This window comes from Caulobacter sp. FW305-C-30-S16 (assembly GCF_058783025.1).
This window is the reverse complement of the sequence record NZ_JBYSYH010000004.1, coordinates 54,720-276,067: the sequence shown is the minus strand read 5'-3', so window position 1 is coordinate 276,067 and position 221,348 is coordinate 54,720. Positions and strand designations below refer to the sequence as shown.

Genomic DNA, 221,348 nt, shown 5'->3' with positions numbered 1-221,348 from the left:
AGCAGAAAAAGCGGTATGGGCTAGCGCGGGGCGCCCGGATGCGAATTCCAGACCCGGCCATCGAGCGTCCGCACCTCCACAGGTCCGCGCTGGCCCTTGCCGACCAGCGCGCGAACATCGCGGAACACGGTGGTCATGCCCCGTCGCGTGGTCGTCGTCAGGCAAACAGTCTTCTCGCCCTCGCGGCCCCAGGATGTGACCGAGGACGTGCGGATCAGGCGCGGATGCCGGGCGGCGTAACGCTGAACCCTGTCGAACGCGCGGCCGTCGATGCCCATGGCGTAGCTGCCGAACTGGACGCTGACGTCACAGGCGGGCCCGCTCGCGCTCGCCGCGGCGGGTGTGAGGACGGTCAGGGCGAGGGCGGCGGCGAGCAGGGTCTTCATGGATCACCTGTGGAACGGAACGGCCTCACCCTGACAGGCGGCACGTGAACAGCGCATGACCGGCTTGCGTGGGCGCGTCCGGCCCCGCATTGATGGGTCCGTTCAGTCCGGAGTTTCCATGCGCCGTCTTCTGCTTGCCGCAACAGCGGTCCTGATCCTGGCCGCGCCTGCTCTCGCCGCGCCGGGCGACTTCGCGCTGGAAGACGTGCAGATGCTGTCCGCGGACGCAATGCAGGGGCGGGGCATCGACACCGAAGGCTCCGCAGATGCGCGGCTCTACATCCTGGGGCGCATGCGCGAGATCGGGCTCGAGCCGGTCGATCAGGAATTCACCTTCACCAGGAAGAACGGAACCGCGGTCAGCGGCGTCAACCTGATGGCCCGGATCGCGGGGACCCGGCCGGGCGGCAAGGTGATCGTGGTGACCGCCCACTACGATCACCTCGGCGTCCAGGACGGCAAGATCTACAACGGCGCCGACGACAACGCCTCGGGCGTGGCCGGAGCCCTGGCTGTGGCCGAGGCGTTCAAGGCCAGGGCCCCGCTGCATGATGTCTGGATCGTCTTCCTCGATGGCGAGGAGAGCGGTCTGCGCGGCGCCCGGGCCTTCGTCGAGGCCCCGCCTGTGCCGCTCGCAACGATCGCGCTGAACGTAAATTTCGACATGCTCAGCAAGAGCGCGAAGAACGAGATCTATGCCGCCGGCGGATCGGCCAACGCCTGGGTCAGGGCGCGGCTGGAAGCCCTTGTCCCGATGTCGCCGGTGACGCTCAAGCTCGGCCACGACACCGACGCCGAGGGGCCGCAGAACAACTGGACCTTCCAGTCGGACCACGGCGCCTTCGCAAAGGCCGGCCTGCCGTGGGTCTATTTCGGGGTTGAGGACCATCCCGAGTACCACAAGCCGACCGACGACTTCGCCACGATCCCGCAGCCGTTCTTCCGCGACGCCATCACGACCGTGGTGGCCGCCGCGCGGCTGTTTGACGACGAACTGGACTCCATGATGACCGAGACCGGACGCTGATGCAGACCCTGCTCCCCATCGCCGAACGGATCGGCGCCCGCCTCATCGCCCGCAAGGAAAGCGTGGCGGTCTCGGAGTCCTCGTCCGGCGGGCTGGTGTCAGCGGCGCTGCTGGCGGTGCCCGGAGCCTCGGTCTGGTACCAGGGCGCCAGCGTCACCTATACGCCCAACGTCGCGCGCGGCCTGCTGGGTCTGCAGAGGGGCGATCTGCCGCCCGGCGTGCGGTCCTCCAGCGAGCCCTACGCCCTGTTCATGGCCGGGGTGATCCGCGAGAAGCTGCGCGGGACCTGGGGTCTGTGCGAGACCGGAGCGGCCGGGCCGACGGGCAATCCCTACGGCGACGCGGCCGGCCATACCTGTGTGGGCGTTGTCGGGCCGGTGGAGGCCGCGTTTACCCTGGAGACCGGCGAGAGCGACCGCCTGGCCAACATGATGGCCTTCGCGAGGTTCGCGCTGGAGCGGTTCGAGGCGGTGCTCGGCCAGGCATAGGGGACATGTACCGCAGGTACGTGTCCCCCAATCGAGCGGCTGGTTCAGGGGACACGTACCTGCGGTACATGTCCCCGGCGCTTAGCCCATATACCCCGGCAGCCACGCCTCATGCGCCGTCCGCAGGGTCGCCATCGGGATGCTGAACAGGCCCTTGGACGCGAACGCGTCGCCACCCGCCTGCCCAACCACGCTGGCATGCAGGCCTGCCTCGGCGGCGGCCTTCAGCAGGCCCTCCGGATCCGCGGTCGCGATCAGATAGCGGGCCTGGTCCTCGCCGAACAGGAACGGATGGGCGTTGCCCTCGCTGGTGGCGTCCAGGTCCAGACCGACGTTTGAGGCCAGCGCCATGTCGGCCGCGGCGACGATCAGGCCGCCGTCGGAAAGATCATGCACGACGGTAGCTTGCTGCGATGAAATCAGGCTGCGCACGAAGTCGCCGGTCTTGCGTTCCAGCGCCAGATCGACGGGCGGCGGCGCGCCGTCCTCGCGGCCGAGCACCTCGCGCAGGTAGATCGAGGCGCCCAGTTCGCCGGCGTTGGCGCCGAGCAGGACCAGGGTGTCGCCGGTCTTCATCCCGGAGAAGTCCGCCCGCAGGCTGTACTCGGTCAGCAGGCCGACCGCCCCGACGGTCGGGGTCGGTGGGATCGCCGCGCCGTTGGTCTCGTTGTAGAGGCTCACGTTGCCGCTCACGACCGGGAAGTCGAGCACGCGGCAGGCCTCGGCCATGCCCTCGATCGCCTTGACGATCTGGCCCATGATCTCGGGCCGCTCCGGATTGCCGAAGTTCAGGTTGTCGGTGATCGCCACAGGGTCGGCGCCGACGGCGGTCAGGTTGCGCCAGGCCTCGGCGACGGCCTGCTTGCCGCCCTCGTAGGGGTCGTTCTGGACGTAGCGCGGCGTGCAGTCGCTGGTCACGGCCAGCGCCTTGCGGGTGCCGTGCACGCGGACGATGCCCGCGTCGGCGCCGGTGGCGCTGTCCTCCAGGGTGTCGGCCATCACGTGGCGGTCGTACTGCTCCCAGAGCCAGCGCTTGGAGGCCATGTCGGGACAGCCGATGACCTGCAGCACGGCGGCTTCCCAGTCGGTGGGCGCCGGCACCTGCGCCGGGTCCAGGCGCGGGTGCTTCACGGGCTCGGTCCAGGGACGGTCATAGAGCGGCGCGTCTTCGGACAGGGGTGCGAGCGGGATGTCGCAGACCACCTCGCCCTTGTGCTTCAGCACGATGTGGCCGGTGTTGGTGGTCCAGCCGATGACGGCGGCGTCCAGACCCCATTTCTCGAAGATGGCGTGGCCTTCGTGCTCGCGGCCCGGCTTGAGGATGGCCAGCATCCGCTCCTGGCTCTCCGACAGCATCATCTCGTAGGCGGTCATGCCCTCTTCGCGCTGGGGCACCATGTCCAGGTCGAGCTCGATGCCGACCTCGCCCTTGCCGGCCATCTCGACCGAGGAGGAGGTCAGGCCCGCGGCGCCCATGTCCTGGATCGCGGCGACCGCGCCGGTGGCCATCAGCTCGAGGGTCGCCTCGATCAGCAGCTTCTCGGCGAAAGGATCGCCGACCTGCACGGTGGGGCGCTTCTCGTCGCTGTCCTCGTCAAACTCGGCGCTGGCCATGGTCGCCCCATGGATGCCGTCGCGGCCGGTCTTGGAGCCGAAATAGACCACCGGCAGGCCCGCGGCCGGGGCGGCGGAGTAGAAGATCTTGTCCGCGTCGGCCAGGCCCACGCACATGGCGTTGACCAGGATGTTGCCGTCGTAGCCGCGATGGAAATTGGTCTCGCCCGCGACCGTCGGCACGCCCACGCAGTTGCCGTAGCCGGCGATGCCCGCGACCACGCCGCCGACCAGCCGCTTCGTCTTGGGATGCGAGGGATCGCCGAAGCGCAGGGCGTTCAGCAGCGCGATCGGCCGCGCGCCCATGGTGAAGACGTCGCGCATGATGCCGCCCACGCCCGTCGCCGCGCCCTGGTAGGGCTCGATGTAGGAGGGGTGGTTGTGGCTCTCCATCTTGAAGATGCAGGCCTGGCCGTCGCCGATGTCGATGACGCCGGCGTTTTCGCCCGGCCCGCAGATCACGCGCGGACCCGTCGTCGGGAACTTCGACAGATGCTTGCGCGAGGATTTGTAGGAGCAGTGCTCGCTCCACATCACCGAAAACACCCCGAGTTCGACGGGGTTGGGCTCGCGGTTCAGCCGGCGCACGATCAGGTCGTACTCCTCCGGCTTGAGGCCATACTCGACGGCCGTTTCGGCCATGGTCTTCGCGGGGGAGGCGGTCATGCCGGGGACTTAGCGGATTCCCCTCGAAATGTCAGGACAGGCGAGTCACCATGGCGGCATGAAACAGGATCGCAGAATGGTCGCGGCCGCCCTGGCCGGCCTTCCCTTCGTCGCCGGCGCTGCGCGGGCCCAGACACCGCCCGTGCAGGTGGTGATTGAAACGGCCGCGGGCGCGATCACGCTGGAGCTGTATGGCGACAAGGCCCCGGTCACGGTGGCCAACTTCCTGCGCTACGTCGACGAGAAGCGCTTTGACGGGGCCGAGTTCTACCGGACCGTCCGGCCCGTCGCGATGCCCCAGGCGGGGCTGCTGCAGGGCGGCTGTCACGGCGATCCCAAGCGGCTGCTGCCGCCCATCGCCCACGAGCCGACCACCCAGACCGGCCTGCGCCACCGGATCGGCACCCTGTCGATGCCGCGTCGCGAGCTGGGCACGGCGGACGGGGAGTTCTTCATCTGCCTCGAGGAGGCGCCCTGGTACGACGTCAATCCGATCAAGCCGGGCGACAATCTGGGCTACGCGGCCTTCGGCCAGGTGGTCGGGGGGCTGGAGGTGGTGCGGGCGATCCACGCCATGCCGACCTCGCCGACCGAGGGGGCAGACTACGGGATGGCCAACCAGATCCTCGATCCGCCGGTGAAGTTCACCAGCGTGCGGCGCGCTTGATCTAGCCGCGCCTCAGCGTTCGGGCGCTCGCCCAGAAGAAGCCGACCAGAAACGGCAGGACCAGCACGACGAGCAGCAGGCCGATCGCCGCGGCGCCGGGGATGGTCAGGTACTCGCCCAGCTGAACCCGGCTGGCGCGGGCGTTGTTGAGCGCCTCCAGCGCCAGCGGCACGCCGATGATCACGGCGAAGGACAGGCTCGACAGGGCGACGAACGCCATCGCCAGGCGCGCCTTCGACAGGGCCAGGAAGGCGGCGAGGGCGGCCACGACCCATACCGCGCCGGCGGTGACCGCCACCGCGATGCCCGGGGCCGCATTCAACAGTCCAAAGCCATAGCCTTCATAGGCGGGGTCGAGATAGCCGCGCACCGGCGCGGCCGAATGCATCCCGGCGACCAGCAGATGCACGAATCCGATAAACGCGGCCGGCGCCCCGGCCTTCGCCCTGAACGCCACGAAAAGCCAGACCAGCAGCAGCACCGCCGAGACGCCGAGCGCGACAAAGGCCCAATTGATCTGACTGACGTCCATGTCCGGCTCCCGAAACGAGCGGGAAAACTGGCCGAGGGTTCAGGGCCGGGCCAGTGAATTCCCCGTCAGGCTGAACGCCCTACGCGCTGGCCAGGGCGCTCTGGAACAGCAGGGCGCCGTCGGCGGAGCCCAGGTCGGCTTCGAAGGCGCGGTCGGGGTGCGGCATCATGCCCAGCACGTTGCCGGCCTCGTTGATGATCCCGGCGATGGCGCGGGCCGAGCCGTTAGGGTTATCGAGGTAGCGGAACACGACCTGGCCCTGGCCTTCGAGGCGGTCCAGCGTGGCCTCGTCGGCGAAGAAGTTGCCCTCGCCGTTGCCGACCGTCATCGTCACCTCGCGGCGGCCCTGGTAGGCGGCGGTGAAGCGGGTCTGGGCGTTGGTCACCTCCAGCGCGACCGGCTTGCAGACGTATTTCAGACCTTCGTTGCGCAGCAGGGCGCCGGGCAGCAAGCCGGCCTCGCACAGCACCTGGAAGCCGTTGCAGATCCCGACCGTGGCGACGCCCCGTTCGGCGGCGGCCTTGACCGCCTGCATCACCGGCGACAGCGCCGCCATCGCGCCGCAGCGCAGATAGTCGCCGTAGGAAAAACCGCCCGGCAGCACGATCAGGTCCAGCCCGCTCGGCAGGTCCGTGTCGCCGTGCCAGACCATGTCCACGGTCGCGCCGGTGGACCGTTCGATGGCGACCTTGCAGTCCCGGTCGCAGTTGGAGCCGGGGAAGACGATGACGGCGGCTTTCACCTAGGCGATCTCCACCCGGTAGCTTTCGATCACCGTGTTCGCGAGCAGCTTGTCGCACATGGCCTTCACCTCGGCCTCGGCGGCGGTTTTGTCGTCGCCGGGCAGGTCGAAGGTGATGACCCGGCCGACCCGCGCGTCCTTCACGCCGGCCCAGCCCAGCCCGTGCAGGGCGTTCTCGACGGCCTTGCCCTGAACGTCGAGGACGCCGGGCTTGAGGAAGACGTGGACGGTGGCTTTCATCGACAAATCTCTAGTGCAGGCCGCCGCGGATGACCGTCGGCATTTCCTTCATGATGCCCAGGCGCCGGGCGACTTCGGTGTAGCTCTCGATGATCTCGCCCATGTCGCGGCGGAACCGGTCCTTGTCGAGCTTCTCGTTGGTGGTCGAGTCCCACAGGCGGCAGCTGTCGGGGCTGATCTCGTCGGCCAGGATGACCCGGGCGAACTCCCCGTCATAGACGCGACCGAACTCGATCTTGAAGTCCACCAGGGTGATGCCGACGGCGCTGAACATCCCGCAGAGGAAGTCGTTGATCCGCAGGGTCATGGCCATGATGTCGTCGATCTCCTGGGTCGAGGCCCAGTTGAACGCGGTGATGTGCTCCTCGGTCACCATCGGATCGCCGAGCTTGTCGTCCTTCAGGCAGAACTCGATGATCGAGCGGGGAAGCGCCGTGCCCTCTTCGAGACCCAGGCGCGTCGCCAGACCGCCGGCCACGATGTTGCGGCAGATCACCTCCAGCGGGATGATCTCGACTTCCTTGATCAGCTGCTCGCGCAGGTTCATCCGCTTGATGAAGTGCGTCGGGATGCCCACCGCGCCCAGCTTCATCATCACGAATTCGCTGATGCGGTTGTTGATCACGCCCTTGCCTTCGAGGACCGCCTTTTTCTGGGCGTTGAACGCCGTGGCGTCGTCCTTGAAATACTGGATCAGCGTGCCGGGCTCGGGACCCTCGTAAAGGATCTTGGCCTTGCCTTCGTAGATCTTCTTGCGGCGGGTCGTCATCGTGGGGTTCCCCGTGGGGGTGCTCTGCGGCCTTGCGGAACAAAAATCGCGCGCGGGCGTGAGGCCGGCGCGCGGGATTTCGACTCAGGGCCGCTGTCGCTGAAGTCGAGCCGGAAACTACCCGAACGGGGGGGCAGGCGCAAACTCCGCGACCTGTTCGCGATCCATCTCATTGCGGCGGCGTCCGCAAGGGGATATCAGGGCGCCCGGAAGTACCACTGGAGTTTTCATGAGCACGTTCGACGACCGCGAAAAGGGCTTCGAGAAGAAGTTCGCGCACGACGCCGAGCAGGACTTCAAGGCCGCCGCGCGCCGCAACCGCATGCTTGCGGAGTGGGCCGCCGGCCTGATGGGCCTTGAATCGGTGGAAGAGTATGTGCGGGCCGTGGTGAAGGCCGACTTCGAGCAGCCGGGCGACGAAGACGTCCTGCGCAAGGTGTTCGGCGACCTCAAGGGTTCGGGCGTCACGGCCAGCGAAGGCGAAGTCCGGATGAAGATGGACGAGCTGATGGCCCAGGCCCGCGACCAGCTGAAGAACGCCGGCTAGGTCAGTCCGCCAGCGCATCGCGCAGGCTGTTCCAGACGGCCGCCTTCTCTTCGAATCGCAGACTGGCGTGCGCCGGGCTTGAGGACGGCAGCGTCACCAGACGCAGCCGATCCGACTGCGCGGCCAGCAGTTTGCGGCCGTCGCCGGCGGCCTTCCCGCCATTGAACGCCACCATCCGCAGGTCTGGCAGGGTTTCAACCAGGGTCCCCAGGTCATTGTGTGTGGCGTCGCGGATAGCGGTGTCCAGGCTGCCGGCCCGAGTCGCCTCGCCGACCACATCCCACAGCCCCACGCGATGCCGCAGCAGAGTCGCCAGCCGGTCGTCGTAGGGCAGGGCGGCGATGTCCTCGTCGATCATGCCGCCGATCAGCCGCCAGAAGGCGTTCTGCGGATGGGCGTAGTAGCGGCCCGCCGCCAGCGAGGCCTCGCCGGGCAGGCTGCCCAGCACCAGTAGCCGCGTATCGGGCGCGACGACCGGCGGGAAGCTGCGCTTACGCGTGGGCCTGCTCCCCGAACACGCGGGCGAAGATCGTGTCCACGTGCTTGAAGTGATAGCCGTTGTCGAACAGGTCCTCGAGCTCGGCGTCGGTCATGTTGGCCGAGACGAACGGGTCGGCTTTCAGGAAGTCGATGAACCTCCCTTCGCCCCGCCAGACCTTCATCGCGTTGCCCTGCACGGCGGCATAGGCCTCCTCGCGGCTGACGTCCTTGTGGGTCAGGGCGAGCATCACCCGCTGGCTGTGAACCAGGCCGCCGAGACGGTCGAGGTTCTTCAGCATGTTCTCCGGATAGATCACCAGCCGCTCGACCACCCCGGCCAGGCGGCGCAGGGCGAAGTCGAGATGGATCGAGGCGTCAGGCGCGATGCCGCGCTCGACCGAGGAGTGGCTGATGTCGCGCTCATGCCAGAGGGCGACGTTCTCCAGCGCCGGCACGACGGCTGAGCGGACGAGGCGGGCGAGGCCCGTGAGGTTCTCGGTCAGGATCGGGTTGCGCTTGTGCGGCATCGCCGAGCTGCCCTTCTGACCCGGATCGAAGGGCTCCTCGGCCTCAAGCACCTCGGTGCGCTGCAGATGGCGGATCTCGATGGCCAGCCGCTCGATCGAGCTGGCGACGACGGCGAGCGCCGCGAACCAGGCGGCGTGGCGATCGCGCGGGATGACCTGCGTCGAGACCGGCTCGACCACCAGGCCCAGCTTGTCGGCGACATGCTGCTCAACGCGGGGATCGACGTTGGCGAAGGTCCCGACCGCGCCGGAGATGGCGCAGGTGGCGATCTCGAACTTCGCCATCGCCAGCCGTTCCTTGGCGCGCTGGAACTCCGCGTAGTGGCCGGCGAGCTTGAGGCCGAAGGTGGTCGGCTCGGCATGGATGCCGTGGCTGCGGCCGGTGCAGGGCGTCAGGCGGTGCTCGAATGCGCGCCGCTTCAGGGCCGCCAGCACCAGATCGACGTCTTCCAGCAGCAGGTCGGTGGCGCGCGACATCTGCACGGCCAGGCAGGTGTCCAGCACGTCGCTGCTGGTCATGCCCTGGTGCAGGAACCGCGCTTCGGGCCCGACCACTTCCGAAACGTGGGTCAGGAAGGCGATGACGTCGTGCTTGGTCGTCCGCTCGATCTCGTCGATCCGGTCGGGATCCCAGACGGCGTCCTTGCCGCCGGCCCATATCGCCTCTGCGGCGGCCTTGGGGATGGTCCCCAGCTCCGCCATGGCGTCGGCCGCGTGGGCCTCGATCTCGAACCAGATCTTGTACCGGGTCTCGGGAGACCAGATGGCGACGGCGTCGGGGCGGGCGTAGCGAGGGATCATGCCGCCCGCTACGCCCTTGGCGCCCTTGGCGTCAACCGCCCGCGGTGGACTTCATGTGTTTGACCATGCCGATGGCCGCCAGGAAGTAGTGCACCGAGGCCCAGGCGTAGAAGCAGAGCGAGATGATAATCGCCTGCCGCGTCCCCATGGATCCGGCCGTGTGGCAGGCGGTCGCAAGCGATTCCGCCGCTCCCTTGGGCGCAGCGCCGCCGGGGCATTGCTGGATGAAGTCGCCGACTCCGGGGCCGGCCCCAAAGACGCCGAACATGCCCGACACGCCCTGACCGGGGTGGCTGAAGTTGAACTGGCCGAGCAGGTCGCTGAGCCAGCCCGTGAAGACCGGCCCGCCGCCGAGCGCAATCAGGTTGAGGAAGAAGAACAGCAGCGCGGTGGCCGTGGCGCGCTGGGTCACAGGCACCGAGTTCTGCACGACGCCGAACGTCGGGCCCAGGTAAGTGTAGTGGAAGATGCCCGGGATCAGCAGGATCAGGGCGGCGATCTTCCAGTCGTACTGCAGGTAGGCGAGGATGTAGATCGGCGTGGCGACCAGCAGGCCGATGGCCGGCACCAGCGGATACCAGACGGCGCTGCGACGCGCGGCCCGGTCGGCGACAAAGCCGCCGACCAGCGTGCCGATGCCCGCCGAGAAGCCGCCGACGAGGCCGGTGATCAGGCCGACGGTGGCGTAGTCCAGACCGAACTGGCGCACGAAATAGGCCGGCACGAAGGCGCCCGAGCCGTAGGATCCGAACGACGCGATGGTCACGCCCAGCACCATGTGCAGGACCGGCCATTTGCCGAACAGCACCTTGGCGACGCCCCACAGTTCACGGGCCTCGTTGGCCATCGAGAACGGTGCGGCGACCGGCGCGACCGGCGCGGAGACATCTTCCGGTTCGATCGGGTGCTCGACGAGATCGGAATGGCCGCGCGGCGGCTCCTTGACCAGAAGCTTGAACAGGATCGCCAGCAGGATTCCAGGAAGGCCCACGACGACAAAGGCGACTCGCCAGCTGAACGCCTGGGTCAGCCAGCCGCCGGCCACGGCGCCGATCATGGTGCCAAGGGGAATGCCGAACGCGTAGATCGAGAGGGCGGAGGCCCGCTTCTTGGGTTCGAAATAGTCGCTGATCAGCGAGTGGGAGGGCGGCGAGCAGCCGGCCTCGCCGATGCCGACGCCGAAGCGCAGGATCGCCAGCATGAGAAAGTTCTGGGCCGCGCCGCAGAGCGCCGTGAAGCCCGACCAGATTATCAGCGACCAGGTGATGATGCTGACCCGGCTCTTCCGCTCGGCCAGACGGGCGATGGGGATGCCGAGTGTCGTGTAGAGCAGCGCGAAATACAGGCCGCCGAGCAGACCCAGCTGGGTGTCGGTCAGCTTGAGGTCGACCTTGATGGCCTGACCGATGGTCGCAATGATCGTCCGGTCAATGAAGTTGAATGTGTAGGCCGCCAGCAACATGCCGAGCACGAGCGACTTGTAGCCGTTCGAATATACGGGCCGCGCGGCGCCCCCCGCCGTTGCGTCGGTCATTCACGTTCCTCCCCTGAAACTGGCGGCACTCTAGCCGCGGCAGACGGATCGCCGCCAGCCGCGAATTGAATTGCCGGTATGGCGTCAGCTGACCATCTCTTCACGGATGGTTTTGCGGGCCATCCAGAACAGCGTGAAGGCGATCAGGTTGAAGCCCATGGACACGATCAGCGACCAGCGCAGCCCTTCGGCCTGGGCGACCCCGCAGGCCGCCTTGTTGATGTCCAGCATGGCCTTGCCGCAGTCGGCGGTCGCCAGTCCGGACTGCTGCAGGAGCCCGCCGGCCCACAGGTCGCTGATGATGCCGACGAACAGGGGGCCAAGGCCCAGCCCCACGAGATTGATGATGAACAGCAGGACGGCGGCGCAGGTCGCGCGGATCTGCGGCTGCACGATGCTCTGGGCGGTGGCGTAGACGGGCCCGTACCAGAGCGAACCGATGATCGCCGGCAGGGCCATCAGCAGCAGGGCGGCGGTGGCGCTGGGGACCGAGACCGCCGTGATGTAGATCGGGATGGTGACCAGCGAGGCGATGGCCGGGACCACCACATAGGCTCGCAGGTCCTTGGCCCCCAGCCGGTCGGCGATATAGCCGCCCAGCCAGACGCCCAGCACGCCGGCCGTACCGCTGACCACGCTGAGCGCGACGCCGACGGTGCCGATCGGACCGATGGAAAAGCCGGTGATCCCGGTAATCCAGGCGGACAGGTCGGCGATCTGGGCCGAGTGGCTGCGGAAGAAGAAGCTGGCGGTGAACGGGGCGTGGCCATAGCCGATGAAGGCCTTGATCGCGGCGGCGAAGGCGATGAGCCAGAAGGTCTTCTTGGAGATCAGGACCTTCATGGCCTCGCGCAGCGGCACGCTGGCCGTGGCCTTTGCGGCCATGATGGCGGTCAGCTTCCTGCGCGGCTCGGGCAGGGTGAAGATGGTCAGCAGGGCGAAGATCAGCCCGGGCGCCCCGGCCACGAGGAAGGCGGCCCGCCATCCGTAGGCGTCGGCGATCAGCCCGCCCATGGCCATGCCGATCAGACTGCCGAGCGGGGTGCCGATCGAGTAGAAGGCGATGGCCGATGCCCGCTTGTCCCTAGGCACATAGTCCGTGATCAGAGAGTGAGCCGGCGGGGTGCAGCCGGCTTCGCCGACCCCAACGCCGATCCGCGCGAGAACCAGCTGCAGGAAGTTCTGCGTCATGCCGCAGAGCATGGTGAACCCGCTCCAGACCGCCAGGGCGGACCCGATGATCAGCGGGCGGTTGGAGGTCTCGGCCTTGCGGGCGATGGGGATGCCCAGCACCGTGTAGAACAGCGCGAAGGCCAGACCCGTCATCATCCCCAGCTGCCAGTCGGCGAGGTGCAGGTCCTTCTTGATCGGCTCGGCCAGGATGTTGACGATCTGCCGGTCAAGGAAGTTCAGCGTGTAGATGATCATCAGCGTCCACAGCGCGTAGCGCCGGAAGCCTGTGCTGAGGGGCTCGATGCCCGGGCCGTCGTCCGCGGATGCGGCCAGCTCGGACGCGGTCGGCGCCGGGGTTACGGCGTCGGTCATGGGCGTTTCCTCAAACACTTGTTCTATTTGTTGGCCGCACCTTACGGGCAGGTTAGGGGGAGGCGTCAACTGGGTGACACATCATACCGGGGAGTAGCGGGTGGAAATCGTTGTCGGCACCAAGAACTGGTCGACCTGGTCCCTGCGGCCCTGGCTCGTGCTCAAGCGCACCGGCGCGCCGTTCACCGAGACGCTGGTCCAGTTGCGCGAGGTTGAGACCTCGACGACCGAGATCCTGAAACACTCGCCGTCGGGCCTGGTGCCGGTGCTCAAGGATGGCGACCTGACGATCTGGGATTCGCTGGCGATCTGCGAGTATCTGGCGGAGCGGTTTCCGGCGGCGAACCTCTGGCCGGCCGATCCGGCGGACCGCGCCCTGGCCCGCGCTGCGGCGGCGGAAATGCATGCCGGATTCGGATCGCTGCGCGGCGAATGCCCGATGGACCTGACCTTGACCACGAAGGCCGACCTTTCCGAAGCGACCCGGGCCAACGTCCGTCGCCTCGTCGCCCTGTGGTGCGGACTGCTGGCGCGCTCAGGCGGCCCGTTCCTGTTCGGAGACTGGACCATCGCCGACGCCTTCTTCACGCCGGTGGCGACCCGCTTCCGCAGCTACGGGATTCTGGCCAGCGATCATGGCGATACCGGCGCGGCCGGTCGCTACGTCGAGCGGCTGCTGGAAACGCCGGACTTTCTGGAGTGGGAGCGCGACGCTCTGGCCGCTTGACCCGTCCCCTGGGACCGACCGCATACTGATCCGACGGAGGACCTGACGATGATCTCGCCGGAGCGGACAAGGTTGCTGGCCGGGCCCGCCGAGGCGGCCCGGCGACTGGGCGTATCGGTCAAGGCTCTGCGGCTCTACGAGCAACGCGGTCTGGTGACGCCGAAGCGGACACGTCAGGGCTGGCGCTACTTCGACGCCGACGATCTGGAGCGGCTGTCGCGGGCGCTGGCGTTCAAGGCGATGGGTTTCGGCCTCTCGCAGATCGCGACCCTGCTCGACGCGGGCGCCGACGCGGTGGCCGTCGCGATGGCCGTCCAGGAGTCCCGGCTTCAGGCGCAACGCGCGGCGACCGATGACGCGCTCGAGACCTTGCGCAGGGCGCGTCGCCAGCTTGGCGCGACGGGGCTCCGGCTGGTCGCCTGATCACGGTCCGGCGTGCGAGCGCCAAGGATGCGCTAGGGCGAACCGCTGCTGGCCAGCAGGACGGCGTAGGTTCCCAGCGGAAACAGGAAGGGCAGGGCGATCGAGCCCCAGAAGCCCAGGGCCCAGGCCCGCTCCCGATAGAAGTCGATGTCATACGGACGGATGAATCGCTCGATCAGAACCCCCAGCAGGTAGAGGAGGTTCGCGACGCCCATAACCAGCAGGAAGCCGATGCCCAGCAGGATGGTCATCGGTCCCAGCGCCTGCCAGCTGACCTCAGGCTCCGGCTCGCCCGTGTATTGCAGGAACAGGAACAGCGCGTAGGCCGTCCATCCGGCGGTCGCCAGGCCGATGTTGTAGCGAAGCCGACGCGCTTCCCACCAGCGCCAGCCTTCGTGGCGGTCGGCAGAGACCGGACCGGTCGATGTCGGGTTCATGGTCGCTCCCCTGAGGCTACAGCGCAGTCTCCTTTAGCCCGTGGATGGCGTCGACGCTGTCAAGAACCGGAGGATTTCGAGCACAGGTCCTCCGCAAGGGGCCGGCGTCGCAGTCAGCGGGGAAGAGCGCCGGGGAGCGTACGGGCGCTCCGGCTATCGGAACAGCCCGAGCGCCTTGAAGCTTGCGACACCCTCGCGGCCGACCACCAGATGGTCATGCACCGAAATCTTCAGGCTGCGCCCCGCTTCCACCACCTGCCGGGTCATGTCGATGTCGGCGCCGCTGGGCGTGGGGTCGCCGCTGGGGTGGTTGTGGACCAGGATCACAGCGCTTGCGGACAGCTCCAGCGCGCGCCGCATCACCTCGCGCGGATAGACCGGGGCGTGATCGACGGTGCCGCGGTTCAGAACCTCGTCGGCGATCAGCTGGTTCTTGTTGTCGAGGAACAGCACCCGGAACTGCTCGCGCGGCTCGTTGGCCAGGGCGACCTTCACATAGGCCAGCAGCGCGCTCCAGGAGCCGATGACCGTGCGCTTGCGGATCGTCTCGCGACCGACCCGCAAGGTCGTTTCATTGAGCAGCCGCAGGTCCAGCGCCGCGGCTTCGCCGATGCCGGTCACGGTCTTCATCTCCTCGACGGAGGCCGCCAGCACGCCGCCCAGGGTTCCGAACCGCGCCAGCAACGCCTTGGCCAGCGGCTTCACCTCGCCGCGCGGAAAGGTGCGGAACAGGAACAGTTCGAGCAACTCGTAGTCGGGCAGGGCGTCGAGGCTCTTCAGCGCCCGTTCGCGCAGCCGCTCACGATGGCCGAGGTGGTGTGACTGGGTGACGTCGCCCGCCATGGCGCCCCGCGATGATGCCCCTTGCGGGAGGTATCATGGCAAGCGCGCGAGGGTTGTGCAAATTGCGGCTACGCTTCGCCCAGGATCGCCGGCTTGAACAGGCCCGTCGGCGAGGCGGTGAACAGCTCAACGCCGTCGGCGGTGACGCCGCAGCTGTGCTCGCACTGGGCGGACAGGGACTTGTCGCGGGTCACGGCCGTCCAGCCGTCGCTGAGCACCTTCACCTGCGGCCGGCCGAGGTTCACCATCGGCTCGACGGTGAAGAACATGCCTTCCTTCAGCACCGGGCCTTCGCCGGGGCGGCCGAAGTGCAGCACGTTGGGGCTGTCGTGGAACACCTTCCCCAGGCCGTGGCCGCAGAAGTCGCGCACCACGCTGCAGCGCTGTGCTTCGACGTACTTCTGGATCGCCGCGCCGATGTCGCCGAACGTCGCGCCCGGCTTGATCGCCGCCAGGCCGCGCGCCATGCCTTCATAGGTCACGTCGACCAGCCGGCGGGCGCGGGTGGAAACCTCGCCGACGCCGTACATGCGGCTGGTGTCGCCGTGCCAGCCGTCGACGATGACGGTCACGTCGATGTTGGCGATGTCGCCCTCGCGCAGCGCGCGGTCGCTGGGGATGCCGTGGCAGACCACATGGTTGGTCGAGATGCACACGGTGTGGGAATAGCCCTTGTAGAACAGGCAGGCGGGCAGGCCGCCCTGGTCCAGCACGAACTCGCGCGCGAGCCGGTCGAGCTCCGCCGTCGTGACGCCCGGCACGACGTGCGGGATCAGCATGTCGAGGCATTCGGCGGCCATCCGGCCGGCCTTGCGCATGCCCTCGAAGCCCTCGGGCCCGTGGATGCGAATTTCGCCGGTGCGGTACTCGGCGTCGGAAATGGCGTCGGTCAACGTCATCGGTCGGTCCTTGCGTCCCGTCGAAACAGACGGCGGGCGATGCGAATGCCTGAAGGGCTTATGTCGCCCTCATAGCACAGAAGTTCAACCGCGGCGCGGCGTCAGGCGGGCTTCTCCCAGGCCATCATCATCAGCCAGGGCGCGCGGCGATAGCGCTCGCCGATGGCAGGGTCGCCGCCATGGGGCGCGGGCTCGGCGAAATGCTTCAGGATCAGACCCTCGCCCAGCAGCAGCGACATGTAGGTCTCAAGCGGCCGGTGGTGATTCCTGATCTTGATGTCGGCCCAGGTGATCCATTCCGCCCGTTCCTCGAGATAGCGATCGAGCGCAAAGGCCGGCTTGCCGTTCGCCGTGCGGATCCAGCCCAGACCGCCCAGGCCCGCCGTATTGAACGAGGTGAGGTTGGCGATCAGCAGCTGTCCGCCCGGTTTCAGAACCCGGACCATCTCGGGGATCGCCGCGCGGATGTCGGGGATGTCGATCAGGGTCAGGTAGCTGACGACCAGATCAAAGGATGCGTCCTCGAACTCCAGCGTCTCGCCGCGTCCCTCGCGATAGTCGCCGGCGGAGTCGAGCGCCTTCGCCCGCGCGAGCAGGGCCGGCGTCGGGTCGATCCCGACCGTATCGACGCCATGGTTCTGCAACATCCGGCAGAACCGCCCCTCGCCGCAGCCGACGTCCAGCGCGCGTGAAGGCCGCGGCGCCAGAGCCCGCACAAGCATCGGCGCGTCGAGCACCCAGCGCCGCGAGAAGTCGCCCTCGTCCCCCAGGCTGTTCAGCCAGGCGTCGGCGGAGTCGGTCCAGCCGTCGTTCATGCGTCCTTCTCCACCATCACAGACCCGGGCCGCCTGCCGCATCACGCGTCCAGGCGATCCGGCGGCGCAGGGCGATCGCGCCGGGACTCATCTCGCAAGCGTAAACCAGCACCTCGACTCCAGCGTCCGCCGCCCGCGCCAGTCCCGCTGCGAAGGCCGGATCGAGCTCGGCGCAGGCGCTGAAGGCCCGGCAGTCCTCGCGCTGGACGACGAACAACGCCACGGCCCGATCGCCGGCCCCGACCATCGCCTCCAGCTCGCGCAGATGCTTCGTCGAGCGGGCCGCTACGCAGTCGGGAAACTCCGCCAGTCCGGGAGAGCGGGACAGGTGGCAGTTCTTCACCTCAAGCCAGCACCGCTCGCCGGTTCCCTTTTCCAGCAGGAAGTCGACCCGGCTGGCCTCGCCGTACTTCACCTCGCGGCGGTGGACGTCGTAGCCGGTCAGTTCCGCGATTGCGTCAGCCGCCAGGGCTTCGGCGACCAGACGATTGGGCAGCAGGGTGTTGATGCCGACCAGCGCGCCATCGGCCTCCACCAGCTCAAGAGTCCAGGCCAGCTTTCGCTTCGGATCGTCTGACCGTGACAGCCAGACGCCGAGGCCTGGCGTGTTGACGCCCAGCATGGCGCCCGGGTTTGGGCAATGCGCCGTGATGGCCGTGCCGTCATCGAGCACTACATCAGCGAAGAACCGCTTGTAGCGGGCGACGAGCTGGCCGTGGGCGAGCGGTTGCGGGAAGTTCATGCGGCCTCTAATCCGGAAGCCGCCAGATGTAAGGAAGGAACACGTCCATGACGAGCCAGCAGCGGGTGACGGCGGCCGTCATGATCATCGGCGACGAAATCCTGTCCGGCCGCACCCAGGACACCAACCTTTCGGCGATCGCCAAATACATCGGGACCTACGGCGTCGATCTGGCCGAGGCCCGGGTCGTGCCGGACGACGAGGACGAGATCGTCACGGCGCTCAATCACCTGCGCGGCAAGTACGACTACGTCATCACCACCGGCGGCATCGGTCCGACGCATGACGACATCACCGCCGACTGCGTAGCGAAGGCATTCGGCGTGGCGCTGTACGAGCATCCCGAGATCATCGCCATGATGGAGTCGCGCTGGAAGAGCGAGTTGAACGCCGCGCGTCGACGCATGGCCCGGGTTCCCGAGGGCGGCAGCCTTGTGAAGAACCCTGTCCAGGGGCCTCCGGGCTTCCAGATCGGCAACGTCTTCGTGCTGGCCGGCGTGCCCTCGATCATGCGCGGCATGCTGGAGGACGTCGGGCCGCGGCTGAAGGGCGGAGCGGTGGTCATCGCGCGCACCCTGCGGGTCGACGGGTCGGGCGAGGGCAATATCGCCGCGCCGCTGGAGGCGGTGGCGAAGGCCCACCCGAACCTGTCGCTGGGCAGCTATCCGTTCTTTTCCAACGAAGGCTACGGATCGAACCTGGTCATCCGCGGCCGTGACCTGGCGGAGGTCGAGGCAACCCTGGCCGAATTGTCCGCGGCGCTTCGTGACGCAGGGATCAACGGCCTGACCTTGCTTGACACCCCAGGTTAGGCCTGTCCATTTTGCGACCCACCGCTTCAGTTCAGTAAAGAGGTCGCTTCATGCGCCGCCTGTCATTCGCCGTCGCTTTTTCGACCGGCCTCCTCGCCTTCGCACCCTTCGCCAGCGCCCGGGATGCGGCGCCCGCTCCGGCCCCGACGACCGCTCCGGCGACGGCCCCGGCGAAGCCTGCGAAGGACGATCCCAACCGGATGGTCTGCACGCGCGAGCATGAAGTGGGCTCCAACCGCCCGAAGAAGGTCTGCATGACGGTCGCCCAGCGCGAGGCGCTCAAGGATGCGGCGGACCGCACGCTGGACCCGGGCCGTCGTCGCGCGGGCGACCCCGCCATCCCCGGCGCCGCCGGTCAGTAGGATCACCGGCGCAGTTCCGTCTGCGCCGCGTAGCGACTCGGATGCTATTGCTGCCCACATCCGGGTCACGGGGACGTGGCGGAATTGGTAGACGCACCGGACTTAAAATCCGTTGGGCTTCACAGCCCGTGTGGGTTCGAGTCCCACGGTCCCCACCAGATCTGACAGGGCGCGTCGAAAGGCGCGCCCTTTGTCGTGGTCAGTCGGTTCCGGTCCGGCCCAGCGGCGTGACCGCCTCGGCGAGCGCGGCGGACTGGACGACCTCGAACAGGCGGGCGATTTCGATGGGCTTGGCCAGATGGCCGTCCATGCCGGCCTCGAGGTAGCTGGCGACCTGGTGCGCCATGGCGTTGGCCGACAAGGCGATGATCGGCGTGCGGGGCCGGCCCGACTGTCGTTCCAGGTCCCGAATGGCGCGCGTGGCCGCGACGCCGTCCATGACCGGCATTTGCACATCCATCAGCACCAGATCCCAGGCCGCGGCCTGCCAGGCCTCCAGTGCGGCGGCGCCGTCCGCGACGACCACGGGTGAGACCCCGACATGGTGCAGCAGTGTCTTGAGCACCAACTGGTTGACGGTGTTGTCCTCTGCCGCGAGCACCCGCAACGGCCGGTCAACCGATGCCTGACGGGGGGATTGGAGCACGGACGGACCACGCGCCTCGCCCGTGCGGGGCAGGGGCAGCGTGACGGTGAAGCAGGAGCCTTTGCCAGCGACGCTCTCGACGGTGATGTCCCCGCCCATCAGCTCGGCCAGCTGGCGGCAGATCGACAGGCCAAGTCCGGTGCCGCCGTAGCGACGGGTGGTCGAGGCGTCGACCTGGGAGAACTTGGCGAACAGCAGAGGCAGTTTGTCGGCCGGGATGCCCGTGCCCGTGTCCCGGACGGTGACGCGCAGGCCGTCCTCCCCCAGGGTCGCCAGGACGCGGATCTCGCCCTGCTCGGTGAACTTCACGGCGTTGGACAGCAGGTTGTAGAGAATCTGCCGCACGCGGGTCGGATCCCCGCGATAGACGCCCTCGGCGCCGGCGACATCCAGGGCGAACGAGAGCCCCTTCTTGTTGGCCAGCGCGGTAAAGGCCTGGTGGGCGCCGCGCATTACCTCGCCCAGGTCGAAGTCGATCTCCTCGAGGTCGAGCTTGCCGGCTTCGATCTTGGACAGGTCCAGCACGTCGTTGAGCAGCGCCAGCAGGGCGACGGCCGATTCGCGGACGACCTCCAGCCGTTCGCGCTGAGGATCGCTCAGGGCGTCCATGGACATCGCCTGGGCCATGCCGAGCACGCCGTTCAGCGGCGTGCGGATCTCGTGGCTCATGGTCGCGAGGAAGGCGCTCTTGGCGTCGCTGGCGGCCTCGGCGGCGTCGCGGGCCACGGCCAGTTCGTCGCGCATCCGCTGGATCGCGAACCGTTGCCGCGTAACGTACCAGCAGACCGGGATCGAGACGGCCAGCGAGATGACCAGGGTGTTCAGAGGGGTGTAAACGAAGCCCTCGGCGCCGGCCATGATCACGGCGCTGACAAGCCAGTCCATCGCCATGGCCGCGCAGACGACGACGAGGACGAGAGCGGCGGTCTTGGGCAGGACAGGCGAGGACATCGGGGCGTTCCGAAAACGCGGGTCCGGGAATCATGTGGGCCGATTGTTAACGAGTCCGAAACCCGGAACGGGCCGCCCGAAACAGAAAAGCCGCCGCGGCGAACCGCGACGGCTTCCTGTGGACGTCCCCGGGGAGGCGGGGAACGTCCGTTGTTCAGATCGCCTAGGGCAGGGTCGCCTTCAGGCTCACCGTGACGCGGCTGTCGCAGATCGAACCGCAGCCGAGGTCGCTGTCGTGGAAGCGCAAGTCGCCGGAGATCTTGTCGGTGAACGCGTAGCCCACGCCGATGTTGTAGGTGGTGTAGTCGAGGGCGCTGAAGTCGTTGATGGTCTGCTTGCCGACGGCGGCCGTGATGGTCCACTTGTCAGCCGGCGAAACCGCCGCGTTGGCCTCGTAGTAGAGGGAGTCGCCCACGCCGCCGAAGAACTCCGGCGAGTAGAAGGCGGCGACGCCGAGGGTGAACGGGCCGGCCGGCACGGAGGCGGCGGCCTTGAATTCCCAGAACGAGTAGTCGGAGGCGCTCGGCGCGTTGATGTAGCCGTAGTAGATGGCGCCGAAGTCGAAGCTGACGGCGCCGGCGGTCGGCTTCACGCCGACGTAGGCGTCGATTTCAGCGTCGGTGCTGTCGAGGAAGTCGACGTTGGAGGCCCACAGGCCGCCGTACACGATCCCGCTGGAGACGTCGACGCCGCCCTGGATGGCGGGGCCTTCGTCGGTCTGGCTGACGCCGCGGTACACATAGTCCGACGTCGCACCGATGTTGAAGGTTACCGACGCATCCTCGGCATGGGCCGCACCGGCCATGGCGAACGACGCCGCGGCGGCGCAAAGAGCAAGTTTAAGAGCTTTCATCGCTATCCCCTTTTTGTTGGCGCTGATCCCCGCGCTTTTGGCGTGAAACCGGCGTCGCCCCGCCGCACGGCGATGACGAATGCAAGATTGGTCGAAGCGTTGCCCGCACCCTAACGATGGCGGGCTTTTCCGGGCCAAGAGGCGGTCTGGTGTCGCCAAATTGTGCGCTGCAACCACGGATCGCCCGTTTAGTGGGCGCCTTTGTGCTCTCAGCGGCGCTTATTCATCGCAATGCGAAATTCGCGACGTAGCGGTAAGCGCCGCGTAAGGATCAGCGCATCGACAACGAGGCGAATCCCAGATGGGTGCCGGCGTCGGCCAGCAGGGTCTCACCCGTCACGTGGCGTGACGCGGGCGAGGCGAGAAACACCGCCGCGCCGGCGATGTCCTCGGCGGTCGAGGCGGCCCGCAGCGGCGTGGAGTTGATCACGCCCTGCCGCATCCGCTCGATCCGGTCATCGGGCATGGCCTTGCCGAACCACGGCGTGTCGATGAAGCCGGGGCAGATCGCGTTCACGCGGATGTTCGGGGCGAGGCCACGCGCCAGCGAGAGCGTCATGGTGGTCATAGCGCCCTTGGAGGCGGCGTACGGCACCGAGGAGCCGATGCCGGTCACCCCGGCGATCGAGGCGGTGTTGACCACGGCGCCCGGCCGCGGCGCGGCTTCGAGCAGAGCGCGGGCGGCGCGCACCATCTGGAAGGCCCCCACGACGTTGACCCGATAGAGCCGCAGGAAGTCGTCCGCGTCCACGGCGTCCAGATCGCCGTGGTTCGGGGCGAACTTGGTCACCCCGGCGTTGTTGAACAGGGCGTCGATCTTGCCGAACGGCTCGGCCGCCGCGGCGATCTTGCGGCAGTCGGCGTCCTCGCCCACGTCGCCCTGGACCAGCACGGCCTTGGCGCCCTCGGCCTCACAGAGGCGAGCGGTTTCCTCGGCCTCGGCCTGGCTGGAGGCGTAGTTGATGATCACCACGGCCGCGCCGCGCGAGGCGGTCTCCACCGCGATGGCCCGGCCGAGGCCAGTCGACCCCCCGGTGACCAGCACCACGAAACCCTCGAAATCCTTGCCAGCCATGCGTCTCTCCCGGAGCCTGTTTGGCGTCTGATAGCGCGGCGCGGCGGCCTTGTCCCGTCCGGAGCGGAGGTCTAAAGCCGCTGATCATGAGCGACCTTCATCTCACCCAGCTGGGCCAGGCCGTCGACGCCCCCGCGCGTCCGGAGGACGCCGTCCTCGAGCGCGTCGCCAATCCTCAGGCCGACACCCTGTTCCTGGCCCGCTTCGTCGCGCCGGAGTTCACCTCGCTGTGCCCGGTTACGGCCCAGCCCGACTTCGCCCACCTGGTGATCGACTACGCTCCGGCCGCCTGGCTGATCGAGTCCAAGTCGCTGAAGCTCTATCTGGGTTCGTTCCGCAATCACGGCGCCTTCCATGAGGACTGCACCGTCGCGATCGGCCGCAAGATTGTCGAGGTCGCCCAACCGCGCTGGCTGCGCATCGGCGGCTACTGGTACCCCCGCGGCGGCATCCCGATCGACGTCTTCTGGCAGAGCGGGCCTGCGCCTGAGGGCCTCTGGGTTCCCGACCAGGGTGTCGCGCCGTATCGCGGTCGGGGCTAGGGCGTCCACTCGCTGGTGAGCGCCGCCACGTCCGGCCGAATCCGCTCCTGCGGCGCCTCGGCGGGCGTGCCGATGAACACGAAGCCCGCGATCTGTTCGTCCTCCGCAAGACCCAGCACAGTTCTCGCGTCCGGATCATAGGCGTACCAGTCGGTGATCCAGTTGGCGCCGAAGCCCATCGCCGTGGCCGCGTAGAGCAGGGTCGTGCAGACCGCGCCGGCCGACAGCAGCTGTTCCCAGGCCGGGATGTCGCCGGCCACCGTGCGCGAGACGACCGCCACGCCCAGCGGCGGGGCCTTCAGCTTGCCCAGCTTGGCCAGCACCTTCGGCGCGTCGGGGCGATTCCCCGCGATCGCTTCGAGGCGGGCCGCCAACTGGGCCTTGGCGTCGCCGCGCAGGACAATGAACCGCCACGGCGACAGCTTGCCATGGTCGGGCACGCGCGCGGCGAGGGTCAGCAGGTCCCGCAGTTCGGCGTCATTGGGCGCCGGCGCCTGCAGCGAAAGCGCCGATGCGGACCGTCGGCGGGCCAGAAACGCCAGCACGTCGGAATTCGCCGTCACCGGAAGGATGTCGCCGAATCCGGGCGCGGCGGGAATGTCGTGGCTCATGGCGTCCCTAGACGGCGGTGGGCTCATCCTCGTCCTTGAACACCGGACGCAGCAGGATGCGGGTATCGGGCTTGATCAGCCGGTAGATGGAATCGAACTCCGGCGCGGCCTCGCCGTCGAGGGTCACGCTGGCCTTCAGATCGCCGGTGGCGTCGTCCTGAACATAGGCTTCGCAGGATTTCTTGCCCTCAAGGTGCGCCATGGACTGGGCCAGAATGGCGAGGATCGGGGCGGCCTGCTCCACGGGCGCCGGCTCGTCGTCGACCAGCACCAGGATCTCCAGGTCATTGAAGCGGAAGGTCGAGCAGAGCGCGTCACCCTCGATGCTGACCGTCTCCCGGACAACCATCTCGAGGTTCGGTTCGGTCGACATGCGGTAGCGGCTCACCTGCCGGACCTTGTCGCCCTGCAATTCGCTCAGCGCGATGTCCTCGCAGCTCTGGTCCTGGGCTCGCCAGCCGGAGCACCAGACCTGCTCGGTCTTCAGCACGGCCACCAGGGCCTCCCGGGTCAGGGGCTTGTCCGCAGCCCGCGCCGGCAGGGCGAGAGGCAAGGAGAGGGCGACGGCGGCGGTCAGCAGGGTCCAGAGGCGCATACCGGCAGGCTAGAGGCTTTCCGGCCGGAAGGGAAACGTCCGCGGCGCCCCGGAGAGCACGCACTTGGCGAACGCCGGTATTCTCCCCATATGCGCCCGGAGGGCCGCCGCTCGGGCAAAAGCAACGTTTGTGCTATACTGTCGTAGAGCGATCAGGGAGGGCGGACATGCCCAGACACTTCGAACTCGTAGAGCCGTCGTCGCCGCCGCCCGTCTGGGCGTCGCTGCGCAATGAGGCGGAGCGCGCCGCGCGCGACGAGCCGACGCTGGGCAGTCTGCTCAATGCGGTGGTCCTGTCGCACGGCTCGATGGCCGAGGCGCTGTCCTACCAGTTCGCCCGCAAGATCGGCGACCAGGAACTGCGCGCGATGAGCGCCCGCGAAATCGCGCATGAGGCCTATGAGGCCGATCCGTCGCTGATCGCCGCCGCTGAGGCCGACCTCAAAGCGGTCTACGAGCGTGACCCCGCCTGCAAGGGTTACGTCCAGCCCTTCCTGTTCTTCAAGGGTTTCCAGGCGCTCCAGACCCACCGCGTGGCGCACTGGCTCTGGACCCACAGCCGCGACACCCTGGCCTTCTATCTCCAGAGCCGGATGAGCGAAGTCTTCCAGGTCGATATCCACCCGGCGGCCAAGCTGGGGCGCGGCATCTTCTTCGACCATGGCACGGGCATCGTCATCGGTGAGACCGCGACGGTCGGCGACGACGTCTCGATGCTGCACGGGGTGACCCTGGGCGGCACCGGCGCCGAGCGCGGCGACCGCCACCCGAAGATCGGCAAGGGCGTACTGCTGGGCGCCGGCGCCAAGGTGCTGGGCAACATCACGGTCGGCGACTACGCCAAGGTCGCCTCCGGCTCGGTGGTGCTGAAGGATGTGCCGTCGCACTGCACCGCCGCGGGCGTGCCCGCGCGCCTGGTCAACTGCCCGACCTGCGAGGAGCCGGCGCGGACCATGGACCACACCCTGGCCGAAGAGATCTACGACTACAGCATCTGACCCGGACGCAGATTTAAGCGCCTTCGGGTGCAAATCCTGTTTCCCCTTTGCGCTGCGGAGCTTTAGGTTCCGCGGCCAATCCTCAATGCCCGGAGCCGCCACGTGGACGACAATCATATCAAGCAGGTCGAAGCCCACCTGAAGCGCACCTTCGGCAACCCGCACTTCGCGGTGAAGGCCCGCAAGCAGAAGGACTCCGCCGAAGTCGAACTCAAGGGCGAGTTCATCGGCGTGATCTATGAGGACGAGGACGAGGCCGGCTCGTTCATGTTCGAGATGGCGATCCTCGCGGAAGACCTGGAATAGCGTCAGACCATGGCCGGATCCGATCAGGAGGCCGGCTTGAAGCGCGGCCATCCCGGGTGGCTGTACGCCCGCCTGCTCAGTGGAACATGGGGCGCGCTGCCTGAACCGATCCAGCGCCTTCACAGGCTCGATGAGCGCCTGACGGCGGTTGGTCGGGCGAAGGTCGAGCGCGGCGGCGGTCTGGCGTCACGCCTGATCGGCAGGATGGTCGGCTTTCCCGGCGCGGAGGATGATGTCGAGCTGCGCGTGGACTTCGTGCGAAAAGACGACGTCGAGACCTGGCGTCGCCAGTTCGGCAGCCACCAGTTTGCCAGCACCCAGGAGGCCGGCCGCGGCCGACGGCTGGTCGAGCGCTTCGGTCCCGCGTCCTTCTCGATGACCCTGACCTGGGACGGCAAGCGGCTGAACCTTCGCCCGCGGAGCTGGCGGCTGTTCGGCGTGCGGATGCCGGACTGGACCCTGCCGACCACGACAGCCTGGGAAAGCGTCGAGGACGGGCGCTTCAGCTTCTTCGTCGAGATTACCCACCCCTGGACGGGTCTGATCGTGCGCTACAAGGGTTGGCTGGAGCCCGTAATTCCGCTCGCCGGCGGCTGAGCGGCCTTCTGGAGATCGCGCTTTCGCGTTATCTCCATTTCATGGATCGACCCAAACGCAAATACGTCCGGCGGGCCCGGCCCGACCAGAGCGGATTGCTGGTCGGGGTGCGGATGCAGCCTGCCCAACTGGCGCGGCTGGACGCCTGGCGGACGGCGGAAGGGGACGGTCTGACCCGCCCGGAAGCCATGCGGGCCCTGATTGAGCGCGGCCTTTCAGGGCGCGGCGCGGCTCAGGCCGACAAGTTGACGACGGATGACGCCGTCGAGGCGAGGGCGGAGTTCGCGCCTGCTGTCTTCGATCCGGGCGAGGGCTCATGGGCGGACGGCGACAGCTTCATCCTCGCGCCGGACGATCGCGCGGTGAGGGCGATCCTCGCGCCGCCGCCTCCCAGACCCGCCAAGGCTGCGGCGCCTCCCGATCTGTTGGGGCCACTCGGGCCGTTGAAGGGGCGTCGACGGGACTGACGAGCCGGCGGGACCGCTGGCGCGGCCCCGCCCTTTCGATTGAGACCTAGAGTACGCCGAGCATCTCCGCGACCAGCGGATGGCGGACGATGTCGCAGTCGTTGAGTCGCACCACGGCGATGTTGGACACCGCCTCGAAACGATCCGCCACATCGCCCAGGCCCGAAAGCCCGGTCAGCAGGTCCGACTGGTTGGGATCGCCCGTCACCACCATGGTCGAATGCCAGCCCAGCCGGGTCAGCAGCATCTTCAGCTGGCCGTAGGTGCAGTTCTGGGCCTCGTCGATGACCACGAAGGCGTTGTTCAGCGTGCGGCCGCGCATGTAGCCGACAGGGGCGATCTCGATGGCGCCCTCGGAGATCAGCGCCCGCACCCGCTTCATCGACAGCCGGTCGGACAGGGCGTCGTAGAGCGGCCGCAGGTAAGGGGCCAGCTTGTCCTCCATGTCGCCGGGCAGGTAGCCGATGGATTCGCCGGCCTCGACCGCCGGACGGGAGAGCACGATCTTGGCGACCTTGCCGGCCTCGAGGGCTTCGACAGCCTTGGCGATGGCCAGATAGGTCTTGCCGGTGCCGGCCGGACCGAGCGCCAGAACCAGGCTCTTGGCGTCGATCGCCTTGATCAGGTCCGCCTGGCCGTCGGATTTCGGTTTTATTGTCTTGAGATACCCCTGCTCGCGATCCTCATCCCGACCGAGCGGAGACCAGCCGTTGCCCACCGGCAGACGACGAACCTTGCCGTCGTCGTTGTGGAACTGGTCCTGCTCGAAAGCGCCTTCGCGCACGGTCCGCTTCAGGGCACGCTTGGTCATTGGGTAGCCTCCGATGGGGCAAGAAAAAAGGGCGACGCCGGAACGGCTCGCCCTTGGTTCGACATGACAGATGAGGTGGCGCGTGCGCGGCCCGGCGGCTCGCTGAAGCATCGCGAAGCTGGCGGCGCCCAATGACGCCGGAACACAATACGCGGCACCCGGTTCTCCGTCGTCAGGAGACCACGAACGAATGTCCGTGGCGGGATGCGAAGGGGCTCTCGCCCTCTCGAATCGCCTGACTATGATGATGCTAACGTGGTTTCTGACCGGTTAATCAAGCGGCCATTTCAAATATACGGGGCGTACGGATGACTGTTTATGCTTTGGGCGCCTTGGCGCCGCAGGTGCCTGCGGAAGGCGAATACTGGATAGCGCCGACAGCGTCCGTGATGGGCGACGTTGTTCTGAAGAAAAATTCCAGCATCTGGTGGGGCGCCGTGGCTAGAGGCGACACCGACACTCTGACCATCGGCGAGAACAGCAACGTCCAGGACGGTTCTGTGCTTCACGCCGATCACGGAATGCCCCTTCTGATCGGGGCGAACGTGACCGTCGGGCACATGGTTATGCTTCACGGCTGCACCATCGGCGACAACAGCCTGATCGGGATCGGCTCCATCGTGCTCAACGGCGCGAAGATCGGGAAGAACTGCCTGATCGGCGCCGGCGCGTTGATTCCCGAGGGCAAGGAGATCCCGGACAACAGCCTGGTCATGGGCTCGCCCGGCAAGGTCGTCCGCGAGGTCAGCGAACAGCAGGCGATGGGCCTGAAGATGTCGGCCCTGCACTATGTGGAGAACTGGAAGCGCTTCCGGCGGGATCTGGTGGCGATGTGAGGTCCTGCGTGGTTCGAGACGCTCGGCTGGGGCCTCGCTCCCCACCATGACGTGCATTTGTGTTCGTCATCCTGAGGAGCGGACCCTCAGGTCCGCGTCTCGAAGGACGCACGTTGACGGACCATAGGGAAGGGGCGCGACCTTCCGGCGAAACAGGGAGACGCTTCCATGGCCTACGAATTCATCACGGTCGACCGCGAGGGACCGGTCACCATTTTCACGCTCAATCGGCCGGAGGTGATGAACGCCCTCCATTCGCCGATGCACTTCGAGCTGGACGAGGCGTTCAACGCCTTCGCCGCCGATCCCGAACAGTGGGTGGGCATCGTCACCGGCGCCGGCGACCGCGCCTTTTCGGCCGGCAACGACCTCAAGCACCAGGCCACGGGCGGCGCGATGGGCAGCCCCCCGTCGGGCTTCGCCGGCCTGACCAGTCGCTTCGACCTGGACAAGCCGCTGATCGCGGCGGTCAACGGCGTGGCCATGGGCGGCGGCTTCGAAATCGCGCTCGCCTGCGACATCGTCATCGCGGCCGAGTCTGCGGTGTTCGCGCTGCCTGAACCGAAGGTCGGCCTCGCGGCCCTGGCCGGCGGCCTGCACCGTCTGCCGCGCCAGATCGGCCTCAAGCGCGCGATGGGCATGATCCTCACGGCCCGCCGCGTCCCGGCCGCTGAGGGCCAGGCGCTGGGCTTCGTCAACGCCGTTGTCCCCGCCGCCGACCTCATGGCCGAGGCCCGCAAGTGGGCGCAGATGATCTGCGAGTGCAGCCCGATGTCGATCCGGGCGTCGAAGCAGGCCGTCATGCAGGGTCTCGACCAGACCCTGCCCGAAGCCATCGGCGGCCAGTTCAAGTTCCCGGCCGTGGGCGCGCTGTTCAAGTCCGAGGACTTCCGGGAAGGCCCGATGGCCTTCGCGCAAAAGCGCGCGCCGCAGTGGAAGGGGAAGTAATTTCCTTCTCCCGGAGGGAGCAGGTCGGATGAGGGATTAGGAACGGTCCAGGCAAACAGGCCGGCGCCGTAATCCCTCACCCTCCCGTCGCTTTGCGGCGGGCCCCTCCCTCTCCCCGCCGGGAGAGGGCAGCAAGAAAAAGGGCGGCTCCGTTTCCGGGGCCGCCCTTTGTTTTATCTAGGAAGCGCTGGCCGCCGCGCCGCCGCCGGAACGGTTGCGATTGCGGTTGCGCGGCTTCTTGCGCTTGGGCGGAGCGTCGCCGGCGGCGCCGATGGCCAGGGGCTCATAGCCGGCCGGACGATGACGGGCGCGCTGGCCGCGATCGGGCTGGGCCTTGCCGGACGCGTCCAGCGCGGCGGGCTTCTTGTTCCGGCCCGGCTGACCGCCACGGCCATTGGCCGCGCGGGGATCGCGGAAGGGCTTTTCCGGTTCGATCGAGGCCATGGCGGCGTGCGCCTGGGCCAGACCCTTGTCGTTGCGGCGATCCCAGGCCGGGATCACCTGGCGGGTGACCTTCTGGATGTCGCGCAGCAGGTTGCGCTCGTCATCGGCGACCAGCGAGATGGCCGAGCCGCCGGCGCCGGCGCGCGCGGTGCGGCCAATGCGGTGGACATAGGCTTCCGGCACGTTGGGCAGCTCGAACTGGATGACGTGGCTGACGCCGTCGACATCGATCCCGCGGGCGGCGATGTCGGTGGCGACCAGGGCGCGCATCTCGCCGGCCTTGAACTGGGCGAGCGCCTTTTCACGCTGGCCCTGGCTCTTGTCGCCGTGGATCGAGGCGGCCTCGACGCCGATGGCGCTCAGGCCCTTGGCGACGCGATCGGCGCCGCGCTTGGTGCGGGTGAACACCAGCACGCGCTTCATCGCGGCGTCGTCGAACAGTTCGGCCAGCAGCACGCGCTTGCGGGCGGCCTCGATGAACAGGACCTTCTGGTCGATCTTCTCGACGGTCGTCGCCTGCGGCGTGACCGAGACCTTGGAAGGGTTCGGGTTCAGCAGCTCGGCGGCCAGCTTCTCGATTTCCGAGGGCATGGTGGCCGAGAAGAACAGGTTCTGACGCACGCGCGGCAGCGTCTTGGCGATGCGGCGGATCGGCACCACGAAGCCCATGTCGAGCATCTGGTCGGCCTCGTCGAGGACGAAGATCTCCGTCTCCGACAGGTTGGCGACCTTCTCGTTGATGTGGTCGATCAGGCGGCCGGGCGTGGCGACCAGAATGTCGACGCCGCCGGCGAGGGCGCGGACCTGCGGTCCGTACTTCACGCCGCCGAACACGACCTGGACGGTCATGCCCATGCCGGCGCCATAGCTGCGGAAGCTCTCGGCGATCTGGGTGGCCAGTTCACGGGTCGGCGACAGGACCAGGCAGCGACAGCCGCGGCGCGGGGCCGGACGCCGGTTGGCGGCCAGGCGGTGCAGGATGGGCAGGGCGAACGCGGCGGTCTTGCCGGTGCCGGTCTGGGCGATGCCCAGCACGTCCTTGCCGTCCATCACCAGCGGGATCGCCTGCGACTGGATCGGGGTCGGGGTGGTGTAGCCCTCGGCGGCGAGCGCGGAGAGCAGCGGCTTGGCGAGGCCAAGCGAAGCAAAATTGGTCAAGGATAGTCTTTCAAATGCGACTTGCGCCGCATGACCAGACGGTCTGCGGGCGAAGCGGGGTCAGTTTGGGAAACGCCCCGCGTATGGCGTCGCTATGGGGAGGATCGGTATCAGGACCCAGGCGGAACCGGAGAGGTTCCATACGCGGCCGGGTCAGACCGATAGCGCGGAATGCTCCGCGACGGGCTGCATGTGGCAGTGCAGCATGGGAAAGTCAAGGAAATAGACTTTTATGCTGCGTCCGGCCCGTCCCGTTCGTCGGCTGGAAGCGGTGGCGGCAGCACTTCCAGATTCGCCCAGGTCATCGTCGGGACCGCGAAGGGCCCGTCCTGCCCGGCGTTCCAGATTACGAAGGGCTCCTTCTCGTCGCCGCCCATCACCCACTGGCCGGCCAGGGCGTTGGCGAGGTCGACGAACCGCAGGTTGGTCAGGTCCAGGGCGAGTTCGTACTGCCCCTCGAATTTCCAGTAGGGCAGAACCTTGCAGACAGTGACCGTGGCATAGGGCGCGACGGCGTCGCACAGGGCTGTTGCCGTCCTGAGGGCCGCGACCATCGACGGGCTCTCGCAAAAGGCGCGGATGAACCCGATGTCGGAGTGCGGCGCGACCTCGCTGGCGACGAACGGCTTCACGGACGCGCGGTCAGACGACTGACGGGCGGTTGAGGTCGAAGACGTCGGGGCGCCTGGCTTCCATGATGTCCATCAGCGAGGAGATGCCGTTCGCGGTCAGGTGCTCCAGCTCCGCGTCGGAGATCGGCAGGGCGAGCAGCCAGGCCACGGTACGCTTGGGCGTCTTCAGCGTCGCCGGAGCCTCGCCCCAGAAGAACGGCGGCACGAACAGGATGTGCTTCAGCGTCGCCGACAGGTCGTAGGTCGCGACGACATCGGGGAAGATGACGCCGGGCGCGATCAGCGCCCCGTGCTCGATGACATTGAAGGCGCAGGTCGACAGGAGCCCCGGAAAGCCCTCGACGTCGCTCTGACAGGCGCCGAGCAGCTCGACCCGCAGATCCTTGGGCGCGTCTGTCAGCACCGTGTTGGACAGGTTCACGGTCGCATAGGCTGTCACGCCGGCCCTCGGCGAGCCTTCCGACGACAGGATGTCGACGCTGTTTTTCTTCTCGTCGTCCCACCAGGTGTGAACGGCCGGCGCGCCGCCGAATACCTCCGCCACGGTGCGGGCGATCAGGCGGTTCTCTTCAGTGACGTCGGCGCGACCGGTCATGGGTTCACTCTGTGGACTCTCAGGGGATCGTCCCTAACCAATTCCGGGGTCAGGGAGAAGGCCGGCTACAGTCCGACCCCGCCGACGGGGATGGTCTCGAACCGCTCGCCGAAGCCGGCGATGATCGGGCGGGCCTTTGCGATAGCCGCCTGAACCGCCGGCAGCTTCAGCGAATTGGCGTGGTCCTGCTTCGTCCGCCAGACCTCCGTGATCCAGATGGCGTCCGGTTCGGCCGGGTCATTGGCGACGACATAGATCAGGCACCCCGGCATGCCGCCCGTGCCCTCCAGCAGATACCGGACCAGCTCATCCCGCCTTCCGGGCGCGGCCACCATCTTGCCGAAAAGGCCGTACTTCTCGAGTTCATCGCCCAAGGCGACCTCCGGGATCAGGGTTGCGAGGGCGGTGATCGTCGCGGCGCGGCGGGTGAACATCGGGAGAGTATGGATGCCCCCCAGGCCGTCGCCAATCCTCTCCGGCGCCCGGATGGTTGCAGACCGCCGGTCGCCGAACATGAACATTCGGTAACCATCACTCTCCAAACCGGTTCAGGAACCCCCGCGCAGTTTCGACCTCAGCGAAATCTTTCGCGGGGCTAACAGGAGGCTACAATGTTCAAGACCATCGTTTCAGTCGCCAGCGTCATCGCCACCGTTTCCATCTCGACGACCGCCATGGCCGGACCCGTCCCGTCCAAGACGATCACCCCGGTGTTCAGGCTGCCGGAAGGCCCGGCCCCGGTGGCGGTGTTCACCTGCGACGTCGATCCCTCGATCGTCAGCGTCACCCTGACCAAGGGCGCGCGCCGCGGCGAGGTCCGGATCAGCTACACGATCGCCAACACCGGCGGTTCCGCCTGGCGGTCGGGCGCCAACCAGCAAGGCGTCACCCTGACGGCCGTCAACGGCAACACGGGCGGGACCTATTCCAGCGACCGGCCCCTGACCGGCGCCGCCGCTCCCGGCGCGACGATGCTGCGGTACACCACGCCGGTGATCCGCAACGCCTTCGACGACTTCGAGTTCGGCGGCCATGTCGAGCTGGCGGTGACCTACGACCCCGACATCTACATCGACGGCAATCGCTGCAACGACGATACGGACCAGGCCAACAACGCCTTCCGCATCGAGACCGGCGAGATCCTGGCCTTCATGAACGGCGCGGCGACCAGCCGTACCTTCCGGCCGTGAACCGCAAGGACCGGGGACATGCGCTTCAGTGCGTGTCCCCTCCCGGGAGAGAGGGACGTGCACAGTCGGGCATGTCCCTTTTCCCGTTGCCCAAAGCTGACGCCGGCGTCACTAATCCCTGAACAACGATAACCTGCCCCGGGGAGACGCCAGCGTGGCCGACCACTACGACTACATCATCATCGGCGCCGGCTCGGCCGGCTGCGTGCTGGCCAACCGCCTGACCGAGGACGGCAGCAAGACGGTCCTGCTGCTGGAAGCCGGCCAGAAGGACAACTCGATCCTGGTCAAGATGCCCGCCGGCGTCGGCCAGCTCATTAAAGACAAGGGTGTATATAACTGGGGATTCTGGACCGAAGCCGAACCCCAGCTGGAAAATCGCAAGCTCTGGTGGCCTCGCGGCAAGGGCTGGGGCGGTTCATCCTCGATCAACGGCATGGTCTACATCCGCGGCCACGCCCGGGACTATGACCAGTGGCGGCAGATGGGCCTCACCGGCTGGGGCTACGCCGACGTGCTGCCCTACTTCAAGCGCTCCGAGAGCCTGGAAGGCGGCGGCGACGCCTGGCACGGCGACAAGGGCCCGCTTCACGTGTCGAAGGCCTCGACGCCCAATCCGATCTACTCCTCGACCATCGAGGCCGGCGCACAGGCCGGCTATATGACCACCAAGGACTTCAACGGCTTCCAGCAGGAGGGCTGGGGCCCGTACCAGCTGACGATCAAGGATGGCGAACGCTGGAGCTCGTCCAAGGCCTACCTCTATCCGGCCCTCAAGCGCGCCAACCTGACCTGCGTCACCGGCGCCCGGACCAGCCGCCTGATTCTCGATGGCAAGCGCGTCACCGGGGTCGAGTATCTGGTCGACGGCCAGACGGTCACGGTCAGCGCCAACGCCGAGGTGCTGGTCTGCGCCGGGGCGGTGCAGTCGCCGCAGATCCTCCAGCTGTCGGGGATCGGCGACCCCGAGGACCTGACCCCGCACGGCATCAAGGTGCTGCACGCGCTGCCCGGCGTCGGCAAGAACCTGCAGGACCACCTCGACGTCTGCATCTCCTGGGAATGCCCGCTGCCGATCACGGCCTATTCGCGAACCAAGGGCCTCAAGACCCTGGTCACCGGCCTCAGCTACCTGCTGTTCAAGAAGGGCACGGGCCGCCAGCAGATGCTTGAGTCGGGAGCCTTCCTGAAGTCGCGGCCCGATCTCGACCGTCCGGACCTGCAGTTCCACACGGTGCTCGCCATCATGCAGAACCACGGCAAGACGGTGGTGCAGAAGGACGGCTTCACCCTGCACGTCTGCCAGCTGCGGCCGGAGAGCCGCGGCAAGGTCGGTCTGCGGTCGGCTGACCCGAATGACGATCCGACGATCTTCGCCAACTATCTGGCGACCGAAGAGGACCGCCGCGCGGTCCGCGAGGGCGTGAAGATCGCCCGCCAGGTCGCCAGCCAGCCTGCGCTCGATCCCTATCGCGGCGAGGAATATTCGCCCGGCAAGTCGGTCCAGACCGACGACGAGATCGACGCCTGGATCCGCGCCAACGCCGAGACCATCTACCACCCGGTCGGCACCTGCCGGATGGGCGTGGCCGGCGACGCCCAGGCCGTGGTCGACGAGAACCTCAAGGTCATCGGGCTGGAAGGCCTGCGCGTGGTCGACGCTTCAGTCATGCCGACGCTCATCGGCGGCAACACCAACGCGCCGACCATGATGATCGCCGAAAAGATCAGCGACGCGATTCTCGGCAAGACCGCCCTGCCGCCGCAGGACGCTCCAGTCTATGATGGCGAGACCGTCAAGGCGGCTTAGACCCCTTCTCCCAAAGGGAGAAGGAGGGGCCCGCGCCGCAGGCGCGGGAGGTTGAGGGGTTAAGGGGCTTGCCGGGTGGGGGCGTAATCCCTCACCCTCCCTCCGCTTCGCGGCGGGCCCCTCCTTCTCCCGCCGGGAGAGGGAACCCATCCATGGAACTTCGCCCCCTCGGCCGGTCGGGCCTGTCGATCGCCCCGCTGACGCTGGGCGGCAATGTGTTCGGCTGGACGGCGGACGAGGCGACATCGCACGCCATCCTCGACGCCTTCGTCGCGGGCGGGTTCAACGCCATCGACACGGCCGACGTCTATTCAGCCTGGGTTCCCGGCAACACGGGCGGCGACTCGGAAAAGGTCATCGGGACCTGGCTCAAGGCGCGCGGCCGGCGCGATGACGTGATCATCGCCACCAAGGTCGGCATGTGGCCGGTTCAGCCGGGGTTGACGGCGAAGAACATCATCGCGGCGTGCGAGGCCTCGCTCCAGCGGCTGCAGACCGACTACATCGACCTCTACCAGTCGCACCGGGATGATCCCGAGACCCCGCAGGACGAAACCCTCGAAGCGTACGGACAGCTTGTGAAGGCCGGGAAGGTGCGGGCCATCGGCGCCTCGAATTTCGAGACCGATCGCCTCGGATCGGCCGCGGCGGCCAGCAAGGCGGGCGGCCATCCGCGCTATGAGACGCTTCAGCCCGCCTACAATCTGATGGACCGCGCGATCGAGGGGCCGCTGCAGCAGCTCTGCCTGGCCGAGAACGTCAGCATTATCAGCTACTACGGCCTCGCCAGCGGCTTTCTGACCGGCAAGTACCGTTCGTTCGCCGATCTGGGCAAAAGCCCGCGCGGCGGCGGCATGAAGAAGCACCTCGAGGGTGAGAAGGGACCGAAGGTCCTGGCGGCGCTCGACGCTGCCGCCACGGAGCTGGGCGCCACGCCGGCGCAGGTCGCGCTGGCCTGGGTCATGGCGCGTCCGGCGGTCGCGGCGCCGATCGCCAGCGCGACGAGCCTCGCTCAGCTCGAGGAACTTATGGGCGCCGCCCGCCTGTCGCTCGACCCGGCGCACATCGCCAGGCTGGACGCCGCATCAGCCTGATCTGATCCGCGCCGGCCGGATGTCTAGGCGATCTGGCGGCCATTGACCGACGCCAGCCGCAGGGACGGCGCAGCTTCGGCTCCGTTGGAGCGGCTGATGCCGCTGACGGCGAGGGCGAGGGCCGGCCGGCCAAGCAGGCGGGCGATCATGGCGGTCGGCTGGTAGAGGCCGATAAACCGGTCTACCTCGCCGGACTGGCCGCGCAGGGGCGCCAGCAGCACCTCCATGCTGACCGGTGCGACGCCGTCGGCGAGAATGTCGGCGTGAACCACGAGCGGCTCGGGCCTGCCACGGGCGAATTCCAGCGCTGACTTCAGCTGCCAGCGATCCCCCGGGCGCCAAAGCTCCAGCAGACAGCGTCCGCGCAGATCACTTCGGTGCAGGTCGGAGACGAAGCCGCCGGCGAGGCGGAACGGATAGGTCCCGTCAGACGCGCGTCCGATGATCAGCACCTGGGGCAGAAGGTCATGGAAATCCATTGGATCGACATCGGCGCGCCAGGGCGCGGCGGCGTCGTGCTGACGCGCCTGCCAATACTCCGTCAATCGTTCCGTGTTGGGATGGACCATGGTCTGGACCCCCGACCGCGCGGCCCTCTGCGGCCGCACGGGGGTTGCAGGGAAGGTCCGGGCCAGGTCCGCAGTGTCCCGTATCGGGACGAAATCGCGCCCTTCGGCGCGCTTCTTGCATGTGGGCGTAGCGTGAATTTGGAGGGGATTCGTCCCATGGCGCCTCGGAATCTGTTGTTTGCCCTGCTGGGCGGGATCTTCCTCTGGCTGGGCTCGTCGGCCCTGCCCGGAGACGAGGCCGCCGCACAGTGCTGCGCGCCGCCGCCGCCCTGCTGCACCCCGCCGACCCCGCCGCCCTGCTGCACGCCCCCCGCGCCGCCGCCCAGGCCGCCCAGCCCGCCGGGATGCTGCACGACGGGCGGTCGGACCAACATCATCGTCAATTCCAACGCGGTCGCCGTGTCGATCGCGGGCGCCGGCTCGGGCGCCGGTGCGGTCGCCTATGGCGGCGGCGGGGGAGGCGGCGGCTACTACTCGCCGCCCGCCGCTACCGGCGCCATCCAGGGCCTCGATGTCCAGGGCATCATCCGCACGCGCCAGGTCGCCTACGAAGCCAGCCGCACCAAGATGCGCAAGGTCGTGATCCAGGCCTTCTGTCTGGACGACCGCGATGTGCCGCACCCCGCCAGCCAGGTCTTTGCCGAACGGGACGTCGATGACGCCTACGACGGCGAACTCTACCGCTGCCTCGCCGGCACGCGGATGCAGGTCACGGTCGCCGAATATGTCGAGCGAATCTCCTTCGACGGCGGCCAGACGATCACCTGCGCCAAGGGCGAGGCGCTCTACCGTTCGCGCGGCAACGGCGCGGACGGCGGTTCGGTGGCCTGCCGACCGCAGGCGCCGGCGCGCGACTGCAACGAACGCAGCCTGCTGCGCCGCTTCGGGGCCGGCATGAAGGTGCTGACCATCGTCACCATCGAGAAGTACACGGCCTATCGCGAAGAGAGCTACAGCGAGACGACCGCGTCCACCTACAGCATGAGCCTCGACGGCGGCGTGGGCGGCACGATCTACTAGGCGGCGTCCAGGACTGCTCAGCATGACCGCGATCCTGGCCATTCACGCTCACCCGGACGACATCGAGACGCTCGGCGCCGGCGCGCTGGCTCTGCTGGCGGCGGCCGGTCACGCGGTGACGCTGGCCACGTTGACGGCGGGTGAGGGCGGGTCGACCGAAACCACCCCCGAGGATACGGCGCGCGTCCGCAAGGCGGAGGCCGCGGCGGCCGCCGGCCTCATCGGGGCCAGTTACCATTGCGGCGGGCTGCCGGACCTCGGCGTGTTCAGTGATGATGCGTCGCGGCGCACGGTCACAGAACTGATCCGGCAGGCGCGGCCGGACATCGTCATCACCAGTTCGCCGGCCGACTACCACCCGGACCACGAGGCCACGAGCCTGCTGGTCCGTGACGCCTGCTTCGCCGCCTCCGTGCCCAACTACCGGACCGGCGGGGCGGCGGCGCTGGAGGCGATTCCCCATCTCTACTTCATGGACCCGATCGGCGGTCGCGACCGCGAGGGCGTTCCGGCAAAGCCTGATTTCGGCGCCGATATCGCGTCTGTGTTCGAGACCAAGCGCGCCATGCTGGCCGCTCACGAGAGCCAGATCCGCTGGGTCGCCCGCCAGCACGGGGTGCCCGACCAGGTGGCGTCGCTGGAAAAGTGGGCCCGCCGCCGCGGACGGGACTTCGGCGTCGAGATGGCCGAGGGCTTCCGGCAGTACCGGCATCACCCCTGGCCCGGGTCGCCTCTGCTTCAGGAGCTGCTGGGACCGGCGCTGCTGGCGCCTCTGGCGGCGTCGTAGCGGGCCCACATCGGCGCGCAGTCGACCATCGTCCCCTCCGCCATCGCCTGGTCGATGGCCATCACGGTCAGACCGGCCTCCATCGAATCCCAGGGCGTGACGGGGAAGGGCGCGCCCGTCTCGAGCGTGGCAAGCAGGTCGCGGGCCATCGACTGGTCGGCGCCGTTATGGCTGTCGGCGGTGCGACCGCCATAGTCGATCCGCTCGGGCCTGCCGCGATCAAGCGCCCGGCGGACCATCAGCCGATTGCGGACCAGGTCGGCGATCAGGGTGCCGTTCGTCCCGGCGATGTACCAGCGCCGCTCGGTCAGGGCGACGTGGCTGTTGGCGTGAAACGTCAGGCGGACCTGGTTCTGGTACTCGACCATCGCCGTCTGATGGTCGGTGACGTCCATATCGGACTGGAAGCTGTCATTGGCCCCGGCCCAGCCGGCGTCGCGCAGGGCGTAGGCGGCCTCGCCGTTTTCGTAGGTGCGCGGGACGTCGGTCCGCTCAGGGGTGAAGATCCTTCGCCCGCCGAAGCTGGCCACCTTCGCCGGCCTCGCGCCGACGATGCGGCCGAAGATATCGAAGTCGTGGCAGACCTTGTCGAGCAGGTAGGAGCCGCCCCATTCCTGCCGCCGCCGCCAGTTGCGGGCCAGATAGCCGCCATGCTCCGGCGGCAGGTGTTCGGTGGCGTCGATCGAGATGATCTCGCCCAGCTGTCCCGAGTCGACCCGGGCGATGACCTCCCGGACGATCGACATCGAGCGCATCACCAGCCCGATGTAGAGCGGCGGCGAACCGGCACGGGCGAGGCGCCGCGCGAGCGCCTCGGTCTCGGCTTCCGTCCGCACGATCGGCTTCTCGGCGAAGACCGGCCATCCCGCGTCCAGCGCCTGGTTCAGGTGCTCCAGATGCAGGTGATTGGGCGATCCGATCATCACCAGATCGAAGGGCCCCCGCGCGAGCAGGTCGGCGACGCTGTCGCAGGCCTCGCCGCGATCTATCCCGGCCTCTGCCAGAATGGGTGCGCCCACCGGGGCGGGATCGACGTGCGCGGCGAGGTTCAGCTTCCAGCCGACCTCCTTCATCGCCGACAGGACATGCGCGATCCGCTGGCCCAGCCCGATGACGCCGATGCGATAGACCTTCATGGCTCCCCCCGAAGCGCGTTCTACTGCGGCGACAACGCCTTTGCCCGGTCGATGCAGGCCTCCAGCACAGGCCGATAGAGGTCCAGCACCTTCCTCGGCCCTTGCGGGTCGCGGGTGAAGGGTTCGAACTGCGCCCTGGCCGCAGCCCTGGACGCCTCGCTGATGGCGTCAGCCTCGGCGACGCCGATCTGGGTCGCGAGCGCCTCGGTCCGGCCCTTGAGCACATCCTCGACCATCGCGACACGGGTCAGCAACGCCCGGTCCTCAGCCGTCGCCTGGGCCGGAACGCTGCCGGTCAGGGCCGAGTAGAAACCCATCCCCGACGCGCACTTCAGCAGAGAGGCGAACTCGGCCTGCGGGGTCTCGTCGGCGTGCGCCGGGCCGGCGAAGGCCAGGCCTGCGGCCAGGCTGATCGCAAGTCTTCTCCACACCGGCATGGTCACTTCCCGGCCGGCTGAACCACGAGCTTCCAGGCCCGATCAGGGGTCAGGTAGGCCCGGGCGGCGGCCTGGACGTCGGCGGCCGTGACCCGCTCATAGGCCGCCATCTGCGAGCGCGTGGCCGAGAGCCTGCGCGGATCGGTCTGGGCGCCGCCCAGCTCTTCCAGCCAGTACTCGTTGGTCTCACGCGCCTTCTCGAGCCGTTCGAGGCGCGGCTTCTTGGCCCTGTCGAGCTCGTCCGCGGTGGGGGGCGTCGCCTGCAGGTCGGCGGCGATCTTCAGCGTGTCGCGGAAGAAGCCGTCCACCAGCGCCGGCGGCACCTCGACCCGCGCCGAGACATAGCCCCAGCCGGACCAGACATCACTGGCGTTCCAGTTGACGCCCGGGGAGTAGGTCGCCCCCTGGGCTTCGCGCAGCTCGTCGATCAGCCGCAGCTCGATGATGTCGGCCATCACCGCCGTGCTTCGGGCGCGCTGGACGTCGCTGTAGAAGTCGTCCGTGCGCCAGGCGAGGAAGGCGGTCGCCTTGTCGTCACGCCCCTTGTGCGTCAGGACCGTCGGCTGTTGCCCTGCGGTCGGGAAGCCGGTCTTGCCGGTCACGGCGCCGGGAACCTCCGGCCGCTTCGGCAGGGCGCCGAAGGTCGCCGCGACGGCCTGGATGGCCTTCTCGACGGTGATGTCGCCGACGATCACCACTTCCACCGGTCCGCCGGTCAGGGCGTCGCCGAAGCTGCGCTTCAGGCCCTCCGGGCTGGCGCCGGCGATGTCGGTCTTGCTCGGCCAGGTCCAGCGGCGATCGCCGCCGTGCAGCAGGCCGGACAGTTCGCGGTTCAGCACGCCGCTGTCGGTGGCTTCATACTGGTCGCCCAGCGTCGCGGCGTAGGTCCGCATCCGTTGCAGGGCCTCGGGCCGCCAGCCGGGTTCGGTTGCGAAGGCGGCCAGCACCTGCATCTGGGTGAGAAGGTCCTCCGGCCGGGTCGAACCCGACAGGTTGAACGCCTCGTCCTCGATGCCGAACCGGGCGCCGTAGACGCTGGACACCAGCACGCGCTCCATGTCCTCGGAGTCGATCTTCGCAAGACCGCCCTCGATCACGGCCGAACTGGCCCAGGACAGCGACTGCTGGTCGGCCGGCAGACTGTTCAGGCCGCCGCCGACCCGCACTTTCACCAGCACCTGGTCGTCGCGGAACTTCGTCGGCTTGATCGTCAGCCGCACGCCGTTCTCGAATCGCACGAAGGTGGTGTCGAGGTCGACGACGTCTGTCTGGCTGGCCACCTTGCCGGCCGCGCCGAAGTCCTCATAGGGCCAGACCACCTGGCGGGGCGCCTCCGGCGCGGTGACGGCGACCTTGCGCGACGCGGTCCAGGCCTGGGTGACGGCGGCCTCATTGCCGTCGATCGGCGTCGGCGAGGCGATGAACACCAGCGGGCCCGACCCCGCGAACGCCGCACGGAGGGAGGCCGACGCGGTGTCAGCCTTCAGATCCTTCACGGCGGCCTCGAACAGCGCCAGATCCTGCGCCGGGCTGGTCATCACCTCGTCTTCGCCGATGGAGTCGATCATCTCGTTGGCCAGTTGCGGCGTCCGGCGGGTCGCGGCGGACGCCGTGCGCGACTTCAGCCACTGGCGGTAGTCCTCGATTTCGCGGTCCAGCTCGTCCTGGCGCACGCCGAACTCGACCAGCCGGCGCTGCTCCAGCTCCGCGGCCTTGAGGGCGCCTTGCCATTCGCCCGGGCGGGCGGTGACGGCGATGGTCGTGACCTTCGCTGCATCGGTCTGGTTGCCCGAGAAGCCACCGGCCGCGATGAACGGGGGCTCGGCCGCGCGGGCGAGAGTCTCCAGGCGCCGGTTGAGCACCGCGAAGCCCAGCTGCCGGATCCAGTCCTCACGGCGCTTGGCGGCGCTGTCGGGGCGCAGGTCGGCCGCGGAGACCCAGCCGATCTGCAGCGTCGTCGACGAGCCCGGCTCGATGGCGATCTGGGTCTCCAGGCCGCGCTTGGCGACCGCGCCCAGATCCGGGTCGGAACCGTCCGGCGTGGTGTTGGTCCAGCTGCCGAAGGACGCCTTGATCTTCGCCTCCATGGCGTCGACGTCGAAGTCGCCGACAGCGACCAGCACGGCGCGTTCAGGCCGGTAATAGCGGTTGTAGAAGTCCACCAGCTGCTCGCGCGGGGCTGTCCGCAGGACCTCGACCTTGCCGATCGGGTAGCGTTTGGGCGGCAGCTGGCCGCGCAGGATGAACTCCATACGCGCCTGGAACACGCGCCAGCCCGGGCCGTCGCGGGTCCGCTCCTCCGAGAGCACGATGCCGCGCTCACGATCGACTGCGTCGGCGGCGATCAGCAGTTCGCTGGCCGTCTCGCGCATGACCTTCAATGAAAGATCGACGGTCTCGTCGTCGGTCTGGGGCAGGTCGAGCTTGTAGGTGGTCTCGTCGAAGTTGGTCGAGGCGTTGGTGTCGGCGCCGAAGGCCAGACCCCGCCGCTCCAGCATCTTGACCATCTCGCCTTCGGGGATCCCCTTGCTGCCGTTGAAGGCCATGTGCTCGAGGAAGTGCGCGAGGCCCTGCTGGGCGTCCGTCTCCATCAGCGACCCGGCGTCGAACCGCAGGCGCAGCGAAGCCTGACCCGGCGGGGTCACATTGCGGATGATGGCGTAGCGCATCCCGTTCGGCAGGGCGCCGAACCGCACATCCGGATCCGCGGCGACGTCGCTGACGGCCTGCGGCCAGACGCCGGGCGCCAGCTTGACCGCCTGTGGGCCCTTGGCGGCCGGCGCGACCGCCGCCGGCGCGTCGGCGCGCGACTTGCCGAGGGAGAATTTGGGCAACTTGTCCGAGACGCCGGCGCAGGCGGCGAGGGACAGGGCCGTCACGGCGATCAGGGCCGGCCGGACGTAGGGATGCATGCTGTGATGAGCTCGAAAAGGACTGGAAAGGGTTGGCCGCACCTTCGCCGCGCCATGCGGCGAAGGCAAGGCGGGTTCGGGGCGGTCCCTTCGTCCTAGGCCTTGAACATCCCGTCCCAGCCGGTCCCCGCGAGCGCCTTGTCCACCAGCGCCTGGTCCGCCACGCCCAGGGCTCCGTACTCCTCGCGCAGCCACATCAGGCATTTGGCCTGATAAGGGAACGGCTGCTGGCTCCAGGGCTGGCCGTCGATCTCGGTCTCCACGCTCTCGGCGCCGGCCATAACCGCTTTCGCGTTGGCGGCCATCAGGGGCGCATAGACCCGGCCGGTCTCTGCGAGGATGGCGATCAGCGTGTCGGGCAGGTTCGCGGGATCGAACCAGTCGCGATCCACGGGCTCCAGGCCGCACAGGTCCTCGACCAGCTGGACCCAGGCCATCACCCGGGGCGCCCGCGTGGCCGCCAGCGCGGTCGGCGTCGGGTCGAAGGCCGCCAGTTGCGTCAGCTGGCCATAAAGGCCGAAGTCGCCCGCGCCGGGCCGGCCTCCGAGCAGGAAGGTGTGCTTCTTGAGGTGGTTCTCGAACAGATCCAGCAGACGGACGTAGCTGGCCTCGATCACCGGCCCGGTCGTCGGGTTCGACCCGACATAGCGCAGGCGGCTGGTCTGGCGTTCGGAGAAGGCCTTGCCCATCGCCGCCAGCATCTCGTCGTCCAGGGTCCCGCGCCAGGACGGCAGGACGCCGGAGGCCTGGTCGATGTCGGCCTTGTAGGCCCAGCGGTAGTGGAACATCGCCTTGGTCAGCCACTCGTCGCCGTAGTCCTCGAGCAGCGCGTCGAGGAAGGCGAGGGCGGGGCTGGCCGGGCGCAGGAGCCGGTCGCTGTATTCACGGTCAAAGCGGCGGATCAGCGGGGTCGAGTCGGTCACGGCCGTCAGCGCGCCGTTGTCGCCCGGCAGGTAGAAGGTCGGCAGCAGGCGGACCTTCGGGACCGGATAACCGACAGGTTCGCGACCGGGCCAGAACAGCTTGTAGGGAATCCGCCGGTACCGCAGCACGGCGAGCATCTTGCGGCTGTAGGGCGAGCCGGGCGCGCCGCTCAGGGAAACGGTGTCCATTGTTGGTCTCCGGGTCAGGTGACGAGCAGGGCGATCTGCGCGAAGGCCGCGGCCAGCAGCAGCACAAGGGCCACGGACAGGCGCGGCGGCATCAGCAGCATCAGGATCGGCCGGGTCGGGAAGGAAAAGGTCTCCGCCGTGCCGAGGATCTTGAAATCATGGATGCTCTGGAACTTCGGATGGGTGGCCATGACCATCATGTCCCGGCGGCTGCGATAGCGCATGTAGCCGATGATCGACCAGCCGGGGTCGGGGCCGACCTTCCAGGCGTCGACGTAGCCGGCGACCTTGCGGGCGGCGAGGGCGGGATGGCCGCCCCGGGCCAGCAGAGCGGGCATGAAGGTGCGAGTGTAGCGCTGCATCAGTGCCTGACGGGGCGTCGGCGCGCCGGTTTCCGGGTGCGGCGCCTCGCCGGTGGCGACCTTGACCAGGTTGAACATGAAGAACTCGCGGCCGTCGTCCGCTTCCAGGAAGGCGCGCAGGATAGCCGGGTCGTTGTGCTCGGCGCTCTTGCCGGCCTCGACCCGGGCCATGAACGCCTCGACCTCGGCAGGCTTCAGGGGGCCGCGCCAGTTGTCGTACCAGGCGCGAAACAGCACATAGACCGCCAGGGCGCCGGCCCAGAGCCAGGGATTGATCATCAAGCGCCTCCAGCCGGGCCGCGACCGGCCTCGAATAAGTTGGCATAGTCTATGCCGATAGATTGCCGTCTGCCAAGCGGCAGGGCGCCCTTCCGGCCGCCTCCGGAATCGCGAATACTCCGGTCATCGGGGTGAAACGGTCTCCCGATCAGGCGCCATGCCCAAGCACCGTCGATGCCTGCTTGTCCGGAGGCTCGACATGGCTGGAACGCCACAATCTCCCGCCCCGCCGCCGACCTTGCGAGAGCTGACGCTGACCTCGCTGAAGATCGGTTGCCTCGGCTTCGGCGGGCCGGCGGGCCAGATCAGCCTGATGCACCGCACGTTCGTCGACGAGAAGCGCTGGGTTGACGAGCCGCGCTATCTGCATGCGCTGAGCTTCTGCACCCTGTTGCCCGGGCCCGAGGCGCAGCAACTGGCGACCTATGTCGGCTGGCTCTTGCGGGGAACCCTCGGCGGATTGATCGCAGGCGCCCTGTTCGTGCTGCCGGGCGCTGCGATCTTGCTGGCCCTGTCCTGGCTCTATGCCGCGCATGGCGACGTCGCGCCGGTCGCGGCAGCCTTTGGCGGGGTCAAGGCGGCGGTGCTGGCGCTGGTGGCCGAGGCGCTGATGCGGGTGGGCAAGCGGGCGCTCAAGGGGCGGACTGAGGTCCTGATCGCCGGGGCGGCCTTCATCGCCTTGGCGTTGTTCGCCTTGCCATTCCCGCTTGTGGTGCTCCTGGCGGGCATCTTCGGCGCCGTTCGTGGCGCGTCTGACGCCCCAGGCGGCCCGGTTGTGGCCGTCGGCGCCCGGCCGGGACGCCGCAGGACCCTTGCGACCGTGCTGGTCTGGGCGGCGCTGTGGCTGTCGCCCCTGCTGGCCAGCGCCCTGATCCTCGGCGACGGACACTGGCTGACCCGCGTCGGCGCTGTCTTCGCGGCCCTTTCGGCGACCAGCTTCGGCGGCGCCTACGCCCTGCTGGCCTGGCTGCAGCAGCAGGCGGTCGAGGCGCAGGGCTGGCTGACCACGGCCCAGATGGTCGACGGGCTGGGTCTGGCGGAAACCACGCCCGGGCCGCTGGTGCTGGTCAACCAGTTCGTCGGCTTCATGGCGGGCTGGAACGCGACGGGCGGCAAGGCGGGCTGGGCGGTGGCCGGCGCGGCCATGGCGCTGTGGCAGACCTTCATCCCGTCGTTCCTGTTCATCTTCGCCGGCGCCCCCTGGTCCGAGACCCTTCGACGCAGCGCGCGGGCGCGGGGTGCGCTGGGCGCAGTCATGGCGGCGGTGCTGGGCGTCATCGCCAGTCTGGCGGTCTGGTTCGCGGTGCATGTGCTGTTTGCGGGCAGCACGGCCTGGCGCTGGCCATGGGGCGGCAGCGTCTGGCTGCCCGATCCGACCAGCCTCGATCTGATCATGACAGCCATCGCGCTCGCCGCGGGCGTCGCGCTGATCCGCTTCAAGGCGAATGTCGTGCTGGTGATCCTGGCCTGTGCATTGGCTGGACTGGTCAGGTGGTGGCTGTCCTGAGCCGGTTCCGACCCTACGACCCCGGCCGCGTCACGTAGAAGCTGGCGTTGTTGCCGACGGCGGTGGAGGTGCTGTTGATGGCCCGGCCGGCGCCGACATTGGTCGTGGCGCTGGCGCCGACGTCGGCGTTGTTGGTCTGGGTGCTGCCGATGGTCATCTGACCGTAGCAGGTTGCGCAGGCGTAGCCGGTCACATCGTTGCCGACGGCGGTTGCGCGCGCATAGCCGTCATAGCCGTCCGCGCCATCAAACTGCGCGATCGCCTCGACTCCGCCGCCGGTGTTCAGCTGGACGTTCTCAAGCACCACGGCTTCGCCGGCATTGCCGGCCAGGACCGAGTTGCCGACGCCGTAGGCCGTCGCCGCGCCTTCGCCGAACTGGTAGGCGCTGCCCTCGGCCTGCGCCCGGACATAGGACTGGTTGAACTGGGTCGACGTCAGATCCAGCAGCGCGCCCTCATTGGTCGTGGCGGCGACGTTGCCGCTGGCCGTGGCGCTGGTGCTGGCGGTCTGGACGTTGCCATAGGCGGTGAACTGGCTGGCCTGGGTGAGGGCGGCCGTATTGCTCTGGAAGACGATGGCGCGGGCGGCGGACGACTCCGTGCCGACCAGACTCATGCTGTTGCCGGACGCCATGCCCGACACGTCCGCCGTACCGCTGACGTACTGCACGACCGAACCGCCGTCGGCGAGGACCGAGGCGCTGCTGGTCTGGTTGACCAGCACGCCCGCCGAGGCGTTGGTCAGGCCGAGGGACACGCTGTTCGCGGCGGCCGTCGTGGCCATGCCGATGTCGCCGCCCTCGGCGGCTTCAGCTTCCAGCATGCCGGTCGCCGTCACATTCGGCGCCGCGGTGGCGATCTGGGTGTAGATGCCGACCATGGTGCCTTCGGTCGTCCCCGCCTCTAGAGCGTTGCCGATCGCGCTGGTGTTGATCTGCGAGCTGGCGCCCATCCCCGTCGTCACGTTGGCGACCGTCGAGGCGATCGTCGAGCCGGCCATGGTCTGGTTCGAGGTGATGTTCAGGTCGGCGCCTTCGGTGGAGCCGATCAGGTTGTTGCCGGTGGCCGACGTCTCGGCCCCCACGCCGTCGGTCACCTCGACCACGTTCAGAACCTGGGTCGAGAAGACGTCGCCCAGCTGGATCTGGTTGTTGATGACCTCGCTGGGCGGGGTCTGCGCCTGGCTAGTAGCGGCCGCGCAGAGGAGCGCGATCGCCGGTAGAACGGCCATCGTTCCAGCGATTAGGGTCTTCGCGGGTCGCGGCATTGTTGGTTCCCAGATTGTTGTAAGCGGGCGTGAAGCCGCCTGTGGCCCCCGTCGTCGCGCCGCCGAGCGGATCGACGGTCATGCAGGATTGCGGTCCGGGCATGCCGTAGAGGTTGGCCGACATTTCCACCGTGGCCCGCTCGACCATCGCGCGGACGGCCAGCTGGACCGGCTCGAGCGCGCCGGTGCCGGCGGACACGTCAAAGACGTTGCCATTGAGGAAGTCGAACAGGCCGAGGCCGACTTCGCGGCCGACGATCTGCTTCTGATAGGAGATGACGTCCACCACCTCGAGCGTGCGGGTGTTCACCAGCCGCAGGTCCATGGCGATGTTCATCACGAAGATGCGGGCGCGGAAGCTGCCCTTGGCGCCGTCGGATCCGGTGTCGCCGCCGAGCACGTCGGCGCCGCTGGAGCGGATGTTGTAGTTCAGCTCGGTGATGCCGCCGGTGACATAGAAGTCCGACCCGGCGACCTGGCCGGAGAAGATCTTGCGGGGGTCAGCCGGCGCGTCGACGCCCGGCGTCGGCCCGTCGGTGATCAGCTTGTTGTTGGCGTATTTCAGCTCGAGCTCGGACACCGAGGTGTCGAACCGCTCGACGAGCGGAATGCCGGCCTTGGCGAAGGCGGTCATCGCCATCAGCGAGGCGCCCTGGGTGATCTTGCGACCGGACCCGTCGGCTTCTTCCTTGCCGGTCATGTCGCTGATGCGGCCGACCGAGATGCGCGGCGCGCGCAGATTATATTGCCGGGCGTACTGGGCGATGCAGACCAGCGCCGAGGTGTAGGGCGTCGGGTTCGCCGTCACCGGCGCCGTGCCGATGGGCGTGGCGTACAGACCGTCGGAACCGGCGGTGGGGGTCACGCAGGCCGAGAGGCCCAGAGAGGCCGCGGAAAGCAGCGCGCCGACGCGCGCCCCGGCGCCGGTCATCAGTTGCCTCCACTCGTGGTCACACCGGCGGTCACGTCGCCGGTGTTGGTCTGGACCGAGGTCACGATCACGGTGTTCCAGTTGCCCTGGGTGATCACGACCAGATTGTTGCCGATGGCCGTCGAACCGCCGCCGCCGACGCCGGACCCCGAACTGAACACTCCGCCGCTCATGGCCGAGAAGCTGCTCTGGGTCTCACCGCTCTGGATGATGCCGTCGACGATCAGCCGGTTGTTCGAGGAATCGCGCGTGCCGTACTCGACGCCGCGGTTCTCCTGGCCGGCGACGCGGCCGTACCCGGCATTGAAAGAGGCGGAGTTGGTGCTCATCTGCTGGGCCTGGGCGGCCGAGGCGAAGACCAGCCCGCCGATCACCATCGCAGCGCCTGCGGTGAAAAGCCTCTTGGTCGAGAACGCTGCCATGGAAAAAAGCTCCGCGCGGGTAAAGTGCACGCCAGCGCACAAGCAATGAGCGTGCCAAAACAGGACAGCTTTCATCCTGCGGGCGAACCCTTGCTGATTTGGTTAAGGCGGAAGGAATTTGAGTGAGCGAATCGCAGGACGATCCGACGCCGACCGAGGCTCCTTCGGAGGAGCCGATGTTCAACGCGCCGGGCATCAGTCTGGCGCTCATTGCGCTGCTCGCAATCGCTTATGGCGTACAGGTTTACGGCCTGTCCGAGGGCTCCGTTTCGAGCCTCGCCCTGTCAGGCGCTGCGCTGGCTGAAGGGCACTGGTGGACGCTGCTGACGCATGTCTTTCTGCACGGGAGCCTGATTCATATCTTCATGAACGCCGGCGCGGCCCTGGCCTTCGGTCCCGCCGTCGCCCGGCATTTTGGACCGGGTCCGCGGGCGGCCGGGGCATTTTTGCTCTACTTCATGGTCTGTGGCGTCGGGGGAGGGCTGGGCTATCTGGCCACGACCGCCGACCCCTCCATCCAGGTGATCGGCGCGTCAGGCGCAGTCAGCGGTCTCTGGGGCGGCGCGGCGCGGTTGCTCGGCAGGTGGCGCGGCCTGTGGGGCGTTTTCGACGGCCCCGTCCGGACCCAGATCGCCGTTGTCGTGGTGCTGAACCTGCTGATCGCCCTGACCGGGCTGTTCGCGGACGGTTTCAACATCGCCTGGCAGGCGCACATCGCCGGCTTCCTGACAGGATTGCTGCTGATTGGTCCGTTTACGCGTCTCGCACGGACTGGTTACAGGGAAGAGCGTTGATTCTCCGGCCGGTTTGCGAGAGCCTTCGTGAAACAGACTTATAAGGCGGGAGGTGCCGGCGTTGCTCGTTTCCCAGATCCTCAAGGACAAGGGCGACCTTGTCTTCACCGCGGGGCCCGCCGAGACGGTGGGCGCGGTCGCCGCCCTGCTTCATTCCCGCCGCGTCGGGGCCATGGTGGTGGTCGACGGGGACTCGGTGGTCGGAATCGTCTCCGAACGTGACATCGTCCGCATGGTCGCGGAGGAGGGCGGCGGCGCCCTGACGCGGCCCATCCACATATGTATGTCGCGCGACGTGGTGTTCGCGACCCTGTCGGAGACCGTCGACTCGCTGCTGAGCCGCATGACGGACCGGCGTATCCGCCATCTTCCGGTCATGCGCGACGGCCGGCTGGCGGGAATCATCTCGATCGGCGACCTGGTGAAGCACAAGATTGACGAGGTCGAGGCCGAGGCGAGCGGCCTGAAGGCCTATATCTCCGCCGGCTAGACCGGCGCGCCCGGGATCTCTGCGGCTCCGGCCTTCGCGGCGTCCGCCAGGCTGTACTGGTCGAGCACCCCGGCCGTTGCGTCGCGGGCGCGCAGAAGCGCCTCTCTAAGAGAGCAGCCCTCAAGCGTCGGACAGTCATCGCACTTGCGGAACGCCGTGCGGCTGACGCAGGGGGCGAGCGCCAGCGGGCCGTCGATCACGCGGATCACCTCCGCGAAAGAGATGTCCTGCGGCGGGCGCGCCAGGGCGTAGCCGCCAAACTTGCCGCGCCGGCTCCGGATGATCCCGCGGCGCGACAGCTCCAGAAGGATGGCCTCGAGAAATTTGCGCGGCGCGTCGGCCCGCACCGCCAGATCGGCCGCCGTCATCTGGCCACCGTCCTCACGCGTGAGTTCAACGAGCGCACGGAGCGCATACCGGGCCTTGTGTGACAGCATAGGTAAGAGCGTCTCCCCCCGCAGTGTTTGCAGACCGGGGGGAGGGTTCGCAAGCGCCCGACCACCGCGCCGGCGCACAATTCTGAACGTCAGGGGTTGCGAGTCAGCGGCACGGGCCGATATACGCCGCGCTCGCTCGGAGCCGCAGCCCGCCGGCGAACATCGAAAGCCCTAAAGGCTCTTGATTTTCGCAGGTTCGGCCGCTAGGTTCCGCAGCCTCAATCGACTCGGTGACGGTTACTCAAGAGGGAAGCCCCTCGGCGGCCCTTCGCCCTGTTTGCGTGCTTGTTCCAGCTTCGGTCGGACGAACACGGAAACTGAAAAAGGTCGGTTGACGGAGGGATGGGGCTTCGACTAGAAGCGCCGCTCCTTGCCAGACGGAAGGTTTCCGCGCGGCGCTCCAAGAACATCGGTTCTATATTTAAATAGAGCAGATTGACTTGGGTTAAGGCTTCTAAGTATAGAGGCCGCCCCCTGGAGGGTTCGGAAAGTTTCCGATCTGAAGGGTTCGAGAAAATCGGTTCTTCCAAAAAGAACAGGTTGACTTGGTTGGGCGGGTTCATTTAGAAGCCGCTCTCCCGCCGACCCGGTTCACTCCGGAACGACGGGATCCGCGGAAACCGGAATGCTTCGAAAGAAGTCGGTTGACACGGAAAAACGGAGCGACTAGATACGCCGCTCCTCGCCGACACCGGGCGCTAAACGGTGGGCAGGGGCAACCCGGTCGGGTCTTTGACATCGTTGATTTGGAAAGAGAAACGCAGGCGGCGGCGTTTTGCGGACATAGCAAGTATGTCCTCGATACGCTGACAATTGCGGTCTCTTGAAGACACCATGAATATAGGCTGCCCAGCTTCGGTTGGGTGGTCGATGTGAATGGGAACTCGTCAAGATACTATGCAAAACCAGAACGATTGATCTCGGTATTCCAACTGAGGTCGGTAATTTTGGGTTAGCGGTCAACTCAACCTGAGAGTTTGATCCTGGCTCAGAGCGAACGCTGGCGGCAGGCCTAACACATGCAAGTCGAACGGATCCTTCGGGATTAGTGGCGGACGGGTGAGTAACACGTGGGAACGTGCCTTTTGGTTCGGAACAACGCAGAGAAATTTGCGCTAATACCGAATGTGCCCTTCGGGGGAAAGATTTATCGCCATTAGAGCGGCCCGCGTCTGATTAGCTAGTTGGTGAGGTAAAGGCTCACCAAGGCTACGATCAGTAGCTGGTCTGAGAGGATGATCAGCCACATTGGGACTGAGACACGGCCCAAACTCCTACGGGAGGCAGCAGTGGGGAATCTTGCGCAATGGGCGAAAGCCTGACGCAGCCATGCCGCGTGAATGATGAAGGTCTTAGGATTGTAAAATTCTTTCACCGGGGACGATAATGACGGTACCCGGAGAAGAAGCCCCGGCTAACTTCGTGCCAGCAGCCGCGGTAATACGAAGGGGGCTAGCGTTGCTCGGAATTACTGGGCGTAAAGGGAGCGTAGGCGGATAGTTTAGTCAGAGGTGAAAGCCCAGGGCTCAACCTTGGAATTGCCTTTGATACTGGCTATCTTGAGTTTGGGAGAGGTGAGTGGAACTCCGAGTGTAGAGGTGAAATTCGTAGATATTCGGAAGAACACCAGTGGCGAAGGCGACTCACTGGCCCAATACTGACGCTGAGGCTCGAAAGCGTGGGGAGCAAACAGGATTAGATACCCTGGTAGTCCACGCCGTAAACGATGAGTGCTAGTTGTCGGCATGCATGCATGTCGGTGACGCAGCTAACGCATTAAGCACTCCGCCTGGGGAGTACGGTCGCAAGATTAAAACTCAAAGGAATTGACGGGGGCCCGCACAAGCGGTGGAGCATGTGGTTTAATTCGAAGCAACGCGCAGAACCTTACCACCTTTTGACATGCCTGGACCGCTGCAGAGATGCAGTTTTCCCTTCGGGGACCAGGACACAGGTGCTGCATGGCTGTCGTCAGCTCGTGTCGTGAGATGTTGGGTTAAGTCCCGCAACGAGCGCAACCCACGCCTTTAGTTGCCATCATTTAGTTGGGCACTCTAAAGGGACCGCCGGTGGTAAGCCGGAGGAAGGTGTGGATGACGTCAAGTCCTCATGGCCCTTACAGGGTGGGCTACACACGTGCTACAATGGCGACTACAGAGGGTTGCAAGCCAGCGATGGTGAGCCAATCCCCAAAAGTCGTCTCAGTTCGGATTGTTCTCTGCAACTCGAGAGCATGAAGTTGGAATCGCTAGTAATCGCGGATCAGCATGCCGCGGTGAATACGTTCCCGGGCCTTGTACACACCGCCCGTCACACCATGGGAGTTGGTTCTACCCGAAGGCGATGCGCTAACCGCAAGGAGGCAGTCGACCACGGTAGGGTCAGCGACTGGGGTGAAGTCGTAACAAGGTAGCCGTAGGGGAACCTGCGGCTGGATCACCTCCTTTCTAAGGATGTTTCTCCAGGTCTCACGGCCTATTGAGACGTCTAAGAACATTACACAGGTGCAGAACGTCGCCGTCTTCGTTTCTCTTTCCATTCATCGTCGGCCATTGGGCCGGCGATGCGATCGCGAGCCAGGGGCGCTTCCCAAGCAGTTGGGCTATCAGTCCTGAGCGGCCGCTATAGGCCCGTAGCTCAGCTGGTTAGAGCGTACGCCTGATAAGCGTAAGGTCGGCAGTTCGAGTCTGCCCGGGCCTACCACATTCCTTACGGCCGGATCGATGACAGCTCTCCTGGGCGCTCCCTTACGATTAAGGGGCCATAGCTCAGTTGGTAGAGCGGGTGCTTTGCAAGCATCAGGTCGTCGGTTCGAACCCGTCTGGCTCCACCATCCTTCATTCGGAAGGATATTCTCGCGATCGGGAATGACAGTTTGCAGCCGCGTTTCGCGGATCTGCGAAATGACATCGTAAATGAAGGGTCAGTCCGGCGCCTTCGTCTCCCCTTGGGGACGAAACGCGTTTAGAGGGCGGACCTGAGAAGACATCATTGTCTGACAAATACAAAGCGCATGAGCAGTGCTGACCGGATCTCCCTAGAGGTTCGGCGGCTCATAGCTGTTCATGAGTTTTGCTGAGAACGATCAAGCGCATAAGGGCTTCTGACGGATGCCTTGGCATTGAGAGGCGATGAAGGACGTGGCACGCTGCGATAAGAGCCGGGGAGGCGCGAGCACCCTTTGATCCGGCTATCTCCGAATGGGGAAACCCACCTTTACGGTCTGCCAATTCGTTCCTGACTTCGGTCAGGGCCGGGTTTGGTCGATCGTTGAAAGGTATAATGACCTGAATACATAGGGTTATTAAGCAAACCCGGGGAACTGAAACATCTCAGTACCCGGAGGAAAGGACATCAACCGAGACTCCCGTAGTAGTGGCGAGCGAACCGGGACCAGGCCAGTGCTGTCGTGACATAAAGCCGAACGATCCTGGAAAGATCGGCCATAGCGGGTGATAGCCCCGTAGGCGTCAATTAGCGACAGACTCGAGTAGGGCGGGACACGTGAAATCCTGTCTGAACATGGGGGGACCACCCTCCAAGCCTAAGTACTCCTCAATGACCGATAGTGAACAAGTACCGTGAGGGAAAGGTGAAAAGCACCCCGACAAGGGGAGTGAAATAGAACCTGAAATCGGAAGCCTACAAGCAGTCGGAGCCGCCAAGCGCGGTGACGGCGTACCTTTTGTATAATGGGTCAGCGACTTCATGTGCCGTGCAAGCTTAAGCCGTTAGGTGTAGGCGTAGCGAAAGCGAGTCTGAATAGGGCGAATAAGTACGTCGCATGACGACCCGAAACCAGGTGATCTATCCATGAGCAGGTTGAAGGTAAGGTAACACTTACTGGAGGACCGAACCCGTGAATGTTGAAAAATTCTGGGATGACTTGTGGATAGGGGTGAAAGGCCAATCAAACCTGGACATAGCTGGTTCTCCGCGAAAACTATTTAGGTAGTGCGTTCGATGTATTCCTTGGGGGGTAGAGCACTGGATGGATGCGGGCTGCGCGAGTGGTACCAATTCTAACCAAACTCCGAATACCCAAGAGAACTATCGGGCAGACACACGGCGGGTGCTAACGTCCGTCGTGAAAAGGGAAACAACCCTAACCATCATCTAAGGCCCCCAAGTTCTGGCTAAGTGGGAAACGATGTGGGATTGCTTTGACAACCAGGATGTTGGCTTAGAAGCAGCCATCATTTAAAGAAAGCGTAACAGCTCACTGGTCAAGCGATCCTGCGCGGAAAATGTAACGGGGCTCAAGCCAGACGCCGAAGGTATGGGTGTGCACTTTGTGCATGCGGTAGCGGAGCGTTCCGTAAGCCTGTGAAGGTCAGCTGCGAGGCTGGCTGGAGGTATCGGAAGTGAGAATGCTGACATGAGTAGCGATAAAGAGTGTGAGAGACACTCTCGCCGAAAGCCCAAGGGTTCCTGCGTAAAGCTAATCTGCGCAGGGTTAGTCGGCCCCTAAGGCGAGGCCGAAAGGCGTAGTCGATGGGAACCAGGTTAATATTCCTGGACCAGCTGGAAGTGACGGATCCCGTAACTTGTCTGACCTTATTGGATTGGAAGGGCAGGGAAGGGGTCCCAGGAAATAACTCCAGCGGAGACCGTACCCGAAACCGACACAGGTGGGCAGGTAGAGTATACCAAGGCGCTTGAGAGAACCATGCTGAAGGAACTCGGCAAATTGCACGCGTAACTTCGGGATAAGCGTGACTCTGCTTAGGGCAACCTTTGTAGAGTGGCACAAGCCAGGGGGTAGCGACTGTTTATCAAAAACACAGGGCTCTGCGAAGCCGCAAGGCGACGTATAGGGTCTGACGCCTGCCCGGTGCCTGAAGGTTAAAAGGAGGGGTGCAAGCTCTGAATTGAAGCCCAGGTAAACGGCGGCCGTAACTATAACGGTCCTAAGGTAGCGAAATTCCTTGTCGGGTAAGTTCCGACCTGCACGAATGGCGTAACGACTTCCCCACTGTCTCCAGCATGGGCTCAGCGAAATTGAATTCCCCGTGAAGATGCGGGGTACCCGCGGTCAGACGGAAAGACCCTATGAACCTTTACTGCAGCTTCGCCTTGGCGTTAGCAACAACATGTGTAGGATAGGTGGGAGGCTATGAATCCGGGGCGCCAGTCTCGGGGGAGCCAACCTTGAAATACCACCCTTATTGTTGTTGACGTCTAACCGCGGCCCGTTATCCGGGTCCGGGACATGGCGTGGCGGGCAGTTTGACTGGGGCGGTCGCCTCCTAAAGTGTAACGGAGGCGCGCGATGGTGGGCTCAGACCGGTCGGAAATCGGTCGTCGAGTGCAATGGCATAAGCCCGCCTGACTGCGAGACTGACAAGTCGAGCAGAGACGAAAGTCGGCCATAGTGATCCGGTGGTCCTGCGTGGAAGGGCCATCGCTCAACGGATAAAAGGTACTCTAGGGATAACAGGCTGATTTTGCCCAAGAGTCCATATCGACGGCAAAGTTTGGCACCTCGATGTCGGCTCATCACATCCTGGGGCTGGAGCAGGTCCCAAGGGTTCGGCTGTTCGCCGATTAAAGTGGTACGTGAGCTGGGTTCAGAACGTCGTGAGACAGTTTGGTCCCTATCTGCCGTGGGTGTACGAGACTTGAGAGGATCTGTCCCTAGTACGAGAGGACCGGGATGGACATACCTCTGGTGGACCTGTCGTGGCGCCAGCCGCGCAGCAGGGTAGCTAAGTATGGAATAGATAACCGCTGAAAGCATCTAAGCGGGAAACTAACCTCAAAACAAGGTCTCGCTGAGAGCCGTGGTAGACCACCACGTTGATAGGCCAGGTGTGGAAGTGCCGCGAGGCATGCAGCTTACTGGTACTAATCGCTCGATAGGCTTGATCGTTCTTAGTTGAACTCATGAAGCGCCGTATTTGCGGCAATGATGTCTTCTCATTCATTCACATCCCTTCCGCCGACCTGGTGGCTATGCCGGGGGTTCCCCACCCGATCCCATTCCGAACTCGGTCGTTAAGTCCCCCAGGGCCAATGGTACTTCGTCTCAAGGCGCGGGAGAGTAGGTCGCCGCCAGGTCCGCCGAAGGGATGCGAATGAAATGTCTTCCAGTTGACCCTTCATAACGATTACTTACGTCCGGATTGCCGCGGGATGGAGCAGCCCGGTAGCTCGTCAGGCTCATAACCTGAAGGTCGCAGGTTCAAATCCTGCTCCCGCAACCAAATTCTTCAAGCCCGTCGGACCCTGGTCTGGCGGGTTTTGTCGTTTCTGCCTGCCGTTACTCTTGATCCGGGTCGCAAAGCGCGGGAGCGTCGGCGCCTTGGCAGCCCGGGGCTTGTGACATGAGACTGGCGGCGACAACGGCGATCCTGCTGACACTCGGGCTGGCGGCCTGTGCGACTACGACCCCGCCGCCGCCCTCCGGGGCTTCGGATCTCTCTTTCCTGACGGGCGGCCGTGTGAGCGGACCCGAGCTTGCGGCCCGCATTCGCAAGGCGTCGGCGTATCCGCTCGGCAGCCGGGACAACCCTGTGCGCGTCAACATGCCGGCCGGTCAGCGGGCCTATCTTGAACGGCTGCGCTGTTCGAACGGCGCGCGGCCAACCTACGGCCGGGTGGGCAACTTCGGCGCCGGCGTGTTCGGCTCGATCATCGACGGCTATCGCGTGGTCTGTCCGGACGGCGGTCTGCCCGCGGAGAGCCTGATCTACATGGATATGTACCACGCCGATCACTACGAGACGGCCGCGCCCGCCGGCTTCACCATCACCGGCCGAGCCGCCCAGCCCTAGCCGATGGGATCTGTCGTCGCTGTCAGCCGGGGCGACCGGCACGGCCCGGGGAAGTCCAACCAGCCGCTAATCCGCCTGGTCGCCGGTCTCGGCGTCGAGGGGGATGTCCATGCCGGCGCAACGGTGAAGCATCGCTCCCGTGTGGCGAGGGACCCGGCCCAGCCAAACTTCCGTCAGGTCCACCTGATCCATGCCGAACTGTTCGATGAACTGGCGACAGGCGGCTTCAACATCAAGCCCGGCGCCATGGGCGAGAACATCACAACCCGCGACGTCGACCTCCTGGGTCTGCCCGCGGGCGCCTTGCTGTGTCTGGGCGCCAGCGCCGTTGTGGAGGTCACCGGCCTGCGCAATCCCTGTCACCAACTGGACGAGATGCAGCCGGGCCTGATGCAGGCCTGCCTCGGTCGGGACGCGAAGGGCGAGCCTGTCCGCAAGGCCGGCGTGATGGGCGTCGTGATCGTCGGCGGCGAGGTCCATCCCGGAGACAGGGTCGCCGTCTCGCTACCGACCGGGCCGCACAGGGCGTTGAAGCCCGTCTGACCTCGCCCCTCTTTCCCCGACCGCTGTGCTGTGAGAGATCAGGCCATGAGCTACATCACAGCCAATGGTCTGCAGATCTGGAGCGAGCGAAGGGGCCAGGGCGAGCCCCTGCTGTTCATTTCCGGCAGCGGCTCAGATCTGCGCAACAAGCCGGGGCCCCTGGATGGTCCGTTGGCGAAGCAGTTCGACATGGTCGCCTATGACCAGCGCGGTCTTGGCCAGTCCGACAAACCCGACGGCCCCTACAGCATGGGCGACTACGCGGAGGATGCGGCCGGTCTGCTCGACGAGCTGGACTGGGCGACGGCCAACGTCATTGGCGTGTCCTTTGGCGGCATGGTCGCCCAGGAGCTGGCGGTTCGTCATCCGGAACGCATCCGCAAGCTGGTGCTCTGTTGTACGTCTCCGGGCGGGGAGGGCGGGGCCTCCTACCCGCTGCACACGTTGATCGGCCTGGACCCTGAGGCCGATGCCCGGAAAATGATCCCGATCTCGGACACCCGGCATGACGCGGCCTGGCAGGCGGCCAATCCGGACGCCTATGCGGCCATGCTGGCGTTCCGGATGAACAATCCCTGGGCCGATGAGCCGCGCCGCGCGCTGGGCGCCGAGCTGCAGTTGCTGGCCCGCAAGGACCACGATGTCTGGGACCGGCTTGCGGCCATCACCGCGCCCACCCTGATCTGCGGTGGTCGCTACGACGGCATTGCGTTGCCTGAAACCCAGTCGCGGCTGGCCGACCGTATTCCGAACGCGCAGCTGCGCATGTTCGAGGGCGGCCACATGTTCCTGATCCAGGATCGCGCCGCGTTTCCCGCCATCACTGACTTTCTGCAGGCCCCATGACCGATGCCATCATTATCGGAGGCGGGCACAACGGCCTCGTCTGCGCCTTCTATCTCGCCTCGGCCGGCCTGAAGGTGACCGTCCTCGAGCGCCGCGACGTCGTCGGCGGCGCGGCGGTGACCGAGGAGTTCCACCCCGGCTTCCGCAACTCCGTCGCCAGCTACACGGTCAGCCTGCTCAATCCGAAGGTCATCGCTGACCTCGACCTGCCCCGGCACGGGCTGAAGGTCGTCAACCGCAAGGTCTCCAACTTCCTGCCGACCGCGGACGGGGGGTACCTCGCTACGGGCGGCGGGAAAACGAAGGAAGAGGTCGCGAAGTTCTCGGTGAAGGACGCCGAGGCGCTGGACGCCTACAACGCGCGCCTCGAGGCGATCGCCGACATCCTGCGCGACCTGGTGCTGCAGAGCCCGCCGAACATGACCCAGGGCAGCCTGGCCGAGGCGATCCCGCAGCTCCTGAAGAGCGCCATGCTCGGCAAGCGGATCTCCAACCTCGACACGACCGGCCGCCGCGATCTGCTGGCGATGTTCTCCCAGTCAGCCGGCGACTGGCTGGACGGCTGGTTCGAAAGTGATCCGATCAAGGCGGTGCTGGGCTTCGACGGCATCGTCGGCGCTTTCGCCAGCCCCTACACGCCGGGCACGGCCTACGTTCTGCTGCACCACGTCTTCGGCGAGGTGAACGGCGAGAAGGGGGCATGGGGTCACGCCGTTGGCGGCATGGGCGCGATCACCCAGGCCATGGCGGCCGCCTGTCGCGAGAAGGGCGTGGAAATCCGCACCGGCGTCAGCGTCGCTGAAGTTCTTACCGAGAAGGGGCGTGCGGTCGGCGTCGTCACCGAGGCGGGGGAGACACTGCGGGCCAAGTCGGTTGTGTCGAACCTCCACCCGCAACTACTGTTCCGCAAGCTGCTCGACCCGGCGCTGCTGCCGGCGGACTTCAACGAGCGGATCAACCGCTATCGGTCGGGCTCGGGCACGTTCCGCATGAACGTGGCGCTCAGCGCTTTGCCGCGGTTCGCCTGTCTGCCCGAACCCGGAGATCATCTGACCGGCGGCATCATCATCGCGCCGGATATGGCCTACATGGAACGCGCCTATGCCGACGCGCGCCAGCATGGCTGGTCGAAAGAGCCGATTGTCGAGATGCTGATTCCGTCCGTCGTGGACGACAGCCTCGCGCCGCCGGGACAGCATGTCGCCAGCCTGTTCTGTCAGCATGTCCAGCCGGTGCTCAGCGGCGGCCGCAGCTGGGACGACCACCGCGAGGAGGTCGCCGACCTGATGATCGACACGGTCGAGAAATGGGCGCCCGGCTTCAAGGCCTCGGTGATCGCCCGGCAGATCAACAGCCCGCTCGACCTGGAGCGGACCTTCGGGCTGGTCAATGGCGACATCATGCACGGCGTGCTCAGCCTGGATCAGCTGTTCTCCGCCCGACCGGTTCTCGGCCATGGCGCCTATCGCGGGCCGTTGAAGGGCCTCTATCTTTGCGGCGCGGGGACACACCCGGGCGGCGGAGTCACCGGCGCGCCGGGTCACAATGCGGCGCGGGAAATCCTTCGCGATTTCAAGCGCCGCTAGACGCGTGCGTGGGCGGGGGCGATGACCGAGGGGCTGGCCGATGATCCGGATCTGGCATGGGCGGAGACGCCCGACCGGCTGTCGGCGCTCCTGTTCCAGGCCAAGGTCGCTGTATTCCAGACCCGCCGTGCGGTCCTCGATCTCACCGCAGGCCTCAAGCGCCTTGAGGCTGGTCCGGCTCCCGTCGACTGGGTGACGGTGGGCCTTTCGCGCACGCCGCTCTGGTCGGACGACCGGTCGCGCGAACATCGCCACCAGCGTGGCAAGGTCGAGAACCTGCGGCGGGCTGCAGCCGCCATCGGCCAGGGTCTGTTGCCGGCGGGTCAGGTGTTCAGCTTCTGGCGACACGTCGGCCGGGCCAGCCGGCGGCGAGGCTTTGTCGACGGGCGCATGCTGAAGGAAGGCTGCCTTGTGCCGGCGATCGGTGGCGGCCTGTGCCAGATGTCCAACGGGCTCTATGACGCCGCCCTTCAGGCCGGCTGCGACATCGTCGAACGGCACGGCCACTCCCGGATCGTTCCCGGATCCGCGGCCGAGCATGGCCAGGACGCGACGGTGGCCTGGAACTATGTCGACCTGCGCTTCAGGTCAGGCTCGCCGCTTCATCTGGAGGTGGTGCTCGAAAAGGACATGCTCGTCGTTCAGGTTCGGGCGCCCGCCCCCCGGAAGGCGACAACGCCGGTCGCATCGCCCGCGCCCCCGGTGGCCAGCAGTTGCGACAGTTGCGGCCGGGAGGCCTGCTTCCGGCACGCCCCGGCGCAACCCGCGTCACCATCCGGACGACGTGTCTGGCTGGTCGACGAGACCTGGCCCGAGCTGGTGGCCTGGCGCCACGGCATGCGCGGCGCGGGCGACGTCCTGGGCGCGCCACTCGATGGCGAGCGCTGGTCCTTGCCCCGCTACGCCTGGCCGCGTGCGGGGCTGGCGCGTACGGCGAGCGGTGCGGCGCTGGCAAGGGCGCTGGCCGTCCGGCGGCATGCCAGGGCGGGGCCGCGCCTTCGGCGTGCAGACCTGGCGGGTTCCGCCGCAGTCGCGTCCCGCCTGGAGGGGCTGATGACGCCGGACGATCTCGACGTCGTCGTTGCGCAGTCGCTGCTGCCCGCGCTGTGGCGCAGCGGCCGGCTCGGCGGCCGGCGGTTCAGCGTCCTGATGACCCGGACTCCGATGGCGGTGCTCCATGCCCGCCTTGATGCGGCCCATACGCAGGCGCCGGACCAGGCGAGCCTGAGAGATTTTCGGGCGGATCCCGCCCTCGTCGACGCCGAGACGGCAGCCTTGGCTGCGGCAAGCCGCATCATCACCCCGCATGCCGGCATCGCCGCCCTGTTTCCGGACAGGGCCGAACTGCTGGACTGGATCCGCCCGGCGGTGACGGCGCCGGTCGGTCCGCCGCGCCGACGGGTCGCCTTCCCCGGGCCGACGGCGTTCCGGAAGGGCGCTGGCGTGGTGCGGGACCTGGCCCTGGCGCTTGATCTGGAGGTCGTTCTCACGGGCGCCTTGCTGGAAGGGCCCGCCTTCTGGAACGGCGTCAGGACCCTGCGGCCGGAAGGCGATTGGCTCGAAGGCGTCGCAGTGGTGGTCCAGCCGGCCGTGGTGGAAGATTGTCCCCGACCGCTGCTGGCCGCCCTTGCCGCCGGCGTGCCTGTCGTCGCCACGCCGGCCTGTGGTCTGCAGCCTCAGCCGGGCCTGACCCTGTTGGACGACACGACGCCGGATGTTCTCGCAGCGGTGGTCAGGTCGATCGTCCCGCCTGCGATATCGGTCGACGTTTGATTGCGCCTGGGTGGATGCTGATCGAAAGCTGAGCATCTCGGCCAATGCTTGACCCACATCGCAGCGTTATGCGACCGATTGCCTCGCTCCCCATTATGGGCAATCGTTTGTCACATCTATCGGGCAATACGGTAGTCTCTGACTAACCGGTGATGTCCTGATGCTTGGCAACAGAGCGCGACGAGCGACGTTCGAACGCGAGGTGCGGATCGAGGTTGAGATCCTGCGCAAGCTGCATGGCGATGAGGCGCTGCGGGTCGCCCGTGAAAAGGCTGCTCGCCCGACAAACAGAACCGCCCGTCGCAAGGTGCTGGAAGAGGCGGTCCGACAGCTGTCAGGCGAGCCCGAGCCAGAGCGAAAGCGCTTTCTCGGCGGGTTGTTCAACCGGGCCTGAACGGGGGGCGGGCCGAGGCCCGCCCTTGGCGCCGCCTATTCGGCGGCGGGCTTCTTGTTCATCCCCATGGCTTCGAGAATCTCGGGGCGAATGTTGTCCGTCCCCTTGGCCTGGATGTGTTGCGCCACCCGCATGCCGACGGCGGCCATGGCTTCGCCCATGAACCGCGGACGGTTTTCCGCCGCCCAGGTCAGCGACGCTTCGCGGTTGGAATTCAAATCCTGGAACTTCGGCGTGACGTAGCGGGCGAACAGCTCGTAGGACTTCCGCTTGGCGTCCCAGTTGGCCCAGTTGTGATCCATGAACAGGAAGGCGCCGAAGCCGCCCGACTGGACTTCCAGACGTTCGATCTGGGCGATTGCGTCTTCCGGCGTGCCGATCACCGCCATGCCCGAGGCGATCAGGGCGTCGACCGGATCGGTGCCGTCCTGCGGCGCCAGCGGCAGGGCGGCGACTTCGCGGAAATAGTAGAGCCAGTCCTCCAGGCCGTGCCGGACATCGGCGCGAGCCTGTTCGCGGGTCTCGGCGATATGCATGGGACCGACCAGGCGCCAGCCGGCGCGGTTCATCACCTGGCCGCTTTCCTTCGCCTTCTCCTCGGCGATGGCCCAGTTGGAGGCCAGCGCATTGAAGCCGCCGCTCTGGGTCGCGCCGATCGACAGCAGGCCCAGGCCATGGCGTCCGGCAGCGGTCGCGCCGGTCGGCGAGACCTGGCTGGCGGCGCAGATTTCGACGGACGGCCGGCTGAAGGGCGTCATTTGAAGACGCGCTTCGTTCAGTTCGAACCAGTCGGTCTTCTTCGTCACCAGTTCGCCGCGCAGCAGCGGAACCATGACGTCGATCGCCTCGTCCATGCGATCGCGCTGGGCCGAAACCGGGATGCCCATCATGAAGGCGTCCGAGGGCAGGGCGCCCGGACCGACGCCGAACATCACCCGGCCGCGCGTGATGTGATCAAGCTGGTTGATCCGGTCCGCGAGCATCAGCGGGTGATGATAGGGCAGCGACGCCACGCCGGTGCCGAGGCGGATGTGCTTCGTCCGTTCAGCGGCCGTGGCGATGAACACCTCCGGGCTGGCGATCAGCTCGTAGCCGGCGGAGTGGTGCTCGCCGATCCAGGCCTCCTCGTAGCCGAGGCGGTCCATGTGCTGGACCAGCTCCAGATCGCGCTCGAGCGCCAGGGTGGGGTTTTCGCGGAGCGGGTGGAACGGGGCGATGAATGCCCCAAAGCGCATCTTGGTGCCGGCCATGTCGCGTCCCTCCCCGGACGTCATTCAAGGTTATCTACGATCACTCTAACCCCGCCCGACAGGCCGGTCAGGTGAAAATTCCGGGCGCCGCAACGGCAAGGCGGCAAATTCCGGGATCAGCGGAAGGCATAGGGGCCGGGCGAGGCCCCTTCCGGTGCGGGGCCGCTCCAGACTTCGATGCCGGCATCCCTCGCGCCGCAGGCCGAGCAACGCATTCTTCGCCCGAGCATATGCAGCCGGTCGTCGGCGCCGTTGCCCGCCGCCCACCAGGCCGTGTCCACCACGCTGACGCGCGCGCATCGGCCATTGAGGCAGCGCGCCCGCAGATGCAGGCCTGCCTTGAGCGCCGCCGCGATCGGCCAGCCGCGGACCTCGGCCTCCGAATGAAGCCGTTGGGAAAGATGGGGAGAGCCGTCCATGAGAACCTCGATGTTCCCATTTTGTTCTCTATGCTCTGGTGGAGTCAATCAACGTCAGGTCGGTCTTGGAGCGACGGTGAACGTTCCGGGCGGGCTGGGCGCCAGCAGGTCTGCCTCCGGTTCGCCGTGCAGCCAGCCGGCCCATTGATCCGGCAACAGGCAGACAGGCTGGCGGCTGTGATACGGCTGGATATCGGGGCCGGGCTCGCAGGTCAGGACGGTGAACCGGTCGCCCCGAACGTGGCCGGCGAGCGCGAACATCTCAACGCCGGGAACTGTGAACAACCACCAGTCCTTGCGCTTCTGGCCCGGGATGACCGGATCGGTGGTCTCGTAGAAGCCGGCCGCCATGACCAGACAGCGGGAGGCGAGGGGAAAGACCCGGCCTTCGGTGCGGAAGTTGATCACCGGCCCGCCCTTGTCGCGCGGAAAGCCCCAGGCCATCCAGTCCATGCGCCCGCCTTCGCCTTCAGGCATGACGACACAGGCCGGATCGGTCGGACGAATGTCGCCGGTTATCCCGCGGTTAGGCCTCGGCGCTTCCGGCCAGAGCACGGGGATCCGCAGCTGCGAAAACGCCCATTCGACGCGTTCAGGCTGTGAAGGGCTAAGGAAGGTGTTGCACATGGCCGCCAGCCTAGCGCAGCGGCCCAGTTGCGCTAGAGAAGCGGGATGAACTATCGCCACGCCTTTCATGCGGGAAACTTCGCCGACCTGGTCAAGCACGCGACCCTGACGCTGCTGCTGGAGGCGCTGCGGGCCGATCCTTCCCCGCTGACCGTCGTCGACACCCACGCCGGAGCGGGCGGCTACGATCTGGACGGCGAGCTCGCCCGCCGAACGGGCGAGGCGGCCCAGGGGATTTTCCGGCTGATGGCGGCTGACGACGCGCCGGTCGCGTTCGACGCCCTGAAGGCGGCGGTCAGGGCCGGCAATCCCCGCGGTGGCGTGCGTTTCTATCCGGGCTCGCCGAGCCTGATCGCGACCGGCCTGCGACGGGGTGACCGCTATGTCGCCTGCGAGCTTCGGGACGATGACGCGGCGCTGCTCGGCCAGACGCTTGCGCCGTTCGCGGGTGCGACGGCGCTCCAGTCAGACGGCTTCGAGGCGGCGCGGCGCGAGGCGACGAAGGGCGGGCGTCTTTTCATTCTGATCGATCCGCCGTTCGAGCGCGGAGACGACTACGCCCGGATCGCCGGGACCATGGCCGCCGCCCTGGCGCTCAAGCCGGACGCCTGTATCGCTGTCTGGTTGCCGCTCAAGGATCTGGAGACCTTCGACGCCTTCCTGCGCTCGGTCGAGCCGGCGGGCGCCGATCTGCTGGTCGCCGAGAGCCGCCTCAAGCCGCTGACTGATCCGATGAAGATGAATGGCTGCGCGATGGTCATCGCGAACCCGCCCGCCGGCCTCGAGCCGGCGCTGGCCGACGTATGCCTCTGGGTGGCGCGGCGCCTGGGAGAACCGGGCGGCAAGGGGGATGTCTGGCGGACAGGCCCGTAACGAATCTTTCGCACTTGCGAAATGAGAAACCGTGATATGCTGCGCTGCACAATTTTCCGCGCGCCACGGAGATATCCCATGGAAAAGCCCGTCTTCCCGACCGCCGACACCGAAAAGATGCTGACCCTGCCGATGGGCGCCATCTCGCCGCTCTGGCTGATGTTCGCCGGAGCCGCCACGGTCGGCGCCGCTTACTTCTGGAGCCGCACCTTCTTCAAGCCGACCAATCTCGAAGCCCTCACGGCCCTGCCGGAAGCGGCGGTCGAGGCTGCGACCGAGGTGGTTGAGACCGTCGTCGCGACCGCTGAAGTCGCCGCTGAAACGGTGGTCGATGTAATGGAAGCCGAGGCTGAGGCCGTCGCCGCCGCTGTCGACACCCTGGTCGAGGCCGCGCCCGAGCCGGTCGCCGAAGTGCTGGCCGCCCTGGCGCCGGAACCCGTCGCGCCGATGAGCCCCGATGACCTGACCACGCTGACCGGCGTCGGCCCCAAGCTGGCGGCCGCCCTGGCCGAGCGCGGCGTGACCCGCTTCGCCCAGATCGCCGCCTGGACCGAGGAAGAGATCGCCGGCTTGGACAAGGAGCTGAAGCTGATGGGTCGCATCGGTCGTGAAGCGTGGGTGGCCCAGGCCAGCCGCCTGGCCGGTCTCTGACCGAGCGTCAGTTCGGCGCTGTGGACGGGCTTTCGATCCGCTTCAGCGCCGCCTTTGCGTCCTCTTCGGCGCGCTTCATCGCGTCTTCGCTGGTGCCACAGACCATGCTCGTCTCCGTCCGTCGGCAGCGATAGACGCCATCGGGAACGGGAGCAGCCGGAGGGGGAGCGGCCCGCGCCGCGGCTTCCCGCGCATTGCGCTCCCGGAACAGGTCGGCCACCGACGGCGTCTCGGCTGAGGCCGGCGGCGTCCTTGGCGCAGGTTCCTTTGACCAGTCGATCCCCGGCGCCATTCTGATGACCGGCGGCGGAGGAGCGCCCGGCGCGGCGCGCGGCTTGATCAGGTCAGCGCCGAGAGGCGGCGGCGCCGCAGGGGACGCCGGCGCAGCCGAGGGCGCTGCAATCGGCGCCGGGGTCGGCGTCTGCTGGCAGGCGAGGGCGGCCGCGATCGCCAGAACCGAAATCATCATGCACCTCGCGCCATCTCAAACACGTACTTGAGCCGCCGTCGCAGCAGGCTCCACCCTCCAAAGGGGGGCTACAGTCCGAAGCTCTTCAGCAGCCGGTCGGCAGCGACGGAAGCCGGCAGGCGGCCGGCGCGAACCTGTTGTTCCAGGTCGGGAGACAGGGCCGCGACCTGGGGATGCTCGCGGAAGGCGCCCTCCAGCCGGTCCATGACCATCGCCCACATCCAGCGCGCGTTCTGCGCCGCCCGACGCGCCTCGCGGTCGCCGTTGGCGCCCATGACCTCGCGATGGCGCTCGATCTGGGCCCACAGCCTGTCCAGCCCGTCGTTCTTCAGTCCAGACGCGGTGATCACCGGCGGCGTCCAGTCCGGCGAGGCGGGGGTCAGGATATGCAGCGCGGTCCGGTACTCCCGCGCCGATCGCTCCGCCCGTTCCGGATCGGCGTCGGCCTTGTTGATCACGATCAGGTCGGCGATCTCGATCAGGCCCTTCTTGATCCCCTGCAGTTCGTCGCCGCCGCCGGGAATCAGCAGGGCGAGAAACATGTCGACCATGTCGGCGACGACGGTCTCGGACTGGCCCACGCCCACGGTCTCGACGATCACCACGTCGAAACCGGCCGCCTCGCACAGCAGCATCGCCTCGCGGGTCTTGCGCGCCACGCCGCCGAGCGTGCCGCTGGAGGGCGAGGGGCGGATGTAGGCGTCCGGATCGACCGACAGCCGCTCCATCCGCGTCTTGTCGCCGAGGATCGAACCGCCCGTTCGGCTGGAGGACGGATCCACCGCCAGCACCGCCACGCGATGCCCGGCCGCGGTCAGGTTGCAGCCAAGAGCCTCGATGGTCGTCGACTTGCCGGCGCCGGGCACGCCGGTGATCCCGATCCGCTGCGCCTTTCCGGTGTGGGGCATGAGTCGCTCGAGCAGGGTTCGGGCGGCGAGCTGGTGATCCGCGCGACGGCTTTCAACCAGCGTAATGGCGCGCGCCAGCGCAGCGCGTTCGCCGGCGAGGATGCCGCGTTCGAGGCCTGCAATGTCGGGGATCGGGCTCACCGGCCCGGTCTAGATGACGACGGCCGTTCCCGAAACCGAAACCATCAGCATCTGCCCCTGCGGGCCGACGGTGTTGTAGTCGAGGTCCACGCCGATGATCGCATTGGCGCCGGACTTTTCGGCCTCTTTTGTCAGGTTCTTCATCGCATCGTTGCGGGCCTGGGCGAGGGCGCTCTCATAGGTCCGCGACTTGCCGTGCAGGAAGTCGCGGATGGAGCCCCAGAGGTCGGTCGTGACTGTCGCGCCAAGGATCGACTGGGCGTAGATCGCGCCCTTGTATTCCTTCACGGGCCGACCCTCGATGAACGGGGTGGTCGTGATCAGCATCGGCGGCTCCCGGTCGAAACGACCCTCTACTATTAGGGCTAAACGCGCCGAACGGCGAGGGTTCTCCTGTCAGGGGAATCTTCGGGGCAATCCCGAGGGCCGGCGAGGGAAAAGCGCGCCAGCGCCCTTTGCGCCGCAACACGGTTATTGCAGAGTGGGTCCCGACGGCGGCGACCTGTGCCGTCGGGAGACGCTGTGATGTTCCTCGCCCGATCGCACCTCGATCTGCACAACATCAAGAGCAGTATCGACCGGACCAAGAAGATGTCCGACGGCATCGTCAAGATCGGGCCGTTCGGCATTGGTCTGGACGGTCTGCTCGGCTTCATTCCGCCGCTCGGCATCGCCTACAGCGGCGGCGCGTCCGTACTGCTTTGCGTGGACGCCATCCGCGCCCGCGCCGCGCCGATGGTCGTGGCGGAGATGGCCCTGATCCTGGCGATCGACACCCTGGCGCCCATCATCCCCAAGGCCGGCGGCATTATCGACGCCCTGTTCACCGGTCATAAATGGGCCGCGGACCTGCTGCTGCGCCACATGGACGAGACGATCTACTTCGAAGGCAGCCGCGAACAGGCGCAGGCCTCGTCGGAATACCGTGACCTGATGGCCCGCGTCCGCGCCGGCAAGGAAAAGCGCCGGGTGGTCTTCCTGGGGAAAAGCCCGAAGGTCTGAGCCGGGAACGGGATGGGCGGTCACCGCGCGCGCCAGCGTTTCCTACTAGCGGAACCTTGTTCGCCCGACCTAGGTTAGCGTCCCATGAGCAGGGACATCGCGCACAGCGCCTGGAAATCGGCCGAGACGATCAAGAAGCTCTCCGACCGTGTCGTCGGGTTCGGGCCATTCGGCGTCGGGCTGGACGGCCTGCTGGCCTGGATCCCCGGCGCGGGACTGATCTACTCCGGCGGCGCGGCGATCTATCTGCTCTATCAAGCGCTCCGGTCGGGCGCGAGCTTCTCCGCCATCGCCAAGATGGCCGGGGTTCTCGGCGTCGATGTTCTCATGTCCGGCGTGCCGCTGCCGCTGGTCCCTGATCTGGTCGACATGCTCTGGCAAGGCCACCTGATGGCGGCCAACTTCCTGCAGAAGGACATCGAGGCGCGACACGGCGTTCCGCCCTCTCATGTCGAACGGGTGGAGAAGGAGCGGCTGAAGCGGGGCCGGGGCCTGGGCTGGGTCAGCTGGGTGCTGCTGATCGTGCTGATCGCGGCGGTCTGGATGTCGGACTTCAACGAGACCCTCGCCGCCGGCTGGTGGCCGGCCTTCCGCGACGCGACCGTCTCCCTGGCCGGTGTCACCGTGGCGCTGCCCTGGACGGTCGGCGCCGTTGTCCTGCTGATGTTCATCGTCAACGCCATCAACCGCCCGGCGCGCCGGAAGGCCTGACCCGTGGACGGCCAACCGATGCCTGCCTAGTCTTGCCAAAACAGCGGGACAGGGAGCGGTCGTGAGCGAGAAACAACCCTATGTGCGGCCCCACAGCGCCGAGTCCCTTGGCCAGGCGCCCGGGCGCGGTCGCCTGACCGGGCGCCGTATCCTCGTGGTCGGCGGCGGGCAGCAGGTGGTGGACGCGGACACCGATCCCGTCGGCAACGGCCGGGCCATGGCCATGCTGTTCGCGCGGGAAGGCGCCGATGTCGCTGTCGCCGACCGCAGCGCCGAGGCCGGCCAGGCGACGGTGGACCTGATCCGCGCCGAAGGGGGGCAGGCCAGTCTGATCCAGGCCGACATAAGCCGCGAGGACGATATCGTGCGGATGGTCGGGACTGCGGTCGAGACCCTCGGCGGGCTCGACGGCCTGGTGCTCAACGTCGGCATCGGCGTCGGCGGACTGGGGCTCGGAGCGGTCAAGGCTGAAGAGTGGGACGCGGTGCTGGGGGTGAACCTGCGGGGGCCGATGCTCTGCTGCCGCGAGGCCCTGCCGCAGCTCGCCGAGGGCAGCTCGATCGTGTTCATTTCCTCGATCGCTGGCCTGGTCGCCGGCTCGCGCCTGCCGGCCTACGACGCCTCGAAGGCGGCGCTGGGCGGACTGATGCGGCATGTGGCGCTGGAAGGCAGCCGCAAGGGCGTGCGGGCCAACATCATCGCGCCGGGCCTGGTGGATACGCCGCTTGGCCGGAGAGCGACCCAGGGCCGTCCGAGCCGCGGGACCGCCCCCCAGTTCTTCGGTCGCCAGGCCACCGGCTGGGAAATCGCCTACGCGGCGCTGTTTTTCATGAGCGACGAGGCGGTCTACGTGACTGGCCAGACGCTGGCGGTGGATTCCGGTCTGACCGGGATCAGCTGACGTCCCGTCTCCCGCAGGGAGAAGGAATAACTCCGCCCCCTACGCTTGCTCGTACCCCAGCTGCCGGTTCAGCTTTTCCAGCAGTTCGATGGCCGACTCGGCGATCACCGTACCAGGCGGGAAGATGGCGGCGACGCCGGCGTCCTTGAGGGCCTGCCAGTCCTGTTGCGGGATCACGCCGCCGATCACGGCCATGATGTCCGGGCGGCCCTGTTTGCCCAGTTCGGCGATCAGGTCCGGGGCCAGGGTCAGGTGGCCGGCGGCCAGCGAGCTGGCGCCGACGACATGGACGTCGTTCTCCACCGCCTGGCGGGCGGCTTCGGCGGGGGTCTGGAACAGCGGACCGATGTCGACATCGAAGCCCAGATCGGCGAACGCGGTGGCGATGACCTTCTGGCCGCGGTCGTGGCCGTCCTGGCCCATCTTGGCGATCAGGATGCGCGGGCGGCGGCCGTCGGCCTGTTCGAAGGCCTCGACCATGGCCTTGGCGCGGGCGACCAGGGCGTTGGATCCGGCCTCGGACATATAGACCCCCGTGATCGATTTGATCTCTGCCCGGTGCCGGCCGAAGACCTTCTCCAGAGCATAGCTGATCTCGCCAACGGTCGCCTTGGCCCGGCCGGCGTTGACGGCCAGTTCCAGCAGGTTGCCGTCGGCGCGGGCCCCGGCTTCAAGGGCGGCCAGCGCATCCTGCGTCTTAGCTTCGTTGCGTTCGTCCTTGAGACGGCTCAGCTTTTCGAGCTGGGCGTTGCGCACAGCGGTGTTGTCGACCTTCAGCACCGGGATGTCGTCGGCGACCTCCGGCTTGTAGCGGTTGACCCCGACGACGCTCTGGCGGCCGCTGTCGATCCGCGCCTGGGTGCGGGCCGCGGCCTCTTCGATGCGCAGCTTGGGCAGGCCCTGCTCGATGGCCTTGGCCATGCCGCCGAGCTTCTCGACCTCGTCGATGTGCTCCAGCGCCCGGGCGGCCAGGTCGTGGGTCAGGCGCTCGACGTAGTAGCTCCCGCCCCAGGGGTCGGCGACGGCGGTCGTGCCGCTTTCCATCTGCAGGAACAGCTGGGTGTTTCGGCTGATGCGGGCGGAGAAGTCGGTCGGCAGGGCCAGGGCTTCGTCGAGGCTGTTGGTGTGCAGGCTCTGGGTGTGGCCGTTCACCGCCGCCATCGCCTCGACGCAGGTGCGCGAGACGTTGTTGAACACGTCCTGCGCCGCCAGCGACCATCCGGACGTCTGGCTGTGGGTGCGCAGGGAGAGCGAGCGGCTGTCCTTGGGATCGAACTCCCGCTTCATCAGCCGCGCCCAGAGCAGGCGCGCGGCCCGCATCTTCGCCACTTCCATGAAGTAGTTCATGCCGATGGCCCAGAAGAACGACAGGCGCGGCGCGAACTGGTCGACGGTCATCCCGGCGGCGATGCCGGCGCGGACATACTCGATCCCGTCAGCCAGGGTGTAGGCCAGCTCCAGGTCCGCCGTCGCCCCGGCTTCCTGCATGTGATAGCCGGAAATCGAGATCGAGTTGAACTTCGGCATCTTGCTCGAAGTGTATGAAAAGATGTCCGAAATGATCCGCATCGAAGGCAGGGGCGGATAGATGTAGGTGTTCCGGACCATGAACTCCTTGAGGATGTCGTTCTGGATCGTGCCCTGCAGCTTGTCGGGGCTCACGCCCTGTTCCTCGGCCGCGACGATGTAGAGCGCCAGGATCGGCAGCACCGCGCCGTTCATGGTCATCGACACGCTCATCTTGTCGAGCGGGATGCCGTCGAACAGCGTGCGCATGTCGAGGATGCTGTCGATGGCCACGCCGGCCATGCCGACGTCGCCCTTCACCCGCTCATGGTCGCTGTCGTAGCCGCGGTGGGTGGCCAGATCGAAGGCTACCGACAGGCCCATCTGACCGGCCGCCAGGTTGCGGCGATAGAAGGCGTTGGAGTCCTCGGCGGTCGAGAAGCCCGCGTACTGCCGCACCGTCCAGGGGTTGGTGGCGTACATCGTCGGGTAGGGGCCGCGCACGAACGGCTCGAGGCCCGGATAGCCGTTCAGGAAGTCCAGGCCGGCGACGTCCTGCGGACCGTAGGCGGCCGCGACAGCGACCCCTTCCGGAGTGTTCCAGACCGTTCCGCCCGCCGGCCCGGCGCCGGGCGCGGCGCCGGCCGCGAAGTCGACTGTGGTGAAGTCGGGGAAGGTGCTCATGGCTCAGGCCTCCTCGAACGCGGCGGCGAAACGGATGGGCGTCAGGGGCGTGCAGGCCGAATCCGGTCCCGGCAGCCTTGGGTCCGGGCCAGCGACAGCGAAGGCGGACGGGTCGACCACGGCGACCTCCGGGGTCTTGTCGTCCGCGTTGGGGAACACGGTCACGCCGAGGATCTTGCGCGACTTGTCGGCGTAGGACTCTGCCTGGGCGGCCTGGCTGGCCTTCACCGCCTCGGCGATCTTGCCGGACTGGAGCGCCGCGATGACGCCGCCGGCCGCTTCGATGGTCTGGAAGCCGGCCCAGGCGGCGCGGGCCAGTTCGTCCGTGACGGTGTCGAGGAACCAGGCGCCGCCGGCCGGGTCGGCCACGCGGCCAAGATGGCTCTCCTCCATCAGCACCAGCTGGGTATTGCGCGACTGGCGGCGGGCGAAGGCGGTCGGCAGGCCGATGGCGTCGGTGAAGGCGCCCAGCACGATGACGTCCGCGCCGCCGACGGCGGCCGCGAAGCCGGCGCTGGTCAGCCGCAGCAGGTTGGTCCAGGCGTCGGCCCGGGTCAGCATCCGGCGCGACGAGCGGACCTCGACGCGCGCCGGCGTTTCGACGCCGCAGGCTTGCGTCAGACGGGACCACAGCGCCCGCGCCGCCCGCACTTTGGCGATGCCGGTGAAATACTCGCCGTCGAGGCTGACGCCGAGCGTGATGCGGCGGAACGCCTCGTCCATCGGCAGGCCGGCGCGAACCATAGCCTTGGCGTAGGCGAGCGCGCTCGCCGTCATAAGGGCCAGTTCCTCGGTGTTCGAGCCGCCGCCCTCGTGGGCCGCCCGGCCGGTGGCGAGGAACAGGCTGGCCTTGCCGTAGGTGGCGGCGAGCCGCGTGGCGACGGTGGCGGCCGAGATGACATGGCTTTCGATCGGCCCCGGGCTCGCGCCGGTCTGCGCGAAGGTCGTCAGCGGGTCCATGTGGAAGGCGAGCGGGGCGTTCGGCGCGGCCTTGGCCAGGGTCCCCAGCCAGTCGGCCGCCTTCGGGCCGAGGTAGCCCGCGTCGAGGGCGACCGGCGCAAGGTCGAGCAGCACCCCTTCGAGCGCCTTGCCCAGGTCCTCCGCCGATCCGACGGCGACGCCGTCCCGGCCGGTCGGGTCGATGGCCACCAGCAGCGACGCGGCCCCGCCTTCGAGGTCCTTCAGCGCCTCGGCGGCGGCCTGACGCGGGTCGGGATGGGCCACGCGCATGCGCAGGTCCCAGGGCCGGTCAGCGTCGCGCGGGATCAGGTCGCGCACGACGCCCGGGGCGGATTCCGCGGTGTAGAGCGGCTGAATGCTCAGGCCGTCGGCCGTGCGCCGGACCAGCGCGTCCTCGAACGACTCGCCCTTGAGGGTCTTTTCGACCAGCTTCAGCCAGTCCTCACGGGCGGGCGGCGCGAAGTCATCGGCCAGCGGCAGGATCGTCCCGGACAAACCTTCGATCTCCCCAAGTGCGTTGCAGCAATTCCGCTGGGGTGATGCGCCCCTGCCGTTAGGTGCGTCAAGCGAGGGCGCCGCCGGGCCGCGGGGATATTGCGACCCGACGCCCCCTCGCGCCTCTTGCCGAGTCCGAACGGCTGTTCTATTTACAGCGTATATTCAAAGCCGGAGACGACCGACCATGGCCCTGCCGCCCATCCTGCGAGACCGCCTGCGCCTGCCCGCGATCGCCTCGCCGCTGTTCATTATCTCCGGCCCGGATCTGGTGATTGCCCAGTGCAAGGCCGGCATCGTCGGCTCGTTCCCGTCGCTGAACGCCCGCCCGATCAGTCTGCTCGACGAGTGGCTCGACCGGATCACCAGCGAACTGGCGGCCTGGGACAAGGCCAACCCCGACAAGCCTTCGGCGCCGTTCGCGGTGAATCAGATCGTCCACAGGACCAACAACCGCCTCGAGGAGGACCTGGCCCTCTGCGAGAAGTACAAGGCCCCCATCATCATTACCTCGCTGGGCGCCCGCGAGGAGCTGAACCAGGCGGTGCACGGCTGGGGCGGCATCACGCTGCACGACGTCATCAACGACAAGCATGCCCACAAGGCGATCGAGAAGGGCGCCGACGGCCTGATTCCGGTGGCGGCCGGCGCCGGCGGCCACGCCGGGGCGCTGTCGCCCTTCGCCCTGATCCAGGAAATCCGCCAGTGGTTCGACGGCCCGGTGGCGCTGTCGGGCGCCATCGCCAGCGGCAAGGCGATCCTCGCCGCCCAGGCCATGGGCGCGGACCTCGCCTACATCGGCTCCGCCTTCATCGCGACGAAGGAAGCGAACGCCGTCGAAGGCTACAAGGATATGATCGTCGAGAGCTCGGGCGAGGACATCGTCTATTCGAACCTGTTCACCGGCGTGCACGGCAACTACCTGCGGCCGTCGATCATCCGTGCCGGGATGGACCCCGACAATCTGCCGGTCAGCGACCCCTCGGCGATGAACTTCGGCTCCGGCGGCAACACCGAGGCCAAGGCCTGGAAGGACATCTGGGGCTGCGGCCAGGGCATCGGCGCGGTGAAGTCGGTGCTGAGCGCCGGCGAACTGGTCGCCCGCCTGTCGGCCGAGTACGAGGAGGCCAAGGCCGAACTCGCGGCCAAGACGGCCCTGACCAGCGGCGTACATCTGGCGTTCGCGGCGGAATAGTCCGGGCGTTCAGTCGCCAGTTCAACGGTTTGCGCCCGGCGGTTCCCCGTGAACGCCGGGCGCTTTCGTATTCGGCGCATCGCCCGGACGGGCGCGCCCATCCTTGTCGTGAAGAACGACAGGGAGCTTTCGCGTGTCCGACGACGCCACACCCCGCCTCGGTCTGCCCTATGTGGCGGCCGGTCAGGCGCAGAAGCATGTGACGGTGAACCAGGCCTTCGCCCGGCTGGATGGCCTGGTGCAGATGGCTGTGGAGAGCCGGGCCACGGCGGCGCAGCCGGCGGAGCCTTCGGACGGCGCCCTTTACATCCTGCCCGCGGACGCGACGGGCGATGCCTGGGCGGGTCAGCCGGCCGGGACGGTGATGCGGCATGAGGCGGGCGGCTGGACAGCCGAGCCGCCGGCCACGGGGCGCGTCGCCTTCATCAACGACGAGGGCTTGCTGGCAGTGTTCGACGGCGAAGCCTGGGTCGCGGTGACCACGGACGTCAGCTTCCAGAATCTGCCCCTGCTCGGCATCGGCGCCACGGCGGATGAAGCCAATCCGCTGACCGCCCGGCTTAACAAGGTTCTGCTGACCGCGAAGCCGGTGGCCGACGACGGTGACGGCGATCTGCGCCTGACGATCAACAAGGAGGCGTCCGGCGATACGGCGGGTCTGCTCTTCCAGTCGGCCTGGGACGGCCGGGCCGAGTTCGGTCTGCTGGGCGGCGACGATGTCGCGCTCAAGGTCTCCCCGGACGGTTCGACCTGGCACGAGGTCTTCACCGTCGACCGGAACAGCGGCAAAGCGACCTTCGCCTCGACCCCGCTGCGGCCGACGCAGGTCAGCGTTCATACGGCGGGCGGCGCCTACGACGTTCCCGCCTGGGCGCGCCGGCTGCGGCTGGTCTGCATCGGCGGCGGGGGTGGAGGCGGCGCCGGCGCGGCCGGAACCAATGCGACGAGCCGGGGCGGCGGCGGGGGCGGCGGCGCGGGCGGTCGGGCGATCGAGGATATCGACGTTGATGACCTGTCCGGAACAACGCTGACCCTTGTGGTGGGCGCCGGCGGGGCGGGCGGAACCGCTGTCACGGGAACCGCCAGTGGCGGGAACGGCGGCGCCGGGGGCGATTCCTCCATTGCCGACGATGGTCAGGTTTTGCTGGCCGCGACGGGCGGCGGCGCGGGCGGCGGCGGCACGACGTCCCCCGGGGCCGGCGGGGCAGGCGGCATCGGCAATACCGCCGCCAATGCGGGCGGAGGGGGCGTGACGGCCGGCGCTGACGCGACCCGCGCGGACGGACCGGGCGGCGGCGGCGGGGCGGGCGGCCTCAACGCAGCGGGGTCGACGACATCCGGCAAGGAGGGCGGTCACGGCTACCTGGTCGGCGCGGTCTCCGGTCGCCGGGCGACCCGAGGCGGTGGCGGCGGCGGCGGAGCCTCGGGATCAGCAGGCGCCGACAAGGCCTGGGCGCGCGGGGCAGGCGCGGGCGGAGGAGGCGGCAGCGGCATCGCGACCGCAAACGGCGGTGCGGGCGGTGCGGGCGGCGCACCCGGCGGCGGCGGCGGTGGTGGCGGCGCCACGCGCGACAGCTACACATCCGGCGCAGGCGGGGCCGGCGGCCGGGGCGAAATCTGGATCATCGCAACGGGTTGAGGAGATCGGCCATGGACATCATCACCGCAGCCGGCGGCGGACTTGCCGGCGGGGCCCTGGGCGCGGCCTTCGGGGCGCTGGGCTCCATTCTCAATCGCGGTCTCGGCATCTTCGAGACCCGCGAGAAGCGCAAGGACCGTCAACTCGAGATGGTCCACGAGACGGAACGCTGGAGTCATGACCTGCGGCTTGCGTCAGAGGCGCGTGCGGGCCGGATCGAGGAAGCCCGTCAGGCGCTCGACACAGCGAACGCCGAGGGATCCTGGCGCGGTCTGGAGGCGTCGTTGAAGGCCGAAGCCGCCGTCGGCGCCAGCTGGCCATGGGTTGCGGCCGTCCGCGCCCTGACCCGCCCGGCCCTGACGGTGCTGCTGTGGGTATTGTTCGCTGTGCTCTTCATGTCGGCTGTCAGCGGGGCGCTGGAGGCCGACACGGCGTCCGGGGTGATCCGGACGGCCGTCGAAACCATCGCCTTCTCCGCCTCGACGGCGCTGGCCTGGTGGTTCGGGGATCGCGCGCCCCGGCGGGACGATCAGGGCTGACCTTGGCGCCGGCTCACGACGGCCTAGGTTTGCATCAACAGCGAAGGATGCCCGAATGCCCTGGATCGCCGCCTATGTCGCCTCGGCCGTAACATTTCTGGCGCTGGACGCCCTGTGGCTCGGCGTCGTTGCGCAGAAGATGTACCAGCGTGAGTTCGGCCCGCTCCTGCTGGAGAAGCCGAACATGGCCGCGGCCGCGGTCTTCTATGCCCTCTACCTGGTTGGCATCGTGTTTTTCGCGGTGAAGCCGGCGCTTGAGGCGGGCTCGTGGTCGCGAGCTCTGATCCACGGCGCGCTGTTCGGCCTGATCGCCTACGCCACCTATGACCTGACCAATCTGGCGACCCTGAAGGGGTTCCCGTTCAAGGTTGTGATCCCCGACCTGGCCTGGGGGGCGTTCGTCACAAGCGCTGCCGCGATCGCCGGTTACGCGGCGGCGTCGCGGGTCGGCTGACCCCTTGAACGGTCGGGTACCCGACGTTCACCCTGCGTGACGCGGCGGTTTGCCGCAGGCCCCTGTCCCGGTGGCAAACTCTCCCCGGCGGCGAGCGCCCGCTGGATTGACTGACCTTTTTCCGCCCCAGCCGCTGTCGGCGGTCCTGGCGCCGAAAAATGCACCCTAATTCTTTCACTGCCGCCGTTCGCCGAACGGCGCCATCGCCCGCCTGAACAAAAGTCACACGTATGCGCGCAGGTCTGCTGCCCCAGCGTTTTGACAGCGGGGGCATCACATGGCTGATCCAGTAAACGTCGGCTTCTACGACATGCAGAGCGGCGAAGGCGTCGCCAATCAACGCGACGAAATTGTCGACGTGGGCCTGACGCCGGTGAGCGTCTCAGTCCTGACGCCAGCAGTGCTCGCCACGCTCAAGGTTCTGGTCATCCAGAACCCGTTGAATGACCAGTACGGGGCTGAGTATCTTGCAGCGCGGGCCGATATCGCCGCCGCGGTGGCCAATGGCCTGGTGGTCATTATTCATGACCGGCACGTGGTGAACGCCACGCATTTGCTGGGCGCACTTGAAGGGATCCAGTTTGTCCGGGACCCCGGCGCACCTGGCGGCGCCGAGATGCAGCTGGGGTCAGATGGCAATCTGTTTGCCGAGACGCAGTTTGGTGTCGTCACGGACACCAGTGTCGACAACTACAATTCCTCCAATCACGGCTATGCACTTCTGAGCTCTCTGCCCGACGGCGCGCTCGTGTTCATGACCACAAATGACACCACCCACGTCACGGCCTTCGGCGTCCGATCCGGCGCCGGCATGGTGATCTACACCAGCGCGCCCGTCGACTTCTGGGGCGATGCTGTGAACGGCGAGAGCAACCCCAACTTCTTCGGCTTCGACCTTACCGGGATGGAGACCTTCGCCCGCAATCTTCTGGCCTATGCGGCCGGTCTTCTGACGGGCGCCAAGGACGACGCCGCCACGGTCACGGAAAGCGTCGCGACGGCGATCACCGTGCTCCGCAATGACACCAGCCCTGACACAGCCCTTCACATCACGACGGTCGGTGGACAGGCCATCACAGTCGGCGCGACGGTAACGCTGGAGTCCGGCTCGACCGTGCGCCTCAACGCCGACGGCACCCTGACCTACACGTCGGGCGCCAGCTTCGACGCCATGACCGTGGGCCAGACCGGCGCGGAGACGTTTGCCTATACCGTGGCCAATATCGCCGGCGACTTCACCGACACGGGTTCGGTCGCGGTGACGATCAACGGCGACTACGAGCGGATCGGCCCGGCCACGCCGCGCGCCGACACCCTGGTCGGCACCGTCTACGACGACTACGTCGACGGCCTCGCCGGCAACGACGTCATAACGACGGGCCTCGGCAATGACGTGATCCAGGGCGGTCTTGGCGCAGACAGGATGACCGGCGGCGGCGGCAACGACGACTACTACGTCGGAGAAGCGGGCGACCAGGTGATCGAGGCCCTCAACGGCGGGAACGACACCGTCGAGGCCAATCTCGCCACCTACACCCTTGCCGCCAACGTCGAGAATCTAATTCTGGGCGCGCTGGGACGCACGGCGACGGGCAACGCGCTGAACAACCAGATCACCGGAAACGCCAGCGCCAATACGCTGAATGGCGGCGCAGGCGACGATATCATTGACGCGGGCGGTGGCGCTGACGTTGTCATCGGCGGCGCGGGCAGTGACACCCTGACCGGTGGCGACGGCGCGGATGTCTTCCTGTTCCAGACCCAGGCCGACAGCGGGACGGGTGTCGGCCTGCCCGGCCGGGGGAGCGTTCCGGCGCCGCATTTGACCGACACGATCACCGACTTCAGCGTCAGGGACGGCGACCGGATCGACCTTCGGGCGCTCGATGCGAACACCAATACCCGCAGCGTCAACGATGACTTCGTGGTGGTCGACCACTTCACGCGGGTCGCCGGCCAGTTGGTGATCGAGGCGATCAACGGTGTTCCTGGCGCGCCGGGCGGGCCGTCGGCGCCGGGCAGCGTCCACTACCGGATCACCGCCGACACCAACGGCGACGGCGTGGCCGACTTCACACTGGAGCTGTTCAGCCAGGGCGTCCTGCAGGTCTCCGACCTGTCGAGCATCCTCGGCGTCCAGTCGGTCAACATCGACCACATCCCGGGTCAGCTGAACGTCCGCGATGCAGCGCCGGTGGCGCTCGACGCGGGCTGGCTCATCTAGCCGCGGCAGCGGGCCTGCGGACTCTCTGGCGACCCCTGGCGCGATGCGTCGGGGGCGCCTTGGAGCCGGGTCCGGCAATCAGCTGAACAGGTCCGGCCGGCGTATCCGCAGCGTCTGGACGAGCACCCGCGTCTTGGCGTCCGTGGCCTCGCCGCCCTCGACCAGCGCCCACAGGGCGTCGAGGGGCGTCTCCACGACGGTGATATTCTCGTTCTCGCTCTCCAGCCCGCCGCCCGCGCCGGTGCGCTGCGCGTCGCTGTAGGCGGCCAGGAAAAGGTCGATCCGCTCTGTCGATATGCCCGGCGACGACAGGATCGCACCGGCCGGCTCCAGGTCGTCGACCTCCAACCCCGCTTCCTCGACCAGTTCGCGGCGCGCGCTCTCCAACGGCGTCTCGCCCTCGTCAACGAGCCCGGCGGGCGCTTCCAGCACGTCGCCGCCGCCCATGAAGCGCAGCGCGGCGCGGGGCATGGTCACCAGCAGCGCCATCCGGGTGTCGGGGTTGTAGGGCAGGACGGCCGCCGCGCGGCCATGATCCTCGACGTAGCGCTCATAGGCTGCGCCGTCCGGGCCCGTCAGCTCGACCAGGTGCAGGTCCAGCCAGCCCGAATGGACGGTCCTCACCGGCATCTCTGCCGGTGGGAAACCACCATCTTTTCGGGGTCGCTTCATCGTCTTCTTCCCTCTGGTTCAGGGATGGTGCCGCCGGGCAGGATTGAACTGCCGACCTCAGCCTTACCAAGGATGCGCTCTACCACTGAGCTACGGCGGCGAAAGACGAGGCGCGCCTGATAGCGAAAGCCGGGCGCCATGGGAAGGCCTAATCCTCCTTGACGCGTCTCCATGTGCATGGCGCTGCTTGCCGTATGAAAAAACCGCCGCAAGCGCCGCCGCCCGGGAACGCTGATCGCGAGGCGAAACTCGCCCAGGCCCTGCGCGCCAACCTGAGGCGTCGCAAGGCTCCGCCGAAGACCGCGCCCGCGCCCAGGGACGCCGAATGACCCATCAGGCCAACACCGCACGCCTCGCGCCGCGGCCGTACCGCGAGGTTCGGCATCTGCGGGCCACGCGTCCCCCGGAAGGCGCGCCGTTCGACATCACGGTGGAGATCTCGGACGCCTTCCGACTCGCCGACGGCGACGACTGGGCCTGCGCGATGCGGATCGTGGGGCTGGATCCCGGTCACAGAGCCGAGCACGGACGGGCTTTTTTCGGCGTAGATCCGATGCAGGCGATCGAGCATGCGCTGTTCATGGCGCACCTCGAACTGGAACTTGCGGCCGAAAAACTGGGGCTGGCGTTCGCCGGCGGCGGCGCCTACGACCCGGCGACGCTGTTCCGACGGCCCGGGGACGGGCGGCATCAATCATAAGTGACTCTTGCGCGGGGGCTTGCGCCCGCTAGAACCGCGCCCTCACATATGAGCAACCCGCCCGGGCGAACGGCTTGCGGCGTCTGAGGGGCCTGAATGGACCGCATCGCCATCGTCGGCGGCGCGCGGCTGAATGGGGAAATCCAGATCAGCGGCGCCAAGAACTCCGCCATCAAGCTGATGGTCGCCTCGCTCCTGACGGACGAGCCGCTGCGCCTGACCAATATGCCGCGCCTGGCGGACACCCGCTTCCTGGGCACCCTGCTGACCCGGCTGGGCACCATGGTCGACGAACGGAACGGCCCGGACGGCGCCGAGACGGTTCTCCATACGCCCGAGATCATCACCTCGTTCGCCCCTTACGACCTGGTCCGCCAGATGCGGGCCAGCTTCAACGTGCTGGGCCCGCTGATCGCGCGAACGGGACACGCCAAGGTCTCGTTGCCGGGCGGTTGCGCCATCGGCGGACGGCCGGTCGATCTGCATCTGAAGGCGCTGGAAGCGCTGGGCGCAAAGATCGAGCTGCATGAGGGCTACGTCTACGCCCAGGCTCCCCGGGGCCTCAAAGGCGCAGCGATCGAGTTCCCGTTCGTTTCCGTGGGCGCCACCGAGCACGCCATGCTGGCCGCCGTCCTCGCCGAAGGCGTCACCACCCTGTCCAACGCCGCCTGCGAGCCCGAGATCGTCGATCTCGCCGAGTGCCTCAACAAGATGGGCGCCAGGGTCGAGAACGCCGGCACCCCGACCATCACGATCACCGGCGTCTCAAGGCTGTCAGGAACGACGCACGCGGTGATCACCGACCGCATCGAGGCCGGCACCTACGCCGTGGCCGCGGCCATGGCCGGTGGCGAGGTGCGCCTGACGAACACGCGCGCCGACCTGATCGAGGCGCTGCTGCTGAAGATGGAAGAGGCCGGGGTCGGCGTCGAACGCCTCAATGACGGCGTCGTCATCCGTCGCAACGGCGCGCGGCTGAAGGCGGTGGACGTCGAGACCGGCGTCTATCCCGGGTTCCCGACCGACCTGCAGGCGCAGTTCATGGCGCTGATGACCATGGCCGAAGGGGAAAGCGTCATTCGCGAGACCATCTTCGAGAACCGCTTCATGCACGCGCCGGAACTGGCGCGGCTCGGCGCCGACATCACCGTCTCGGGCGTCGAGGCGCGGGTTCGGGGCGTCGAGAAGCTCGAGGGAGCGCAGGTGATGGCCACCGACCTGCGCGCATCGGTGGGCCTGGTGATCGCCGGCCTTGTGGCCAGGGGCGAAACGACCGTCGGTCGGGTCTACCACCTCGATCGCGGCTTCGAGCGGCTGGAGGAGAAGCTCGGCGCCTGCGGGGCCAATGTCCGGCGCATCAAGGGCGACGCGTCCGTTCCGGAGATGGACGGCTGACCATGGCCGCAGTCCCGCCGCTGCGCCTGCTGGCCCAGGACGCTGAAGACCTCGCCGTCATTTCCGCCGCCCTGCAGGACGCCGTGGCCAAGATCGGCGACATCGCCTTCGACGCGCGCGCGCGCAGACTCACGCTAGCGTTCAACCGGTTTCGCTGGGAGGCGGACGGCAAGACTCGGGAGCGCGTTCGGTCGGGCCTTCAGCTCGGCGGCGTGATGACCGTCCGGAGCCGCAATCTGCGGCGTGATGCGAAGGGCGCCGTCGTTGAGCTTCTGGCCCTGACCTTCGAGCCGGCCGAGGCGCCGGGGGGTGCGATCGTGCTGACGTTCGCCGGCGGCGGCGATCTGCGGGCCGAGGTGGAGTGTATCGAGGCGGTGCTCGCCGATGTCTCCACGCCTTGGCCGACGCCGCGCGCCCCGACGCACGCCGACTGACGACCGTTCCCGTCAATGAAGGCTTGAGTTTGTGCTGAAAACGGCCATCTAGCCGCCATGCGCCGCTTTCGCTTCACAGACCCGGATTTCTCCGCCGCGTTCAGCGCGTTCCTGAACGAACGACGCGGTTCGCCCGCCGACGTGGACGCCGCGGCCGCCGAGGTGCTGGCCGCCGTGAAGGCCGACGGTCTCAAGGCCGTGCTCGACTACACCCGCAGGTTCGACAGGGTGGACCTGACCGAAGAGACGGTGCGGGTTTCGGCCGCAGAGATCGAGGCCGGCGCGGCGGCCTGCGATCCGGCCGTCCGCGAGGCGATCGCCTTCGCCGCCGCCCGCATCCGGACCTATCACACGCGCCAGAAGCCTGCGGACGAGCGATGGACCGACGACGCCGGCGTCGAGCTGGGCTGGCGCTGGACGCCGCTGGAAGCGGTCGGCGTCTATGTGCCCGGCGGCCGGGCGGCCTATCCCTCGACGGTGCTGATGAACTGCGTACCCGCCGCCGTAGCCGGCGTGGACCGGATCGCGATGGTCACGCCGCCCGGCAAGCTGCAGCCGGCGGTGCTGGCGGCGGCGCAGGAAGCCGGCGTCAGCGAGATCTGGCGTATCGGCGGGGCCCAGGCGGTCGCCGCCCTGGCCTGGGGCGCGGGACCGATCAGGCCGGTGGACAAGATCGTCGGCCCCGGCAACGCCTATGTCACGGCCGCCAAGCGCCGTCTCTACGGCGTCGTCGGCATCGACGCCCTGGCGGGCCCGTCGGAAATCGTCGTGGTCGCCGACGCCGACAACAACCCCGACTGGATCGCCGCGGACCTGCTGTCCCAGGCCGAACACGACCCCGCCGCCCAGTCGATCCTGATCACCGATGACGAGGCTTTCGCCGCCGCTGTGGAGGCGGCTGTCGCGCGTGGGCTTGAGACCCTGGCCACCGGCGAGGACGCTGCCGCGTCCTGGCGGGACCACGGGGCGGTGATCATCGCGCCGCTGGACCAGAGTCCGGCGCTGGTCGACCTGATCGCGCCCGAGCACGTGGAGTTCTGCACCGCCGCGCCGGAAGCCCTGTCCGACCGCGTGCGTCACGCCGGCGCGATCTTTCTGGGCCGCTACACGCCCGAGGCCATCGGCGACTATGTGGCCGGCTCCAACCACGTCCTGCCGACCAGCCGCGCGGCGCGATTCCAGTCCGGTCTGTCGATCTACGACTTCCTCAAGCGCACCTCGATCGTGAAGTGCGACGCGACGGCCTTCGCAAGGCTCGGACCGCATACGGTCGCACTCGCGCAGGCGGAGGGATTGCCGGCGCACGCGCTTTCGGCGGCGCTCAGGCTGCAAAAATAGCCCTGTATCCTTCGAGACGCGGCTTTCGGCCGCGCCTCAGGATGACGAAGGGGGTGGGCTTGCACTAAAGCTCGTCATGGCGAGGCGCTTGCCGTCTGACGAGCGTCTCGAACCACGAACCTGGATCCATGACCGACGACCGCGCCACCCACCGCCTGCAGATGATCGAGCTCGACGACGAGTCGCTCGGTGCGGCGTCGCGCGACCAGGAGCAGGAACGGCAGATCGCCATCTTCGATCTGATCGAGGACAACTACTTCCAGCCCGAAGGCGCCGCCGGCGGCCCCTATGATCTGAAGATCGCCCTGGCCGAGAACCGGCTGGCGCTGCACATCCTGGGGCCCGGCCTCGATGTGACGCATCTGCTGTCGCTGTCGCCCTTCCGGGGCGTGATCCGCGACTACTTCATGATCTGCGAGAGCTACTACCAGGCCATCCGCAACGCGACGCCCGCCCAGATCGAGGCGCTGGATATGGGGCGGCGGGGGCTGCACAACGAAGGCTCGACCCTCCTGCAGGCCCGGCTGGAGGGCAAGGTGAAGACCGACCTCGACACGGCGCGGCGGTTGTTCACCCTGATCTGCGCCCTGCACTGGCGGGGCTGACCGCGTGAACGGGCTGCCTGGGGCGGTGCTGTTCGCCTGCAACTTCAATCGCGTCCGGTCTCCGATGGCCGAGGCGCTGATGAAGATGGTCTACGGCGACAGGGTGTTCGTCGACAGCGTCGGGCTGCGGCGCGAGCCCGGCGAGAAGGAGGTCGATCCCTTCGCGGCTGCCGTCATCGACGAGATCGGCGGCGACCTGGCCGGTTTCCGGCCGAAGGTGTTCGACGATCTGGAGGACGAGTCCTTCGACCTGGTGATCTCCCTGACGCCCGAAGCGCAACACCGGGCTGTCGAACTGGCGCGGGGGAGAGCGGTCGATATCGAGTACTGGCCGACCCTTGATCCCACGCTTTCAGACGGCACGCGCGAGCAGCGGCTGGACGCTTATCGGCAGGTTCGGGACGAACTGGCCCGTCGCATCCGCGAGCGGTTCGGCAAGGCGTCGACTTTCGGGGGCTAGCCGCGTTATACTGGGGTCTTGGAGCCTCGGCTCGCGTCCCGAATCGTGTTCGGCGCGGGCCGTTTGCTTATTTGGACGTATTCGAGAGGCCTATGGCTAAAGAAGAACTTCTTGAGTTTCCCGGCACCGTCAGCGAGCTGCTGCCGAACGCCACGTTCCGCGTGAAACTCGAAAACGATCACGAGATCATCGCCCACACCGCGGGCAAGATGCGCAAGAACCGCATTCGCGTGCTGGCCGGCGACAAGGTGCTGGTCGAAATGACGCCCTACGACCTGACCAAGGGGCGTATTACCTACCGCTTCAAGTGAGCAGGTCGCGCAGCCCTCTGGTGCTGGCCAGCGCCAGCCCCAGACGGCTTGAGCTGCTCCGGCAGGTCGGCATCGAGCCCGACCTCGTAGATCCCGCAGACATCGATGAAACGCCCGGACGCGATGAGACGCCGCGCCTGCTGGCTTCGCGCCTCGCGCGGGAGAAGGCGCGCGCCGTGGCGGCGAGGCATCCGCAGGCGTTCGTGCTGGGTGCGGACACCCTGGTCGCGGTCGGCCGGCGAATCCTCAACAAGCCGGAGAGCGAGATCGAGGCCCGGGCCATGCTGGCGCTGCTGTCCGGCCGGGCCCACAAGGTTCTCACCGGTGTCGCCGTCGTCGCCCCGGGCGGTCGACTGTCCGAACGCCTGGTCGAGACCAGGGTCCGCTTCAAGCGGCTCAGCGTTGAGGATGCCGACGGCTTCATCGCCAGCGGCGACTGGCAGGATGCGGCCGGCGGCTACAAGATCCACCAGCGGGCAGGGGCCTTCGTGACGGAACTGCAGGGCTCCTACACCTCGGTGGTCGGGCTGCCCCTCTATGAGGCGGTCAGCCTGCTGACGGGTCTGGGGTGGACGTCATGAGCGGTCGCCAGTTCTTCCTTGACCGCTGCGTGGGCGAGGTCCGGGGCGTGGTGACGCTTGAAGGGCGACCCGAGCGGCTGATGATCCAGCGGGACGGCGACATCCCCGCCCTGCAACTCGGCGCCCGCAATGTTGCGCGTGTGCGGTCGCTGGAAAAGGCGATCGGCGTGGCGTTCCTGGACCTCCCGGGCGGCGTCGAAGCGATCTATTCCCTGCGAACCGACGAATTGCCGCCCGTGCGCGGCGCGACGATCGAGGTCGAGATTCGCACTGAGGCCCGGCACGACAAGCTGGCGACGGTGAAACTGATCGGTCCGGCCGACGGCGAGCCCCGGCTGCTTGAGGCGGCGCCAGACGTGGAGGCCGAGATCCGCGACCTGGCGCGGGGCGGCAAGGTCGTCGAGGGATTCGGCGCCCGCGAGGCCGCCGATGCGGCCGAGGCCGAGGCGCTGGAGACGATTCATCCCCTTCCCGGCGGCGGATCCATGGCGATCGAGCCGACCCGCGCGCTGATTTCCATCGACGTCGACCTGGGTGGACGTCCCGGCAGCGACACCAAACGCGCGGCGCGCCTGGCGAACCTGACGGCCATCGGCGCGGCGGCCCGGCTGCTGCGGCTCAAGGGTCTGGGCGGGCTGGTGGTGTTCGACTTCGTCGGGCGGGGCCACGACGGCAAGGCGCTGCTCGGCGCGGCGCGGGCTTCTTTCGGACCCGACAACCCCGGAGTGGCCATCGACCAGATCAGCCGCTTCGGAACGCTCACGCTTACGGTGCCGCGCCGTCGGCGCCCGGTGCTCGACCTGCTGACCGACGGCGCCGGCGCCCTGACACCCCTGACGGTCGCGCTACGGCTTGCACGCCGGCTTGAGCGGGAAGGGCGCGCCGACCCCGGCGGCAAGCTGGTCGCAGCCTGTGCGCCGGCTGTGCTCGCCGCGTTTGAACCCCTCCGGGCCGGCGTCATTGACAAACTGGGCGCCCGTTTCACCGTTGAGGGCAGGGCCGGCTGGGCCGTCGACCGCCTCGAGGTCTCCGGCGCATGACCCGCACCTGCAGCCGCTGTGACAAGCCGATGGACCCCGTCTATCGCCCGTTCTGCTCGAAGCGGTGTGCGGACATCGACCTGCAGAAGTGGCTGACCGGGAGCTACGCCATCCCCGGCAGCGAGCTGGACGACGAATCCGGCGGCGAGCCGGCCGACGAGCGCTAGTTTGAACAAGGCCCCAAAGCGCGCTGGACTTGCCGGAGGGGCTCTTTTATAGACGCGGCTCCCGCGACGCGGGGCGTCCTTCGGGTCGTTTGCCTGGGTAGCTCAGTTGGTAGAGCAGCGGATTGAAAATCCGCGTGTCGGTGGTTCGAATCCGCCCCCAGGCACCATCCGCCCCCGATCAGCGCCCGCCATTCGCCTCGTGCGCGAAGTTCTCCCAAAAGACCCGCGTTCGGCCAGCTTTGTTGCGGCGCAGCATCCATTTTCTCCAACCGGGGGAAAAACTCCCGAACTTTCCCGATAATCAGATTGTGCAGCGCAATAAAACATATCCCCCCCTTGAATTTGGGGAACGAAATCACCGGGCAAACGCCCTTGACGATGCGAATAGGGGTTGCCAAAGGACCTCTGCGCCAAGTCTAACTTGGTCGAACGTCCTGACGAACTTCGGTTTGTCGGGCCGTCTTGCGCCTTCGAAACGCCTGCCGGGACCACGATGGTCCCGGCGAGAGTTACGGGTCGGTGCAGCGACAGCGGTTTCCCGCCGTCAGAGCCGCAGGGCTCGAGCGGTGGGAGTTTTCAGAGTTGGGGTGGAGACGCTTCGCGCGACGACCCTCGGTCCAAACTAGCTAGACCAACCAGGAACTGGCGAAAGATGCTCGACAACAAACGAATGACCCCCCTCATTGCTATCCTCGGCGCCGCGGCGCTGATGATGAGCGCTCCGGCCTTTGCGCAGGATGCGGCTGCTCCGGCGGCTGACCCTGCTGCGGCCGCCGCGGCCCCGGCCGCCGACGCCGCGGCTCCCGCCGCTGACGCCGCTGCTCCGGCCGCCGAGCCGGAAGCCCCGGCTGCCGCGCCAGCCCCGAAGAAAGAATCGCACATCACGCCGGTCACCATGTTCATGGAGGCCAACTGGGTCGTGAAGATCGTGATGCTGGGCCTTATGCTCGCGTCGGTCTTCTCATGGACCCTGCTGGTCACCAAGCTGCTCGAATTCGGTTCGCTGAACCGCAAGTCGGACCGCTTCGTGGAAGCCTTCCGTGGCGCCAAGTCCATCGGTGACATGGGCCGTATCGCCCTGTCGGACGAATTCGAAGGCAACCCGCTGGCCGACATGGCCGCCGCGGCGGCTTCCGAAGTGGAACTGTCCCGCCAGGCCGGCCTCGCCATTACCGGCGCTCACCGGGATACGACGATCTACCGCGCGCAGACCGCCGTGTCGGCCGTGCAGTCGTCGCTCTCCAAGCGCCTGTCCAGTGGGATGCAGTTCCTCGCCTCGGTCGGTTCGGGCGGTCCGTTCATCGGTCTGTTCGGCACCGTGTACGGGATCATGAACTCGTTCATCGGCATCGCTGAATCGAACACGACCAACCTGGCCGTCGTGGCCCCCGGCATCGCCGAGGCCCTGCTCGCCACCGGTATCGGTCTGTTCGCCGCTATCCCCGCCGTTATCTTCTACAACTACTTCCAGACGCGGATTTCCTCGTATGGGGTGCGGTCGGATGGTTTCAACGCCGAGTTGATGAACAACATCTCGCGGCAGCTCGACAAAGGGGCTTAAGCACAGATGGCCGCCAAACTCTCGGGCTCCGGCGGCGGCAGCAGGTACAATGTAGAGCAGAACAGCGAAATCAATGTGACGCCCTTCGTGGACGTCATGCTGGTCCTCCTGATCATCTTCATGGTGGCTGCGCCGCTGGCATCGGTCTCGATCGAGGTAAAGCTGCCCACCGCGGTAGCCAAGCCTCGACCGAACCCGCCAACGCCGATTTACATTTCGATCCAGCCGGGCGGGGACATCTTCCTTGGAGATAACCCGACCGACCTGGCCACGATAGGCGATGATCTTCGCAAGCAGATCCGCGTCCGAAACCCCTCGAAGGAGCGGATCTTCATCCGCGGCGACAAGGAGGTCCGGTACGGCGATTTCATGCAACTGATGAACGCGCTGCAGGACAATGGTTTCTACAGCGTCGCCCTTATCGGTGAAGACAACAGTGAACCCGGCAGTGGTGGGTGACGCATGGCAGAGCAAGAAAATGACGCTCCGCGCCGCGTCCACAACCCCTTCGACGCTCCGGCGCCGAAGAACGGTGGCGGGTTCATGGTTGGCCTGTCGCTCGCGCTGGCCCTCAACGCAGGCCTGATCTTCTGGGTCGCCAAGTCGCGATTCGAGATCAAGGAGAAGGCATTCGAGGACGAGAAGATCGACACGGAGCTGGTGAAGCCGCCACCTCCGCCGCCGCCTCCGCCTCCGCCGCCTCCGCCTTCGGAGAAGCCGCCACCTCCGGCCAAGCTGCAGCCGCGTCCTCCGGCCATCGTGCCGCCTGACGTCGCGCCGCCGCCGCCGCTCCAGGTGCCGCCGGTCGAGAAGAAGGACCGCGTCGAGACCACGGCTCCGCCCGTGATCGCGCCGCCGTCGCCTCCGACTCCGCCGCGGCCCTCGATCATCAGCAACCCGGATTGGGCCCGTCGCCCGAGCGGTGATGATGTGGCCAGGTTCTATCCGGACCGCGCCCAGCGCCTGGAAAAGGAAGGTCGTGCGACCATCCTCTGCCGGGTCAAGGCAAACGGTACGCTGGAAGCCTGTGAAGTGGTTTCGGAAGATCCGGCCGATCTCGGCTTTGGCGATGCAGCCCTCAAGCTGTCCCGCCTGTTCAAGATGAAGCCGCAAACGCGCGATGGCGCGCCGGTGGATGGGGCTTCGGTCCGTATCCCGCTGGTGTTCAAGCTGCCGCAGTAGGCGACGACACCCTGAAAATGCGAACGCCCCGGAGGGAAACCTCCGGGGCGTTTTGCTGTGTGAACACCCTTGCGGGCGAGGTCGGGACGCCGCTAGAGCGCCAGGCCCTTCGCCTTCAACCAGGCCTCCAACCGCTCGTTCACGGCCTCGGGCGCTTCCTGCTGCACCCAGTGCGACACGCCGGGCAGCCGATTGAGGGTGAAGTCCTTCACGTACGGCTCGTAGCCCTCGGTGAGCTCGATCCCCAGCGCGGTGTCCTCCTCGCCCCAGATCATCAGGGTCGGGATGTCGATCACCGGCGCCTTGTCGGGCGCCCATTTCTTCATGCCGTTGCGCGCGCCGGCCCGGTACCAGTTGACCATCGCTGTCGCGGCGCCGGGCTTGAGGGCGTTCTGGCGATAGTGGTCCAGGTCGGCTTCGCTGAAGCGGCTCTTGTCCACCGCCATGTCACTGAACGCCCGGCCGATCGCTTCGGCGCCGCGGGCGGTCAGGACCCATTCGGGCAGCCAGGGGATCTGGAAGAAGAAGATGTACCAGGACTTCTTCCGCTGGGCCGGATTGGCGACGATGTTCTTGGCGAAGACTGCGGGGTGGGGCACGTTCATGATCACCAGCCCCTCAAGGTCGCGAACCCGGTCCATGGCGAAGGCCCAGGCCACGGCCGCGCCCCAGTCATGGGCGATCAGCAGCCGTCGCTTCGCGCCGAGGGCGTCGAACACCGCCCCGGCGTCGGCCATCAGGTTCTCGATGTCATAGGCCTTCACCCCCTTGGGCCGGCTCGAGTCGCCATAGCCGCGCTGGTCGAAGGCGACGGCGCGCCAGCCCAGTTTCGCCAGCAGCGGCAACTGATGCCGCCAGGAGTGTTTGCTCTCGGGAAAGCCGTGCAGAAACAAGGCGACATTGTCGCCGTCGCCGGCTTCGTCGATGACGAATGACAGGCCGTTGGCCTCGAGGGTGCGGGTTGTGATCTCGGTCATGGGCCAAGGGTGGAGCCGGTCCGCGCGCGGTGCAAGCGCCGCGCTTGATCCAGAGGCCGCGAACGACTAAACCCGCCCTTCGCGAAAGCGCGCCGCCTTAGCTCAGTTGGTTAGAGCGCCGGTTTGTGGAACCGGAGGTCCTCAGTTCAAGCCTGAGAGGCGGTACCATCGCGAGGCGGCCACGGGCCCCGCTCCCCTTCCAGACCGAAGCTGGCTGCCGCCGACGGTTGCCGCTCCTCACGACGCATGCCACGGTTCCAGGGAACCGGGACCGGCAGAGTCCCGGCCTGACGGGAACGGGAGATCGGCCATGGGGCAGGGCTGGAATCGCGCGTTGAGCGCACTGACGTTGGCCGGCGCGCTCGCGCTCGCAGGCTGCAGTGATGGGGGCTCGGCGGCGAAGCCGAACACCACCTACCAGGAAACCCTGATCCAGCAGCTGATCGACGCCAAGGCAGGCGACGTGATCACCATTCCCGCCGGCGTCTACGCCATCGACCGGGGGCTGAGCCTCGAGGTCGACGGTGTGACGATCCGCGGCGCGGGCATGGACAAGACCGTTCTGACATTCAAGGGCCAGGCGGCCGGCGCCGAAGGTCTGCTGGTCAACGCGTCCAACTTCACCATCGAGGACCTGGCCATCGAGGACGCCAAGGGCGACGCCCTGAAGGTCAACGAGGGCGAGAACATCATCATCCGCCGCATCCGCACCGAATGGACCGGCGGACCGAAGACGACCAACGGCGCCTACGGCATCTATCCCGTGCAGGTCCGCAACCTGCTGATCGAGGAGAGCGTGGCCATCGGCGCGTCGGACGCCGGCATCTATGTCGGCCAGTCGAACGGCGTGGTCGTCCGCCGCAACCGGGCGGAGTTCAACGTCGCCGGGATTGAGATCGAGAACACCCAGAACGCCGACGTCTATGACAACCTGGCGACCAACAACACCGGCGGCATCCTGGTGTTCAACATGCCCAACCTGAAGGTCCCTGGCTTCGCCACCCGTGTGTTCCGCAACCGCGTTGTAGCCAACAACACGAAGAACTTCGGACTGAAGGGATCGGCGGTGGCCTCGGTCCCCGCCGGCACCGGCGTGATCGTCAACTCCAACGACCAGGTGGAGATTTTCGACAACGACATCGGCGGCAACAACACCGCCAATGTGATCATCTCCAGCTACTTCTCGACGGGCTACATGAGCCAGAAAGGCGTCGCCGAGGCCTTCGATCCCTGGCCGGAAGCGATCTTCATCCACGACAACCGGTTCACGCCGGGCGGCTCGAAGCCGGACGGGCTCGACCTTCAGGCGCTGCGGGTGGCGCTGTTCGGGGTGACCGGCAGCCTGCCGGACGTGCTCTGGGACGGCTATATCGATGCGAAGAAGTTCAAGGGTGGCAAGGTCGATCCTGCACTGGCGATCTGTCTCGACAACGGCGCGGCCCGGATGCTCAACGCCGACAGCCCGAACAAGAACAAGGCGCCGGCGGTCATGGGTGAAGCCGCGCGCTGTCGCCTGACGCCGCTGCCCGCCATCAGCGTCGCCGCCGCCGGGCCGGTTCCCGCGGAACGCAGGATCCCGGCGCCCGCCAAGCCGTGAAGCGCCTCGTCCTCATCCTGATCGCCCTGGCGCTGACGTCCTGTTCGCCGCGCCGGCTGGAGCCGACGTTCATCGCCGACGGCGCGCCGGAGGTGCTGAGCGACTGGGGCATGATCGGCGCGCGCGGACCGCGGCTGATGCTGGCCGGAGGCGTGCAGCCCTATGAGTTGAACACGCCGCTGTTCACCGACTACGCGGGCAAGCTGCGCACCGTGTGGATGCCGGAAGGGCGGTCCGCGACCTGGACGGCCGACACGGCGTTCGATTTCCCCGTCGGGACGGTCGTCACCAAAACCTTCTTCTATCGCAAGGGCGCCGACGGCGCGGTGGCGCCCGGCGACAGCCTCTCACTCGGGGAGACCGGGGAGGGGCTTGATCTCCACGGCGTCCGCCTGATCGAGACGCGGGTCCTGGTGCGGCGCGCCGCCGGCTGGGTCGCCTTTCCCTATGTCTGGAACGAGGCCCAGACCGAGGCGCGACTGAAGCGGACCGGGGCGGCGATCCCGATGGTCCTCAGTCGTCCAGGCCGCACGGACCGGTTCGTCTACCAGGTCCCGAACGTGAACCAGTGCGCTGGTTGCCACGCCACGGACCATGCCGCCAAGGCGCTTCAGCCGATCGGCCTCAAGTCGCGGCATCTGGACCGGGAGGTCACGCTCGCCGGGGCCAGGTTCAACCAACTGGACCGGATGGCCGTCATCGGCTTCCTGAAGGGCCTGCCGCCGGCGCCCGGCCGCACGCGCGGCGCAGACTGGCGTGACGGAGCCGCCACGCTGGAAGCGCGGGCCCGGGCTTGGCTCGATATCAACTGCGGCCATTGCCACAGCCCCCGGGGGCCGGCCGATACGTCCGGCCTCTATCTCGACAGTGCAACGCCGGTGGGGCCGTCGCTGGGCCTGTGCAAGCCGCCCGTGGCGGCCGGGCAGGGCACGGGCGGCTTCTCGCACGGCATCGACCCCGGGCGGCCGGACCAGTCGATCCTGATCTTCAGGACGGGCTCGACGGACCCCGGCGCCATGATGCCGGAACTGGGCCGCGCGCTGGTCCATGACGAGGGGCTGGCGCTGCTGCGACAGTGGATCGCGGCGATGCCGCCGGGCTGCCGGTGAGTCCGGCCGCGGTACGGGACCGCACCTGGCTGTCGATCCAGCATCTGCGCGGCTTCGCGGCGCTGTCGGTGGTGCTGTTCCACGCCTGCCAGTGGTCGCAGATCAATTTCGCCACCGGTCAGGCAGGCGTGGACGTCTTCTTCGTCATCAGCGGCTTTGTCATGTGGACGACGACGACAGGCGAGCCGGTCGGGCCGCTCGCGTTCCTGAAGCGACGGGTGATCCGGGTCGTGCCGCTCTACTGGCTGATCACCCTGGCGCTGGCGGCGGGCGTGCTTCTGTTTCCGGCGCGGTTTCCGGACCTTGCCGTCACGCCGGGCCACCTCGCGCTGTCGATGGCCTTCGTCCAGCACATGAACCCGGCCGGCTACCCGTTCCCGCTGCTGGCGCCGGGATGGACGCTGAACTACGAGGCGGTCTTCTATCTCGCGTTCGCCGGCCTGTTGTGGCTGCCGGAAAGCCGGCGACTGGTCGCCCTGACGTTTGCCCTGATGGTTCTGGCGTTCGCCGGTTTCGCCTGGCCGCCGGCCTACCAGATGCTGCTCAACCCGCTGTTCCTCGAGTTTCTGGGCGGGGTCTGGCTGGCCCGGATGGCGCAGACGCGACTGCTGCCCGACCGCTCGGTCGGCTGGCTGCTGCTGGGAGCCGGAGTCGGCCTGTTCGTGGTGATCCAGCTGGTCAACATGGACTGGGACCTCTGGCGGCCGATGGTCTGGGGCGCGCCGGCGATCATGCTGGTGGCCGGCGCGGTCAGCATCGAGGCGGACGGCGGCTGGAAGCCCATTCCGGGCCTGCGGGCGCTCGGCGACGCATCCTACTCGACCTATCTGATCCATCCGCTGACCATCGGGGCGCTGGCCATGACCATCGGCGCCTGGAATCCGTGGATATTCATTCCATCGGCGATCGTCGTCGCGGTGGTTTCGGGCCTCGCCTGCTGGCGTCTCGTCGAGCGACCGATGCTGAACCGGCTGCGACAGCCGCTTGCGTGACGCAACGGCGGGTCCGCATACTCCCGGTCAATGCCGCGCGTCAGACGCGGTCGATACAGGGAGCTCGGGAATGAAGCGGATCGGCGCACTGGCAGCGACGCTGGCGGCCATGGCCTTGCTGGCCGGCTGCGGCGACAAGACGGCGGATATTGATGCGGTTCGCATCGCGGCGGCCGATGGCAATGCCGCTGAATGGGTCACGCACGGCCGCACGTATGGCGAACAGCGCTTCAGTCCCCTCGACAAGGTCAATGTCTCGAACGCCGGCCAGCTGGGCCTGGCCTGGTCGTTCGACCTGCCCGAGAACCGCGGCATCGAGGCCACGCCACTGGTCGCCGACGGGGTGATGTACACCACCTCGTCCTGGTCGATCGTCCGGGCCTTCGATGCCAAGACCGGCAAGCTGATCTGGGAGTTCGACCCCAAGGTGCCGCGCAAGACGGGCGTGAAGGCCTGCTGCGACAGCGTGAACCGCGGCGTCGCGCTCTGGGAAGGGCGCGTCTATTTCGGCGCCCTCGATGGCCGCCTGATCTCGCTGGACGCCAAGACCGGTAAACAGGTCTGGTCCACGGTGACGGTCGACCAGAGCAAGCCCTACACGATCACGGGCGCCCCGCGGGTCATCAAGGGCAAGGTGTTGATCGGCAACGGCGGCGCCGAGCTCGGCGTGCGCGGCTATCTGTCGGCCTACGACGCCCGGAACGGCAAGCTCCTGTGGCGCTTCTACACGGTGCCCGGCGAACAGCCGACCGACGACGCGGCCTCGGACGAGGCGATGAAGATCGCCCGGCCGACCTGGAAGGGCGAGTTCTGGAAGGTCGGCGGCGGCGGCACGGTCTGGGACTCGATGGCCTATGACCCCGACCTCGACCTGCTCTACATCGGCGTCGGCAACGGCTCGCCCTGGAACCGCGACATCCGCTCGCCCGGGGGCGGCGACAATCTGTTCCTGTCGTCGGTCGTGGCGCTCAAGCCCGACACCGGCAAGTACGTCTGGCACTATCAGACGACGCCCGGCGAGAGCTGGGACTACACGGCGACCCAGCACATCATCCTCGCGGACCTGACGATCGGCGGGAAGCCGGTGAAGGCGCTGATGCAGGCGCCCAAGAACGGCTTCTTCTATGTGATCGACCGGACGAACGGGAAGCTGATCTCGGCCGACAACTATGTGCCGGTCAGCTGGGCGACCGGGGTGGATCCGGCCACCGGCCGACCCGTCGAGACCCCCAACGCCCGCTATGGATCGGGTCCCGCCCTGGCGATGCCGGGTCCGCTGGGCGGCCACAACTGGCAGCCGATGGCCTACAGTCCGAAGACCAACCTGGTCTACATCCCGGCCCAGGAGATCCCCTTCCCCTACATGCAGCCGGGCGGCGCCAACGCGAACTTCCGCTATCAGCCGGGTGTCTGGAACATCGGCGTCGACAGCCTGATCGCCGGCATGCCGGACGACCAGGCGGGCATCAAGGCGATCCGCGCCAGCCTCAAGGGCCGGCTGATCGCCTGGGACCCGATCACCCAGACCGAAAAGTGGAGCGTGCCGCACAGCGGTCCGTGGAACGGCGGCGTGCTGGCGACGGGCGGCGGCCTGGTCTTCCAGGGCTCGGCCACCGGCGAACTGGCGGCCTATGACGCGGCGACGGGCAAGAAGGTCTGGTCGTTCGACGCACAGACCGGAATCGTCGCCCCGCCGATGACCTACGAGATCGATGGCGAGCAATACATCGCGGTCATGGCCGGCTGGGGCGGCGGCTTCGCCCTGACCATCGGCGCCGGGGCCGACCCCCGTTCGGAAGGGCCGCGCCGGGTTCTGGTGTTCAAGATCGGTGGCAAGGGCAGCCTGCCCCCGCGTCCGGCCTCGACCCGGGCCATGCCGGATCTGCCGCCGCTGACCGCCACGCCGGCCCAGATCGCGGCCGGCAAGCTGACCTTCGCCAACTATTGCGGCGTCTGTCACGGCTCGAGCGCGGTGTCCGACTTCTCGATCCCGGATCTGCGCTACTCGCCGGTGATGACCGATGCTGCGACCTGGAAGGGCGTGGTGATCGACGGCGACCGGGTCGAGAACGGCATGGTCTCCTTCGCCCGCTTCCTGACCCCGGCCAGCGCGGAAGAGGTGCGCCTCTACGTGTTGTCTCTTGCCCATGGCCAGAAAGCTGCTGCGGCGACGCCGGCGCGGAAGTAGACGGAGGGCATGATCGACGTCGAGCCGCCGCCCGCCATAGTTTCCGAGACCCGCCGACCGTCGCCGGATAGCCGGCCGGTCGCGGTGGAGGTGACGGGCGTGACGGTCATCGCGTCCGCGGGTCTGCCTCCGCGGCCCGCGGACGACGCTTTCGGCTCTGTCGGGCTCGATAGCGAAACGATCGCTACCGCGCCGCGCGTCGACGAGGCGTTGACCCTCGTGCCGGGCGTGCAGCTGTTTCGCCGGACGTCCAGCGCGGCGGCCAATCCGACGACCCAGGGCATGACCGTTCGGGCCATCGCCGGGTCCGGCGCAGGCAGGGCGCTGGTGACCCTCGACGGCTTGCCGCAGAACGATCCGTTCGGCGGCTGGGTGTTGTGGTCAGGCTTGCCGCCCGCCTCGATCGGGGACGCCATCGTCGTCCGGGGCGCTGGCGCCGGGCCGTACGGCGCAGGCGCCCTGACCGGCATGATCCAGCTCGGGGAAGTCCGGGCCGTCCCCGCGCGCGGGCAGTACGAGCTCTTCGGCGGCGAGCGCGGTCTCGCCGGCGGACAGGCCGTGGTCGGCCTCGGCGATGTCATGGTGACCGGCGCGGTGCAGCAGGGCCAGGGCTGGACCCCGGTCCGCAAGGGGCGGGGCGCGGCGGATGCGCCGCTCGCGTTCGAAGCCTCCAGCCTCGCCATCCGCTGGTCGCCGGATATCGGCGAGCGTCAGCTGTCGCTGCGCGTCGCCGGCTATCAGGAATCCCGTGACAGCGGCCTCGTCGGCGCGGCGTCGCGCTCGGAAGGCCTGTCCGCCTCCGCGACCCTGACCGGCGACAGCCTGCCCATCGGCGAGGCGCGAGCGTGGCGGCTCCAGGCCTGGGCGCGCGCGTCAGACTTCGAGAACAGCTCGGTGGCCGTCGGCGCCGGCCGGGCGTTCACCACGCCTGCAAATGACCAGTTCGGCACGCCCGCGCTCGGCCTCGGCTTCAATGCCGCCGTTCGCGGCGCGTGGCGCGGCGGCGGATGGGAGCTCGGCGCTGACGTGCGCTACGCCGAGGGCGAGACGCGCGAACGGTTCCGCTACATCGCCGGCGCCTTTACGCGCGGCCGGGTCGCCGGCGGCGCCCAGTCGGTCGCGGGCGTCTATGGCGAGGCCTGGTGGTACGGCCAGAATTCGCTTTCGGTCACCGGCGGCCTGCGGCTCGATCACTGGGCCAGTTTCGACGGTCGCCGCCTCGAGCGCGATCTGGCGAGCGGCCTTCCGACCCTGACCGTCCGCCCGGACGACGCCGAGGGCTGGCAGCCCACCGCGCGTCTCGGCGTGCGCAAGGACTACGGGTCGGCCTTCCTGCGCGGGGCGGGCTATGTCGGCTTCCGGCCGCCGACCCTCAACGAACTGCATCGGCCGTTCAGGGTCGGCAACGACATCACCGAAGCCAACGCCGGGCTGGAACCGGAGACCCTCTACGGCCTGGAGCTTGGTGCGGGTGGCGGCGACCAGGGCGAAGTGCGCTGGACCGCGACCCTGTTCGCCAACCGGCTCGAAGGCGCGGTGACGAATGTCACGATCGGCGTCGGACCCGGGACGTTCCCCATCGCGGGCTTCGTTCCGGCCGGCGGCGTGCTGCGGCAACGCCAGAACGCCGGCGATATCAACGCCTGGGGCATTGAGGCGGACATCGGCGGGCCTTGGGGCGACCATCGCTCCTGGAAGGTTGCTGCGGCCTGGACCGAGTCCGAGGTCGACGGCGGGGCCGCAGCGCCGCAACTGACCGGACTGCGCCCGGCCCAGACGCCGCAACTGTCAGCGAGCGCCGAATCCGTCTGGCGGCCCATCGCCGGCCTCTCGATCCGCTCGACCCTGCGCTACGAGGGCGAGCGGTTCGACGACGACCTGAACCTGCGTCGGCTGGCGGCGGCCTTCACCTCCGACCTGAGGATCGACTGGCAGGCCAACGGGGGCGTGACCCTCTACGCCGCAGCGGAGAACCTGTCCGACATGGAGGTCGAGACCGGCCAGACGGCCGACGGAATCGAGAGCTTCGACATGCCTCGCACGATCCGCGTCGGCCTGATCTGGCGGCCCTGAGTCGCGCTAGATCATGGCCTGGCCGTTGGGGCGGGCGAGCTTCTTCATCAGTTGCTCCTTGCGCGCCGCCATCCGGGCGCCCAGAGCCACCAGATCCATGTCGGTCTTGCGGCAGGTGGGGAAGTACTCCTTCTCCTCCTCTTCGACGTGGTGCTCGATGATCTCGCCGAGCACCTTCACCCGGGCGTCGTAGAGATCCTCGCCGACCTCCATCATTTCGATCTCGGCGATCAGCGCCTTGGCGGAACTGTGCTCGACGACGGCCTCATCGACCATCTCTTCCTGGTCGGCCTTCAGGGCCTCGCGGGACGCCGGATAGAAGATCTCTTCCTCGATCTGCATGTGCACCTTGAGGGCCAGGCAGATCTTCTCGGAAAGCTTCCCCTTTTTCGCATCGCTCTCGGTCTTGTCGTAGTCCTCGAACCAGCCGGCGACTTCCTTGTGGTCCGCCTCCAGCAGCTTGATGGCGTCCGGCGCCTTCGGTTCGGGGGTCTTTCGGGTCGTCGTTGACTTGCTCTTGTTCGACTGCGGGGTGGCCATGGCGCGTTCCTCCGTAAAAACTGCCTCCAATCAATTCGCGTGTGGCCCGAACGGTTCCTGTGTCGGGTGCTTGACGTAGCGCCGCCGGATCGGTGTTTGAGCGCATGACGTCGAATTCGAGCGAGCAAGTGACTGTGGCGGGGGCCGGCGCGTTTGGCCTGTGCATCGCGCTGGCGCTGGCGCGACGGGGCTTGTCGGTCGTGGTGCGGGATCCGGCGTCCTTCGGCGACAATGCGTCGGGCGTCGCCGCAGGAATGCTGGCGCCCGCTTTCGAGACGGCGCTGGATCCGGCCTCGGCGGACGCATTCGATCTTCTGATGGCGGCGCGGGATCTATGGCCGGCGCTGGCGGACGGTGTCGGGATCGACCTGGACCGGTCCGGTGCGGCCTACTACGGCGCGCATATCGGGAAGGTTGCGGCCCGGCTGCGAGCGTTGGGCGTGTCGTCCGGGGTCTATGGCGACCGGGTCTACACGCGCGAGGACTGGCGTCTGTCGCCCGGCGCCGCAATGGCGGCTCTGCGGACGGCGGCCGGGCAGGCAGGCGTTGTCATGGAGGCGTCAGAGGTCATCTCGCCCCCGGACGCCGGCGTGTTGATCCTCGCCACCGGATCAGAAGGAGCGGGTCTCGCGCCGGAACTGGAGCTGCTGACGCCGATCAAGGGCCACATCCTGCGCCTTGAAGGCGGCCCGGACGTCGGACCGGTGATGCGGGGGGATGGCGTCTATGTCTGCCCCGATCCGGCCGGCGCCCTCGTCGGCGCGACGATGGAGCACGGCGTCGCGGACCGCACGGTCGATGCGGCGCGGGTGGCGGCGCTCCGCGGCGCTGCAGAGGCCCTTTTGCCCGACCTTCAGGGTTTGTCGGCCTCGGCCTTCACCGGCGTCCGCGCCGCGACGCCGGACGGTCTGCCGATGGTCGGCTGGAGCCGCCGCCCCGGGGTCATGCTGGCCGTCGGCGCGCGCCGCAACGGCTGGCTGATGGCGCCGCTTGTCGCTCGCACGGTCGCGGCCTATGTCGCGGGCGAAGATCCGGGACCCTACGCCGGGCGGCTCGACCCGCGCCGGTTCGACAACAAGGAAACAGGCGCATGAGCAGCTTCTGGCCGACCGAGGAACAGCAGGCCATCCGCGACGCGGTCGCCCGCATCTGCGCCGACTTCGACGACGAATACTGGCGTCGAACCGACGAAACCGGCGAGTTCCCGGAAGCCTTCGCCGAGGCCATGGCGGCCGGCGGCTGGCTGGGCGTCGCCATGCCCGAAGAATACGGCGGCGCGGGCCTGGGTCTGACCGAGGCGGCGCATGTCATGCAGACTGTGACCGAGTCCGGCGCGGCCTTCACCGGCGCCAGCGCCATTCACCTGAACATCTTCGGCCTGATGCCAGTGGTGAAGTTCGGCACGGAAGAGCAGAAGCAGCGCCATCTGCCGCGGATCATCGCCGGCCAGGACAAGGCCTGTTTCGCCGTCACCGAGCCCAACAGCGGCCTCGACACGGCCAATCTGGAGACGCGCGCGGAGAAGCGCGGCAACGGCTATGTGATCAACGGCCGGAAAATCTGGACCACCATGGCGCAGCGCGCCAACAAGATCCTGATCATCGCGCGCACGACGCCCAAGGAGCAGACGGCGAAGCCGATGCAGGGGCTGAGCCTGTTCTACACCGACTTCGACAGGACGAAGATCGACGCGCGACCGATCCCGAAGATGGGCCGAAAAGCCGTTGAATGTAATATGCTTTTCATCGAGGACCTGCAGGTCCCCGCCGAGGATCTGATCGGCGAGGAGGGCAAGGGCTTCCAGTATCTGATCAGCGGCCTGAACCCCGAGCGCGTCCTGTTCGGCGTCGAGGCGGTGGGCATCGGTCGCGCCGCCCTGCGCAAGGCCGCCGCCTACGCCAAGGAGCGCGTCGTGTTCGGCCGTCCGATCGGCCAGAACCAGGGCGTGCAGCATCCCCTGGCCAAGAGCTGGGCTGAACTGGAAGCCGCTGATCTGATGGCCTTCAAGGCCGCCGCCCTCTACGACGCCGGCCGCGACTGCGGGGCCGAGGCGAACGCCGGAAAATATCTCGGCGCCGAGGCCGGCTTCCGGGCCGCCGAGGCGGCCGTGCTGGCGCACGGCGGCATGGGCTATGCGAAGGAATACGACGTCGAGCGCTACTTCCGCGAAGCCATGATCGCGCGCATCGCGCCGGTCAGCCGCGAGATGATCCTCAACTTCATCGCCGAGAAGGTGCTGGGGCTGCCGAAGAGCTACTGACTTCAGAAGGGCAGGGGACACGCACCAAGGTGCATATCCCCGCCTGTTCTATTGCGGCAGGTCGAAGCGCACCGGGATCTTGACCACGGCGCCGTCAACCGCGCGACCGTCGACCATCTGCGGCTTCATGCGGAAGTAGGGCTGCAGCTTGAGCGCGGCCTTGCCGAATCCGTAGTCGCCGGGATCCTCGGAAACCACCTGGCAGCCGCCGACCGTGCCGTTGGCGGCGACGATGCAGGCGAGGGTGGCCTTGCCCGCGACGCCCAGCCGTTCGGCGCGATCGGGGAACACGCGCGCCATCTGCGCGCCGGTCGGCTTGCGGAGCCACTCGGGGTGGCTGATCACCGGCGTAACCGGCACTGTCACGCCTTCGTCTTGCGTGATCGGCCCCGGGTCGAGTGTCGTGATCGGATCGGCGGTGGTTTCGTTGCCCGATGACGGCGTTGCGGCCAGGGTCTCGACGCCGGTCGGGGCCGTCGTGACGGGGTCATGGATGTTGATCGCCGACGTCTGTGTCTCGACCGGCTTGACCTCATCGACGACGGGCTTGGGCTTCTCCCGCTTGAAGGTCTCGATCGATCCCTCGATGGGCTCGTCGAACGGCAGCGTCGCGGGGATCACATTAAACGCCGCCAGCGCGAGATAGGCGCCGAGGGCGACGTGGACACCGACCGACAGCCCGATGGCCATTACGGTTCCGGTGGAGAGTCGCCGACGGCGCTCCGTCCCGGGGTGAAAAGGAAGCACCTGCTGAGCGACCATGACGACCCTCCCTGGGTCCTGTTGTGGTTGACGCAGCGTCATCCTGAATTCGCCATGCCGCAACGGAAATCCGTTGGTGCGAGGCACTTTCAACGAACGTTCGTTTATTTGGGCCGCCCGGCGCGCCCCGACAAATCATGGTTAATCGTCGATTAACCCTGGCGCCCCAGGACTCCAGGCATGGCGGTTCAGGGAATCCGTGGAGTCGTTGAAGCGGCTATTCAGCGCGCGTCGCAGGCGACGGGCGTCGATTTCTCGTTTCTGATGCGCACCGCCAGCCGCGAGAGTGGCTACAATCCCACCGCCAAGGCCTCGACCTCCTCCGCCGCCGGCCTGTTCCAGTTCACCGAACAGACCTGGCTGGCGACGCTCAAGGCGCACGGCTCCAAGTACGGCTACGCCCGCTACGCCGACCTGATCAGCCGGGGCTCCGACGGCCGCTATCGCGTCAATGGCGATGACGCCCGCAAGGCGGTCATGAACCTGCGCTTCGATCCGCACGCTGCATCGCTGATGGTCGGGGAGATGACCTCCGACAACGCCGCCTATCTGGCCGGGCGTATCGGGCGCCAGCCGACCGCCGGTGAGCTTTACGCCGCCCACTTTCTGGGACCGCAGGGATCTGCGCGGCTGATCACCGCCACGCGCACCACCCCCGGCGCCAGCGCTGCGGCGCTGTTCCCCGAGGCCGCGGCGGCCAATCGCACGATCTTCTATCGCGATGGTCGCGCCCTGTCGGTCGCCGAGATCTACAACAACCTCACCCGCACCACCGGCGACGGCGCGGCCACGCCGCAGGTGCGGCCGGACCAGGGCTTTGTGCAATACGCCGGCGCGCGTCGCTCCGACCAGGCGGCGCGTCAGCAGGATGCGCTCGTCGACTTCATCCTGCGCGGGTCGCAGGGCGTGGATGGCGGCGGCATCGGCGGCGGCGGAGCCGGCAGCGGGCGCAGTCTCGGCTCGTCCCTGCTGACGGCCGAGATGCTGCGTGTCCTCGCCGACTCGAGCAAGGACCGCTAGGCGACGGCCTTGCTGGCCCGCAACGCGGCGATCTCGGTTTCCGAGTAGCCCAGTTCCGCAAGAACGGCGTCGGTATGCTCGCCCAGAGAGGGCGGGCCCGACCTGGGCGTATCGTCATAGCCCGAAAAGCGCGCCGGCGAGGCCGGGGCCCGGAAGCTGCCCCCCTTGCCATCCGGCGTCTGGACAAAGCAGCCCGCGGCGTCCGCCTGGGGGTCGCGCGTCAGTTCGCCCGGCGTCTGGTAGGGAGCCCAGGTGATGTCGTACGCGTCGAGCCGCGCAGCGATGTCCTCGTAGGCGAACGTTCCGAACGCTTCGTCGAGGACCCCGACAAGCGCCGTGGCGTTCTCGCGCCGCGCGCGGCTGGAGGCGAACAGGGGATTGTCGACCAGGTCCGACCGGCCGACAGCGGCCGCGATCTGCGGCCAGTCCTTGCCGCCGGTGCGCACCAGCAGACAGATCCAGCGGCCGTCCGATGTCTTGAAGAAGTTGGCCAGGGGTTGGACGGCCTGCGCCCGCGGCCGCGTAGACGCCAGCTTCCCGAAGCGCAGCTGGATCGCCATGTCCGAGCCGATGGAATAGACGCCCGTCCGCAGCAGGGATGTCTCGACCAGCCGCCCCACGCCCGTCGTGTGGCGCTCGTGCACGGCCGCCAGAATCGCCGCGACGGTGCTGAGCGAGGTGATGTGATCGCCCATCGCGGTGCGGATGGGGAACGGATCGACGCCCTTGGGCGCGGTGATTGAACCGACTCCGGCCCGCGACCAGAAGGCGGCCACATCCATGCCGGCACGGTCCGCATCGGCGCCCTGCAGGCCGTAGCCGGTCAGGCTGCAGTAGATCAGGGCCGGCTGGCGGGCATGCAGGGAATCGAAGTCGAGGCCGGCTCGCTTCAAGGCGCCTGGACGGACGTTGGTCAGGAAGATGTCAGCCGTCGCCACGAGCCGAAGGGCCGCTTCGCGACCGTCAGGAGAGGAAATGTCGAGCACGACGCCGCGCTTGCCGCGATTGTCCAGTTCGAACACCGGGTTGCCGTGTTCGGGGCCGGACAGGCCGTCGAAGAAGTTGCGCATCGGATCGCCGGCCGGCGGCTCGATCTTGATCACCTCCGCGCCCCAGTCGGCCATGATCCCGGCCGCGCCCGGCGCAGCGATGTAGGTCGACAGTTCGACAACTCTCAGGCCACCCAGCAAACGCCTGTCCTCCCGCTTTGGTCTGTTGTTGCGGGCATCATGGCGAGCCGGCTGGGGCCGGGAAAGGGGTCACCCCACGGAACGCGCCGCACTTCTGGACTCACCGCCCACGCGGGCGGCGGCGTCGGCGACGGCGCGCGCCACGCCGGCGACCGTCACGGGCTTGCGCAAGACAGTGTCGCAGCCGGCGGCGAGACATTCGCGGGCTTCGTCGGCGTCGCCGCCGATCACGGCGATGATCGGGGCCGAGGCGATCAGCGTCGGCAGGGCGCGGATGGCCGCGGCGGTCGCCGGGCCGTCCATCTGCGGCATCCGGCCATCGAGCATCAGGAGGTCGAAGTCGGCCAGTTGCGCCAGCTCCAGCGCGCGGCGGCCATTGTTGGCGCCGACGACCTGGTGGCCGAGCTGCTCCAGGATCGCCCGCAGCATGGCTGCGTTCAGGGCGTCGTCCTCGGCCACCAGCACGCGCAACGGCCGTCCCGGCGGGGACGGCGCCGCCGGGGCGCTGAAGGCCTCGCCGTCCTCGCCGTGGGCGATCGCCGCCTCGTTCCAGGGCAGTTCCAGCGTAAAGCAGCTTCCGACGCCCAGGGCGCTTTGACCGGTCAGGGCGCCGCCCATCAGCCCGGCCAACTGGCGGGCCAGCGAAAGGCCGAGACCCGCGCCGGGAATGCCCGCGCCCGTGCGCTCGACCCTGCGGAACGGCTCATAGGCCTGTTCCAGTTCGTCGGCGGACAGGCCGGGGCCGGTGTCGGCGACGGCGATGGCGATCACGCCGTCGCGCCGCTCGATGCGCGCCTCGATACGGCCGCGGACCGTGTATTTCACGGCGTTGCCGATCAGATTGGACAACACCTGCCGGGTGCGGGTCAGATCGCCGATCACCGCGCCGGCGCCGGCGGTCTCGAGCGCCGGTTCGACATGCAGGGCCAGTTCCACGCCCTTGGCGGCGGCGTGCGGCCGGTTCAACAGCACCAGATCGCGGGTCAGGCGGACGGGGTCGAACGGCTCACGCTCCAGCGCCAGCCGTCCGGCCTCGGCGGTCTCGGAGTCCAGCGTCGCATTGAGCACCGAGACCAGGTCTTGGGCGGCGTCGAGCGCCGCGGCCAACTGTTCGCGGGACGGCGCGGCGCGACCGCCCTGACCCACGGCCGCGGCCAGCACGTGCGTGACGCCGGTCAGGCCGTTGCGGATTTCGTGGCTGAGGGTCGAGACGATGTCCGACTTGGAGCGGGCCAGCCGCTCGGCCTTTTCCAGCGACGTCGCGCGCTCGGCGATCAGGGCTTCGCGCTCGGCGGCCAGGGCGAACTGCCCCCGCAGCAGGCGGTTGAGGATCAGGCACAGGGCCATGGTCAAGGCCAGGGCGCCCCAGGCCAGCATGCCTTCCGGGCGGCTGTCGGTGTGGCGGAACAGGCCTATCAACGGCGCGGCGGCGGCGACCGGCCCGACGATCAGCAGGCCGGCCAGCGATGGCGCGGTGAAGAAGAAGCAGGCCACGGCGCCCGCGACCGAAACCATGAGCAGGGCTTCGCGAGCCGGCCCGGCGCCCTCGGCGAACGCGGCGATCTGCGCGCAGGCCCCCGACCACAGCAACCCGCCGAGAATCTGGACCCGCGCCCGGCGCGCCACATCCTTGCCGTCGTCGGTGCGAAGCCAGTTCACTACCGCGTAGAAGGCGCCCCAGTTGATCGCGAACACGGCGAAGCTGGCGGCCATCCACACGCTGTTGGGCGCGAAACTGCCGGCCCAGACGTAGATCGGCAGACTGACCCCGAACAGCGTCAGCGCATACGGCAGAAGGCCCCGCTGCGCTTCAAGCGACTGCAGGGTCACGGCGTCGCCGCCGCGAACGGCGCGTGCGGGTTCGGCTGATGCGGACACGGATTTCCCTTCGGACACGCGCGGACACTAGGGGAGGGGAGTTTGCGGGCCGTGAAGGAGGAGAGTTAATCCCTGGTCAGCAATCGTTAAGCCTAACAATCGATGATCGACGCAGCGTCGGCGAAGCCGGGCGGGGATCGATATGGGCACGACACGGGCGGCACTGACGGATGTGGATCTGCGCACCCTTCTGAAGGGTGCGACGGCTGACGAAAGGGCCGTCGCCGCACACAAGTTGTGCCGCACCATCGACCGTGAGGAACTGAGCGACGAAGAGCGGACGATCGCCGCCGACATCCTGCGTGTGATGGCGGCCGACGCCGCGGAGCTGGTGCGACGTGCACTGGCCGTGACGCTGAAGTCGTCGGACGTTCTGCCGCACGATGTGGCGCTCAAGCTCGCGCGGGATGTGGAGTCCATCTCCCTGCCGTTGCTGAACTTCTCGCCGGTGTTCACCGACGACGACCTGGCCGAGATTGTCCGGCTCGGCGGACCCGTGCGCCAGGTGGCGATCGCCAAGCGCCCCGTGCTGTCGGAAAAGGTCACCGGGGCGATCGTCGATTTCGGCGGCGAGTCGGCGGTCGAGACCGCCTGCGCCAACGACAACGCGGCGTTCTCGGAGAGTGTCCTGCAGCGGGCGCTTGACCGGTTCGAGAAGTCCGAACAGGTGCTGGCGGCGGTCGCCTACCGCAACGTGCTGCCGCTGGCTGTGACCGAGCGCCTGATCAGCATGGTCGGCGACCAGGTCCGTGAGCACCTGCTGAACAATCACGCCCTTTCACCGGAAACCGCGCTGACCATAGCCGTCGGCGCGACGGAGCGGGCGACGGTCGATCTGGTTGACCAGGCCGGCCGGGCCGCCGACCCGAAGGCGTTCGCGGCGCATCTGAACAAGGTTCAAAGGCTGACGGCCTCGCTGCTGCTGCGGTCGCTGGCGCACGGCCATATGACCTTCTTCGAGTGCGCGATCGCCGAACTGGCGGGCGTGCCGCATCACCGGACCTGGCTGATGATCCATGACGCCGGACCGCTGGGTCTGCGCGCCATCTACGACCGCGCCGGTCTGCCCGCGCGGCTGTTCACCGCCTTCCGGGCCGGCGTCGACACATGGCATTCGATGGAGTTCGACGGTGGTCTGCGCGACCGGGAGCGCTTCCAGGAGCGGATGTTGCAGCGCTTCCTGACCCAGCCACAGGGCACGGCGCGCGATGACGTCGACTATCTGATCGACAAGATGGACCGCATCTCGCGCGAGAGCCGTCGGACCGTTGACGTCGCGTGAGGCTTGCCGAACGGGTGTTTGAGGCGCGATCCTCACGCCCATGAGTGAACCCGTCGCTATCCGCCCCGCCGCCACCATCCTGCTCGTCCGCGATGACCCGACCTTTGAGGTCCTGATGGTCAAGCGGCACCACCAGATCGATTTCGCCTCAGGCGCCCTGGTCTTCCCGGGCGGCAAGACCCACGCGGGCGACCACGACGAGGCCTGGGCCGACTACGTGACCGGCTGGGAAGCCACGCCGGCGGAGAAGCGGCCGCTGCGCATCGCCGCCATTCGTGAGGCCTACGAAGAGGCCGCGATCATCATCGCCAACGACGCCGCCGGCCGTCCGTTCACGGGCGATGACCGGGCGGGTGCAGCGCGCGAGTCGGTGTCGAAGGACGAGCGCCCCTTCCTCGATCTGATCCGTGAGCTGGACGTGAAGCTGGACCTGCCGGCGCTGACCACCTTCGCCCGCTGGATCACGCCGGACATGATGCCCAAGCGGTTCGATACCTGGTTCTACCTCGTGCGTGCGACCGGCGAACAGCTCGCCGTCTGCGACGGCTATGAAACCGTCGACGCCGAATGGATCCCGCCGGCCCAGGCCCTGGAGATGGAGAAGGCCGGCGAGCGAACGATCATCTTCCCGACCCGCATGAACCTGCAGCTGCTGGCCGAGGCCACGAGCGCCCAGGACGCCATCGATCGCGCGAGCGCCCGTACGCTGGTCCCGGTCCTGCCGGTCGTCGAGCGCCGCGAGACCGGCGCGGTGCTGGTGATTCCACCTGACGCCGGCTACGGCCCGGTGATCGAGCCGATGAGCAACATCCGGGCCTAGAGCCGTCCGCTCCGGTCCGGGGCAGGGCGGGGGAACGGCGCCGCTCCGCACCCGTTGCGACCGGATGGCCTACGAAACCGACCGCCTGATCTTCACGCCCGATGACGTCGATCTGGCGCGCTCTCCCTTGCGGCGAGGCCTGGCGCCGGGATCGACCTTCGTCCTCGGCGCCTTCAACCCCGGTCTGGGAGTGCTGCCAGGCGGCAACCTGCTGATGATGGTCAGGGTGGCCGAGGCGCTGGTCGAGCCGATGACCGGCCAGGTCATCCGCGCGATCCGATGGACGCCCGAGCGCGGCTATCATCTCGTTGAATGGCCGCTCGCCGGCGTCGACATCAGCGACCCGCGGGTCTTCCGTCTGACGGGGCAGGCCAACCCGCTGATCGGGCTGACGTCGCTGTCCTGGTTGCTGCCGGTGGAGTTGTCGCCCGACGGCCTGTCGGTGGTCGCCGTCCACTATGACCGCGCCATCGGCCCCCGCGTCGGCTGGCAGGAGTATGGCGTCGAGGATCCGCGCATCAGCCGGATCGGCCAGACCTGGTACATGACAGCCTGCTGCATCAGCGCCGACCGCCAGTCGACAGGCCTCTACACCTCCGCCAACGGCCTGGACTGGGACCTGGCGGGCATGGTCCTGGATCATCAGAACAAGGACATGCTGCTGTTCGAGGGGCTCATCGACGGCGCATTCTGGGCTTTGACCCGACCGCTCGGCGGGCTCTATTTCGCCTATCCGCCGGACAGCGCCTGCCGCGGCGGACCGTCCATCAATCTCGCGCGCTCGCCCGACGCCCTGCACTGGAAGCCGATCGAGGCGGGCGGGATCCGTGCGCGCAAGAGCGCATTCGCCAGCGAAAAGGTCGGCGGTGGAGCACAGCCGGTGCTGACGCCCGAGGGTTGGCTGGTGCTGTATCACGGGGTTGAGGCCGGCGGGGCGGTGGGCATCTACCGCACGTTCTGGGCCTTGCTGGACGCTGCCGATCCGACGCAAATCCTGCGGCTTGAGGACCAGGCGGCGGTCTTGGAGCCTGCGCCGACCCTGACCGAGCCGTTGAAATCACGGATGTATCTGGACGGCGTGGTGTTCACGACCGGACTGGCGGATGGCGGCGACCACTGGATCGCGCTGTCAGGCGAGGCGGACCTCGCCTGTCGCGTCACTCACATTCCGAAGGCGGTGTTTCGCTAGCCCGCGGGCGTCAGCTGAGCCACGCGGCCTTCAAGTTCCTCGACCAGCTTGCGGCCGACCGGGTGATCCTCGCTGCGGATGTTGCCGCGCACGGACGCCTTGATGCCGTCGATGTGGGCGTCAACGAGGAACATCGGCGCCTCGAGGCGGGACTCGGGGTCATCGATCAGCTTGCACAGCGATCCGGCGATGCGCGTGACCAGCGGGAACTCGTAGGTGGCGCCGAGACCCTTGAGGTCATGGGCGCGCAGATAGAGGCCCTCGGCCGTTTCAACGGTCAGGCCTTCGCTGCGAATGCGCTGGCGGGCGGCATCGAGCTTGACCAGCTCGTCGTTGAGCCATTCAGCGAAGTTGCCGGACAGGCTCTTCAGCGCGGCCTCGGCCTTGGCGATCGCCGCAGGGTCGATGCCCCCCAGCCGACCGCCGACCTTGAGGCGAAGTGTGTTCGGGGCCTGAATGACCTGAACCGTCGAATTGTCGCTCACGCGTCGCCTCCCTTGGCGTTCTACGAGGGAGACGCTAGGCGATCTGGGTTAACAACGGATGAGACGGGAATCTTCGGAAATTCGCCGGGTGTGGTCGCGTCAGGCCGAGAACTGTTCGGCCAGCACGCGCTCTTCCAGGCTCCGGCCGGCATCGAACAGCATCGACAGGCTTACCGCGCGATCCTCGGAGACGTGAACCTCGAGAACATCGCGGATTTCGACGTTGTCAGCCACGGCGCTGACCGGACGCTTGTCGGCTTCCAGCACCTCGAAGGTCACCCGCGCCGTGTGCGACAGCAGCGCCCCGCGCCAGCGGCGGGGCCGGAAGACGCTGATCGGCGTCAGGGCCATGACCCGGGCGTCGATCGGAATGATCGGGCCATGCGCTGACAGATTGTAGGCCGTCGAGCCGGCGGGCGTGGCGACCAGCGCGCCGTCGCAGACCAGCTCGCTCATCCGCACCTTGCCGTCGATGGAGATGCGCAGCTTGGCCGTCTGGCGCGTCTGCCGCAGCAACGACACCTCGTTGATGGCCAGCGCCCGGTGTTGTTTGCGCTTTGAGTCGATGGCGACCATCGTCAACGGATGGATCACGGCCCGCTCGGCGGCGTTGATCCGCTCCAGCAGGCTGTCCTCGCTATACTCGTTCATCAGGAAGCCGACGGAGCCGCGGTTCATGCCGTAGATCGGCTTTCCGTCGGCCATCACGCCATGCAGCGTTTCCAGCATGAAGCCGTCGCCGCCGAGGGCGACGATGACCTGGGCGCCGTCGCCGGCGTCGCCGTAGCGGTCAATCAGCCGGGTGCGCGCGTCCTGCGCCTCGGGCCGATCGCTGGCGACGAAGGTGATGCGGCTGGTATGGGGCTTGGTGCTGAACATTGGCCGCGAGCAAGGCCTTATGCCGCTGGGCTTGTCAAACGGTGGAGACAGCCTTGCGGAAGGCGACGCCGGCGATATCGGGATCAAAGGGTCCGAACGCCCCTGTTGCACGGCGTCCGGCTTCGGCCCCGCCGCCGGGCCGGCCCTGGTTCAGGCCCCTCACGGCTTCGAGAATGGTCGGGAAGGCTCCCCGGTCGACGCCGATCGCGGCGCAGGCCAGCGCCAGCAGTTCGGGGCGATCGCTGTTGATCGCCCGGCGGATATGATCTTCCTCGAAGTTGCCCAGCCGGGTGATCCCGGCGACGAACAGCGTCAGCCGTCCTTCGCGCAGCGACCGGAGCAGGAAGCTGGGTCGCAGTTGACCGGCGTCGCTCAGCTTGTCGACCAGTCGGCATTCCAGCGCTTCGCGCTCGGCGTCGGATCTGGCTTGGGCCGGCGGCAGGCCTTCGACAGCGGCATGGGCTTCACGCACGCTGAGCGCCAGCGCCGCGTCCAGTTCGGCGGGGTCGAGCCTGAACCGTTCGACCAGTGAGCTGCGCAGGGACTGGCCGACCCAGAGATACAGTCTTTGCGCCATGTCCGACGACAGGCGCGGATGGCGGGCCAGCGGCGAGCGCATGGCCGCGACGGCGCGCGAATGGTCGACCAGGCGATCCATCGCCGAGGGGGTCACCTCGGCCGTGTCGTTGCCGACGAGGGCCGTCAGCACCGCGGGCTCCTGTTGTCGCAGGATGGCCTCGACGACGGGCGCGCCGAGTCGTCCCCGGCGCGCGATGGCGATCTGGTGGTCGAGGGTCGACTCGACCAGCAGGCGGATCAGGTCGTGGTCCTGCAGCACCGGGCTGGCGGCGATGACCGGAGCGGCGATCTCGATGTCGTCGAGCGCCAGCACGTTGACCAGGGCCGCAGGGACCCAGGGCGCGGGCGCGATTTTCTCGGCCAGGCGGCGGCGGATGTCGCGTTCGGCTTCGCCGACGATGGTCATGAACACCGCGCCGATCAGTTCGCGGACGTGCGGCTGGGCGACTTCATCCATGTCGGCCTTGTCGCAGAGGGCGACGATGGCGTTGAGGAGACGCTCGCGGTCCGTCGGATGCCGGCTTCGCGCCAGCAGGAGAAGATCGGCGGCGTCTGCGGCGATGGTCACTTGGGGCCCCGTCCCGGCTCGCGGACTCGAAGCATGACCCTGCTCCCACCGCGTGAAAACATGCTTAAACGACAGGAAGATCGTCAGGGGAGTCGAATCGTATGGCCGATGCGTTGATTCTGGCGCTTGACCAGGGAACGACCAGCACCCGCGCCATCGTGTTCGACGTCCAGGGTCACGCGCTCGCCGACGCCAGCCGGCCGCTGCACCAGAGCTATCCGAACGATGGCTGGGTCGAGCATGACGCCGACGAAATCTGGACGGCCAGCGTCGAGGTGCTGCGGGAGGCGGTCGGGAAGGTCGGCCGGCCGGTGTCCGATATCGCCGCCATCGGCGTGACCAACCAGCGCGAGACAGTGGTGATCTGGGATCGCGAGACCGGCCAGCCTATCGCGCCGGCCATCGTCTGGCAGGACCGCCGCACGGCCTCGACCTGCGAGCGTCTGATCAAGGCCGGCGCCGAGGAGCGGGTGACCGAGGTCACGGGCCTGCTGCTGGATCCGTATTTTTCCGGGACCAAGATCGCCTGGCTGCTCGACCACGTCGCGGGGGCCCGCGCGCGCGCCGAGCAGGGTCAGCTGCTGTGCGGCACGATGGACAGCTGGGTGATCTGGAAACTGACCGGCGGACAGGTTCACGCCACCGACGCCACCAACGCCTCGCGCACCCTGTTGTTCGACATCGGAACCCAGCGCTGGTCGGACGAGATGCTGCAGCTGTTCGATGTGCCCGCCGCCCTGCTGCCCCGGGTGCTCGACTGCGCGGACGACTATGGCCAGACCGACCCGTCCATCCTCGGCCGACCCGTGCCGATCCGGGGCGTGGCCGGCGATCAGCAGGCGGCGCTGATGGGGCAGGGCTGTGTTCGCCCCGGCGAGATGAAGGCCACCTACGGCACCGGCTGCTTCATGCTGCTGAACACCGGCGAACTGAAGGCGCTCAGCCGGTCGCGGCTGCTGACGACGGTGGCCGCGCGGGTCAACGGCAGGACGACCTACGCCCTTGAGGGCTCGATCTTCGTGGCCGGCGCGGCGATCCAGTGGCTCGGCGAGGAACTCGGCATTCCGGGCGGTCCTGCCGCCGCCGAGGCGCTGGCGCAGACGGCCAAGGCCGACAGCGGCGTGGTCGTGGTGCCGGCCTTCACCGGCCTCGGCGCGCCCTGGTGGGACGCCGGGGCGCGGGGCGGGATCTTCGGCCTGACCCGGGATTCCGGCCTGGCCGAGATCGCGGCGGCGACCTTCGACGCCTGCGCGCTGCAGACCCGCGACCTGATCGAGGCGATGCGCGCCGACGCACCGCATGCCTTCGGGGCCAAGGCCGAGCTGCGGATCGATGGCGGTATGTCCCGCAGCGCCTGGTTCTCCCAGCGGCTGGCCGACCTGACCGGTTTTCCGGTCTGTCGCTCCAATTATCAGGAGACCACCGCCCTGGGCTCGGCGCTTTTCGCGGGCCTGGGCGCCGGCCTGTTCAGCACGGTGGAGGAAGCCGCCGCCGCGCGACCGGACACCGAGTCTGTCATCCCGACCGACGACTCCCGCATGCGCGAAACCGCCTACGCCCGGTGGCTCGACGCCGTGCCGAGGGTGCGGTCCTGAAGCGACGCATCGATCTGCTGCTCGTCGAGCGTGGTCTGTTCGACAGCCGCGCGCGGGCGCAGGCGGCGATCGCGGCAGGGGGCGTGACGGCGGACGGCCGGCGCGTCGGCAAGCCTTCGGAAGCGGTTGACGAGGACGCTGTCCTGGTCGCCGAGCCGGCCCATCGCTGGGTCGGACGCGGGGCGCTGAAGCTGGAGCATGCGCTGTCGATCTGGCCGGTTCCTGTGGTGGGCCGGGTGGTGCTCGATGTCGGGGCCTCGACGGGCGGGTTCACCGAAGTCTGCCTCTCGCGAGGCGCTTTGCGGGTCTATGCGGTCGATGTCGGCCGCGACCAGCTCCACGCGTCACTGGCGGATGACGCGCGCGTGGTCGACCTGTCCGGGACGGACGCCAGGGGACTGGACGCTTCGCTGATCCCGCAGGCTCCAGGCCTGGTCGTCACCGACGTCAGCTTCATCAGCCTCGCCAAGGCCCTGCCGGCCGCCCTGGCGCTGGCGGAGGAGGGGGCGGATCTCGTCGCGCTGGTCAAACCGCAGTTCGAGGTCGGTCGCGACAAGGTCGGCAAGGGCGGCATCGTCAAGGATGCGGCGGTTCGGCAGGCCGCACTGGAGGCGGTGGCCGGCTGGCTGGAGGGCGAAGGCTGGTCTGTCCGCGAGACCGGCGACAGCCCGGTCACCGGCGGCGACGGCAATCACGAGTTCCTGCTCTGGGCGCGGAAGGCCTGACAAGGAAAAGGCCGCCCGCGATGCGGACGGCCTCTCCTCACAGGAAGGTCCTGAAAGCCTAGTCGACGACCTGATAGCGGCCGCTCGAGTCACGGCAGACGCGCACGAAGCGCTTCTGGACCCGGCCGTCCGGCAGATAGATCGGGCTCTCCGCGAGCGAGCAGTTGTCCGCAGACGGGGCGTCAGCCACCGGACGGGCGTAACCGTCGCTGTAGCCGTAGCTGTCATCGTCGCCATACCTGGGGTCATAGGCGCCCTGGGCGTAGCCCCCCTGGGCATAGCCGCTGCGACCGTCGTCGTAGCCGTAGTAGCCGTCCTGGACAGGCGGCGCCGCGTAGCCCTGCTGATACGAATCCGGCTGGCCGGGCTCGCAGGCGGCTGCGGTCTTGCCGACGTTGGCGCCGATGACCGCGCCGAGGAGGCCGCCAAGGACGGCGCCTTCGGTGCGGTTGCCGCGCGCGGCGATATTGCCGCCCGCGAGCGCGCCGATACCTGCACCAACGAGCGCGCCCCCCGTGCCACGACCGGTCCGCTCCCGCTGACAGGCGTCGTAGCGGTAGCCGCCGTCATAGCCGCTCGCGCCCGGAGAATAGGGCTGGGCGGAGGCGGTGGTCGGAACCACCGCCAGACCGGCGATCATGGCGACGGCGGCCAGTCCGGCGGCGCCGCGGGTCAGTGTGGAACGGATCGTCATGGAGCTCTCCCTTGTCCTCGATCGTACAGGAGCGTTCGACGGTCGGGCCTAGGCCCGGCCGCTCGGACGCCAATAGCCGTCACGGGCGCGGCACACCTCGAAGCCGTGCCAGCGGCCGCCGTAATACTCCTGAACCCACTTGCAGTTGTTGCGGCGGGCGCTGACCCGCTGGGGATAGGAGCCGCATTTGAAGTTGCGCTTGGCGATCTGGTTGCCGGCGACGGCGCCGACCGTGCCGCCGAGCACGGCGCCTTCGGTCTTCACGCCCTCACTGGCCACGGCCGCGCCGAGGACGCCGCCGATCAGGGCGCCGGTGACGGTGCCCTTGTTGCCGGCCTGCTTGCGTTGATAGCTGCAGACATCGCCGCGGCCGTAGCTACGGGCCGATTGCGCGTCGGCGAACGTCGGCGCCATGAACACCGGAGCGGCGATGGCGATAGCGGCGGAAATTGACAGGATGGTGCGCATAACGCGCTCCCTTCGCTTCTGAGGCGAGTTTGACTCGCCGTTGATGGTGAGAAGATGGCGGGGCCAACCTGAACGGCCGTTGAGCGGCCCGTTCATCTTCGTTCATGTGGCGGACCGATTGCCCGCCGTGTCGCTCCCCAACAATGCTATCGGGGGCGGTGGGTTCCGTTTGGAGTTTCGGTTGACCGATCTGATCGACATTACTGTCACAGGCGTGGGCGCCCAGGGCGACGGCCTGGCGCCGGGCCCTCTGTTCGTTCCGCTGACTCTGGGCGGGGAGCGCGTTCGCGCGCGCCGCGACGGCCAGCGCGCCGAAATGGTCGAGCTGGTCGAGGCCAGTCCGGACCGGGTTACGCCGCCGTGTCCGCATTTCGGGGTCTGCGGCGGCTGCGCGCTGCAGCACTGGGACGCGGCGCCCTACCTGCGCTGGAAGGCCGAGCTGGTGCGCACCGCGCTCAGCCACGAGCATATCGAGACCGAGATTCTGCCGACCTTCGCCTCGCCGCCGGGTTCGCGGCGCCGGCTGGCCCTGCACGCCCGCGGCGGCAAGGGCGGTGTGAAGCTGGGATTCAAGGAGCGGCGCAGCTGGTCGCTGGTGGACATAGACACCTGTGTCATCGCTGACCCGCGCTTGGTGGCGGCGCTGCCGGCCCTGCGGCTGCTTGCGCGGCCGTTCCTGGAGCACCCGAAATCCGCCCCGACCCTGCATGTGACCTGGACCGCGACCGGGATCGACGTCGACGTGACCGGGGTTGAGCGCAAGAGCGGCGGCCTGTCGGCCGACGCCCGCATGCGCGCGGCCGAGGCGGCGTCCGCCGGCGATTTCGCGCGCGTCACCCTCGCTGGCGAGATGGTCTATCAGGCGCGTCTGCCGATGGTGCGACTGGGCCCGGCGACCGTCGCCCTGCCGGCCGGAAGCTTCCTTCAAGCGGTCCCGCAGGCCGAGGCGGCCATGGCGGCGTTCGCTGTCGAGGCCGTCGAAGGCGCGAACCGGGTCGCAGACCTCTATTGCGGCGTGGGCACATTCACCTTCCGCCTGGCGATGGTCGCGCCGGTGCTGGCGGCCGACTCGGCGGCGCCCGCCATCGCCGCCCTGCGCGCCGCCACAGCCAGCGCCCCGGGCCTGAAGCCGATCACTGCCGAGGCCCGCGACCTGGCCCGGCGACCGATGCTGGCCCAGGACCTCGCCAAGGTTGATGCGGTGGTTTTCGACCCGCCCCGCGCCGGCGCCTTCGAACAGTCCGGCGAAATCGGCCGCAGCAAGGTGTCCCGCGTCGTCGGCGTGTCCTGCAACCCGGTGACCTTCGCCCGGGACGCACGCATCCTGATTGACTCGGGTTTCACCCTGGAACGCGTGCTGCCCGTGGACCAGTTCCTCTGGTCGCCGCACGTGGAGCTGGTCGGGGTGTTCAGCCGCTAGCCGGTCACCTGGCAGCGGCCTCTCGCGCCATGATGGCGCGGCCGGCGTCGATGGCCTCCTTCAGGCTCGGACGACTCCAGCCGCCGGTCTGGTTCTTGAGGCGGTTGAAGCAGGCCATCTCGAGCAGGGACTCGCCGATCGAGCCAGGTGAAACCGTCTGTGCCGGTCCGGACAGGAGCCTTGGCGACGTGGTTGTGAGATCAGATTTGACCATGCGCTCCGATCGCGTTTGCCAGGCCCGGCGACCGCAGCTGAAGCTGACCTGGGCGATCATCACCTGACCCGATGCGGCGATGACGAGGGCTTCAGCTTCGAGCTGATCGCCGACAGGCTTGACGGACCCACGATCCAGCATCGCGACAAAACCGGGCGATGCATCGACCGCCACGAACGGCGCTGCCTGGGCGGGCAAGGCAAAGCTGGCCGCCGCAACAAGTCCTGCCATGACAATGCGCATGTTCAGCCTTCCCGTTGGCGATGTGGCTGTATTCGTGCACCGGGCGGCTCCTGCGGCCACATCGGAAAAGGGGGGATCAGCCGAACAAATCCATCTGGTCCCCGGTCCTCGGCGGGACACGGAACGCCGCAAGATTCAGCGACTCTCTCGGCCGCTCCAGCCCGTAACGCCGGCGCGCGGCCCGGAACCGCGCCGCGACCAGATCGGCCAGCGGTCCTTCGCCACGACCGCGTACGCCCCAGTCGGCGGTGTAGGTCTTCCCGCGCCGCGTCTGGCGGATCAGCGACATCACCCGCTCGGCCCGGTCGGGATGATCGCTCTTCAGCCATTCCTGGAACAGGTCGGCGATCTCCAGCGGCAGCCGGACCATGACATAGCCGGCCGCCGTCGCCCCGGCCTGCGCCGAAGCCTCCAGCACCGCCTCCAGTTCGTGGTCGTTGAGACCCGGGATGACCGGCGCGAACATCACCGTCACGGGGCAGCCGGCGTCGGTGAGGGTGCGCACCGCATCGAGCCGCCGCTGCGGCGTCGCCGCGCGCGGCTCCATGCTGCGGGCCAGCCTGCGGTCGAGGGTCGTGATGGACATCGCCGCCCGCGCCAGGCCGGCCTTGCCCATGACGCCCAGGATGTCGGCGTCGCGGCTGATCAGGTTCGACTTGGTGATGATCGTCAGCGGATGGTTGAACGCGCGGAGCACCTCCAGCACCTGACGGGTCACCCGCAGTTTGCGCTCCAGCGGCTGGTAGGGGTCGGTGTCGGCGCCGATCTGGATATGCCGGGGTTCATAGCCCTTGCGCGACAGTTCGGCTTTCAGCAGCCGCGCGGCCTCCGGCTTGAAAAACAGCCGTGTCTCAAAATCGAGTCCGGGCGAGAGGCCCAGGTACGCGTGATTGGGCCGGGCGAAGCAGTATATGCAGCCGTGCTCGCAGCCCCGGTAGGGATTGATCGACCGGTCGAAGTGAATGTCCGGGCTGCTGTTGCGGGTGATGATGGTCTTCGCGCGATCAGGCAGGACGACCGTCTGGATCTGCGCCGGTTGGGGGTCTTCCAGCGTCCAGCCGTCGTCGAACGCTTCGCGTTGCGCGGATACGAACCGGCTCGTGGCGTTGCTGCGCGCGCCACGGCCCTTCACCGATGCAACGGGAGACGCCATGCCGGAATTGAACACCCCGGGACGGAACAAAACAAGAACTATTGACCGTGGCGATGCGGCGCGCTCCAAGGCGGCATGATCTCCGTCATCGTCCAGACCCTGAACAACGAACGCACCCTGTCGGCCTGCCTGGCGGCGCTGGTGCCGGCGGCGGTGGACGCGATCGTCACGGAGGTCATCGTCGTCGACGGCGGGTCGACCGACGCGACCCTGGATATCGTCGAGGACGCGGGAGCCAAGCGGGCGGCAGGCCTTGCGGCGGCGGTGGCTGCGGCGAAGGCCGACTGGCTGTTGCTGCTGCCGGCGGACCTTCGACTCGAAACCGGCTGGGACGCCGAGGCTGCGGCGCATCTGCAGAACGCGGGCGGCAGGGCCGCACGGTTCCGGTCGGCGCAGTGGTGGCCCTTGCGGCTCGGCGATCAGCGGGCGTTGTTGATCCGGCGAGACCGGTTCGGGATGGCGTTGGGCCGTGTCCGACGGCTGGATAGCCGGGCTTATTCCGTTCAATGATCCTCTCCCGCGCGGGAGAGGAGGGCTATTTATCCAGCCTCAGGTCGATGATCCGGTCGCCGCGCGCCACGGCGTCCAGGGTGTTGGTCTCGCCGCCGAAGCGGCGCTTGTAGGTCCAGTAGGCGACCATCACCTTCTCGACATAGTCGCGCGTTTCGAGCGCCGGCATGCTCTCCATCACCAGGAGGCTGTCCGCCCCTGGACCGACCTTCTTCAGCGTATTGAGAACCGTGCCTGCGCCGGCGTTGTAGGCCGCCACCGCGCGCAGCACGTCATAGGCTTCCGGGCCGCCGCCGAGCGCCCGCTCCATAAGCCAGATGAAATAGTCCTGGCCGACCCGAAGGTTGGTCGGTCCATCCAGCAGCGGCAGGGGATTGACCAGCAGCTTGTCGTCGCCCGCGGCGCGGGCCGCCGCCACAGGCCGAACCTGCATCAGCCCCATGGCCCCGGCGCCGGACACCGCATAGGCGTTGAAGCGGCTTTCCTTCCAGACCAGCGCGTAGACCAGCGCCTTGTCGAGCGTGAAGCCGCCTTCGGGCCACAGGTCCGGCGTCGGATAGTCCTCAGGCCCACGGCGGCGGGCGGCGGCGCGGCGCGGGGAGGGCGGCGGCGCGGCGTCGGCGGCGGTGGTGATCGGGGCGTTCAGCGCCAGGATCAGCGCCTGCCAGAGCTGTCGTTCGGCCGGGGTCTTCGCCAGGGTCAGGCCGGCCCGAAGCTCGAGACCGGCGTCCTTGGCGCGGCCGATCTGCATCAGGGCGGCGGCGCGGCGCGCTCTCGGGTCGGTTTTGACGAAGCTGTCGACCGCCGGAAGAGCCGGCGTAGTGGCGACGCGATCGAAGCCGTAGCGGCTGATCGCCGCCCGCATCGTCGGTCGCAGACGGGGCTCGGCGTCGCCCAACTGCGCGCCCTTCAGTTCCAGGCTGCGCAGCGCGACCATGCCGTAGAAGGTGTGCGGGGTCTTCGCCGCCATCCGCAGGAAGGCGAGGGCCTGGTCGGCCTCGCCCAGCATCGTCGAGGCCCGGGCGGCCCAGAAGGCCCCGCCGGAGCGCAGCCAGTCGTCGACATCCTCGTCGATGGCTACGGCGCGGAAGAAGGCGCGGGATTCCTCGTACCGGCCCAGCCGCCAGGCCGCCAGGCCGGCCACCCACCGCTCTCCGGCGGCGGGCGCTAGCGCCAGGGCCCGGGCGGCGTCGCCCGAATAGTAGGCTTCGCGCGCGGCGCGACCGCGATCGGGACTGGCGGGTCCGCCGGCGAGGCCGGACGCGGTCTCCACCCGGCCCCACATGCGGGAGACTTCGATAAAGGCGGGCGGCTTGGGCGTCGCGGCCGAGGCCGGCTTGCGTTTCAGCGCCAGGGCGTAGACCCGTTCGGCGCCCGGAAGGTCGCCATACGCCTTGAGCCAGGCGTTCAGCTCCGACCAGGTGGCGGTGTAGCCGGTCGGATGCATCAGACGCTCCAGCATCAGATGTCCGGCCAGGCTGCGGTCGCGGGTGCGGGCGAGGGCGGCGTCGGCGGTGTCGAAATCGGCCCGCGCCGAGGCGGCGAAGGCGTCACGCCAGGCGCGCTCCTCCATCGGCGACAGCACCTGCGGTCCGGCCGCCAGCGCTGCGCCCGCTGAAAAGATCGCCAACGCCATCATGGTCAGAGCCACAATCAGCGCGCGCGGACCGGCCGCCATGCTGTCTGCCGCGCGATCCCTTGCGGGCGGCGCGGTCCCTTACCCGATGCAGCGCGCAAACTAGCCGTGCGGGCGCCTTCGGGGAAGCCGGTTCGCTCGTCAGGCGGGTGATGAGGGGTGAACGGCGACAAACCCGTGCGGAGCATCGAGGTCCTCGCCGCCGCGCACCATGAATGCGGTCTGTTCCAGCCGGCTGAAGCCGACAACCGCCGCGGCCAAAGTCACCAGACCTTCGACACCGGTCACCGCCATCAGCGGCCACAGGCAGAACAGCAGCAGCCCCCCGACCTTTGCAGACCAGAAGTGGAACATCATCAGTCGCCTGCGCATCGCCCAGGAAACCGCAAGGTAGAGCAGCGGCCCGCCGAACAGGATCAGCAGCGCAATGCCGTGCCGGTCCCAGATTCCGGGGAAGGCGAGCGTCAGAAAGGCGAGAATTCCCAACGAAAACAGATTGTCGACCGCAGCGTCCAGCTGCGCTCCAAAGGTGGACGCCCGTCCGCTGCGCCGCGCGATCCAGCCGTCGACGGCGTCAGTCAGCGCGGCCAGGACGTAAAGCGCCAGCGCCGGCGCGATTCGATGGGCCAGGAGGAGCGCAGCGACAGGCAGGATCAGCAGCGCCCGGCTGACGGTGACCAGATTGGCCAGCTTCAGCTCGCCGTCCTCGTAGAACAGGGTGACCGGAAATCTACGTCTGTTCATGGGTCAGCGCTGCAGGGGCGGCGTCGAGCCGGAGGGTTGTCGGCTGCGACAGCAGGGTCTCAACCGGAAAGGCGTTGTAATGCATCGGACAGATGATGCGGTTCCCGTCGTCAACCCGGCCGAACTTGAGCGGGGCGCCCCGATGCGGGCAGGCGTTGCGGACGAGGTAGAGCTGTTCGTCGACGCCGAGCAGGAAATACTCCTGACCGTCGCGCCAGATCGGCGGCAGCCCCTGGCCAATCCAGACCCGCGCCGTCACGAGGCTGTCGCCAGCCGGCCGGTCGACCCGTGGGGGAAGGCCTCGAACTCCGCGGCGCTGACCGCCCCGATCGCCCCGACCTGCACCCGGGCCTTTGCCGCGATGCCCGGCGTGCGCGGAGTCACGAGCCGGCCGTCGCGCCGGCCCAGGCCGTATGCAGCCGACGGCGATGCCTCGAAGGCCGCGACGAGGCCCAGCAGGCCCGCCGCGGAGCGGGCGAAGACGTCACGCGTAAGCTCCGCGCCGGTGATGAACTCAACGCCGATCTCAGGTCCGAACCGTTCGATGAGCGGTGAGATCACCTCGTCCACGACCATCCGCGTGTGGTGCAGATCGATGTGCGCGTGCTCGGCGAAATAGCGGGCGTCCGCCTGCGGATGAAAGCGTCCGAGGTGCTGCGCATGGAACAGTGTTGAGCGCTGGTAGGCCGTTTCGGCGAACAGCAGGAAGCCGATCTGCTGGAAGATGTTGCGCGGGTTCTGGAAGAGGAAGTGGATCGTGTTGTGCAGCGTCAGGGTGTTGGTGTCGAACAGGCTGAAATAGCCGTTGTAGGTGTCGTCCAGACCGACCGAACGCATGGTCGCGCGGAACAGCACGCTGTGCTTTCGATCATGGACGCCATAACCGAACTCGTCGATCAGGATCCGGAAAAGCGCTGACTGCGGCGCACCGAACTCGCCGACGACGCCCAGCGCCGATGCGGAAGCCTCCGCCAGCAGGTCGGCCGAGGATTGAAGCAGGAAGTTCCGGTAGTGGTGCTCGCGATGGTCGTTTGACGCGAGCGCTTGAAGGAAGGGGTCGACCGTGACGGCCCGTAGATCCGGGATAAGTCGTTCGGCGTAGGCCAGGATGTCGCCGTCGCCGGAGGCCGCGCGTGCGGCGACCTGAAACGGCTCAATGAGGTCAGACTCGAGAATGGCGCGCTGCCGATCCAGCGCCTGCAACCGGTCCGCCGCGTAGTGCGTCGCCAGGTGTTCGGCGATCGAGCCTTCCGGACGTTCATCGGGCAGCAGGACATAGCGAGCCTGGTAGCAGCGCATGAGCGCCTGGTGGCGGACATGCGTCGCCAGCGCCTCGTCGGCGTTGTCGTGCAGGGGTTCGATCCGTGCGTCGTAGACGACCGGAGCCGCCGGGGACCTCCGTTCGGCGGTGAGGGGCGCTTCCTTCCCGACGATCATGTCACGCGTCCGAAGGCCGATAGACCGACACGCCGATGCCGCCCTTGATGAACAGATCAACCAGCCGCCAGCGTGACAGGGCCATCGTCGCGCCGTTCAGATAGGTCGGCGCGTCCGGGCTGCCGGCGATGACCGGGATGTGCTTGATGATGATCTTTGAGACCAGTTCCGCCTTGAACAGGCTGGAGAGCAGTTCGCTGCCTCCTTCCGCGATCATCGTCTTGACGCCGCGCGCATCCAGAACCGCCATCAGGGCCGCGAGATCGACCTGGTCTTCGCCACAGATGATGACGTCAACATGGTCGCGGGCGCGCAGCGCTTCGATGGCCCCGCGCGTCGCGCGCGCCGACACCGCGATCAGCGTCGGAACGCCGTCGTTCAGCAATGTGCAGTCTGGAGGCAGGCGTCCGTCAGACGAGGGGATCACCCGCAATGGATTGCGTCCTCGCACGTGTCGCACCGTGAGTTCAGGATCATCGGTGCGGACCGTGTTGGCGCCGACCATGATCGCGTCATTGGCTGCCCGCTGGGTGTGAAACCAGGCCTTGAGCTCGTCGCTGGAGTACAGGAACAGGTCCTTGCTGGAGGCGGAGCGTCCGAGCGACAGCTTGCCGTCGATGGTCAACTCGGACAGCGTTGTGATTTCGACCATGGATCCCCCGATGACATCGGGGCGCGCCCGATCCGTCCTGATTTCTCGGATGCAGAACGCGGTCGGGTGACTCTGGTTCAAACAGTTGTAGGGCAGGGGCTGGTCAGTGGCTGCCCGGCCCCTTATCTCCGCACCATCGCCGGGGGACCTTGAGTGCAGCCGATCATCTCCATCGCCGGATTGTCGAAGACCTATGCCGGAGGCTTCCAGGCGCTGAAGGGCGTTGATCTGGACATCCGCAAGGGCGAGATCTTCGCCCTGCTGGGGCCAAACGGGGCCGGCAAGACCACGCTGATCGGGATCGTCTGCGGCATCGTCAACGCCACGACCGGAACCGTGATCGCCGACGGCCACGACATCGCCCGCGACTATCGCGAGGCCCGCACCAAGATCGGGCTGGTGCCGCAGGAAATCAGCACCGACGCCTTCGAGACCGTCATCGCCACGGTGAAGTTCAGCCGCGGCCTGTTCGGCAAGGCGCCCAACCCCGCCTACATCGAGAAGATCCTTCGCGACCTCAGTCTCTGGGACAAGAAGGACAACAAGATCATGACGCTGTCGGGCGGCATGAAGCGCCGGGTGATGATCGCCAAGGCGCTGAGCCACGAGCCGAAGATCCTGTTCCTCGACGAACCGTCGGCCGGCGTCGACGTCGAACTGCGCCGCGACATGTGGCTGATGGTCCGGGCCCTGCGCGACAGCGGCGTGACCATCATCCTGACCACCCACTACATCGAGGAGGCCGAGGAGATGGCCGACCGCATCGGGGTGATCAACAAGGGCGAGCTGGTTCTGGTCGAGGACAAGGACGTGCTCATGCGCAAGCTGGGCAAGAAGCAGCTGACCCTGCAGTTGCGCGAGCCGCTGGCCGCATTGCCGGCGGCGCTGGCGGGCGAGGCGCTGGAGCTGTCGGCCGACGGGACACAGCTGGTGTTCAGCTTTGACGCCCAGGCCGAGGAGACGGGCATCGCCGACCTGCTCCGGCGGCTGGGCGAACAGGGCGTCGACTTCAAGGATCTGCGCACCGAGGAAAGCTCCCTCGAGGAGATCTTCGTCAATCTGGTGAGGGCGCAGTGATGAACTTCCATGGCGTGAAGGCCATCTACCGCTTCGAACTGGCGCGCTGGTTCCGCACCCTCATGCAGTCCATCCTGGCGCCGGTCATCTCGACCTCGCTGTATTTCGTTGTGTTCGGCACAGCCATCGGCAGCCGGATGACCGCGATCGACGGCGTCAGCTACGGCGCCTTCATCGTGCCGGGCCTGATCATGCTGGCGATCCTGACCGAGAGCATCTCCAACGCGTCGTTCGGCATCTACATGCCCAAGTGGTCGGGGACGATCTACGAGCTGCTGTCCTCGCCGGTCTCCTGGCTGGAGACGGTGATCGGCTACGTCGGCGCGGCGGCGACCAAATCGGTGCTGCTCGGTCTGCTGATGCTGGCCACGGCCCGGCTGTTCGTGCCGTTCGAGATCGCCCATCCGGTCTGGATGCTGGGCTTCCTGATCCTGACGGCGGTGACGTTCAGCCTGTTCGGCTTCATCATCGGCCTCTGGGCGGATGACTTCCAGAAGCTGCAGATCGTGCCCACCCTGATCATCACGCCGCTCGCCTTCCTCGGCGGCAGTTTCTATTCGATCAGCATGCTGCCGCCGGTCTGGCAGAAGATCACCCTGTTCAACCCGGTGGTCTATCTGATCAGCGGCTTCCGCTGGGCCTTCTACGGCAAGGCCGACGTCAACATCGGCATCAGTCTGGCCGCCATCCTCGGCTTCCTGATTGCTTGCCTCCTCGTCATCCGGTGGATCTTCCACACCGGCTACAAAATGAAGGTCTGACCGCGCATGTCCGTCTCCCCCCTGTTCGCCCCGCTGACCTTCGCCCACGGCCCGGCGATGAAGAACCGCCTGATGCTGGCGCCGCTGACCAATACCCAGAGCCACGCCGACGGCCGGATGTCGGACGAGGAGTTCAAGTGGCTGACCATGCGCGCCGAGGGCGGCTTCGGCCTGACCATGACCTGCGCGGCGCACGTTCAGCGGATCGGGCAGGGCTTCCCCGGCCAGATGGGCTGCTGGTCGGATGACCACATCGAGGGGCTCTCGCGTTTGGCAGCCGCCATCAAGGCGGAGGAGAGCGTGGCGGTGGTCCAGCTGCACCACGCCGGCATGCGCTCGCCGGCCGAACTGATCGGCGAGGCCCCGGTCTGCCCGTCCGACAATGACGAGTTCAAGGCCCGCGCCCTGACCGGCGCCGAGGTCGAGCAGCTGATCCAGGACTTCATCGCCGGCGCCGTGCGTGCGCAGAAGGCCGGCTTCGACGGCGTCGAGATCCACGGCGCCCACGGGTACATCCTGGCCCAGTTCCTCAGCCCGGAGGTCAACCTGCGCACCGACCAGTGGGGCGGCCCGGCCGAAAACCGCAACAGGATCGTCATCGAGATCCTCAAGGGCGTTCGCGCGGCCTGCGGCGATGACTTCCAGCTCGGCCTGCGCCTGTCGCCGGAGCGGTTCGGCATCGTGCTGGCCGAGTGCCGCGACCTGGCCCAGCAGCTGATGACCGAGGGCCTGATCGACTATCTCGACATGTCCCTGTGGGACGTGCGCAAGGCGCCGATGGACGCGGCGTTCGCCGGCCAGAGCCTGATCGAGGTGTTCACCAGTCTCGACCGGGGCAATGTCCGGCTCGGTGTGGCGGGCAAGGTTATGGCGGCCGAAGACGCGGAATGGTGTCTGGAGCAGGGCTGCGACTTCGTCCTGATCGGCCGCGGCGCCATCATCCACCATGACTGGCCCAAGCTCGCAGCTGCGGATCCGGCATTCCGGCCGGATGCCCTGCCCGTGACCCGCGAGCACCTGCAGGCCGAGGGGCTCAGCGACCGGTTCATCACCTACATGCAGGCCTGGAAGGGCTTCGTGGCGGAGGAGGCGGTTCCCGCCTAGGGAGCCTCCCTGGCCGGGCTCCAGTCGTACAGCTGCGCCTTGAACGGGCGACCGAAGATGTCGGTGGCCGGGGCGAACGGACCGTTCGCGCGGACGGCGGCGCAGGCGGCGACATCACCGGCGTCGGCGCCTGAGGTCGCCTCGATCGTGCAGGCGCTGACCGCGCCGGTCGCCTCGACCATGACGTTGAGTCGAACGCGGGCCAGCGCGTCAGCGGGCAGGGCGGCGGCGACCGCCGTCCGCGCCGGGTCGCTCGCAACCGGCCGACCGCTCCACTTCTGAACGGGCAGCAGGGCGCGAGGCTTGCCGTCGAACAGCACGAAGTGGAGCTGCATGCGGCGCTGCCAGGGCCTTTCGAACATTGAGACGTCGTAGCGTCCCCTCGCCGCCGCCTTGCAGGCGCGGGCGTCGAAGGCGGCGTCCCCGGAGGACTTCACGATGCGGCATGCCTGTCGCGGGTCTTCCGGCGAATACTCGATGCCGGCCCAGGGCTCGGCCCGCGCCTCGGCCGACGTCGGACCGCCAGGCAGCAGGTCGAGCTTTGCGACCGTGGCCATCTGGCTGTCCCAGGAGGGCGGCCACTGCCCGCCGGGCGGCGGCGGCGCGGGAGACGGCGCGCTGACCACCACCAGAGGCGTCTGCGGGGTGAAGCTCCGAACGACGTTGATCGACAGGACGAAGCGGTCCGTCACCGGCGCGCCGGCGTCGTCGATGGCAGGCTTCAGGCGCGCCCGTGCGGAGACCCGGTCGCACAGCCCCTCGAACAAAGCCGCGTCGCCGTAAGGCCGCTGAAGTTCGCAGGCGGAGACCCGTCCCGTGGGTTCGATAGTCAGCTTCACTGCCACGTTGCCCGAGGCGGCGGTCCCGGCCGCCGCCAGCACGACCAGGGGATCACTGTCCGGCAGCCAGTCGCTGACCGGGCCGATGGCGGTCGCGCGCCGCAGCGGCCGGGCCTCGCCGGCCGCGAGGTAGACCGGATAGCCGTATACAGCGACAAACGGGTAGGTCTTCGCGTCCACCGCCGGCGGTGTGAGCGCCGGGGTGGAGGTCGCCGGCGCCAGGAGCGCGGCGCCCAGCAGAATGCAAAGTCCGGGGCGTCTCATGGCTCGCATTCTCCGCTTCGTTACTCAGGCCGCCCCGGCCGATCCAGCCGCTCGGTCAGCGTCAGCAGATCCAGCCAGGCCTTCTTCTTCGCCGCCGGCTGCCGCAGCAGGAACGCCGGGTGCAGGGTCGGCAGGGCGGGCAGCACCGTTCCGTCCTCCGCGTGCCATTCGAACCAGCGGCCGCGCAGCGTGAGAATGCCTTCGTCCCGCTGCAGCACCGACTTGGCAGACGCGCCGCCGGCCAGCAGCAGCATCTTCGGCTGAACAAGTGCGATGGCGCGGTGCAGGAAGGGTGCGCAAACGGCCTGTTCGGCCAGGGTCGGGGTGCGGTTGCCCGGCGGACGCCAGAAGACGGTGTTGGTGATGAACACCCGGTCCTTGAGGCCGGCGGCCTCCAGCATCCGGTCGAGCAGCTGGCCGGCCTTGCCGACGAACGGCTCGCCGCGGGCGTCTTCTTCGCCGCCCGGGCCTTCGCCGATGACCATGACGGGGCCTTCGGGATTCCCGCGCGAGAACACCGCCTGTTTCGCGCCCTCGAACTTCAGGCCACAGCCGTCGAAGGCGGCGATGGCGGCGGCCAGCGCCTCGAGGGTCTGGGCCTCGGCGGCCATCGCGCGCGCCTGTTCAACCGCGCCGCTGACATCGGGCGCCGCCTGGCGTCCGCCGGCGGCCGGCTGGGCGACGGCGGCCGGCCGGGGCGTCACCGCCTTGGCCTTCAGCCGCGCAGCGCCCTCGGCCAGACGATCGACGGGCTCCTCGCCGTAGCAGGCGTCCACGCCCGCTTCCGCCCAGAAGGCGAGGGCGCTTTCGACGGCTCTGGCGTGGGGGCTGCTCACGGCGTGATCTAACCCTGCGCAGGGCTACAGGGCGAGTCTCGACTGTCCGATGTGTGACGATTGGCGCTTGCGGCGCCATTCCCGCTTGACCGCCCCTGCGTCGCCTTTGATTAAGTCCCAAAGCGCGAAGGGGAATCCGGCATGAGCGAAGCTGTCGAACGCGAGTCCATGGAGTACGACGTCGTCATCGTCGGCGGCGGTCCGGCCGGTCTGTCGGCGGCGATCCGGCTGAAACAGCTGGCCGAAGCCGCCGGGACCGAGGTCTCGGTAGCCGTGCTGGAGAAGGGTTCCGAAGTCGGCGCCCACATCCTGTCGGGCGCGGTGCTCGATCCCAAGGCGCTGGCGGAACTGTTCCCGAACTGGAAGGAACTGGGCGCGCCGCTCGAAACGCCGGTGACGCACGACAAGTTTCTGATCCTCGGTCCGCAGGGCGAGCTCAGCCTGCCGATGTTCGCTCTGCCGCCATTCATGCACAACGAGGGCTGCTACATCGGCTCGCTGGCCAATGTCGCCCGCTGGCTGGGTGGTCAGGCCGAGGCGATGGGCGTCGAGATCTACCCGGGCTTCGCCGCCTCTGACCTGGTGTTCCGCGAGGACGGCTCGGTGAAGGGCGTCATCGTCGGCGTTGTCGGCATCGGCAAGGACGGCCAGCACAAGGGCAGCTACGAGCCGGGCATGGAGCTGAACGGCAAGTACGTGTTCATCGCCGAAGGCGTGCGCGGCTCGCTGGCCAAGCAGCTGGAAGCGAAGTTCAACCTGCGTGACGGCAAGGAGCCGCAGAAGTTCGGTATCGGGATCAAGGAGCTCTGGCAGGTGCCGGACGCCAATTTCCGGCCGGGCCTGGCGCAGCACACCACCGGCTGGCCGCTGGACAACAACACCGGCGGCGGCAGCTTCATGTACCACTTCGGGGACAACTACGTGACCATCGGTTACGTGGTGCACCTCAACTACAAGAACCCCTGGCTGTCGCCGTTCGACGAATTCCAGCAGTTCAAGCACCATCCGTCGGTGAAGCCCTATCTCGAGGGCGGCCGGCGCATCGCCTATGGCGCCCGGGCCATCACCGAGGGCGGCTGGCAGTCGATCCCCAAACTGACCTTCCCCGGCGGCGTGCTGATCGGTTGCTCGGCGGGCTTCGTGAACGTCCCGCGCATCAAGGGCAGCCATAACGCCATGAAGACCGGCATGCTGGCCGCGGAGGAAGCCTTCAAGGCGCTCCAGGCCGGCCGCGAGGGCGACGAGCTGACCGGCTACACCGACGCCTTCCAGAAGAGCTGGGTGGCCAAGGAGCTGAAGGTCGTCCGCAACGCCAAGCCCCTGCTCAGCAAGCTGGGCACCTTCCTGGGCGGCGCGGCCGGCATGTTCGACATGTGGTGCACCCACCTGCTCGGCGGCTTCTCGATCTTCGGCACGCTGAAGCACGGCAAGACCGACGCCGCCTCGACGGGGCTGGCCAAGGACTACCCGCAGCTGACCTATCCCAAGCCGGACGGCGTGATCAGCTTCGACAAGCTGAGCTCGGTGTTCCTCTCGGCGACCAACCACGAAGAAGACCAGCCTGCGCACCTGCGCCTGAAGGACCCTTCGGTGCCGATCGGCGTCAACCTGCCGCTCTATGGCGAGCCGGCGCGGCTCTACTGCCCGGCCGGGGTCTACGAGGTGCTGTACGACGAGGCCGGCAACAATCCGAAGTTCCAGATCAACGCCCAGAACTGCGTCCACTGCAAAACCTGCGACATCAAGGACCCGTCGCAGAACATCGTCTGGACGACGCCCGAGGGCGGCGGCGGGCCGAACTATCCGAACATGTAGTTTGCGTGGTTCGAGACGCGGACCTGAGGGTCCGCTCCTCACCATGACGATCAATGGTGTTCGTCATCCTGAGGAGCGAGCCCCAAGCGAGCGTCTCGAAGGACAAATTCCCCTCGTGGGGCGAGGCGCCTTGCGGGCGCCACAGATTGCGGCAAGGTGAGCGTATGAAACTGCGCTTCGCCTTGCCCGCCCTCGCTCCCCTGGCCCTGCTGGCCGCCTGCGCCACCACAGGCGCCCCGGCGCCCGCCGCCGGCCTGAAACCGTCCCAGGACGTCGCGTTCGAAACGGGCCAGCGGGCGTCGCCCTATGGCCTGTACCTCGCCGGCCAGGCGGCGATGAACGACTCCGACGCCCCGGCGGCCTCGCAGTACTTCGCCCGCGCCGAACAGACCGGTCTCGACGGCGCCTATTTCCGCGAACAGGCCTTCATCGCCGCGGTGATGTCCGGCGACCTGGCCCGCGCCGCCCGACTGGCGCCGTCCGATCCTGAAACCCGCCCGGTCATCCTGCGCCTCGCGGCCCTGTCGAAGGTCGTCGCCGGCATCGGCGAGGGCGACGGCAAGCTGGCGGTCGAAACCCTCGCCAGCGGCGAGGTCAATGTTCCCCATCGCTCGGCCGCGGCCCTGCTGGCGCCGTTCGCCGCCGCTCTGGCCGGCGACAAGGCCGGCGCGCTGGCCCGACCCGAGATCCGCGGCGACCGTCTGGTCGAGGTGTTCGGCCAGCTGGGCCAGGCCCAGATGTTCGAGCGCGCCAAGCGCTTCGACGAGGCCGAGACCGACTACATGGCGCTCGTCGGCATCGAAGGCGCCGGCGCCCTGTTCGCCCCCGACTACGGCGGCTTCCTCGAGCGGCGTGGCCGCTGGGCGGACGCCGTGAAGGTCTATGACCGCGCGCTGACCGATACGCCCGGCGATCGGAGCCTGCTGGCCGCCCGGACGCGCGCGCTGGGCCGCAAGAGCGCCCAGCCGCTGCCGACCATCCGTCAGGGCGCGGCCCGCGGTCTGGTCGCCCAGGCCGCCCAGATGCTCGGCGACCGTCAGTACGAGATGGCGATCGCCTATTTCCGTATGGCGCTCTACCTCGACCCCACGCGCGACGAGGCGAAGATCCTCGCCGGCGACGCCCTGGCGGCCGGCAAGGAAGTCGAGGCCGCCCGTGTCGCCTACGCCAGCGTCGAGCCGGGCTCGGTCCAGTATCCGCTGGCCCGCTCCAAGCTCGCCTGGACCTATCAGCAGACCAAGGACGGCGAGACGGCGCTCAAGCTGGCCAGGGAAGGCCTCGAGGCCGCCCCAACGGATGACGACGCGGCCATGACCTACGCCGACCTGCTGCGGGCCAACGACCGTTACGCGGAAGCCGTCGTCGTGATGGACGGCGTGATTGGCCGCGCCGGTCCGACGCCCGACTGGCGTCTGCTCTACATGCGCGGCGTGGCGCTGGAGCGCAGCGGGCGGTGGCCCGAGGCGGAGGCCGATCTGAAGGCCGCGCTGGCCAGCGAGCCGAATGAGCCCGAGCTCCTGAACTACCTCGGCTACAGCTGGATCGACCGCGGCGAGCGCCTCGCCGAGGCCCTCGACATGGTCAAGCGGGCGGTCGCGGCCAATCCCCGCTCGGGCGCGGTCGTCGACTCGCTGGGCTGGGCCTACTACCGCCTCGGCGACTATCGCAACGCCGTGGAACAGCTGGAGACGGCCGTCCTGCTCGAGCCGGCGGATCCGGAAATCAACAACCACCTGGGCGACGCCTACTGGCGCGTCGGTCGCCGGATCGAGGCGGAGTTCCAGTGGCAGCGCGCCCTCAGCCTTGACCCTCCCGCTAAGATCAAGGCGGAGGCGGAGGCCAAGCTGAAGTCGGGTCTCGGCCCCACCGGCCCGGCCGCTGCGCCGGTGACGGCGTCCAACTAACCCTCCATCGGCTGGCGTCCTTCGACACGCCGGCTTCGCCGCCCGCCCGTGATGGCGTATTCAGAACCGCGTCATGGTGAGCAGGGGCGAAGGTCCGTGTCGAACCACGCACCTTCTCGCCGCCTTCGGGCAAGCTGTGGATACCGGAATGGCCCTGTCAGCCTTCGCGCCGGCCAAGGTGAATCTGTTCCTGCATGTGGGGCCTGTCGCCGCTGACGGCTATCACCCGCTGTCGAGCCTGATGGTCTTCGCCGACGTCGGCGACACCCTGTCGATCCAGGCGTCGGAGGCGCCCGAGTTCGAGGTCACCGGACCGTTCGGTTACTATGTCGAGGACGGCGCGAGCAATCTGGTGGTCCAGGCCGCGCGGGCCCTGTTCGAGCACGTGAAGGGACCGCAGCCGCCGTTCCGGCTGATCCTCGACAAGCAACTGCCGGTCGCGGCGGGTCTGGGTGGCGGCTCATCGGACGCCGGGGCGACGCTTCGCCTGCTGCGGTCGGCCCTCGATCTGGCGGTGCAGGACGAGATGTTGACCGCGATCGCCGCCCGGCTGGGCGCCGACGGGCCCGTCTGCCTGTGGGGGCGCGCAGCCATGACCTCGGGACGAGGGGACCGGCTGGCTCCGCCGCCCGGACTGCCGCCGCTGAACGCGGTGCTGGTCAACCCCGGCGTTCCGTCATCGACGGCCGGCGTCTATCGGGCCTTCGACGAGTCAGGCCTGCTGGGCGACGCATCGCCGCCGTCGCTGCCGCCGGCCTTCGAGAGCGCCGAGGAGGTGGCGGCGTTCATGGCCTGGTGCCGCAACGACCTGGAAGCGCCAGCGGTCGATCTGGCGCCGGCCATCGGCGAAGTGCTGGAGACCCTGCGGGACGAGCCCGAGACGTTGCTGGCCCGGATGAGCGGCTCCGGCGCCACCTGCTTCGCCCTGTGCGCCGACGACATCCAGGCCGAGGGCCTGGCCGAACGCATCGAGCAGATGCGGCCGGACTGGTGGGTTCGGAGATGCAGGCTGGGCGACGGGATCTAGGGGACATTTACCGCAAGGTACGTGTCCCCCAAACAAGCCGCTTCTGAACCTCGATTAGGGGACGCGTACCTTCGGTACATATCCCCGCTCCGCAAACGGAAAGGGCGCGGAACCCTGCGGTCCCGCGCCCTCCTTACGCAACGCTCAGACGAGACTAGGTGTGGTAGGCGCGTTCGCCGTGCTCGGAGATGTCGAGTCCGTCTTCTTCCGTCTCCGCGGTGACGCGCAGGCCGACCGTGTACTTGATCAGCAGGAAGACGACCGCCGAACCGATGGTGGACCACAGGATCGCGACGCCGACCGCCTTGGTCTGGGCCATCATCTGGAAGCCCAGGTCATAGGCCGTGGCGCAGACGGTGATGGCGGCGCCGTCGGCTCCGCAGGTCGAGTAGTCGACGATGCCCTGACCACCCCAGGCCGGGTTGACCAGCAGGCCGGTGCCGAGGGCGCCGATGATGCCGCCGACGGCGTGGATCCCGAAGGCGTCGAGGCTGTCGTCGTACTTCAGGGCGTTCTTGACGGCCGAGCAGAAGAACACGCAGACCGGGCTGACAGCCAGGCCCAGGATCAACGCGCCCAGCGGACCGGCGAAGCCGGCGGCCGGCGTGATGGCCACGAGACCGGCGACGATGCCCGAGGCCATGCCCAGCATCGAGGCCTTCTTGCGCGTCACCCACTCCACGACGACCCAGCTGAAGCCGGCGGCGGCGGTGGCGATGAAGGTGTTGACCATCGCCAGGGCGGCGTAGCCGTTGGCCTCAAGGTTGGAACCGGCGTTGAAGCCGAACCAGCCCACCCACAGCAGACCGGCGCCGACCATGGTCAGCGTCAGGCTGTGCGGCGGCATCGGCTCCTTCTGGAAGCCCGTACGCTTGCCGAGGATGATCGAACCCACCAGGGCGGCGATACCGGCGTTGATGTGAACCACGGTGCCGCCGGCGAAGTCGATGGCGCCCCAGCCCCAGAGCAGACCGGCTCCTGCGGCGGTGGTCGCCGCTTCAACACCCGCGCCGCTCGTGGCGCCGGCCCACCACCAGACCATATGGGCCATCGGGTAATAGACGATGATCGGCCAGATGACCGCGAAGAGCACCGTGGCGCTGAACTTGATCCGCTCGGCCAGGCCGCCCAGAACGAGGGCGGCGGTGATGCAGGCGAAGGTCATCTGGAAGGCGACGAAGGCCAGCTCCGGAATGACCACGCCGACCGAGAAGGTCTCTACGTTGCTGCCGACGCCGACGCCTGCGAGCCCGAGCTTGCTGAGCCCGCCAACGAACTTGTTGGCCGCGCCGCCGTCCGTGAACGCCAGCGTGTAGCCCCAGAGGATCCAGGTGATCATGCCGACCACGGTCACCGTGGAGACCTGCATCAGCATAGACAGCATGTTCTTCTGGCGAACCAGGCCGCCGTAGAACAGCGCCAGGCCCGGGATGATCATCAGCATGACCAGGATGGTCGAGATGAGCATCCAGGTCGTGTCGCCCTTGTTGGCCTCCGGTGCGGGAGCCTCCGGTTCAGCGGCGGCCGGAGCGGCTTCCGCGGGCGCCGGAGCCGCCGGGGCTTCAGCGGCCGGAGCCGGAGTTGCAGCAGCGGCGGCGGCCGGGGCCGCCTCCTGGGCGAAGGCCGGAGCCGCCAGCGGCGCTCCGGCAAGAACGGCGACGGCGGTCAGCGCCGCCAGTCGTCCAAGAAAATTCGGTTTCATCGTTGTTATCCCCTTGTCCCGATGATGTTTCAGAGCGCCGCCGAACCGGTTTCACCGGTACGGATGCGCACAGCGTCCTCGACGTTCAGGACGAAGATCTTTCCGTCGCCGATCTTGCCCGTGGCCGCCGCGGCGGTGATGGCCTCGACCGCCTTGGCCGCCGCGGCGTCGTCGACGACCGCTTCCAGCTTCACTTTCGGCACGAAGTTCACCTGGTACTCCGCCCCGCGATAGATTTCCGTCTGGCCCTTCTGCCGGCCGTAGCCTTTGACTTCGGAGACCGTCAGACCCTCGACGCCGGCGCCGACGAGCGCTTCGCGCACCTCGTCGAGCTTGAAGGGTTTGACCACCGCAATGATCAGTTTCATCTGCCTTGCTCCCGCACCCCGGTTGCCCGACGCGCGCCCCTGAATTTCCCTGGCGACCGGTCGCGCCGCGGCGCTTGTCCGCGATCTGCCGATCCACCTGTCACGCTAGCGGCGGGGCTTGCTGCGAAGTGTGCGGCGCACAATGAACAGACGTGAAACCGTCCGTTCGCCCATTGCCTGTGCGGGTGGGGGTGTGGGCGCCCGAAAAATGGGCGCCTTTGGCCGGTGGCGCACGGTCCGGACTCCGCTCAGCCTGTTCGGCGAGCAAACAGGGAGACCGCCATGACCTCGACCCTCTGGCCAAGGCTCGCGCCGGTGCTGCTGCTGCTGGCGTCCAATGTCTTCATGACGTTCGCCTGGTACGGACACCTCAAGCACAAGGGGGCGGCCCTGCCCCTGGTGATCCTCGCCAGCTGGCTGATCGCCCTTCCGGAATACGCCCTTGCGGTGCCCGCCAATCGCATCGGTTCAGCGGTCTGGAGCACGGCGCAGCTCAAGACCATCCAGGAGGTGATCACCCTACTGGTGTTCGTGGTGTTCTCGGTGCTCTACCTCGGCGAACCGGTCAAATGGTCGACGCTGGTGGGCTTCGCCTTCATCGCGGCGGGCGCCGGATTCGTGTTTCTCGGCAAATAGGGAGGGTCGGTCGCAGGCCGATGTTGGGAACCCGACTCGGGGTTGGCGCGTAGTTGACCCGTCGGGGGAACGACGCAGCCGCGTCGCGACATGAGGTTCAACATGATGTCCCTGACCCGTCTTCTCACCGCCGCCGCCGCCACGGCGCTTCTCGCTGGCCCTGCATTCGCCGGAGCCGAGCCCGCCCCCGTCGACCAGCGCCCGACCGCCGATTCGCAGCCGATGAACCCGGTCTCCGCCGACCAGATGGCGACCCCGGCGTCTGCCAGAGCCGTGGACCCTTACGCCCCGGCGATCGTCCTCGGCAGTTCCCCGACAGCGCCGGATCAGGCGTGGCGGTTGAAGGCCGGCGACCCGTCTGTCGTGACCAATGGTCCGGTGCCCGACACGGCTGAAAATCGCGCCCGCTATGGCGCGCCTGTCTCCAACGGCGGTCGCATGACCAAGCCCGCCGGCAACTAGGCGCCTCGCGCCCCAACCAAGGATAGTTCCATGAGCACCAAACGCCTTCTGGGCGCCGCGGCTGTCGCGGCGCTGCTGAGCAATGCTGCCTGGGCCCAGACCCCGGCTACCCCTGCCGAAGCGCCGGCGCCGGCGGTTGTCGCGCCGACCCCGCCCGTCGCCACGCCTGACGCGGCGACGCCCCCGGCCGCCTCGATCGTGACCCCGACGACTCCTGCTGCGCCGGTCGCCGGCAAGCTGGTGGCGAAGGGCGACATCATCGAGACCCTCAAGGCCGACGGCCAGTTCAAGACGCTGCTGAAGGCGCTTGATGCCGCCAACATGACCAGCATCCTGAAGACCAACAGGAATCTGACGATCTTCGCCCCGACGGACGCCGCCTTCGCGGCCCTGCCGCCCGGCGAGCTCGACCGGCTGATGAAGAGCCCGGCCGAGCTGCAGAAGCTGATGACCTATCACCTGATCAATGCCACCGTGGATTCGAGCAAGATCAAGGGCGCCAAGGGCGGCGTGAGGACCGTGGCCGGCACGGAACTGGTGCTCGACGGCAGCGGCGATGCGCTGATGGCCAACAACGCCGGCATTGTTCAGACCGACGTCGCCGCGACCAACGGCACTGTCCATGTTGTCGACAAGGTGCTGATGCCGTCCACGGCCCCGCGCCTGGCCGCCACGACCGGCGCCACGACGGACGCCGCAGCCACTGCGCCGGCCGCCCCGCCGACGCCGACGCCGACCGCGTCGCCGGAGGCGGTGACGCCCGCTCCCGCCCCGAGCGAGGCCGGGCCGGACGCGCCGAAGGAGACATCGCCGCCGGACGCCCCGAAGTAGGCGCGGGACGGAGGAACTTGTTCCCTCTCATCGCTTGAAGCAGAAGTCGGCGGGCCCTATGGTCCGCCGACTTTTTTGCACCTGCGAAGAGAGCCATGTCGGCCGACGCCAAACCCCGTTCCTTTCAAGCCCTGATCATGCGGCTGAACCAGTACTGGGGTGACCAGGGCTGTGTGATTCTGCAGCCGCACGACGAACAGGTGGGGGCCGGGACGTTGCACCCGGCCACCGTCCTGCGCGCGCTGGGCCCCAAGCCGTGGAACGCCGCCTATGTGCAGCCCTCGCGGCGCCCGGGCGACGGGCGCTATGGCGAGAACCCCAACCGCCTGCAGCACTATTACCAGTACCAGGTGATCCTGAAGCCGAACCCGGCCAACATGCAGGATCTGTATCTCGGCTCGCTGCGCGCCATCGGCCTGGACCTGAAGCTGCACGACATCCGCTTCGTCGAGGACGACTGGGAGAACCCGACCGTCGGGGCCTGGGGCCTTGGCTGGGAAGTCTGGTGCGACGGCATGGAGGTGTCGCAGTACACCTACTTCCAGCAGGTCGGCGGCCTGGACGTCTCGCCGGTGGCCGGTGAGCTGACCTACGGGCTCGAGCGGCTGGCGATGTATGTGTTCGGCGTCGACAACGTCTACGACCTGCCGTTCAACGATCCGGACAGCCCGCTGGGCGCGATCAGCTACGGCGAGGTCTTCCTCGAGAACGAGCGCCAGCACTCCGAAGCCAATTTCCACGGTTATGATGTGGACGTGCTGAAGGGCCAGTTCGAGGACATGGAGCGGCAGGTGCCGCTGATGCTCGCCCGCAACTACCAGAACAAGGCGCTGGTCCTGCCCGCCTACGACATGGTCCTCAAGGCCAGCCACCTGTTCAACCTGATGAACGCCCGCGGCGCGATCGCTGTGGCCGAACGCGCCAGCTACATCGGCCGCATCCGCGACCTCTGCAAACTGTGCGCCCAGGCCTGGGTCGACCAGCAGGAAGAGGCCGCGTAAGTCGATGCCCCAGCTGCTGCTTGAACTGTTCTCCGAAGAGATCCCCGCGCGCATGCAGGGGAACGCGGCGCGTGATCTGGAGCGGATGGCCCGCGACGGTCTGGCCAAGGCCGGGCTGATCAGCGAGGGCCTCAAGGCCTTCGCCGGCCCCCGACGGCTGACGCTCGTGGTCGAGGGCCTGCCCGTGGCCCAGCCGGACGTCTCCGAAGAGGTGAAGGGCCCGCGCGTCGGCGCGCCTGACCAGGCCATGGACGGCTTCCTGCGCAAGACGGGCCTGGCCCGCGAGGCGCTGGTCGAGCGCGACGGCGTCTTCTACGGCCACATCCACAAGTCCGGCCGGCCGACGGCGGAGATCATCGCCGAGCTGGTCGAGCAGATCGTCCGCGGCTTCGCCTGGCCCAAGTCGATGACCTGGGGCCACGGCAAGCTGCGCTGGGTGCGGCCGCTGCAGCGGATCCTCTGCGTGTTCAACCGCGAGATCGTGCCGCTGGAGATCGACGGCATCGTCGCCGCCGACCTCAGCGAGGGGCACCGGTTCCTCAGCGAGACCCGCGTCTTCCGCGCGCGCGATTTCGACGAGTACCACGAGGCCCTGTCGGGCCACTTCGTCGTGCTGGATGTCGAGGAGCGCAAGCAGCGCATCCTCGAGGGCGCTCGCACCCTGTGCTTCGCGCGCGGGCTGGAGCTGGTCGAGGACGAGGGGCTGCTGGAAGAGGTGGCGGGCCTGGCCGAATGGCCCACCCCGATCCTGGGCGATATGGACCCGGCCTTCCTCGACCTGCCGCCGGAGGTGATCCGCACCTCCATGCGGACGCACCAGAAGTATTTCGCCGTGAAGACCCCGGGCCAGCCGGGCCTCGCCCCGCACTTCCTGGTGGTCGCCAACATCGAGGCCCCCGACGGCGGCAAGGCCATCGCGGCGGGGAATGCGAAGGTGCTGTCTTCGCGGCTGTCCGACGCCCGGTTCTTCTGGTCCGAAGACGTCAAGGACGGCTTCGAGCCGTGGCTGAAGAAGCTGAACGGCGTCACCTTCCACGCCAAACTCGGCACGATGGCCGAGCGGGTCGAGCGGATCGTCGCCCTGGCCCGAGAGATCGCGCCGCTCGTCGGCGCCGACCCGGACAAGGCCGCCGAGGCCGCGCGCCTGGCCAAGGCCGACCTGACCAGCCAGATGGTCGGCGAGTTCCCGGAACTGCAGGGGATCATGGGCGGCTACTACGCCCGTGAGTTCGGCATGGACGGCGAGATCGCCGACGCCATCCGCGACCACTACCGCCCGCAAGGCCCCGGCGACGCCGTCCCGACCGCGCCGCTGAGCGTGGCCGTGGCGCTGGCCGACAAGCTGGACACCCTGGTCGGGTTCTTCGCGATCGACGAGAAGCCGACCGGGAGCAAGGACCCCTTCGCGCTGCGGCGGGCGGCTTTGGGGCTTATCCGGATCATTCTCGAGAACAACGCTCGCATCGGCTTGCGGACGCTGGCTTCCGACGACCTGCTGGCCTTCTTCGCCGACCGCCTGAAGGTGGCCCTGAAGGACCAGGGCAAGCGGGGCGACCTCGTCGACGCCGTGTTCGCGCTCGGCGACGACGACCTGGTCCGCATCGTCGCCCGTGTCGACGCGCTGTCCGGCTTCCTCGCCACCGAGGACGGGACCAATCTGCTCCAGGGCTACAAGCGCGCCGTGAACATCCTGCGCGCCGAGGAGAAGAAGGGCGAGCTGCCCACCGGCGCGCCGTCGCGGGCCGCCGCGCCTGCGGAGGAGGGGGCTCTGTTCGACGCCCTGACCGCCGCCGCGCCGAAGCTGGACGCCGCGCTCGCTGCCGAGGACTTCACCGGCGCCATGACGGCGCTGGCCGCCCTGCGCGGTCCGGTCGACGCCTTCTTCGACAAGGTTCTGGTCAATTCGGATGTTGCCGCGGAACGCGACAACCGCCTGCGGCTTCTGCAACAGGTCCGCGACGCGATGGGTCGGGTTGCTGATTTTTCGTTGGTGACGGGGTAGGGGAGCCCTTGCGGACATCCGGTGCGTCCTTCGAGACGCGATCCTGAGGGATCGCTCCTCAGGATGACGGGACGGGTGGGCTGCAAAAGTGTTCGTCATGGTGAGGAGCGAGGCGTCAGCCGAGCGTCTCGAACCACGCAGGGACACACCAGAGTGCGTTGAATTGGAACTGAGGACAGGCCGGTAATGTCGGAAGCGCTCACCAAAACCCGCTGGGTCTACAGCTTCGGCGGCGGGACCGCCGATGGCGACGCCTCGATGAAGAACCTGCTGGGCGGCAAGGGCGCCAACCTGGCGGAGATGTGCTCGATCGGCCTGCCGGTGCCGCCGGGTTTCACCGTCACCACCGAAGCCTGCGTCCACTACTACGCCAACGGCAACAGCTACCCCGCCGAGCTCGCCGCGCAGGTCGCCGACGGCCTGGCGAAGGTCGAGGCGGTGACCGGCAAGCGCTTCGGCGATCCGTCCGCGCCGCTGCTGGTGTCGGTGCGCTCCGGCGCTCGCGCCTCGATGCCCGGCATGATGGACACGGTCCTCAACCTCGGCCTGAATGACGCGACCGTTCAGGGCCTTGGCGCGCTGTCCGGAGACCGCAGGTTCGCCCTGGATAGCTACCGTCGCTTCATCCAGATGTATTCGAACGTGGTGCTCGACCTCGACCACCACATGTTCGAGGAGATCCTCGACGACCATAAGGACCGCCTGGGCGTCACCATCGACACGGCCCTCAAGGCCGAGGACTGGGAAGCTGTCGTCGCCGACTACAAGGCCGCGGTCGAGCGGGAGCTGGGCAAGCCCTTCCCGCAGGATCCGCAGGAGCAGCTGTGGGGCGCCGTCGGCGCCGTGTTCGCCAGCTGGATGAACGACCGGGCCAAGTTCTATCGCCAGAACTTCGGCATTCCCGAGAGCTGGGGCACGGCGGTCAACATCCAGGCCATGGTGTTCGGAAACCTCGGCGACACCTCGGCCACGGGCGTGGCCTTCACCCGCAACCCCTCGACCGGCGAGAACCGTCTGTATGGCGAGTTCCTGGTCAACGCCCAGGGCGAGGACGTGGTCGCCGGCATCCGCACGCCGCAGTCGCTGACCAGGGCGGCCCGCGAGGAGATGGGTGACCGCAACCCGAGCATGGAAGAAGCCATGCCGGCGGTGTTCGCCGAGTTCCACGACGTCGCCCGCAAGCTCGAGCAGCACTACCGCGACCTGCAGGACATCGAGTTCACCGTCGAGCAGGGCCGCCTGTGGATGCTGCAGACCCGCAACGGCAAGCGCACGACCCGAGCGGCCCTCAAGGTCGCCGTGGACATGGCCGCCGACGGCGTGATCACCCGCGAGGAAGCCATCCTGCGCGTCGACGCCGCCGAGCTGGACCAGCTGCTGCACCCGACGATCGACCCCTCCGCCACGCGCGACGTGGTGACCAAGGGCCTGCCGGCCTCGCCGGGCGCGGCCTGCGGCCGGGTGGTGTTCAGTTCCGAAGAGGCCGAGCGACTGGGCAACGCCAAGGTCCCGGTCAAGGTCATCCTGGTGCGTCGCGAGACCAGCCCCGAGGACATCAAGGGCATGTACGCCGCCCAGGGCATCGTCACCGCCACCGGCGGCATGACCAGCCACGCGGCCGTGGTCGCGCGCGGCGCGGGCATCCCCTGCGTCTGCGGCGCGACCGACATCCGCGTCGACGCCGACGCCGGCCAGTTCACCGTGCGCGGCCGCACCTTCAAGGAAGGCGACCTGATCACCATCGACGGCGCGACCGGCGAGGTGATGGCCGGCGAGACCCCGATGATCGAGCCCGAGCTCGGCGGCGACTTCGACACCCTGATGAGCTGGGCCGACAGCATCCGTCGCCTGAAGGTCCGGGCCAATGCCGAAACGCCCAACGACGGCCGCACCGCGCGCCAGTTCGGCGCCGAGGGCGTCGGCCTCTGCCGCACCGAGCACATGTTCTTCAACGAGGACCGGATCACCGCCGTGCGCGAGATGATCCTGGCCGACGACGAGAAGGGCCGCCGCGCCGCGCTGGCGACCATCGCGCCGTTCCAGAAGGCCGACTTCGTCGAGCTGTTCACGATCATGGAGGGGCTGCCGGTGACCATCCGGCTGCTCGACCCGCCGCTGCACGAGTTCTTCCCGACGGGCGATGACGACCTGAAGGCCGTGGCCGACACGCTGGGCATCACCCTGGCGGCGATCGAGAGCCGACTGGAAGTGCTGCACGAGTCCAACCCCATGCTCGGCCATCGCGGCTGTCGCCTCGGGATCAGCTATCCGGAAATCTACGAGATGCAGGTCCGGGCGATCATGGAGGCCGCCTGCGAGATCGCGAAGTCGGGCAAGCCCGCGCCGGTGCCGGAGATCATGCATCCGCTCGTCGGCAAGGGCGAGGAGATGGCCTTCCTGCGCAAGCTCACCGACCGCACGGTCAAGGCCGTGCTGGCCGAGCAGGGGCTGGATCTGGCCTATCAGGTCGGGACGATGATCGAGCTGCCGCGCGCGGCCCTGCGCGCCGCGGACCTGGCCGAGGCCGGCGCCGAGTTCTTCAGCTTCGGCACCAACGACCTGACCCAGACGACCTTCGGCATCAGCCGAGACGACGCCGGCAAGTTCCTGAACGCCTACATCGAGAAGGGCATCTTCGAGCAGGACCCGTTCGTCACGCTCGACCAGGACGGCGTCGGCGACCTGATCCGCCTTGCCGCCGAGCGCGGCCGGGCGGTGAACCCGGGACTGAAGCTGGGCATCTGCGGCGAACATGGCGGCGACCCGGCCTCCATCGCCTTCTGCGAGAGCATCGGCCTCGACTACGTCAGCTGCTCGCCGTTCCGCGTGCCGATCGCGAGGCTCGCAGCGGCGCAGGCGGTGCTGAACAAGGGCTGATCCTCCCCATCGGGGGAGGTGGCTCGCCGAAGGCGAGACGGAGGGGGTCACCCGAGACTTGAGCGGACCCCCTCAGTCGGCTTCGCCGACAGCTCCCCCGATGGGGAGCATCTTTTGGCCTACACCATCACGCCGAACAGCTTGCCGATGCCGGCGGTGACGGCCAGGGCCAGGGCGCCCCAGAAGGTCACGCGGGCCGTAGCCTTCCAGATATTCGCTCCGCCGGCCTTCGCGCCGACCGCGCCCAGCAGCGCCAGAAAAGCCAGCGAGGCGACCGAGACGGCCATCGTCAGGCTGCCCAGCGGAAACAGGAACACCATCGCCAGCGGCATGGCCGCGCCGACGGCGAAGGTCGCCGCCGAGGTCAGGGCCGCCTGGATCGGCCGGGCCTGGGTGATTTCCGAGATCCCCAGTTCGTCCCGTGCATGGGCCGCCAGGGCGTCGCCGGCCATGAGTTGCGCCGCCACCTGTTCGGCCAGATCAGGCGTCAGGCCGCGTCCGACGTAGATCGCCGCCAGCTCCCGGTGTTCGGCTTCCGGATCGGTGGCCAGTTCGGCGGTTTCGCGGGCGAGGTCGGCGTTTTCCGTGTCGGATTGCGAGCTGACGGAGACGTACTCGCCGGCGGCCATCGACATGGCGCCGGCGACAAGGGCGGCGATGCCGGCAATCAGAACCTCCGGCTTGCCGCCGGCCGCGGCAGCGACGCCGACAATCAGACTGGCGGTCGAGACGATCCCGTCGTTGGCGCCCAGCACCGCCGCGCGCAGCCAGCCGATGCGGGCGACCAGGTGACTTTCGGCGTGGGACTTGAAGCGGCGGCTCATGGGGTGGATCTCCGGGCGGCCAGTTCGTTGGCGACCTTGATCCAGAGTACGGCGGTCAGGGGAAACAGCTGAATGATATTGCTCAAAATCAGCGGCCAGCTGGCGATCATCAGGCCGTAGATCGCCCAGAGGACGATGGCGCCGGTGTAGGCGCCCTGGGACACCAGCGAGATGCTCGACGTGTCGCGGGTGCGGATCGTGCGGATCGACTGGGGGAACCAGCACAGGGTCGAGATCGTCGCGGCGACAAATCCGATGGTTTCAGCGAGGTTCAGGGCCAAGACAGGGATCTCCGGCCATCAGCGGCCGGAGCGATCATCGGACGAGTCTGGGTGACGGGGACAGGCTATCCGATCCCTCAGCCCTTGATCCGGGCCAGGGCCCCGATCGCGTAGTCCACGTCCTCGACCGTGTTGCGCATGCTGGGCGTCAGCCGGACATGCCGCGTGGCGTAGGGCGCCGCCGAGCCGATGATGTTCAGGCGGCGCAGGCGCCGCACGACCCCGTCAGCCGACAGCCCATCCACGTCGAAGGCGACAATGCCGGCCGACAGGGCCGGGTCAGTCGGCGTGCGCAGGCGGATGTGAGGCATCAACTCGAGGCCGTACTTCAGTCGGCTGGCCAGCATGCGGGTCCGCGCCTCGATGGCCGCCTTGCCGACCATGCCGTGGAACTGGAACGCTTCGGTGATCGCCCAGACATGCTCGAAAGCCTTGAAACCGCCAGGCGTCATCCGCGCGCCCGTTGTCGGACCGGGATCGTAGTTGCCGAGCCAGGCGCCGTAGGCATTGGGCGCCAGGAAGCTGGGCACGGTCGGCGTCACGCGTGACCAGCCGTAGGGCGTGCCGAACACCACGCCGGTGCCCCGCGGCCCGAAAAGCCACTTGTGGCAGCCCGCCACCAGGAAGTCGCAGCCGAGCTGGGGGAGGGTGGTGTTCTCCACCCCGAAGCCGTGCACGCCGTCGACGCAGAACAGCACCCGATCGTGCGGCGGGCGGGCGGCGTTGATCGGCGCCAGCATGTCGGCGATCGCCCGGATCGGCATTTTCAGTCCGGTCGAGGAATGCACCCAGGTCAGGGCCAGGACGCGCGTCTCGGGCCGGATATTGGCCGCCAGCCGCCCGACGATCTGGGCGGTGGTCGCGGTCTCGGAGCGGTCGAACAGCGAGATCTTTCGCACCGTCCCGCCGCGCTTCAGCGCAGTCAGCCGCAGCGACTCGTGGGTCACGTAGTAGTCGTGCGTGGTGGTCAGGACTTCCTGGCCGTAGCGGATATCGAGGCCTGAATAGAGCAGGCCGATGCCGCTGGTGGTGCTTTCACAGAGGGCGACATTTTCCGCCGCGACGCCGAAGTATTGGCCCGCCGCAGTGCGCGCGGCGTTCTGCAACGGCCGATTCCGGCTCTCCAGATAGGTCACCGGGCTGGCGTCGAGGCCCTGGCGGTGGCGATCGATGGCGTTGCGCACGATCCGCGGGTTGGAGGCAAACAGCATCGCCGACAGGTCGACCAGGCTCCAGTCCAGCGCCCACTGCCCGCGCACCCAGGTCCAGTCCGTCCCGCCCGGTTGCATCGGCTCCGGCGCCGGCGGCGACTGTACCTGGGCGGCGGTCGTGTCGTCGGGGTCGTGGAAGTCCGGATCAGTGGGCGGCTCTTCGGCCGGCGCATCCTGTGCGACGACGGCCTGCGCCATCGCCGCGGCGCCGAGGGCCAGGCCCGATCCCGCGAGCAGCCGACGACGGCTCAGCCCGGTTTCGCGCTTGCGCATGACCCCCTCCAACCCCTGGCGGCCACTGTCACCGGTTTCGCCCGATGTTCACGCGCCTTCACGTGGAAGGAGAATGGTCCTCCGCCGGCGTCCCGTCACCGACGATTGCACCGATGTGCCGCAGTTTCCGGACGAGCCGGCTCAGGTCAGCGTTGCTGCGCTCCTGCAGCAGGTGCTCGCGCTTTCGTTCGTCTTCGCCTTCTGTCGTCGGCAGGCCGAACCCGCTGCTGTCCTGATAGAGCCAGCCGCCAGCCACCATGGCCTTCAGGTTTCGCCGGACGGTTTCGCGCGGCATCGCCAGCTTCGCCGCCAGCGCGCTGGCGCTGATCGTGCGGCGGGCTGAATTGGGCGGCGGGTCGTCGTGGTCGGCGAAGAGGATCTCGGGTCCTTCGCTGAAGTGCGACGACGTGTGATCGGCCATCGCCAGATAGAGGTAGGATCCGAGCAGCGAGAGCGGCGCGGTGTAGGAGCGCAGGTCGACAGTCCCGCGCAGGACGTGCTGGGTGGCGAGGCGGATCGAGCCCCACATGGCCGGAAACGGCGCCGGGTGCAGTCGTTCATGCCGGCGGAGGCCGGCGCACTCCGAGAGCGCCAGCCGTTCGATGGCCCGGTCGAGCGCGCCGAGGTAGCGCAGCATCATCGGTCCGAACCGAGGAACATTCATCGCGGCAGACGAGATGAGCAAGCCGTTGCGGGTTGTTTGCAGCAGGCCCTCGCCGATCAGGAGGTTGACCTTCACCCGCGTCGTCTCCCGGGGAAGGCCGAGCGAGTCCGCCACGCGCTGGATGCGGATAGGACGCCGCAGATCATCGGGCACCGCAGTGTGCGCGTACTGACGGGTCAGCACCGGATCGTCGTCCAGTTGCCCGACATTGGCGGCCGATATGGCGGCGAATATCAGGCTCTTCTCGAGGTCTCCATCCAGGCAGTCAGAGGTCGCCTGGACGACGTCCAGGTTCAGCCGGATGTTGATTCTGAGGATGTGGCGGAGGTTCATGCCGTCCAGGGAGCGTTGCCGGGACGCGTTACCACGCCGAGGCGATCTGCAGTCGCGCTCCGAACAGCTGGAGCGCGTCCCTCGTCAGGCCCCAGCGATGGCTCCCTTCCCCGAAGGGCTGACACAGGAGCGACCGCGCCCGCTTCGATTCTTCGACGAGGGTCATGTGCGCCTGAAAGACCTGGAAGATCTCCTGCTTCAGCGCGTCTGACGCCCGCAGGGCCTGGCCGGCGCGATTGGAGGCGATGTGGTGACAAACCGCGTCCCTGTGCGCCTGCCCCCGAAAATGAACAAGCGCGTCGATGATTTCGGCCAGAACCGGATCGACCTTGGCCGACCGCCGCACCCGCTTTCCCGGGCCGGGGTACTGCAGAATGTTGTCCATGGGCGGTTCTCACAAGGCTACCGGACCCGACTAGGGAGACCTGCGTCGAAACATGTCCAGTTGGCGGATACCAGAAATGGGCGCCCTTGCCCTCTGGCCATGGTTTCGATGCCCCGCAGGTTGAAAAGTGAGCGTAAATTCACCTGACAAGCGCGCGCCAACGTGGCCTCCTGCACGCTTCTCGGGGAGGGGACAGCAGCCATGGCGACCGGTTCAACGACATTCGACGCTGCGGCGGAGACCGCGCGATACCTCGCGACCCTGCCGCCGGAGGCTCATGCCAAGGCGACAGCCTATACCCAGGGCGGACACTGGCTGTTGCTTTGGGGAACGCTCGTCGCCATCGTCGTGTCCTGGCTGATCGTGAAGTCGGGCCTGCTGGTTCGCCTGAGATCACGGTTCAGGAAGCCCCAATCGGCATGGCTGGCCGTGCTGGTGGTCGTGCCCGCCGGGATGCTGCTGGACTCGCTGCTCAGCCTGCCCTGGACGGTCTATTCGAGCTGGTTCCGTGAAACGAAGTACGGCCTGACCAGCCAGCCGCTGCCGGAATGGCTCGGCGAGTGGGGCGTGCAACTGCTCATCGGGACAGTGATGTCGCTTGTCCTGTTCAGCGTCCTCTACGCGCTGATGCGTCGGGCGCCCCGGCGCTGGTGGCTCTGGGGCGGATTGACGACCAGCGTCTTCCTGATCATCGCCATCGTCATCTCCCCGGTGCTGATCGAGCCGCTCTTCAACACCTACACGCCGGCCCCGGCCGGGCCGGTGCGCGACGCGGTGGTCGCGATGGCCAAGGCGAACAACGTGCCGTCGGACAAGATCTTCATCTATGACGGCAGCAAGCAGTCGAACCGTTACACCGCCAACGTCTCGGGCCTGTTCGGGTCCGCGCGGATCGCCATGAGCGACACGATGTTCAAGCAGGATGCGGACCTGGCCGAGGTTCGCGGCGTCGTCGGTCATGAGATGGGCCACTATGCCCACACCCACTCGCTCTGGATGGCCGGAGTCTTCAGTCTGCTGGCGATGATCGGCTTCTTCCTGGTCGACCGTCTGTTCCCGGTGGCCACACGCCTGCTCGGCGCCCGCGGGGTGGAGGGAATATCGGATCCGGCGGGTCTGCCGGTGCTGACCGCGGTGTTGTCGGTGCTGGCCCTGCTTGCGACCCCGGCGACGAGCACGCTGATCCGAACCATGGAGGCGGACGCCGACAACTTCTCCCTGCAACGGGTGAACGAGCCGGACGGTCTGGCCAAGGCGCTGGTCAAGACCATCGAGTACCGGGCCGCGACGCCGGGCAAGCTCGAGGAGATCATCTTCTACGACCACCCGTCCGTCGGCTGGCGTGTTCGCAACGCCATGGACTGGAAGGCGGCGCACATGAAGCCGGATGCTGTGATGGTGGATCTGACGCCGGCGGCGCCAGCCGAACCGGCGGCGAAGTAGCGTCGCAAGATCCTCCCCATCGGGGGAGGTGGCTCGCCGCAGGCGAGACGGAGGGGGTCCGCTCAGATCCCGGGGAACCCCCTCAGCCGGCTTCGCCGACAGCTCCCCCGATGGGGGAGCATCTGACCCTTACCGCTTCCTGACGAACACCGTGCCGGCCGAGTACCCCGCGCCGAAGCTGCAGATCAGGCCGGTGTCGCCGGCGGCGAAGTCACTGTTGGCGCGGTGGAAGGCGATGATCGAGCCGGCGGAACTGGTGTTGGCGTAGGTGTCGAGGATGATCACGTTCTCTTCGCGCGTCGGGTCGCGGCCCAGCACCCGGCGGCCGATCATCTCGTTCATGTTGATGTTGGCCTGGTGCAGCCACAGGCGCTTGAGGCCCGTCGGGTCGATGCCCAGCTCGGCGGCGTGGGTGACGATCATCTCGCTGACCATCGGCACCACCTCGCGGAACACCTTGCGGCCTTCCTGGACGAACAGCTTGTCCTTCGCGCCGATGCCCTCGGGGGCGGCGTTATTGAGGAAGCCGAAGTTGTTGCGGATGTTGTTGGAAAACTGGGTCTTCAGCTTCGTGCCGAGGATCTCCCAGCCGCCGACAGCCTGATCCGCCGCCTCGATGATCACCGCGGTGGCGACGTCGCCGAAGATGAAGTGGCTGTCGCGATCCTTGAAGTTCAGGTGGCCCGAACAGATTTCCGGATTGACCATCAGCACCGCCTTCGCCGAGCCGGAGGCGATGAAGTCGGCGGCGGTCTTGATGCCGAAGGTGGCGCTTGAGCAGGCCACGTTCATGTCGAAGGCGAAGCCCTCGATGCCCAGCGCCTGCTGCACCTCGATCGCCATGGCGGGATAGGCGCGCTGCATGTTGGAGGCCGCGCAGAGCACGGCGCCGATCTCACTGACCGGCTTGCCCCATTTGGCGATGGCGTCGCGGGCCGCGGCGACGGCGATCTCGGCCAGGATCGAGATCTCGTCGTTGGAGCGCTCGGGGATGCTGGGCCGCATGATCTTCGGGTCGAGGATGCCGGCCTTGTCCATGACGAAGCGGGCCTTGATGCCGGAGGCCTTCTCGACGAATTCGGCGGAGGAGGGCGTCAGGGCCTCGACCTCGCCAGCGGCGATGGCTTCGGCGTTGGCCGCGTTGAACTGCTCGACATAGGTGTTGAAGGCCTCGACCAGCTCCACGTTCGAGATGCTCTGGTCGGGCGTGTAGAGCCCGGTGGCGGCGATGACGGCCTGATGCACGATAGTGGTCCCGACGATGTGCGCGCCTGCGTGACGCGCGGCGCTGTTTCTGATTGGCCCGATAGATAGCACGCCGGACAGCCGCGTCAGCCGTGTGGCGCATGGGCAACGCTACAAACCCGCCTCATTCCGCACGCTGAACCGCCGCGGACCCGCCGCGTTTGGCTCCTACCTCACCCCCGGCTGGGGAGCTGAAGAAAAGCGTCAAGGAGTACAAGACGATGAAGTCTCTCATGATTACGGTCGCGACCGCCGCACTCGCCATGGCCGCCGTTCCGGCCGCCTCGCAGGCCCAGGAAGTCTACGGCACGGTCGGCTACGCGAATGTGGACGCTGACGGCCCGACGCTGGGCGCCCTGCAGGGTCGCCTCGGCTACAAGTTCAATCCCTACGTCGGCGTCGAGGGCGAAGCGGCCTTCGGAATCAGCGACGACACCGTCGCCGGCGTCGATGTCGAGCTGAAGCACGAAGTGGGCGCCTTCGTTGTCGGCTTCCTGCCGGTCAGTCCCAAGGCGGACCTGTTCGCCCGCGCCGGCTACACCAGCTCCAGCTTCGACACCTCGGTGGGCGATGTGGACGGCGACGGCGTGGCCTGGGGCTTCGGCGGCCAGTACCACTTCACCGACAAGGACGGCGTGCGTCTCGACTGGACGCGCCACGACTATGACGCCGGCAATGCCGACGTCTGGGCGGTGGCCTACACCCGTAAGTTCTAGTTCTGCCCCTGTGGTTGAATTGTAACGCAAGGCCCCCTCCTGTCAGGAGGGGGCCCCATTTTGGTTGACCCATTCCCGGGCGCCTGAAAACTGTACAGGTATTGCGAACATCAAGATTCGCATTCGGGAGAATAGAGCCATGAAAAACCTTATGATTGCCGCTTCTGTTGCGGCGCTTTCCCTCGTTGCCCCTGCGCTCGCCCACGCCGAAACCGGCGTTTACGGCTCGGTCGGCTACGCCAACATCGACATCGATCCCGTCACGCTCGGCGCGATCCAGGGCCGCCTCGGCCTGACCTTCAACCCCTACGTCGGCATTGAAGGCGAGCTGGGCTTCGGCGTCGCCGATGACGACATCCTCGGCACGTCGGTCGAGCTGACGAGCACCTACGGCGCGTTCGTGGTCGGCCGGATTCCGGTCTCCGAGACCGTCAACCTGCTCGCGCGGGCCGGCTTCGCCAGCGGCGAAGTGGACGTCGGCGGGCTCTCGGCCAGCGAAGACGGCGGGGCCTTCGGCGCCGGCGTGGAAGCCTTCTTCACCGCCAACGACGGCGTGCGCCTCGACTACACCCGCTACGACTTCGGCGGTGACGCGAACGTCTGGGCGATCTCCTACGTCCGCAAGTTCTGATCCATCCGCCAGGACGGATCAGGAAGGGCCCCTCCCGGCGACGGGAGGGGCTTTTTTGTTGACGCCGCGCCGTCTGAGGCGACACTCCGGCAAGGGGAGACGGCGCACAGTGACAGAGACACTCATCAGACTTGCCGTATCGGCATTGCTGATCGCCTTGATGATCGGCGTGGCCGCCTGGGCGCGGATCGCCCGGCCGACGGCGCCGCTGGACGAGGCCGCGGCCCGGGACCTGCTCGCGGGCGAGTTTCCCGGCATGAACCCCGACTACATCTGGATCGCCGGCGACGGCGCCGGCGCGATCGCCCGGGCGGGCGCCGAGGCGCTGGTGATCTACCGGCTGGGCGACTCCTGGGTCGCTCGCACGCTGCCATGGCGGCTGGCGCTGCAGGCGCCGGTGCATCGGGGCAAGGTGCAGCTCAGGCTTCGCGACCCGGCCGCGCCGGTGGCCCGGCTGGCCGTCAGCGGCGTGACGCCCTGGCCCCCCCAAACCCCTGCTGAGGTGCTGGCGGCATGACGCTCGATCCGATCAAGGCCGCGTTCGATCCGGTCGCGCTGGCGGTGCCGATCTTCGTGATCACCATCATCGGTGAAATCCTGCTGGGCCGCATGCGCAAGGTGAAGGCGGTCTATGAAGTCCGCGACACGGCCACCTCTCTGGGCATGGGCCTCGGCAGCCAGGTCGCCGGCCTTTTGACCGGGGCGGCGATCTTCGGCGTGACGCTGTGGGCTTACCAGTACCGGCTGTTCACGATCCCGATGACCGCGATCTGGGCCTGGGTGGCGGTCTTCTTCCTCGAGGACCTGACCTACTACTGGTTCCACCGCCTGTCGCACGAGCGGCGGTTCTGGTGGGCCAGCCACGTCAACCACCACACCTCGCAGCACTACAACCTGGCCACCGCCCTGCGGCAGACCTGGACGGGCGGGATCGCCGGCACCTGGCTGCTGTGGCTGCCGCTCATCCTGATCGGCTTCCCGCCGGCGATGGTGGTGATCCAGAAGGGGATCAGTCTGGTCTACCAGTACTGGATCCATACCGAGGCGATCCGGCGCTTCCCGCGCTGGTTCGAGGCGGTGTTCAATACGCCCTCGCATCACCGGGTCCACCACGCGCGCAACCCGCGCTACCTCGACGCCAACTACGCCGGCATCCTGATCATCTGGGACCGCATGTTCGGCACCTACATCCCCGAGGACGACGCTGAGCCGTGCCGCTATGGCGTGGTGCATAACCTCGGCGATTTCAACATCTTCCGCGTGGCGTTTCACGAGTGGATCGCCATCGGCAAGGATCTGGCGGGATCGCGTTCGATCCGCGAGGTCGTCGGCTACCTGTTCGGCCCGCCGGGCTGGAGTCCCGACGGATCGCGCGATACGTCGGCGACCCTGAAGGCGAAATGGCGGGCGCGGGAGGCGGCGGTCAGTCCCGCAGCAGGGGCAGAGACAGCCCCCCTGCAGGCCGCTGAGTAAGCAGCTCGCGGCGGAAGCGGAACAGCTCCGCTGGGCGACCGCCGGTCTCGGTGTCCATACGGCCGAGGCCTTCGACCAGGTCGATGCGCTCGACCACGCGACGGAAGTTCTGCTTGTGCAGCGGCACGCCCGCGATCGCCTCGACGGCACGCTGCAGGGCCGAGAGGGTGAACTCCGGCGGCATCAGCTCGAACACAACCGGGCGGTACTTCAGCTTGCCGCGCAGCCGCCCCAGACCCGTCGCCAGAATGCGGCGGTGGTCCGACAGCATCGGCTCGCCGAGCGCCGCCGACAGGGCAGGAGGCTCGACGGTGCTTTCCCCGCGCTCGCGGGCCCGGTCGCGGCCCGCCTCCGGCGCAAGGCCCGCCTCATAGAGCAGCTCATAGCGGTCGAGCACCCGCTCCTCGTTCCAGCGCGCATCGTCCAGCGCGAACAGCAGGCGGGCGCGGGCGAGTCGGCCCTCATCCTTGCCGGCCCAGGCGCGCAGGGCCGGGGCGATGGCCTCGTCGATCAGGGCGGGGCGACCCTGCCGCCAGTCTTCCCACGGAAAGAACCGCGACCACGGCGCCCAGGCGCTGTCGGGCGCGGCGGTGTCGACGGCGGTCGGGGTCAGGGCAAGGTAGCCCACGGAAACCACGCGCGCCGCGCCGGCGCCGATCTCGGCCCGTGGCGCATCTCGGCCCTTGTTGCCGAACGTGTAGAGCTGCTCGACATAACCCAGGTCGAACCGGGTCTGTTCGGTCACGAAATCCCGCAGGGCGATCTCGAAGGTGCGATGGCCTTCCGGATCAAACGGCCCGAACGGCAGGCCCGCGAGGGTCGAGACCCGGTCCGTCGCCGTGTCGTGCGGGCGCACGGTCAGCACGACCGCTTCGCCGCCGCGAATGGCCATGATGACGGCTGACAGACCGATGACGACGGATTGGGACATCCGTTGTTGGTTAGCACCCCCGAGCGGATGACGGGAGGCGTTCTGTTATCAGGCCTTCAGCGAGAGTTCGAACGGCGCGCCCGGGTAGGCGTACTCACCCTTGCCGATGGCGGCGACCGCGTCGGCCATCCGCCCCTTCCGGCCGAGCATGTCGTCGGCCAGCTTGACCATCAGGGGGTTGGGAGTCGCCGAGCTGGAGGCCTTGCGCAGCGCCTTTGCGATGTCCGCCTCGGCCATGTCCGGGTTTTCTTCGCAGGCCAGGATAAAGGCCGTCGCCGTGGACCGGCTCACACCTGCCCAGCAATGCACCAGCAGGGGCGCGGCCGGATCCCGGCGACGGCCGAAGTCGACGATTCGTTCGACCAGTTCGGCGTTCGGCAGAACCATGCCGTCGGCCGGCTCCCAGATGTCGTCGACCGCCAGCTTCAGGTGTCGATCCGGGAAGAACCGCGGCGCCTCGCCCATCAGGTGCGGATCGAGAAGGGTGATCAGGTGCGACGGGCGCCGGAACCGGACCACTGTCTCGACATCGCGCAGGGGACTGACGATCAGGGTCACGGGCGGCTCACTCGGTGCTGAAGGCGGCCTGGGCGGGTTCAAACCCGGCAGCTTCCGACAGAACGTGGAAGCGATGAACATAGCGCTTTTGCGCCTCGCTGGGAGCCTGCGGATCGATCGTCAGCCGATAGCCCTGTGGCGGGGCGCCGAAGATCGCCAGGGCCTCGTCATGGCCGAAGCCCGCCAGTTGGGTCGCCTCGAAGAAGGCGCAGGCGCGATCCGCCTGCTTGATCAGCTTCTTGATCGCGACCGGCGTCTTCGCGGGCAGGCCGAACCGGGCATGGATGGCGTGCTCCAGCCGTTCCTCGAAGTCCTTGTAGCTGACGCCCAGCGCCGCCTTGAACGGGCTGATCATGTCGCCGATCACATATTCCGAGGCGTCGTGCAGCAGGGCGGCCAGCCGCCATTTGGGATCGACGGTCGGCTGGATGTGCGCCACCAGTTCCTCGACGACCATCGAGTGCTGGGCGACCGAGAAGCCGTGCTCTCCGATCGTCTGGCCGTTCCAGCGGGCGACCCGCGCCAGGCCGTGGGCGATGTCCTCGATCTCGATGTCGACCGGCGAGGGGTCGAGCAAATCCAGCCGCCTCCCGGACAGCATCCTTTGCCACGCGCGTGGTGTAGTCTTCGCCGAACGCGCGCTTCGCAGCCCTTTCGCCACCCGTTCGTTCCTTGTGTTGAGTAGGGCGCTTCAACTGGCGCATCGGTTGATAAAGATCAATGTCTGCGCGTGGTCAGCGGATCACGGTTCGGTTTGAAGGGAGAACTTCAATGAGCTGGGCGAGGATCATGGCGCCGCTCGCGGGCGGCGCCCACGATGCGGAAATCCTGAAGGCGGCGGCTGCTCTGGCGGCGCCGTTCAAGGCGGAAGTGGCGGCGGTCCATGCGCCGGCCGACATCGCGGACCTGATGCCCTGGATGGGCGAGGGCTTCATGGGGGGTGTGCAGATCACCGCCATGGACAGTCTGAAGGAAGCCGCGGCTGAGGGCGAACGCACGGCACGGGCCGCCGCCGCCGGGTGCGGCTACGACAACGTCAAATTCCTGTCGCTGGAGACGCCCGTCTGGGCCGGCCTGTCGATGGAGGGGCGCCTGTCCGATGTCGTTCTCTTCGACACCGAGGCCGCCCGTGGCCGCGGCCCGCTGGCGGAAGCCTTTCAGCAAATCGTCGCGGACGAACAGCGCCCGGTGATCGTGGCGCGGCCGGGCCTCAAGGCCGGTGGTGTCGCCGTCGTGGCATGGGATGGGGGCAAGGAAGCCAGCCGCGCCGCGCGCACGGCCCTGCCGTTGCTCGAAAAGGCCGGCCGGGTCGTTATTCTCGCCGCGCCGGCCGCCTCTTCCAGGACCTTCGACGCCGACCGGCTGAAGGCGTTCTTCGCCGCGAGGGGCGTCAAGGCCGACGTCGAGTTGCTGGCCGGATCCGGCGACGCCGCCCATCTGCTGCTTGAGGCCGCCCAGCGCCTGACCGCCGACATCCTGGTCGCCGGCGCCTTCGGTCACCCGCGGCTGCAGGAGTACATCTTCGGCGGTACGACCCGCACCTTGCTGAACAACGACGGCCCGTCGCTGTTCCTTTCGCACTGACCGACAGAAATGAGGAAGACATGACGCTTTCGCGCATCGTGATGCGCCTTGCGCGCAACCCCGGCACCGAGTTCGCCGACGGCGATGACCACAGGGGTTACAGCCTGGTCGCCCCGCTGCAGGCGGACGGCAAGCTCGACGTCGACGGCTTTCAGGCGCAGCGCGCGGCCTGTTCGGTCCGCCGGTTCACGCCGGACGAAGACGCTGCGACCGGCGTGCTCAAACGGCGCGGACAGACCTGGTATTTCGACTATGACGCCGGCGATGACGCCGACGACGAACCGGTTCATCGCCTTGGCGAGCACCACTTCGTCGTCGGAGAATACGTCTCGGTGGCCGACGAGAACGGCAGGCTGCTGGCCTACAAGGTGACCGAGGTCACTCCGGCCCAATAATGATCCCGTGGCCGCGCCGGCCGCCGACATTGTGGCGCACCAGATCGCTGGTGTCCGAGAAGCTGTCGTCGTCGCTGTCATGGCCCCGCTTGGCCTTCAGCGTCGCGACAACCAGCGGTCCGCCCTTCGGGCCGCGGGCTTCGTAGCCGACGACGGCCCAGCCTTCGGTCGCCTTGTCGCTGGCCAGGATGAAGCGCGAATAGACCCCGTCGTCGCCGTGCTTGCGCCGACGGGTTTCGCTTTCGACGGTCTCGCCGTTGACCTCGACGTTCCGCTGCACGCGGATTTCAGCGCCGTCGTCGTTGGCGTTGATCTGGGCGCCGTCGGGGCCGCCGACGTTGACGTCGGCTCCGGCGTTACCCGCCTTGATCGTTACGCCGGGCAGGCGGATGTCGACGTCGTCCTTGCCGGCGTCGGCGTCGGCAGAGGCGGTCGCCTTCGGATCGGCGGCCGGCATCAGCGCCCGCAGCTCGGCCTCGATCGGCGCCAGGGCGCCGACGGCGCCGCCGTCCGCCAGCTTGACCAGCCGAAGGGTCACTTCAACGCCGTCCGCGCCGTAGTTGCAGGACAGGCCGTCGGCGGCGACGCTGAGACGTGTCAGGCGCCCCTGCTTGTCCGGGCAATCGAGCTTGCTGATCACCTTCAGGGCGCGCGCCTCGCGCTGGCGGCCGGCGTCGGGGTGATCACAGGCGGCCAGGGCCAGAACGGCGCAGCTGGCGGCCAACAGGGCGATACGGTTCATTGGGCGGTCCCTCGTGTGCTCTCTTGCAATGCAAGGGTGCGGCGGGACGCGGTGAGGGTCTAGTGAAATCGCGGTAACACGCGGACTGGCGCGCCGGGGCGTGCCCTTCGCCAGCCTTGGTTCGGCAGGAGGGGGCACATACCGAAGTACATGCCCCCCTTCGGCTACTGCCCCGGGCGCGTGCTGCCGCTGCCTTCGCGGCGGGCCAGGAAGGCGAGGCGCTCGAACAGGTGGACGTCCTGCTCGTTCTTCAGCAGGGCGCCGTGCAGCGGCGGGATCAGCTTGGTCGGATCCTTTTCGCGCAGGATCGCCTCGTCGATGTCCTCGACCATCAGCAGCTTCAGCCAGTCGAGCAGTTCCGAGGTCGACGGCTTCTTCTTGAGGCCCGGAACCTTGCGCATGTCGTAGAAGATGCGCATCGCCTCGGCGACCAGCTTCTCCTTGATGCCGGGGAAGTGGACGTCGACGATTTCCTGCATCACGTCCGCCTCGGGGAAGCGGATGTAGTGGAAGAAGCAGCGGCGCAGGAATGCGTCCGGCAGTTCCTTCTCGTTGTTCGAGGTGATGATGATGATCGGGCGGATCTTGGCCGAGATCGTCTCGCCGGTTTCGTAGACGTAGAACTCCATGCGATCGAGCTCCTGCAGGAGGTCGTTCGGGAATTCGATGTCGGCCTTGTCGATCTCGTCGATCAGCAGCACGGGGCGAACCTCGCTGGTGAAGGCCTCCCAGAGCTTGCCCTTCTTGATGTAGTTGGTGACGTCCTTGACGCGCTCGTCGCCCAGCTGGCTGTCGCGAAGACGGGTCACGGCGTCATACTCGTAGAGGCCCTGGCTGGCCTTGGTGGTCGACTTGATGTGCCAGGTGATCAGCGGCGCGCCCATCGCTTTGGCCACTTCATAGGCCAGAACGGTCTTGCCGGTGCCGGGCTCGCCCTTGATCAGCAGAGGACGTTCAAGCGCCACGGCGGCGTTCACCGCGACCTTGAGGTCCTCGGTGGCGATATAGTTTTTCGTGCCTTCAAAACGCGAGCTCATGTCATCCCCTGGCGCGTTTTCGCGCATTCGAACAAACGTTCAATTCAGGGGTCAGCCTAAAGCGCAATCCGCGACATTCAAGCCGGTTTCGGCGGATCGGCCGCGACCGATCCGCCATATCCGTCAGTCGGCGCCGGGGTTGATCGATACGGGGTCGCTGGCGGGGAAGGTTTCCTTCAGGCCCTTGTCGAGTTGCTTGTCGACGTGAGCGTCCGCGTCATCATCGATCTTCTGCGACGGATCCACCGGCTTGTCGGCGGGCTTGTCCTTGATGTCGGCAGTGTTGTCATGAGTCATGGGGTAACTCCGGCAGGGCAGGCGAGAGCGTTCGCCAGTCCCGGAATCAACCCTCGCGGACGGCCTTGGTTCCTGCCGAAAGCCGTTCGGTCAGCGCTTGCGCGATCTCCGCCATCGCCGGATCCCACTGCCCGAAGGTCGGCGGCAGGAAGACGCGAGCCTGGGGATACCAAGGGTAGCGCCGGGTCCCGAGCAGGGGCCACGCGCCCGGCGTCGACAACAGCCACAGGGGCGCGCCACAGGCGCCGGCCAGGCAGCTGCTGGCGTTGGATGGCCCCATGACGAGGTCCAGCGCGCAGCAAAGCGCCGCGACGTCGTCGAGATCCTGCTTCAGGTCGATGCCGGGCGGTTGCCAGATCTCGACGCCCAGTTCGCGCCGCGCCGCCTCAAGCTCTTCGGCGCAGTCGCCGTACTGCAGGTTGATGAAGGTCACACCCGGGATCGCCAGGACGGGCTTCCACTGTTCGAACGGCGAATAGAAGCGGTGGCGCGCGCCGGCCTTGATCAGGCTCTTCCACAACAGCCCGACGACCGGCCCCGCCGGCAGCTGCGAGCGCCACCAGGCGACGCGCTCCGGATCAGGCGTCAGGAAGCCCTTGCGGGACGGGTAGGCGTCCGCGCTTCGCCGGAAGCGCCGCAGCAGCGAGGCGACGGGAGCCCACAGGTCGAGACCGCCGTGGTCGCCGACGAACGGGGCGCCGCGGACGGTGTGGCCGTCGACGTTCCAGGTGCTGTGCGCGCCGACCGTGGCGTCCGGGAACGAGCGCTGGAACAGGGTCACCAGCCGTGGCTCGACGGCGATGTACAGCTTGCCCGTCGGGCCGAGCGCATCGATCACGTCCGGAATCAGATTGGCGAACATCACCTCGTCGCCGAGTCCCTGTTCGCCCATGATCAGCAGGGTCTTGCCCGTCAGATCGCTCTCCGGCGTCCAGCGCGGGGCCTCGATCATGAAGTGGGTGACGTCGGCGAACTTCGGCTCCAGGCGGGCTTCGTAGTCATCCCAGCCCTCGCCGACCTCGCCGCCGGCGATGCGGATTGTCGAGCGGGCCAGCAGCATCATCAGCCGCTCGTCCTCGCTCATCGCGCCGCCCAGCGCGGTCTGGCAGTCGTCGAGCGCGCCGCCGAGGTCGCCGAGCACCAGCCGCGCGTTGCCTCTGTTGTAGCGGGCCTTGGCGAAGCCCGCGTCGTGCCGCAACGCCTCGTCGAAGAAGGTGATCGAGGTCTGCGGGTCGCCTTCTTCCCCGACCACCGTGCCGAGCGTGTTCCACAGCAGGGCCTGGTCGGGATGGGCGGAGATGGCCGGCTTGAGGATGTCGATGGCCTCGGCGAACCGGCCCTGGTCTCGCAGGGTGCAGGCCAGGTTGTTCGCGCCCTCATGCGAGGTCGGATGGCTGGCGACATAATGGGCGAACAGCTTCTCGGCCGTCGCGGTCATCCCCATCCGGTAGGCGAGGCGACCCATGTCGTTGGCCACCTCGGCATGATCGGGAATCAGGGTCAGCGCCGACTCGTAGCAGCGCACCGACGAGGCGAAGTCGCCGGCCCGCTCGCGCGCGATCGCCAGCAGGTACCAGCCGAACCCGTTTTTTTCGTCCAGTTCCAGCGCCTTGATCGCAAGGTCGCCGCCGCGCTGGTAGTTGTCCGCCTGCAGCGCCTGCACCGCCTCCTGCAACAGGGGTTGCACCGACAGGGCCTTGAGCTCCTGAAGGGCTTCGGTCAGGCGGGCGAGGGCGTCTCGCGATCCGGCCTGGCCGCTGGTCTCGCCGGCCATGCGGGGGCGGCTCGGAACGGCGGTCGTTTCCGGAAACCCTAACGCCGTCGCCGAAGCGGCGGATTTTCTGGCGGGGTGCGGCGGCATGCGGGCGTACCCTCGGGCGGCTGTGATCAGGCCCCCAGATCGCCCGATTATGCTTAATCGCGCCTTAAGGTCGGTCCCGCGACCGAATGGCGCACAACATCCCGTTAACCATGCCGCTTTAGCCTTCATTCAACAGGGCGGGCGGATTCTCCACGGACGTTGGCAGCCGCGCCGCACGCCATACCGGAGAATGTCTGTCGTGCCGCTGAAACTGTCCCTCAAGCCTGGAGAACGGTTCGTCCTGAATGGCGCCGTGGTCCAGAACGGTGATCGCCGGGGCGTTCTCATCCTTCAGAACAAGGCCTCGGTCCTGCGCGAGAAGGACATCATGCAGGAGGAGGAGGTCACCACGCCGGCGCGTCGTGTCTACTTCCCGGTGATGATGATGTACCTCGATGAGGCCAACGCCCTTCGCTACTACGACGAGTTCGTGCGGCGACTGTCCGAATTCATGGGGGTCATCCGGAACCCCGACGTGCTCGCCGACTGTGTCGCCATTTCGCGGCACGCCATGGCCCGCGAGTACTACAAGGCGCTGATGCTGTGCCGGAAACTGATTGAGTACGAAGACGAGAGGTTGGGTAATGGGGCTGCAGGCGTATCAGCAGGCCGCGGCGCGGACTGAAAACCCGCGCGACGCCGAGTATCGCCTCTTTGGCCAGGTCACTCGGGCGCTGCTCCAGGCGGCCGCCGTGCCGCCGGAGGACATTCGCGGTCGTATTGACGCGCTCGACTGGAACCGGCGCCTGTGGTCGGTCCTGGCGAGCGACTGCGCCGATCCGCAGAATGTGCTGCCGGAGGCGCTGCGCGCCCAGATCATCTCGCTCAGCCTGTGGGTCAGCCGGCACACCAGCGCCGTGATCCGCCGCGAGGAAGAGATCGAGCCGCTGATCGATATCAACCGCATCATGATGCAGGGTCTGTCCGGTCAGTCCGAGGCCGCCTGACAGCATTTGCCCGGTTGGACCGGATCGGTCCGGCAATTGTTTCCGGGCGTCGGCGCCCGACGGCGCCAGGCGTGTAGATCGACCCGACCTGGTCGATAAAACCCAATAAATTCAAAGCCGGATTTGTGGCCCGGGCCGACGCGATTGGCCCGCGCCTTGCGATGCGCTGTGTGGGCAAGAACGCCCACCCGGCCAAAAGGCCGAGCTCCCCGACCAGAATGGAAGGACCGCCGATGCTCAGCAATTCGGTGAATACGAACGCGGGCGCAATGGTTGCGCTCCAGAACCTCAACGCGACCAACATGGAACTGTCGCAGGCCCAATCCCGGATCAACACCGGCAAGAAGGTCGCCAGCGCGAAGGATAACGGCGCTATCTGGGCTATCGCCCAGACGCAACGTGGGACTTCGATGGCCCTGAATGCGGTGCGGGACTCTCTCGATCGCGGGCGGTCCACCCTCGACGTGGCTATCGCAGCGGGAGAATCGGTCTCTGACCTGTTGATACAGATGAAGGAAAAAGCCCTGGCGGCGTCGGATACGACCCTCGACTCCACCAGCCGATCTGCACTGAACGAGGACTTCAAGGCCCTGCGCGACCAAATCGCCAAGGCCGTGTCGAACGCCGATTTCAATGGGACCAATCTCATTAAGACCGGCGCCACGGCGCTCGCAGCCCTCGCCAATGCGGATGGATCGTCCAAGCTCACCGTGGCCGCAGAAGTCATGGCGCTGGGCGGGTCTATCGTGACCGTCGCTGCGGCGGGATCGATCGGGACGTCGACCCTGGCTGCGGCCATGATCACGACGGTGAACACCTCCATCACCAACACGAACGCGGCGCTCGCCCGCCTTGGCACCAAGTCCAAGGCGCTCGATCTGCACACCGCCTTCATCGGCAAGCTGCAAGACAGCCTCGATGCGGGAGTGGGCAATCTGGTGGACGCGGATCTCGCGAAGGAAAGTGCAAAGCTCCAGGCGCTGCAGACAAAGCAGCAGCTCGGAATCCAGGCGCTCTCGATCGCGAATTCGTCGACCCAGTCGCTTCTGTCGTTGTTCCAGTAAGGCCGCGACGCCGGGCGGAGTCCCCCCTCCGCCCGGCAGTCTTTTGCCGGTACGCCCGGCAGAAGTTGCTTACCATGGGCGCCGCCCGGCAAAAAATGCCGGGCCAGAACGTCCCTAACAGACCTATAACCCAGCAAAAACAGTAGTTTATCGGGGTGTGCCCCAGGGGCCAAACTGGCCCGGCGATTGCTTCCTACCCAATTGGGCAAAATGCCCCCGGCCGTCAAAATGACGCCGGACACCTGGAAAAGGGAATATCGTCATGGCGCTGAACAGCGTTAACACGAACACCGGTGCGCTCGTCGCCCTGCAAAACCTCAATGCCACGAACAGCGAACTGAGCACGGTCCAGAACCGTATCAACACCGGCAAAAAGGTCGCGACGGCCAAGGACAACGGCGCCATCTGGGCCATCGCCCAGACCCAGCGCGGCACTTCCAACGCCCTGAACGCCGTGAAGGACTCGCTCCAGCGCGGCCAATCCACCATCGACGTGGCGATCGCCGCGGGCGAGACCGTTTCCGATCTGCTCGTGCAGATGAAGGAAAAGGCCCTGGCCGCGTCGGACACCACCCTGGACACCGCCAGTCGCACGGCCCTGAGCGAAGACTTCAAGGCCCTGCGCGACCAGATCGCGAAGTCGGTCACCAACGCTGACTTCAACGGCTCGAACATGATCAAGGCGTCGGGCGCCACCGTGACGGCTCTGGCCAACGCGGACGGCACGTCGAAGATCACGGTCGCGGCGCAGTCGCTCGCTCTGGGCGGCTCCAACGTGACCGTGGCCGCCACGGCCTCGCTCAGCACCGCCACGATCGCGGCGGCGATGGTCACGACCGTCAGCACCTCGATCACCAACGTCGGCGCGGCCCTGGCCAAGCTCGGCACGGGTTCGAAGTCGCTGGAAGCCCACCTGAACTTCGTCGGCAAGCTGCAAGACAGCCTCGACGCCGGTGTGGGTAACCTGGTCGACGCCGACCTCGCCAAGGAAAGCGCCAAGCTGCAAGCCCTGCAAACCAAGCAGCAGCTCGGCATCCAGGCGCTGTCGATCGCAAACTCCTCGTCGTCGGCCCTGCTTGGGCTGTTCCGCTAGGCAAGCGTGGAGGCGGGCGTCTGACGCCCGCCTCCTGTCGCGGCGGCGAGGGCCGAAAGGTCCTCGTCGATCGCCAACAGGAGAGTCGTTGTCCGAAAAAGGGCAGCGCCAGGAGATATGAAAGCCACCATCGCACCCGTGCTGTCGATCCAGGATCCGGGAGCCTTCCAGGCTCCGCCGCCCGTGGATCGCGCCGCCGCACCCCAACCGCCAGCAGTCTCGCGCCAGAACGCCGACCTCCGCCTGATCATCGAAGAAGATCAGGCAACCGGAACCTTCGTCTACAAGACCCTCGACCGCCGGACGGGTGAGATCGTCAAGCAGTTCCCCCGGGAACAGGTCATGCGTCTGAGAGAGGCCACCGGTTATTCGCCCGGCGACGTGATCGACGCGCAGACCTGACGGTCCTTCCCTGACGGCCCGACCGGGCCGCACCGACCTTCCTCACCGACGTCGCACCGCGACGGCGGCCTTCATGGTTTACCGGCGTTAACCATAAGCGAACGTTCTCCCGCCTAGCTTCGGACGGGGCGGCTCGATGAGTCGCTTCACGTCGAGAAGCGCCGTGCGAGGAAAAAGCTCATGTCGATCAGCGTCCATACCAATCAATCCGCGCTGGTTGCGCTTCAGAATCTCAACAAAACAAACGACGAGCTGGCCGGTACGCAGAACCGCATCAGCACGGGACTGAAGGTTCAGGGCCCCAAGGACAATGCCTCGGTGTGGGGCATCGCCCAGTCCCAGCGCGCCGACATCGGCGCTCTCGGCGCGGTCAAGATGAGCCTCGACCGGGCCCAGTCGATCTCTGACGTCGCCATCTCCGCCGGCGAGACCATTTCCGACCTCCTGCTCTCCATGAAGGAGAAGGTCACCGCGGCGATGGACCCCTCGCTGGACTCGGTGTCCCGCACCGCGCTCGACGCCGACTACAAGTCGCTGCTCCGCCAGATCACGCAGGTCATCAACGACGCCGAGTTCGACGGCGCGAATCTGCTGGACGGCTCGCTGGGCGCGGGCATCCGCTTCCTCGCGAACGCTGACGCCAACTCCTTCATCACCCTGTCCGCCAAGGGTATGGCGCTCGGCGGGTCGATCATCACCATGGGCGCGGCGACCTCGATCACCACGGCCACCCTGGCCACGACGATCCAGGGCCTGCTGTCCACGTCGATTTCCAACGTCAACCAGGCGCTGGGCGACATGGGCGCCCAGGCGCGTCAGGTGGAGGCGCACAACAAGTTCGTCTCCAAGCTGACCGACACGCTGAATTCCGGCATCGGCAACCTGGTCGATGCGGATCTGGCCAAGGAAAGCGCGCGCCTGCAGGCCTTGCAGGTGCAGCAGCAACTCGGCGCCCAGGCGCTGTCGATCGCCAACTCGGCGCCGCAGATCATCCTCTCGCTCTTCCAGGGCGGATGATTCAGGTGTCGCCGGCGCCGGCGGATGACGCCGCGCCGGAGGCATTGGGGGCGCTTGCATGATCGAACTTCGCGACCTGCTTCCGGAAGACGAGGAGCGCCTGTTCGACTGGCGCGCCGAGCCGGACGTCGCCCGATGGATGTCGGATGCAGACGTCTCGGGACGCGAGGCGCATCGCGCCTGGTTTGATCAGCTTCATTCAGATCCTGACCTTCGGGGCTGGATGATCCAGAGCAACGGCCGCCCGTCAGGCCTGCTGACGCTCACCGGCCTCGCCGGACACCATCGACGCGCCGCCTGGAACTGGTTCATCGGCGATCGCGACGCGCGTGGGCGCGGGGTAGGGCGGGCGGCCCAGGTTCTGGGTCTGGATCAGGCGTTCGGCGTCCTCGGGCTGCACAAGGTCTGGGCCGAGGTCATGGCCGACAATGACGCGGCGATGAAGCTGCAGACCGGCGCCGGCTTCCGCCGCGAAGGGTATCTGCGTGGACACGTGCTGAAGGACGGCGAGCCGCGGGATGTGGTCATGCTGGGCATCCTGGCCGAGGAGTGGGCGATCCTGGCGCCGGCCGCGCGCCGCACTCTGACTGATGCGGGGCTGATCGCGGCCTGACGGCGGGGTCTTAACGCCCCGTCAGCCCTTGTCTGGCAAGGTGCGGCTGCGAAACTCCGCCGGAACCCCATGGTCGTCAGCTTCGATACCAGCAGCCTGCTCAGCTACTACCAGGCCAGGCAGGGCCAGACGACCGCCTCCGCGGTCGGCGTTGGCGCGTCCGGCGCGGCGAAGAAGTATGCCCCCACACCGCCCTGGTCGACCACGTCAGGCGCAGCCCGTTCGAGCGAACTGGTCAAGTCGGTGATGGCCGGCCGCCGCTTCATCGATGAAGGGGCGGCGAAGCTGGATCTCGAGGGTGCCAGCGCCGACTACAAGAAGCTGTTCGCGCTGTACCAGGGCCTGAACGCGCTCAACGGCGTGGCCGAACGCCTTCAGACCAAGGGTCTGTCGACGTCCGAGAAGAGCCGTCTCGCCGACATCTTCGAGCGCGGCATGACCGAGGTGGCCGGTTTTACCGACAAGGCCAAGCTCGAGCAGATGCGGATCACGCGCGGCGACACGATGATCTCGAACAAGTCCGCCGTCGGGGTCCCGCGCGCCAAGGCGCAGTACCTGACCGGGACCGTCTACACCGGCGTGCCGCATGGCGCGGTTCCAGCCTTCGACGGCGACACCGCCTTCACCATCTCCGTCAAGCGCGGCAACGTCACGCACACGGTCAATGTTGATCTGGCGGACATGGGATCGACGCCACGCTCGATGGGCGCGGTCACCTCGTTCATCAACGGCAAGCTCGAGGCCGAAGGTCTGCAGACCCGTTTCAGCGTCGTGCGCACGGCGGGCGAGCCGCGCAAGGTCACGACAGGCGGCTCCACGGTGACCCTGCCGGCGGTCGCGGACGACTACGCCTTCAAGATTTCCGGCGACACGACGGAGGTGACGACATTCTCGGCCGCCACGACCAAGCCCGCCGTCTATGTCACGACCTATGCCGGCAATCCGGACCCGGACAAGGACATCAAGACCGATGACGGCAAGTTCGAGAGCGCCCTGGTCAAGGTCGACGGAACGGCGATCGGAACCGAAGGCGCGCGGGTGTTCTCCGAGACGCTCGAAGGCACCATCAGCGCGGTGCGCGGCTCGAAGGTCGGCGCGGACGGATCGCTCTATGTGCTGGCGGATGTCGAGACGTCCGTCGATGGCCAGACCGTCAAGGGTGAGCGCGACGTCGCGCTGCTGAAATACGACAGCACCGGCCAGCTGATGTACGCCCGCACCCTCGGCGCGGCGGACGACGCCCAGGGCATGGCCATGACGGTCTCCGGCGACGGCCGGGTCGCCATCGCCGGCAAGGTCTCCGGCAACCTGTCCGGCGCGGCTGAAGGTCCGATCAATTCCGGCGACGACACGGGCCTGACCGACAGTTTCGTGACGGTGTTCGACGAGAAGGGCGACGAGGCCTGGACCGCGCGGCGCGGCGCGCTGAAGGACGACGAGGCGACCGCCGTGGCGTTCGGCGACGACGGGCTGGTCTATGTCGCCGGCCGCACGAAGTCGACGCTGCCCGGCGGCGCGGCGATCCAGGGAGACTGGGACGGCTACCTGACGGCCTTCGCCGCGGACGCCAAGGGCGCGCCCAAGGCGATGTTCACCACGCAGTTCGGAACCGCCGGCGCGGACACGGTCAGCGGCATCGTCGTCGACGGCGACACCGTGACCCTGGCTGGTGTCGAGAACGGCCGGGGCATGTTGCGCAGCTTCGCCGTCACGCCGACGACCACGACCACCGAACGGGTGCTCAACAACGGCGTCACGACCATCAATGTGACCAACACCACCAACGGCTCGTCGACAACGACCAGCAACGTCTATGGGGCTCCGGACGGTTCCAACAGCGCGTCGACCACGACCACGGTGCACACATCGGCGGCGAGCTTCACCGCCGGCGCCACACGTGATCTCGGCGACCTGCTCGGCGGCCAGATTGCCGGCATCGGTCTCGACGGCGGCGATATCTGGGTGGCGGGGACCACGCGCAACGCGGGCCTGTCGGTGGCCGACACGACGCACGCCTACAACGGCGGCCTGGACGCCTTCGCCGCACGGATTTCCGCCGACCTGTCCAGCGCGAGCGCGGACAAGCTCACGTTCTTCGGCGGCTCGACAGACGACAGCGTGACGGCGATGGCCGTCTCCGGCGGCAAGGTCTGGGTGGCGGGCCTGGCCGCGGCGGACCAGCCCGGCGCCTCGGCGATCTCGACCAAGGACGGCTATCTGGCCGAGCTCGATGTCGTCGCCGGCACGGCGCAGGTCCAGCGGGTCACAGGCAAGGACGGCATCGCCACGGCCACCTCCATCGCGGTCGATGCCACTGGCGCGAGCGCGCTGGACCGGCTTGGCCTGCCCAAGGGTACGCTGCTCTATGCGGACTCGGCGAAGGTCGCGTCGGCGACCTCGGCGCGGGCGGGGGACACCTTCCAGATCCGCACCAGCGAGGCGGGGCGCCTGGCGACCGTTACGCTGGACGCCAACGACACCCTCGACACCCTGGCGATCAAGTTACGCCGGGCGGCAGGCTCCAAGGCCAAGGTCGAGGTGGTCAGCGACGGCGACTTCCGCCGCATCAAGATCACGCCGGCGACCCAGAACGCGACCGTCGAGGTGTTGCCGGGCAAGGGTGGCGAGGACTTTCTGGCCGCGCTCGGGCTGACCCCGGGCGTGGTGCGCAACACGATTATCGACAAGGCCGGCAAGAGCGTCTCGGCGGACGGCGGCGGTCCGGTGTTCGGCCTGAGTCTGCCGGCGTCGCTTGCCGTGGACAGCGAGACGGCGGTCAAGAACGCGCTCGCGGTCATCTCCAAGTCGCTGAGCAAGGTGCGTGACGCCTATCGCCAGCTGGAAGCGGCGGCGAAGCCGGAAACAGCGGCCGCCAAGGGCGTGAATGGTCCGGTGCCGGCGTACCTGAGCAACCAGATTTCCAACTATCAGGCCGCGCTCGATCGCCTGACCGGCGGCGGATAGTCCGTACCGGTCGCTCACGCGGACTTGAAAGGGGCACGGTCGCGCGATAGCGATTGCGGCATGGAATTTCTCAAGGACCGCCGGATCGTTCTGGCCATCGGGGGCGGCGTTGCGTTGCTGCTCGGCATCCTGATCGCCGCAACGATCATGCGTGGCGACAAGGGGCCCAATACGCCGCCGCCGGCGGCCACCGGCGGACTGGTCGTCGAGACCGGCCGCGATGACGACACCAAGCTTGATCCGGCCCGGCCGATCCGCTGCTTCGTCAACGGCGTCTTCGCCGGCGAGATCACCCTGACCGAATGCGCCAAGCGCAATGGCGTGGCCACCGATGCGCTTGATGTCGGTGTCGACGAGACCGGCGCCCTTGCCGCCGCCAACCAGGCCGGCACGGTCCTTGCCCCCCTTCCGCCGGCGCAGTCCGCCCCGCAGACGCCTGTGTCGGTCGATCCCTCGACCAGCCAGCCCACGCCGACGCCCGTCGCCGGTGACGACTGCTGGCGCTACGCCGGCGGCGGCTGGTCAAAGGTCGGCGCGATGGACCTGAACGCCTGCGTCCAGACGCTCTACGCCGGCAAGTGCGAGGGGCGCGGCGCGGCATCCTACGGTCGCTGGGGCGATCAGACGCTGCGCCTGGTGCGGGACAAGGTCGAGATCTCGTCCGATAACCGCCGCTTCCGCACGCTGGTGGAACAGGGCGCCAACTGTTCCATTCCGCCGGTCGGCTAGAGCAAGGATATCCCCGTCATGTCCAGGCTCGTCGCGATCGCCGCCCTGACCGCCGCCACAACGCTCCTGGCGGGCTGCCAGGAAACCGTCCAGGCCCCGCTCGACAAGGGCGTCTGCTACGCCATCGGCACAGGCCCCAAGGGCGAGATCAAGTTCAACGTCGTCGCCCGCAACGTTCCCAACATCGAGAACTGCGCCGCCCAGCTTGAGGGCGTTCGCCTGCGGTTTTTGCGCATGGGCGGCCAGACCCGCGAGATTTCAGGGGCCTACCAGGGCAATTTCATTCACCTGCGCAGCGCGGGAATCTTCCGGTCCCAGCGCTGGGAAGGCAACCAGTACCTGATGCTGGTTCGCAGCGGAGACGGCCGCCTGGTGATCCCCGGCGCCGTCCAGTTCGAGTAGCGGCGAAGCCGCTTTCCGATCCCGAAGAATTTGCTGTGCATAAGCCCTTGCGAGCAAGAACAAAATGTGAACACATGGGTTTAATTAATGGTTAACGCCCGCTAGTCTGGGTGTCAGATTCCGGCGCGCATTCTGGTCGCCGGGCGTGATTTGAGGGAGCACTTCCAATGGCGGGCAGCGTCAACAAGGTCATTCTCGTCGGCAACCTGGGCAAGGACCCGGAGATCCGCACGCTCAACTCGGGCGACCGGGTCGCCAACCTCAGCTTGGCGACCTCGGAATCGTGGCGCGACCGCGCCAGCGGCGAGAAGAAGGAGCGGACCGAATGGCACCGCGTGGTGATCTTCAACGACAACCTCGTGAAGGTCGCTGAGCAGTACCTGAAGAAGGGCTCGACCGTTTACATCGAAGGCGCGCTTCAGACGCGCAAATGGACTGACCAGCAGGGCGTCGAAAAGTTCTCGACCGAAGTCGTGCTGCAGAAGTTCCGCGGTGAACTGACGATGCTCGGCGGTCGCGGCGACGGCGGCGGCGGCATGCGCGACGAGGGCGGCGACTTCGGCGGCTACTCGGGCGGCGACCGCGCCCAGCCCAGCGGCCCGAAGGAGAGCTTCAGCGCCGACCTGGACGACGAGATCCCCTTCTAGGAGCCGCTCACAGCCGTGCGGGTCCTCGTTCTCGGAGCGTCCGGCTTCATCGGATCGCACGTTGCAGCGACCCTGGCCGGGCTCGGCCATGAGGTCAGGGCCGGCGCGCGTCGGCCAGACACGGCAAGACGGCTCGCCCCCGCGCACGAGTGGGTGCGAGCCGATTTTTCGGAACTCGGCGATCCTTCGGACTGGACCGGTTTGCTGGAGGGGGTGGACGCGGTGGTCAACTGCGTCGGCGTCTTGCAGGACGGGGCAGGGGACAGTCTCCGCGCCGCCCATGTGACCGGTCCCGCCGCCCTGATCGCCGCCTGTACGACGGTCGGACCTCGGCGGCTGATCCACGTGTCGGCCGTCGGGACCGATGAACAGGTCGGCACCGGCTACGGCGCGTCCAAGCTGGCCACGGAAACTCTGATCAAGGACAGCTCGCTCGACTGGGTGATCCTGCGTCCGTCGCTGGTTCTGGCCCGGGGGGTCTATGGCGGCTCGGCGCTCTTGCGCGGGCTCGCCGCCTTTCCGTTGGTGATCCCGGTGGTCGGCGGAGCCGGAAACTTTCGGCCGGTGGCCATGGAAGATCTCTGCGCGATCATCGAGGGCCTGTTGCGGGCCGAGGGGCCGCTGCGTCGGTCGGCCGACGTGGCCGGCCCGCAGGTCGTCAGTCTGGCTGAACTCCTGGCCGGCCTTCGAGGCTGGCTGGGCCTGGCCCCGGCGCCGGTCGTACGGTTTCCCGCCTGCCTCGTCGCGCCGGTGGCGCGGCTCGGTGATCTGGCCGGGTGGCTCGGATGGCCGTCCGCGCTCCGGACGACATCGCTGCGGCAGATGGCCCACGATGTCGCGGGGCAGCCGGCCGACCCCGCACAGTTGGCCGGCGTGGTCCCGAGGTCCTTTTCCAGCTGGCTGACCCGGCATCCGGCGACGGTCCAGGACCGGTGGCATGCGCGGCTCTGTCTGTTGCGCCCAATCGCGATCCTGGTCCTGGGCGTCTTCTGGATCGGCACCGGCTTGGTCACCCTGGGCCCCGGCTGCCGAGAGGCGGTCGCTGTCCTGCGCGACGCCGGCTACGGGACGATGGCGTCGCCTGTCGCGACCGGCGGCGCCCTCACCGACATCGCCCTCGGCGCGCTGCTGTGGGTTCGCCGTTTTTCCGGACGCGCGGCGATCGGCATGGCGTTGCTGGGCGCAGCCTATCTCGTCGCCGGAACGCTTTCGGCGCCGCAGCTCTGGCTGGATCCGCTGGGGCCCTGGTTGAAGGTCCTGCCCGTCATCGTCCTGGCGCTGTGTGTCGCCGCCACGGAGGATCGCCGGTGAGCCTCTACGACCTGCTCAAGCTCGTCCATGTCCTGTCGGCCGCAGTTCTGTTCGGGACGGGCGCCGGCATCGCCTTCTTCATGCTCGTCGCCCATCGCACGGGGCGGGTCGAGATCATCGCGGCGACGGCGCGGATCGTGGTCCTGGCCGACTTTGTCTTCACGACGCCGGCGGTGATCATCCAGCCCCTTAGCGGCTTCGCCCTTGTGATGGCGCGAGGCTACAGCCCGTTCGAGCCCTGGCTGCTGGCCGCCTATGGCCTGTACGCCCTGATCGGCGCCTGCTGGCTTCCTGTCGTGGCGATCCAGCTGTCGATCCGGCGGTTGACGGAAGCCGCCGCCGCCCGGGGCGAGCCCCTCCCGCCGGACTACCACCGTCTGTTCCGGCGCTGGTTCATCCTCGGCTGGCCGGCGTTCGCGGGCGTGCTCGGCCTCTACTGGCTGATGGTTGTCCGCCCGTCGTTCTGAAGGCGCCAACAGTCGGTAACCCGGATTGACCGGGTGCGGGGTTCCATCGGCCCGGCGTCCCGTGCGAGGAGGTCCGCGTGACCTCGCCTTCCGACAAATCGCCGTTCGCCGCCGCCGAATGGGCGGCCATCGCGGCCATCATCTTCGTCTGGGGGGTGAACAACGCCGCGGCAAAGATCGCGACCGACGTGCTGCCGCCGTTTTTTGTCGGCGGGGTGCGGTTCGCCATCGCCCTGGTCGTGCTGATCCCGTTTCTGCGACCGCCGTTTCCGCCGTGGCGCCAGACCGTTCCGATCCTGCTGCTGCTGGGGCCGCTGCATTTCGGCCTGATCTACTACGGCTTTTCCATCGTGAAGAACCTCAGCCCGCTGGTGGTGTCGCTGCAGCTGTGGATCCCGATGACGGCCTTCTTCGCCTGGCGGGTGCTGGGCGAGACGATGTCGCGCTCAGGTCTCGCCGGAATGGCGGTCGCCTTTGCCGGCGTGGCCTGGATGAGCCTCGATCCCCATGCCGTCGGCGATCTGCCCGGCATCGTCATCGGGGTGATCGCCAGCGCCATGTGGGCTCTGGGGACGGTGCTGGTACGCCGTTCGCCGGCCGTGACCCCGCTGAAGATGCAGGCCCTGACCTCGCTCGTCGGCGCGCCCGTACTGCTGCTGGCCGCGGTGATGTTCGAGCCCAATCTACCGGAACGGGCGGCGTCGGCGGGCTGGGCGATCTGGGCGACCGTCGTCTGGGCGGCCCTGGCCTCGACGGTCGGCGCCTCGGCGCTGCTCTTCTGGCTCGTGCAGCGGCGCGAACCGGGCCGGGTGACGCCCTGGTTCCTGCTGACGCCGCTGCTGTCCTGCGGCATCGGCATCAGCCTGATGGGCGATGAGCTGACGCCGCAGCTGATGCTCGGGGGCGCCGCGACCCTCGTCGGCGTGGCGCTGGTGGCCCTGTCCGAGCGCCGTGCGGCCGCGGCGGCGGCGTCTGCTCAGGCCTGATCGGCCGGCGTATCCGCGCCGGCGTTGTCAGCGCGATAGCCGCCCAGCGCGGGTTCGAGGAAGGCGGCGTTCGCCTCGCGGATCTTCGCGCCTTCCTCGTCATAGAGAAACGGCAGGAAGGCGTAGCGGCGGCCGGCGGTGACCGGGGTCGCCTCGTGCAGCAGCGAGCAGGAGAAGACCACGGCGCCGCCCGCCGGCGGGCGGTAGGTGCGCCGGCCGAACTCCGGAAAGCGCAGGTCGCCGCCCTCATGGTCGTCGGTCAGGTTGATCGAGACCGCGAACCGCCGGTGCGCCGTGCCCTTGGTGGTGTTGTCGCGGTGTGGCCGGAACCACCCACCGCTCTCGCTGTCGTAGCAGGCCACGAGATACCGCTCCAGGCGCGTCGGCTCGTACTGGAAGGCCTGTTTGATCAGGGGGATGAGCCGCCGGTTGATCCGCGACCGGGCGGCGTCGCGCAGGCCCTCGTCCTGCAGGGTCACGTCGGACCGGCGCTTGTGGTTCGGGTCGCTGGCGACCACCGTGCGGCCATCGACCTCGCGCATGAACCCCGAGGGCGTCCCGCCAACCGCATCGTAGGTCTCGATCAGGGTGCGACAGAAGGCCGGCTCGAAGATACGCGGCGCGATCAGCACCGGCGCGGTCAGGGGTACGCCGGCGTGATCGTCGATCGGGGCCAGCGCCGCGAAGCGCGCGAGCACGCTCTCCGCCTGCTCCAGCGGCGCTGTGAACAGCACGCGCAGTGACGGGTCGGCGACGACCCAGGCCGGCGCGGTGAGCTCATACTGACGGACGATGTCGCCCTCAACGTCATGCAGCCAGCGCAGGCCGGGGATCTCGTCGCGGGCCAGGGCGAACTGTTCCGCGTCGCTGAGGACGCCGAAGAAGCAGCGGTTCGCATCGTCGAACAGCGCCCGGTGCGCCCGGACAGCCGTCAGGGCCGCGACGCCTGCCGCCGTCGGCTGCGGCGGCAGGAAGGCCATCAGGACATAGCGGCCCGCCACCGTCGCGAAATTGTAGCGGGGATTGCCGGAGCTGGGCGCGAAGAAGGTCGGGGCGAGATCGCCCGGCAAGAGAGGCATGGCCGACGATGCCAAACGCCGGCCCGCCGGGCAAGGTCAGGGCGCCTTGATGACCGCGCAGGCGACCCGCGCGCCGGCCCCGCCGATCGGCTGGGTCAGGTGATCATCGGGCGAGGCATGGATCACCAGCGCCGAGCCGTCGGCGTCGAGCAGGGCGCCGCGATCTCCGGTGGTCAGCGAGACCAGTGTGCTGAACACCTCGGCTTTCGCCACGCCGTCGGCCCCGGCGAACAGGTTCGGCAGATCTCCCGTCTCGTTGGCGTCCGGGTTCAGCAGGCCGTGCGCCACCGGCGCTGCGTCATGCATATGTCCGCCCGCGGACTTGAAGTCGGCGCTGGAGCAGTCCGCCTTCTCGTGAAAATGCAGGCCGTGCCAACCCGGTGTCAGGCCCGTGGCCTCGACGCGCATCAGCACGCCGCGCGCTCCCTGCGTAAGGGTCGCGGACCCCATTGCCTCGCCTTTGGGCCCCAGGATCGGGACCGTGACGGACGCGGGGCCGGCCAGGGCGGGCAGGGCGACGACGGCGGCGACGAGGGCTGGAATGAAACGGCGCATGCAAAAGCTCCTGACGGGACGGGATATCCCGGAAAATCGTCGAAAACCCAACGCTCAAGGCCCGAAAAAGCTGCCCGAAAGATGGCGCCGGTCAACCTCGAATGTTAACAAAGGGATGGACGCTTCCTGTCCGATTCTGACAGCAAATTCCCGCACTTGACCGACGAAACCAAAACGCCTCCGGACGACTCACGGCGCGGGGCCATCGCCCCCATCGCCATCGAGGACGAGCTGAAGCGCAGCTATCTCGACTACGCCATGAGCGTGATCGTCAGCCGCGCGCTGCCCGACGTCCGTGACGGCCTCAAGCCCGTGCACCGCCGTATCTTCTATTCGATGCACGATCTCGGCATGACGCCGGACAAGACCTACTCCAAGTGCGCCCGCGTGGTCGGTGACGTGCTCGGCCGGTTCCACCCGCACGGCGACCAGTCGGTCTACTTCGCGCTGGCGCGGATGGTTCAGTCCTTCTCGATGGGCCTGGTCCTCATCGACGGCCAGGGCAACTTCGGCTCGGTCGACGGCGATATGCCCGCGGCCATGCGCTACACCGAGTGCCGCATGGCCTCCTCGGCGATGGCCTTGCTGGCGGATATCGACAAGGACACCGTCGATTTCCAGGAAAACTACGACGGCAAGGAAACCGAGCCGACCGTTCTGCCCGCCCGGTTCCCGAATCTGCTGGTCAATGGCGCCGGCGGCATCGCCGTCGGCATGGCCACCAATATTCCGCCGCACAATCTGGGCGAGATCGTCGATGCCTGCCTGGCTCTGGTCGATGACCCCGATGTCGGCACCGACGAGTTGCTCGATATCGTGCCCGGGCCCGACTTCCCGACCGGCGGCGAACTGATCGGTCGCAGCGCGGCGCGTCAGGCCCTGATGACGGGCCGCGGCTCGGTGATCATGCGCGGCGTGGCCACCGTCGAAGAACTGCGCAAGGACCGCGAAGGCATCGTCATCACGGCGCTGCCCTACCAGGTCAACAAGGCCAACCTCGTCGAGCACATCGCCGACCTGGTGCGCGAAAAGAAGCTCGAGGGCATCAGCGACATCCGCGACGAGAGCGACCGCGCCGGCATGCGCGTCGTCGTGGAACTCAAGCGCGACGCCCAGGGCGACGTGATCCTGAACCAGCTCTACCGCTTCACGGCGCTGCAGAGCAGCTTCAGCTACAACATGCTGGCGCTCAACCGCGGACGGCCCGAGCAGATGGGCCTGCGCGAGATGCTCCAGGCCTTCGTCGACTTCCGCGAGGAAGTGGTCGTTCGCCGCACCCGGTTCGAACTGGGCAAGGCCCGTGACCGCGGCCATGTGCTGGTCGGTCTGGCGATCGCGGTCGCCAATATCGATGAGTTCATCCGCATCATCCGCTCGTCGGTCGATCCGGCCGAAGCGCGCGAGCGCCTGTGCGCCCGCGACTGGCCGACCGGCGACATGATGCCCCTGATCGCGCTGATCGCCGATCCGCGGACGGTGATCACCAGTGGCGACCAGGTTCGTCTGTCCGACGAGCAGGCCCGCGCGATCCTTGCCCTGACGCTCAGCCGCCTGACCGGTCTGGGCAGCGACGAGATCATGGGCGAGGCCCGTACCCTGGCCGGCTCGATCGCCGAGTTGCTGGAGCTGCTGTCGGACCGCGCCAACATCATGGCCGTGGTTCGCGAGGAGCTGGTCGAGGTTCGCGGCAAGTTCGCCACCCCGCGCCGCACCGTCTTCGGTGAAGGCGGCGCCGACATGGACGACGAGGACCTGATCCCGCGCGAGGACATGGTCATCACCGTCACGCACGGCGGCTATGTGAAGCGCACGGCGCTCTCGACCTACCGCAGCCAGAAGCACGGCGGCAAAGGCCGCTCGGGCATGTCGACCAAGGACGAGGATGCAGTCACCCGCGTCTTCTCCGCCTCGACCCATGCGCCGGTGCTGTTCTTCAGTTCGGGCGGCAAGGTCTACAAGCTGAAGGTCTGGCGTCTGCCGCTGGGCACTCCGACCTCGCGCGGCAAGGCGTTCGTCAACCTGCTGCCGATCGAGTCGGGCGAAAGCATCACCTCGATCCTGCCGTTGCCGGAGGATGAGGCCCAGTGGGAACGGCTGGACGTGATGTTCGCCACCCGCTCGGGCAACGTGCGCCGCAACAAGCTCAGCGACTTCGTGCAGATCAACCGCAACGGCAAGATCGCCATGAAGCTGGACGAGGGCGACTCCATCGTCGGCGTCGGGCTGTGCAATGCCGAAAACGACATCCTGCTGACCACGGCGCTCGGTCGCGCAATCCGCTTCCAGGCCAACGAAGTCCGGGTGTTCGCCGGCCGGGATTCCACCGGCGTGCGCGGAATCCGGCTGCAGGACGGCGATGCGGTCCTGTCGATGGCCATCCTCAACGGCGTTGAAGCGAGCCCGGCCGAACGCACTGCCTACCTCAAGTACGAGCGCGCCCGCCTGCGCGCCCAGTCCGAGGACGAGGGCGACGAGGCCGTCGCGGCCGTCGAGGATGAGGAAGACGCCGACGGCGAGGCCGATCTGACGCCCGAGCGCATCATCGAGCTCGGCGCGGCGGAGGAGTACATCCTCACGCTGTCGTCCGAGGGCATCGGCAAGCGCACCAGCGCCTACGACTTCCGTCGCACCGGCCGGGGCGGCCAGGGCCTGCTCGCGCAGGACCTGACCCGCAAGGGCGGACGCCTCGTCGCCAGTTTCCCTGTGGAGCAGACTGACGAAATCTTGTTGGTGACGGATGCGGGGCAGTTGATACGGTGCCCCGTCGCGAATATTCGCATCGCGGGTCGCAACACCCAGGGCGTGATCGTGTTCCGCACCGCGGACGATGAGCACGTCGTGAGCGTGGAGCGGCTTGAGGCGACCGGCGGAGACGCCGACGCGACGGACGACGACGGGGGCGATCAGACCCCCGCCGAATAGGGCGCAAAGGGGACTGCGTGGCGAGAGTCGGGCTCTATCCGGGCACGTTTGATCCGATGACCAACGGTCATCTGGATATCATTGGCCGGGCCGTGAAGCTGGTGGACAAGCTGGTGATCGGCGTCGCGATCAATGAAGGCAAGGGGCCGCTGTTCTCGCTCGATGAGCGCGTGGCGATCGTCCGCGACGAGACCGCGCATCTCCAGAAGATCGCCGAGATCGAGGTGGTGCCCTTCAAGGGGCTGCTGATGCACTTCGCCCGCGAGGTCCATGCCGGGATCATCGTGCGCGGCCTGCGCGCCGTCGCTGACTTCGAATACGAATTCCAGATGACCGCCATGAACCAGCAGCTCGATCGCGAGATCGAAACGGTGTTCCTGATGGCCGATCCGCGTCACCAGGCCGTGGCGTCCCGCCTGGTCAAGGAAATCGCGATCCTCGGCGGCGACATCACCAAGTTCGTCACGCCGGGCGTGGCGACACGGCTGCTGGAGAAGGTCGGGCGGTGATGGTCGGCGCGGCGCTCGCGCTGCTGCTGGCCGCTTCTCCCGCCCCCGAGTCGCCGCCGCCTGTCTGCGACGACCGCGATCTGTTCTGCGACCAGGCCGTGGCGGCTGGCGTCCTAAGGCGTTTCCACCTCCCGTCGGCCCAGGCCTTGGCGAAGCAGGGCTACGTCGGCATCAGAGTCTTCACCGTGGATGGTTACGGAGGCTATCTGCCAGTGGTTTCGGTGCTGCGACGGGGCGCAAGCGGTCCGACGATCGAGGCTCATGATGCCGGCAAGCCGCGTCGCGAGGCGCCGGCCAGCGATGCGACATGGCGGGCGGCGGTCAGCCTGTCGGCCGTTCTGAAGGCCGGGCCGGCGTCCTATGTTCTCACTGATCCCGAAGCCATTTGTCTGCATTCCTGGACGTTCGCGATCGAGGTTATTGAGCCCGATGGCGTCACCGTGAGGGCGCGCGACACCTGTGCGCTCGAGCAGACGGGCATCGACGCTCAGGCGTTGTCGAACGCGGCCGCAGACGCGAATCCGGGCTGCGAGCGGCTGAGCCGTGACAGCTATCAGGGCATTCCGGCCTTCCGCCTGCGCGCCTGTTTCACCCTTGCCGCGAGCCGTCGCGGCGTCGCAGCCGATGCCGTGAACGCCTGGGAGGCCTCGCCGATGGCCGATGGCGGGCGCGGGGGGCCGCGCCCGGAAGACTGGTTGACGCCCGACGTTCTGCTGAACTGGCCCGATCGCGGCGCGATGCGCGGGCGAGACGCCTTGGCGAAGTTCTGGCGGATCGTCACGAATGAGGATTCCGAAAAGAGTCCGTCCGACCTGGGGCTGGGCGTAACGATTGTTCGCTATCAGTCCGCGCGAGCGATTTCCGATCGCCGTGTCCGGATCACCGGGGAGCTGTGGCTGGACGACGATCCCGATCGGGGCGCCGCCGAATTCATTCAGGAGTGGGCTTTGGGCGACGACGGTCGCTGGCGGATGGCCAGGTGGATCGTCGGCGACTTCGAGGCAAAAGGCCGATGACCGACCTGCACGCCTTCGCCGACGAGTGGATCGCGGCCTGGAACGCCCATGATCTCGACCGGATCCTGTCCCACTACGCGGCGGATGTCGTTTTCGAGAGTCCGGTAATCCGCCAGCGGTTGGGCAAGGGGTCGGGGCAGGTCCACGGGCTGGAAGAGCTGCGCGCCTACTGGTCAGGGGCCTTCACGGCCTTTCCGGACCTGCGCTTCGAGTTGCTGGACGTGCTGGACGGCATCGACGGCGGCGCCATCCGCTATTTCAGTCACGCACGCGGCTGCGAGGTCGTCGAGACATTCAGCTTCGACGCCTCGGGGCTTGTCGCCCGGGCCGCGGCGTTCTACGCGGGCTGACGAGGCTATCGAGGAAGTGGACACCGCATGAATTCCGCGCCGATCGCGCTCGCCGCCCTTCTGCTCGCCGCAGCGACCCCGGCTCTCGCCGCAACGCCTGCGCCGGCGATCGCCGCCGCCGACTGGCGCACGCCGGACGCGGAGAACGTCCTGGTCATCGACACCAGCAAGGGCAGGGTGATCGTAGAGCTCGCGCCCTGGGCGGCGCCCGTCCACGTCGAGCGCGTCCGCAGCCTTGCGCGGCAAGGCTTCTATGACGGACTGACCTTCTTCCGCGTCATCGACGACTTCATGGCCCAGACGGGCGATCCGAAGAATGACGGCACCGGCGGAAACGACGCCCTTCCGGACATGAAGGCGGAATTCACGTTCCGCCGCGGCCGCGACCTGCGCTTCACCTCGCTGGGCCGCATGGCGCCGGATGACAAGGTGATGTCGGCGACCGAGGTCGGCTTCATCCACGGCTTCGCGGTGCGCGGCTCGCCCGAGATGATGATGATGGCCTCGGCCGACGGCAAGGTCGTCAGCTGGCCGCTGTTCTGCGCCGGCGGCCTGGGCATGGCCCGCGCCACCCCGCCGGATACGGCCAACAGCCAGTTTTTCTTTATGCGTCAGACCTATCCGCTGCTCGACGCCAACTACACCGCCTTCGGCCGGGTGCTGAGCGGTCTGGAGGTGGTGCGCGCCATCAAGACCGGCGAGCCGGTGGCGCCGCCGCGCGATGCGATGCTCAAGGTTAGGGTGCTGGCCGACATTCCGGCTGCCGAGCGGCCGAAGGTGCAGGTGCTGGATACGGCCAGCCCGTCGTTCAAATCGCTGCTCGAAACCGCGAAGGCGGGCGGCGCCGGCCCCCTGACGGCCTGCGATATCGCCGTCCCCGTGAAGATCGGCTGAGGAGACCTCGACCATGCGCTCAATGATCGTTCTGGCCGCCCTGATATCGGCCGCCGCACCGGCGGCGCTGGCCAGGCCCCGGGCGCCCGCCGCCGCCGACTGGCGTACGCCGGATGCGGAAAACATCCTGGTCATCGACACCAGCCGGGGCCGGGTCATCGTCGAGCTGGTTCCGGAAGTCGCGCCCGGCCACGTCGAGCGGCTCAAGGTGCTGGCCCGAAAGGGGACCTATGACGGCCGGACCTTCTTCCGCGTCATTGACCGCTTCATGGCGCAGACCGGCGATCCCAAGGATACCGGGGAAGGGGCCACTGACCTTCCCGACCTGAAGGCCGAGTTCACCTTCCGCCGCGACGCCGCGTCGGGCGTGGTGGTCGCCGCCAGCCCCTGGGGCACGGACGAGGGCTTCCTCAAGTCGCTGCCGGTCGTCGGCCAGGGCTGGAGCTGGCACGACATGACCCAGGACGGGAAGGTCGCGACCTGGGGCAGCTACTGTCCCGGCGTGGTCGGCATGGCGCGGGATGACAATCCTGACAGCGCCAACAGCCAGTTCTTCCTGATGCGCCAGCCATACCAGTCGCTCGACAAGCGCTACACCGCCTTTGGCCGGGTGATCAGCGGTCTGGACGCGATCCGCGCCATCAAGACCGGAGAACCGGTCGCCGCGCCGCAGGATCGGATGGACCGCGTGCGCGTTCTGGCCGATATACCCGCCGCCGAACGACCGGCCGTGCGGGTCATCGATCCCGCCGGCGGCTGGTTCAAGGCCGAGATCAAGCGGGTCCGTAAGCTGAAGGGCGCGGATTTTTCGCTCTGCGACGTCAACATTCCTGTGGAAGTGAACTGAAACCATGACGACCGACGCCGAAAACACCCTGTTGCTGACCACCGAAACCGGAACGGTCACCATCAAGCTGCGCCCCGACCTGGCTCCCGGCCACGTCGCGCGGATCAAGGAACTGGCGCGGGAGGGCTTCTATGACGGCGTGGTCTTCCACCGCGTGATCGCGGGCTTCATGGCCCAGGGCGGCGACCCGACGGGCACCGGCTCGGGCGGTTCGAAGAAGCCGGACCTGAAGGCGGAATTCTCGCGCGAGCCGCATGTGCGCGGCGTCTGCTCGATGGCCCGCACCAGCGCGCCGCACTCGGCCAACAGCCAGTTCTTCATCTGCCTCGATGACTCCACCTTCCTGGACAACCAGTACACGGTCTGGGGCGAAGTCGTGGACGGCATGGACCATGTCGACGCCCTGCCCAAGGGCGAGCCGCCCCGCCAGCCGGGCAAGATCGTCTCGATGAAGGTCGCGGCGGACGCCTGATTGTGTCAGCCAGGCCCGTCTCGGCGGGCCATGGCGTGTATCCCCTGGCGCGGGGCGGTCAGGCCGCCGGCGCCAGGGTGATCACCACGGGATAGTGATCCGATCCCAGCATCGGCCCCCGACGGACATCCACGGTCCGCCAGTCGGAGCCTGCATAGACGTGGTCAATCGGCAGCAGCGGCACGGGCATCTCGAAGTGCAGGCGTGTGAAGTCGCCGGCGGGCCAGCTGGCGATCGCCCGCGTCCGCCGTTGCAGGCCGAAGAGACGGTCCTGACGGCGAAGAGAGAACGACCACGGGGTTGAATTGAAATCGCCGGAGACGATCAGCCGGTCTTTGGGAAAGCCCTCGATCACCTTCGCCAGCCGAAGCGTCTGTTGCTGTTGCGGCCCGGCCGGCCACGGCCAGGTGTAGTGGACCCCGACGACCGTGAACGGCCCCCTGGAGTCCGCAAAGGTCGCCCAGGCTCCGGAGAGCTCGGCGCTGGAGACAACACCCGACAGGCCGCCCTCGGCGACCGGGCGGCGCTTCGCCAGGATCATCGTCGAGCACGGCGAGGGTTCAGCGCAGGTCGAGCGGTGGGGATATCGGGCCTTCAGCGCCTTGAGCACGACCCGCGAGCGGTCGAAGCCCTCCTCGATGACGATGATGTCCGGATCGGTGGCGAGGATCCAGCGGGCCGTGGCGCCGGGATCGCGGTTGAGACCCCAGAGGTTGAACTGGACGATCTTCAGCGTCTCGCCATCGACCTTGCCGCCGGTGCGGGCGCTTGCCGCACTCCATTCCGGGATCATCAGGGTCAGGGCCGAAAGGCCGCCGATCAGGGCCAGCACCGGCGTCGTCCGCCCCTGCCGCCCGGTGATCGCCCAGAGCGCGGCGGCACTGATCAGCCCGCCCAGCCAGATCGGCGTGAAATGGGTCAGCACATCCAGCCGGTCGCTGAACCGACCGCCCTGCGCCGCCAGCGCGAGCAGGGACAAGCCCGCCGCCATCAGCAGGGCGAAGGCGCGCAGGAGCTCGGAAAAAACGCGGAGAATCGTTGTCACGTCCCTGATCTAGCACGAGGCCCATGCAGGCCCTGTGCAGGTTCAGTCACCAACGAAATAGGTAAGAGCGACCTTGCGTGCAGGCGCTGCGCCGACCTTCAGGTCGCCGGTCAGCACGGTCGCCTGGGTGGATCCCTCCGCGCGGGCCCGGGCCAGGGCGGCCTGGTCGAAGGCGCCGACAAACACCACGTCGCCCAGCTTCGGGTCGCGGCCGCGGAAGGTCAGCTTTCCGGCGTCGAAACTGTAGGCGTCTGGAAGCACGCGCACTGAAACGGCGTGGCCCTCGCCGCCCAGTTCATTGGAGACCAGCGGGCTGGTGGTGTCGTCAAACGAGATCAGGATCGGACCGAAGGTCGACGCGCGATCACCCTTCTCCCAGGTCTGGAAGTCGCTCGGCGCGCCGATGGCCAGGTGCGAGAACTGGTAAGCCCCGACCTTGAAGTTGGACGGGCTGAGATAGTAGCCGGAGGCGTCAAGTCCCGACTGGTGGCGATAGCCGTCCGCGACGGCCAGCGTCGGCTCGACGGGCGCCGGCGGCGGCGCGGGGGCGACCGGCGCGGCCGGGGCCTCGGCCTGCTTCTCAGGCTTGCGGTTGCAGCCTGCAGCGGTCATCGCCAGCAAGGCGGCGGCCAGGACGAGGGTCCGGTGGCGCATGGAAATCCCCTGAATTGCTCGGCGCATCAACGCCACGCCGAACCGGGTTTGTCCATCGGGCGCTTGACGGGAAGGCGCGGGCGTGGCGCTTCCGCCACCATGCGCGTCGCCGATTTCGACTTTGACCTGCCCGACGACCTGATCGCCCTGCGACCTGTCACGCCCCGAGAGGCGGCGAGGCTGCTCGTGGTGCGGCCGGGGGAGGGGCTGGCGGACCTGACCGTCGGCGACCTGCCCTCGCTGCTGAGGGCAGGCGACGCCCTGGTGTTCAACGACACGCGGGTGATCCCGGCGCGGCTCGATGGTTTGCGCGAAGCGCGGTCGGAGGGCGGCGGCGACGGCCATGCCGTTGCGGTCGAGGCGACCCTGCACAAGCGCCTCGGCCCTGATCGCTGGAGCGCCTTCATGCGCCCGGGCAAGCGGCTGAAGGTCGGAGACCGCGTCCGGTTCGGGACCTCGTCCGACCGGGCCTGTGACGGCGCGGCGCTCGACGCCACCCTGGTCGCCAAGGGTGAGGGCGGCGAGGTGGAGCTGGCTTTCGACCTGTCCGGCCCTGACCTCGACATCGCCATCAACAGCCGCGGCCACATGCCCCTGCCGCCCTACATCGCCGCCAAACGGCCCGAGGACGAGCAGGACCGGGCCGACTACCAGACCGTCTACGCCCGTGAGGATGGCTCGGTCGCCGCGCCGACGGCGGGCCTGCATTTCACGCCGGACCTGCTGGCCCGGCTGGCGGCGGCAGGCGTATCGCAGCATTTCGTCACCCTGCATGTCGGGGCCGGCACCTTCCTGCCGATGAAGGTCGACGACACCGACGACCACCGGATGCACGCCGAGTACGGGGAAGTGTCCGCGGAGACCGCCGTAGCGCTGAACGCGGTGCGCGCCGCGGGCGGCCGCGTCGTCTGTGTCGGCACCACCTCGCTGCGTCTGCTGGAAAGCGCCGCCACCGAGGCGGGCGAGATCAGCGCATGGGCCGGGGAGACGGCGATCTTCATCACGCCCGGCTACCGCTTCCGCGCGGCGGACGTGCTGATGACCAATTTCCACCTGCCCAGGTCGACCCTGTTCATGCTGGTCAGCGCCTTCAGCGGATTCGAAACGATGAAGGCCGCCTACGCGCACGCGATCGCGACCGGCTACCGCTTCTATTCCTACGGGGATTCAAGCCTGCTATTCCGCGCGGCCTCATGAGCGTCTTCCCCTTTGAACTGACAGCCACCGACGGCGCGGCCCGCACCGGCGTTCTGAAGACGCCCCGCGGCGATATCCGCACGCCGGCCTTTATGCCGGTCGGGACGGCGGGAACGGTGAAGGCGCTGACGGTCGACCAGGTCGCTCAGACCGGCGCCGACATCCTGCTGGGCAACACCTATCACCTGATGCTTCGGCCGAGCGCGGAGCGCGTGAAGCGCCTGGGCGGCCTGCATCGCTTCATGCGCTGGGACAAACCGATCCTCACCGACAGCGGCGGGTTTCAGGTCATGAGCCTGTCGGGGATCAGCAAGGTCACCGAGGAGGCCGTCACCTTCGCCAGCCATCTGGATGGCAGCAAACACGTGCTGACGCCCGAACGGTCGATCGAGATCCAGGCCGACCTGCTGGGCAGCGACATCGTCATGCAACTGGACGAATGCGTCGCCTGGCCGGCCGAGGAAGCGAGAGCGCGCCAGGGCATGGAACTGTCCGCCCGCTGGGGCGCCCGCTCCAAGGCAGCGTTCGGCGAGCGCGACGGCCAGGCCCTTTTCGGCATCCAGCAGGGCTCGACCTTCGAAAACCTGCGGCGCGAGTCGTCGGACCGCCTGACCGAGACGGGCTTTGACGGCTACGCCATCGGCGGCCTCGCGGTGGGCGAAGGGCACGAGGCCATGTGCGAGGTGCTCGACTATGCCCCGGCCATGCTGCCCGCCGACCGACCGCGCTACCTGATGGGCGTCGGCAAGCCCATCGACCTGGTCGAGGCGGTGGCGCGGGGCGTGGACATGTTCGACTGTGTCCTGCCGACCCGCTCGGGCCGTCACGGCCAGGCCTGGACCTGGTCCGGCCCGCTGAACATGAAGAACGCGCGGTTCGCCGAAGACGACACGCCGCTGGACGAGACCAGCGCCTGTCCAGCCAGCAGCGGCTACTCGAAGGCCTATCTGCACCACCTGATCCGGTCCGAGGAGATCCTCGGCCAGGTGCTGCTCAGCTGGCACAACATCGCCTTCTTCCAGGCCCTGACCGCCGCCATGCGCGCCGCGATCGCCGAGGGCCGGTTCGAGGCGTTCCGCCGCGACTTCAAGGCGGGCCTGAAATAGGGGACACGTACCTGCGGTACATGTCCCCTCGGGTCCCTAGCGAATCGGGAACCTCGGCCCCTTCCGCCTGGGCGGCGCCGGCGGAATCTCGGACTTCACGTGCGTGGGCGTGGCCGGCGGGTTGCAGCCCCTGGCCTCGCCCAGACCCTTCAGGTAGGCGCGGCGGATCCCGCCGGCGATGATCGCCGAACGCACCAGCTTGTCGTGCTGTTCGGCGCCGGTCAGCTTGCGCACCCAGCCCCGCAGCGGGATCAGATCCTGCGCCGCCGAGGCGACGAGTCCCAGGGCCGTATCGCCGGCGGCGTCCTTGCCCTTGGCGATCAACGCCCGGTCGTCGGCCGATTCCGGCTCGTCGATATCGGCCCCCAGAGCCTCGTTCAGCGGCCGCAGCAGCGAGATCAGCTCGCTGCAGGTGGCCGGCTTGGGCCGCTTGTAGGGGTCCTCCAGCGCCGCCAGCAGCACCGGCGGGATCTTCGAGCGCAGAAGATTGAGATCGCGCATCGGCGCGGAGACGGCGCCGGTGACGCTGCCGCGGTTGATCTGGTCGGTTGTCTGCACCTGGGGCGGCGTCTGCTGCGTCTGCTGACCGGACGCTCCGGTAGCGGCGAAACAGGGAATCATGACCGCGGCGGCGAGGACGAACGTGCGCATGACGCGATGCTAACCCCGGTGGACGGTTCACGCCAAGCGTTCGGCGCTTGCGGCGCAGAGGCCTCGCCCCTATGGTCCGCGCCGCTTCAGAAGGCGCTTCACGGCGCCGCGCAAGCGGGCCGGTAGCTCAGTGGTAGAGCATTCGACTTTTAATCGAATGGTCGTGGGTTCGACCCCCACCCGGCCTACCACTTCGTCGCGGGAGTTGATGCTCCGGACGCCAGCATTCTGGCCAGCGTCGTTCGATCCAGAAACACGCCGCCGCGAACGACGGCCACGATTCGGCGCAGATCAGCGATATCTCTCGACGGATCTCCCTCGACAACCACGAGATCGGCGTCATAGCCGGGCGCGATCCGGCCGGAATGGCCGCCGGCGCCCATGAAGCGGGCCGCCCCGCCGGTGGCGATCGCGATGGCATCGCCGGGCGTGAGGCCCGCCTTCACCAGCAAGGCCAGCTCTTCGTGCAGCGACAGTCCTGGCCAGGCGAATGGCGTGCCGGTGTCGGATCCCGCGAGGAGGGGCGCCCGCTTGCTGATGAGCCTGCTGGCCATCCAGATCTCGTGGTCGTGGTCAGACATCCGACGGGCGGCCAGTTCGGCGGAAGCGGCCAGTTTGTCGGCCAGATCGTCCTGCCAATAGTTGACGACCGAGGGCGGCAGCCGGACCAGCTCAGGATCACGCCCCCAGCCAGGGTGGGTCGCCGCATAGGCGCGGCGATAGCGCGGCAGGAGCGTCGGCGACTGTGCGACGCCAGCCGCAATCAGGCGACTGAATACGGGTTCGCAAGCCTGCCGGTCCGCCTTGGGGCAATAGCCGCCGATCTCGGCCTGCATATGCTCGATGCCGGCCATCCGGATGGAGATGGCGTCATCCACGGTGGCTGTGGCCGGCAAGTGTCCGACCACCGACAGGCCTCGCTCGCCGGCGCGGCGTCCTGCAGCCAGAAAGGCGTCGCGAGGCAGCAAGGTGTAGACCTTGATGAAATCCACGCCCTGATCAGCGAGCTGATCGACCGCGGCGATGGCGTCCTTGGGCGTCGTCACGGCCATGGAGATGGACGGGTCCACGGGCTCGGGCCCGTCGAGAATCCGCCCGGCCCGGTAAACCCTCGGCGACCAGGCAGGGTGGGCGGCCGTTACCGCGAGAGCCGCCTCGAACCCTGCTTCGTTGCCACCCATGTCGCGCACCGCAGTGACGCCGTAGGCGACGAACCGGGGGAAGAAGGCGCCGGGGATTTCCGACGACCAGAGGCTGTGGACATGCATGTCCCAGAGGCCCGGCAGGATCGTCCTGCCCCGCCCGTCGATCCGGCGGTATCCGGGCGGCGGCCGCTCAAGTCCGGTTATCGCGACGATCCGGCCGTCGGCCACAAGCACCGTCCGGTGAAGCGCAGGGGGGGCGCCGGTTCCGTCCAGGACGCTGATGTCGACGAAGGCCAGCCGTTCGGCCCGTGCCGGGCCGGGCGCTGCCGGCCCGGCGACAAGCCCGAGAATCAGAACCAGGAAAGGGACGAGGGTTCGATTGCGCATCCGCCAAGATCCTGGCTGCGGGACTGGACGATCAGTGCAGAGTCCGTTCCCGGCGGCAAGTGGAGTGCCCACCCGCCCATCGCCCTGTCCCCGCGTGACTTTCGGTGGAACCTGACCGACTGTTCGGCATGGTCAGGGAGATTCCAAACTTCGGCGTGCCGGAAGATACGCTGATCGCCGTGGTGCTGGGCGCGCTGCTGGCGACGCTCGGCGGCTTTCTGGCGGGCCGCTTCGAGGCCTGGCTGCGACGGCGCGAGCGGGAGCAGGAAGCGGCGCTTCTGATCGGCGAGATCATCTTCACCTTCACGACCATCCTCAAGATGGCCGACGACTCACGAAAGATCGGCGAGCCGTTCGGCCGGATCACCCTGCAGATGCTGTCCGGCGCGCGGCGCGAGGTCGACGCCTATGAGCGCCATCGCGACCGGCTCCCCGATCTTCGCGATCCTCGACTGCGGCTCGGGGTCCACAGGCTGATGATCACCCAGACCATGTCGCTGGACGGCATTCTGGAGGCCTCGAGCGCCCTTGCCGATATTCCGCAGACCAAGGCCGGCAAGGCCCAGGCCGAGGTGCTGAAGACCTCGCGCGCGAGCGGCTTCGATTTCATCATCGAAACGATCCCGACCGTCGAACCGCTGGTCAAACAGTTGGGCCGGATCGCCCGTGTATCTTTCGATGGCCACGCAGCGGCCATGCGGGCCTGACGCCTACTGTTGCTGCTGCTGTTCCTGCTGGCGGCGCGCGTCCTCGCCGCTGCGACGGCGCCCGCCGGGGAACGTCGGACGGGCCATGCGCAGGAACTCCGGCTCGGCAATCGCGGCCTTGGCGCGGCCCACGGCGACGGCGACCGACAGGTGGCTGTCGGCCTCGCCCTTGTAGACCCCGAGCGACGGCGGCACGTCGGCGTAGTCGCGGCCCACGGCCACGGCGATATGACGCTCGCCGGTGAGGCTGTTGTTGGTCGGATCAAAGCCCGTCCAGCGCAGCGTCGGCAGGAACACCTCCACCCAGGCGTGGGTCGCGTCCGGATCGGAGCGGTCGCCATGCTGGCGGTCGGTAAACAGGTAGCCGGAGACATAGCGGGCCGGGATGCCCCAGCCCCGGCAGATGGCGATCATGATGTGGGCGAAGTCCTGGCAGACCCCGCGGCCGACGCCGAGCGCAAGATCGATCGGACTGTCGGCCGTGGTCACGCCCGGCGCGTAGTCGAAGGCGGCGTAGAGCGCATCGTTCAGCGCCCGCATCGCGGTCAGCGGGTCGCGATGGCGCAGGACGTCGAGGTTCTTCTCCTGGACGAAGACATCCAGGGCGGCGGACGGCGTGGCGAAGCCATGGGGGCGGAGGAAGTCGAAGCACTCGCCGCGCACGAAGTCGCTGCGCAGGCGGTCCCATTCGCCCATGTCGAGAGCATCCGGCAGGATCGGGTCAGGCTGGGTCTCCACCGCTGACCGCGCCTCGATCCGCAGCGTGTCATGCGCCTGCGGGACGTCGAAATGGTAGACCGCGTTACCGAAGCTGTCGGCGTAGGAGAACACCTGCGCGCGCGGGTCCAGGTCCAGCTCGAAGCTGATCAGCCGCTGGCGGGCGCTCTTCTGGGGCTGCATGCGCAGCTCCATGACGCTTTCCCGGACCGGGCGCTCGTAGTGGTACTGGGTGACGTGGCGGACTTCGAGCAACATCAGGCTGGCAACTTCATTTCGAGGGAGTAGGCCACGAAGGTGTCGAAGATCGCGTCGTGGATGCGGGCGCATTCGCTGGTGACAGTGGCCAGCAGCGCGCTGGCGCCGACCGACTCCAGCTCGTCGACATCGGCGTACTGCAGGCGGGCCTTGAGCCGGCCGGCCAGCCGTTCCGGCGTCGCCAGGCCGCCTTCCACGTGTCGCGAAACGCCGACCAGATGTTCCTCGATCCGCGTCGTGGCGAACCGGATCGAGCGCGGGAACTCCTCGTCGAAGACCAGGAACTCCAGGATGTGCCGCGTCTCGATCTCGGCGGTGTAGCGCCGCAGATAGGGCTCAAGCGCGCAGCCCATCCGCAGCAGGCTCATCAGGGCGATGCGGTCGGTCACGTTGCCGTCGCGGCCGTCGCCGAAACAGACTTCCAGCAGCCGCGCGATAAGCTGCGCCCGCTCGAGATAGGCGCCGAGCATCAGGAACCGCCAGCCTTCGCCGTGGCTCATGGTGGCGTCGGCGGCGCCCTTGAACTGGTGCAGGTCGGCGATGATGTCGTGGATGTAGGCCGACGAGCCGCTCTCGAACGCTGACGCCGCGTTGTCGCTGGTGATCCGCAGATAGAGCAGGTTCAGCCGCTCCCAGGTCTCCGTGGTGATCTGGTCGCGCACCTGTCGCGCGTTCTCACGCGCCAGCGACAGCGAGATCACCACCGAGTTGGGATCCTCGCGATCCAGCACCAGGGCCTTGGCGGCTTCATAGGTGCGGGCCGCGCGGGCCATGTCGGGATCGCCGACCGCGGAAAGGGCGATGTAGGCGGTCTGGGCCGCCGCGTCGGACCGGTCCAGCGTCGCGTTGAGCATCACATCCGCCAGACGCGAGAAGTGCTCGGCGCGCTCCAGATAACGGCCGATCCAGTAGAGGCTGTCCGCCACCCGCGCGAGCATCATGACTGGGGCTCCCGGGCGGCGTCGTCGGCTAGGATCCAGGTGTCCTTCGACCCTCCGCCCTGACTGGAGTTGACCACGAGCGATCCGCGCCGCAACGCCACACGCGTCAGGGCGCCCGGCGTCACGACGATCTTCTCGCCGGACAGGATGAAGGGTCGCAGGTCCACGTGGCGCGGCTCGATCCGCCCGTCGATCAGGCAGGGCGCCGTCGAGAGCTGGATCGTCGGCTGGGCGATGTAGTTGGCCGGATCGGCCTTCAGGGCCTCGGCGAAGGCTTCGCGTTCCTTGCGGGACGCGTGCGGCCCGACCAGCATGCCGTAGCCGCCCGAGGCGCCGACCGCCTTGACCACCAGTTTGTCGAGGTTGCCCAGCACGTGGCTCAGCTGCGCCGGCTCGCGGCACAGGAAGGTCTCGATGTTGGGCAGGATGGCGTCCTCGCCCAGGTAGTATTTGATGATCTCCGGCACGTAGGCGTAGACGGCCTTGTCGTCCGCGACGCCGGTGCCGGGCGCATTGCACATGACGACATTGCCGGCGCGATAGGCGTTGAACAGACCCGCGACGCCAAGCCCGGAGTCCCGGCGGAAAGTGAGGGGGTCGATGAAGTCATCGTCGACCCGGCGATAGATCACATCCACCCGGCGCAGACCCGTCGTGGTGCGCATGTAGACCATGTTCTCGTGCACCACGAGGTCGCGCCCCTCGACGAGCGGCGCGCCCATCAGCCGGGCGAGATAGGCGTGCTCATAGTAGGCGCTGTTGTAGACGCCCGGCGTCAGAACCACGACCTGCGGGTCGGGCCGCCAGTCGGGCGCCATGCTCTTCAGAGTCGCCAGCAGCAGGTCGGGATAGCGCTCGACGGGACGGACATTGGCCGCGCGGAAGGTGCCTGGAAACGTCCGCTTGGCCGCGTCGCGATTGGCCAGCATGTAGGATACGCCGGACGGAACCCGCAGATTGTCTTCCAGCACCGCGAAGGCGCCGTCCTGATCCCGGATCAGGTCAGAGCCGCAGACGTTGGCGTAGGCCTTGTGCGGCACATAGAGGTGCTGCATCTCGCGGCGATAGGACGGGGCTCCGAGCACCAGGTCCCGCGGCACGATCCCGTCCATCAGGATTTGCTGTTCGCCGTAGATGTCGTCGAGGAACATGTTCAGCGCGCGCAGGCGCTGGATCAGGCCGGCCTCGATGTGATCCCACTCGGTCGAGGGGATGATCCGCGGCACGAGATCGGTCGGGATGATCCGCTCGGTGGTGGTCTCCGCGCCGTAGACCGTGAACGTGATGCCCTGCAGCAGGAAGGAGCGCTCAAGCGTCTTCTGCCGGTCCGCCAGGGCTTCCGGCGAAAGGGTGGTCAGTCGGGCGTGGACGGCGTTGTAGTGATCCCGCACCTCGCCGCCGGCCTTGTACATCTCGTCGAAGGCCTGCCCCGGGAGATAGGCGGCTTCCGTCAGGGAGGACCCAGTCGGAATGTCGTCGGTCACGAGGCTGGTCGCGGTCACGTCCGGGTCCGTTTCTTTTTCAGCCTGAACGGCCTCTTCACGCTTCATTCCTAACGCTCTTCCCAAGCTGTCGGGTGCGTTTCGGGCTGAGTCGCCCGAAGAAGTCCCGACTGCCCTGCATTTGTGCAACTTTAGCCGCCCATGCAAAGGGCCGGATGGCGTGACAGCCGCAACGGGCCCGACTAAACGGGTGTGGGGCGCAGACAAAGGAACACAGTTTGGCGCCTGTGCGCATCGTCTTCGCCGTTTCAGCCGCTGTCGCGCTCGTCGCGATGGCTGGACCGGTGCTGGCGCAGTCCCCGAAAGCCGCCATTCAGGGCGTCAGCGACGCTGAGCTGCGCGAGCAGATCGAACGCGCCGTCGGCGAGGCCAAGTCGACGCCCGGAAGCCGTTTCGAAGCGCGCCGCCGCGCCCGTGAGGCCGCCGACGACGCTATCGCCGCACTGCGGACCCAGGGCTATTACGGCTACGACGTTGCGCCGGATGTGGTCGACCCGGACTCGGACGAGGGCGGTCAGCCGCCTCGGCCCGTACTGATGATCAAACCGGGGCCGAGATTCCGCTTCGCCGGAGCCGGCGTGGCCTGGGTCGGCGAGGAACCGCTGCCCGAAGTGATCATCTCCGCGGAACAGGCCATGGCCATCCGTCGCGGCGCCGCCGGCAAGGCGACCGACGTTCTCGCCGCCGAAGGCCGCATCGTCGCGGCGATCCAGAAGCGGGGCTATGCCGACGCCGCGCCGGGCGTGCGCGAGGTCATCGTCGACCACGAGACGCTGACGGTCCGTCCCACCTTCCGCATCATCGCCGGTCCCCTTGTGACGCTGGACGGGGTGACGGTTGATCCGGCCGGTCGCAGCCGACCGGAATGGGTTGTCGCGCTCGCGCCCTGGAAGACCGGCGAGGTCTACAATCCCGAGCACCTCGCCGAGCTCGAGCGCCGTCTGCTGGACACCGGCGCCTACGATTCGGTGTCTGTGTCGCTTCAGCCGGCGGACAAGGCCGACGCGCAGGGCAGGCGGCCGGTGCTGGTGGCCCTGGACGACCGGCCGATGCGGACCCTCGAAGTCAGCGCCGGCTTTTCAACCAGCGAAGGCCCGGGTCTCGATGTCCGGCGCACGCGCTACAACCGGCTCGGACGCGCCGACATCACCACCTACACCCTGCGGCTGGCGCAGCTTGAACAGCGGTTCGAGGCGCGGCTCGCCCTGCCGCACTGGCGTCGCCCGCAGCAGACGCTGACCCTCGTGGCGGGCGTCTACAATGAACAGACCGAGGCCTATGACGCGGCCGGCTTCCTCGCCACGGGAGACGTCACCCGGCGCTTCGGAAAGACCTCGTTCGTCACGCTCGGCCTGTCGCTGGACGCCAGCCGAAGCGCCGAGAAAATCCAGATCAACAACACCACCATCCGGGGCGCAGACCGCAACGTCCTGACAACGGCGGTCCTGACCGCCTTCGCCCTCGACCGGTCGGACGACCCGCTTGATCCGACCCGCGGGTGGCGGCTGACCGCTACGGCCGAGCCCACCGTGGCCGTGGGGGACGTTCAGGCGCTCTATTTCCGCGTCCAGGGCCAGGGCGCGGCCTATTTCTCGTTCGACGAGGAGGCGCGGACGGTCCTCGCCACGCGGGTCAAGCTGGGGTCGATTTTCGGCGCCACCCTGGACGATGTCTCGGCGCCGCGCAGGTTCTTCGCCGGCGGCGGCGGGTCGGTGCGCGGCTATGCCTGGCAGGCCATCGGCCCCCGACTCGCCGACAACACGCCGCAGGGCGGTCTTTCGCTGTTCGAGGCGTCGTTTGAGGTGCGTCAGAAGCTTACCGAGCGCTGGGGCATGGCCGCCTTCATCGACGCCGGCGCGATCGGCACCGACGCCTATCCGCGCGGCGAGGATTTCAGCGCCGGCGTCGGGATCGGCGTGCGGTATGATCTCGGCTTCGGACCGATCCGGGCCGATATCGCCGTGCCGCTGGACAAGCGTGAGGGCGACCCCGAGTTCCAGATCTACATCAGCATCGGACAGGCGTTTTGAGCGACTCCGCGCCTCCTGCGAAGGAAAAGCTCCGGGGCCGCTGGCTGCCGAAGAGCGGACCCGGCTGGATCATGCTCGTTTCGCTTCTGGCCGTGCTGCTGGTCGGCGGCGTCGGACTGCTCACGCGATACGGGGTCAACACCGTCCCGGGCCTGATGTTCGTCGAGGCCCAGGCGAACGGACTCAAGCTCGGCCGGTACGGCAAGCTGAAGATCGAAGGTCTGCACGGCGATCTGTGGAGCGAGTTCACGCTCCGGCGGCTGACGATCAGCGACGAAAAGGGCGTCTGGCTCGACGCTGACAATGTCGTCGTCGTCTGGCGCTCGCAGGAGCTTCTCCGGCGGCGGTTCCACGCCGAGCGCCTGGCGGCCGGACGTGTGCGGGTTCTGCGGCGGCCGACGCTGACGCCCAAGACGGTGTCCCGCAGCCTGCCGGTCTCCATCCGCATCGACAGGGCGCGGCTGGTTGTCGAGACCCTGCCGGCCTTCAGCTACAGCCGTGGTCTTTTTGACGTCGTGGGGTCGCTGGATGTGGTCCGCCGGGGGCCGGCCCACGTCCGGATGGGAGTCGGCAGCCGGCTGCATGCCGGCGACCGGATCGGCCTGGCCCTCGACACGGGCAAGGGTCAGCCGCTGGTGATCATCGCTGACGCCGCCGAGGCCCGCGGCGGGGCGATCGCCGGATCCCTGGGCCTTGCAGCGGATCGGCCGTTCTCGCTGAAAGTCCGGGCCGGCGGCAAACCCGGCGCCGGCCGGTTCACCGCGCTGGCGGTCTCCGGCGCCGAGACGCCGTTGCAGGCCTCCGGCGCCTGGACGAAGGCCGGGGGTTCGGCCAGCGGCCGGATCTCGCTGATCGCTTCAAGCCTCACGAGCCGCTACGCGCCGCGCTTCGGCGAGGCCGTGCGCTTCAACGCCTCAGGAACAAGGGCCAAAGCTGGCTTCTACGATGTCACGGGTCGCGCCGAGAGCTCCACGCTCTCGGTGACCTTCAAGGGTCAGGCGGATCCGGCGAAGCGGGTGATCGGCCGCGATGGCCTTGCGATCACCCTGGCGACCAACACTCTGGACCGCGTCGCGACGCGGTTCATCGCCGGCTCCGCCCAGTCGCAGGGTCGGCTGGTCGGCGGCGCCTCCGCCTGGACCTACACCGGCGCGCTCTCCGGCTCGAACTTCAAGGCCGTCGGGTTTGCCGCCGCCCGGGTGTCGGGCCCGGTGGTCGTCGCGCGAAAGAAGGGCGAGCTCACCGTCCAGTCGACTCTCACCGGCGCGGGCGGCGGCGGCTCCGGCTATCTCGCAGCCCTGCTGGGCGCCCGGCCGATCGCTGAAATCCAGTATGTGCGGCTGTCGGATGGTCGCCAGCTGATCCGCAAGCTCAAGGCGGTCGGGACCGCGCTCAAGCTCGATGCGACGGGTGAACGGACACTGCTCGGCGGCCTGTCATTCAAGGGCGACGCGCAACTCACCAACCTGCGCGCGGCGGGGCCCGGCTCCAAGGGAACCGCCTCCACGGCCTGGACGGCCTCACAGTCCGGAACCGGGAAGCCCTGGGCGCTGTCGGTGGACGGCAAGGGCGTCGGCTTCGCCACCGGCTATGCTGAACTCGACCGCCTGCTCGGCGCTGCGCCGCGCGTCAAGGGCAAGGCGAACTACGCCAAAGGACAGTTCGCGGTTCAGTCCGTTGAACTGACCGGCGCCCTGGCCAACGCTCGCGCCGCCGGGCTCGTCGGCCCCGCCGGCGCGCTGAAACTGTCGCTGGGCTGGAGCGCCAAGGGCCCGTTCCGCGCCGGCCCGCTGGAATTCGCCGGCGACGCCCGGGGGACGGGCGCCGTCACCGGGACGATCGGCGCACCGCGCGCCGATCTCGTTGCCGATTTCGCGACGGTCGAGATTCCGCGCCTCAGCCTGGCCAATGCCCATGTGACTCTGAGCTTCCTGCGCGGAGCGGGCGGTACGGACGGAGCCGTGGCGGTCACCGCCGACAGCCAGTATGGCCCGGCCCGGGCGCGCACCGCCTTCCGGTTCGCCGAGGGCGGTCTCGACCTGACGGCGCTCGACGCTGATGCGGGCGGGGTCAAGGCGACCGGGGACCTGGCGCTGAGACGGGGCCGGCCGTCAACGGCGGACCTTCAGCTGGCGATCAGCCCGGGCGCGATCCTGACCGAGGGGACGATCAACGGCTCGGCCCGCATCGTCGACGCCGGCGGCGGCCCGCGCGCGACGCTGAACCTCATAGCGCGGAGCGCGGCCCTGCGCGGCGCCAGCGGCCTGAGGTTCGCCCAAGCCACGATCAGCGCTGACGGCCCGCTCGAACGCCTGCCGCTGGTCATCGACGGGCGCGGGTCCTACGGGGTCAATCCTTGGCGCTTCAAGGGCTCGGGCTTCTTCGCCCAGCGCGGCGGCAATACCGGCCTGGCGCTCGATGGCTCGGGCCGGTTCGGCACGGCGGAGTTCCGGACGCTGGAGACCGCACGGATCGGCTTCGGCGGCGGGCAGCGCTTCGCCGACCTGAATCTCGATGTCGAAGGCGGCAAGGCGACGATCACGCTGCGAACGGACGCTGACGTCGCCAGTCTTCGCGCGAGCCTCGCCGGCGTCTCCCTGGGCGCCCTGAACGAGGACCTGGCCGGACAGTTCGACGGCGAGCTCAGCCTGCAGGGCAAGGGATCGCGGCTGACCGGCAGCCTCGACGCCAGTCTGCGGGACGCGCGTGCGCGCGGCTCTGGCAAGGCGCTCTCTGTGAACGGCGAGGTCAAGGCGACCCTCGACGACCAGGTTCTGGCGATCAAGGGCACGGCGACCAATGCTGGCGGCCTCAAGTCGGCGCTCAATCTCACGCTTCCGGTGGAATCGTCCGCCGCGCCCTTCCGGCTGGCCATCGCCCGGCAGAAGCCGATGCGCGGCGACTTCCTGGCCAACGGCGAGATCAAGCCGCTGTGGGACCTGCTGGTCGGCGGCGAGCGCAGCGTGTCGGGCAACGTCATGATGGCCGGCACGATCGGCGGCACGCTCGCCGATCCCCGCCTCGAAGGCGGAGCCAGCCTGCGCGGGGGCGAGTTCGAGGACGGAGTCATCGGCCTGAAGCTGCAGAACGTCACCCTGACGGCCTATCTGGCTGACAGGGCGATCGACGTGTCCGGCTTCACCTCGGAGGACGGCCGCGGTGGCAAGCTGGAGGGGGTCGGACGGATCAGCCTCCTGCGTGACGGGATCAGCACCTTCAAGGTCCTCCTGAAGGACTTCCAGCTGATCAAGAACGACGCCGTGACGGCCATCGCCTCGGGTGAAACGACCATTAACCGCGCGTCGGACGGCAAGGTCCAGGTCTCCGGCGCCCTGACCATCGACCGCGCCACCGTCGCGGCCAATCCGCCGACGCCGAGCGGGGTGGTGCCGATGGCGGTGACCGAGATCAACCGCCCGGACCGCGGTGAAGCCGAGGTGCTGGCCGAGCCGACACGCGGACTCGTGGTCGCCCTGGACGTCACGCTGAAGGCGGCGCGCGGCATCTTTGTCGAGGGCCGCGGACTGGACGCCGAGCTGTCGCTGGACGCCCACGTCGGCGGGACGACGGCCCGGCCGGTGCTGGAGGGCGTCGCCCGGGTCGTGCGCGGCGAGTACGACTTCGCCGGCAAGCGTTTCGAATTCGATCAGCGGGGCGCGGTCTATCTCGCCACGACTCCGGACCGCATCCGGCTGGACCTGACCGCCACCCGCGAGGACCCCTCGCTGACAGCGGTGATCCGCGTGCGCGGGACGGCCGCCAAACCCGAGATCACCCTGACCTCGTCGCCGGCCCTTCCGAACGACGAGGTGCTGTCGCGGATCCTGTTCGGGGCTTCTGCATCACAACTGTCGCCCCTCGAGGCGGCGCAGCTCGCTTCGGCCCTGGCGGCGCTTGCGGGCGGCGGCGGCTTCGACGTCATCGGCAACCTGAAGAGCTTCGCCGGCCTCGATCGCCTGGTCTTCGCCGGCGGCGGCGCGACGGGAGCGATGACGGTCGCCGGCGGCAAGTACCTGACCGACGACGTCTATATCGAGATCATCGGCGGCGGGCGCGACGGCCCGGCGGCCCAGGTCGAATGGCGCGTTCAACGCAATCTGTCGATCATCTCGCGTCTTCAGGGCGAGGGCGGCGGCAAGCTGTCGGTCCGCTGGCGGCGGGATTACTAGCCGCGCCACAGGGGGTTCACCTTCCGGCAACGCGCGGCTATCAAGGGGCAACGGCGATCCCCGTCTTGCGCCATTCCGGCGGGTCGCTCATCCGAAACACGCGTCGACACTCGTCCGCGGCAATGGCGTCGGTAAAGCTGGATTGACCCTGCCGATGCGCCTGTCACCGGAAGAGACGTCTGTTCTGAACGCCGTCGGCGAACAGGGGTCACTGGTTGTTGACCGCGCCATTGGCTGGTGCGCGGTCAACTCCGGCAGCCGCAACCTGGCGGGTCTGGAAACCACGGTCGGCCTCCTCAGCGACGCGTTCGCCGTGCTGCCAGGCGACCTGGTTCTGCGGCCGCTGGCGCCCTCCATCGAGATCGCCGCCGACGGGCGCGAGAAGGAACAGCCGCACACCCCCGCCATCGCTGTGACCGTGCGGCCCGACGCGCCGGTGCAGGTCGTGCTGACCGGCCACTACGACACCGTGTTCCCGGCCGAGAGCCGCTTCCAGACGGTGGCCGCCCGCGCCGACGGCGCGCTGAACGGGCCTGGCATCGCCGACATGAAGGGCGGGATCAGCGTCATTCTCGCCGCCCTCCAGGCGTTCGAGACTCATGGCGACGCGGGCAAGGTCGGCTATCGCGTGCTTCTGTCCCCGGACGAGGAGATCGGATCGCTGGCCTCGGGTCCCGTGCTGGCCGAGTTCGGCCGGCTGGGTCATGTCGGCCTGACCTATGAGCCCTCGATGCTGCCCAACGGCACCCTGGCCAGCGAGCGCAAGGGCTCGGGCAACTTCCACATTCGCATCACGGGCCGCACGGCTCACGCCGGCCGGGCCTTCAACGAAGGCCGTAACGCCATAACCGCAGCCGCCCGGATCGCCGGCGCGCTCGACGCGCTCAACGGTCGGCGGGACGGGGTCACCCTCAACGTCGCCAGGATCGACGGCGGTTCACCGCTGAACGTGGTGCCCGATATCGCCATCGTCCGGTTCAATGTGCGTTTCCCCGACGCGGACGCCGCCGCCTGGCTCGAAGCCGGCATCGCGGAGGCCCTGACGGTCGGGCAGGGGGATGGCCTCGGCGTGAGCCTGCACGGCGGCATCACCCGCGCGGCCAAGCCGTTCAACGCCGCCCAGACCGAGCTGTTCGGCAAGGTGAAGGAAGTCGGCGGCCTGCTCGGCCAGGCGATCGCCTGGAAGCCGTCCGGCGGCGTCTGCGAGGGCAACAACCTGTTCGCCGTCGGCCTGCCCAACGTCGACACCCTCGGCGTCTGTGGCGGCGATATTCACAGCGAGTCCGAATTCGCCTGGCCGGACAGCTTCGCCGAACGCGCGCAGCTGTCGGCCCTGATCCTCATGAAACTGGCGTCGGGTGAAATCGACGCGCGGGGCATCCGCGCCCTGATGGAGTCCCGTTGATGCTGGTCGTTCGTCCCGCCGTTCCCGCCGACTATGACCAGCTGATGGAGCTGGCCGTGCTGTCGGGGCGCGGCTTCACCAGCCTGCCCGAAGACGAGCCGACCCTGCGGTCGCGCCTCGACCTGTCCGCCGCCAGCTTCGCCGGCGAGGTCGCCGCGCCGGAGTCCTGGTTCACGCTGATGCTGGAAGACACCGACACCGGCGGCGTCGACGGCGTCGCGGGGGTCAAGGCCAGCGTCGGTCTGAAGCGGCCGTTCTTCTCGTTCCGCGTCGTGACGCTTGCCCAGTCGTCGCCGACCCTGGACATGCGCTTCGACCACCAGGCCCTGGTGCTGGTCAACGAATGCGCCGGCTGGTCGGAGGTCGGCTCGCTGTTCCTGCGCCCCGAAAAACGCAAGGGCGGCGCCGGCCGGCTGCTGGCCCAGTCGCGCTACATGCTGATCGGCATCGAGCCGCAGCGCTTCGCCGAGATGGTGCTGGCGGAACTCCGCGGCTGGTTCGACGAGGACGGCAGCTGCCCGTTCTGGGAGCACGTGGCCCACCGCTTCTTCCCGCTGGCCTTCGACGAGGCCGACCTGATGAGCGCCTCGACCAACGGCCAGTTCATTCTCGACCTCGCGCCGCGCCATCCGATCTACACCGGCCTGCTGCCCGAGGCGGCGCGCAAGGCTGTCGGCCGGGTGCACCGCGACGGCGAGGCCGCCCGGGCGATGCTGGAGCGCGAAGGCTTCCGCTACCAGGGCCTGGTCGACCTGTTCGACGCCGGCCCGACCATGGGCGCGCCGCGCGACGACATCCGCACGGTCAAGGAGGCGAAACGCCTGATGGTTCGGCTCGGCGAGGACGCCTTCGGTGAAGACGCGCTGATTTCGACCCATGATATCGCGCGGTTCCGCGCCGTCCGCGCGCCGGTGCTGGTCGATAGCGAGGCGGCCGTGCTGTCGCGCCAAGCGGCCGACGTGCTGGGTGTTCGGGAAGGCGATCTGGTGAAGGTGAAGGCATGAGCCGCGGTCTCTATATCAACGGTCAGTGGTCCTCCGGCCACGGACCCGCCCTGACTTCCATCGATCCGGCCACTGGCCAGCCGGTCTGGGAAGCGGCCACCGCGACCGTCGATGACGTCGCCCGGGCCGTCTCCGCCGCGCGCGCCGCGTTCCAGGACTGGGCCGACCAGCCGCGTGAGGACCGGATCGCGGTCATGCGCCGCTACAAGGCCGCGCTCGACGCCCGCAAGGACGCCTTCGCCGAGGCGCTCAGCCGCGAAACCGGCAAGGCGCTGTGGGAGACGAAGGCCGAACTGGGCTCGATGATGGCCAAGGTCGATGTCTCGATCACCGCCTATGAAGAGCGCACCGGCGTCAGGGAAACGGCCATGCCGTTCGGGCGCGCCGTCCTGCGTCACCGCGCCCATGGCGTGATGGCGGTGCTCGGTCCGTTCAACTTCCCGGGCCACCTGCCCAACGGCCACATCGTCCCGGCGCTGCTGGCCGGCGACACCATCGTCTTGAAGCCGTCCGAAGAGACGCCGATGGCCGGCGAACTGCTGGTCGAGGCGCTGGAAGCCGCCGGTGTTCCGGCCGGCGTGGTCAATCTGGTCCAGGGCGGTCGCGAAACCGGCGCCGCCCTGATCGAGCAGGAGATCGACGGCCTGCTGTTCACCGGCTCGGCCGCCGCCGGCAGCCACTTCCGCCGCGCCTTCGCCGACCGGCCGGACGTGATCCTGGCGCTGGAGCTCGGCGGCAACAACCCGCTGGTGGTCTGGGACGCGACCGATCCGGAGGCCGCCGCCGCCCTCATCATCCAGTCCGCCTTCATCACCACCGGCCAGCGCTGTTCGTGCGCCCGTCGCCTGATCGTGCCGGAAGGCCATGCGGGCGAGGCCGTCATCGAGGCGGTCGCGGCCCTGTCCGACCGGCTGATCGCCGGCGCCTGGAACAGCACGCCCGAGCCCTTCATGGGCCCGCTGATCTCGGCCCGCGCCGGCCGCATGGCCCGTGACGCCGCCGCCCTGTTCGAGGGACAGGTGATCCGCGAGGCCCGGGCCATCGAGGGTCTGTCGGAGGCCTTCATCACGCCGGGCATTATCGACGTTAGCCACCACGAAACGCCCGACGAGGAGATCTTCGCGCCGGTGCTGCAGGTTCGCCGCGCGGCGACCTTCGACGGCGCGATCGCCCTGGCCAACGCTACCCGCTACGGCCTCAGCGCCGGCCTGATCAGCGACGATCCCGCCCGCTGGGAGCGTTTCCAGCAGCGGATCCGCGCCGGCGTCGTCAACTGGAACCGCCCGACCACCGGCGCCGCCGGCTCGGCGCCGTTCGGCGGCCTCGGGGCGTCGGGCAACCACCGCCCCAGCGCCTACTACGCGGCCGACTACTGCGCCTATCCCGTAGCCAGTTTCGAGGCCGACGCGGTGCTGCAGACCGTCGGCGAGATCAAGGGGCTGAGGGCGTGACCCACGCCGTCGAGGCCAACTGCGACGGGCTGGTCGGGCCGACCCATAGCTTCGCGGGCCTGGCGCCGGGCAATCTCGCCAGCGAGCACAACAAGGGCGATCCGTCCAACCCGCGCGCGGCGGTGCTGGAGGGCCTGGCGAAGATGCGGCTGCTGGCCGATCTCGGCCTGCCGCAGTTCGTCCTGCCGCCGCACGAACGGCCGGACGTCGGCTTTCTGCGCGCCATCGGCTTCGCCGGAACAGACGCGGCCGTCATCGAGACGGCGGCCAAACAGGCGCCGGAGCTGCTCAACACCGCCTGCTCGGCTTCGCCGATGTGGGCCGCCAACGCCGCGACCGTGACCCCGAGCGCGGACGCAGCCGACGGCCGCGTGCACTTCACACCCGCCAATCTGCTGACCAACCTTCACCGCAGCCTTGAGGGTGGCCAGACCGCCCGCGCCCTGCGCCGCCTGTTCCCGGACGAGGCCCGGTTCGCTGTCCACGACCCGCTGCCGACCGCGCCGCACTTCGCCGACGAAGGCGCCGCCAACCATGTGCGGCTGTGCAGCGACCACGGCGAGGCGGGGGTTAACCTGTTCGTCTGGGGCCGCGAAGCCTGGGAGCAGTGGCAGGGCCGGTTCCCCGCTCGGCAGACGCTGCAGGCGTTTGAGGCTGTCGCGCGTCGCCACGGCGCCACCGGCGCGGTGTTCGCTCGCCAGGCGCGCTCGGCCATCGAGGCCGGGGTGTTTCACAATGACGTGGTCTGCGTCGGGGCGAAGTCCTGCCTGTTCTACCACCAGGCCGCCTTCGAGGATGCCGCCGCCCTGCGGGCCGACATCCGCGCCGCTGCGGCCGACCGGTTCGAGCCGCAGTTCGTCGAGGTCGCCACAGCCGACCTGCCGCTGGACGACGCCATTCGCAGCTACCTGTTCAACTCCATGCTGGTGGCGCTGCCCGGCGAGGACCGGCTGACGCTGATCGCGCCGGGCGAGACACGGGATACGCCGCGCGCCAAGGCCGCCGTGGATCGCGCCATTGCCTCCAACGGTCCGATCGGACGCGTGGAATATGTCGATGTCCGGCAGAGCATGCGCAATGGCGGCGGCCCGGCCTGCCTGCGGCTGCGGGTGGTGCTGACCGACGCCGAACTGGCGGCGACGAACCCGGCCCAGCGGTTCGATGCGACCCTGCATGACCGGCTGACGGTCTGGGCGAACAGCCACTACCGCGACCGCCTGCGTCCCTCCGACCTCGCCGATCCGCAGCTGCTCGTCGAGAGCCGCCGCGCCCTGGATGAGTTGACGGGCATCATGGACCTGGGGACGGGGTTTTATCCGTTCCAGCGCTAACACGGGGACATGTACCGAAGGTACGTGTCCCCCAATCGAGCCGCAGGTTTAGGGGACACGTACCTTCGGTACATGTCCCCGGTTCATCCGCCCCTCAACCTCATAAGCGCGGCTGGAAACCGGCGCGACAACGGCGCTTCCAGCGCGCCGATGTGCACGGCGTAGTCGCCGGACCCCGCCGGCGTCAGGCCCGTCACCCGCGCGGCGCTGACCAGCCAGGAGCGGTGCGTGCGGACAAAGCCGAACGGCGACAACTGCGCCTCAACGGCGGCCAGGGGCGAGCGCATCAACGGCTTGCGGCCATCCGCCAGATGCACCTCGACATAGTTTCCGGCGGACGACACGGCGAGAATGTCGGTAATCGCCACGCGGATGACCTTCGCGCCGTCGCGGATGTCGAAGGTCGCCGGCGGCCGGTCCGGCTCCATGGCGGCGGACTGCAAGGCCAGACGCTGCGACACCCAGAAGGCGCAGGCGGTCAGGGTGTAGCTGAGCAGGTCCTTGCGCAGCTCGTAGGGAAATTCGTCCGTCAGGGCGCCGTAGTCATAAGTCTGGCCGGCAAGCCCGTAGACCGCATGGCGGATCAGCAGGAAGCCGCCGACATGGGCGGCGGACCAGAACAGCAGGGCCGCGCCGTGGACGGCCCAGGTGCGCGGACTGCGCCACAGCTCGGCCGGCGCAAGGCGCAGGGCCAGCCAGGGAACCCACATCAGCGCGATGATCGAAACGGCGCTGCTGCCCTCCCAGAGCCAGGCCTCCCACCAGTCCAGGTCTGGCTGGTCGTGCTGGATCGTCAGCACGTTGACCACGGTGAAGCCTAGGATGATGGCCGCCGAGGCGCTCGCGCCGGCCAGGAAGCCGGTCCGGCCAAAGCCGTTCGTCCCGGATGCCGCGCCGCCCGTCACGCTGCGCTCCCGTTCGTCACGTCGGCGACGCCGCATGTGGCGGGGCGCTGGCAGAACACGCCCGACGTCGGCGACTGAGAGCCATCGTTCATTGGCGAGCACTTTCCATGACCCAGATTGCCGACCGCCGCCCGGACCTCGACTGGATCCGCGTGGGCGCCTTCTTCCTGCTGATCCTCTATCATGTCGGGATGTTCTACGTGCCGTGGGACTTCCATGTGAAGACGCCCCGGCCCGTCGACTGGCTCGAACCGGTCATGCAACTGACCAATCCCTGGCGGCTGACCCTTCTGTTCCTGGTGTCGGGCGCGGCGACGCGGTTCATGGCCGACAAGATGAGCGCGGGCGGACTGGCGGGGGCGCGGACCTGGCGGCTGCTGCCGCCGCTGGTCTTCGCCATTTTCGTGATCGTGCCGCCGCAGAGCTACTACGAGATCCTCGAACAGGCGCCGCAGCTGGCCGAGCCGTTCTGGAGCTTCTACGGCAAGTACGCCACCGCGTCGGGTAACTGGTGCGACGCCGACGGCTGTCTGATCACCCCGACCTGGAACCACATGTGGTTCGTCGCCTACCTGCTGGTCTACAGCCTGCTGCTGGCGCTGGCCTGGAAGGTCGCGCGGGCGCCGCTGCAACGTCTCGGAGACCGGCTCGGCGAGGGGCTCAAGGGCTGGGGCCTGCTGCTCTGGCCGATTGTCGTGCTCGCCGCCTTCCGCATCGTGCTGATGCCGCTGTTCGAGGTCACCCACGCCCTGGTCGACGACTGGTACAACCACGCGGTCAGCCTTTCCGCCTTCCTGTTTGGCTTTCTGACGGCAAAGTCGCTCACCCTGCGCGACGAACTCGTGAGGTTACGCTGGCCGGCGCTCACGCTGGCGCTCCTGGCCTGGGCGGTGTTCGCGACCTATGCCTGGCAGTATCGCGCCGACGACGCCCATCCTCCCGAAGCACTGCGTCAGCTGATGCGGGTCGTCTACGCCGTCGACCAGTGGTGCGCGATCGCGGCGATCCTGGGCTTTGGCGCGAAACACCTGACGCGCGGCGGCCCGGCGCTGACCTGGCTGACCCTCGGGGTCTTCCCGTTCTACATCGTGCACCAGACGGTGATCGTCGTGGTCGGTCACCACCTGGCGAAGGTCGGGCTGAACCAGGCGCTGGAAGCGGCGATCCTGATCGCGGTGACCTTCGGCGCCTGTCTCCTGACCTATGAGGTCGTGCGCCGGGTCGCCGTCCTGCGGCCACTGTTCGGGTTGAAGTACAGGGCGGGCTGAGCAAGCGGGGACATGTACCGCAGGTACGTGCCCCCTAATCACTTGGCTCGATTGGGGGACACGTACCCAAGCGGGTACATGTCCCCTATCGGCCCAGCGCGTAGGCCTGTGTTCCCCGGGTGAACACCCGGTCGCTGCCGAGCACGGCGTCGATCGGGATGTCGCTGGCGCCGTCGAGCCGCTCATAGATCGGGGCGAAGTCCTGCAGGGTCGCGTCGAGCAGGGCCTGCAGCGACGGGATCACGAAGTAGACCTGCTGGAAGTCGTCGATCCGGTAGGGCGTTCGCATAAGCCGCTCCAGATCGAACCCGATCCGGTTGGGGGAGGGGTCATCGAGGGAGAAGATCGACTCAGACCGCGAGGACACAATGCCCGCGCCGTAGATCCGCAACCCCTTCGGCGTCTCGAGCAGGCCGAACTCCACCGTGTACCAGTAAAGCCGCGCCAGATTGTGCAGCTGGCCGCGGCCCGCGGCGCGCAGGCCGCCCTCGCCATAGGCCTGCATGTAGTCGGCGAAGGTGGGGTCGGTCAGCATCGGCACATGGCCGAAGACATCGTGGAAGATGTCCGGCTCCTGCAGGTAGTCGAGCTGGTCGGCGCGGCGGATGAATTGCCCGGCGGGGAATCGGCGGTTGGCCAGATGGTCGAAAAACACCTCGTCCGGGACCAGCCCTGGAACGGCGACCACGGTCCAGCCGGTCAGGCGTCGCAGATCCTCGTTGATCTTGCGGAAGTCGGGAATGCCGCCGCGGTGAAGGTCCAGCGCGTCAAGGCCATGCAGGAAGGCGTCGCAGGCGTAGCCGGGGAGCAGGGCGGCCTGCCGCTCGTAGAGCAGGTCCCAGACCGCATGCTCCGCCGCCGTATAGGCGTCCCACCCCTGGTCGATGGTCCAGTCCGCCGCCGCGCCGGGGGGCGGGCCACTGTTGAAGCCGTCTGCGCTCATGGGGTGAAGATAGGGCGTTCGTCGCGCAAAGTCCGTTCGAAGGCGCCCCGAATTCGGCCTTTCAGCGGCAGGATCGTGCGTGGTTCGAGACACTCGCTCGAGGCTCGCTCCTCACCATGACGGGCATTGAGTTCGTCATCCTGAGGAGCGGACCCTCAGGTCCGCGTCTCGAAGGACGCCCAACCCCCTAGTGCGCGATGCGCGGCCGCATGTTGTAGTGTCCGTCCTCGAAGCCCTCGAAGATCAGCGAGGCGTGCGGGTGGCCCACCGGCTCGCCGCTGTCGTCGGGCAGCAGGTTCTGCTCGGACACGTAGGCGACGTAGGTGTTCTCGTTGTTCTCGGCCAGCAGGTGGTAAAACGGCTGATCCTTGTGAGGGCGGATGTCCTCGGGGATCGAATTCCACCACTCCTCGGTGTTGGCGAATTCAGGATCGACGTCAAAGATGACGCCCCGGAACGGAAAGATCCGGTGCCTGACCACCTGGCCGATAGCGAATTTGGCGAGTCTGGCGTTCATAATCCGAGAATCTAGCGTGTCGCCCCTGACTGGAAGATGAACGTAGACGCCGCCTGCCGTTAGGCAAGTCCATGCCTTCCGTTACGCGAAACGGGCCGCTACAGTCGTCGGCGAAACGAGGCGCCCGATCATGAGCGCCTGCGCAGACAGGTACGACACCATGTCGGAGGCGCCCAGCGCGCAAGGTGGTCCCCGCGGGGATCGCCGGGGGTCCCATGGGGGCCCGCCACCCGCTTACGCGGCGCTGGACCTTGGCACCAACAACTGCAGGCTGCTCGTCGCCACACCTACGCAGGGCGGCTTTCGCGTGGTCGAGGCCTATTCCCGCATCGTCCGGCTGGGCGAGGGGCTGACCCTGACCGGCCGGATGTCCGACGAGGCCATGGACCGGGCGCTGGCCGCCCTGACGGTCTGTGCGGAGAAGGTCCGGCGGCGCAAGTGCGTGCGGATCAAGGCGATCGCCACCCAGGCCTGTCGGCAGGCCGAGAACGGCGAGGAATTCATCGCCCGCGTCGCCAGCGAGACCGGTCTGCGGCTGCAGATCATCACCCCCAAGGAAGAGGCCCAGCTGTCCGTGGCCGGCTGCGTCAACCTGCTCGACCGCCAGGCGGAGGCGGCGCTGGTGGTCGATGTCGGCGGCGGCTCGACCGAGCTGTCCTGGGTCGACCTGAAAGGGCAGGGGCTCGACGCCCGGCCGCGCCAGTTCGCGCCATGGAAGCTGCCGATCAAGGCCTGGCTGTCGGTGCCGATCGGCGTCGTCACCCTGGCCGAGCGCTTTCCCGAGGCCGGCGATGACGTCCAGGGCTGGTTCCGGGCGATGGTCGATGCGGTCAAGGAACGGATCGCCGCCTTCCCGCACGCCGAGCCGTTCCGCGAGGTGTTCACCAGCGGGCGGGCGCACATGGTCGGCACCTCGGGCGCGATCACCAGCCTGGCCGGCCTGCACCTCGATCTGCCCCGTTACGACCGCACGCGCGTCGACGGCCTGTGGATGACCCGCGGCGAGTGCGAGGCGACCACTGACCGGCTGCTGGCCTGGACGCCGCAGGAGCGCGCCGACCAGCCTTGCATCGGCGCCGACCGCGCCGATCTGGTCCTCGCCGGCGCCGCGATCCTGCAGGCGGTGCAGGAGCTCTGGCCCTGCGAACGGGTGCGGGTCGCCGACCGTGGCCTGCGTGAAGGGCTGCTGATGGGCCTGATGAGCGATGAACAGCCGCGCCGCCGGCGACGCAAACGGGGCGGAGCGTCGCGGAAACCTGTACAAGCCCCCGCATGAGTGACGAAGAGCCCCCCAAGCGCCGCATGGTCCGCCTGCCCACCGGCGGCAACGATGGCGTCGGCCGCGGCAAGCCCGCCCGCCTGAAGACCGCCAAGGGCCGCCGGCCCTCGTCCCAGGCGTGGCTGGAGCGGCAGATCAACGACCCCTTCTCGGCCGAGGCCCGCGCCATGGGCTATCGCAGCCGCGCGGCGTTCAAGTTCACCGAGATCGACGACCGGTTCAAACTGGTCAAGCCAGGGTCAAAGATCATTGACCTGGGCTGCGCGCCCGGCGGCTGGGTGCAGATGGCGATCAAGCGCGGCGCCGGAAAGATCGTCGGTATCGACCTGCTGCCCGTCGATCCGCTGCCGCCGGCCGAGATGATCCAGATGGATTTCACCGATCCGAAGGCCGGTCCGCTGCTGATCGAAATGCTCGGCGGGCAACCGGACATCGTTCTGTCGGACATGGCGCCCAATACCGTCGGTCACCGTGAGACGGACCACCTGCGCATCGTCGGCCTGATCGAACTGGCGGCGGCCTTCGCCATCGAGACGCTCAAGCCGGGCGGCTCGTTTGTGGCGAAAGCCTTCCAGGGCGGCGAGACCGCCCAGATCATCCGCGACCTGAAGAAGCACTTCGACAAGGTCCAGCACGTGAAGCCCAAGGCCAGCCGGGCGGACAGCTCCGAGGTCTTCCTCGTGGCGACGGGGTTCAAGGGCTAGCGACGCGCCGCCCTGTACATCGGGATGAGCCCCGGATGGTCGCCCGGCTTGATCAGGCCGATGACCTCGAAGCCGTGGCGTTCGTAGAGCGGGACGTTCTTCGGGCTGGAGCTTTCCAGATAGGCCGGCAGGCCGTCGGCGTCGCAGCGGGCGAGGCCCGCCTTCAGCAGTGCCGAGCCGAGGCCCTGACCCTGCCGCGACGGGTCGACGCCGATCATCGACAGGTACCAGTGCGGTTCTTCCGGGTGAAACTGGCCCATCAACTCGCCGAGCTGGCCGAGGGTCTCCAGCCGGTCCTCGCTGACCGTCTCGCCGACGAGGGCGCCGATGGCTTCGCCGTCTGCGTGGACGCCCGGCGCCAGCCACAAGGCCGCCGCGGCGCCGTCATCGGCAACCCACGCGGTCCCCGCCGCCAGCGCGCTGCCCGCCATCGCCGTGGCCAGCCGGTTGAAGCTGGCGAGGTACGACGCCGCGCCCGGAAACATGTAGCGGACCGCCGGATCGGTGCTGAAGGCCAGCGCCAGAATGTCCATCACCGGATCACGCTCGACAGGGCCGGCGGCCGGCGGCGCGATGGTCACAGTGGTCTCGGTCATGGCGTCTCCCCCGACGGCTCGCCCGGAGGGTAGGGGATATCCGCCTCGCGTCGCTAGGGGCGCGCGACGTTCGTTCCCGTTCGCCCGGGGTTTGTGGTCGATGAATCCCCCGCCCCGGCCTCGTCCCCGTTGACAGCGCCCCCCTTTGCCACGATACCGCGCCCGCAAAACGGAGACTCCCATGGAGATTCGCGAAGGGCTCACCTTCGACGATGTTTTGCTCGAACCCGGTCCGTCGGAAGTCATGCCGACGCAGGTCTCAACGACCTCCAGGTTCACGCGTGAGATCAGTCTGAACATTCCGCTCGTGTCCGCCGCCATGGACACGGTGACCGAAAGCCGGCTGGCCATCGCCATGGCCCAGGCCGGCGGCATGGGCATCCTGCACCGCAACCTGACCATCGAGGAGCAGGCCGACCAGGTCCGCGAGGTGAAGCGGTACGAGAGCGGCATGGTCATCAATCCGCTCACCATCAACCCGGACACGACCCTGGCCGAGATCCGCGAGATCAAGGCGCGGCGCAAGATCTCCGGCTTCCCGGTGGTCGAGCCCGGCAGCGGCAAGCTGGTCGGCATCCTGACCAACCGCGATATGCGGTTCGAGACGGACGACCGGCTCAAGGCCTCGGCCCTGATGACCCGCGAAGGCCTGATCACGGTACGCGAGGGCATCGACTCGGCGGACGCGCTCAGCCTGCTCAAGACCAACAAGATCGAGCGGCTGATCGTCGTCGATGACGACGGGCGGGCCGTCGGCCTGATCACCGTCAAGGACATCGACAAGGCGCACGACCATCCCCACGCCGCCAAGGACGAGAAGGGCCGGCTGCGCGTCGGCGCCGCCTCGACCGTCGGTGACGCGGGCTTCGAGCGCTCCATGGCGCTGGTCGAGGCCGGCGTCGACGTTGTCGTCATCGACACCGCGCACGGCCACTCCAAACAGGTCGCCGACGCCGTCGCCCGACTGAAGCGCGAAACCAACCGCGTCCAGATCGTCGCCGGCAACATCGCCACCTACGACGCCGCCCGCGCCCTGATCGACGCCGGCGCCGATGCGGTGAAGGTCGGGATCGGTCCGGGCTCGATCTGCACCACGCGGATCGTCGCCGGGGTGGGCGTGCCGCAGCTGACCGCCATCTCCGAGGCCTACCGCGCCGCTCGCGACAGCGACGTGCCGGTGATCGCCGACGGTGGCATCAAGTATTCGGGCGACCTGGCCAAGGCGATCGCAGCCGGCGCCAGCGTGGCCATGATGGGCTCGATGTTCGCCGGCACCGAGGAGGCGCCCGGCGAGGTGTTCCTCTACCAGGGCCGGTCCTACAAATCCTATCGCGGCATGGGCTCGCTGGGGGCCATGGCGCGCGGCTCGGCCGACCGCTACTTCCAGAAGGAAGTCACCGACACCTTCAAGCTCGTGCCGGAAGGGATCGAGGGCCAGACGCCCTACAAGGGCCCGATCGCCCCGGTCATCCACCAGCTGGTCGGCGGTCTTCGGGCCGCCATGGGCTATGTCGGCGCGCCCGACATCGCGCAGTTCCAGTCGCGGGCGAAGTTCATCCGCATCACCGGCGCCGGCCTGCGCGAGAGCCACGTCCATGACGTGATGATCACGCGGGAAGCGCCCAACTACCCGAGCAACGTCTGAGGCTCGGGCCACCAGGGGGGACTAGAGTATGACGTTCGAGCTTTGCATGCTGGCCTGGACGCTGGTCCTCGCCTTTGTCCAGATTCTGGCCTTCGACATCGCCCGCACGGGCCAGTACGGCCTGAAGTGGAACACCGGCGCCCGCGACGAAGAGATGCCGCCGCTGTCGCCCATCGCCAACCGGCTGCAACGGGCGCAGAACAATCTGTACGAGACCCTGCCGCTGTTCATCGCCGCCGTCCTGATCGCCCATGTGGCGGGCAAGAACAGCGACCTGACGCACAACGGCGCGCTGATCTATCTGGTCGGCCGGGTCGTCTACGTTCCGCTCTACGCTTTCGGCGTGAAGCAGATCCGCTCGCTGGTCTGGCTGGTCAGCACGGCCGGTCTTCTGATGATTTTCTGGGCCATCCTGGCCACCTGATATTGGGTGTTTGATTGCGTGACGGCGGGCGGTTAGCGGCGGCGATCCAGGTCCTCGAGGATATCGAGACGCGCCACAAACCTGCCCGCATGGCGCTCAAGGGCTGGGGCGAGTCCGCGCGGTACGCGGGCTCGAAAGACCGCGCCTTTGTGTCGGGCCTGACCCTCGACGTGCTCCGCAAGCGGCGCTCGCTGGGCTGGATGATGGGTGAGGACACCGCGCGAGCGGCCGTCCTCGCCGCCGTCCGGTTCGGCTGGGGCTGGCCGCTCGAACGGGTCGCGGAAGCGGCCGGCGACAGTGAGCACGGCATCGGCGGACTGACGGAGGTCGAGCTTTCCGCCCTGACCGCGCCGAACGCCGCCGCAGCGCCGGCGCCGGTGGCCGGCGACTATCCCGACTGGCTGGAGCCGCAGATCACGCGCGTCTTCGGCGAGGGTCGCGCGGCGGAAATGGCCGCCCTGACCGACCGCGCGCCGGTCGACCTGCGCGCCAATACGCTGAAGACCGATGCCGACCGCGCGGCGAAGGCGCTGAACCCGCTGCACGCGGTCCCCGCCGGGATCCTGCCGAACGCCTTCCGCATTCCCGCGCCGGCCGCAACCGACCGGGCCGGTTCGGTCGAGACCATCCCGCAGTTCGGCAAGGGCTGGTTCGAGGTGCAGGATCTGGGCAGCCAGATCGCCGCCGCCTGCGCCGGGGACATCAAGGGCAAGCAGGTGCTCGACTTCTGCGCCGGGGGCGGGGGCAAGACGCTCGCCCTGGCCGCGGCCATGGGCAACAGCGGCCAACTCTACGCGCACGACAGCGACGCCCGTCGGATGGCCGACATTATCCCGCGCGCCACCCGCGCCGGCGTCCGCAACCTCCAGATCCGCTCGCCGGTCGAGGTCGAGCCGCTCAGGGGCATGGACGGCCGGATGGACCTGGTGTTCGTCGACGCCCCCTGCACCGGCGCCGGCACCTGGCGGCGGCATCCGGACTCCAAATGGCGGCTGTCGCCCGAACAACTCGAACGCCGCATCGCCGAACAGGACCAGGTCCTCGACCAGGCCTGCGCCTACGTGAAGCCGGGTGGCCGGCTGATCTATGTGACCTGCTCGATCTTCGCCGAGGAGAACGAGGACAGGATCGCCGCCTTCCTGGCGCGGACGCCGGGCTTCGCCGTGGTTCCCGCCGCCTTCGAGGCGGTCGCCGACCACGCCACGCCCGAAGGCTTCCTGCGCCTCACCCCTCTCAGCGCGGGGACGGACGGTTTCTTCGTGGCGGTGCTGGAGAAGGCGAAGTGATCGGTCTTGCCGTCACACTGATGGCGGCGGCCGCGCCGTGGCCGGATTTGCCGGCGACAGGGTTCGTCTCGGGCCGGGTGGCGACGGATGTCGACATCATCGCCGGCAACGCGGTCTTTTCCCAGGGCAGCGCGCCGGGCATTTCCAGCCCGCTGCCGCTGGTCATTCCGCAGTACGCCTGCTGGACCGGCGAGAACGCCGGCCGCCAGCCGGTGATCCTGATCCAGGCCGAGACCGGCCTGATCGGCGACCTCCTGGGCCTGCGTACGCCCCGCGGCGAGGAAGTCGCCGTTCCCCTTTCTGAAGTCGCGCTGCTCGGTGTGCAGCGTCCCGCTGACAAGGACTGCCAATGAAGCCCGCTCACCAGCCCGTCCTGATCGTCGATTTCGGCAGCCAGGTGACGCAGCTGATCGCCCGCCGGGTGCGGGAGGCGGGCGTCTATTGCGAGATCCATCCGTTCGACAAGGTCGAGGCGCTTGTGGACGCCTTCCAGCCGGCGGCGATCATTCTGTCCGGCGGACCGGCCAGCGTGCTGGAGGCCGACAGCCCCCGCATCGGCACGAAGCTGTTTGAGCTCCGCGTGCCGCTGCTGGCGATCTGCTACGGCGAGCAGCTGCTGTGCGACGTTCTGGGCGGCAAGGTCGAGGGCGGCCACGCCGGCGAGTTCGGCCGCGCCGAAGTCACCATCGAAAAGGCCAGTCCGCTTTTCGAGGGGCTGGCTGGCGTCGGCGGCCTGGAAACGGTCTGGATGAGCCACGGCGACCGCGTCACCGCCATTCCGGACGGCTTCGAGGTGATCGGCACGTCGATCGGCGCGCCGTTCGCGGCCATCGCCAATGACGCCCGCAGGATCTACGGCGTGCAATTCCACCCGGAGGTCATGCACACGGTCAACGGCGCGCAGATCTACCGCAACTTCCTGTTCAACATCGCCGGCCTGAAGGGCGACTGGACCATGGCCGCCTTCAAGGCCGAGTCTATCGCCCGGATCCGCGCCCAGGTCGGCAAGGGCCGGGTCATCTGCGGCCTGTCGGGCGGGGTCGACAGCTCGGTGGCCGCCGTGCTGATCCACGAGGCGATCGGCGACCAGCTGACCTGCGTCTATGTCGACACCGGCCTGATGCGGAAGGGCGAGAGCGAGCAGGTCGTCTCGCTGTTCAAGAACCACTACAACATCCCGCTCATTCACGTTGATGCGGCTGATCTTTTCCTCGATGCGCTCGAAGGCGTCAGCGACCCGGAGACCAAGCGCAAGACCATCGGCAAGTTGTTCATCGACGTGTTCGACGCCGAGTCCGCGAAGATCGAGGGCGCCGAATTCCTCGCCCAGGGCACCCTCTATCCGGACGTGGTCGAGAGCGTTTCGGCGCGCGGCGGACCTAGCGCCGTTATCAAAAGCCACCACAACGTCGGCGGCCTGCCGGACTACATGAAGCTCAAGCTCGTCGAGCCGCTGCGCGAACTGTTCAAGGACGAGGTCCGGGCGCTCGGCGTCGAGCTGGGCCTGCACCCGGACTTCGTCGGTCGCCACCCGTTCCCCGGCCCTGGCCTCGCCATCCGGATCCCCGGCGAGATCACCCGCGAAAAGGTCGCCGTGCTTCAGCAGGCCGACGCCATCTATCTCGACGAGATCCGGAAGGCCGGGCTCTACGACAAGATCTGGCAGGCCTTCGCCGTGTTGCTGCCGGTGAAGACCGTCGGCGTCATGGGCGACGCCCGTACCTACGAAAACGTTCTGGCCCTGCGCGCGGTGACCTCCACCGACGGCATGACCGCCGACTTCTTCGAGTTCCCCTGGGACGTGCTCGGCAAGACCGCCACCCGGATCATCAACGAGGTCCGCGGCGTGAACCGCGTCGTCTACGACGTCACCAGCAAGCCGCCCGGCACGATCGAGTGGGAGTAGGGGCGCCCCTCGTCGCCCGCACCGGTGGATGATAGTTTTCCGCATGGACTCGGACGATCAGAGACAGGCGGACGCACCATGAAACGACTGATCGCTATCGGCCTTGCCACGCTGGGTCTCCTGACGGCCCCGGTCGCAGCTCGGGCCGCCGCGCCTGACGAGGCGGTGCTCAAGGACATCGACGGCATCATCGAGCAGTGGCGGACCGAGGCGCACGTGCCTGGTCTGGTCTACGGCATCGTCATCGACGGACAGCTGGCCGTCGTGCGCGGGCAGGGGGTCCAGGATCTGGAGTCGAAGCGGGCGGTCACCGCCGACTCGCTGTTCCGCATCGCCTCGATGAGCAAGGCGTTCACCGCGCTGGCGATTCTGAAGCTGGCGGACGAGGGCAAGCTGTCGCTGGACGCGCCGGCGGAAACCTATGTGCCCGAGATGCGCGGCTGGACCTATCCGACCGGCGACAGCCGCCGGATCCGGGTCCGCGACCTGCTCAATCACACCGCCGGCTTCGTGACAGACGATCCCTGGGGCGATCGCCAGCAACCCCTGCCGGAGGCGGCGTTCACCCGGATGCTCAAGGCCGGCGTACCGTTCTCGCGGCCGCCGGGCATGGCGATGGAGTATTCCAACTTCGGCTACGCGCTGCTGGGCCGGATCATCGGCAACGTCTCGGGCAAGCCCTACCAGGACTACATCCGCGACAGCGTCATGGCCCCGCTCGGCATGGCGTCGACCGGCTATGACATCAGCAAGTCACCCGCCGACCGTCGCGCGCTAGGCTACCGCTGGCAGGATGCGGCCTGGCTTCGCGAGCCGGACATGGCCGACGGCGTGTTCGGCGCCATGGGCGGCGTTCAGACCAGCGCCAACGACTACGCGCGCTGGCTCGCCTTCCTGCTGTCGGCCTGGCCCGCGCGGGATGGAGCGCAGACCGGACCGGTCCCGAGGGCGACCGTGCGCGGGATCGTCGAGGGCTCCAACTTCCCGAACGGCGGCATGCGTCCGACCCTCGAAGGCGGAACGCCCTGCAGGGCGGCGCGCGCTTACGCTATGGGCTGGACCGTGATCAGCGATTGCGAGCTGGGCCGCGCGCTGCAGCACGGCGGCGGCTATCCGGGCTACGGCTCGAACGTGATGCTGCTGCCGGACAAGGGGATCGGCATCTTCATCCTGACCAACCGCACCTACGCCGGCCCGTCGTCCGCCGTCTGGAAGGTCGCGCTGACCCTTCAGGCCAGCCGGGCTTTCCCTGATCGGGAGCCGGTCACAAGCAAGGGTGTCGCGGCCGGCTATGACATCGCCCGCAGGATCTGGGCCGTCGGCTCGGTGTCCGGATCCCGGGACGGGCTGGCGATGAACTTCCTGCTGGATCGCGACGAGGCGCACTGGGCCGCCGAACTGGCAAGGCTGAAGGCCGAGGTCGGCGACTGCCCGGCCACCGAGCCCGTGGCCCCGGTCACGGCCATGCAGGGTGCGTTCACCTGGAGCTGCGCGAAAGGCCGGATCGAGGGTGTGCTGCTGCTGGCGCCGACCCCGTCCCCGGCGCTCCAGGCGCTGAATTTCCGGGTCATGACGCCGTGATGCGCGCCATCCCGGGTCTCCGGTAACCGCATGGCGGCAGCTGTTGTCCGCACCGGCGCCAAGGCCAGAAAGTCGCCTGCCTCGACGCGGCGCCTGACGTCGGCCAACCTCGAGGCCCTGGGCCCCGAAGCCCTGGCGGCGCTCCTGCTCGAGCTCAGCGACAGCCAGCCGGCGCTCAAGCGGCGTCTGCGCATGGAACTGGCCGCCGAGAGCGGCGCCGAAGCCCTGGCTGAAGAGGTCGACAAGCGGCTGGCGATGATCGCCGGGAGCCGGGCCAAGATCTCCTGGCGCAAGAGGCCGGAGTTCATCCTCGATCTGCACGTCCTGCGCCGCATGATCGCGGGCCGCCTGGGCGACCTCGACGCCGGCATCGCGGCGCGACGGCTCTGGGCGTTCCTCGGCCTCGCCGACGACCTGTTCGCCCGGGTCAAGGATCCGAAAGGCGAGCTGGACCAGGTCTTTGTCGAGGCGGCCGGCGACATGGCCGCGCTCGCGCCGCGTGCGCCCGCCGACATCGCCCTGGCGGGGGAGGTGGCCGACATGCTGTTCCGCGCAACGACGACCTGGGGCGAGCGGCTGGGGTCGGCGCTGACAGCGTTCGGTCCGGGCTTCGGCGCGGCGGTGCTGGCCGAGCTGAACGCGCGTATCGCCGCGCGGCCGGCGTTCAAGCCGTCGGCGCGCGTCATCCGCGCGGTGGCGGATGCGGCCGGCGATGTCGACGCCTTTCTTGAGACCGTTCCCGCCACCCTGCGCCACGATCCGGGCACGGCCGCGGCGGTGGGGCGGCGATTGCTGGCGGCCGGCCGGGTCGACGAGGCGCTGGCGACCCTGCAGGCGGCCGATCCGCGCAATCGGGCGCGCGGCCTCGACGGTCGCCCCGATCCCGCCGCCGAGCCCTGGTACGTGGTGTGGATCGAGACCCTGGATCAGGCCGGCGAGACCAAGGCGGCCCATGAGGAGCGCTGGGCGACGTTTGAGCGGACGTTGTCGGACGCCCAGTTGCGTCGCTTTTTGAAGGCGTTGCCGGATTTCGATGACGTGGTCGCGACAGACCAGGCCTTCGAGGTCGCGGCGCGCTACAGGTCCTTCGGTGATGGGCTGGCGTTTCTGATGGGCTGGCCCGCCCTGCCGGAAGCTGCGGCCATGATCATCGCGCGGCGGGACGAGGTCGCCGGAGATCCGACAGACCTGGCGGAATGGTCCGCGCGCCTGGAGGCCCGCTATCCCCGCGCGGCCCTGGTGTTGTTGCGGACGGCGATCACCCTCCTGTGGAGCGATCATCGCACCCGCGATGACGCCGAGCCGCTGGCGGACGAGGCGGAGGCTCTGGCCCGGCGGATCGACGACCTGGACGGCCTCGAGAGCCATGAGGCGTTCGTCACCCGGCTGACCGCCCGCCGGCAGTTCCCCTCGCGGCGCTAGGCCCGGTTCACGCGGCATTCAGGGGCGATACTGCCTTGAGACCGCCGCAACCGGGCAAATGACTTCATTGCAGCGGCGAAGCGGCGCATACCCGAAACGGGTATGGCGCGTTGTCGTCCCGCTTGTCGGGGCCCGGAGGTGATAGCGACGATGTCCGCCAACGAAGACAAGTCCGCGCCCGGCTCACTTCTCGACACGCCGAATCTCGCCGAGGCGCTGGAAAGCGACCGGTTCAAGCAGTTCCTCGATCACATGCCGCTGGCGGTGGCGGTGGCCGAGCTGCATCCGTCGGAACGGGTCACGTACGCCAACATCGAGTTCGAGCGTCTCACCGGACAGGCCGCGGCGTCGGTGCAGGGGCGCCCCTGGGGCGTGCTGAACGCGATTGCGTCAGCCGCAGCGGGCCGCAATCTGAGCGACGCGATCGCCGCTGACGAGGACTATATCGGCGCCTTCAACCTCGACGGCGAGGACGGCCCGGTCGCCGTGGACGCCTGGTCGAACATCATCCAGGACGACGACGGTCGACCCATGTTCCGGCTGGTCGCCCTGGCCGAGATCGGCCCGCGCGACCGGGCGGAGCTCGAACTTCTCGTCCAGGAGAAGGACGTCCTGCTGCAGGAACTGCAGCACCGGGTGAAGAACAATCTCCAGATGATCACGGCCCTGATCCGGCTGGAGGCGCGCAACACGTCCGATCGGGACGCGGGGGAGCCGTTCGATCGCCTTGCCGGACGGGTCGGCGCGCTGGCGATCCTCTACCAGACCCTTTCGGCGGACTCCTTCGGCGAGAGCGTCGACCTGGGCGTCTATCTGAGCCAGATCGCCTCGGCGGTGATGCAGGCCCACGCGATCGAGGGCATCCATCTCAATCTGCAGGTCGACACCTGGCCGGTATCTATCAACGTCGCCATGCCGGCGGGTCTGGTCGTCAACGAGGTGCTGACCAACTCGCTCAAGCACGCCTTCGTCGGCAGGGACGGCGGCACGATCAGTCTTCACAGCCTGATCGACGACACCGGCTGCCGGGTGATCATTTCCGACGACGGCATTGGGCTCGCTGAAGGCGCTGTCTGGCCCAAGCCTGGACGGCTGGGGGTCCTGATCGTGCAGTCCCTGCGACAGAACGCCCGCGCGACGGTCGAGGTGGAATCCGCGCCCGGCCAGGGCATGCGCGTGACCGTCTTCTTCGCCCGCGTCGACGCTGCGCCCGACACAACCTGATCGACTGGTGCTAGGGTGGGCCATGCCCGGCCTCAAACATGCCCCCCTTCTCACGCTGACCCTGACCGTGGATTTCCGCGGCATGACAGGGATTGGCCAGACACCCGCCGGTCTGCGCCGGATCGCGCCGGTGACCGGCGGAACCTTTGCGGGTGAACGCCTGAACGGAACCGTCGTCGGCGGCGCCGACTGGGTGATCAACCGGCCCGACGGGGTGATGGTCATCGATGTCCGTCTGACCCTGTCGACCGACGACGGCGCATTGATCTACCTGACCTATCAGGGACGATTCCTGGCCGCGCCGGAGGCCATGGCCCGGTTCGGTCGCGGCGCCGTGCTGGATCCCGCTGAGTACTCCCTCGCCATCACGGCGCGCTTCGAGTGTGGCGATCCGCGCTATAGCTGGCTCAACAACGTTCTGGCGGTTGGCACGGGCGAGCAGACCGCCACGGGGCCGATCTATTCCATCTACGAGATCGGCTGAGGCGCCATGACCATCACCCTTCACGGCATCAAGGCCTGCGACACGATGAAGAAGGCCCGCGACTGGCTGGATGCCGCGGGCGTTGCCTATGCCTTCCACGACTACAAGGTCGCCGGGATCGACCGGGCGACCCTCGAGCGCTGGGCCGGGCAGGTGGGTTGGGACGTGCTGCTCAACCGTGCCGGCACGACGTTCCGCAAGCTGCCGGACAACGACAAGACCGGCCTGGACCAGGCGAAGGCCATCGCCCTGATGCTGGCCCAGCCCTCGATGATCAAACGCCCGGTTCTGGACGTGGATGGCAGCCTGACGGTGGGGTTCAAGCCGGATCTCTACGCGCGGGTGTTCGACAAGGCCTGACGTCCGGACCGGGTTCGGGTCAGACGGGATGAACGGCGGTCTGAAAGCGGGATAGACTGGCCCGGCGTCATTCCGCCGGAGATTCGGATGGACCCCGTGGTCGCCGCCTTCATCGCCGAGCTCGACCATCCGATGAAGGCCGAGATCGAGAGCGTTCGCGCGCTGATCCTTGGACTGGGCCCGCAGGTCGGGGAGGGGATCAAGTGGAAGGCGCCGACCTTCCGGACCACCGATGATTTCGCCACGATCAACCTGCGCTCGACGAACAGTCTGCAGGTGATCCTGCATCTGGGCGCCAAGGTGCGACCGGACCTGCAGAAGCCGGACATCGCCGATCCGGCAGGCCTGCTCAAATGGCTCGGCAAGGATCGCTGCATGGCGACGCTCGGCGCGGGGGATGCCTTCCGGGCCAACCTGCCGGCGTTCGGGGCTGTGCTGAGGCAGTGGATCGCGGAGGTCTGACCGTCGGCCTGAAAAAAGTTTCGGTACGCTGCATCCATCGCGCGGATCGGCGGCGACTACCTCTCAGAAAGGCGCGATGATCGCGTCGGGGCTGGAGGCGAAGTTCATGGAAGACCTGTTCCGTTCCTACTGGTGGCTGTTGTTCCCGATGGCCTGGTTCATCATCGCCGGCTGGCGCGCCTGGCTGCGCTATCTGCGCCGTCGCGACACGGTCGATCTCATCAAGTCCTACGCCGCGAGCGGCAAGGACATCCCGGCGGGCCTGATCGACAAGCTCAGCCGCCGTTCGGAGGGCTAGGACCATGGACAGCTTCGAAGACCTGTTCCGGTCGTACTGGTGGCTGATGTTCCCGCTGTTCTGGTTCATCGCCGGCGCATGGCAGAGCCTGCTGAACCTGCGGCGTCACCGCGACACGCTCGACCTGATCAAGACGTACGTGGCCAGCGGCAGGGAGATCCCGCCCGGGCTGATGGAAAGCCTCAACAAGTCCTCGTCCGATGACGACTGGGACCGCGACGAGGGACGCGGCCGCCGCACGCGGCGCTACTACGGCGGACGCGGCGTCGGCGGCTGGCCGAACGTGGCGCTGTTCGGCTCGCTGGCCCTCGGGTTCGGCTACGCCGCCCAGACGGACCTCTATGAGGCGGGGCCGGCCTTCCTGATCGTCACCTTCGTGATGGGCGCCCTGTGCCTGTCCTCGCTGGTGGCGACCCTGATGATGCGGTCGCCGAAGGACTGACGGTGGATGCGCCGCTTGTCCGGGCGGCGAGGGGCGGCTCCCAGGCCGCCTTCGGGCGGCTCGTGGACCGACACCAGCAGGGGCTGCGC

224 protein-coding genes, 8 tRNA genes and 3 rRNA genes (1 of these 235 only partly in view) are annotated in these 221,348 nt (G+C 67.9%); 143 read left to right on the top strand and 92 right to left on the bottom strand.

The window, feature by feature from the left end; all coding sequences use genetic code 11:
* Positions 1-20: 20 nt before the first annotated feature.
* A complete protein-coding gene (locus tag AC3WJT_RS16005; RefSeq protein ID WP_492344124.1) occupies positions 21-386 on the bottom strand; it encodes a hypothetical protein in 366 nt (121 codons plus the stop codon).
* A 118-nt stretch (positions 387-504) separates the two neighbouring features.
* Here AC3WJT_RS16005 and AC3WJT_RS16000 point away from each other — a divergent pair, with 118 nt between their 5' ends.
* Positions 505-1,413: a M20/M25/M40 family metallo-hydrolase gene (locus AC3WJT_RS16000; protein ID WP_492344123.1), complete on the top strand. Its 909-nt coding sequence runs from the start codon at positions 505-507 to the stop codon at positions 1,411-1,413.
* Complete coding sequence (locus AC3WJT_RS15995) at positions 1,413-1,901, top strand: CinA family protein (protein WP_492344122.1); 489 nt, start codon at positions 1,413-1,415, stop codon at positions 1,899-1,901. Before AC3WJT_RS16000 ends, AC3WJT_RS15995 begins: the two co-directional genes overlap by 1 nt.
* Positions 1,902-1,982: 81 nt before the next feature.
* Here AC3WJT_RS15995 and purL read toward each other — a convergent pair whose 3' ends face one another.
* Positions 1,983-4,181: a phosphoribosylformylglycinamidine synthase subunit PurL gene (gene purL, locus AC3WJT_RS15990; protein ID WP_492344121.1), complete on the bottom strand. Its 2,199-nt coding sequence runs from the start codon at positions 4,179-4,181 to the stop codon at positions 1,983-1,985.
* Between the two features lie 76 nt (positions 4,182-4,257).
* Here purL and AC3WJT_RS15985 point away from each other — a divergent pair, with 76 nt between their 5' ends.
* A complete protein-coding gene (locus tag AC3WJT_RS15985; protein ID WP_492344120.1) occupies positions 4,258-4,848 on the top strand; it encodes a peptidylprolyl isomerase in 591 nt (196 codons plus the stop codon).
* Between the two features lies 1 nt (position 4,849).
* Here the strand turns inward: AC3WJT_RS15985 and AC3WJT_RS15980 are convergent, their stop codons facing one another.
* From AC3WJT_RS15980 to purC, 4 genes are all read right to left on the bottom strand, one after another.
* Positions 4,850-5,380 carry a hypothetical protein gene (locus AC3WJT_RS15980; protein ID WP_492344119.1) on the bottom strand — a complete coding sequence of 177 codons (531 nt, stop codon included), beginning with the start codon at positions 5,378-5,380 and terminating at the stop codon, positions 4,850-4,852.
* Positions 5,381-5,459: 79 nt separating this feature from the next.
* Complete coding sequence (purQ, locus tag AC3WJT_RS15975; RefSeq protein WP_492344118.1) at positions 5,460-6,122, bottom strand: phosphoribosylformylglycinamidine synthase subunit PurQ; 663 nt, start codon at positions 6,120-6,122, stop codon at positions 5,460-5,462.
* Positions 6,123-6,362 (bottom strand): phosphoribosylformylglycinamidine synthase subunit PurS, encoded by a 240-nt coding sequence (purS, locus tag AC3WJT_RS15970; protein WP_492344117.1) that lies wholly within the window; start codon positions 6,360-6,362, stop codon positions 6,123-6,125. It lies immediately after the preceding gene.
* A gap of 10 nt (positions 6,363-6,372) precedes the next feature.
* Positions 6,373-7,131 (bottom strand): phosphoribosylaminoimidazolesuccinocarboxamide synthase, encoded by a 759-nt coding sequence (gene purC, locus AC3WJT_RS15965; RefSeq protein WP_492344116.1) that lies wholly within the window; start codon positions 7,129-7,131, stop codon positions 6,373-6,375.
* 229 nt (positions 7,132-7,360) lie between these two features.
* Here purC and AC3WJT_RS15960 point away from each other — a divergent pair, with 229 nt between their 5' ends.
* Entirely contained in the window at positions 7,361-7,678 is a 318-nt protein-coding gene (locus AC3WJT_RS15960) for a DUF1476 domain-containing protein (protein WP_492344115.1), read from the top strand.
* Position 7,679: 1 nt separating this feature from the next.
* Here AC3WJT_RS15960 and AC3WJT_RS15955 read toward each other — a convergent pair whose 3' ends face one another.
* The 4 genes from AC3WJT_RS15955 to AC3WJT_RS15940 all read right to left on the bottom strand — a co-directional run bounded on the left by AC3WJT_RS15955 (position 7,680) and on the right by AC3WJT_RS15940 (position 12,565).
* Positions 7,680-8,231, bottom strand: coding sequence for a DNA-deoxyinosine glycosylase (locus AC3WJT_RS15955; RefSeq protein ID WP_492344192.1), 552 nt, complete (start codon positions 8,229-8,231; stop codon positions 7,680-7,682).
* Complete coding sequence (purB, locus tag AC3WJT_RS15950) at positions 8,170-9,486, bottom strand: adenylosuccinate lyase (protein WP_492344114.1); 1,317 nt, start codon at positions 9,484-9,486, stop codon at positions 8,170-8,172. Before purB ends, AC3WJT_RS15955 begins: the two co-directional genes overlap by 62 nt.
* A gap of 31 nt (positions 9,487-9,517) precedes the next feature.
* The gene (locus tag AC3WJT_RS15945; protein WP_492344113.1) at positions 9,518-11,020 is read right to left on the bottom strand and encodes a spinster family MFS transporter; all 1,503 of its coding nucleotides are present in this window, start codon (positions 11,018-11,020) and stop codon (positions 9,518-9,520) included.
* A gap of 84 nt (positions 11,021-11,104) precedes the next feature.
* A complete protein-coding gene (locus AC3WJT_RS15940; RefSeq protein ID WP_492344112.1) occupies positions 11,105-12,565 on the bottom strand; it encodes a spinster family MFS transporter in 1,461 nt (486 codons plus the stop codon).
* 100 nt (positions 12,566-12,665) lie between these two features.
* On the opposite strand from AC3WJT_RS15940, the gene AC3WJT_RS15935 reads away from it, so the two are divergent.
* Positions 12,666-13,292, top strand: a complete 627-nt coding sequence (locus tag AC3WJT_RS15935; protein WP_492344111.1) for a glutathione S-transferase family protein — start codon at positions 12,666-12,668, stop codon at positions 13,290-13,292.
* A gap of 48 nt (positions 13,293-13,340) precedes the next feature.
* Positions 13,341-13,715 (top strand): MerR family transcriptional regulator, encoded by a 375-nt coding sequence (locus tag AC3WJT_RS15930; RefSeq protein WP_492344110.1) that lies wholly within the window; start codon positions 13,341-13,343, stop codon positions 13,713-13,715.
* A 32-nt stretch (positions 13,716-13,747) separates the two neighbouring features.
* Here AC3WJT_RS15930 and AC3WJT_RS15925 read toward each other — a convergent pair whose 3' ends face one another.
* The 5 genes from AC3WJT_RS15925 to sfsA all read right to left on the bottom strand — a co-directional run bounded on the left by AC3WJT_RS15925 (position 13,748) and on the right by sfsA (position 17,451).
* Positions 13,748-14,152, bottom strand: a complete 405-nt coding sequence (locus AC3WJT_RS15925) for a hypothetical protein (protein WP_492344109.1) — start codon at positions 14,150-14,152, stop codon at positions 13,748-13,750.
* Between the two features lie 153 nt (positions 14,153-14,305).
* Entirely contained in the window at positions 14,306-14,995 is a 690-nt protein-coding gene (gene radC, locus AC3WJT_RS15920; RefSeq protein ID WP_492344108.1) for a RadC family protein, read from the bottom strand.
* 68 nt (positions 14,996-15,063) lie between these two features.
* Positions 15,064-15,894: a type I methionyl aminopeptidase gene (gene map, locus AC3WJT_RS15915; protein ID WP_492344107.1), complete on the bottom strand. Its 831-nt coding sequence runs from the start codon at positions 15,892-15,894 to the stop codon at positions 15,064-15,066.
* A gap of 101 nt (positions 15,895-15,995) precedes the next feature.
* Complete coding sequence (locus AC3WJT_RS15910; protein ID WP_492344106.1) at positions 15,996-16,709, bottom strand: class I SAM-dependent methyltransferase; 714 nt, start codon at positions 16,707-16,709, stop codon at positions 15,996-15,998.
* Positions 16,710-16,725: 16 nt separating this feature from the next.
* Positions 16,726-17,451, bottom strand: coding sequence for a DNA/RNA nuclease SfsA (gene sfsA, locus AC3WJT_RS15905; RefSeq protein ID WP_492344105.1), 726 nt, complete (start codon positions 17,449-17,451; stop codon positions 16,726-16,728).
* A gap of 47 nt (positions 17,452-17,498) precedes the next feature.
* Between sfsA and AC3WJT_RS15900 the strand changes: the two genes are divergently transcribed.
* The 3 genes from AC3WJT_RS15900 to AC3WJT_RS15890 all read left to right on the top strand — a co-directional run bounded on the left by AC3WJT_RS15900 (position 17,499) and on the right by AC3WJT_RS15890 (position 18,783).
* Positions 17,499-18,263 (top strand): competence/damage-inducible protein A, encoded by a 765-nt coding sequence (locus AC3WJT_RS15900; RefSeq protein ID WP_492344104.1) that lies wholly within the window; start codon positions 17,499-17,501, stop codon positions 18,261-18,263.
* 50 nt (positions 18,264-18,313) lie between these two features.
* Positions 18,314-18,625, top strand: coding sequence for a hypothetical protein (locus tag AC3WJT_RS15895; RefSeq protein WP_492344103.1), 312 nt, complete (start codon positions 18,314-18,316; stop codon positions 18,623-18,625).
* Positions 18,626-18,694: 69 nt separating this feature from the next.
* Positions 18,695-18,783 (top strand) — tRNA-Leu (locus tag AC3WJT_RS15890).
* A 41-nt stretch (positions 18,784-18,824) separates the two neighbouring features.
* Here AC3WJT_RS15890 and AC3WJT_RS15885 read toward each other — a convergent pair.
* The 3 genes from AC3WJT_RS15885 to AC3WJT_RS15875 all read right to left on the bottom strand — a co-directional run bounded on the left by AC3WJT_RS15885 (position 18,825) and on the right by AC3WJT_RS15875 (position 22,150).
* Complete coding sequence (locus AC3WJT_RS15885; RefSeq protein WP_492344102.1) at positions 18,825-20,222, bottom strand: ATP-binding protein; 1,398 nt, start codon at positions 20,220-20,222, stop codon at positions 18,825-18,827.
* A gap of 163 nt (positions 20,223-20,385) precedes the next feature.
* Complete coding sequence (locus AC3WJT_RS15880) at positions 20,386-21,075, bottom strand: TorF family putative porin (protein ID WP_492344101.1); 690 nt, start codon at positions 21,073-21,075, stop codon at positions 20,386-20,388.
* Between the two features lie 271 nt (positions 21,076-21,346).
* Positions 21,347-22,150, bottom strand: coding sequence for an SDR family NAD(P)-dependent oxidoreductase (locus AC3WJT_RS15875; RefSeq protein ID WP_492344100.1), 804 nt, complete (start codon positions 22,148-22,150; stop codon positions 21,347-21,349).
* Positions 22,151-22,236: 86 nt separating this feature from the next.
* Between AC3WJT_RS15875 and queF the strand changes: the two genes are divergently transcribed.
* Positions 22,237-22,692: a preQ(1) synthase gene (gene queF, locus AC3WJT_RS15870; RefSeq protein WP_492344099.1), complete on the top strand. Its 456-nt coding sequence runs from the start codon at positions 22,237-22,239 to the stop codon at positions 22,690-22,692.
* On the opposite strand, the gene AC3WJT_RS15865 is transcribed toward queF, so the two are convergent.
* Entirely contained in the window at positions 22,689-23,303 is a 615-nt protein-coding gene (locus AC3WJT_RS15865) for a nitroreductase family protein (protein ID WP_492344098.1), read from the bottom strand. The genes queF and AC3WJT_RS15865 overlap by 4 nt on opposite strands.
* 7 nt (positions 23,304-23,310) lie before the next feature.
* Positions 23,311-23,898 carry a hypothetical protein gene (locus tag AC3WJT_RS15860; RefSeq protein ID WP_492344097.1) on the bottom strand — a complete coding sequence of 196 codons (588 nt, stop codon included), beginning with the start codon at positions 23,896-23,898 and terminating at the stop codon, positions 23,311-23,313.
* A 167-nt stretch (positions 23,899-24,065) separates the two neighbouring features.
* Between AC3WJT_RS15860 and cysE the strand changes: the two genes are divergently transcribed.
* The 4 genes from cysE (at position 24,066) to AC3WJT_RS15840 (ending at position 26,266) form a co-directional block, all read left to right on the top strand.
* On the top strand, positions 24,066-24,896 hold the full coding sequence (gene cysE / locus AC3WJT_RS15855; RefSeq protein ID WP_492344096.1) for a serine O-acetyltransferase: 831 nt from the start codon (positions 24,066-24,068) through the stop codon (positions 24,894-24,896).
* A gap of 102 nt (positions 24,897-24,998) precedes the next feature.
* A complete protein-coding gene (locus AC3WJT_RS15850; protein WP_492344095.1) occupies positions 24,999-25,202 on the top strand; it encodes a DUF3126 family protein in 204 nt (67 codons plus the stop codon).
* 9 nt (positions 25,203-25,211) lie between these two features.
* Positions 25,212-25,799: a DUF4166 domain-containing protein gene (locus AC3WJT_RS15845; protein ID WP_492344094.1), complete on the top strand. Its 588-nt coding sequence runs from the start codon at positions 25,212-25,214 to the stop codon at positions 25,797-25,799.
* A gap of 41 nt (positions 25,800-25,840) precedes the next feature.
* A complete protein-coding gene (locus AC3WJT_RS15840; protein ID WP_492344093.1) occupies positions 25,841-26,266 on the top strand; it encodes a hypothetical protein in 426 nt (141 codons plus the stop codon).
* A 46-nt stretch (positions 26,267-26,312) separates the two neighbouring features.
* Here the strand turns inward: AC3WJT_RS15840 and AC3WJT_RS15835 are convergent, their stop codons facing one another.
* Positions 26,313-27,077: a PhoH family protein gene (locus AC3WJT_RS15835; RefSeq protein ID WP_492344092.1), complete on the bottom strand. Its 765-nt coding sequence runs from the start codon at positions 27,075-27,077 to the stop codon at positions 26,313-26,315.
* Positions 27,078-27,385: 308 nt separating this feature from the next.
* Between AC3WJT_RS15835 and AC3WJT_RS15830 the strand changes: the two genes are divergently transcribed.
* Together AC3WJT_RS15830 and AC3WJT_RS15825 are read left to right on the top strand one after the other, a co-directional pair.
* Positions 27,386-27,913, top strand: coding sequence for a gamma carbonic anhydrase family protein (locus AC3WJT_RS15830; RefSeq protein ID WP_492344091.1), 528 nt, complete (start codon positions 27,386-27,388; stop codon positions 27,911-27,913).
* Positions 27,914-28,081: 168 nt separating this feature from the next.
* Positions 28,082-28,861 (top strand): enoyl-CoA hydratase-related protein, encoded by a 780-nt coding sequence (locus tag AC3WJT_RS15825; RefSeq protein ID WP_492344090.1) that lies wholly within the window; start codon positions 28,082-28,084, stop codon positions 28,859-28,861.
* Between the two features lie 177 nt (positions 28,862-29,038).
* Here the strand turns inward: AC3WJT_RS15825 and AC3WJT_RS15820 are convergent, their stop codons facing one another.
* The 4 genes from AC3WJT_RS15820 to AC3WJT_RS15805 all read right to left on the bottom strand — a co-directional run bounded on the left by AC3WJT_RS15820 (position 29,039) and on the right by AC3WJT_RS15805 (position 32,124).
* The gene (locus tag AC3WJT_RS15820) at positions 29,039-30,463 is read right to left on the bottom strand and encodes a DEAD/DEAH box helicase (protein WP_492344089.1); all 1,425 of its coding nucleotides are present in this window, start codon (positions 30,461-30,463) and stop codon (positions 29,039-29,041) included.
* A 230-nt stretch (positions 30,464-30,693) separates the two neighbouring features.
* Positions 30,694-31,095, bottom strand: a complete 402-nt coding sequence (locus AC3WJT_RS15815) for a hypothetical protein (RefSeq protein ID WP_492344088.1) — start codon at positions 31,093-31,095, stop codon at positions 30,694-30,696.
* Positions 31,096-31,105: 10 nt separating this feature from the next.
* Positions 31,106-31,690: a suppressor of fused domain protein gene (locus AC3WJT_RS15810; protein ID WP_492344087.1), complete on the bottom strand. Its 585-nt coding sequence runs from the start codon at positions 31,688-31,690 to the stop codon at positions 31,106-31,108.
* 65 nt (positions 31,691-31,755) lie between these two features.
* Positions 31,756-32,124 carry a putative quinol monooxygenase gene (locus AC3WJT_RS15805; RefSeq protein ID WP_492344086.1) on the bottom strand — a complete coding sequence of 123 codons (369 nt, stop codon included), beginning with the start codon at positions 32,122-32,124 and terminating at the stop codon, positions 31,756-31,758.
* Between the two features lie 177 nt (positions 32,125-32,301).
* Here AC3WJT_RS15805 and AC3WJT_RS15800 point away from each other — a divergent pair, with 177 nt between their 5' ends.
* From AC3WJT_RS15800 to AC3WJT_RS15790, 3 genes are all read left to right on the top strand, one after another.
* On the top strand, positions 32,302-32,880 hold the full coding sequence (locus AC3WJT_RS15800; protein WP_492344085.1) for a hypothetical protein: 579 nt from the start codon (positions 32,302-32,304) through the stop codon (positions 32,878-32,880).
* A 154-nt stretch (positions 32,881-33,034) separates the two neighbouring features.
* Positions 33,035-34,690, top strand: a complete 1,656-nt coding sequence (locus AC3WJT_RS15795) for a choline dehydrogenase (RefSeq protein ID WP_492344084.1) — start codon at positions 33,035-33,037, stop codon at positions 34,688-34,690.
* A 152-nt stretch (positions 34,691-34,842) separates the two neighbouring features.
* Positions 34,843-35,784 (top strand): aldo/keto reductase, encoded by a 942-nt coding sequence (locus AC3WJT_RS15790; RefSeq protein WP_492344083.1) that lies wholly within the window; start codon positions 34,843-34,845, stop codon positions 35,782-35,784.
* Positions 35,785-35,807: 23 nt separating this feature from the next.
* Here the strand turns inward: AC3WJT_RS15790 and AC3WJT_RS15785 are convergent, their stop codons facing one another.
* Entirely contained in the window at positions 35,808-36,353 is a 546-nt protein-coding gene (locus tag AC3WJT_RS15785; protein ID WP_492344082.1) for a PAS domain-containing protein, read from the bottom strand.
* A 156-nt stretch (positions 36,354-36,509) separates the two neighbouring features.
* On the opposite strand from AC3WJT_RS15785, the gene AC3WJT_RS15780 reads away from it, so the two are divergent.
* Together AC3WJT_RS15780 and AC3WJT_RS15775 are read left to right on the top strand one after the other, a co-directional pair.
* On the top strand, positions 36,510-37,373 hold the full coding sequence (locus tag AC3WJT_RS15780; protein WP_492344081.1) for a hypothetical protein: 864 nt from the start codon (positions 36,510-36,512) through the stop codon (positions 37,371-37,373).
* A gap of 22 nt (positions 37,374-37,395) precedes the next feature.
* Complete coding sequence (locus AC3WJT_RS15775) at positions 37,396-38,160, top strand: PIG-L deacetylase family protein (protein WP_492344080.1); 765 nt, start codon at positions 37,396-37,398, stop codon at positions 38,158-38,160.
* On the opposite strand, the gene AC3WJT_RS15770 is transcribed toward AC3WJT_RS15775, so the two are convergent.
* The 5 genes from AC3WJT_RS15770 to AC3WJT_RS15750 all read right to left on the bottom strand — a co-directional run bounded on the left by AC3WJT_RS15770 (position 38,112) and on the right by AC3WJT_RS15750 (position 44,398).
* Positions 38,112-39,296 (bottom strand): Gfo/Idh/MocA family protein, encoded by a 1,185-nt coding sequence (locus AC3WJT_RS15770; RefSeq protein WP_492344079.1) that lies wholly within the window; start codon positions 39,294-39,296, stop codon positions 38,112-38,114. The two genes, AC3WJT_RS15775 and AC3WJT_RS15770, sit on opposite strands and share 49 nt — an antisense overlap.
* A gap of 20 nt (positions 39,297-39,316) precedes the next feature.
* Positions 39,317-39,733, bottom strand: coding sequence for a hypothetical protein (locus tag AC3WJT_RS15765; RefSeq protein WP_492344078.1), 417 nt, complete (start codon positions 39,731-39,733; stop codon positions 39,317-39,319).
* Positions 39,734-39,735: 2 nt separating this feature from the next.
* Complete coding sequence (locus AC3WJT_RS15760; protein ID WP_492344077.1) at positions 39,736-42,645, bottom strand: M16 family metallopeptidase; 2,910 nt, start codon at positions 42,643-42,645, stop codon at positions 39,736-39,738.
* Between the two features lie 95 nt (positions 42,646-42,740).
* Entirely contained in the window at positions 42,741-43,757 is a 1,017-nt protein-coding gene (locus AC3WJT_RS15755; RefSeq protein WP_492344076.1) for a glutathione S-transferase family protein, read from the bottom strand.
* 14 nt (positions 43,758-43,771) lie between these two features.
* Entirely contained in the window at positions 43,772-44,398 is a 627-nt protein-coding gene (locus tag AC3WJT_RS15750; RefSeq protein WP_492344075.1) for a hypothetical protein, read from the bottom strand.
* A 199-nt stretch (positions 44,399-44,597) separates the two neighbouring features.
* Between AC3WJT_RS15750 and chrA the strand changes: the two genes are divergently transcribed.
* Positions 44,598-45,905, top strand: a complete 1,308-nt coding sequence (chrA, locus tag AC3WJT_RS15745; RefSeq protein ID WP_492344074.1) for a chromate efflux transporter — start codon at positions 44,598-44,600, stop codon at positions 45,903-45,905.
* Between the two features lie 13 nt (positions 45,906-45,918).
* Here chrA and hfaD read toward each other — a convergent pair whose 3' ends face one another.
* The 3 genes from hfaD to hfaA are packed head-to-tail and all read right to left on the bottom strand — an operon-like array spanning position 45,919 to position 48,525.
* The gene (hfaD, locus tag AC3WJT_RS15740; RefSeq protein WP_492344073.1) at positions 45,919-47,136 is read right to left on the bottom strand and encodes a holdfast anchor protein HfaD; all 1,218 of its coding nucleotides are present in this window, start codon (positions 47,134-47,136) and stop codon (positions 45,919-45,921) included.
* On the bottom strand, positions 47,090-48,103 hold the full coding sequence (gene hfaB / locus AC3WJT_RS15735) for a holdfast anchoring protein HfaB (RefSeq protein WP_492344072.1): 1,014 nt from the start codon (positions 48,101-48,103) through the stop codon (positions 47,090-47,092). Before hfaB ends, hfaD begins: the two co-directional genes overlap by 47 nt.
* Entirely contained in the window at positions 48,103-48,525 is a 423-nt protein-coding gene (gene hfaA, locus AC3WJT_RS15730; protein WP_492344071.1) for a holdfast anchoring protein HfaA, read from the bottom strand. The genes hfaB and hfaA overlap by 1 nt, the downstream gene beginning before the upstream one ends.
* A gap of 122 nt (positions 48,526-48,647) precedes the next feature.
* On the opposite strand from hfaA, the gene AC3WJT_RS15725 reads away from it, so the two are divergent.
* Together AC3WJT_RS15725 and AC3WJT_RS15720 are read left to right on the top strand one after the other, a co-directional pair.
* A complete protein-coding gene (locus AC3WJT_RS15725; RefSeq protein ID WP_492344070.1) occupies positions 48,648-49,319 on the top strand; it encodes a rhomboid family intramembrane serine protease in 672 nt (223 codons plus the stop codon).
* A gap of 61 nt (positions 49,320-49,380) precedes the next feature.
* The gene (locus tag AC3WJT_RS15720; protein ID WP_492344069.1) at positions 49,381-49,809 is read left to right on the top strand and encodes a CBS domain-containing protein; all 429 of its coding nucleotides are present in this window, start codon (positions 49,381-49,383) and stop codon (positions 49,807-49,809) included.
* Here AC3WJT_RS15720 and AC3WJT_RS15715 read toward each other — a convergent pair.
* On the bottom strand, positions 49,806-50,246 hold the full coding sequence (locus tag AC3WJT_RS15715; RefSeq protein ID WP_492344068.1) for an RrF2 family transcriptional regulator: 441 nt from the start codon (positions 50,244-50,246) through the stop codon (positions 49,806-49,808). The genes AC3WJT_RS15720 and AC3WJT_RS15715 overlap by 4 nt on opposite strands.
* A gap of 965 nt (positions 50,247-51,211) precedes the next feature.
* Here AC3WJT_RS15715 and AC3WJT_RS15710 point away from each other — a divergent pair.
* The 12 genes from AC3WJT_RS15710 (at position 51,212) to AC3WJT_RS15655 (ending at position 62,164) form a co-directional block, all read left to right on the top strand.
* Positions 51,212-52,693, top strand: a 16S ribosomal RNA gene (locus AC3WJT_RS15710).
* Positions 52,694-52,872: 179 nt separating this feature from the next.
* A tRNA-Ile gene (locus AC3WJT_RS15705) sits at positions 52,873-52,949 on the top strand.
* A 54-nt stretch (positions 52,950-53,003) separates the two neighbouring features.
* A tRNA-Ala gene (locus AC3WJT_RS15700) sits at positions 53,004-53,079 on the top strand.
* Between the two features lie 250 nt (positions 53,080-53,329).
* Positions 53,330-56,118 (top strand): 23S ribosomal RNA (locus tag AC3WJT_RS15695).
* 73 nt (positions 56,119-56,191) lie between these two features.
* A 5S ribosomal RNA gene (gene rrf, locus AC3WJT_RS15690) occupies positions 56,192-56,306 on the top strand.
* The 16S, 23S and 5S rRNA genes sit together here with 3 tRNA genes alongside, the layout of an rRNA operon.
* Positions 56,307-56,375: 69 nt before the next feature.
* Positions 56,376-56,452: transfer RNA gene (locus tag AC3WJT_RS15685), tRNA-Met, on the top strand.
* A 120-nt stretch (positions 56,453-56,572) separates the two neighbouring features.
* Entirely contained in the window at positions 56,573-57,022 is a 450-nt protein-coding gene (locus AC3WJT_RS15680; protein ID WP_492344067.1) for a hypothetical protein, read from the top strand.
* A 3-nt stretch (positions 57,023-57,025) separates the two neighbouring features.
* On the top strand, positions 57,026-57,565 hold the full coding sequence (locus AC3WJT_RS15675; protein WP_492344066.1) for an MOSC domain-containing protein: 540 nt from the start codon (positions 57,026-57,028) through the stop codon (positions 57,563-57,565).
* Positions 57,566-57,610: 45 nt separating this feature from the next.
* Positions 57,611-58,411, top strand: a complete 801-nt coding sequence (locus tag AC3WJT_RS15670; RefSeq protein ID WP_492344065.1) for an alpha/beta fold hydrolase — start codon at positions 57,611-57,613, stop codon at positions 58,409-58,411.
* Positions 58,408-59,997, top strand: coding sequence for a phytoene desaturase family protein (locus AC3WJT_RS15665; RefSeq protein ID WP_492344064.1), 1,590 nt, complete (start codon positions 58,408-58,410; stop codon positions 59,995-59,997). The genes AC3WJT_RS15670 and AC3WJT_RS15665 overlap by 4 nt, the downstream gene beginning before the upstream one ends.
* A 21-nt stretch (positions 59,998-60,018) precedes the next feature.
* Positions 60,019-61,770 (top strand): VanW family protein, encoded by a 1,752-nt coding sequence (locus tag AC3WJT_RS15660; protein WP_492344063.1) that lies wholly within the window; start codon positions 60,019-60,021, stop codon positions 61,768-61,770.
* A gap of 160 nt (positions 61,771-61,930) precedes the next feature.
* Positions 61,931-62,164, top strand: coding sequence for a hypothetical protein (locus tag AC3WJT_RS15655; RefSeq protein WP_492344062.1), 234 nt, complete (start codon positions 61,931-61,933; stop codon positions 62,162-62,164).
* 35 nt (positions 62,165-62,199) lie between these two features.
* On the opposite strand, the gene AC3WJT_RS15650 is transcribed toward AC3WJT_RS15655, so the two are convergent.
* From AC3WJT_RS15650 to AC3WJT_RS15640, 3 genes are all read right to left on the bottom strand, one after another.
* Entirely contained in the window at positions 62,200-63,414 is a 1,215-nt protein-coding gene (locus AC3WJT_RS15650; protein WP_492344061.1) for an LLM class flavin-dependent oxidoreductase, read from the bottom strand.
* Between the two features lie 116 nt (positions 63,415-63,530).
* A complete protein-coding gene (locus AC3WJT_RS15645) occupies positions 63,531-63,833 on the bottom strand; it encodes a hypothetical protein (RefSeq protein WP_492344060.1) in 303 nt (100 codons plus the stop codon).
* A 54-nt stretch (positions 63,834-63,887) separates the two neighbouring features.
* Positions 63,888-64,460, bottom strand: coding sequence for an SOS response-associated peptidase family protein (locus tag AC3WJT_RS15640; protein WP_492344059.1), 573 nt, complete (start codon positions 64,458-64,460; stop codon positions 63,888-63,890).
* Positions 64,461-64,505: 45 nt separating this feature from the next.
* Between AC3WJT_RS15640 and rlmJ the strand changes: the two genes are divergently transcribed.
* Together rlmJ and AC3WJT_RS15630 are read left to right on the top strand one after the other, a co-directional pair.
* Positions 64,506-65,333 (top strand): 23S rRNA (adenine(2030)-N(6))-methyltransferase RlmJ, encoded by an 828-nt coding sequence (rlmJ, locus tag AC3WJT_RS15635; protein ID WP_492344058.1) that lies wholly within the window; start codon positions 64,506-64,508, stop codon positions 65,331-65,333.
* Positions 65,334-65,411: 78 nt separating this feature from the next.
* Positions 65,412-65,984: a helix-hairpin-helix domain-containing protein gene (locus AC3WJT_RS15630; RefSeq protein ID WP_492344057.1), complete on the top strand. Its 573-nt coding sequence runs from the start codon at positions 65,412-65,414 to the stop codon at positions 65,982-65,984.
* 7 nt (positions 65,985-65,991) lie between these two features.
* On the opposite strand, the gene AC3WJT_RS15625 is transcribed toward AC3WJT_RS15630, so the two are convergent.
* The 3 genes from AC3WJT_RS15625 to AC3WJT_RS15615 form a co-directional block, all read right to left on the bottom strand.
* A complete protein-coding gene (locus tag AC3WJT_RS15625) occupies positions 65,992-66,453 on the bottom strand; it encodes a hypothetical protein (protein ID WP_492344056.1) in 462 nt (153 codons plus the stop codon).
* Positions 66,454-66,521: 68 nt separating this feature from the next.
* Positions 66,522-67,502, bottom strand: a complete 981-nt coding sequence (gene meaB, locus AC3WJT_RS15620) for a methylmalonyl Co-A mutase-associated GTPase MeaB (RefSeq protein WP_492344055.1) — start codon at positions 67,500-67,502, stop codon at positions 66,522-66,524.
* Positions 67,503-67,511: 9 nt separating this feature from the next.
* On the bottom strand, positions 67,512-67,829 hold the full coding sequence (locus AC3WJT_RS15615; RefSeq protein WP_492344054.1) for a heavy metal-binding domain-containing protein: 318 nt from the start codon (positions 67,827-67,829) through the stop codon (positions 67,512-67,514).
* A 198-nt stretch (positions 67,830-68,027) separates the two neighbouring features.
* Between AC3WJT_RS15615 and AC3WJT_RS15610 the strand changes: the two genes are divergently transcribed.
* The 3 genes from AC3WJT_RS15610 to AC3WJT_RS15600 all read left to right on the top strand — a co-directional run bounded on the left by AC3WJT_RS15610 (position 68,028) and on the right by AC3WJT_RS15600 (position 70,116).
* Positions 68,028-68,504 (top strand): DUF4112 domain-containing protein, encoded by a 477-nt coding sequence (locus AC3WJT_RS15610; protein WP_492344053.1) that lies wholly within the window; start codon positions 68,028-68,030, stop codon positions 68,502-68,504.
* Positions 68,505-68,588: 84 nt separating this feature from the next.
* Complete coding sequence (locus tag AC3WJT_RS15605) at positions 68,589-69,215, top strand: DUF4112 domain-containing protein (protein WP_492344052.1); 627 nt, start codon at positions 68,589-68,591, stop codon at positions 69,213-69,215.
* 61 nt (positions 69,216-69,276) lie between these two features.
* Complete coding sequence (locus AC3WJT_RS15600) at positions 69,277-70,116, top strand: SDR family NAD(P)-dependent oxidoreductase (protein WP_492344051.1); 840 nt, start codon at positions 69,277-69,279, stop codon at positions 70,114-70,116.
* 39 nt (positions 70,117-70,155) lie between these two features.
* On the opposite strand, the gene scpA is transcribed toward AC3WJT_RS15600, so the two are convergent.
* The gene (scpA, locus tag AC3WJT_RS15595) at positions 70,156-72,306 is read right to left on the bottom strand and encodes a methylmalonyl-CoA mutase (RefSeq protein ID WP_492344050.1); all 2,151 of its coding nucleotides are present in this window, start codon (positions 72,304-72,306) and stop codon (positions 70,156-70,158) included.
* A gap of 3 nt (positions 72,307-72,309) precedes the next feature.
* Positions 72,310-73,749, bottom strand: a complete 1,440-nt coding sequence (locus AC3WJT_RS15590) for a methylmalonyl-CoA mutase subunit beta (protein ID WP_492344191.1) — start codon at positions 73,747-73,749, stop codon at positions 72,310-72,312.
* 199 nt (positions 73,750-73,948) lie between these two features.
* Between AC3WJT_RS15590 and AC3WJT_RS15585 the strand changes: the two genes are divergently transcribed.
* The 5 genes from AC3WJT_RS15585 to AC3WJT_RS15565 all read left to right on the top strand — a co-directional run bounded on the left by AC3WJT_RS15585 (position 73,949) and on the right by AC3WJT_RS15565 (position 79,812).
* On the top strand, positions 73,949-74,956 hold the full coding sequence (locus AC3WJT_RS15585; RefSeq protein WP_492344049.1) for an NAD(P)H-dependent flavin oxidoreductase: 1,008 nt from the start codon (positions 73,949-73,951) through the stop codon (positions 74,954-74,956).
* Positions 74,957-75,089: 133 nt separating this feature from the next.
* Positions 75,090-76,595, top strand: coding sequence for a DUF2793 domain-containing protein (locus AC3WJT_RS15580; protein WP_492344048.1), 1,506 nt, complete (start codon positions 75,090-75,092; stop codon positions 76,593-76,595).
* An 11-nt stretch (positions 76,596-76,606) separates the two neighbouring features.
* Positions 76,607-77,134 carry a hypothetical protein gene (locus AC3WJT_RS15575; protein ID WP_492344047.1) on the top strand — a complete coding sequence of 176 codons (528 nt, stop codon included), beginning with the start codon at positions 76,607-76,609 and terminating at the stop codon, positions 77,132-77,134.
* Positions 77,135-77,189: 55 nt separating this feature from the next.
* On the top strand, positions 77,190-77,588 hold the full coding sequence (locus tag AC3WJT_RS15570) for a DUF2177 family protein (protein ID WP_492344046.1): 399 nt from the start codon (positions 77,190-77,192) through the stop codon (positions 77,586-77,588).
* A gap of 277 nt (positions 77,589-77,865) precedes the next feature.
* The gene (locus tag AC3WJT_RS15565) at positions 77,866-79,812 is read left to right on the top strand and encodes an Ig-like domain-containing protein (protein ID WP_492344045.1); all 1,947 of its coding nucleotides are present in this window, start codon (positions 77,866-77,868) and stop codon (positions 79,810-79,812) included.
* 78 nt (positions 79,813-79,890) lie between these two features.
* Here the strand turns inward: AC3WJT_RS15565 and AC3WJT_RS15560 are convergent, their stop codons facing one another.
* Positions 79,891-80,442 (bottom strand): NUDIX domain-containing protein, encoded by a 552-nt coding sequence (locus tag AC3WJT_RS15560; RefSeq protein ID WP_492344044.1) that lies wholly within the window; start codon positions 80,440-80,442, stop codon positions 79,891-79,893.
* Positions 80,443-80,509: 67 nt separating this feature from the next.
* Positions 80,510-80,584, bottom strand: a tRNA-Thr gene (locus tag AC3WJT_RS15555).
* A 225-nt stretch (positions 80,585-80,809) separates the two neighbouring features.
* Here AC3WJT_RS15555 and AC3WJT_RS15550 point away from each other — a divergent pair.
* The 14 genes from AC3WJT_RS15550 to AC3WJT_RS15485 all read left to right on the top strand — a co-directional run bounded on the left by AC3WJT_RS15550 (position 80,810) and on the right by AC3WJT_RS15485 (position 90,258).
* Complete coding sequence (locus tag AC3WJT_RS15550) at positions 80,810-81,184, top strand: DUF6968 family protein (protein ID WP_492344043.1); 375 nt, start codon at positions 80,810-80,812, stop codon at positions 81,182-81,184.
* A gap of 96 nt (positions 81,185-81,280) precedes the next feature.
* Entirely contained in the window at positions 81,281-82,579 is a 1,299-nt protein-coding gene (gene murA / locus AC3WJT_RS15545) for a UDP-N-acetylglucosamine 1-carboxyvinyltransferase (RefSeq protein ID WP_492344042.1), read from the top strand.
* Positions 82,580-82,581: 2 nt separating this feature from the next.
* Positions 82,582-83,013 (top strand): DUF2948 family protein, encoded by a 432-nt coding sequence (locus AC3WJT_RS15540; RefSeq protein WP_492344041.1) that lies wholly within the window; start codon positions 82,582-82,584, stop codon positions 83,011-83,013.
* Between the two features lie 57 nt (positions 83,014-83,070).
* Positions 83,071-84,351, top strand: coding sequence for a histidinol dehydrogenase (gene hisD, locus AC3WJT_RS15535; RefSeq protein WP_492344040.1), 1,281 nt, complete (start codon positions 83,071-83,073; stop codon positions 84,349-84,351).
* Positions 84,352-84,479: 128 nt separating this feature from the next.
* A complete protein-coding gene (locus AC3WJT_RS15530) occupies positions 84,480-84,956 on the top strand; it encodes a UPF0262 family protein (RefSeq protein ID WP_492344039.1) in 477 nt (158 codons plus the stop codon).
* A gap of 4 nt (positions 84,957-84,960) precedes the next feature.
* Entirely contained in the window at positions 84,961-85,416 is a 456-nt protein-coding gene (locus tag AC3WJT_RS15525; RefSeq protein WP_492344038.1) for an arsenate-mycothiol transferase ArsC, read from the top strand.
* Positions 85,417-85,508: 92 nt separating this feature from the next.
* Positions 85,509-85,727, top strand: coding sequence for a translation initiation factor IF-1 (gene infA, locus AC3WJT_RS15520; RefSeq protein WP_004617696.1), 219 nt, complete (start codon positions 85,509-85,511; stop codon positions 85,725-85,727).
* Entirely contained in the window at positions 85,724-86,308 is a 585-nt protein-coding gene (locus AC3WJT_RS15515; protein ID WP_492344037.1) for a Maf family protein, read from the top strand. Before infA ends, AC3WJT_RS15515 begins: the two co-directional genes overlap by 4 nt.
* Positions 86,305-87,348 carry a ribonuclease E/G gene (locus AC3WJT_RS15510; protein ID WP_492344036.1) on the top strand — a complete coding sequence of 348 codons (1,044 nt, stop codon included), beginning with the start codon at positions 86,305-86,307 and terminating at the stop codon, positions 87,346-87,348. Before AC3WJT_RS15515 ends, AC3WJT_RS15510 begins: the two co-directional genes overlap by 4 nt.
* Positions 87,345-87,515, top strand: a complete 171-nt coding sequence (locus tag AC3WJT_RS15505) for a DNA gyrase inhibitor YacG (RefSeq protein WP_492344035.1) — start codon at positions 87,345-87,347, stop codon at positions 87,513-87,515. The genes AC3WJT_RS15510 and AC3WJT_RS15505 overlap by 4 nt, the downstream gene beginning before the upstream one ends.
* A gap of 91 nt (positions 87,516-87,606) precedes the next feature.
* Positions 87,607-87,682 (top strand) — tRNA-Phe (locus tag AC3WJT_RS15500).
* A 485-nt stretch (positions 87,683-88,167) separates the two neighbouring features.
* Complete coding sequence (gene exbB / locus AC3WJT_RS15495; RefSeq protein ID WP_492344034.1) at positions 88,168-89,076, top strand: tonB-system energizer ExbB; 909 nt, start codon at positions 88,168-88,170, stop codon at positions 89,074-89,076.
* Between the two features lie 6 nt (positions 89,077-89,082).
* Complete coding sequence (locus AC3WJT_RS15490; protein WP_492344033.1) at positions 89,083-89,535, top strand: ExbD/TolR family protein; 453 nt, start codon at positions 89,083-89,085, stop codon at positions 89,533-89,535.
* 3 nt (positions 89,536-89,538) lie between these two features.
* Positions 89,539-90,258: an energy transducer TonB gene (locus AC3WJT_RS15485; RefSeq protein WP_492344032.1), complete on the top strand. Its 720-nt coding sequence runs from the start codon at positions 89,539-89,541 to the stop codon at positions 90,256-90,258.
* A 92-nt stretch (positions 90,259-90,350) separates the two neighbouring features.
* Here the strand turns inward: AC3WJT_RS15485 and AC3WJT_RS15480 are convergent, their stop codons facing one another.
* Positions 90,351-91,235: an alpha/beta fold hydrolase gene (locus AC3WJT_RS15480; protein ID WP_492344031.1), complete on the bottom strand. Its 885-nt coding sequence runs from the start codon at positions 91,233-91,235 to the stop codon at positions 90,351-90,353.
* 91 nt (positions 91,236-91,326) lie between these two features.
* Here AC3WJT_RS15480 and AC3WJT_RS15475 point away from each other — a divergent pair.
* From AC3WJT_RS15475 to AC3WJT_RS15450, 6 genes are all read left to right on the top strand, one after another.
* A tRNA-His gene (locus AC3WJT_RS15475) sits at positions 91,327-91,403 on the top strand.
* A gap of 166 nt (positions 91,404-91,569) precedes the next feature.
* Positions 91,570-92,832 carry a parallel beta-helix domain-containing protein gene (locus AC3WJT_RS15470; protein ID WP_492344030.1) on the top strand — a complete coding sequence of 421 codons (1,263 nt, stop codon included), beginning with the start codon at positions 91,570-91,572 and terminating at the stop codon, positions 92,830-92,832.
* The gene (locus tag AC3WJT_RS15465) at positions 92,829-93,941 is read left to right on the top strand and encodes an SO2930 family diheme c-type cytochrome (RefSeq protein WP_492344029.1); all 1,113 of its coding nucleotides are present in this window, start codon (positions 92,829-92,831) and stop codon (positions 93,939-93,941) included. Before AC3WJT_RS15470 ends, AC3WJT_RS15465 begins: the two co-directional genes overlap by 4 nt.
* A complete protein-coding gene (locus tag AC3WJT_RS15460) occupies positions 93,938-94,933 on the top strand; it encodes an acyltransferase family protein (protein ID WP_492344028.1) in 996 nt (331 codons plus the stop codon). Before AC3WJT_RS15465 ends, AC3WJT_RS15460 begins: the two co-directional genes overlap by 4 nt.
* 70 nt (positions 94,934-95,003) lie before the next feature.
* Positions 95,004-97,121: a PQQ-dependent dehydrogenase, methanol/ethanol family gene (locus AC3WJT_RS15455; RefSeq protein ID WP_492344027.1), complete on the top strand. Its 2,118-nt coding sequence runs from the start codon at positions 95,004-95,006 to the stop codon at positions 97,119-97,121.
* Positions 97,122-97,130: 9 nt separating this feature from the next.
* The gene (locus AC3WJT_RS15450) at positions 97,131-99,194 is read left to right on the top strand and encodes a TonB-dependent receptor (RefSeq protein ID WP_492344026.1); all 2,064 of its coding nucleotides are present in this window, start codon (positions 97,131-97,133) and stop codon (positions 99,192-99,194) included.
* Between the two features lie 6 nt (positions 99,195-99,200).
* Here the strand turns inward: AC3WJT_RS15450 and AC3WJT_RS15445 are convergent, their stop codons facing one another.
* Positions 99,201-99,734 carry a hemerythrin domain-containing protein gene (locus AC3WJT_RS15445; protein WP_492344025.1) on the bottom strand — a complete coding sequence of 178 codons (534 nt, stop codon included), beginning with the start codon at positions 99,732-99,734 and terminating at the stop codon, positions 99,201-99,203.
* Between the two features lie 104 nt (positions 99,735-99,838).
* Between AC3WJT_RS15445 and AC3WJT_RS15440 the strand changes: the two genes are divergently transcribed.
* Both AC3WJT_RS15440 and AC3WJT_RS15435 read left to right on the top strand, forming a co-directional pair.
* Complete coding sequence (locus AC3WJT_RS15440; RefSeq protein ID WP_492344024.1) at positions 99,839-100,828, top strand: NAD(P)/FAD-dependent oxidoreductase; 990 nt, start codon at positions 99,839-99,841, stop codon at positions 100,826-100,828.
* A complete protein-coding gene (locus tag AC3WJT_RS15435) occupies positions 100,825-101,994 on the top strand; it encodes an acyl-CoA dehydrogenase family protein (RefSeq protein ID WP_492344023.1) in 1,170 nt (389 codons plus the stop codon). The genes AC3WJT_RS15440 and AC3WJT_RS15435 overlap by 4 nt, the downstream gene beginning before the upstream one ends.
* A gap of 48 nt (positions 101,995-102,042) precedes the next feature.
* On the opposite strand, the gene AC3WJT_RS15430 is transcribed toward AC3WJT_RS15435, so the two are convergent.
* Positions 102,043-102,684, bottom strand: a complete 642-nt coding sequence (locus AC3WJT_RS15430) for an energy transducer TonB (RefSeq protein ID WP_492344022.1) — start codon at positions 102,682-102,684, stop codon at positions 102,043-102,045.
* Positions 102,685-102,936: 252 nt separating this feature from the next.
* Here AC3WJT_RS15430 and AC3WJT_RS15425 point away from each other — a divergent pair, with 252 nt between their 5' ends.
* Complete coding sequence (locus tag AC3WJT_RS15425; RefSeq protein WP_492344021.1) at positions 102,937-103,776, top strand: transglycosylase SLT domain-containing protein; 840 nt, start codon at positions 102,937-102,939, stop codon at positions 103,774-103,776.
* Here the strand turns inward: AC3WJT_RS15425 and AC3WJT_RS15420 are convergent.
* Together AC3WJT_RS15420 and AC3WJT_RS15415 are read right to left on the bottom strand one after the other, a co-directional pair.
* A complete protein-coding gene (locus tag AC3WJT_RS15420; RefSeq protein ID WP_492344020.1) occupies positions 103,773-104,966 on the bottom strand; it encodes a CaiB/BaiF CoA transferase family protein in 1,194 nt (397 codons plus the stop codon). The genes AC3WJT_RS15425 and AC3WJT_RS15420 overlap by 4 nt on opposite strands.
* Positions 104,967-105,035: 69 nt before the next feature.
* The gene (locus AC3WJT_RS15415) at positions 105,036-106,844 is read right to left on the bottom strand and encodes an ATP-binding protein (RefSeq protein WP_492344019.1); all 1,809 of its coding nucleotides are present in this window, start codon (positions 106,842-106,844) and stop codon (positions 105,036-105,038) included.
* A 142-nt stretch (positions 106,845-106,986) separates the two neighbouring features.
* Here AC3WJT_RS15415 and spbR point away from each other — a divergent pair, with 142 nt between their 5' ends.
* The 3 genes from spbR to AC3WJT_RS15400 all read left to right on the top strand — a co-directional run bounded on the left by spbR (position 106,987) and on the right by AC3WJT_RS15400 (position 110,135).
* The gene (gene spbR / locus AC3WJT_RS15410; RefSeq protein ID WP_492344018.1) at positions 106,987-108,126 is read left to right on the top strand and encodes a pole-localized protein SpbR; all 1,140 of its coding nucleotides are present in this window, start codon (positions 106,987-106,989) and stop codon (positions 108,124-108,126) included.
* 40 nt (positions 108,127-108,166) lie between these two features.
* The gene (locus AC3WJT_RS15405) at positions 108,167-108,946 is read left to right on the top strand and encodes an NUDIX hydrolase (protein WP_492344017.1); all 780 of its coding nucleotides are present in this window, start codon (positions 108,167-108,169) and stop codon (positions 108,944-108,946) included.
* A 64-nt stretch (positions 108,947-109,010) separates the two neighbouring features.
* Positions 109,011-110,135, top strand: a complete 1,125-nt coding sequence (locus tag AC3WJT_RS15400) for a glycoside hydrolase family 130 protein (RefSeq protein WP_492344016.1) — start codon at positions 109,011-109,013, stop codon at positions 110,133-110,135.
* On the opposite strand, the gene AC3WJT_RS15395 is transcribed toward AC3WJT_RS15400, so the two are convergent.
* The 3 genes from AC3WJT_RS15395 to AC3WJT_RS15385 form a co-directional block, all read right to left on the bottom strand.
* Positions 110,132-110,620, bottom strand: coding sequence for an Hpt domain-containing protein (locus AC3WJT_RS15395; RefSeq protein ID WP_492344015.1), 489 nt, complete (start codon positions 110,618-110,620; stop codon positions 110,132-110,134). The two genes, AC3WJT_RS15400 and AC3WJT_RS15395, sit on opposite strands and share 4 nt — an antisense overlap.
* Positions 110,621-110,719: 99 nt before the next feature.
* Positions 110,720-111,499, bottom strand: a complete 780-nt coding sequence (locus tag AC3WJT_RS15390; protein ID WP_492344014.1) for an NAD kinase — start codon at positions 111,497-111,499, stop codon at positions 110,720-110,722.
* A gap of 34 nt (positions 111,500-111,533) precedes the next feature.
* Positions 111,534-112,646, bottom strand: coding sequence for a DUF2336 domain-containing protein (locus tag AC3WJT_RS15385; protein WP_492344013.1), 1,113 nt, complete (start codon positions 112,644-112,646; stop codon positions 111,534-111,536).
* 101 nt (positions 112,647-112,747) lie between these two features.
* On the opposite strand from AC3WJT_RS15385, the gene glpK reads away from it, so the two are divergent.
* Together glpK and AC3WJT_RS15375 are read left to right on the top strand one after the other, a co-directional pair.
* Positions 112,748-114,241 carry a glycerol kinase GlpK gene (gene glpK, locus AC3WJT_RS15380; protein ID WP_492344012.1) on the top strand — a complete coding sequence of 498 codons (1,494 nt, stop codon included), beginning with the start codon at positions 112,748-112,750 and terminating at the stop codon, positions 114,239-114,241.
* Positions 114,208-114,966 carry a TlyA family RNA methyltransferase gene (locus tag AC3WJT_RS15375; protein ID WP_492344011.1) on the top strand — a complete coding sequence of 253 codons (759 nt, stop codon included), beginning with the start codon at positions 114,208-114,210 and terminating at the stop codon, positions 114,964-114,966. Before glpK ends, AC3WJT_RS15375 begins: the two co-directional genes overlap by 34 nt.
* A gap of 58 nt (positions 114,967-115,024) precedes the next feature.
* Here the strand turns inward: AC3WJT_RS15375 and AC3WJT_RS15370 are convergent, their stop codons facing one another.
* Both AC3WJT_RS15370 and AC3WJT_RS15365 read right to left on the bottom strand, forming a co-directional pair.
* Positions 115,025-115,660 carry a glycine zipper 2TM domain-containing protein gene (locus AC3WJT_RS15370; RefSeq protein ID WP_492344010.1) on the bottom strand — a complete coding sequence of 212 codons (636 nt, stop codon included), beginning with the start codon at positions 115,658-115,660 and terminating at the stop codon, positions 115,025-115,027.
* Between the two features lie 48 nt (positions 115,661-115,708).
* Entirely contained in the window at positions 115,709-116,128 is a 420-nt protein-coding gene (locus AC3WJT_RS15365; RefSeq protein ID WP_492344009.1) for a glycine zipper 2TM domain-containing protein, read from the bottom strand.
* 190 nt (positions 116,129-116,318) lie between these two features.
* Here AC3WJT_RS15365 and AC3WJT_RS15360 point away from each other — a divergent pair, with 190 nt between their 5' ends.
* On the top strand, positions 116,319-117,548 hold the full coding sequence (locus AC3WJT_RS15360; RefSeq protein ID WP_492344190.1) for a class I SAM-dependent RNA methyltransferase: 1,230 nt from the start codon (positions 116,319-116,321) through the stop codon (positions 117,546-117,548).
* A gap of 4 nt (positions 117,549-117,552) precedes the next feature.
* On the opposite strand, the gene AC3WJT_RS15355 is transcribed toward AC3WJT_RS15360, so the two are convergent.
* Positions 117,553-118,005: a hypothetical protein gene (locus AC3WJT_RS15355; RefSeq protein ID WP_492344008.1), complete on the bottom strand. Its 453-nt coding sequence runs from the start codon at positions 118,003-118,005 to the stop codon at positions 117,553-117,555.
* 76 nt (positions 118,006-118,081) lie between these two features.
* On the bottom strand, positions 118,082-119,158 hold the full coding sequence (locus tag AC3WJT_RS15350; protein ID WP_492344007.1) for a PA0069 family radical SAM protein: 1,077 nt from the start codon (positions 119,156-119,158) through the stop codon (positions 118,082-118,084).
* Positions 119,159-119,233: 75 nt separating this feature from the next.
* Between AC3WJT_RS15350 and AC3WJT_RS15345 the strand changes: the two genes are divergently transcribed.
* Positions 119,234-119,668 carry a glycosyltransferase gene (locus AC3WJT_RS15345; RefSeq protein WP_492344006.1) on the top strand — a complete coding sequence of 145 codons (435 nt, stop codon included), beginning with the start codon at positions 119,234-119,236 and terminating at the stop codon, positions 119,666-119,668.
* A 25-nt stretch (positions 119,669-119,693) separates the two neighbouring features.
* Here the strand turns inward: AC3WJT_RS15345 and AC3WJT_RS15340 are convergent, their stop codons facing one another.
* From AC3WJT_RS15340 to AC3WJT_RS15320, 5 genes are all read right to left on the bottom strand, one after another.
* Complete coding sequence (locus AC3WJT_RS15340; protein ID WP_492344005.1) at positions 119,694-121,346, bottom strand: transglycosylase SLT domain-containing protein; 1,653 nt, start codon at positions 121,344-121,346, stop codon at positions 119,694-119,696.
* Positions 121,347-121,445: 99 nt separating this feature from the next.
* Positions 121,446-122,048 carry a CDP-alcohol phosphatidyltransferase family protein gene (locus AC3WJT_RS15335; RefSeq protein ID WP_492344004.1) on the bottom strand — a complete coding sequence of 201 codons (603 nt, stop codon included), beginning with the start codon at positions 122,046-122,048 and terminating at the stop codon, positions 121,446-121,448.
* On the bottom strand, positions 122,035-122,307 hold the full coding sequence (locus tag AC3WJT_RS15330) for a Rieske (2Fe-2S) protein (protein WP_492344003.1): 273 nt from the start codon (positions 122,305-122,307) through the stop codon (positions 122,035-122,037). Before AC3WJT_RS15330 ends, AC3WJT_RS15335 begins: the two co-directional genes overlap by 14 nt.
* Positions 122,304-123,485 carry an iron-containing redox enzyme family protein gene (locus AC3WJT_RS15325; protein WP_492344002.1) on the bottom strand — a complete coding sequence of 394 codons (1,182 nt, stop codon included), beginning with the start codon at positions 123,483-123,485 and terminating at the stop codon, positions 122,304-122,306. Before AC3WJT_RS15325 ends, AC3WJT_RS15330 begins: the two co-directional genes overlap by 4 nt.
* Before the next feature lies 1 nt (position 123,486).
* Entirely contained in the window at positions 123,487-124,137 is a 651-nt protein-coding gene (locus AC3WJT_RS15320; protein ID WP_492344001.1) for a RibD family protein, read from the bottom strand.
* Between the two features lie 153 nt (positions 124,138-124,290).
* Here AC3WJT_RS15320 and AC3WJT_RS15315 point away from each other — a divergent pair, with 153 nt between their 5' ends.
* Genes AC3WJT_RS15315 through AC3WJT_RS15305 form a run of 3 tightly spaced genes read left to right on the top strand, consistent with a single transcriptional unit; the run spans position 124,291 to position 127,079 of the window.
* Positions 124,291-125,214 carry an ABC transporter ATP-binding protein gene (locus AC3WJT_RS15315; RefSeq protein WP_492344000.1) on the top strand — a complete coding sequence of 308 codons (924 nt, stop codon included), beginning with the start codon at positions 124,291-124,293 and terminating at the stop codon, positions 125,212-125,214.
* Positions 125,214-125,975, top strand: coding sequence for an ABC transporter permease (locus AC3WJT_RS15310; RefSeq protein ID WP_492343999.1), 762 nt, complete (start codon positions 125,214-125,216; stop codon positions 125,973-125,975). Before AC3WJT_RS15315 ends, AC3WJT_RS15310 begins: the two co-directional genes overlap by 1 nt.
* Before the next feature lie 6 nt (positions 125,976-125,981).
* Complete coding sequence (locus AC3WJT_RS15305) at positions 125,982-127,079, top strand: NADH:flavin oxidoreductase (protein ID WP_492343998.1); 1,098 nt, start codon at positions 125,982-125,984, stop codon at positions 127,077-127,079.
* Here AC3WJT_RS15305 and AC3WJT_RS15300 read toward each other — a convergent pair.
* Entirely contained in the window at positions 127,076-128,182 is a 1,107-nt protein-coding gene (locus AC3WJT_RS15300; protein WP_492343997.1) for an energy transducer TonB, read from the bottom strand. The genes AC3WJT_RS15305 and AC3WJT_RS15300 overlap by 4 nt on opposite strands.
* A 20-nt stretch (positions 128,183-128,202) precedes the next feature.
* Complete coding sequence (locus AC3WJT_RS15295; RefSeq protein WP_492343996.1) at positions 128,203-129,018, bottom strand: uracil-DNA glycosylase; 816 nt, start codon at positions 129,016-129,018, stop codon at positions 128,203-128,205.
* A 141-nt stretch (positions 129,019-129,159) separates the two neighbouring features.
* On the opposite strand from AC3WJT_RS15295, the gene AC3WJT_RS15290 reads away from it, so the two are divergent.
* The 3 genes from AC3WJT_RS15290 (at position 129,160) to AC3WJT_RS15280 (ending at position 133,764) form a co-directional block, all read left to right on the top strand.
* Positions 129,160-130,833 (top strand): electron transfer flavoprotein-ubiquinone oxidoreductase, encoded by a 1,674-nt coding sequence (locus tag AC3WJT_RS15290; RefSeq protein ID WP_492343995.1) that lies wholly within the window; start codon positions 129,160-129,162, stop codon positions 130,831-130,833.
* Between the two features lie 164 nt (positions 130,834-130,997).
* On the top strand, positions 130,998-132,737 hold the full coding sequence (locus AC3WJT_RS15285) for a tetratricopeptide repeat protein (RefSeq protein ID WP_492343994.1): 1,740 nt from the start codon (positions 130,998-131,000) through the stop codon (positions 132,735-132,737).
* Positions 132,738-132,885: 148 nt separating this feature from the next.
* Positions 132,886-133,764, top strand: a complete 879-nt coding sequence (locus AC3WJT_RS15280) for a 4-(cytidine 5'-diphospho)-2-C-methyl-D-erythritol kinase (RefSeq protein ID WP_492343993.1) — start codon at positions 132,886-132,888, stop codon at positions 133,762-133,764.
* A gap of 154 nt (positions 133,765-133,918) precedes the next feature.
* Here the strand turns inward: AC3WJT_RS15280 and AC3WJT_RS15275 are convergent, their stop codons facing one another.
* Positions 133,919-135,466 carry an ammonium transporter gene (locus AC3WJT_RS15275; protein WP_492343992.1) on the bottom strand — a complete coding sequence of 516 codons (1,548 nt, stop codon included), beginning with the start codon at positions 135,464-135,466 and terminating at the stop codon, positions 133,919-133,921.
* A gap of 29 nt (positions 135,467-135,495) precedes the next feature.
* Positions 135,496-135,834 (bottom strand): P-II family nitrogen regulator, encoded by a 339-nt coding sequence (locus AC3WJT_RS15270; protein WP_492343991.1) that lies wholly within the window; start codon positions 135,832-135,834, stop codon positions 135,496-135,498.
* Positions 135,835-136,116: 282 nt separating this feature from the next.
* Between AC3WJT_RS15270 and AC3WJT_RS15265 the strand changes: the two genes are divergently transcribed.
* From AC3WJT_RS15265 to ppdK, 6 genes are all read left to right on the top strand, one after another.
* Positions 136,117-136,470: a DMT family protein gene (locus tag AC3WJT_RS15265; RefSeq protein ID WP_492343990.1), complete on the top strand. Its 354-nt coding sequence runs from the start codon at positions 136,117-136,119 to the stop codon at positions 136,468-136,470.
* 102 nt (positions 136,471-136,572) lie between these two features.
* The gene (locus AC3WJT_RS15260) at positions 136,573-136,932 is read left to right on the top strand and encodes a hypothetical protein (protein ID WP_492343989.1); all 360 of its coding nucleotides are present in this window, start codon (positions 136,573-136,575) and stop codon (positions 136,930-136,932) included.
* Positions 136,933-136,962: 30 nt separating this feature from the next.
* A complete protein-coding gene (locus AC3WJT_RS15255) occupies positions 136,963-137,763 on the top strand; it encodes a fasciclin domain-containing protein (protein WP_492343988.1) in 801 nt (266 codons plus the stop codon).
* Positions 137,764-137,858: 95 nt separating this feature from the next.
* A complete protein-coding gene (locus tag AC3WJT_RS15250) occupies positions 137,859-138,764 on the top strand; it encodes a glycine--tRNA ligase subunit alpha (RefSeq protein ID WP_492343987.1) in 906 nt (301 codons plus the stop codon).
* Positions 138,765-138,768: 4 nt separating this feature from the next.
* Positions 138,769-140,766, top strand: a complete 1,998-nt coding sequence (gene glyS / locus AC3WJT_RS15245; RefSeq protein ID WP_492343986.1) for a glycine--tRNA ligase subunit beta — start codon at positions 138,769-138,771, stop codon at positions 140,764-140,766.
* 186 nt (positions 140,767-140,952) lie between these two features.
* Entirely contained in the window at positions 140,953-143,643 is a 2,691-nt protein-coding gene (ppdK, locus tag AC3WJT_RS15240) for a pyruvate, phosphate dikinase (protein ID WP_492343985.1), read from the top strand.
* 119 nt (positions 143,644-143,762) lie between these two features.
* Here the strand turns inward: ppdK and AC3WJT_RS15235 are convergent, their stop codons facing one another.
* The 5 genes from AC3WJT_RS15235 to AC3WJT_RS15215 form a co-directional block, all read right to left on the bottom strand.
* Positions 143,763-144,467, bottom strand: a complete 705-nt coding sequence (locus AC3WJT_RS15235) for a VIT1/CCC1 transporter family protein (protein WP_492343984.1) — start codon at positions 144,465-144,467, stop codon at positions 143,763-143,765.
* Positions 144,464-144,748: a SemiSWEET family sugar transporter gene (locus AC3WJT_RS15230; RefSeq protein ID WP_492343983.1), complete on the bottom strand. Its 285-nt coding sequence runs from the start codon at positions 144,746-144,748 to the stop codon at positions 144,464-144,466. The genes AC3WJT_RS15235 and AC3WJT_RS15230 overlap by 4 nt, the downstream gene beginning before the upstream one ends.
* Before the next feature lie 77 nt (positions 144,749-144,825).
* Positions 144,826-146,232 carry an aminotransferase class V-fold PLP-dependent enzyme gene (locus tag AC3WJT_RS15225; protein WP_492343982.1) on the bottom strand — a complete coding sequence of 469 codons (1,407 nt, stop codon included), beginning with the start codon at positions 146,230-146,232 and terminating at the stop codon, positions 144,826-144,828.
* Between the two features lie 58 nt (positions 146,233-146,290).
* Positions 146,291-147,229 (bottom strand): hypothetical protein, encoded by a 939-nt coding sequence (locus tag AC3WJT_RS15220; RefSeq protein WP_492343981.1) that lies wholly within the window; start codon positions 147,227-147,229, stop codon positions 146,291-146,293.
* 28 nt (positions 147,230-147,257) lie between these two features.
* Complete coding sequence (locus tag AC3WJT_RS15215) at positions 147,258-147,614, bottom strand: hypothetical protein (protein WP_492343980.1); 357 nt, start codon at positions 147,612-147,614, stop codon at positions 147,258-147,260.
* A 201-nt stretch (positions 147,615-147,815) separates the two neighbouring features.
* Between AC3WJT_RS15215 and AC3WJT_RS15210 the strand changes: the two genes are divergently transcribed.
* Complete coding sequence (locus tag AC3WJT_RS15210) at positions 147,816-149,057, top strand: M48 family metallopeptidase (RefSeq protein ID WP_492343979.1); 1,242 nt, start codon at positions 147,816-147,818, stop codon at positions 149,055-149,057.
* A 129-nt stretch (positions 149,058-149,186) separates the two neighbouring features.
* On the opposite strand, the gene AC3WJT_RS15205 is transcribed toward AC3WJT_RS15210, so the two are convergent.
* The gene (locus tag AC3WJT_RS15205) at positions 149,187-150,302 is read right to left on the bottom strand and encodes a beta-ketoacyl-ACP synthase III (RefSeq protein WP_492343978.1); all 1,116 of its coding nucleotides are present in this window, start codon (positions 150,300-150,302) and stop codon (positions 149,187-149,189) included.
* 221 nt (positions 150,303-150,523) lie between these two features.
* On the opposite strand from AC3WJT_RS15205, the gene AC3WJT_RS15200 reads away from it, so the two are divergent.
* From AC3WJT_RS15200 to AC3WJT_RS15185, 4 genes are all read left to right on the top strand, one after another.
* Positions 150,524-151,018 (top strand): porin family protein, encoded by a 495-nt coding sequence (locus tag AC3WJT_RS15200; protein WP_492343977.1) that lies wholly within the window; start codon positions 150,524-150,526, stop codon positions 151,016-151,018.
* 139 nt (positions 151,019-151,157) lie between these two features.
* Complete coding sequence (locus AC3WJT_RS15195) at positions 151,158-151,649, top strand: porin family protein (RefSeq protein WP_492343976.1); 492 nt, start codon at positions 151,158-151,160, stop codon at positions 151,647-151,649.
* Positions 151,650-151,758: 109 nt separating this feature from the next.
* Positions 151,759-152,166 (top strand): hypothetical protein, encoded by a 408-nt coding sequence (locus AC3WJT_RS15190; RefSeq protein WP_492343975.1) that lies wholly within the window; start codon positions 151,759-151,761, stop codon positions 152,164-152,166.
* Positions 152,163-153,122 carry a sterol desaturase family protein gene (locus AC3WJT_RS15185; protein WP_492343974.1) on the top strand — a complete coding sequence of 320 codons (960 nt, stop codon included), beginning with the start codon at positions 152,163-152,165 and terminating at the stop codon, positions 153,120-153,122. The genes AC3WJT_RS15190 and AC3WJT_RS15185 overlap by 4 nt, the downstream gene beginning before the upstream one ends.
* Here AC3WJT_RS15185 and AC3WJT_RS15180 read toward each other — a convergent pair.
* The 3 genes from AC3WJT_RS15180 to AC3WJT_RS15170 are packed head-to-tail and all read right to left on the bottom strand — an operon-like array spanning position 153,073 to position 155,272.
* Positions 153,073-154,053, bottom strand: coding sequence for an NUDIX hydrolase (locus AC3WJT_RS15180; protein WP_492343973.1), 981 nt, complete (start codon positions 154,051-154,053; stop codon positions 153,073-153,075). The genes AC3WJT_RS15185 and AC3WJT_RS15180 overlap by 50 nt on opposite strands.
* A gap of 48 nt (positions 154,054-154,101) precedes the next feature.
* Complete coding sequence (locus AC3WJT_RS15175; protein ID WP_492343972.1) at positions 154,102-154,611, bottom strand: tyrosine phosphatase family protein; 510 nt, start codon at positions 154,609-154,611, stop codon at positions 154,102-154,104.
* A gap of 7 nt (positions 154,612-154,618) precedes the next feature.
* Complete coding sequence (locus AC3WJT_RS15170) at positions 154,619-155,272, bottom strand: YfbR-like 5'-deoxynucleotidase (protein ID WP_492343971.1); 654 nt, start codon at positions 155,270-155,272, stop codon at positions 154,619-154,621.
* Positions 155,273-155,382: 110 nt separating this feature from the next.
* On the opposite strand from AC3WJT_RS15170, the gene AC3WJT_RS15165 reads away from it, so the two are divergent.
* Both AC3WJT_RS15165 and AC3WJT_RS15160 read left to right on the top strand, forming a co-directional pair.
* Entirely contained in the window at positions 155,383-156,195 is an 813-nt protein-coding gene (locus tag AC3WJT_RS15165; RefSeq protein ID WP_492343970.1) for a universal stress protein, read from the top strand.
* A 20-nt stretch (positions 156,196-156,215) separates the two neighbouring features.
* On the top strand, positions 156,216-156,590 hold the full coding sequence (locus AC3WJT_RS15160) for a hypothetical protein (protein ID WP_492343969.1): 375 nt from the start codon (positions 156,216-156,218) through the stop codon (positions 156,588-156,590).
* Here AC3WJT_RS15160 and AC3WJT_RS15155 read toward each other — a convergent pair.
* From AC3WJT_RS15155 to AC3WJT_RS15140, 4 genes are all read right to left on the bottom strand, one after another.
* Positions 156,574-157,332 carry a hypothetical protein gene (locus AC3WJT_RS15155; RefSeq protein WP_492343968.1) on the bottom strand — a complete coding sequence of 253 codons (759 nt, stop codon included), beginning with the start codon at positions 157,330-157,332 and terminating at the stop codon, positions 156,574-156,576. The two genes, AC3WJT_RS15160 and AC3WJT_RS15155, sit on opposite strands and share 17 nt — an antisense overlap.
* Before the next feature lie 164 nt (positions 157,333-157,496).
* On the bottom strand, positions 157,497-158,369 hold the full coding sequence (locus AC3WJT_RS15150) for an AAA family ATPase (protein ID WP_492343967.1): 873 nt from the start codon (positions 158,367-158,369) through the stop codon (positions 157,497-157,499).
* A gap of 123 nt (positions 158,370-158,492) precedes the next feature.
* A complete protein-coding gene (locus AC3WJT_RS15145) occupies positions 158,493-158,666 on the bottom strand; it encodes a hypothetical protein (RefSeq protein WP_492343966.1) in 174 nt (57 codons plus the stop codon).
* Between the two features lie 46 nt (positions 158,667-158,712).
* A complete protein-coding gene (locus tag AC3WJT_RS15140; protein WP_492343965.1) occupies positions 158,713-160,440 on the bottom strand; it encodes a tetratricopeptide repeat protein in 1,728 nt (575 codons plus the stop codon).
* A 286-nt stretch (positions 160,441-160,726) separates the two neighbouring features.
* Between AC3WJT_RS15140 and flbT the strand changes: the two genes are divergently transcribed.
* The 14 genes from flbT (at position 160,727) to AC3WJT_RS15070 (ending at position 173,169) form a co-directional block, all read left to right on the top strand.
* Positions 160,727-161,152: a flagellar biosynthesis repressor FlbT gene (gene flbT, locus AC3WJT_RS15135; RefSeq protein ID WP_492343964.1), complete on the top strand. Its 426-nt coding sequence runs from the start codon at positions 160,727-160,729 to the stop codon at positions 161,150-161,152.
* Positions 161,112-161,474, top strand: coding sequence for a flagellar biosynthesis regulator FlaF (gene flaF, locus AC3WJT_RS15130; protein ID WP_492343963.1), 363 nt, complete (start codon positions 161,112-161,114; stop codon positions 161,472-161,474). The genes flbT and flaF overlap by 41 nt, the downstream gene beginning before the upstream one ends.
* 233 nt (positions 161,475-161,707) lie before the next feature.
* Positions 161,708-162,538, top strand: coding sequence for a flagellin (locus AC3WJT_RS15125; protein ID WP_492343962.1), 831 nt, complete (start codon positions 161,708-161,710; stop codon positions 162,536-162,538).
* Between the two features lie 262 nt (positions 162,539-162,800).
* Positions 162,801-163,631, top strand: coding sequence for a flagellin (locus AC3WJT_RS15120; protein WP_492343961.1), 831 nt, complete (start codon positions 162,801-162,803; stop codon positions 163,629-163,631).
* Between the two features lie 117 nt (positions 163,632-163,748).
* Positions 163,749-164,033: a hypothetical protein gene (locus AC3WJT_RS15115; protein WP_492343960.1), complete on the top strand. Its 285-nt coding sequence runs from the start codon at positions 163,749-163,751 to the stop codon at positions 164,031-164,033.
* A gap of 180 nt (positions 164,034-164,213) precedes the next feature.
* On the top strand, positions 164,214-165,050 hold the full coding sequence (locus AC3WJT_RS15110) for a flagellin (protein WP_492343959.1): 837 nt from the start codon (positions 164,214-164,216) through the stop codon (positions 165,048-165,050).
* A gap of 58 nt (positions 165,051-165,108) precedes the next feature.
* Positions 165,109-165,663, top strand: coding sequence for a UDP-4-amino-4,6-dideoxy-N-acetyl-beta-L-altrosamine N-acetyltransferase (gene pseH, locus AC3WJT_RS15105; protein WP_492343958.1), 555 nt, complete (start codon positions 165,109-165,111; stop codon positions 165,661-165,663).
* Positions 165,664-165,732: 69 nt separating this feature from the next.
* Positions 165,733-168,627: a hypothetical protein gene (locus AC3WJT_RS15100; RefSeq protein WP_492343957.1), complete on the top strand. Its 2,895-nt coding sequence runs from the start codon at positions 165,733-165,735 to the stop codon at positions 168,625-168,627.
* A 60-nt stretch (positions 168,628-168,687) separates the two neighbouring features.
* Positions 168,688-169,356, top strand: a complete 669-nt coding sequence (locus AC3WJT_RS15095; protein WP_492343956.1) for a hypothetical protein — start codon at positions 168,688-168,690, stop codon at positions 169,354-169,356.
* An 18-nt stretch (positions 169,357-169,374) separates the two neighbouring features.
* Entirely contained in the window at positions 169,375-169,758 is a 384-nt protein-coding gene (locus AC3WJT_RS15090) for a hypothetical protein (protein WP_492343955.1), read from the top strand.
* Between the two features lie 167 nt (positions 169,759-169,925).
* Positions 169,926-170,405: a single-stranded DNA-binding protein gene (ssb, locus tag AC3WJT_RS15085; RefSeq protein ID WP_492343954.1), complete on the top strand. Its 480-nt coding sequence runs from the start codon at positions 169,926-169,928 to the stop codon at positions 170,403-170,405.
* 15 nt (positions 170,406-170,420) lie between these two features.
* The gene (locus AC3WJT_RS15080; RefSeq protein ID WP_492343953.1) at positions 170,421-171,716 is read left to right on the top strand and encodes an SDR family oxidoreductase; all 1,296 of its coding nucleotides are present in this window, start codon (positions 170,421-170,423) and stop codon (positions 171,714-171,716) included.
* Entirely contained in the window at positions 171,713-172,183 is a 471-nt protein-coding gene (locus tag AC3WJT_RS15075; protein WP_492343952.1) for a DUF2269 family protein, read from the top strand. Before AC3WJT_RS15080 ends, AC3WJT_RS15075 begins: the two co-directional genes overlap by 4 nt.
* A 77-nt stretch (positions 172,184-172,260) precedes the next feature.
* Complete coding sequence (locus tag AC3WJT_RS15070) at positions 172,261-173,169, top strand: DMT family transporter (RefSeq protein WP_492343951.1); 909 nt, start codon at positions 172,261-172,263, stop codon at positions 173,167-173,169.
* On the opposite strand, the gene AC3WJT_RS15065 is transcribed toward AC3WJT_RS15070, so the two are convergent.
* Together AC3WJT_RS15065 and AC3WJT_RS15060 are read right to left on the bottom strand one after the other, a co-directional pair.
* Complete coding sequence (locus AC3WJT_RS15065) at positions 173,160-174,248, bottom strand: 2OG-Fe(II) oxygenase (RefSeq protein ID WP_492343950.1); 1,089 nt, start codon at positions 174,246-174,248, stop codon at positions 173,160-173,162. The two genes, AC3WJT_RS15070 and AC3WJT_RS15065, sit on opposite strands and share 10 nt — an antisense overlap.
* Before the next feature lie 36 nt (positions 174,249-174,284).
* The gene (locus AC3WJT_RS15060) at positions 174,285-174,803 is read right to left on the bottom strand and encodes a superoxide dismutase family protein (protein WP_492343949.1); all 519 of its coding nucleotides are present in this window, start codon (positions 174,801-174,803) and stop codon (positions 174,285-174,287) included.
* A gap of 156 nt (positions 174,804-174,959) precedes the next feature.
* Between AC3WJT_RS15060 and gyrA the strand changes: the two genes are divergently transcribed.
* From gyrA to AC3WJT_RS15025, 7 genes are read left to right on the top strand one after another with little or no spacing between them, the layout of a single operon-like run.
* Positions 174,960-177,725: a DNA gyrase subunit A gene (gyrA, locus tag AC3WJT_RS15055; RefSeq protein WP_492343948.1), complete on the top strand. Its 2,766-nt coding sequence runs from the start codon at positions 174,960-174,962 to the stop codon at positions 177,723-177,725.
* A gap of 17 nt (positions 177,726-177,742) precedes the next feature.
* Positions 177,743-178,234 (top strand): pantetheine-phosphate adenylyltransferase, encoded by a 492-nt coding sequence (gene coaD, locus AC3WJT_RS15050; protein ID WP_492343947.1) that lies wholly within the window; start codon positions 177,743-177,745, stop codon positions 178,232-178,234.
* Positions 178,234-179,250, top strand: a complete 1,017-nt coding sequence (locus AC3WJT_RS15045; RefSeq protein ID WP_492343946.1) for a hypothetical protein — start codon at positions 178,234-178,236, stop codon at positions 179,248-179,250. The genes coaD and AC3WJT_RS15045 overlap by 1 nt, the downstream gene beginning before the upstream one ends.
* Positions 179,247-179,600 (top strand): nuclear transport factor 2 family protein, encoded by a 354-nt coding sequence (locus AC3WJT_RS15040; RefSeq protein ID WP_492343945.1) that lies wholly within the window; start codon positions 179,247-179,249, stop codon positions 179,598-179,600. Before AC3WJT_RS15045 ends, AC3WJT_RS15040 begins: the two co-directional genes overlap by 4 nt.
* A 27-nt stretch (positions 179,601-179,627) precedes the next feature.
* Positions 179,628-180,494: a peptidylprolyl isomerase gene (locus AC3WJT_RS15035; RefSeq protein WP_492343944.1), complete on the top strand. Its 867-nt coding sequence runs from the start codon at positions 179,628-179,630 to the stop codon at positions 180,492-180,494.
* A 13-nt stretch (positions 180,495-180,507) separates the two neighbouring features.
* Positions 180,508-181,341, top strand: coding sequence for a peptidylprolyl isomerase (locus AC3WJT_RS15030; RefSeq protein ID WP_492343943.1), 834 nt, complete (start codon positions 180,508-180,510; stop codon positions 181,339-181,341).
* A 4-nt stretch (positions 181,342-181,345) separates the two neighbouring features.
* A complete protein-coding gene (locus tag AC3WJT_RS15025; RefSeq protein ID WP_492343942.1) occupies positions 181,346-181,813 on the top strand; it encodes a peptidylprolyl isomerase in 468 nt (155 codons plus the stop codon).
* 58 nt (positions 181,814-181,871) lie between these two features.
* Here the strand turns inward: AC3WJT_RS15025 and AC3WJT_RS15020 are convergent, their stop codons facing one another.
* Both AC3WJT_RS15020 and AC3WJT_RS15015 read right to left on the bottom strand, forming a co-directional pair.
* Positions 181,872-182,858: an endonuclease/exonuclease/phosphatase family protein gene (locus AC3WJT_RS15020; RefSeq protein WP_492343941.1), complete on the bottom strand. Its 987-nt coding sequence runs from the start codon at positions 182,856-182,858 to the stop codon at positions 181,872-181,874.
* Between the two features lie 42 nt (positions 182,859-182,900).
* Complete coding sequence (locus tag AC3WJT_RS15015; protein WP_492343940.1) at positions 182,901-183,512, bottom strand: hypothetical protein; 612 nt, start codon at positions 183,510-183,512, stop codon at positions 182,901-182,903.
* A 99-nt stretch (positions 183,513-183,611) separates the two neighbouring features.
* On the opposite strand from AC3WJT_RS15015, the gene queA reads away from it, so the two are divergent.
* Positions 183,612-184,709 (top strand): tRNA preQ1(34) S-adenosylmethionine ribosyltransferase-isomerase QueA, encoded by a 1,098-nt coding sequence (queA, locus tag AC3WJT_RS15010; protein WP_492343939.1) that lies wholly within the window; start codon positions 183,612-183,614, stop codon positions 184,707-184,709.
* On the top strand, positions 184,706-185,815 hold the full coding sequence (gene tgt, locus AC3WJT_RS15005) for a tRNA guanosine(34) transglycosylase Tgt (protein ID WP_492343938.1): 1,110 nt from the start codon (positions 184,706-184,708) through the stop codon (positions 185,813-185,815). The genes queA and tgt overlap by 4 nt, the downstream gene beginning before the upstream one ends.
* 36 nt (positions 185,816-185,851) lie before the next feature.
* On the opposite strand, the gene AC3WJT_RS15000 is transcribed toward tgt, so the two are convergent.
* Positions 185,852-186,466 carry a hypothetical protein gene (locus AC3WJT_RS15000; RefSeq protein ID WP_492343937.1) on the bottom strand — a complete coding sequence of 205 codons (615 nt, stop codon included), beginning with the start codon at positions 186,464-186,466 and terminating at the stop codon, positions 185,852-185,854.
* Positions 186,467-186,582: 116 nt separating this feature from the next.
* Between AC3WJT_RS15000 and AC3WJT_RS14995 the strand changes: the two genes are divergently transcribed.
* Positions 186,583-186,657: transfer RNA gene (locus AC3WJT_RS14995), tRNA-Lys, on the top strand.
* Here AC3WJT_RS14995 and AC3WJT_RS14990 read toward each other — a convergent pair.
* A complete protein-coding gene (locus tag AC3WJT_RS14990; RefSeq protein WP_492343936.1) occupies positions 186,652-187,998 on the bottom strand; it encodes an amidohydrolase family protein in 1,347 nt (448 codons plus the stop codon). The two genes, AC3WJT_RS14995 and AC3WJT_RS14990, sit on opposite strands and share 6 nt — an antisense overlap.
* 104 nt (positions 187,999-188,102) lie before the next feature.
* Here AC3WJT_RS14990 and AC3WJT_RS14985 point away from each other — a divergent pair, with 104 nt between their 5' ends.
* Entirely contained in the window at positions 188,103-188,705 is a 603-nt protein-coding gene (locus tag AC3WJT_RS14985; protein WP_492343935.1) for a hypothetical protein, read from the top strand.
* A 3-nt stretch (positions 188,706-188,708) separates the two neighbouring features.
* On the opposite strand, the gene AC3WJT_RS14980 is transcribed toward AC3WJT_RS14985, so the two are convergent.
* The 3 genes from AC3WJT_RS14980 to AC3WJT_RS14970 are packed head-to-tail and all read right to left on the bottom strand — an operon-like array spanning position 188,709 to position 192,033.
* A complete protein-coding gene (locus tag AC3WJT_RS14980; protein WP_492343934.1) occupies positions 188,709-189,680 on the bottom strand; it encodes a transglutaminase family protein in 972 nt (323 codons plus the stop codon).
* Positions 189,680-190,621, bottom strand: coding sequence for an alpha-E domain-containing protein (locus AC3WJT_RS14975; protein ID WP_492343933.1), 942 nt, complete (start codon positions 190,619-190,621; stop codon positions 189,680-189,682). The genes AC3WJT_RS14980 and AC3WJT_RS14975 overlap by 1 nt, the downstream gene beginning before the upstream one ends.
* Positions 190,618-192,033, bottom strand: a complete 1,416-nt coding sequence (locus AC3WJT_RS14970; protein WP_492344189.1) for a circularly permuted type 2 ATP-grasp protein — start codon at positions 192,031-192,033, stop codon at positions 190,618-190,620. Before AC3WJT_RS14970 ends, AC3WJT_RS14975 begins: the two co-directional genes overlap by 4 nt.
* 317 nt (positions 192,034-192,350) lie before the next feature.
* Here AC3WJT_RS14970 and AC3WJT_RS14965 point away from each other — a divergent pair, with 317 nt between their 5' ends.
* From AC3WJT_RS14965 to astB, 6 genes are all read left to right on the top strand, one after another.
* A complete protein-coding gene (locus AC3WJT_RS14965) occupies positions 192,351-194,153 on the top strand; it encodes an autotransporter assembly complex protein TamA (RefSeq protein WP_492344188.1) in 1,803 nt (600 codons plus the stop codon).
* Between the two features lie 71 nt (positions 194,154-194,224).
* Positions 194,225-198,322: a translocation/assembly module TamB domain-containing protein gene (locus AC3WJT_RS14960; protein ID WP_492343932.1), complete on the top strand. Its 4,098-nt coding sequence runs from the start codon at positions 194,225-194,227 to the stop codon at positions 198,320-198,322.
* Positions 198,323-198,476: 154 nt separating this feature from the next.
* Positions 198,477-199,727, top strand: a complete 1,251-nt coding sequence (locus AC3WJT_RS14955) for a hydrolase (RefSeq protein WP_492343931.1) — start codon at positions 198,477-198,479, stop codon at positions 199,725-199,727.
* Complete coding sequence (locus tag AC3WJT_RS14950) at positions 199,727-200,731, top strand: arginine N-succinyltransferase (protein WP_492343930.1); 1,005 nt, start codon at positions 199,727-199,729, stop codon at positions 200,729-200,731. The genes AC3WJT_RS14955 and AC3WJT_RS14950 overlap by 1 nt, the downstream gene beginning before the upstream one ends.
* Complete coding sequence (astD, locus tag AC3WJT_RS14945; protein ID WP_492343929.1) at positions 200,728-202,182, top strand: succinylglutamate-semialdehyde dehydrogenase; 1,455 nt, start codon at positions 200,728-200,730, stop codon at positions 202,180-202,182. The genes AC3WJT_RS14950 and astD overlap by 4 nt, the downstream gene beginning before the upstream one ends.
* Entirely contained in the window at positions 202,179-203,513 is a 1,335-nt protein-coding gene (astB, locus tag AC3WJT_RS14940) for an N-succinylarginine dihydrolase (RefSeq protein ID WP_492343928.1), read from the top strand. The genes astD and astB overlap by 4 nt, the downstream gene beginning before the upstream one ends.
* Positions 203,514-203,596: 83 nt before the next feature.
* On the opposite strand, the gene AC3WJT_RS14935 is transcribed toward astB, so the two are convergent.
* Complete coding sequence (locus AC3WJT_RS14935; RefSeq protein ID WP_492343927.1) at positions 203,597-204,418, bottom strand: LytTR family DNA-binding domain-containing protein; 822 nt, start codon at positions 204,416-204,418, stop codon at positions 203,597-203,599.
* 107 nt (positions 204,419-204,525) lie between these two features.
* Here AC3WJT_RS14935 and AC3WJT_RS14930 point away from each other — a divergent pair, with 107 nt between their 5' ends.
* Positions 204,526-205,686: an acyltransferase family protein gene (locus tag AC3WJT_RS14930; protein ID WP_492343926.1), complete on the top strand. Its 1,161-nt coding sequence runs from the start codon at positions 204,526-204,528 to the stop codon at positions 205,684-205,686.
* An 85-nt stretch (positions 205,687-205,771) separates the two neighbouring features.
* Here the strand turns inward: AC3WJT_RS14930 and phhA are convergent, their stop codons facing one another.
* Both phhA and hspQ read right to left on the bottom strand, forming a co-directional pair.
* Positions 205,772-206,629: a phenylalanine 4-monooxygenase gene (gene phhA / locus AC3WJT_RS14925; protein ID WP_492343925.1), complete on the bottom strand. Its 858-nt coding sequence runs from the start codon at positions 206,627-206,629 to the stop codon at positions 205,772-205,774.
* A gap of 187 nt (positions 206,630-206,816) precedes the next feature.
* Entirely contained in the window at positions 206,817-207,146 is a 330-nt protein-coding gene (gene hspQ / locus AC3WJT_RS14920; RefSeq protein ID WP_492343924.1) for a heat shock protein HspQ, read from the bottom strand.
* Between the two features lie 160 nt (positions 207,147-207,306).
* Between hspQ and AC3WJT_RS14915 the strand changes: the two genes are divergently transcribed.
* Both AC3WJT_RS14915 and AC3WJT_RS14910 read left to right on the top strand, forming a co-directional pair.
* A complete protein-coding gene (locus tag AC3WJT_RS14915) occupies positions 207,307-208,422 on the top strand; it encodes a Ppx/GppA phosphatase family protein (protein ID WP_492344187.1) in 1,116 nt (371 codons plus the stop codon).
* Entirely contained in the window at positions 208,419-209,129 is a 711-nt protein-coding gene (locus AC3WJT_RS14910) for an RlmE family RNA methyltransferase (RefSeq protein WP_492343923.1), read from the top strand. Before AC3WJT_RS14915 ends, AC3WJT_RS14910 begins: the two co-directional genes overlap by 4 nt.
* Here the strand turns inward: AC3WJT_RS14910 and AC3WJT_RS14905 are convergent.
* Positions 209,126-209,725, bottom strand: a complete 600-nt coding sequence (locus AC3WJT_RS14905; protein ID WP_492343922.1) for a GNAT family N-acetyltransferase — start codon at positions 209,723-209,725, stop codon at positions 209,126-209,128. The genes AC3WJT_RS14910 and AC3WJT_RS14905 overlap by 4 nt on opposite strands.
* A 181-nt stretch (positions 209,726-209,906) precedes the next feature.
* On the opposite strand from AC3WJT_RS14905, the gene guaB reads away from it, so the two are divergent.
* The 14 genes from guaB to AC3WJT_RS14835 all read left to right on the top strand — a co-directional run.
* Entirely contained in the window at positions 209,907-211,370 is a 1,464-nt protein-coding gene (gene guaB / locus AC3WJT_RS14900; protein WP_492343921.1) for an IMP dehydrogenase, read from the top strand.
* Positions 211,371-211,398: 28 nt separating this feature from the next.
* Positions 211,399-211,794: an MAPEG family protein gene (locus tag AC3WJT_RS14895; RefSeq protein ID WP_492343920.1), complete on the top strand. Its 396-nt coding sequence runs from the start codon at positions 211,399-211,401 to the stop codon at positions 211,792-211,794.
* A gap of 14 nt (positions 211,795-211,808) precedes the next feature.
* The gene (locus AC3WJT_RS14890) at positions 211,809-213,080 is read left to right on the top strand and encodes an RsmB/NOP family class I SAM-dependent RNA methyltransferase (protein WP_492343919.1); all 1,272 of its coding nucleotides are present in this window, start codon (positions 211,809-211,811) and stop codon (positions 213,078-213,080) included.
* Positions 213,077-213,433, top strand: a complete 357-nt coding sequence (locus AC3WJT_RS14885; RefSeq protein WP_492343918.1) for a hypothetical protein — start codon at positions 213,077-213,079, stop codon at positions 213,431-213,433. The genes AC3WJT_RS14890 and AC3WJT_RS14885 overlap by 4 nt, the downstream gene beginning before the upstream one ends.
* Positions 213,430-214,986, top strand: a complete 1,557-nt coding sequence (guaA, locus tag AC3WJT_RS14880) for a glutamine-hydrolyzing GMP synthase (RefSeq protein ID WP_492343917.1) — start codon at positions 213,430-213,432, stop codon at positions 214,984-214,986. Before AC3WJT_RS14885 ends, guaA begins: the two co-directional genes overlap by 4 nt.
* A 78-nt stretch (positions 214,987-215,064) precedes the next feature.
* The gene (locus AC3WJT_RS14875) at positions 215,065-216,567 is read left to right on the top strand and encodes a serine hydrolase domain-containing protein (RefSeq protein WP_492343916.1); all 1,503 of its coding nucleotides are present in this window, start codon (positions 215,065-215,067) and stop codon (positions 216,565-216,567) included.
* Between the two features lie 30 nt (positions 216,568-216,597).
* On the top strand, positions 216,598-217,989 hold the full coding sequence (locus AC3WJT_RS14870; RefSeq protein ID WP_492343915.1) for a DUF6880 family protein: 1,392 nt from the start codon (positions 216,598-216,600) through the stop codon (positions 217,987-217,989).
* 150 nt (positions 217,990-218,139) lie between these two features.
* Positions 218,140-219,213 carry a sensor histidine kinase gene (locus AC3WJT_RS14865; RefSeq protein WP_492343914.1) on the top strand — a complete coding sequence of 358 codons (1,074 nt, stop codon included), beginning with the start codon at positions 218,140-218,142 and terminating at the stop codon, positions 219,211-219,213.
* Positions 219,214-219,235: 22 nt separating this feature from the next.
* Positions 219,236-219,697 carry a DUF3237 domain-containing protein gene (locus tag AC3WJT_RS14860; protein WP_492343913.1) on the top strand — a complete coding sequence of 154 codons (462 nt, stop codon included), beginning with the start codon at positions 219,236-219,238 and terminating at the stop codon, positions 219,695-219,697.
* 6 nt (positions 219,698-219,703) lie between these two features.
* Positions 219,704-220,057 carry an ArsC family reductase gene (locus tag AC3WJT_RS14855; RefSeq protein WP_492343912.1) on the top strand — a complete coding sequence of 118 codons (354 nt, stop codon included), beginning with the start codon at positions 219,704-219,706 and terminating at the stop codon, positions 220,055-220,057.
* 87 nt (positions 220,058-220,144) lie between these two features.
* Positions 220,145-220,519 (top strand): DUF1801 domain-containing protein, encoded by a 375-nt coding sequence (locus AC3WJT_RS14850; protein ID WP_492343911.1) that lies wholly within the window; start codon positions 220,145-220,147, stop codon positions 220,517-220,519.
* Between the two features lie 76 nt (positions 220,520-220,595).
* The gene (locus tag AC3WJT_RS14845; RefSeq protein WP_492343910.1) at positions 220,596-220,817 is read left to right on the top strand and encodes a hypothetical protein; all 222 of its coding nucleotides are present in this window, start codon (positions 220,596-220,598) and stop codon (positions 220,815-220,817) included.
* A gap of 4 nt (positions 220,818-220,821) precedes the next feature.
* Positions 220,822-221,259 (top strand): hypothetical protein, encoded by a 438-nt coding sequence (locus tag AC3WJT_RS14840; RefSeq protein WP_492343909.1) that lies wholly within the window; start codon positions 220,822-220,824, stop codon positions 221,257-221,259.
* Between the two features lie 2 nt (positions 221,260-221,261).
* Positions 221,262-221,348, top strand: the start of a protein-coding gene (locus AC3WJT_RS14835) for an RNA polymerase sigma factor (RefSeq protein WP_492343908.1). 426 nt of this gene lie beyond the right edge of the window; the window shows 87 of its 513 coding nt (coding positions 1-87); it begins with the start codon at positions 221,262-221,264; its stop codon lies off the right edge, out of view.

Coding starts and splice junctions, on each gene's coding strand:
- AC3WJT_RS16005 (WP_492344124.1), bottom strand. CDS start 386: ATGAAGACCCTGCTCGCCGCCGCCCTCGCCCTGACCGTCCTCACACCC.
- AC3WJT_RS16000 (WP_492344123.1), top strand. CDS start 505: ATGCGCCGTCTTCTGCTTGCCGCAACAGCGGTCCTGATCCTGGCCGCG.
- AC3WJT_RS15995 (WP_492344122.1), top strand. CDS start 1,413: ATGCAGACCCTGCTCCCCATCGCCGAACGGATCGGCGCCCGCCTCATC.
- purL (WP_492344121.1), bottom strand. CDS start 4,181: ATGACCGCCTCCCCCGCGAAGACCATGGCCGAAACGGCCGTCGAGTAT.
- AC3WJT_RS15985 (WP_492344120.1), top strand. CDS start 4,258: ATGGTCGCGGCCGCCCTGGCCGGCCTTCCCTTCGTCGCCGGCGCTGCG.
- AC3WJT_RS15980 (WP_492344119.1), bottom strand. CDS start 5,380: ATGGACGTCAGTCAGATCAATTGGGCCTTTGTCGCGCTCGGCGTCTCG.
- purS (WP_492344117.1), bottom strand. CDS start 6,362: ATGAAAGCCACCGTCCACGTCTTCCTCAAGCCCGGCGTCCTCGACGTT.
- purC (WP_492344116.1), bottom strand. CDS start 7,131: ATGACGACCCGCCGCAAGAAGATCTACGAAGGCAAGGCCAAGATCCTT.
- AC3WJT_RS15960 (WP_492344115.1), top strand. CDS start 7,361: ATGAGCACGTTCGACGACCGCGAAAAGGGCTTCGAGAAGAAGTTCGCG.
- purB (WP_492344114.1), bottom strand. CDS start 9,486: ATGATCCCTCGCTACGCCCGCCCCGACGCCGTCGCCATCTGGTCTCCC.
- AC3WJT_RS15945 (WP_492344113.1), bottom strand. CDS start 11,020: ATGACCGACGCAACGGCGGGGGGCGCCGCGCGGCCCGTATATTCGAAC.
- AC3WJT_RS15940 (WP_492344112.1), bottom strand. CDS start 12,565: ATGACCGACGCCGTAACCCCGGCGCCGACCGCGTCCGAGCTGGCCGCA.
- AC3WJT_RS15930 (WP_492344110.1), top strand. CDS start 13,341: ATGATCTCGCCGGAGCGGACAAGGTTGCTGGCCGGGCCCGCCGAGGCG.
- AC3WJT_RS15925 (WP_492344109.1), bottom strand. CDS start 14,152: ATGAACCCGACATCGACCGGTCCGGTCTCTGCCGACCGCCACGAAGGC.
- radC (WP_492344108.1), bottom strand. CDS start 14,995: ATGGCGGGCGACGTCACCCAGTCACACCACCTCGGCCATCGTGAGCGG.
- map (WP_492344107.1), bottom strand. CDS start 15,894: ATGACGTTGACCGACGCCATTTCCGACGCCGAGTACCGCACCGGCGAA.
- AC3WJT_RS15910 (WP_492344106.1), bottom strand. CDS start 16,709: ATGAACGACGGCTGGACCGACTCCGCCGACGCCTGGCTGAACAGCCTG.
- sfsA (WP_492344105.1), bottom strand. CDS start 17,451: ATGAACTTCCCGCAACCGCTCGCCCACGGCCAGCTCGTCGCCCGCTAC.
- AC3WJT_RS15900 (WP_492344104.1), top strand. CDS start 17,499: ATGACGAGCCAGCAGCGGGTGACGGCGGCCGTCATGATCATCGGCGAC.
- AC3WJT_RS15895 (WP_492344103.1), top strand. CDS start 18,314: ATGCGCCGCCTGTCATTCGCCGTCGCTTTTTCGACCGGCCTCCTCGCC.
- AC3WJT_RS15885 (WP_492344102.1), bottom strand. CDS start 20,222: ATGTCCTCGCCTGTCCTGCCCAAGACCGCCGCTCTCGTCCTCGTCGTC.
- AC3WJT_RS15880 (WP_492344101.1), bottom strand. CDS start 21,075: ATGAAAGCTCTTAAACTTGCTCTTTGCGCCGCCGCGGCGTCGTTCGCC.
- AC3WJT_RS15875 (WP_492344100.1), bottom strand. CDS start 22,150: ATGGCTGGCAAGGATTTCGAGGGTTTCGTGGTGCTGGTCACCGGGGGG.
- queF (WP_492344099.1), top strand. CDS start 22,237: ATGAGCGACCTTCATCTCACCCAGCTGGGCCAGGCCGTCGACGCCCCC.
- AC3WJT_RS15865 (WP_492344098.1), bottom strand. CDS start 23,303: ATGAGCCACGACATTCCCGCCGCGCCCGGATTCGGCGACATCCTTCCG.
- AC3WJT_RS15860 (WP_492344097.1), bottom strand. CDS start 23,898: ATGCGCCTCTGGACCCTGCTGACCGCCGCCGTCGCCCTCTCCTTGCCT.
- cysE (WP_492344096.1), top strand. CDS start 24,066: ATGCCCAGACACTTCGAACTCGTAGAGCCGTCGTCGCCGCCGCCCGTC.
- AC3WJT_RS15845 (WP_492344094.1), top strand. CDS start 25,212: ATGGCCGGATCCGATCAGGAGGCCGGCTTGAAGCGCGGCCATCCCGGG.
- AC3WJT_RS15840 (WP_492344093.1), top strand. CDS start 25,841: ATGGATCGACCCAAACGCAAATACGTCCGGCGGGCCCGGCCCGACCAG.
- AC3WJT_RS15835 (WP_492344092.1), bottom strand. CDS start 27,077: ATGACCAAGCGTGCCCTGAAGCGGACCGTGCGCGAAGGCGCTTTCGAG.
- AC3WJT_RS15830 (WP_492344091.1), top strand. CDS start 27,386: ATGACTGTTTATGCTTTGGGCGCCTTGGCGCCGCAGGTGCCTGCGGAA.
- AC3WJT_RS15825 (WP_492344090.1), top strand. CDS start 28,082: ATGGCCTACGAATTCATCACGGTCGACCGCGAGGGACCGGTCACCATT.
- AC3WJT_RS15810 (WP_492344087.1), bottom strand. CDS start 31,690: ATGACCGGTCGCGCCGACGTCACTGAAGAGAACCGCCTGATCGCCCGC.
- AC3WJT_RS15805 (WP_492344086.1), bottom strand. CDS start 32,124: ATGTTCACCCGCCGCGCCGCGACGATCACCGCCCTCGCAACCCTGATC.
- AC3WJT_RS15800 (WP_492344085.1), top strand. CDS start 32,302: ATGTTCAAGACCATCGTTTCAGTCGCCAGCGTCATCGCCACCGTTTCC.
- AC3WJT_RS15790 (WP_492344083.1), top strand. CDS start 34,843: ATGGAACTTCGCCCCCTCGGCCGGTCGGGCCTGTCGATCGCCCCGCTG.
- AC3WJT_RS15785 (WP_492344082.1), bottom strand. CDS start 36,353: ATGGTCCATCCCAACACGGAACGATTGACGGAGTATTGGCAGGCGCGT.
- AC3WJT_RS15780 (WP_492344081.1), top strand. CDS start 36,510: ATGGCGCCTCGGAATCTGTTGTTTGCCCTGCTGGGCGGGATCTTCCTC.
- AC3WJT_RS15775 (WP_492344080.1), top strand. CDS start 37,396: ATGACCGCGATCCTGGCCATTCACGCTCACCCGGACGACATCGAGACG.
- AC3WJT_RS15770 (WP_492344079.1), bottom strand. CDS start 39,296: ATGAAGGTCTATCGCATCGGCGTCATCGGGCTGGGCCAGCGGATCGCG.
- AC3WJT_RS15765 (WP_492344078.1), bottom strand. CDS start 39,733: ATGCCGGTGTGGAGAAGACTTGCGATCAGCCTGGCCGCAGGCCTGGCC.
- AC3WJT_RS15760 (WP_492344077.1), bottom strand. CDS start 42,645: ATGCATCCCTACGTCCGGCCGGCCCTGATCGCCGTGACGGCCCTGTCC.
- AC3WJT_RS15755 (WP_492344076.1), bottom strand. CDS start 43,757: ATGGACACCGTTTCCCTGAGCGGCGCGCCCGGCTCGCCCTACAGCCGC.
- AC3WJT_RS15750 (WP_492344075.1), bottom strand. CDS start 44,398: ATGATCAATCCCTGGCTCTGGGCCGGCGCCCTGGCGGTCTATGTGCTG.
- chrA (WP_492344074.1), top strand. CDS start 44,598: ATGGCTGGAACGCCACAATCTCCCGCCCCGCCGCCGACCTTGCGAGAG.
- hfaD (WP_492344073.1), bottom strand. CDS start 47,136: ATGGCCGTTCTACCGGCGATCGCGCTCCTCTGCGCGGCCGCTACTAGC.
- hfaB (WP_492344072.1), bottom strand. CDS start 48,103: ATGACCGGCGCCGGGGCGCGCGTCGGCGCGCTGCTTTCCGCGGCCTCT.
- hfaA (WP_492344071.1), bottom strand. CDS start 48,525: ATGGCAGCGTTCTCGACCAAGAGGCTTTTCACCGCAGGCGCTGCGATG.
- AC3WJT_RS15715 (WP_492344068.1), bottom strand. CDS start 50,246: ATGCTGTCACACAAGGCCCGGTATGCGCTCCGTGCGCTCGTTGAACTC.
- AC3WJT_RS15680 (WP_492344067.1), top strand. CDS start 56,573: ATGAGACTGGCGGCGACAACGGCGATCCTGCTGACACTCGGGCTGGCG.
- AC3WJT_RS15675 (WP_492344066.1), top strand. CDS start 57,026: ATGGGATCTGTCGTCGCTGTCAGCCGGGGCGACCGGCACGGCCCGGGG.
- AC3WJT_RS15670 (WP_492344065.1), top strand. CDS start 57,611: ATGAGCTACATCACAGCCAATGGTCTGCAGATCTGGAGCGAGCGAAGG.
- AC3WJT_RS15665 (WP_492344064.1), top strand. CDS start 58,408: ATGACCGATGCCATCATTATCGGAGGCGGGCACAACGGCCTCGTCTGC.
- AC3WJT_RS15660 (WP_492344063.1), top strand. CDS start 60,019: ATGACCGAGGGGCTGGCCGATGATCCGGATCTGGCATGGGCGGAGACG.
- AC3WJT_RS15655 (WP_492344062.1), top strand. CDS start 61,931: ATGCTTGGCAACAGAGCGCGACGAGCGACGTTCGAACGCGAGGTGCGG.
- AC3WJT_RS15650 (WP_492344061.1), bottom strand. CDS start 63,414: ATGGCCGGCACCAAGATGCGCTTTGGGGCATTCATCGCCCCGTTCCAC.
- AC3WJT_RS15645 (WP_492344060.1), bottom strand. CDS start 63,833: ATGGACGGCTCTCCCCATCTTTCCCAACGGCTTCATTCGGAGGCCGAG.
- AC3WJT_RS15640 (WP_492344059.1), bottom strand. CDS start 64,460: ATGTGCAACACCTTCCTTAGCCCTTCACAGCCTGAACGCGTCGAATGG.
- rlmJ (WP_492344058.1), top strand. CDS start 64,506: ATGAACTATCGCCACGCCTTTCATGCGGGAAACTTCGCCGACCTGGTC.
- AC3WJT_RS15630 (WP_492344057.1), top strand. CDS start 65,412: ATGGAAAAGCCCGTCTTCCCGACCGCCGACACCGAAAAGATGCTGACC.
- AC3WJT_RS15625 (WP_492344056.1), bottom strand. CDS start 66,453: ATGATGATTTCGGTTCTGGCGATCGCGGCCGCCCTCGCCTGCCAGCAG.
- AC3WJT_RS15615 (WP_492344054.1), bottom strand. CDS start 67,829: ATGCTGATCACGACCACCCCGTTCATCGAGGGTCGGCCCGTGAAGGAA.
- AC3WJT_RS15610 (WP_492344053.1), top strand. CDS start 68,028: ATGTTCCTCGCCCGATCGCACCTCGATCTGCACAACATCAAGAGCAGT.
- AC3WJT_RS15605 (WP_492344052.1), top strand. CDS start 68,589: ATGAGCAGGGACATCGCGCACAGCGCCTGGAAATCGGCCGAGACGATC.
- scpA (WP_492344050.1), bottom strand. CDS start 72,306: ATGAGCACCTTCCCCGACTTCACCACAGTCGACTTCGCGGCCGGCGCC.
- AC3WJT_RS15585 (WP_492344049.1), top strand. CDS start 73,949: ATGGCCCTGCCGCCCATCCTGCGAGACCGCCTGCGCCTGCCCGCGATC.
- AC3WJT_RS15575 (WP_492344047.1), top strand. CDS start 76,607: ATGGACATCATCACCGCAGCCGGCGGCGGACTTGCCGGCGGGGCCCTG.
- AC3WJT_RS15570 (WP_492344046.1), top strand. CDS start 77,190: ATGCCCTGGATCGCCGCCTATGTCGCCTCGGCCGTAACATTTCTGGCG.
- AC3WJT_RS15565 (WP_492344045.1), top strand. CDS start 77,866: ATGGCTGATCCAGTAAACGTCGGCTTCTACGACATGCAGAGCGGCGAA.
- AC3WJT_RS15560 (WP_492344044.1), bottom strand. CDS start 80,442: ATGCCGGTGAGGACCGTCCATTCGGGCTGGCTGGACCTGCACCTGGTC.
- AC3WJT_RS15550 (WP_492344043.1), top strand. CDS start 80,810: ATGACCCATCAGGCCAACACCGCACGCCTCGCGCCGCGGCCGTACCGC.
- murA (WP_492344042.1), top strand. CDS start 81,281: ATGGACCGCATCGCCATCGTCGGCGGCGCGCGGCTGAATGGGGAAATC.
- AC3WJT_RS15540 (WP_492344041.1), top strand. CDS start 82,582: ATGGCCGCAGTCCCGCCGCTGCGCCTGCTGGCCCAGGACGCTGAAGAC.
- hisD (WP_492344040.1), top strand. CDS start 83,071: ATGCGCCGCTTTCGCTTCACAGACCCGGATTTCTCCGCCGCGTTCAGC.
- AC3WJT_RS15530 (WP_492344039.1), top strand. CDS start 84,480: ATGACCGACGACCGCGCCACCCACCGCCTGCAGATGATCGAGCTCGAC.
- infA (WP_004617696.1), top strand. CDS start 85,509: ATGGCTAAAGAAGAACTTCTTGAGTTTCCCGGCACCGTCAGCGAGCTG.
- AC3WJT_RS15510 (WP_492344036.1), top strand. CDS start 86,305: ATGAGCGGTCGCCAGTTCTTCCTTGACCGCTGCGTGGGCGAGGTCCGG.
- AC3WJT_RS15505 (WP_492344035.1), top strand. CDS start 87,345: ATGACCCGCACCTGCAGCCGCTGTGACAAGCCGATGGACCCCGTCTAT.
- exbB (WP_492344034.1), top strand. CDS start 88,168: ATGCTCGACAACAAACGAATGACCCCCCTCATTGCTATCCTCGGCGCC.
- AC3WJT_RS15490 (WP_492344033.1), top strand. CDS start 89,083: ATGGCCGCCAAACTCTCGGGCTCCGGCGGCGGCAGCAGGTACAATGTA.
- AC3WJT_RS15485 (WP_492344032.1), top strand. CDS start 89,539: ATGGCAGAGCAAGAAAATGACGCTCCGCGCCGCGTCCACAACCCCTTC.
- AC3WJT_RS15480 (WP_492344031.1), bottom strand. CDS start 91,235: ATGACCGAGATCACAACCCGCACCCTCGAGGCCAACGGCCTGTCATTC.
- AC3WJT_RS15455 (WP_492344027.1), top strand. CDS start 95,004: ATGAAGCGGATCGGCGCACTGGCAGCGACGCTGGCGGCCATGGCCTTG.
- AC3WJT_RS15450 (WP_492344026.1), top strand. CDS start 97,131: ATGATCGACGTCGAGCCGCCGCCCGCCATAGTTTCCGAGACCCGCCGA.
- AC3WJT_RS15445 (WP_492344025.1), bottom strand. CDS start 99,734: ATGGCCACCCCGCAGTCGAACAAGAGCAAGTCAACGACGACCCGAAAG.
- AC3WJT_RS15440 (WP_492344024.1), top strand. CDS start 99,839: ATGACGTCGAATTCGAGCGAGCAAGTGACTGTGGCGGGGGCCGGCGCG.
- AC3WJT_RS15435 (WP_492344023.1), top strand. CDS start 100,825: ATGAGCAGCTTCTGGCCGACCGAGGAACAGCAGGCCATCCGCGACGCG.
- AC3WJT_RS15430 (WP_492344022.1), bottom strand. CDS start 102,684: ATGGCCATCGGGCTGTCGGTCGGTGTCCACGTCGCCCTCGGCGCCTAT.
- AC3WJT_RS15425 (WP_492344021.1), top strand. CDS start 102,937: ATGGCGGTTCAGGGAATCCGTGGAGTCGTTGAAGCGGCTATTCAGCGC.
- spbR (WP_492344018.1), top strand. CDS start 106,987: ATGGGCACGACACGGGCGGCACTGACGGATGTGGATCTGCGCACCCTT.
- AC3WJT_RS15405 (WP_492344017.1), top strand. CDS start 108,167: ATGAGTGAACCCGTCGCTATCCGCCCCGCCGCCACCATCCTGCTCGTC.
- AC3WJT_RS15400 (WP_492344016.1), top strand. CDS start 109,011: ATGGCCTACGAAACCGACCGCCTGATCTTCACGCCCGATGACGTCGAT.
- AC3WJT_RS15390 (WP_492344014.1), bottom strand. CDS start 111,499: ATGTTCAGCACCAAGCCCCATACCAGCCGCATCACCTTCGTCGCCAGC.
- glpK (WP_492344012.1), top strand. CDS start 112,748: ATGGCCGATGCGTTGATTCTGGCGCTTGACCAGGGAACGACCAGCACC.
- AC3WJT_RS15370 (WP_492344010.1), bottom strand. CDS start 115,660: ATGACGATCCGTTCCACACTGACCCGCGGCGCCGCCGGACTGGCCGCC.
- AC3WJT_RS15365 (WP_492344009.1), bottom strand. CDS start 116,128: ATGCGCACCATCCTGTCAATTTCCGCCGCTATCGCCATCGCCGCTCCG.
- AC3WJT_RS15355 (WP_492344008.1), bottom strand. CDS start 118,005: ATGCGCATTGTCATGGCAGGACTTGTTGCGGCGGCCAGCTTTGCCTTG.
- AC3WJT_RS15350 (WP_492344007.1), bottom strand. CDS start 119,158: ATGGCGTCTCCCGTTGCATCGGTGAAGGGCCGTGGCGCGCGCAGCAAC.
- AC3WJT_RS15345 (WP_492344006.1), top strand. CDS start 119,234: ATGATCTCCGTCATCGTCCAGACCCTGAACAACGAACGCACCCTGTCG.
- AC3WJT_RS15340 (WP_492344005.1), bottom strand. CDS start 121,346: ATGGCGGCCGGTCCGCGCGCGCTGATTGTGGCTCTGACCATGATGGCG.
- AC3WJT_RS15335 (WP_492344004.1), bottom strand. CDS start 122,048: ATGAACAGACGTAGATTTCCGGTCACCCTGTTCTACGAGGACGGCGAG.
- AC3WJT_RS15325 (WP_492344002.1), bottom strand. CDS start 123,485: ATGATCGTCGGGAAGGAAGCGCCCCTCACCGCCGAACGGAGGTCCCCG.
- AC3WJT_RS15320 (WP_492344001.1), bottom strand. CDS start 124,137: ATGGTCGAAATCACAACGCTGTCCGAGTTGACCATCGACGGCAAGCTG.
- AC3WJT_RS15310 (WP_492343999.1), top strand. CDS start 125,214: ATGAACTTCCATGGCGTGAAGGCCATCTACCGCTTCGAACTGGCGCGC.
- AC3WJT_RS15305 (WP_492343998.1), top strand. CDS start 125,982: ATGTCCGTCTCCCCCCTGTTCGCCCCGCTGACCTTCGCCCACGGCCCG.
- AC3WJT_RS15300 (WP_492343997.1), bottom strand. CDS start 128,182: ATGAGACGCCCCGGACTTTGCATTCTGCTGGGCGCCGCGCTCCTGGCG.
- AC3WJT_RS15290 (WP_492343995.1), top strand. CDS start 129,160: ATGAGCGAAGCTGTCGAACGCGAGTCCATGGAGTACGACGTCGTCATC.
- AC3WJT_RS15285 (WP_492343994.1), top strand. CDS start 130,998: ATGAAACTGCGCTTCGCCTTGCCCGCCCTCGCTCCCCTGGCCCTGCTG.
- AC3WJT_RS15280 (WP_492343993.1), top strand. CDS start 132,886: ATGGCCCTGTCAGCCTTCGCGCCGGCCAAGGTGAATCTGTTCCTGCAT.
- AC3WJT_RS15275 (WP_492343992.1), bottom strand. CDS start 135,466: ATGAAACCGAATTTTCTTGGACGACTGGCGGCGCTGACCGCCGTCGCC.
- AC3WJT_RS15270 (WP_492343991.1), bottom strand. CDS start 135,834: ATGAAACTGATCATTGCGGTGGTCAAACCCTTCAAGCTCGACGAGGTG.
- AC3WJT_RS15265 (WP_492343990.1), top strand. CDS start 136,117: ATGACCTCGACCCTCTGGCCAAGGCTCGCGCCGGTGCTGCTGCTGCTG.
- AC3WJT_RS15260 (WP_492343989.1), top strand. CDS start 136,573: ATGATGTCCCTGACCCGTCTTCTCACCGCCGCCGCCGCCACGGCGCTT.
- AC3WJT_RS15255 (WP_492343988.1), top strand. CDS start 136,963: ATGAGCACCAAACGCCTTCTGGGCGCCGCGGCTGTCGCGGCGCTGCTG.
- AC3WJT_RS15250 (WP_492343987.1), top strand. CDS start 137,859: ATGTCGGCCGACGCCAAACCCCGTTCCTTTCAAGCCCTGATCATGCGG.
- glyS (WP_492343986.1), top strand. CDS start 138,769: ATGCCCCAGCTGCTGCTTGAACTGTTCTCCGAAGAGATCCCCGCGCGC.
- ppdK (WP_492343985.1), top strand. CDS start 140,953: ATGTCGGAAGCGCTCACCAAAACCCGCTGGGTCTACAGCTTCGGCGGC.
- AC3WJT_RS15235 (WP_492343984.1), bottom strand. CDS start 144,467: ATGAGCCGCCGCTTCAAGTCCCACGCCGAAAGTCACCTGGTCGCCCGC.
- AC3WJT_RS15225 (WP_492343982.1), bottom strand. CDS start 146,232: ATGCGCAAGCGCGAAACCGGGCTGAGCCGTCGTCGGCTGCTCGCGGGA.
- AC3WJT_RS15220 (WP_492343981.1), bottom strand. CDS start 147,229: ATGAACCTCCGCCACATCCTCAGAATCAACATCCGGCTGAACCTGGAC.
- AC3WJT_RS15215 (WP_492343980.1), bottom strand. CDS start 147,614: ATGGACAACATTCTGCAGTACCCCGGCCCGGGAAAGCGGGTGCGGCGG.
- AC3WJT_RS15210 (WP_492343979.1), top strand. CDS start 147,816: ATGGCGACCGGTTCAACGACATTCGACGCTGCGGCGGAGACCGCGCGA.
- AC3WJT_RS15200 (WP_492343977.1), top strand. CDS start 150,524: ATGAAGTCTCTCATGATTACGGTCGCGACCGCCGCACTCGCCATGGCC.
- AC3WJT_RS15195 (WP_492343976.1), top strand. CDS start 151,158: ATGAAAAACCTTATGATTGCCGCTTCTGTTGCGGCGCTTTCCCTCGTT.
- AC3WJT_RS15185 (WP_492343974.1), top strand. CDS start 152,163: ATGACGCTCGATCCGATCAAGGCCGCGTTCGATCCGGTCGCGCTGGCG.
- AC3WJT_RS15180 (WP_492343973.1), bottom strand. CDS start 154,053: ATGTCCCAATCCGTCGTCATCGGTCTGTCAGCCGTCATCATGGCCATT.
- AC3WJT_RS15165 (WP_492343970.1), top strand. CDS start 155,383: ATGAGCTGGGCGAGGATCATGGCGCCGCTCGCGGGCGGCGCCCACGAT.
- AC3WJT_RS15160 (WP_492343969.1), top strand. CDS start 156,216: ATGACGCTTTCGCGCATCGTGATGCGCCTTGCGCGCAACCCCGGCACC.
- AC3WJT_RS15155 (WP_492343968.1), bottom strand. CDS start 157,332: ATGAACCGTATCGCCCTGTTGGCCGCCAGCTGCGCCGTTCTGGCCCTG.
- AC3WJT_RS15150 (WP_492343967.1), bottom strand. CDS start 158,369: ATGAGCTCGCGTTTTGAAGGCACGAAAAACTATATCGCCACCGAGGAC.
- AC3WJT_RS15145 (WP_492343966.1), bottom strand. CDS start 158,666: ATGACTCATGACAACACTGCCGACATCAAGGACAAGCCCGCCGACAAG.
- AC3WJT_RS15140 (WP_492343965.1), bottom strand. CDS start 160,440: ATGGCCGGCGAGACCAGCGGCCAGGCCGGATCGCGAGACGCCCTCGCC.
- flaF (WP_492343963.1), top strand. CDS start 161,112: ATGGGGCTGCAGGCGTATCAGCAGGCCGCGGCGCGGACTGAAAACCCG.
- AC3WJT_RS15125 (WP_492343962.1), top strand. CDS start 161,708: ATGCTCAGCAATTCGGTGAATACGAACGCGGGCGCAATGGTTGCGCTC.
- AC3WJT_RS15120 (WP_492343961.1), top strand. CDS start 162,801: ATGGCGCTGAACAGCGTTAACACGAACACCGGTGCGCTCGTCGCCCTG.
- AC3WJT_RS15115 (WP_492343960.1), top strand. CDS start 163,749: ATGAAAGCCACCATCGCACCCGTGCTGTCGATCCAGGATCCGGGAGCC.
- AC3WJT_RS15110 (WP_492343959.1), top strand. CDS start 164,214: ATGTCGATCAGCGTCCATACCAATCAATCCGCGCTGGTTGCGCTTCAG.
- pseH (WP_492343958.1), top strand. CDS start 165,109: ATGATCGAACTTCGCGACCTGCTTCCGGAAGACGAGGAGCGCCTGTTC.
- AC3WJT_RS15100 (WP_492343957.1), top strand. CDS start 165,733: ATGGTCGTCAGCTTCGATACCAGCAGCCTGCTCAGCTACTACCAGGCC.
- AC3WJT_RS15095 (WP_492343956.1), top strand. CDS start 168,688: ATGGAATTTCTCAAGGACCGCCGGATCGTTCTGGCCATCGGGGGCGGC.
- AC3WJT_RS15090 (WP_492343955.1), top strand. CDS start 169,375: ATGTCCAGGCTCGTCGCGATCGCCGCCCTGACCGCCGCCACAACGCTC.
- ssb (WP_492343954.1), top strand. CDS start 169,926: ATGGCGGGCAGCGTCAACAAGGTCATTCTCGTCGGCAACCTGGGCAAG.
- AC3WJT_RS15065 (WP_492343950.1), bottom strand. CDS start 174,248: ATGCCTCTCTTGCCGGGCGATCTCGCCCCGACCTTCTTCGCGCCCAGC.
- AC3WJT_RS15060 (WP_492343949.1), bottom strand. CDS start 174,803: ATGCGCCGTTTCATTCCAGCCCTCGTCGCCGCCGTCGTCGCCCTGCCC.
- AC3WJT_RS15045 (WP_492343946.1), top strand. CDS start 178,234: ATGGTCGGCGCGGCGCTCGCGCTGCTGCTGGCCGCTTCTCCCGCCCCC.
- AC3WJT_RS15040 (WP_492343945.1), top strand. CDS start 179,247: ATGACCGACCTGCACGCCTTCGCCGACGAGTGGATCGCGGCCTGGAAC.
- AC3WJT_RS15035 (WP_492343944.1), top strand. CDS start 179,628: ATGAATTCCGCGCCGATCGCGCTCGCCGCCCTTCTGCTCGCCGCAGCG.
- AC3WJT_RS15030 (WP_492343943.1), top strand. CDS start 180,508: ATGCGCTCAATGATCGTTCTGGCCGCCCTGATATCGGCCGCCGCACCG.
- AC3WJT_RS15025 (WP_492343942.1), top strand. CDS start 181,346: ATGACGACCGACGCCGAAAACACCCTGTTGCTGACCACCGAAACCGGA.
- AC3WJT_RS15015 (WP_492343940.1), bottom strand. CDS start 183,512: ATGCGCCACCGGACCCTCGTCCTGGCCGCCGCCTTGCTGGCGATGACC.
- queA (WP_492343939.1), top strand. CDS start 183,612: ATGCGCGTCGCCGATTTCGACTTTGACCTGCCCGACGACCTGATCGCC.
- tgt (WP_492343938.1), top strand. CDS start 184,706: ATGAGCGTCTTCCCCTTTGAACTGACAGCCACCGACGGCGCGGCCCGC.
- AC3WJT_RS15000 (WP_492343937.1), bottom strand. CDS start 186,466: ATGCGCACGTTCGTCCTCGCCGCCGCGGTCATGATTCCCTGTTTCGCC.
- AC3WJT_RS14990 (WP_492343936.1), bottom strand. CDS start 187,998: ATGCGCAATCGAACCCTCGTCCCTTTCCTGGTTCTGATTCTCGGGCTT.
- AC3WJT_RS14980 (WP_492343934.1), bottom strand. CDS start 189,680: ATGTTGCTCGAAGTCCGCCACGTCACCCAGTACCACTACGAGCGCCCG.
- AC3WJT_RS14975 (WP_492343933.1), bottom strand. CDS start 190,621: ATGATGCTCGCGCGGGTGGCGGACAGCCTCTACTGGATCGGCCGTTAT.
- AC3WJT_RS14970 (WP_492344189.1), bottom strand. CDS start 192,033: ATGTACAAGGCCGGCGGCGAGGTGCGGGATCACTACAACGCCGTCCAC.
- AC3WJT_RS14960 (WP_492343932.1), top strand. CDS start 194,225: ATGCTCGTTTCGCTTCTGGCCGTGCTGCTGGTCGGCGGCGTCGGACTG.
- AC3WJT_RS14955 (WP_492343931.1), top strand. CDS start 198,477: ATGCGCCTGTCACCGGAAGAGACGTCTGTTCTGAACGCCGTCGGCGAA.
- AC3WJT_RS14950 (WP_492343930.1), top strand. CDS start 199,727: ATGCTGGTCGTTCGTCCCGCCGTTCCCGCCGACTATGACCAGCTGATG.
- astD (WP_492343929.1), top strand. CDS start 200,728: ATGAGCCGCGGTCTCTATATCAACGGTCAGTGGTCCTCCGGCCACGGA.
- AC3WJT_RS14930 (WP_492343926.1), top strand. CDS start 204,526: ATGACCCAGATTGCCGACCGCCGCCCGGACCTCGACTGGATCCGCGTG.
- phhA (WP_492343925.1), bottom strand. CDS start 206,629: ATGAGCGCAGACGGCTTCAACAGTGGCCCGCCCCCCGGCGCGGCGGCG.
- hspQ (WP_492343924.1), bottom strand. CDS start 207,146: ATGAACGCCAGACTCGCCAAATTCGCTATCGGCCAGGTGGTCAGGCAC.
- AC3WJT_RS14915 (WP_492344187.1), top strand. CDS start 207,307: ATGTCGGAGGCGCCCAGCGCGCAAGGTGGTCCCCGCGGGGATCGCCGG.
- AC3WJT_RS14910 (WP_492343923.1), top strand. CDS start 208,419: ATGAGTGACGAAGAGCCCCCCAAGCGCCGCATGGTCCGCCTGCCCACC.
- AC3WJT_RS14905 (WP_492343922.1), bottom strand. CDS start 209,725: ATGACCGAGACCACTGTGACCATCGCGCCGCCGGCCGCCGGCCCTGTC.
- guaB (WP_492343921.1), top strand. CDS start 209,907: ATGGAGATTCGCGAAGGGCTCACCTTCGACGATGTTTTGCTCGAACCC.
- AC3WJT_RS14895 (WP_492343920.1), top strand. CDS start 211,399: ATGACGTTCGAGCTTTGCATGCTGGCCTGGACGCTGGTCCTCGCCTTT.
- guaA (WP_492343917.1), top strand. CDS start 213,430: ATGAAGCCCGCTCACCAGCCCGTCCTGATCGTCGATTTCGGCAGCCAG.
- AC3WJT_RS14875 (WP_492343916.1), top strand. CDS start 215,065: ATGAAACGACTGATCGCTATCGGCCTTGCCACGCTGGGTCTCCTGACG.
- AC3WJT_RS14870 (WP_492343915.1), top strand. CDS start 216,598: ATGGCGGCAGCTGTTGTCCGCACCGGCGCCAAGGCCAGAAAGTCGCCT.
- AC3WJT_RS14865 (WP_492343914.1), top strand. CDS start 218,140: ATGTCCGCCAACGAAGACAAGTCCGCGCCCGGCTCACTTCTCGACACG.
- AC3WJT_RS14860 (WP_492343913.1), top strand. CDS start 219,236: ATGCCCGGCCTCAAACATGCCCCCCTTCTCACGCTGACCCTGACCGTG.
- AC3WJT_RS14855 (WP_492343912.1), top strand. CDS start 219,704: ATGACCATCACCCTTCACGGCATCAAGGCCTGCGACACGATGAAGAAG.
- AC3WJT_RS14850 (WP_492343911.1), top strand. CDS start 220,145: ATGGACCCCGTGGTCGCCGCCTTCATCGCCGAGCTCGACCATCCGATG.
- AC3WJT_RS14845 (WP_492343910.1), top strand. CDS start 220,596: ATGATCGCGTCGGGGCTGGAGGCGAAGTTCATGGAAGACCTGTTCCGT.
- AC3WJT_RS14840 (WP_492343909.1), top strand. CDS start 220,822: ATGGACAGCTTCGAAGACCTGTTCCGGTCGTACTGGTGGCTGATGTTC.